This is a genomic window from Pseudomonas sp. NFX1 (assembly GCF_051123555.1).
Lineage (GTDB): Bacteria > Pseudomonadota > Gammaproteobacteria > Pseudomonadales > Pseudomonadaceae > Aquipseudomonas > Aquipseudomonas capeferrum.
Genome location: NZ_CP169366.1, coordinates 458,338 through 685,115 on the forward strand (window position 1 = coordinate 458,338; position 226,778 = coordinate 685,115).

The window sequence follows — 226,778 nt, forward strand, 5'->3', positions numbered from 1 at the left end:
TGCCGAGCAAGGGCCGGACTGGAGCGGTGTGCTGGCCGAGATGCTCAATGTGCTGCACCGTGTCGCCATCGCCCAGGCGCTGCCAGAGGCGGTGGACAACGGCCAGGGCGACCGTGACCGCGTGTTGGCGCTGGCCCAGGCGCTACCGGCCGAGGACGTGCAGTTCTATTACCAGATGGGCCTGATCGGCCGTCGCGACCTGCCCTTGGCGCCCGACCCGCGTGGCGGCTTCGAGATGGTCCTGCTGCGGATGCTGGCCTTCCGCCCGGCCGATACCGACGATGCACCGAAGCCGGTGCTAAAGCCGGTGGGGATCAGCCAAGCCACAGCTGATCCTGCAACCCCGGTGGCAGCGGCGCTGGTGGCCCCTGCGCCGCCAGTCGCAGAGCCCGTGGAGCCGGTCGTCGCGCAAGCTGTACCTGCCCCGGTCGCACCGGCCGTCGAGCAGGCGCCTGCGGTTGCTCAGCCCGCGCCTGTCGTTGAGGCGCCCGTAGGGACCGCTGCACCAGCGGCGGAGCCCGCCGCCGAGGTCATCGACCTGCCTTGGGAAGAGCCTGTAGCGCCGGCGCAGCCGGTTGCTGCCGCCCCCGAGCCCGTTGTCGCTCCGCAGCCTGCCGCGGCCGAGCCACAGCGTGATCAGCCGGCCTACGACGAGCCGCCGTTCGACCCGTCCGCCTATGCTGCGGCGGGCATGGACCGTGATGACGAGCCGCCGGCGGACGAAGACTATTACATCGGTGACAGCGACCCGGTCGGCTTCAGTTACCTCGATGAACTGGCCGAGCATGTTCAGGAAGAGCAGGCCAAACCCGCTGCCGAACCGCTGCCGGCCGCCAAGCCGGCCACCGGCCTGGCCCTGCAATGGCTGGAATTATTCCCACAGTTGCCTGTCTCCGGTATGACAGGCAACATCGCCGCAAACTGTACGTTGATGGCCGCCGACGGCGACGACTGGCTGCTGCACCTGGACCCTGGCCAGGGCGCGCTGTTCAACGCCACCCAGCAGCGGCGTCTGAACGAGGCGCTCAATCAGCACCTTGGGCGTACCCTGAGCCTGCGTATCGAGCTGATTCGCCCTGAGCAGGAAACCCCGGCCCAGGCTGCCTCGCGCAAACGGGCCGAGCGCCAGCAAGACGCCGTGGTGTCGATCGAGCAGGATCCGTTGATCCAGCAGATGATCAAGCAGTTCGGTGCCAAGGTGCGACAGGATACTATTGAGCCTGTAGAGGCCCTGGCCAATCAGGGCCAGTAACGGATAACCATGCGGCCGGCCCGGTGCCAGGCCGCATCACACGACCCAATCGAGGTATACCCCCATGATGAAAGGTGGCATGGCCGGCCTGATGAAGCAGGCTCAGCAGATGCAGGAAAAAATGGCCAAGATGCAGGAAGAACTGGCCAACGCCGAAGTGACCGGCCAATCCGGTGGTGGCTTGGTGAGTGTGGTAATGACCGGTCGTCACGATGTGAAGCGCGTCAGCATCGACCAAAGCCTGATGTCGACTGATGAAGACGACAAGGAAGTGCTCGAAGACCTGATCGCTGCCGCACTGAACGACGCGGTACGCAAGGTGGAGCAGAGCAGCCAGGAAAAAATGGGCGGCATGACCGCTGGCATGCAGTTGCCACCGGGCTTCAAGATGCCGTTCTGATCGACCTTTTGCGTCAAATGGGGAGTAACGGCCGTAGGGTCGTTGCTCCCTTGTTCATTCTGTTCCCCCGACTTGCAGGCCTGCCTACATGAGCTTCAGCCCCCTGATCCGCCAACTGATCGACGCTTTGCGCACCTTGCCGGGTGTCGGCCAGAAAACTGCCCAGCGCATGGCCCTGCAACTGCTCGAACGCGACCGCAGCGGCGGCCTGCGCCTGGCTCAGGCGCTGACCCAGGCCATGGAAGGGGTGGGCCATTGCCGCCAATGCCGCACCCTGACCGAGCAGGAACTGTGCCCGCAGTGTGCCGACCCGCGCCGTGACGACACGCAGTTGTGTGTGGTCGAAGGGCCGGTGGATGTGTATGCGGTGGAGCAGACCGGTTACCGCGGCCGCTATTTCGTGCTCAAGGGGCACCTGTCGCCGCTCGATGGCCTGGGGCCTGAGGCGATCGGTGTGCCGCAGCTGATGGCGCGGATCGAAGCGCAGGGCACCTTTACCGAGGTGATCCTGGCGACCAACCCGACGGTGGAAGGGGAGGCAACGGCGCATTACATCGCCCAGTTGCTGAACGAGAAAGGCCTGGTGGCGTCGCGGATTGCCCATGGCGTGCCGCTGGGGGGCGAGCTGGAGTTGGTGGATGGCGGGACGCTGGCGCATGCCTTTGCAGGGCGCAGGCCGATTTCGCTCTGATTTCAGATCTTGGGGCTGCAAAGCAGCCCCGGTATGTAACTCAATTTTCGTTAAGCGAAAACTCGGTCAGGCAGAACGTCGGCACACCCGCCGCCTGCAGCCGGCGCGAACCTTCCAGCTCTGGCAGGTCAATGATCGCCGCCGCCTCAAACACCTGGGCCCCGGTACGGCGCACCAGGTTCGCCGCCGCCAGCAGCGTGCCGCCGGTGGCAATCAGGTCATCGAAAATCAGCACCGAGTCGCCTTCACACAGGCTGTCGGCATGCACTTCGAGGAAGGCCTCGCCATACTCGGTCTGATAACCCTCGGAAAGCACGTCGGCCGGCAGCTTGCCTTGTTTGCGGAACAGGATCAGCGGCTTGTTCAACTGGTGGGCGATGATCGAGCCGATCAGGAAGCCGCGCGCGTCCATGGCGCCGATGTGGCTGAACTCAGCCTCGACATAACGCTCGATGAACTGGTCGGCGACATAGCGCAGCCCGCGCGGGGATTGGAACAGCGGGGTGATGTCGCGAAAGATCACGCCCGGTTTGGGGAAGTCCACTACCGGGCGGATCAGGGCTTTGAGGTCGAAGGCTTCGCTGTGCATTGGTGCGGGTATCCTGGAAAAACGATTGCGCCAGTATACCCGTTAACCCAGGCTCAGGCGTCTATTGCACCGCCGGCCAGTGCACACAGCTGGATCGGGTCGAGGATATGCACTTCCTTGCCTTCGGCGCGCAGCAGGCCGTTTTGCTGGAAGCGGGTGAACACCCGCGACACGGTTTCCACCGCCAGGCCCAGGTAATTGCCGATTTCGTTGCGCGACATGCTCAGGCGGAACTGGTTGGCCGAATAGCCACGGGCGCGGAAGCGCGCGGACAGGTTGACCAGGAAGGTTGCAATGCGTTCGTCGGCGGTTTTCTTCGACAGCAGCAGCATCATCTGCTGGTCGTCGCGGATCTCGCGGCTCATTACCCGCATCAACTGGCGGCGCAACTGCGGCAGTTGCACCGAGAGTTCGTCGAGGCGCTCGAAGGGGATCTCGCACACCGACGTGGTCTCCTGGGCCTGGGCCGACACCGGGTAGGCCTCGGTGTCCATGCCGGACAGGCCGACCAGCTCGCTGGGCAGGTGGAAGCCGGTGATCTGCTCTTCGCCGCTGTCGCTGAGGCTGAAGGTCTTGAGGGCGCCGGAACGTACTGCATAGACCGAGCCGAAATTGTCACCCTGGCGGAACAGGAACTCGCCTTTTTTCAGCGGCCGGCCACGTTTGACGATTTCATCCAGTGCATCCATGTCTTCCAGATTGAGCGAAAGAGGCAGGCACAGGGGGGCCAGGCTGCAATCCTTGCAATGGGCCTGGGCATGTGGGCGCAGTTTAACTGGCTCGGACATTTTCAATCGATCCTTGTGGGAAAGCACACATAAGACGTAAGGGTAACTCACGGCGTAGGGTGTAGGCCAGCGTGCGCTATTGTGGTGCGTGCTGGCCAGGCCTCGGCGGGTGCGCGTCGAGGCCCTGTGTGTGCCCATAGTGTGCTGGCCAAAGGCGCTTGTCCATGCGGTCGAACGCCTCGCTTTTCAGATCACCCGCGAGAAGCGTTGGCGGTTGTGCATGGCCAGGTAGGCATCGAAGACCATGCACACCGAGCGCGCCAACAGGCGGCCGGCGGGCAGGATGCGGATGCCCTTGTCGTCCAGGCTGATCAGGCCGTCACGCTGCAAGGTCAGCAGTTCTGGCCAGAGGTCGTTGAAGTAGCCGCGAAAATCGATTGTGAAGGCCTGTTCGATTGGCTCGAAGTCCAGTTCGAAATGGCAGATCAACTGCTGGATCACAGCCCGCCGCAGGCGGTCGTCGTGGTTGCACAGCAGGCCACGCTGGGTTGCCAGCTGGGCGTTGGAAAGGGAGTCCTGGTAGGTGTTGAGGTCGCTGCTGTTCTGGCAGTAGAGGTCGCCGATCTGGCTGATGGCAGAGACCCCAAGGCCGATCAGGTCGCAGTGACCGTGGGTGGTATAGCCCTGGAAGTTGCGTTGCAGGGTGCCTTCTTCCTGGGCCATGGCCAGCTCATCGTCAGGCAGGGCGAAGTGGTCCATGCCGATGTATCGGTAACCGGCGGCGGTCAGCTGGTCGATGGTGGCATGCAGCATCTCCAGTTTCGCCGTCGGGCTCGGCAGGTCGTTGTTGTCGATGCGCCGCTGGGGCATGAAGCGCTCCGGCAAATGGGCATAGTTGAACACCGACAGGCGATCGGGCTGCAGGCGGATGACTTCCTCGACGGTACGCGCGAAGCCTTCTGGCGTCTGCTTGGGCAGGCCGTAGATCAAGTCCAGGTTGACCGAGCGGAACTGCAGGGTACGCGCCGCCTCGATCAGGGTGCGGGTCTGCTCCAGGCTCTGCAGGCGGTTGACCGCACGCTGCACGGCCGGGTCGAGGTCCTGCACGCCCAGGCTGACACGGTTGAAACCCAGCTCGCGAAGCAGCCCCATGGTCGACCAGTCGGCTTCGCGCGGGTCGATTTCGATGCCGTAGTCACCGGAGTCGTCGTCCAGCAGGTTGAAGTGCTGGCGCAGGGTCGCCATCAGCTGGCGCAGCTCCACCGGGCTGAGGAAGGTGGGCGTGCCGCCGCCGAAGTGCAGTTGTTCAACCCGTTGCTTTGGGTCCAGGTGGCAGGCGATCAGCTGGATTTCCTGCTCCAGGCGTTGCAGGTAGGGCGCGGCGCGGCCGCGGTCCTTGGTGATGACTTTGTTGCAGGCGCAGTAGTAGCAGATGTTGGCGCAGAACGGCACGTGCACGTACAACGACAGCGGGCGCACGGCCCGACGGCTCTCGCGCAGGGCGTGCAGCAGGTCGAACGAGCCCACTTCGCTGTGCAGTTGCACGGCGGTCGGGTAGGAGGTGTAGCGTGGTCCGGCCAGGTCGTAGCGGCGGATCAGGTCGGTATCCCAACGTAGGTCGTCGAGCATGTGGGCGGTCCCCGGATAGAGCGAGCAGTGTCCGGAGTCTAGGGGCGTCTGTAGGAATCTGTGTTGATTTGTATCAAAAGCTGCTGGGGCAGCACAGCAGGCCTATCAGTGCCCCATCAGCCAATGCTGATGCGGCCCGGGCAGCGTCCACAGGCCAAACAGGATGACCAGCAGCCCGCCCGCCATGCGCACACTGCGCCGCCGCAGCAGGCTGCTGACGCGCTCCGCCGCCAAGCCCGTCGCCAGCAGCACCGGCCAGGTGCCGAGGCCAAACGCAAGCATCAACGCCGCGCTGTACCCCGCATTGCCCTGGCTCGCAGCCCACAGCAACGTGCTGTACACCAGCCCGCACGGCAGCCAGCCCCACAAGGCGCCCAGCAACAAGGCGCGGGGCAGGCTGGACACCGGCAGCAAGCGCGAGGCTACTGGCTGAATATGCCGCCACAGCCCTCTGCCCAAGGCTTCGATCCGCGTCAGCCCGCTCCACCAGCCCGCCAGGTACAGCCCCATGGCAATCAACAGCAGCGCTGCCAGCACCCGCAGCGCCAGGGCTGCCGGGCTGCTGGCCACGGCCCAGCCTGCCAGGCCCAGCAACAGGCCGGCGCAGGCATAGCTGAGGATACGCCCGACGTTATACGCCAGCAGCAGGCGCAAACGCCGGCCGCGTTGCTCGGGCGGGATGGCCAGGGTCAGCGCGCCCATCAGGCCACCGCACATGCCCAGGCAATGGCCGCCGCCGAGCAGGCCAAGGATCAGCGCCGAGCCGAGCAGGGGAAGCAGGTCAGGCACGGGGTGGGGGTTCCTTGTCGTCTTCGGCGGGGGTGTCGTCCGTCTTCACCGCAGCCTGGTGGCGCGGGTCCTGATCGTCGAACAGGATGCTGTGGGCAGGGCCGTCGAGGTCGTCGTACTGGCCGCTGTCCACAGCCCAGAAGAAGATGTAAACGGCAACTCCGACCAGCAACAGGGCGGCCGGGATCATGACATAAAGGGCTGGCATGGGGCGGCTCCTGCTCAGGCGGTGGCGGGTTGCCGGTGGCTGCTGGTGGCCGGCGCAGCTGGCAGCCGGGTCAGGCGCAGGGCGTTGAGGACCACGATCAGCGAACTGACCGACATGCCGATGGCCGCCCACACCGGGGTGATCCAGCCGAGCGCGGCAAACGGCAACATGAGGCCATTATACAGGGTTGCCCACAGCAGGTTCTCGAGGATGTTGCGGCGGGTGCGGCGGGCCAGGTCGAAGGCCTGTACCAGCGCCTGCAGGCGGTTGGACAACAGCACCGCATCGGCGCTGGTCTTGGCCAGGTCGGTGGCGCTGCCCATGGCAATGCTGATGTCGGCAGCAGCCAGCACCGGCACGTCGTTGACCCCGTCGCCCAGCATCAGCACCTTGCGCCCTGCCGCCTGCAGCGCTTTGAGCCGGTCCAGTTTGTCGTCCGGGCGCAAGCCGCCGATGGCTTGGTCGATGCCCAGCTGTGCAGCCACCTCGGCGACCATGGGTGAACTGTCGCCGGACAGCAGCAGCGTCCGCCAGCCACGCGCCTTGCAGGCGGCGAGCAGGGCGGGGGCGTCGTCGCGCAGGCGGTCGTCCAGGCCGAACCAGGCCAGCGGCCCCTGGCGATCGCCCAGCAGCAGCCACTGCCCACGCGGCTCGGGCACGCCAGGTATCTCGGTGCCACTCAGGGCGCAGACGAAGGTGGCCTGGCCGATGCGCAGGCGCTGGCCGTCGACCAGCCCCTCAAGGCCCAGGCCGGGTACAGTCTGCACATCGTCGGCAGGCGCGGCTGTGCGGCCGAACGCGCGGGCGATGGGGTGTTCGGAGCGGTTTTCCAGGGCGGCGGCCAGGGCCAGGCAACGGTCGGCGGCCAAGCTGCCCAGTGGGCGGATGCTGCGCAGGGTCAAGCGGCCTTCGGTGAGCGTGCCGGTCTTGTCGAAGATGACTGTGTCGATCTGGTTGAGGCCTTCGAGCACATGGCCGCGGGTCACCAGCAGGCCGAGTTTGTGCAGGGTGCCGGTGGCGGCGGTGAGGGCCGTCGGGGTGGCCAGGGACAGGGCACACGGGCAAGTTGCTACCAGCATGGCCAGCACGATCCAGAAGGCCCGGCCCGGGTCCAGGTGCCACCACCACAGGCCGATGACCACGGCGGCGATCAGGGTGAACAGCAAAAACCACTGCGAGGCGCGGTCGGCGATCTCGGCCAGGCGCGGTTTTTCGGTCTGCGCGCGTTCCAGCAAGCGGACGATGGCCGACAGCCGCGAGTCGTGGCCGAGGGCTTCGACCTCAATGTTCAAGGTGCTCTCGACGTTCAGCGTGCCGCCGGTGACCCGCTCGCCGACCCGGCGCGGTTGCGGCAGGTATTCGCCGGTCAGCAGCGACTCGTCGACACTGGAGCGGCCTTCGACGATGCGCCCATCGGCGGGTATCACCGCGCCGGGCAGCACTTGCACCGTGTCGCCGCGCTGCAGTTCGCTGAGCAGGATGCGCTCGGCGCGGCCGAGGGTGTCCAGGCGCAGGCACGAGGCCGGCAGCAGGTTGACCAGTTGTGCGGTGGCCGCCGCAGTGCGTTCACGGGCGCGCCGTTCGAGGTAGCGGCCGGTCAGCAGGAACAGGGCAAACATGCCCACGGTATCGAAATACAGCTCGCCGCTGCCGCTGATCGCGGTCCAGATCCCGGCGCCGAACGCCAGGGCGATGGCCAGCGAGACCGAGACGTCCATGGTCAGGTGGCGGGTGCGCAGGTCGCGCGCCGCGCCCTTGAAGAAGGGCGCGCAGCTGTAGAACACGATCGGGATGGTGAGGAACAACGCGACCCAGCGCAGGATGGTGTGCAGCTCGGGCGAGAGGTCGATGTTGAATTCAGGCCAGGTGGCCATGGTCGCCATCATCGCCTGGAACCACAGCAAACCGGCGACGCCCAGGCGCCTGAGAGCGCTGCGGTTCTCGCGGGCCAGTTGTTCGGCGGCCTGGTCGGGTTGGTAGGGGTGGGCGGCGTAGCCGATCTGGCGCAGCTCGGCGAGCAGGCGCGAGAGCGCCAACTGGTTGTCGTCCCAGCTGAGCAGCAGGCGGTGGTTGGACAGGTTCAAGCGTGCTTCGGCGACCCCGGGCAGGTTGCGCAGGTGTTTTTCGATCAGCCAGCCGCAGGCGGCGCAACTGATGCCCTCGACCAGCAGGGTGGCTTCGGCCAGGTCGCCTGTATGGCGGACGAAGGTTTGCTGCACGTCGCTGCGGTCGTAGAGCGCCAGCTCATCCTGCAGTTGCCTGGGCAGGGCCTCGGGGTTGGCGCTGGTATCGCTGCGGTGCTGGTAGTAGTGCTCCAGGCCCCCGGCGACGATCGACTCGGCCACCGCCTGGCAGCCCGGGCAGCAGAACTGTCGGGGTTCGCCGAGCACCACAGCGGTGAAGCGGTTGCCGCCGGGGACGGGCAGGGCGCAGTGGTAGCAGGGGGTGGGTTGGGTCATAAGGCAAGCACGCATTGAGTAGCGGGGACGGGGCCTGTGGGGGCGGGTTAAGTGTCGCGATTATTTGTGTTCCGCACCCAGCAGCGCTTCATCACCCAGTTGCAAGGTCACCCCATGCTCCACTTTCTCTTCCTCGAACAGCCGCCATACCTGCCCTTCCTGGCTGCCCAGCAACTCGACGAAGCGCCGCCCGTCGACCTTGTCGTCCAGCTGGCCGACATAACGCCCCGCCTCGGCACGGCTCAGCAGCACCTTGCGGTCCTTGTCCGGCTGGGTGGGCGATATCAGGTTCAGTTCCAGTGTCTGCGGGTCGCTGTCGCCGCTCAGGCGCAGGTCCACTTCGCCGGTCAGGTCGTCCAGGTGCACGCTGGCCTTGAGCTTGAGGGTCTGGGCCAGCAGCTCGCGGTCCAGCGAGCGGTTGATGCCCTTGCCGGCCTCGTAGTAGTTGTCATTCACCAGGTTGTCGGGGTTGCGCACGGCAATGCTGACCATGGTCAGGCTCAGGCACACGGAGGTGGTGAGGATGCCGATGATGATCCAGGGCCAGAGGTGTTTGTACCAAGGGCTGGCGGCGGTGGCGGCAGGCATTGTCGATAGTCTCTCTCAGCGGATCTGTGGGCCGATGAAGCGGCTCTTGGCTTCAACCTGGGCGTCGCTGTCATCGGCGCTCTTGAGGGTGAAGATGATTTCGTTGGTGGTCGATGGCAGTTTCTCGGGCGCCACCGACAGTTGCACCGGCAGGCTGACGATATCGCCGGCCGCCACGCGGATTTCGCGCTGGCCTTCGAGCTTGAGGTCCGGCAGGCCGGCGGCGTCCAGCACGTAGACGTGGTCGCGCTGGTCCTTGTTCATGACCTTGAGGCTGTAGACGTTCTCGATCCGCCCCTGGGCGTTCTCGCGGTACAGCACCCGGTCCTTGCTGACGTCGAAACCGACCAGCGAGCGGGTAGCGAAGGCGGTGGCCAGGGCGCCGATCATCACCAGCAGCACCAGCGCGTAGCCGATCAGGCGGGGGCGCAGCATGTGGGTTTTCTGCCCGGACAGGTTGTGCTCGGTGGTGTAGCTGATCAAGCCTCTGGGGTAGTTCATCTTGTCCATGATGGTGTCGCAGGCGTCGATGCACGCGGCGCAGCCGATGCACTCGATCTGCAGGCCGTCGCGGATGTCGATGCCGGTGGGGCAGACCTGCACGCACATGGTGCAGTCGATGCAGTCGCCCAGGCCCTGGGCCTTGTAGTCGATGTCTTTTTTACGCGGGCCACGGGTTTCGCCACGGCGCGGGTCGTACGACACGATCAGCGTGTCCTTGTCGAACATCACGCTCTGGAAGCGCGCATAGGGGCACATGTACACGCACACCTGCTCGCGCAGCCAGCCGGCGTTGCCATAGGTGGCGAGGGTGAAGAACCCGACCCAGAAGTAGGCCCAGCCATCGGCTTGGCCGGTAAAGAATTCGATGGCCAGTTCGCGGATGGGCGAGAAGTAGCCGACGAAGGTCATGCCGGTGACGAAGCCGATCAGCAACCACAGGCTGTGCTTGGCGAACTTGCGCAAGAACTTGTTGCCGCTCATGGGCGCCCTGTCGAGCTTCATGCGCTGGTTGCGGTCCCCTTCGGTGACCTTTTCGCACCACATGAAGATCCACGTCCATACGCTTTGCGGGCAGGTGTAGCCGCACCATACGCGGCCGGCATACACGGTGACGAAGAACAGGCCGAAGGCGGCGACGATCAGGATGCCTGACAGCAGGATGAAGTCTTGAGGCCAGATGGTGGCGCCGAAGATGTAGAACTTGCGCTCGGGCAGGTTCCACCAGACGGCCTGGTGGCCGCCCCAGTTCAGCCACACGGTGCCGAAATACAGCAGGAACAGCAGCGCACCGCCGACCATGCGCAGGCGGCGGAAGACGCCGGTGAAGGCGCGGGTGTAGATTTTCTCGCGGGCGGCGTAGAGGTCGACGGAATCCTTCCCTTTGCTGGCAGGCGGGGTGACGTCATGTACCGGAATTTGCTTGCTCATCATCAAGTCCCACGGCAGTGGAGAAATGCCGCGGCCAGTGCATGCCGGCCGCAGTCTCGCGCAATCTGCTAGCGCGCTGCGCCCCATGATACGCCGGTGATGGCAGTCTGGGGTCGCACTGCGACCTTTAGTCGCGTTGGGTTCGTGGTGTGAATCGTGTTATGGCGGGTGTCAATTGATCCAAGTCATCTTGTGCTGAATTGGCGGGCCTCTTCGCGATCCGACTTGCCCCGCGAAGAGGCCGAACCTGCTTACTCGGCCTTAGCGGGCTCCTGCTGATGCGACAGGCTGTAAACATAAGCGGCCAGCAAATGCACCTTGTCATTACCTTGCAACTGTTCCTGCGCCGGCATCTGCCCCTGGCGACCATAACGGATGGTCTGTTGCAGTTGAGCAAAGCTCGACCCGTAGATGAACGCCTGCGGGTGGGTCAGGTTCGGTGCGCCCATGGCTGGGGTGCCCTTGCCTTCAGGCCCATGGCAGGCCACGCAGTTGGCGGCGAAGATCTTCTGCCCGTTCTCGGCATCGGCCTTCACGCCTTCGGGCAGCGTACGGCCATCGAGCTTGCTGACCACAAAGGCCGCCACATCAGCCACACCCTGCTCGCCGATCACCTCGGACCAGGCCGGCATCACGCCGTGGCGCCCGCCCATGATGGTGGTCTTGATGGTTTCCGGCTCACCGCCCCAGCGCCAGTCGTTGTCGGTCAGGTTGGGGAAGCCGTAGGCGCCCTTGGCGTCGGAGCCGTGGCACACCGAGCAGTTGGAGGCAAACAGCCGTGCGCCCATTTTCAGTGCCTGCGGGTCCTTGGCCACGTCCTCGATGGGCATGGCGGCGAACTTGGCGAAGATCGGCCCGAAGCGGGCATCGGCCTTGGCCATTTCCTTCTCCCACTCGTGCACGCCGGTCCAGCCCGGCTGGCCGTTGGCAAACTCGGTCTGCTTGTCGGTATCCAGGTACGAATAGCCCGGCAGGATGCCTTTCCAGTTACCCAGGCCCGGGTACAGCACCAGGTAGCCGAGGGCGAAGATGATGGTGCCGACGAATAGCCAGAACCACCATTTGGGCAGTGGGTTGTCATATTCCTCGATGCCATCGAAGGCATGCCCGACGGTCTCGTCGGTGACCTCTTCGCGCTGGCCCTTGCGGGTCGACAGCAGCAGCCAGGTCAGCGAGAAGATGGTGCCCAGGGTCAGGACGGTGACGTACAGACTCCAGAAGGTTGTCATTGTTTTTTGCTCCCAGAAGCTTTTGCTTGCGCTTGCTCGACGTGCCGGGTGGCTTCGGGGTCATCCGCGAAGGGCAGCCGGGTCGCCTCGTCGAACTCCTGCTTGCGCCGCGGGTTGAACACCCACAGCGCCAGGCCCACGAAGGCCACCATCACCACGACGGTGCCCAGGCCGCGAATCATCCCGATATCCATCAGCGTCACCGTTTGCTTTTGATGATGGTGCCAAGACCCTGCAGGTACGCGACGATGGCGTCCATTTCGGTCTTGCCCTTGACCGCGTCACGCGCGCCGGCGATGTCGGCGTCGGTGTACGGGGTGCCGAGGGTCCGCAGGACCTCCATCTTCTTCGCGGTGTCCTTGCCGTCGAGCTTGTTCTCGACCAGCCACGGGTAGGACGGCATCTTCGACTCGGGCACCACGTTGCGCGGGTTGTACAGGTGCGCACGGTGCCAGTCATCGGAGTAGCGGCCACCGACGCGGGCCAGGTCCGGGCCGGTACGCTTGGAGCCCCACAAGAACGGGTGGTCCCACACGCTTTCACCGGCCACCGAGTAGTGGCCATAGCGCTCGGTTTCAGCGCGGAACGGGCGGATCATCTGCGAGTGGCAGCCCACGCAGCCTTCACGGATGTAGATGTCGCGGCCTTCAAGCTCCAGCGCGGTGCGCGGCTTCATGCCTTCAACGGGTTTGTTGGTGACGTCCTGGAAAAACAGCGGGACGATCTGGGTCAGGCCACCGACGCTGACGGCGATGACCATGAAGAAGGCCAGCAGGCCTATGTTCTTCTCGACGGCTTCATGCTTCATCAGTGCGCTCCCACGACGACGATCTTGGCGGCTTCATCCGCTTCTACCGGGTTGGCCGCGCGTACGGTGCGGAACACGTTATAGGCCATCAGCAACATGCCCGAGGCGAAGAACGCACCGCCCAGCGCACGGACGATGTAGCCCGGGTGGCTGGCCTGCAAGGCTTCGACGAAGGAGTAGGTGAGCGTGCCGTCATCGTTGATGGCGCGCCACATCAGGCCCTGGGTGATGCCGTTGACCCACATCGAGGCGATGTACAGCACGGTGCCGATGGTCGCCAGCCAGAAGTGCGCGTTGATCAAGCCGACGCTGTGCATCTGCGCGCGGCCATATAGGCGCGGGATCATGTGGTAGACCGCGCCGATCGAGATCATCGCCACCCAGCCGAGGGCGCCGGCGTGGACGTGGCCGATGGTCCAGTCGGTGTAGTGCGACAGCGAGTTCACGGTCTTGATGGCCATCATCGGGCCTTCGAAGGTGGACATGCCGTAGAACGCCAGCGAGACGACGAGGAAGCGCAGGATCGGGTCGGTACGCAATTTATGCCAGGCACCGGACAAGGTCATCATGCCGTTGATCATGCCGCCCCAGCTTGGCGCCAGGAGGATGATCGACATCACCATGCCCAGCGACTGCGCCCAGTCGGGCAGTGCGGTGTAGTGCAGGTGGTGTGGGCCGGCCCAGATGTACAGGGTGATCAGCGCCCAGAAGTGCACGATCGACAGGCGGTACGAGTAGATAGGCCGCTCGGCCTGCTTGGGCACGAAGTAGTACATCATCCCCAAAAAGCCCGTGGTCAGGAAGAAGCCTACCGCGTTGTGGCCGTACCACCACTGGATCATCGCGTCGGTGGCACCGGCATAGGCCGAGTACGACTTGAACAGGCTGACCGGCAGCGAGATGTGGTTGACGATGTGCAGCATCGCGGTGACCACGATGAATGCACCGTAGAACCAGTTGCCGACGTAGATGTGCTTGGTCTTGCGCTTGACGATGGTGCCGAAGAACACCAGCCCGTAGGTGACCCAGACGATGGCCAGCAGGATCGCCAGCGGCCATTCCAGCTCGGCGTATTCCTTGGTGGTGGTGTAGCCCATCGGCAAGGTGATCAGTGCGCCGACGATTACCGCTTGCCAGCCCCAGAAGGTGAAGGCCGCCATGCTGTCGGAGATCAGCCGGGTCTGGCAGGTGCGCTGCACCACGTAGTAGCTGGTGCCGAACAGCGCACAGCCGCCGAAGGCGAAGATCACCAGGTTGGTGTGCAGCGGGCGCAGTCGGCCGAAGCTGGTCCAGGGCAGGTCCAGGTTCAGTTGCGGCCATACCAGTTGCGAGGCGATGAAGACGCCGAGGCCCATGCCAAGGATCCCCCAGACCACCGTCATGATGGCGAACTGGCGGACGACCTTATAGTTATAAGCAGTCGGACTGATTGCTGTGCTCATTCTAAGGTTCCACGGTTTTAATGTTCTTGTTGGTCGAAAAATCGGCGCCAGTATCGATAACCACCGGGGTTATCGCAACGCAAGTTTGGTACGCCGACCCGTGTCCAAGCCCGTTCACCTGTGTCCAGCAGTGTCAGGGTTCGAACGATTGTACACAAATAAATATTTGTAATGTGTACCGTTTTTCATGTTTTTCTGATCGATCGGTCAGGCTTTTTTGTCGGACGGCGCTAGGCTGTGCGCCGCGTCTGCTTCGCTGGATTGGCAGCGAAGCCCACTGAGGCAACAAGCTTAGTTCGGTTAGGAGGGGGTGCAAGGGAGGGGGCGGGGCAGGGGTAAGGCTTGAGTGTTGGGGTGGGGCGGATATCGAGCGCCGCCCGCGCGGCGCATCGCGAGCTACGCTCGCTCCTGCGTTTGTTTCGGGCCAGTAACGCCTGCACCCGTGCACGCGACCGCCTTGTTTGTACGACGCGATAGCGAGGTGGGCACCAAGAGGCCGCGCGCCAATACCTCAGGAATAACTGGCCCGAAACAAATGTAGGAGCGAGCGTAGCTCGCGATGCGCCGCGCGGGCGGCGCTCGATCTCACAGACGCCGAACCTCTCTCGGTGAACTCACTTGGCAGTCACGGTTTCAGCAGCGCTATCCTGCGACAGGCTATACACGTAAGCCGCCAGCAGGTGCACCTTGTCATTGCCCTGGATCTCTGCCTGCGCTGGCATCTGACCCTGGCGACCATAACGGATGGTCTGCTGCAACTGGGCAAAGCTCGACCCGTAGATGAACGCCTGCGGATGGGTCAGGTCAGGCGCGCCCATGGCGGGTGTACCCTTGGCCTCAGGCCCGTGGCAGGCCACGCAGTTGCCGGCGAAGATCTCCTTGCCCTTGGCCGCGTCAGCCTTGACCCCTTCCGGCAGGCTGCGGCCATCGAGGTTGGTCAGCACGAACGCGGCCACATCGGCCACGCCCTGCTCGCCAATCACCTCGGCCCAGGCTGGCATCACGCCGTGCCGGCCGTTCATGATCGAGGCCTTGATGGTCTCCGGCTCGCCACCCCAGCGCCAGTCCTGGTCGGTCAGGTTGGGGAAGCCATAGGCGCCCTTGGCGTCCGAGCCGTGGCACACCGAGCAGTTGGAGGCAAACAGGCGGCTGCCCATCTTCAGTGCCTGCGGGTCCTTGGCCACTTCTTCCACTGGCATGGCCGCGTACTTGGCGAAGATCGGGCCGAACCTGGCGTCGGCCTTGTCCATTTCCTTCTGCCACTCATTGACCCCGGTCCAGCCGTTGTCATAGCCCGGCAGGATGCCTTTCCAGTTGCCCAGGCCCGGATAGAGGATCAGGTAGCCCACCGAGAACACCAGGGTGCCGACGAACAGCCAGAACCACCACTTGGGCAGCGGGTTGTCGTATTCCTCGATGCCATCGAAGCTGTGCCCCATGGTCTGGTCGGTGGTGTCGTTGGCCTGGCCCTTGCGGGTCGACAGCAACAGCCAGGTGAGGCCGATCAAGCTGCCGATGGTCAGTACGCTGATGTACGTACTCCAGAACGTGGTCATTGCCCGGAACTCCTCTTGGCAGCAGGTGCCTGCCCGGCAGGGGGCAGGTGGTCGTCGACGAAGGGCAGCAGGCGCGCTTCGGCGAAATCACGGTCGCGGCGGCGGTTGAATACCCAGAGCGAGAGGCCGATGAAGGCGATCATCACCACCAGGGTACCCAGGCCGCGGATCATGCCGATGTCCATGTCCATCGCAGTTACCTCTTGTTCTTGATCGCGGTGCCGAGCACCTGCAGGTAGGCGACCAGCGCGTCCATCTCGGTCTTGCCCTTGACCGCGTCACGGGCACCGGCGATGTCCTCGTCGGTGTACGGCACGCCGAGGGTGCGCAGGGTGCGCAGCTTGGTCTCGGTGTGGCTGTTGTCGACCTGTTCGGCGACCAGCCACGGGTAGGATGGCATCTTCGACTCAGGCACCACGTTGCGCGGGTTGTACAAGTGCGCGCGGTGCCAGTCGTCGGAGTAGCGCCCGCCCACGCGGGCCAGGTCCGGGCCGGTGCGCTTGGAGCCCCACAGGAACGGGTGGTCCCACACGCTTTCCCCGGCTACCGAGTAGTGGCCATAGCGTTCGGTCTCGGCACGGAACGGGCGGATCATCTGCGAGTGGCAGCCCACGCAGCCTTCGCGGATGTAGATATCGCGGCCTTCCAGTTGCAGCGCGGTGTAGGGTTTCATGCCTTCGACCGGCTTGTTGGTGACGTCCTGGAAGAACAGCGGGACGATCTGGGTCAGCCCGCCGATGCTGACGGCAAACACCATCAGCAGCGCCATCAGGCCGATGTTTTTCTCGATGACTTCGTGTTTCATCAGGCGTGTCTCCTCAGGCCAGCTGGGCGTTCGCAGGGGCGGCGTCAGTGGCCGGCGCGCGTACCGTGCGCCAGGTGTTCCAGGCCATCAGGAACATGCCACTGAGGAAGATCGCACCGCCGACGAAGCGCACGATGAAGCCAGGGTGGCTGGCCACCAGGGTTTCGACGAACGAGTAGGTGAGCGTGCCGTCGCTGTTGACCGCGCGCCACATCAGGCCCTGGGCGATGCCGTTGACCCACATCGAGGCGATGTACAGCACGGTGCCGATGGTCGCCAGCCAGAAGTGCGCGTTGATCAGGCCGATGCTGTGCATCTGCTCTTTGCCGAACACTTTCGGGATGGTGTGGTACAGCGCGCCGATCGAGATCATCGCCACCCAGCCGAGGGCGCCTGCGTGGACGTGGCCGATGGTCCAGTCGGTGTAGTGCGACAGGGCGTTGACCGTCTTGATGGCCATCATCGGGCCTTCGAAGGTGGACATGCCGTAGAACGCCAGCGACACCACCAGGAAGCGCAGGATCGGGTCGCTGCGCAACTTATGCCAGGCGCCGGAGAGGGTCATCATGCCGTTGATCATGCCGCCCCAGCTCGGTGCCAGGAGGATCAGCGACATCACCATGCCCAGCGACTGCGCCCAATCGGGCAGCGCGGTGTAGTGCAGGTGGTGCGGGCCGGCCCAGATGTACAGGGTGATCAGTGCCCAGAAGTGCACGATCGACAGGCGATAGGAATACACCGGGCGCTCGGCTTGCTTGGGTACGTAGTAGTACATCATCCCCAGGAAGCCTGCGGTCAGGAAGAAGCCCACCGCGTTGTGGCCGTACCACCACTGGACCATGGCATCGGTGGCGCCGGCATAGACCGAGTACGACTTGGTCAGGCTGACCGGCAGCTCGAGGTTGTTGATGATGTGCAGCATCGCCACGGTCAGGATGAATGCCCCGAAGAACCAGTTGCCGACGTAGATATGCTTGGTGTTGCGCTTCATCAGCGTGCCGAAGAACACGATGGCGTAACAGACCCAGACGATGGTGATCAGGATGTCGATCGGCCATTCCAGCTCGGCGTATTCCTTGGAGCTGGTGTAGCCCAGCGGCAGGCTGATGGCCGCGAGCAGGATCACCAGTTGCCAGCCCCAGAAGGTGAACGCGGCCAGTTTTGGTGAGAACAGGGTGGTCTGGCAGGTGCGTTGCACCGAATAATACGAAGTGGCGAACAGTGCACAGCCGCCGAAGGCGAAGATCACCGCATTGGTATGCAGGGGGCGCAGGCGGCCGAAGCTGGTCCAGGGGAGGTCGAAGTTGAGGGACGGCCAGGCGAGCTGGGCGGCGATGAAAACGCCGAGCCCCATCCCGACGATTCCCCACACCACCGTCATGATGGCGAATTGGCGGACCACCTTGTAGTTGTAGGCGGTACTGCTGGTTGTGTTCATGTATGGGTTCCCATCCACGGTTATTGGCAGGCTATAGAGCGAGGCAAGCATGATTAATGGGCAAAGTGCCGGTATTGACGGGGATCAATGGGCGAAGGTCGGAAATGTCCCAGGCTTGCGCTGCGATCCTCCGCAAATTCAAGGGGATGAGGGCTACAAAGGCTGCCTGATCCTGGCCCACGGCGCCGGTGCGCCGATGGACAGCGGGTTCATGAACGAGATGGCGCAAAGGCTTGCGGCGCTTGGGGTAGGGGTGATTCGCTTCGAGTTCCCGTACATGGCCGAACGCCGTGTGAATGGTGGCAAGCGGCCGCCCAATCCGCAGAGGGTTCTGCTGGAGTGCTGGCGCGAGGTATACCGGCAGGTGCGACCTTTGGTCGCGGGCACATTGGCCATTGGCGGCAAGTCCATGGGCGGGCGCATGGCCAGCCTGGTGGCGGACGAGCTTGAGGTGGATGCACTGGTTTGCCTGGGGTATCCGTTCTATGCAGTGGGCAAGCCGGAGAAGCCCAGGGTCGAGCACCTGGCAGAGCTGAAGACGCCGACCTTGATCGTGCAGGGCGAGCGCGATGCGCTGGGTAATCGTGAGGCGGTGGCGGGGTATGCGCTGTCACCGGCGATCGAGGTGAGCTGGCAGGTGGCGGGGGATCATGACCTGAAGCCGTTGAAGGCTTCGGGGTTCAGCCATGCCCAGCATATGCAGGCGGCGGCCCAGCAGGTGGCGGAATTCTTGTTGAAATAGTGCTGGCCTCTTCGCGGGGCAAGCCCGCTCTCACAGATACCTGACTGAGCCTGAATACAGTGGGGTACTTGTGGGCGCGGGCTTGCCCCGCGAAGAGGTCGATGCAGGCTATCGCTTAGTCGCGATACTCGCACAGGTAAGCAGTGTCCACCGCTACCTTCAGCTGGAACTTGCTGTCAGCGGCAACATTGAATTTGTCGCCCGCGTTGAAGGTTTCCCAGTTGTCGCTACCCGGCAGCTTGACGGTCAGGGCGCCGGAAACCACATGCATGATTTCGCGCTTGGCAGTGCCGAACTCGTATTCGCCTGGTGCCATCACACCCACGGTGGCCGGGCCTTCTTCGCCCGCGAATGCGATCGACTTGACGGTGCCGTTGAAGTACTCGTTGACCTGGAACATGGGCGACTCCTGAAAAGAGGGGGATGAAAAAGCGCTGGCCAGTATGCCCAAGGCCATCCCCGTCGTCATCTGCTTTCAGGTGCCCTTGGCCGGCAGGCTCAAGGGCAGCAGCCGCGCCGTGTTGCGCGCATCTTCCAGGGCCCGGTGCTGCTGCCCGCAGAAGTGCATGCCAGCCAGTTGCAAGGCGCCATTGAGGCCCGTCGGCCGCTGCAGGTGGCGGGCCTTGGCGAAGCGCTGCTTGAGGTTGATGTGCGGCACGCTGCGCAGCAGGCTGTCGAGCCCGTGCTGTTGCCATTCCTGAAGCAGTTGCTGGCGGTCGTAGTCACCCCAGCTGACCCACGCCTGCAACTGCCCGCGGTGGTGCCCCAGCCAGCGCTCGAACCGTGCCCACACCTCGGGGAAGGCCGCCGCGCTGTCGACGCTGGCCTGGCTGATGTGCGTCAGTTCGCGGCAGAACGGCGTCAGCTGCGGCCGTCGCCTGGGCCGCACGAAGCGCTGGAAGTGGTCGACTTCACGGCCTTCGCGGGTCACCAAACTTGCGCCGATTTCTATGATTTCCATCTCTGTGACCGGCCATCCACCATCGTCGGTGGTGGCTTCCAGGTCGATCACCAACCAATGGCCCATACCAGGCTCCCTTGCAGATCCTGCTAGAGCGTAGCCAATGTCGGGCCTTACGGCACCCCCTGGCAATTTGCCGCCTGCTTTGGCGTAAAGACCAGCGACCAGCTGTTGTGCCCTGCCCGGAAAACGCCTAGCTTAAGCGCAACCAGGTACGAACCGTGATGAGTGTCCGTCTTGACTTCAGCGCCCGGCCCAAAGGCCTTGTCCACTCTGCTGTTGCTGGCCGGCTTCTGGTTGGCGGTACCAGGCTGGGCTGGCGACGCGATCGAAGTGAAGATCGGTGCCGCGCATTTCCCGCCTTACACCGTTCGCCCCGAACAGGGGGCCGATACGGGTCTGTTGCCACAATTGATCGACGCCCTTAACCGCTCCCAGCAGGGCTACCACTTTGTCTTGGTGCCCACCTCCATTCAGCGGCGCTTTGGTGATTTGCAGCAGGGCCGCACCGACATGGCGGTCTTCGAGAACCCACAGTGGGGCTGGCAGCAGATCGCCCACCAGACAGTGGACATGGGCCTGGAAGATGCCGAAGTGTTCGTCGCCGCCAAGGCCAACGGCCGCGACCCGCATTACTTCGATGAGCTGCGCGGCAAGCGCCTGGCGCTGTTCAACGGTTACCACTATGCGTTCGCCCGCTTCAACGCCGACCCGGACTACCTGCGCAAAGCCTTCAATGCGACGCTGACCTATTCCCACGACAGCAACCTGCTGATGGTGCAGGCCGGCCGCGCCGACATCGCCCTGGTCACCCGCTCTTACCTCAGCGACTTTCTCGACCGTAACCCGGGCAGCCAGGCGCAACTGGTTGCCTCGCAGCGTATTGACCAGGTCTATCACCACTACGCCTTGCTGCGCCCCGGCGCGCCCATCGGCGAGCAATCGTTCGCGGCCTTGATGCGTGCCCTGCGCGAGAACGGTGAGCTGACGCGTATCTTTCAGCCCTACCGGATCACGGTACAGGCACCGCGCGACTAAATTCCTGCGCAGCGACAACGTTTTCAACAGTGTGCCTTCTCTTCATTTTCGTGAGCCAAGACCATGCCGTTCGATGCCGCTTCGCAGCCACTGTCAGCGCCACGCTGGCGCACCCTCAGCGCCGATGAGGGCGAGAGCTGGCTGAGCCTGACCCTTGCCGGTCGCCCGTTGATCCAGCTGCGCCTGGCCCAGGGCGCGGCCCTTGAGGTGCACCTTGAAAGCCTTTGCCCAGAGCGCCCTTACCAGGCGTTGTGGGCTGCCTGCTATTGGCTGCTGGCACGCGATGTCGCCTGCCAGCGCCTGGCCTGGCACTTGCCCGAGGTGCTGCCCGAAGCCCTCGTCAGCGGCCTGTTGTTGCCCAGCGAGCAGGCCGGCGTGTACCTGTGTGAACGTACGTTGTTCTGGCAGTTGCCCCAACCCTGGCTTGGCGAGTCGATCGCCGGGGTGTACCCCCAGCAGATGCAGATCAGCAACGGCAAGCGCCACCCGCGCCGGGCGCCCAAGCCGCGTGGCGAAGTGTACCGACGTTTCGATGCACGCCTGGGCAGCTGGGTATCGCTGCGTACCCTGGAGATCGATCAGGACCTGGAACGCTTCAATCGCTGGCAGAACAATCCGCGGGTCGACAAGTTCTGGCAGGAGGGCGGCACCTTGCAGCAGCACCATGAATACCTGGCAAAGCTGCAAGCCGACCCGCATACCCTCACCTTGATCGGCTGTTTCGACGACGAGTCGTTCGCCTACTTCGAAGCGTACTGGGCCAAGGAAGATCGCATTGCGCCGTTCTATGCGGCCGATGATTACGACCGCGGCATCCACATGCTGGTGGGGGAGGAAGCGCACCGTGGGCCGCACAAGGTGGCCAGCTGGTTATCGGCGCTGGTGCACTACCTGTTTCTCGATGACCCGCGCACCCAGCGGGTGGTGGCCGAGCCGCGTGCGGACAACGGCAAGATGATCGGCTACATGCACGACCAGTGCTTCCATTGCGATAAAGAGTTCGATTTCCCGCACAAGCGCGCGGCGCTGATGATTCTGGGGCGGGAGCGGTTTTTCGATCGGTGCACGCTGGTCTGAGAGAGCTGGGGGGCAATGCGCCCCCAACACTCAAAACTCAAACCTGACGGTTAGCCGTCTTGCGGCAATGCACCAAGGCGTCGCGGATCATGAAGTTGACCAAGGTCGGCGACACGCCCAGTTCCTTGGCGATGTCCTTCTGCGGCACGCCGTGCAAACGGTACATCTCGAACGCGTAACGGGTGCGCTGTGGCAGCTCGTTCAATGCTTCGGCAATGTCATCGAGGGCGGCAAGGTTGATGTGCGTGGCTTCGGGCGAGGCGTTCTGGATGACCACGTTCAGGCCTTCCTCTTCGCTGCCGGAGTACTTCAGTTCCATCGCCTGTTTGCGGTAGTGGTCGATGGCCAGGTTGCGCACGATCTGGAACAGGTAGCTCAGCTGCGCCTTGAACGACGAGGTGATCTGCGGGGCGGCACTGAGCCGGAAGAATGCATCCTGCACCACGTCTTCCGCGCGTGAGCGGCAGCCGGTAATGCGCGCAGCAATCTTGACCAGAATGCTGCGATTGTCGACGAAGGCCTGGAGTAATGGTGAATCGCACTTACTTGTGGATAGTTGTTCCGCCATGGAAATCACCTTGTCACAGAGAGGGGGGGAGGCACCCAACGTTGGGAAGCTTCCTGAGACGTGCGACAAGCTATTCAGAATGATAATGATTGTCAAATACGAAACGTAATTAGTATCTATATCTTTCAGGAATAACTGGCCAGAAACAGATGTTGGAGCGAACTTGCTCGCGATGCGCCGCGCGGGCGGCGCTTGATCTTCCAGCCACAGCCCCCTCAAGGCATGCACCAGCATTCACACTTCCCGAAAGCCTCCCGCAAGCTAATTTCTTCCCCTGCCCATCCGTTCCCCTGTGTACATCCGGCCGCCGTGCGCTGCCCGCCGACGTTCGCGGAGCAGCCGGCCCGACTTCACCAGACACTGGCAGGAACACCCCATGACGGACGCCTTCGAACTCCCGCTCTCGCTGGTCCAGGCCCTGGCGCAACGCGCCGCGCAGACCCCGGACAAGATAGCGCTGCGCTTTCTGGCCGATGCTCCCGGCGAGCAGGCCGTGCTCAGCTACCGGGACCTGGACCGCCGCGCGCGCACCATCGCCGCTGCCTTGCAGGCCCGCGCAGGGTTCGGCGACCGTGCGGTGCTGCTGTTCCCCAGCGGCCCGGACTATGTCGCGGCGTTCTTTGGCTGCCTGTATGCCGGCGTCATCGCCGTGCCGGCGTATCCCCCAGAGTCCACGCGCCACCATCACCAGCAACGCCTGCTGTCGATCATCGACGATGCCGAGCCGCGCCTGCTGCTGACCGTGGCCGCGCTGCACGACAGCTTGCAGGGCCTGGACGCGCTGGCGGCGGCCAATGCCCCCGCGCTGCTGGCGGTGGATGGCCTTGACCCGGCCCTGGCCGATGCCTGGCAAGAGCCTGCTCTGGCCGGCGATGACATCGCCTTCCTCCAGTACACCTCAGGCTCCACCGCGCTGCCCAAGGGCGTGCAGGTCAGCCATGGCAACCTGGTGGCCAACGAGCAACTGATCCGTCACGGTTTCGGCATCGATGTGAACCCCGACGACGTCATCGTCAGCTGGCTGCCGCTGTACCACGACATGGGCCTGATCGGTGGCCTGCTGCAGCCGATCTTCAGCGGCGTGCCCTGCGTGCTGATGTCGCCCGGCTACTTCCTCGCCCGGCCACTGCGCTGGCTGCAGGCAATCAGCGAATACGGCGGCACCATCAGCGGCGGCCCCGACTTCGCCTACCGCCTGTGCAGCGAGCGGGTCAGCGAGGCCTCCCTGGCGGGGCTTGACCTGAGCCGCTGGCGCGTGGCCTATTCCGGCTCCGAACCGATCCGCCAGGACAGCCTGGCGACCTTCGCCGACAAGTTCCAGGCCTGTGGCTTCGACCCGCACAGCTTCTTCGCCAGTTATGGCCTTGCCGAGGCGACCCTGTTCGTCAGCGGCAGCCGCCGCGGCCAGGGCATCGGCGCGCTGGAGGTGGATGCCGAGGCCTTCGCCGCCAACCGCGCCGAACCTGGCAGCGGCAGTGTGCTGATGAGCTGTGGCTACCCGCAGCCAGGGCATGCGGTGCGCATTGTCGAGCCGCAGCGCCTGGAAGTGCTGGGCGACAACTTGGTCGGTGAGGTCTGGGCGGGCGGCCCGAGCATCGCCCTGGGCTACTGGCGCAACCCCGAGGCCAGCGCCCGTACTTTCGTCGAAATGGACGGCCAGACCTGGCTGCGCACCGGCGACCTGGGTTTCATGCGCGATGGCGAAGTGTTCGTTACCGGGCGCTTGAAAGACATGCTCATCGTCCGCGGCCAGAACCTCTACCCGCAAGACCTGGAAAAAACCCTGGAGCGCGAAGTCGATGTGCTGCGCAAAGGCCGCGTAGCGGTGTTTGCCGTGGACCATCAGGGCGAGGAGGGCATCGGCGTGGCGGTGGAAGTCAGCCGCAATGTGCAAAAAGCCATCGAGCCCCAGGCGCTGATCAAGACCTTGCGCCAGGTCATCGCCGACGCCTGCCGCCAGGCGCCGGCCGTGGTCCTGTTGCTCAACCCGGGCGCACTGCCCAAGACCTCCAGCGGCAAGCTGCAGCGCTCGGCCTGCCGCCAGCGCATGGACGATGGCAGCCTGGACTGTTACGCGCGCTTCCCGCAGGCCAGCGAGCAGCACCCCAGCGGCGCGCCGGCCGACGACCTGCAGGCGCGTATCGCCGCCGTGTGGCGTGATGTGCTCAAGGTCGAAGCCGTGGCGGTGGACGACCATTTCCTGCTGCTGGGCGGCAACTCCATCGCGGCCACCCAGGCCACGGCGCGCCTGGCCGATGAGCTGGGCATCAACCTGAGCCTGCGCACCCTGTTCGAAGCCCCGCTGCTGGGTGAGTACAGCGCCGCTGTGGCGGCGATCGTTGCCGAAGGAGGGGCACAATCGGCCGGCATCGCCACCCTCGAGCGTGACCAGTCGCTGCCGCAGTCACTGGCACAGAACCGCCTGTGGCTGCTCTGGCAACTCGAGCCGCAATCGGCGGCCTACAACATCCCGGCCGGCCTGCACCTGCGCGGTGAACTGGACGTCGTTGCACTGGAGGCGACCTTCCAGGCCCTGGTCGCGCGCCATGAATCCTTGCGCACAGTCTTCAGCGAAGAGCACGGCCAGGCCCGGCAGCGGATCCTGGCACAGCAGCCGTTCAGCCTGCATCGCCTGGACCTCGAAGGCCAGGCGCCCGCGCAGGTTGCAGCATGCCGCGAGGAAGAGGCCCAGCAGCCGTTCGACCTTGGCCAAGGCCCCTTGCTGCGCGTGACCCTGGCGCGCCTGGACGATGACGAGCATCAGCTGTGGGTGACCCTGCACCACATCGTCGCCGACGGCTGGTCGCTGAACATTCTGCTCGACGAATTCGCCAGGCTGTACGCTGCGCACTGCCAAGGCCATGCAGCCGACCTGGCGCCCCTGCCACTGGGTTACGCCGACTACGGCACCTGGCAGCGGCAATGGCTGGCCGACGGTGAAGCCGAACGCCAGTTGCATTACTGGAAGGCCAAGCTGGGCGATGCATTGCCGGTGCTCGACCTGTGCACCGACCAGCCCCGCGCCAGCCAGCGTGACAAACGTGCAGCACGTTACAGCCTGAAAGTGCCGGCCAAACTGACCGAGGCACTCAAGGGCCTGGCCCGCGAGCAGCAGGCGAGCCTGTTCATGGTGCTGCTGGCCGGCTGGCAAGGTGTGCTGCACCGCTACAGCGGCCAGGCAGACATCCGTGTCGGCGTGCCCAATGCCAACCGCCCGCGCCTGGAAACCCAGGGCCTGGTCGGCTTCTTCATCAACAGCCAGGTGCTGCGTGCGCAGCTGCATGGCCGCTTGCCCTTCGAACAACTGCTGGCCCAGGCACGCCACGCCACCCTCGAGGCCCAGGCCAACCAGGACCTGCCTTTCGAGCAGCTCCTCGAAGCCCTGCCAGAAGCCCGCGAACAGGGCCTGTTCCAGGTCATGTTCAACCATCAGCAGCGCGACCTTTCGGCCTTGCGCCGCTTGCCTGGCCTGCTTGCCGAAGAGCTGCCCTGGCACAGCCGCGAAGCCAAGTTCGACCTGCAGCTGCACAGCGAAGAAGACCATCAAGGCCGCCTGACGCTGGCCTTCGACTATGCCGCCGAGCTGTTCGAGGCCAGTACCGTCAAGCGCCTGGCCGCTCACCTGCTGGCGTTGCTGGAGCAAGTTTGCGCCCAGCCGCAACTGGCACTGGGCGAGGTGCAACTGCTCGATGAGCACAGCCGCGCGCAGGTGCTCGGCTGGGGCCAGGCAGCCGCCGCGGCGCCCGAGCGCCTGCTGGTCGAACAGCTCAACGAGCAGGCTCGGCTGACCCCACAGCGCACTGCGCTGGCCTGGCAGGGCGGCAGCCTCGACTATGCCGAGCTGCACCAGCAGGCCAACCGCCTTGCCCATTACCTGCGTGACAAAGGCGTTGGCCCCGATACCTGCGTGGCTATCGCCGTCGAACGGTCGCCGCAGTTGCTGGTCGGCCTGCTGGCCATCCTCAAGGCCGGCGGCGCCTACGTGCCGCTGGACGTGGACTACCCGGCCGAGCGCCTGGCCTACATGCTCGGCGACTGCAACGCCAGCCTGCTGCTGAGCCACAGCGCCTTGCTGGGCAAGCTGCCGCAGGTCGAAGGTGTCAGCGCCATTGCCCTGGACCAACTGCACCTGGACAGCTGGCCCAGCCATGCCCCAGGCCTGCACCTGCACGGCGACAACCTGGCCTATGTGATCTACACCTCGGGTTCCACCGGCCAGCCCAAGGGCGTGGGTAATACCCATGCCGCCCTGGCCGAACGCCTGCAGTGGATGCAAGCCACCTATGCGCTGAACGACAGTGATGTGCTGATGCAAAAAGCGCCTATCAGCTTCGACGTCTCGGTGTGGGAGTGCTTCTGGCCGCTGATCACCGGCTGCAAGCTGGTGCTGGCTGGCCCCGGCGAACACCGTGACCCCCAGCGCATCGCTGCGCTGGTGCAGCAGCATGGCGTGACCACGCTGCACTTCGTGCCGCCGTTGTTGCAAGTGTTCGTGCAGGAGCCGCAGGCCGCAGCCTGCACCAGCCTGCGCCGGCTGTTCTCCGGGGGTGAGGCATTGTCCGCGACCCTGCGTGACCGTGTGCTGCAAGTGCTGCCCCAGGTGCAGTTGCACAACCGCTACGGCCCGACCGAAACCGCCATCAACGTCACCCACTGGCACTGCCAGGCCGAAGACGGCGAGCGCTCGCCGATTGGCCGCCCGCTGGGCAACGTGCTCTGCCGCGTGCTGGACGATGAGCTGGAGCTGACTGCCCCCGGCGTGCCGGGTGAGCTGTACCTGGGCGGCGCGGGCCTGGCCCGTGGCTATCTGGGCCGCCCGGGCCTCACCGCCGAGCGCTTCGTGCCCCAGGCCGACGGTGACGGCCAGCGCCTGTATCGCAGTGGCGACCGTGCCCGCTGGCAAACCCAGCTCGAGGCGCTGGAATACCTCGGGCGCCTCGATCAGCAGGTGAAGGTTCGCGGTTTTCGCGTCGAGCCTGAAGAGGTCCAGGCGTGCCTGTTGGCGCAGCCTGGTGTCGAGCAGGCACTGGTGCTGATCCACAAGGATGCGCTGGGTGCACAGCTGGTCGGCTATTACAGCGGCGCGGCCGAGCCTGCCACCCTGTTGGCCGCTCTGGCCGAGCAACTGCCGGCCTACATGGTCCCGGCGCAACTGATCGCGCTGGCGCATATGCCTTTGGGCCCGAGCGGCAAGGTCGATCGCAAGGCGCTGCCAGCCCCAGTGTGGCAACAGCGCGAGCATGTGGCGCCGCAGAGTGCGTTGCAGCAACAGGTGGCGGCGATCTGGTGTGAAGTGTTGAACCTGCCGCGTGTCGGCCTGCAGGACGACTTCTTCGCCCTCGGCGGCCATTCGCTGCTCGCCACCCAGATCGTTTCGCGAACCCGCCAGACGTGCGATGTCGAGCTACCGCTCAAAGTCCTGTTCGAAGCCAGCGAGCTGGGCGCCTTCTGCGCCGAGATCGCGCGCATCCGTGATGCCGGCGAGCGTAACCTGCAAGGCGAGATCGCCCGCGTCGACCGCCGCCAGGCCGTGCCGTTGTCGTACTCGCAACAGCGCATGTGGTTCCTCTGGCAGATGGAGCCAGACAGCCCCGCCTACAACGTCGGCGGCATGGCGCGCCTGCGTGGCACCCTGCACGTGGACGCCTTCGAGCGTGCGCTGCAGGCCCTGATCGTGCGCCACGAAACCCTGCGCACCACCTTCCCCAGCATCGACGGTGCAGCGTACCAGTGCGTGGCCGAAGACAGCGGCCTGCAGCTTGGCTGGCACGACTTCAGCGCCTTGCCCGCCGAGGCCCGCGAGCAACGCCTGCAACAGCTGGCAGACGACCAGGCGCACCAGCCGTTCGACCTGGAGCGCGGGCCACTGCTGCGCGCCTGCCTGGTCAAGGCCCAGGAGCGTGAGCACTACTTTGTGCTGACCTTGCACCACATCGTCACCGAAGGCTGGGCCATGGACATCTTCGCCCGCGAACTGGGCGAGCTGTACGAAGCCTTCGTCGATGATCGCGAGTCGCCCCTGGCGCCGCTGCCGGTGCAATACCTGGACTACAGCGTGTGGCAGCGGCACTGGCTGGAAAGCGGCGAAGGCGCGCGCCAGCTGGCCTACTGGAAAGCCCGCCTGGGCGATGAGCACCCGGTGCTGGCATTGCCCACCGATCGCCCGCGCCCGGCAGTGCAGAGCCACCGTGGCGAGCTGTACCGCTTCGAACTCGACCCGGCGCTGGTGGCCCGTGTGCATGCCTTCAACAGCCAGCGTGGGCTGACCCTGTTCATGACCATGACGGCCACCCTGGCTGCCTTGCTGCACCGCTACAGCGGCCAGCGTGACCTGCGCATCGGTGCCCCGGTGGCAAACCGCATTCGCCCGGAAAGCGAGGGGCTGATCGGCGCCTTCCTCAACACCCAGGTACTGCGTTGCGAGCTGGATGGCCAGATGACCGCCGCCGCGCTGCTGGAGCAGATGCGCCAAGCCGCCATCGAAGGCCAGTCGCACCAGGACCTGCCGTTCGACCAGTTGGTCGAAGCCCTGCAACCGCCGCGCAGCAGCGCCTACAACCCGCTGTTCCAGGTCATGTGCAACGTCCAGCGCTGGGCGTTCCAGCAAAGCCGGGAGCTGGCCGGCATGCAGGTCGACTACCTGGTCAACGACGCCAGCGCGACCAAGTTCGACCTGTACTTGGAAGTCACTGACCTCGATGGCCGCCTGGGCTGCTGCCTGACCTACAGCCGTGACCTGTTCGACGCGCCGCGCATCGCGCGCATGGCTGAACACTGGCAGCAACTGCTGGCCGGCCTGCTGGACGACCCGCAACAGCGCCTGTGCGAGCTGCCGATGCTGAGCCCCGACGAGCAACAGGTGCTGGTTGGCCAGTTGCAGGGCGAGCAGCATGGCGCGCTCGACCAGACCTTGCACGGCCTGTTCGCCGCCCAGGCTTTGCGCACGCCGCACGCGCTGGCGCTGACCTTCGCCGGCCAGCACCTGAGCTACGCCGAGCTGGACCAGCAGGCCAACCGCCTGGCCCGTGCCCTGCGCGAGCGCGGGGTCGGCCCGCAGGTGCGCGTCGGCCTGGCCCTGGAGCGTTCGCTGGAAATGGTCATCGGCTTGCTGGCCATCCTCAAGGCGGGCGGTGCCTATGTGCCGCTCGACCCGGAGTACCCGCTCGACCGCTTGCGCTACATGATCGAAGACAGCCGTATTGGCCTGCTGCTCGGCCAGCGCGCGCTGCTAGAAACCCTTGGCGAGCTGCCTGAAGGTGTGGCCCGCTGGAGCTTGGAAGACGATGCGTCCAGCTTGTCGGCCTTCAGCGATGCCGCGCTGGATAACCTCAACCTGCCGCAACATCAGGCCTATCTGATCTACACCTCGGGCTCGACCGGCAAGCCCAAGGGCGTGGTGGTCAGCCACGGTGAAATCGCCATGCATTGCCATGCCGTGATCGAGGCCTTCGGCATGCGCAGCGACGACTGCGAGCTGCACTTCTATTCGATCAACTTCGACGCCGCCAGCGAGCGCTTGCTGACGCCGCTGCTGTGCGGTGCCCGCGTGGTGATCCGCGCCCAGGGCCAGTGGGGCGCTGAAGAGATCTGCCAACTGGTGCGTGAGCAGCAGGTGAGTATCCTTGGCTTCACCCCAAGCTACGGCAGCCAGTTGGCCCAGTACCTGGCGGGACAGGGCGAGCAGTTGCCGGTGCGCCTGGTGATCACCGGCGGTGAAGCGTTGACCGGCGAGCACCTGCAGCGCATTCGCCAGGCGTTCGCGCCACAGCAGTTCTTCAATGCCTACGGCCCGACCGAAACCGTGGTCATGCCGCTGGCCTGCCTGGCCCCGCAAACGCTGTCGGCCGACTTGGGCAGCGTGCCGATCGGCCGGGTGATTGGCGCCCGCAGCGCCTACATCCTCGACGAAGACCTGGCCCTGTTGCCACAAGGCGGTATCGGCGAGCTGTATGTCGGCGGTGCCGGCCTGGCCCAGGGGTATCACGACCGCCCGGGGCTGAGCGCCGAGCGCTTCGTCGCCGACCCGTTCTGTGCCGAGGGTGGCCGGCTGTACCGCACCGGTGACCTGGTCCGCTTGGGCACCGATGGCTTGGTCGAGTACGTCGGCCGTGCCGACCAGCAGGTGAAGATTCGCGGCTTCCGTATCGAGCTGGGCGAAATCGAAAGCCGCCTGCAGGCGCATGCAGAGGTCGACGAGGCCGTGGTGCTGGCCCTCGACCTGCCGGGTGGCAAGCAACTGGTCGGTTACCTGGTGTGCAAGCAGGCCGGTGCCGGCAGCGAGGCCCAGGCCGTGCTGCGCGAAGCGGTCAAGGCCGATGCCCGCCAGCACCTGCCGGACTACATGGTGCCCGCTCACCTGATCCTGCTCGACAGCTTGCCGCTGATGGGCAACGGCAAACTCGACCGCCGCGCGCTGCCGTTGCCGGACCTGGAGCAGGCGCGCCAGCATTACCAGGCCCCGGCCAATGAGGTGGAGGCGCAACTGGCGCAGGTGTGGTGCGATGTGCTCAACCTTCCCCGCGTTGGTGTGCAGGACAATTTCTTCGAACTGGGTGGCGACTCGATCCTGTCGATCCAGGTGGTCAGCCGTGCCCGCCAGCTGGGCCTGCAGTTCACCCCGCGCGATCTGTTCCAGCACCAGACCATCCAGACCTTGGCCTCCGTGGTCAGCCTGAGCGCCGCGCCAAGTGGCATCGAGCAAGGCCTGCGCCAGGGGCACAGCGGCCTGACGCCGATCCAGCACTGGTTCTTCGACAGCGAGGTGGCCCAGCCTCAGCACTGGAACCAGGCAGTGCTGCTGCAGGCGCGCCAGCCACTGGACGCTGCGGCACTGAAGCAGGCCCTGGCCGCGCTGGTGCAGCACCACGACAGCCTGCGCCTGCGCTTCAGCCAGGCCAGTGGCCGCTGGCAGGCCGAGTATGCCCAGCCTGCCCCTCAGCAGTTGCTGTGGGCCGCGACGGTCGCCGACTTCGATGACTGCCAGGCGTTGTACACCGACCTGCAGCGCAGCCTCGACCTGGAACAAGGCCCGCTGCTGCGCGCCTTGCTGGTGACGGACGGGCAGGGTAGCCAACGCCTGCTGCTGGCCATCCATCACCTGGTGGTCGATGGTGTGTCCTGGCGTGTGCTGCTCGAAGACTTGCAGGCGCTGTACCGGGGCCAGCCGCTGGCGGCCAAGACCCATGCCATGGGCGACTGGGCGGCGCGCCTGGCCAGCTATGCCGGCAGCGACTCGCTGCGCGACGAGCTGGACTGGTGGCACGGCCAGCTCGGCACTGTGCGCCACGAACTGCCGTGTGATCACCCGCAGGGTGGCAACCTGCACCGCCACGCCCGGACCCTGGCCATCGGCCTCGATGCAGAGCAGACCCGCCAGTTGCTGCAACAGGCGCCGGCGGCCTACCACACCCAGGTCAACGACCTGCTGCTGACGGCCCTGGCCCGCACCCTGTGTCGCTGGAGTGGTGACGCTGAAGTGCTGGTGCAGCTTGAAGGCCACGGCCGCGACGGGCTGTTCGAAGACATGGACCTGACCCGCAGCGTGGGCTGGTTCACCAATGCCTACCCGCTGAGCCTGCGCCCGGTGCTGGGTGAAGACGAGGCCGCGCGCGCCAGCTCGATCAAACGGGTCAAGGAGCAACTGCGCCAGGTGCCGCACAAAGGCCAGGGCTATGGCGTGCTGCGCTACCTGGCCGACGAGGCCGGGCGTGAACGCATGGCCGCGCTGCCGCAGGCCCGCATCACCTTCAACTACCTGGGGCAGTTCGACCAGCAGTTTGACGCCGACGCGCTGTTCCAGCCGCTGGATGCAGCGGCTGGCCTGGCCCATGACCTCGATGCAGCGCTGCCCAACTGGCTGAGTGTCGACGGCCAGGTCTATGCCGGCGCCCTGCAGTTGCGCTGGACCTACAGCACTGAACGCTACGATGAGCAGACCATCGCCACCCTGGCCGAAGGCTACCGCCAGGAGTTGCTGGCGCTGGTCGACCATTGCCTGGCCGACGGCAGCGGCAGCTTCACGCCGTCCGACTTCCCGTTGGCGCACCTGACCCAGGAGCAGATCGACAGTTTGCCGGTCGCCGCCCCCGAGATCGACGACGTCTACCCGCTGACGCCGATGCAGGAAGGCATGCTGCTGCACACCCTGCTGGAGCCGGGCACCGGCATCTACTACATGCAGGACCGTTACCGCATCAACAGCGCGCTCGACCCCGACCGCTTCGCCCAGGCCTGGCAGGCGGTAGTGGCGCGGCATGAGGCTCTGCGCGCATCGTTCAGCTGGAACGCCGGCGAGGCGATGCTGCAGATCATCCACAAGCCAGGCAAGACTGCCGTGGATTATCAGGACTGGCGCGGCCTCGACGACAGCGCCCAGGAAGCGCGCCTGCAAAGCCTGCACAAACAGGAGCGCGAGGCCGGTTTTGACCTGCTCTGTGAAGCACCCTTCCACCTGCGCCTGGTGCGGGTTGCCGATGCGCGCTACTGGTTCATGATGAGCAACCACCACATCCTTATCGATGCCTGGTGCCGTTCGTTGCTGATGAACGACTTCTTCGAGGTCTACCAGGCCCTCGGCGAAGGTCGCCAGGCCCAGTTGCCGGTGCCGCCGCGTTACCGCGACTACATCGGCTGGCTGCAGCGCCAGGACCTGAACGAGGCGCGCCAATGGTGGCAGGCCAACCTGGCCGGCTTCGAGCGGGCCACCGCGGTCCCCAGTGACCGCCCGTTGCGCCACGACCACGCCGGTGACGGGATGGTCGTCGGCGACTGCTACACCCGTCTGCAGGTCAGTGACGGTGTGCGCTTGCGTGAACTGGCCCAGGCCCATCAGTTGACCATCAACACCTTCGCCCAGGCGGCATGGGCCCTGGTGCTGGCACGCTACAGCGGCGACCGCGACGTGGCCTTCGGGGTCACCGTGGCCGGGCGCCCGGTGAGCATGCCGCAGATGCAGCGCACCGTCGGGCTGTTCATCAACAGCATCGCCTTGCGCGTGCAACTGCCAGCGGCAGGCGAGCGCCGCAGTGTGCGCAGCTGGCTGCAAGGCTTGCTCGAGCACAACATGCAAGTGCGCGAATATGAGTACCTGCCGTTGGTGGCGATTCAGGAATGCAGCGAGCTGCCCAAGGGCCAGCCGCTGTTCAACAGCTTGTTCGTGTTCGAGAACGCGCCGGTGGAAACCGCAGTGCTCGACCATGCCCAGCACCTCAACGCCAGCTCGGACTCGGGCCGTACCCACACCAACTTCCCGTTGACGGCGGTGTGCTACCCGGGTGATGACCTGGGCCTGCACCTGTCGTTCGACCAGCGCTACTTCGACTACCCGACCGTCGAGCGCTTGCTGGCCGAGTTCAAGCGCCTGTTGCTGGCACTGGTGCAGGGTTTTGAAGGGGAGGTGAGCGACCTGCCGCTGCTGGGCGCCGAAGAGCAGCGTTTCCTGTTGGAAGACTGTAACCGCACCGAGCATGCCTATGCCCTGGAACAGAGCTATGTCGAGCAGTTCGAGGCGCAGGTCGCCGCCCACCCGCAGCGCACCGTGGCACGCTGTCTGGAAGCGTCCTATGACTACGCCGGCCTGAACCTGGCGGCCAACCGCCTGGGCCATGCCTTGATCGGCGCGGGCGTCAGCGTCGATCAGCCGGTTGCGCTGCTGGCCGAGCGCGGCTTGCCGCTGCTGGGCATGATCGTCGGCAGCTTCAAGGCCGGTGCCGGTTACCTGCCGCTGGACCCGGGCCTGCCGGCCGCACGCCTGCAGCGCATCGTCGAACTCAGCCGCACGCCGGTGCTGGTGTGCAGCGCCGCTTGCGCCGAGCAGGGTCGACAGTTGCTGGATGAACTGGGTGGCGTGGCACGGCCGAAGCTGCTGGTGTGGGAAGACATCCAGGCCAGCAACATCGCCAGCCACAACCCCGGTATCCACAGCGGGCCCGACAACCTCGCCTACGTCATCTACACCTCGGGCTCCACCGGGTTGCCCAAAGGTGTGATGGTCGAGCAGCGCGGCATGCTCAACAACCAGCTGAGCAAGGTGCCTTACCTGGCCCTGAGCGAACAGGACGTGATTGCCCAGACCGCGTCGCAGAGCTTCGATATTTCGGTCTGGCAGTTCCTTGCCGCACCGTTGTTCGGCGCCAGGCTGGAGATCGTGCCGAATGCCATCGCTCATGACCCGCAGGGCCTGCTGGCGCATGTGCAGGCCACCGGCATCACCGTGCTGGAGAGCGTCCCGTCGCTGATTCAGGGCATGCTGGCCAACGATCATCAAAGCCTCGATGGCCTGCGCTGGATGCTGCCGACCGGCGAGGCGATGCCGCCGGAGCTGGCCGCGCAATGGCTGCAGCGTTACCCGGCGATCGGCCTGGTCAATGCCTACGGCCCGGCGGAGTGTTCGGACGATGTGGCGTTCTTCCGGGTCGATGTCGAATCGACCCGCGGCAGCTACCTGCCGATTGGTACGCCGACCGACAACAACCGCCTGTACTTGTTCGGCGAGGACCAAACCTTGGTGCCATTGGGCGCGGTCGGCGAGCTGTGTGTCGCCGGCACCGGTGTGGGCCGTGGTTATGTCGGCGACCCTGTGCGCACGGCCATGGCCTTCATCCCGCACCCGCATGGCGCACCGGGCGAGCGCCTGTACCGCACTGGCGACCTGGCTCGGCAACGTCCGGACGGTGTGCTGGAATACGTGGGCCGCATTGATCATCAGGTGAAGATCCGTGGCTACCGCATCGAGCTGGGCGAGATCGAAGCGCGCCTGCACGAGCATCCAGAGTTGCGCGATGCCGCGGTGAGCGTGCAGGAGGGCGTCAACGGCAAGCACCTGGTCGGCTACCTGGTGGCGCATCAGGGCGTCAGCGCCGATGCGGCGTTGCTCGAACAGGTCAAGCAGCGCCTGCGCGCTGCGCTGCCGGAGTACATGGTGCCCTTGCACTGGGGCTGGTTCGACAGCCTGCCGCACAATGCCAACGGCAAGCTCGACCGCAAGGCGCTGCCGGCCATTGAAATCGGTGGCCAGCACAGCCAGGCCTATGAGGCGCCGCGTGACGAGCTGGAAGCGGTGTTGGCAGGCATCTGGGCCGACGTGCTCAAGGCCGAACGGGTGGGGATGCACGACAACTTCTTCGAGTTGGGTGGGCATTCGCTGTTGGCGACGCAGATTGCCTCGCGGGTGCAGAAGCAATTGCAGCTCAATGTGCCGCTGCGGGCGATGTTCGAGTGCAGCACCGTGGCGGAGTTGGCGGTGTACGTGCAGGGGCTGCAGGGCAGTGCGCTGGATGATGACAAGGTTGACCGGCTCAGTGACCTGATGGCGGAGCTGGAGGGGTTGTAGGGGGTGTAGGGGTTTTGGGTAGGCCGTGAGTTTTGTTGGGCGGCGCAGATCGAGCGCCGCCACCTAATACCCACGGCATGCACTACCGCTTGCCGAGTATCTTCCCCAGCATCTCCGGCCTTGGTGCCCCTTGCTGGCTCTGCAGGTTGCCCTGCTCATCCTGATAGAAGATCGCCGGGGTTGCTTGCAACCCCATTTCCTCCATCAACGCCATGTTCCCTTCCAGCTGCTTCTGCACTGCCTCCGGCACTTTCTCCAGCGCCTTGAGCGAACTGGCCTTGCCGGCCTTCTCGTGCTGTGCCAGCGCCTTGGCCGGGTCCTTGGCCGCCAGCAACGCCGCCGACTTGCCCGGGCTGTCCTCGCGAATGATGCCGACCATGATATGGCGCAACTGCACCTTGCCCGATTCCACCCATGGCCGCGCCTGCTGCCAGAACATATTGCAGTACGGGCAGTTGGGGTCGCTGAACAGGTAGACGATGCGTGGCGCATCGGCCTTGCCATCGGCGATCCAGGCGGTCTTTTCCATCTTCGCCCAGATGGCCTTGCTCATCGGCCCGTAGACCAGCTTGTCCAACGGAGCGGCGCTGAGGTCCTGGCCTTGTTCGTCGAACAGGCTGCCGACCAGCACATGCTTGCCGTCAGGCGTCAGGTACAGGGCGATGCCGTTGTTCTGGTACTCGGCGGCATAACCGCGCAGGCCATCGGGGGCATCGAAGCTGCCCTTGATCACGGCGCCCTTGGCTTGCAGTTGCTGGATCGCCTTGGGCAGCGCTTCTTCGGCGTGCAGCGGCGGGGCGGCCAGCAGGGCCAGGGACAGGGGCAGCAGTGCAGTCAATCGCATGTCAGTTTCCTTGTGCGGCAGGGGTGGGCGCGGCGGCCCGGTCGAAAGGTTCCAGGGCGTGGCGCAGGCTGGCCCGTGACAGCTCGCCTAGGTGGCTGCCGATCAGCCGCCCGTCACTGTCGTAGAACAGCGTGGTGGGCAGGGCCATCGAGCCGACCCGTTGGGCCAGTTGGCCGGCGCCGTCGAACAGCACGTGGGTCAGGCTCAGGCCGGTGGTGGCGAGGAAGGTGCTGACGTTCTCGGGCGTCTCACCCTGGTTGACGAAGAGGAAGGTTACGTGGGGGTAGTCACCTTGGGCCTGTTGCAGCACCGGCATTTCGCGCCGGCAGGGCGGGCACCAGGTGGCCCAGATGTTGATGACCAGTGGCTTGCCACGGTAGCTGTGCAGCGCCACGGGTTGGCCGCCGGCGTTGCGCAGGCTCAGCTCAGGCAGCTCGGTGCCTTTGCTGTACAGGTGGCCGCCCAGGCTGCTGAGGCCCCAGAACAGCGCACCGCTGAACAAGGCCCAACCCAGCGGGCGGCGCAGGCCCGGGTGTCGCCAGCCTTGCCAGAGCGCGCCGAGCACGATGCCGGCAAGGCCGGACCAGAACAGGAAGCCGCCGTCGCGGATGTCGATGACTTGTACCAGGTCATCGCGGTACATCGGCCAGTAGGCCACGACGAAGCCCAGGCGCGCGCACAGCACGCCAATCAGAAACAGGTTGAAGAGTGCCGACTCCGGGCTTTCGCCGCCGCGGCGGGCGACCCACCAGCCGACCACGCTGGCGATCACCAGGGCGGTGAGCATCAGCAGGTGGTTGAGGGCCATGGTCAATGGCCCGAGGGTTACGGTCAGCATCAGCCTTGGCTCCTGGTCTGGGTCCAGTGTTGCAGGAACGCGGCAGCATCCACTTCACCGGTGATGCGCCGCGCGCGGCGTTCGTCGCCTTCCGGGCCGACCCAGATGATGCTGGGCGGGCCGGGTACCTGGTAGCGTTGCAGCAGTGCCTGGCTGGCCGGGGTGTCGGCGGTGACGTCCAGGCGCAGCAGGTGCACGCCGGCCAGGCCGGCGTGTACGTCGGCACGGGCAAACACCTTCTTTTCCATGACCTTGCACGACACGCACCAGTCGGCATAGTAGTCAAGCATCACCCATTGGCCACGGGCCTTGGCGGCGTCCAGCTCACGTTGCAGGTCCTCGGGGCGGCTGACGGTCACGAATGCATCCTCTGCCGGTTGCACCGCCGCAGGCCCGCTACCCCCGGCGAACGGCCGCAAGGGTTGCCAGAGGTCATCGCCCCCGGCTGCTGCACCGACCAGCAATAGCCCGCCCCACAGCGCGCCCAGCAAAGGCAGCGCACGCAGCGCAGGCATACGCTGCAGGGCCGGCCATGCGGCCCAGGCGAGGGCGATCAGCCAGGCGCCGCTCAGGGCCAGCAGCAGGGCCTGTGGCAGCAGGCTGCGCACGGTATACAGGGCCATGGCCAGGAACACGAAGCCGAACACGCCCTTGACCAGGTTCATCCACGCGCCTGGTCGCGGCAGGTAGCGATTGCCCAGCGTGACCAGCAACAGCAGCGGCACGCCCATGCCCAGGCCCAGGCTGAACAGCACCAGCGCGCCATGCAGCACGTCGCCGCTCTGGGCGATGTACAGCAGCGCCCCGGCCAGCGGCGCGGTCATGCACGGGCCGAGCAGCAGGCCGGAGAGCGCCCCGAGCAGCGCGGCACCGTACAGGTTGCCGCCACGGGTACCTTGCCCGGCGCGGTCGAGACGGTCGCGCAGGGCGGCGGGCAGCTGCAACTCGAAGGCGCCGAACATCGGCAGCGCCAGCACCACGAACAATGCCGCCAGGCTGCCCAGCAGCCAGGGTTGCTGCAACCAGGCCTGCAGGCTGGCGCCGAGCAGCGCCGCCACCACGCCCAGGCCGGCGTACACCAAGGCCATGCTCAGCACGTACACCGCGGCCAGTAACCAGCCGCGTCGGGCGCTGGCGCCATTGCCCAGTACCAGCCCGGCGAGAATCGGCAGCATCGGCAGCGAGCAGGGGGTGAAGGCCAGCAGCAGGCCAAGGCCGAAGAAGGCCAGCAGGCCCCACGCCAGGTTGCCCTGTTGCAGGTTGCTGGCCAGGGCCTGGTCGCTGGCCTGATCGGCGGCCGGGGTCACGCTGCCACCCAGGTCGATGGCGGTGGTCTGCGGCGGGTAGCACAGGCCGGCGTCGGCGCAGCCCTGCCAACCCAGGCGTAGCTGGCCTTGTGCGTTGGCGGGGATCAGCAGTTCGAGTTGGTCGCGGTACACCGCACTGTCGCCGAAGAATTCGTCGTGGTGGTTGAGCGCAGGCGGCAACTGCGGCTGCTGCTCGGCGGGCAGGCCGTCGAACTTCAGGCGCTTCTGGTAAAGGTAGTAACCTTGCTTGATCTGGAAGAACAGACGCATCTGGCCATCGGCCTGGCGGTCGTGGCTCAGCACAAACGCCTGATCGACCGGCAGGAAGTCGGGTTTGACGTCGAACGGGTTGGCTTGCAGGGGGCCGGCCAGCAGCAGTGTCAGGAACAGAAAGAGGGCGCGCATGTCTTCGCCTTGGCAGTACGTTGAAGTGGGCCATGCTGGCCTGGGTCGATTAACCCAAGGTTAACCCGGTCCTACATCCCACCCAAACGCACGCGCCAGGTCCATAATCTCCACTTAATCCACCCGTGGTGCAGTATCTGCCTCACCCAACCCGGAGCCCCACCATGCACGTTCTGCTCTGCGAGGACGATGACCTGATCGCCAGCGGCATCTGCGCCGGCCTCACCGCCCAGGGCCTGACCGTGGACCGGGTCGCCAATGCTGCGGGCGCACGGGCGATGCTCCAGGCGGCGCAGTTCGATGTGATGATCCTCGACCTCGGGCTGCCCGATGAAGACGGCCTCAAGCTGCTGCGGCGCCTGCGTCAGCAGGGCGAGACCTTGCCGGTGCTGGTGCTCACGGCGCGCGATGCGGTCACCGACCGGGTCGATGGCCTGCAGGCCGGCGCCGACGACTACCTGCTCAAGCCGTTCGACCTGCGCGAGCTGGCAGCGCGCCTGCACACCTTGCTGCGCCGTGTGGCCGGGCGGGCGGTGAATGCCATCGAGCATGGGCCGCTGCGTTATGACCCCAGCAGCTGCGAAGCGACCCTGGCCGGCCAGCCGGTCGACCTTTCCCGCCGTGAGCAGGCGCTGCTCCAGGCCCTGCTGCAGAACCCAGGGCGGGTGCTGTCCAGCGAACAGCTGAAAGATTGCGTGTACGGCTTCAGTGACGAGGTCGAGAGCAACGCCCTCAATGTGCATATTCACCATTTGCGCCGCAAGCTCGGTAACAGCATCGTCGAAACCGTGCGTGGCCTGGGCTACCGGCTTGGCCCTGCGCAGGCACCGGAAGAGGTCGCGCCATGAGCCTGCGGGTACGCCTGAGCCTGATCCTGGGCAGCGCCTTCGTGATCATCTGGGTACTGGCTGCCGCATGGATGCTGCGCGACCTGCGCCAGCAGATGATGTTTTCCCTCGACCAGCGCCTGGTGGCTTCGGCGCGCATGGTTGCCGGGCTGATCGACCAGTTGCCGCAGCCATTGGCGGCCAAGGGCGAGGATGCGCATTTTTCCGCCGACCAGTTCAGCGTGCCGGATGGCATGGCCTGCCAGGTGAGCTCACTGCGGGGCGAGATCCTGGCCAGCAACCACAAGCATGACGGGGCGATGGATGATCAGCGCAGCGGCTTCCGTGACCAGACCATCGACGACGCGTTGTGGCGTACGTTCACCTACAACCACGGAGATGTGCGCATCACCACCGCCGACCGCCACATGGAGCGCGAGGCCCTGAACCAGTCGATCCTGCTGGCAGCCTCGGCACCGGTGCTGATGGCGTTGCTCGGCAGCCTCGGCCTGTTGTGGATCGGCCTGGGCAAGGGCCTGGAGCCGCTCAATAGGATGCGCGACGCCCTGCGTCGGCGGCGTGCCGACAGTGTCGAGCCCTTGCAGGTGGCCGGCATGCCCAGCGAGCTGCAACCGCTGCTGGAAACCCAGAACCAGTTGTTCCTGCGCATTGCCCAGACCCTCGAACGCGAGCGGCGCCTGACCGATGACGCGGCCCATGAATTGCGCAGCCCGCTGACGGCGATCAAGACCCACCTGCAGGTGGCGCGCATGACCGATGGCGCGGTGCGCGAGCAGGCGCTGGAGCATGCCGAACAAGGTGCCGACCGCATGCACCGCACGCTCGAGCAACTGCTGATGCTGGCGCGTGTCGAGGGCAGCCTGTCGTTCGAGGATGGCGTGCAGTGCAGCGCCGAGCAGGTCGCCCGGCAGGCGGTGCAGGATGCCGGCGGCGGCGACAACCGGCGGATCGTGCTGCGCCTGCCCGAGCAGGCCACGCAGATCTACCTGGGCATGCCCGCGCCGCTGGCGGTCGCGGCCTTGCGCAACCTGCTGGACAACGCCTTGCGCCATGGTGGCGAAAGCGCGGTGGAGCTGGAAGTGCAGATGGCTGACGGCCAGGTGGGCTTCATGGTGCGTGACCACGGGCCGGGGATTGCCGACGACGACTTGCAGCACCTGACCGAGCGGTTCTGGCGCAATGGCCAGAGTGGCGGGTGTGGGCTGGGCTTGGCGATCGTCCAGGCGATTGTTCAGCGTTGCGCCGGCACCTTACGTTTCGACAGCCGCAGCGATGGCTTGCGCGTGCTGTTGCAGGCACCTACCCGCCCCCCATCTCCCGACAAACCCTCCCAGCATCCCGTAACGAACCCTAAAAATCCCGCAACAACCGCTAAATCCTCCCGGCGCTGAAGCGTTTCCCAAGCGACAACTACCCGCACACATCTGCTTACAGGGGCGTGGCGGGGCACTTTCGCTTGCTTGCGAGGATCTACCATGTCGACCGCTACCCGCCTTGCCCAGGTCTTGCCGGCCAGTGCGCCGCAACCCCTGTACGAGTTCAACGATTCGCCGTTGCTGCAACGCCAGCAGCAACAGGAATCCAACGCCCGCAGCTACCCGCGGCGTATTCCACTGGCGCTCAAGCGCGCCCGTGGCATCCATGTCGAAGATGTCGAAGGCCGCCAGTTCATCGACTGCCTGGCCGGCGCCGGCACCTTGGCCCTGGGCCATAACCACCCCGTGGTGATCGAGGCGATCCAGCAAGTGCTGGCCGACGAACTGCCGCTGCACACCCTCGACCTGACCACGCCGGTCAAGGACCGCTTTGTCCAGGACCTGTTCGGCGTACTGCCCGAAGCGCTGCGCCGGGAAGCCAAAGTGCAATTCTGCGGCCCGACCGGCACCGATGCTGTTGAAGCGGCGCTCAAACTGGTGCGTGGCGCCACCGGGCGCAGCACCGTGCTGGCCTTCCAGGGCGCCTACCATGGCATGAGCCAGGGCGCGCTGAGCCTGATGGGCAGCCACGGGCCGAAACAGCCGCTGGGTGCCCTGCTGGGCAACGGGGTGCAGTTCATGCCGTACCCCTACGACTACCGTTGCCCGTTCGGCCTGGGGGGCGAAGCCGGGGTCAAGGCCAACCTGCATTACCTGGAAAACCTGCTGCTCGACCCTGAAAGCGGCGTGCCACTGCCGGCAGCGGTGATCCTCGAAGTGGTGCAGGGCGAAGGTGGCGTTGTGCCCGCCGATATCGAGTGGCTCAAGGGCGTGCGACGGATCACCGAGCAAGCCGGCGTGGCGCTGATCGTCGACGAGATCCAGAGTGGCTTTGCCCGCACCGGGCGGATGTTCGCCTTCGAGCATGCCGGTATCGTGCCGGACGTGGTGACCTTGTCCAAGGCCATCGGCGGCAGCCTGCCGCTGGCGGTGGTGGTGTACCGCGACTGGCTGGACACCTGGAAGCCAGGCGCCCATGCCGGCACCTTCCGTGGCAACCAGATGGCCATGGCCGCAGGCTCGGCGGTGATCCATTACTTGGTCGAGCATCACCTGGCCGAGCACGCCGAGGCCATGGGCCAGCGCCTGCGCCAGCACTTGCTGCACCTGCAGCGGGATTATCCGCAGTTGGGCGATATCCGGGGCCGTGGGCTGATGCTCGGGGTAGAGCTGGTCGACCCGCACGGCCAACGCGATGCCCTGGGGCACCCTGTGGCCAACCGCGAGTTGGCGCCCAAGGTTCAGCGTGAGTGCCTCAAGCGTGGCCTGATCCTGGAGTTGGGTGGGCGCCACGGTGCAGTGGTGCGCTTCCTGCCACCGCTGATTATCAGTGGCGAGCAAATCGACGAGGTGGCGCAGCGGTTTGCCGAGGCACTGAAAGCTGCGGTCTGACACATGCCGGGGCCGCGTTGCGGCCCCGGCAATGGCTCAATCTAACGTGCGTCCAGCCCGCCAATAGCCCATCAACGTCAGGCAGTCCCGCGGCAGCCCACGTTCCTTGATCAGGTACCGCCGGATATCCATCACCGTCGCCGACTCACCCGCTACCCAGGCGTGAAAGGCGCTGTTGCTGGTAGTGCTGGCCTGCTCCCACAAGATGCGCTTGTCGATGTCCACTTCTTCCAGCTTCAGCCGGGGCGCTGCGCTCCCATTCGGCAGGCTGGCCAGTTCGCGTACGGCATGTTGCATGGCCTGGCCATGGCCGCAATGCAGCAGTTCACGGGGTAGCCAGTGCAGACGCGTGGCGGTGCCATGGTGCAACGCCAGGCAGTCGGCCTCCAAGGGCACCTCGATGAAAGCTTGCACGGCAAGCTCGGGCTGTACGTCGGCCAATTGCTCGAGGATACCGGCGATGGCCGGCAGTGCCGTTTCGTCCCCGACCAGCAGCACCTCGCGTACCCCCTGCGGCGGCTTCCATTCATAACCCCCGGGGTCGCCGGCGTAGGCCAAGTTGGGGGCGACCATCTGCAGGCCGTCACCCACCTGGGCCTGGGTGGCCCAGGCCGAGGCGGGCCCGTTGACGCCATGCAGCACGAAATCGACATCTACCTCCAGGGCTTCCCGGCGCAAGTTGCGAATGGTGTAGGTGCGCATGGGTGGGCGTTGGGCCGGCGCCAGTGCACTGTGCGCGGCTTTCCAGTGGGTGTCGTTGGGCAGGCTGGGCAACGAGCCATCGGCGGCCGGGAAGAACAGCTTCACGCGCTGGTCGGGGGCCAAGGTGGTCATTTGCGCGACATCGGGGCCGGTGAACACCAGGCGCGTCAACGACGGGCTGAGGCTGATGCGCCGAGCCAGCACCAGGTCGAATATGCGATAGGCGCTGGTGCTCGGCGAGCGGCCCTTGATCAGCCGGCGCAAGCCATGCTGCAGCGCCTGGGACAGGCGGGTGGGGGTGGCCATGCGGGCGTCCTCTTGCAAGCGGGTTTCTCTAGAAACGAGCCGACGCCACCGCAAATTAACCCCCGCAAGGGCGGCTACCAGCCGCGCCCGGAGTTCACCCAGAAGTTCACCGACAACGAGGTGGATACCGACTCCACCTGATGGAACCAGCCTTCAGGCAGGAACAACAGGTCCCCGGCCTGCAGCACCACGCGCAGGAAGGGCACCGCGCGCGCCGCCGGGAAGCGTTGGTAGTCTGGCGCGTCGGGGTTGAAGTCGCAGCCGTCAAGGCCCCCTTTGGGGCTGGTCGACCAGGTGCCCAGCGCTGCCCGGTGGTGAGGTGCGGCGAGGATGAACGACTTCTGGCCCCAGACTTGGGCGAACAGGTTGTCGGTGTCGTCGCGGTGCAGGGGCGTCAGGGTACCCTTGGGGCCGATCCAGATGCGGGGCGAGATGAAGCGCTGACGCTCGAAGTAATCCGGAAAGCGGATCAGTGTCAGGAGTTTTTCCGGGACGATGTTGTTGCCCATGTAGGCCGGTGTCTCGCCAGGCTTGGCCGGTTTGTCCAGCGAAGCGATGAAGTCGGCCATGGAGGTCGAGCGGAAGTCGCGGTCGGTGGAGAAGGTTTTCTTGACGTAGTCGCCATGCCGGGTAATGCCCTGCAGCTCGGCGAAATGCTCGAGCGAAGCCTCGCGGCCCATGCTGAACAGTGGCCAGTCCTGCAGGGCGTCGCTGAGTACCACAGGGGTGCCATGCAGCAGAAACTCGCTTTGAAAGCGCGACAGCGGCATGTCGGCCCGGGCTATGCGCAGCACCTCGCGCTGCACTGGCAGCGCCGCCGAAACCCGTTCGCTGAGGCGCGCCGGCGTGGGGTAGCGCTGGTTCATCGCCACCTTGGCCGGCGCCGCACCTTTGCGGGCGTTGTTGATGATCTGCGGCAGCAAGGTAGCCAGGCCCATGTTGCCGGTGATTTTCAGGCGTGTGCTGGCGAACAGCTCCTCGACATTGGCCGTGCCGCCCATGATGCCGAGGAAGTCGCGCTCGGCCACTTCGATGGTGACATCCGGGGTGCTGTGCCGGCCCGCGCCCGTGCGGCTGGTGTCGCGCACTTCCGACCAGAAGGCTCGGTCCTGGCCGAAGACGAACTGGAACACGCCTTCGATGCCGACGGCATGGGCGTTGGCGAACAGTTTGCTGAGGATGCTCTGAAGGTCCACGGTTAGCCTCTGACGGGGTTTCGTTGTGCAGGGATAACGAGTGTGTCCGTCGTCGATTTAGCCGTGCCTGCCGCTAATTTTCGCGGGGCCTTCTACGTTCCGTAGGGATAGCCGAGTCACATTGTTCAAGCAAGGATCCAACATGGCATTGCACCCTGATCTGGCGGGTTTTCTGGAGCTGGTCGAATTTGGCCGGTTGACGGGCAGAAGCCTGCCCATGCACGCGATGGACGTGGCCCAGGCCCGGGCGGAGTTCGAGGGCAGCTCGCAAGTGCTCGACCCCAGCCCGCCCGGCAGCCTGCAGGTGAGCGAGCTGAACGTTCCGGCGCGTGATGGCGCCACCCTGCCAGCGCGGCTGTACCGCACGGGCGACGCGGGCGGTGCTTTGCAGCCGGTGATTTTCTACCTGCACGGTGGCGGCTACGTTGTAGGCAGTCTCGACTCGCATGATTCGGTGTGCCGCCGTCTGGCTGCCATGGGCGAGTTCGCAGTGTTGGCGGCGGATTACCGACTGGCACCGGAGCAGGCGTTTCCGGTGGCGCTGCACGATGTGTTGGATGCCGCCAATTGGCTGGCCGAACAGGCGTCAGCGCTTGGGCTGGACAATCGCCGAATGGTGCTGGCGGGGGACAGCGTCGGCGCCAGCCTGGCTGCGGTGCTGGCCATCACCGCCGTCGAACAGCCCGAGGTGTTGGCGTTCAAGCCGCTGGCGCAGTTGTTGTTCTATCCGGTGACCGATATTTCCTGCCAGCGCGAGTCCCATCGGCAACATGCCGAGGGCTACCTGCTGGAAACGCCTACCTTGGAGTGGTTCTACCAGCACTATGCGCCGCAGCCGGAGCAGCGCCTGGACTGGCGCGTGTCGCCCTTGCTGTCGACGCTGCGCGCGCCACTGGCGCCGGCTTATCTGTTCGTGGCCGAGTACGATCCGTTGCATGACGAAGGGATTGCCTACCGTGATTGGTTGGTAGCGGGCGGGACCGAGGTGACGTTTGCCCGGGTCGAGGGGCTGACCCATGACTTTTTGCGCATGTCGGGGATTGTTGGGCAGGTGGGCGGTATCTATCAGGATGTGGGACGTTGGCTGGAGGGGGTTGGGGATAAGGTTTGAGATTGCCGGGGGGCGCTTTGCGCCCCTTCCTGCAGCTCAGCGCACCCGCCGTCCCAGTACATCGACCAGCCGGTCGATCTCGGCCTCTGTATTGAGCAACCCAGGCGCGGTACGCACCACCGGCCCGGCATCACGCGACACCGCATCGACGACAATGCGCTGGCTGTTCAGGTACCCAGCCACGTCATCCGCCTCCTGACCCTTGACCCTGAAGAAGGTGAAACCTGCCGAGTAATCAGCGCTGCGGGGCGTCACCAGCTCGACCGCCTCAAGCGCCTCCAGGCGTTGCTTGAGGTAATCGTTGAGCCCATGAATACGCGCCTGGACCTTCGCCTTACCCTGCTGCAGGTGCAGTTCGAACGCCTTGCCCAGCGCCCAGCGGTGCTCGAAGGCATGGTAGCCACCGGGGGTCATCACGGTGGCGAAGTCTTCATTCTCGGAAAACGTGGCGATGGTCGGGTTCAGGTGCTTGAGCTCGGTGGAGGCCGCGCAGATGATCCCGGTGCCGCGTGGCCCGAACATCCACTTGTGGGTGCCGGCGATGAAGTAGTCGCAGTTCAGGTCGGCAAAGCGCACGTCCTCGACGCCGAAGCCATGCACGCCGTCAATCACATAGATAATTTGATCGCGCTCGTCGCGCTGGCGATTGACCTCGCGCACCAGTGCGCCGATCTCGCCGACAGGCAGCTTCACACCGCTGCCCGAATGCACCCAGGTCATGCCCAGTACGCGGGTCTTGGGGCTGATGGCCGCAGCGAGGGTGCCCAATACCTGGTCAGTGCTGACCAGAGCGGGGTTTTCGAACAGGCGCAGTCTGCGCACCGGCGTGCCATCGCGCGCGGTGCGAAAGCCCAGGGTATGGCGCGCCGCCGAATGCTCGTGCACGGTGGTGAGGATTTCCTGCCCCGGCGCAAGCTTCAGGCCGCCATAGATCAGGCCCAGGCCTTCTGTGGTGCTGCCGGTCAGGGCGATCTGCCGAGGGTTCACTTCCAGGTAGCGGCCCGCCCACTCGCGCACGGCGGCTTCGTGCTTCCACTCCGACTGGCTGTCCCAGTCGACCATGCGTGCCGGGTGCCGGTCGAAGCTCGCGCGCAGGGCTTCGATGGCCTCGCGCACGGGCTTTGGGTGTGAGGTGATCAGGAAGTTGGCGAAGTGCGCGTACTCCGGGTCCAGCTCGAACAGGCTGCGAAAGCCTGCCCAGGCGTCGCCACCTGCAGCTGGCGAGGCGGCGTGTGCGCCCGGCAGCCACTGGCTGGCCAAGGGCAGGGCGGCGGCCAGGAGGCCTGCCCGCTTGAGAAACGTACGGCGATGGTTCATGAAGGCACTCGCAGGCTTATCGGGACGAGGTGGTGGCGGGTTGTGCGGCGTGCTGCACCTGTTCCCACACGCGCAGGAAGTTGCCGCCCCAGAGCTTGGCGATATCGGCCTCGGAATAACCGCGGCTGATCAGCTCGGCGGTCACGTTGCGCGCTTCGCTGGCGTCGTGCCAGCCGTCAATGCCGCCGCCTTCGTTGAAGTCCGAGCTCAGGCCCACATGGTCGATGCCCACCTTGCGCACCGTGTAGTCGATGGCGTCGCCAAAGTCCTTGAGCGTGGCCGGTGGTTCTTCGTCGAGGATCCCGTACAGCGCGTTGGCGTACTGGCCCACTTTCTGTTCGGGCCAGCCGGCGATGACCGGGTCGCCCGGCATCAACGCGTAGTTGAGGTTGGCCAGTGGCGGCAGGTCGTAGCGGGCGCGCAGGTCGTTGAGTTTGCCCTGGGTCTTGGGGCTCAGCGGCTTGAGATAGGTTGAAAACGCCACCAGCTGGATCACCCCACCGCTGTCCTTGATCAGTTGCATCTCCTTGTCGGACAGGTTACGGGCGATATCGACCATGGCCCGCGGGGCCGAATGCGAAGCCACCACGGGCGCGCGGCTGAGGCTGATGGCCTGGGCCAGTGCCTTGCTCGACATCTGCGACACATCGATGATCACGCCCAGGTCGTTGAGCCGCTGCACGGCACGTTTGCCGACCGGCGAAAGGCCGTCCAGGGCATCGGCGGTGTCATTGAAGAACGGCAGCGGGCGCGAAGAGTCGGCCCAACTGTTGTTGCCCACATAGCTGAAGCCGAACATGCGCACGCCGCGTGCGGCCCAGCGGTCCAGCTGATCGACGTCGTCGCCCAGGGCATAGGCATTGAGCATGCTGAGGAACACTGCGAACTTGCCCTCGCCATGCAGGCGCCGCATGTCTTGCGGGGTGTAGGCGATACCGACCTGCTCGGGGAAGTCGCGGACCATGGCGTCGATGGCGTTGTAGCGCACTTCCTGGGTGTGGCGCGCGGCTTCGACGAAGCCTGCGGTCGGCCGGTGCGGGCCATCGTCGCCGGTCCAGGATTCGGGCCAGGCGAAGATGGTCAGTGCGGCGCCGGACAACCGCCCGCGGGCGGCCTTGGCGAGGTCGAAGCGGCCGTTGCCGTCTTTGTCAGCCTCGCTGCCTTCGGTGCCGAAGGTCAGCGGCAGGGTGACATGGCTGTCGAACGAGATGATGCGTTCCTGCAGGTCGTTGGCCTGGCGCACCACTTCTCTGGAGTAGCCTGCCGGTGTGTTGAAGTAGTGCCAGGCGGCAAAACCGGCACCTGCGGTCACGGCCGTGGCCAGGCTGATAAACAGGGCTTTCTTCCAGCGTGGAGTCGTCATCTTGGTCTCAGTAGGTTCACCGTCGAGGGATGGGCACAGAGGCCGCCGCTACCTGGAGTGAACGAGCCTGCCGTGTGGAAATTTAGCCAGCCACGGCGGCTCGTCTACGCCAGCAACGGTAAATTTTGCGGTGTGTACAACGTTCTAGCCTTGGACGGGCCGTGCTCCATGGCCGCAATCAATGCACAGGTAGTTGCAATGACGATTTCTCGACGTGGGTTCATCGCCGGTGTGGCATTGACGGGCGCGGTGGTGCCCGGTGCGTGGTATGCCCAGCGCCAATGGGCCGCCGAAGCGTTCCCGGAAACCCCCGGCGAGGCGGTCGTCGAACTGGCCGATACACCGTTGCAGCAGTTGGGTGACACCTTGCGCGGGATCTGGCGCTGGACCCTGCAGGGCAAGGACGCGGGCCTGCAAGGCTTGCCTGACGGCGAACTGGAGTTGTTCCTGGATGTTGCACCCAGTGGCCGGGCGCTGCGTGGTTATCTGGACACCCCCGAGCGTCTGCGCAGTGATGAACAGCCGCGCTATCGCGTGGTGGGCGACCTGCTGGCAGACAAGCCAGGCACCTTGCGCTGGCGCTTGTTCTCGACCCAGCCAGGTGAAACGCAGGCGCGCTATGAATGCCATATCGTCATCGACGAGGTGTGGGGCCGCTTTGGCAATGCCGGGCCAGCGACCCTCAATGGGCGTATCGCGCAACTGGACCGTGCGCTGTCGTTGCCGGTGCAGGACAACCACTTTCTGGCGCTCAAGCACACCTTCCCCGAGGCGCGTGAGCGCACGCCACTGAGCCCGCAGTTGCTGGCCTGGCTGATTACCCCGGAGCACCGTCTGTTTCACCAGTTGTGGCATGCCTCGCGTGACAAATGGCACAAGCTGGACAAGGACAAACATGCCGCCCTGCGCGGCTTGGGCTGGCAGCCGGGGCCGCGTGAGAGGGAGCGTGACGCGCGTGGCCGGCACAAGGACCGCAACGGCTCGGGCGAAGACTTCTTTTTCATGCACCGGCATATGCTCGGTAGCGCGCGAGCCTTGCAGGACCTGCCTTCGTGGGCGCGGTTTCCGCAGCCACAGCCGGAGCTTGAGCGCGACCGCGCAGGCTTCGCCCGCTATTTCGACAACCACGATGGGAATGCCTTGCCGCCCACCTGGCTGGCGAGCGGCGACGCGGAATACACCCAGTGGGTGCGCGACATCAAGAGCCCGGATACCTACCATGGCAACTTCCAAGTCTGGGAGTCGCGTTACAGTGACCCTGAATACCTGAGCACGTTGACCCTGGGCCAGTTCGGTTCGGAAGTGGAGCTGGGCCTGCATGACTGGCTGCACATGCGCTGGGCTTCGGTGCCGCGTGACCCTGTCAACGGCATGCCGGTGCCGACGGCGCGCACGCCTGACGATTTCGCCTTGCGCTGGTTTGCGGCCCAGAACGACTTTCTTGGCGACCCGTTTTCATCCCACGTGAACCCGGTGTTCTGGCAGTTTCATGGTTGGATCGATGACCGCATCGAGGACTGGTTTCGGGCCCATGAGCGGGTTCACCCCGGTGAGGTGCGGCGCCTTGAAATCAATGGTGTGCCCTGGTTTGCGCCAGGGCGCTGGGTTGAAGTGGCCGACCCTTGGTTGGGGCCTGATACGCACGGGTGCTCTACAGTGCCGGGGTTGAGGCCGGGGCGCAGTGTGGAGATGGACCCGGAAACGATGAAGCTGGCCTTGCGGATTATCTATAGCGATGAGGACCTGTTTGGCAAGTTGCGGCCGAAGGTGCCACAGCGGCCTTGGTATGCGCGGAATTTGAAGGTGGGCGTGCGGGGGCGTTGATATCGGTTGGGGGTGGCCTTGGGGTGTAGGGCGGTAATTTTGCAGCGCCCATGAGATCGAGCGCCGCCCGCGCGGCGCTCGATCTCATGGGCGCCGAAAATCTACCGCCCTACGCCCAGCTACTGCCCAACCTTCCACCCACCCCCCAACGCCTTGTAAAGCGCCACGCTGCCTTGCAGCCGTGCCAGCCGTAGCTGCGCCTGCTGATCCTGCGCCAGGTACAGCGTGCGCTGGGTCTCCAGCACGCTGAGCAAGGTCTCGGCGCCTGCGCCATAGCGCTGCTGGGCCAGGTCGAACGCCAGGCGTGCCTGCTGCACCTCCTCGTCCTGCCACTGACGCTGGCGGTCCACGCCATGAATAGCGTTGAGCGCTTTCTCGACATCGGCGAAACCCGCCAGGATGCTGCCCCGGTAAGCCTCCAACAGCTCGACCTGCTCGGCTTCTGCCAGGTCGCGCGAGGCCCTTAACCGGCCGTTGTTGAAGACCGGCGCGACCAGCCCGGCAGTGAGGGTGTAGAACGAGCTGTCGAAGACACGCGCAAAGGTATTGGCGCCGCTGCCCAGATTGGCCCCCAGGGTCAGCTTGGGCAGCATTGCAGCCCTGGCCACCTGTACGTCGGCGCTTGCCGCTGCCAGCCGCGCTTCGGCTGCGGCGATGTCCGGGCGACGGCTTAGCAGCTCGCTGGGGATGCCACTGCCGATGGCCGGCCACTGCAGGGCATCGATCGCTTCACGGCTGGGCGGCAGGGCCTGGACCGGGTCGCCCAGCAGCGTGGCCAGGGTGACTTGGCTGTCTTGCCACTTCTGTTCAAGCAACGGCACCTGCCGCTCCTGGGCGGCCACCAGGCTGCGCTGCTGGGCCAGCTCCAGGCGCGTGGCCGAACCTGTGCGCTGGCGGGCTTCGACCAGGCCCAGTACATCACGCGCATTGCGCAGGTTGAGCCGGGCGATGTTCAACTGTTCTGTCAGGGCAAGGCCTTGCAGATAGCTGTCGGCCACGGCGCTGACCAGGGTCAGTTCGACGGTTTGCCGATCGAAGCGGCTGGCGTCGAGGCTGTGCAACGCGCTGGCGCGGGCGGCGCGCAGGCCGCCCCAGAAATCGATCTCGTAGCTGGCGCTGAGTTTCAGGTCGAAGGAGGTACTGGTGCGCTCGTTGCTGCTGACGTCCAGCTGGTCGTTGCCTTTGCCATGCAGCAGGCGCTGGCGGCTGCCATCCAGGCCCAGGTTCAGTTCGGGTAGCAACGGCGCGCCAGCGATGACAGCCTGGGCCTGGGCTTGGCGCACCCGTGCCGTGGCAGCCGCCAGGTCGTAGGCGTTGAGCCGGGCGCGCTCGACCAGGCGGTCCAGCTCGCTACTGGCGAAGGCACGCCACCATTGTCCTGACGGCAGTTGGGCCGAGGACGGCTCGACCTCGCCTTGCCAGGCTTGCGGTGCAGCGATGCCGCTTTCTGGAGTGGGGGGCGTGCTGCAAGCGGCGAGGCTCAGGCACAGGGTCAACAGGCTGATACGGCTTGGCAGAGTCATGGGTTATTCGCTGGTAAGGGCTTTGACCGGGTCGAGTCGGGCGGCCTTGCGGGCCGGCATGAAGCCGAACACGATGCCGGTGACGACAGCGCAGGCGAACGCGCCGAATATGGCAGGCAGGGCAAAGGCCACGGCGATCTCGGCCAGCATCAGGCCGCCGCCGATGGCCAGGGCCAGGACAATGCCGGCAATGCCGCCCACCATCGACAGCATCACGGCCTCGCTCAAAAACTGCCGCAGGATGTCGCGCTGACGCGCGCCGGTGGCCATGCGGATGCCAATTTCACGGGTGCGTTCGCGCACGGTCATGAGCATGATATTCATCACCCCGATGCCGCCCACCAGCAGTGAAATTGCGGCGATCGCCCCCAGCATCAGCGACAGGCTGTTCTGCGTGCGTGCTTCGGCCTGGATCAATGCCGCATCGTTGGTCAGCTCGAAGTCCTGACGGCCTTGGTGGCGCTGGCGCAGCAAGTGATCGATGGCCGCTTCGGCTTCGTTGACCCGGGTGGAGTCGAGGGCGGCAACGGTGATGTAGTCCGGGTCGCGCTGGCCAAACAGGCGGATTGCTGCCGCGGAGTAGGGCACCGCGATGCGCCCGTCGCTGTCCTGGTCGCCGGAGCTCGCGCCCTTGCCGGCGAGGATGCCGACGACCTGGAACGGCACGTTGCCGATCAGGATGTACTGCCCCAGCGGGTCGCGCCCGGGGTCGAGCATCTTTTCCCGGACCTTCTGGCCGATCACTGCTACGGCCGCCGCATTGGCTTCGTCGGCCTCGGTGTAGAAGGCGCCCTCGACCGCTGGCCAGTTGAAGATCTCCGGGAACCAGGTGTTGTTGCCGCCGACATAGAACTGCTGGCTGTTGTTGCCGTGGCGCACCATCATCTTCTCGCCGATCACAGGCATGACGTGTTTGACCTGGGGCAGTTCGCCGATGGCGGCGACGTCGTCGAGGGTGATGGTGCCGGCCTGCTCGCCAAGCGTTGCCGGCTTGCCGTTGAGGTAGAGGATGTTCGAACCGAATGCCGCCATTTGCGCCATGACCTGACGCTTGCTGCCTTCGCCGACGGCCAGCATGACCACCACCGAGGCCACCCCGATGACAATGCCGAGCAGCGTCAATGCGGTGCGAAAGCGGTTGACCCACATCACCCGCCAGGCCGCCTGCAGGGCTTCGAACAGTTCACCCTTCCATGCCCCGCGCAGGGTCGCGCCGCGGTCCAGGCGCTGGCGCAGGTCGTCGGCCTGCAGCCCTTGGTCGGTGTTGACGGGGGTATGCTCGGCGGCCGAATCGCTGATGATCAGCCCATCACGGATTTCGATGACCCGTTGCGCCCGCGCCGCCACTTCGCGGTCGTGGGTGATCAGGATGATTACATGGCCCTGGCTGGCCAGTTCGTCGAGCAGCGCCATGACTTCGGTGCCGCTGTGGCTGTCGAGCGCGCCGGTGGGTTCGTCGGCGAGGATGATGTGGCCACCGTTCATCAGCGCCCGGGCAATCGACACCCGTTGTTGCTGGCCACCGGACAGCTGATGCGGGCGGTTGCCGGTGCGGCTGGCCAGGCCGAGGCGGGTGAGCAGGGCGGTTGCCCGCGCGTGGCGCTCACTGGCGGCGATGCCGGCGTAGATGGCCGGCATCTCGACGTTCTCCTGGGCCGAGCCCGAGGGGATCAGGTGGTAGCCCTGGAACACGAAGCCAAAGGCTTCGCGGCGCAACCAGGCCAGCTCGTCGCTCTCCAGCTCGGCCACGTCCTTGCCGGCAAAGTGATAACTGCCGGCGGTTGGCCGGTCGAGGCAGCCGAGGATGTTCATCAGCGTCGACTTGCCTGAACCGGATGCGCCGACGATGGCGACGAATTCGCCAGGGTGAATGCTCAGGCTGATGCCCTGGAGGATGTCGACCTTGGGGGTATCGCCGCCGCCGTAGGACTTGCGGATGTCGATCAGTTCGATCAGGGGCGTTGTCATTCAACCTCCGCTGACGCTGGGGGCGCCGATGACCAGGCGTTCGCCTTCGCTGAGGCCGTCGAGCACCTGCACCCGCAGGCGGTCGCTCAGGCCGGTACGCACCTGGCGCTGTTCCACTTCGCCTTTGCTGTTGAGTACCCGGGCGAGGCGCAGGCCTTCGCTGTCGTCCAGCGCCGCAAGTGGCACGGTCAGCACCTGGCTGGCCTGGCCTGCGACAAAGAACACCTGGGTGGTCATCTCGGCCATCAGGGCGCCGTCCGGGTTGTCGACGTCCAGCAGCACGGTGTACTGCACCACCTGGCTGCCGGTGGTGCCATTGGCGGCACTGGCCGGGCTGCCACCGCCCTGGCTGGTCTGGTCCAGCGGCTTGGGCGGAATCGGCAGAATCTGCCGCACCGTGCTGGTCCAGCGGCGTTTGCCGCCGGCCAGGGTGGTGAAGTAGGCGGTCATGCCGGGTTTGACCTTGCCGATGTCGGCTTCCGATACCTGGGCCCAGACGGTCATGGGCGAAAGCTTGGCGATGCGCAGGATCAACGGCGTCTGCTGTTGCGCGTTGAGGGTCTGGCCTTCACGGGCATCGACCGCCACCACGGTGCCGTCCATGGGCGCATAGATCCGCGTATAGCCCAGCTCCGCCTCGTCACTGCGCAGGTTGGCCTGGGCCTGGCGGATCTGCGCCTGGAACATTTCGATGCGTGCCTGGGTCACCTTGAGTTGGGCATCGGCGGCCTGGACGTCTTCGTCGCGGGTTGCCCCGGCGGCGGCCAGGTCGCGCTGGCGCTTGAGCTGCTGCTGGGCCAGTTGAAACTGTGCGCGCTGTTCGGCCAGCTGGGCCTTGAGGTTGTCGATCGAGTAGCGCCCGGCGTCGAGCCTGGCTTGCTGGGTGGAGGGGTCGATCTCGACCAGCAACTGGCCTTTGCGCACCGGGTCGCCGGCTTCGACGTGCAATTTGTGGATCTGCCCGGAAGCCTGGGCACCCACGTCGACGTAGCGCCGCGGCTGCAAGGTGCCCAAGGCGGTGACGCTGCTTTCGATGTCGGTGCGGGTGACGGCGACCGTGCTGAACGGCTGCGCGCCGAAGGGCAGGGTCTTCCAGGCCAGCAAGCTGCCCAGGCTTAGCAGGGCCAAGCCACCGAGCAGTATCCGACGGCGGGTGTGGGGTAAACGTCTCATGCAGACTTCCAGCCAGGGGTGATGGCCACGCACAGCCAAGAAAGCGGCGCGCACTGAGGTCCCAGTTAGACGAAGGCTAACGGGACGGATTTAGCGAGAACGGGGGGAGGATGTCGTGTTGCTGAGAATAATTATAGTTTGTACTATCGCACGTTGACATCACTCAGTCCCGCGTAGCTGCCCGAAACGGCTTTCTGGCAAAGGCAGGCAGGACGACCTCAGGTAACGTCGTGGAACATTACTATCGCGAACTGGTGGGCTTCCTCTCCGCGCGCCTGGGCAGTCGTCAGGCTGCCGAAGACGTCGCGCACGATGCCTATCTGCGGGTACTGGAACGTACCGATGCCGAACGGATCGAGCATCCGCGTGCCTTTCTCTATCGCACAGCGCTCAACCTGGTGGTCGATCGTCACCGGCGCCACCAGGTGCGCCAGGCCGAACCGCTGGAGGTGCTCGACAGCGACGAGCGCTGGCACAGCCCGGCACTCACCCACGACATGCAGCTCGACCAGCGCCTGGCGCTGATGCAGCGCGCCCTGGATGAACTGGGCAAGGTTTGTCGCGACTGCTTCCTGCTGCGCAAGCTCGATGGCCTGTCGCATCAGCAGATTGCCGAGCACCTGGGGGTGTCCCGCAGTGTGGTTGAAAAGCACATCGTCAATGCCATGAAGCACTGCCGTGTGCGCATGCGCGAGTGGGAATCCTGAAAAACGGGTGAAAGGCGGATGAAAATTCCGTCACCCCGTCACTTGATTTCTGCGGGTTTCCCGACAACTATCAAGAGAGACCCCAGCCAGGCATAGCTTTGGCGATTGCCGTTACTGGCGCAGTATGGTCAGGGAGTGTCCCTTTTTACCTACTGCCCAGGTCCGAAAATGGCAAACAAGACCCTGCGCATCCTCATCGCCGACGAGCACCCTTGCCAGCGTTTGCAGCTGGAGAAACTGCTCAATGGCCTTGGCTATTACCGGATTGCACCCGTGGACAGCTTCGAGGAGCTGCAGCGCCTGGTGCAATGTGCCTTGCAGCCCTTTCACCTGCTGCTGGGCAACATCGAGCTGGCCAGCCATGTGGGCGTCGACCTGGCGCGCTTCTGCCGGGTCAGCACGCAGATCCAGCATGCCCTGCTTTATCACTCCTCGCAGTTGAAAGTGCCCGCCGTGCCGCAGACCGAACGCCAGTCCGTCAGCCTGAGCCTGCCGCAGGTGCCGGATAACGAGGCGCTCGAGTCGTTCATGGCGATCATCGACGCGCCGCTGCTGGTCGGCAAGCTGCCTCTGCCTGTGGCAGCACCGGCCAGCACACTGCGCCCGCGGGTGAACTTCGCGCAGACGGTGTTCAGCCGCTAGCGTCGAGGCGGGCAGGGCAAGGCAGGTATTTGCTATCCTCTTGCCCTTTGCCGATCTGCGGACCCTGCCATGACTGCCATCGATACCGCTCGCCCGCCCCGGTTCAGCCGTGGCGACCACCGGACCCTGGGCCTGGCGGCGCTGGGTGGCGCGCTGGAAATCTACGATTTCATCATCTTCGTGTTCTTCGCCCTGACCCTGAGCAAGTTGTTCTTCCCGCCCGAAATGCCCGAATGGCTGCGCCTGTTGCAAAGCTTCGGGATCTTCGTCACGGGCTACCTGGCGCGGCCGCTGGGGGGCATCGTCATGGCGCATTTCGCCGATCACCTGGGGCGCAAGCGGGTGTTCAGCCTGAGCATCCTGATGATGGCCCTGCCGTGCCTGCTGATCGGGGTGATGCCGACCTATGCCGACATCGGCTATGCGGCGCCACTGATTTTACTGGCACTGCGCATTCTGCAGGGGGCCGCGGTCGGCGGGGAGGTGCCAAGCGCCTGGACGTTCGTTGCCGAGCACGCGCCACAAGGGCGGCGCGGTTATGCCTTGGGCTTCCTGCAAGCCGGGTTGACCTTTGGCTACCTGCTGGGGGCGCTGACCGCGACCTTGTTGGCCCAGGCGTTTACCGCGCAGGAAATTCTCGATTACGCCTGGCGTTACCCCTTTCTGCTCGGGGGGGTATTTGGTGTGATCGGCGTGTGGTTGCGCCGCTGGCTAAGTGAAACACCGGTGTTCATGGCCTTGCGCGAGCGTAAGGAACAACCCGTGGCGTTCCCCCTGCGGCGGGTGCTGGGCGAGCATCGTGGGGCGTTGCTGCCGGCAGCGCTGCTGACCTGCGTGCTGACGTCGGCAGTGGTGGTGTTGGTGGTGATCACGCCGACGGTGATGCAGCAGCGCTTCGGCATGACCGCCGCGCACACCTTTGCCTTGAGCAGCGTGGGTATCGTGTTCCTGAATATCGGCTGTGTGCTGGCCGGGCTGCTGGTCGATCGCCTGGGCGCCTGGCGTGCGCTGATGATCTACAGCCTGCTACTGCCGCTGGGTATCGGGGCGTTGTATGCGAGCCTGGTGGGGCAGTGGGGCGCAACCTGGCTGGCTTATGCACTGGCAGGGCTGTGCTGCGGTGTGGTGGGCGTGGTGCCGTCGGTGATGGTCGGGCTGTTCCCGGCGCAGATCCGGGTTTCGGGCATCTCCTTCACCTACAACATTGCCTATGCCCTGTGGGCGAGTACCACGCCCTTGGCGCTGATCGCTCTGATGCCGTGGAGCCCGTGGGTGTGTGTCGGCTTTTGTCTGATCATGGGCGCGGTGGGGCTGCTCACGGCCCTGTATTTCGGGCGTCGTGAGCCTTTGGCGTTTGCGGCGGAGCCGATGCCGATCATGTGTGGTGACAAATGAGGCATTAGAGGCAGGTGGGGGGTGGGGCAGACTTCCAGGTGGGGGCTATTGGAATAACCTATTAGCCAAATTTAACCTGGAAGGTTAATTTCTCATGGAAAAGAGAACGCCTCATTGCCCGCTGCAACGGATAAAAGCACTGACTGCGGCAAGGCGCGTCAGCCCTACGGGCGCTGCATTAAGAGACGCTAAGGCGCTAGGAATGGATTTTCCGGGCATGCTTGAGGTAATCACTAGCTTGAAGCGCACTGATTTCTACAAAAGCATGACCAGCCATATTGATCACCGGGTTTGGCAGGACGTGTACCGCCCGCTTACAGCGGTTGGCTACGTTTACCTGAAAGTGTCCGTGATCAACGACGTGCTTATCGTGCCCTTCAAGGAGTTGTAATCATGAGATGTCCAATTTGCGGGGGTGCCGAGCTTGCGCCTGACACTCAGGGCATGCCTTATCGCTACAAGGGAGAGACCACCCTGCTCCCGGACGTAAGTGGCGATTATTGTTCCGCATGCGGTGAGTGCGTGCTGAGCCATGATCAAGCCATGCGTGTCAGCGATCTGATGACGGCATTCGAGCGCCAAGTCAATGCAACTGTAGTGGACCCTTCTTTCATTGCCTCCATACGCAGGAAGTTCGACCTCGATCAGCGGCAAGCGGGGGAAATTTTTGGTGGTGGGGTCAATGCGTTCTCCCGTTATGAAAATGGCAAGACCACCCCACCCGTGGCGCTGGTAAAGCTGCTGAAGCTACTGGATCGCCACCCCGAACTGTTCGAGGAAGTGCGTACAGCCTGATGCGAGCAGGCAACAAAAAGCCCCTGACTCCAAGGAGGCAGGGGCTTTTGTTGCTGCAGGGGCATGGCCTTACATGTTCGGGTAGTTCGGCCCGCCGGCGCCTTCAGGCGTAACCCAGGTGATGTTCTGGGCCGGGTCCTTGATGTCGCAGGTCTTGCAGTGCACGCAGTTCTGCGCGTTGATCTGGAAGCGCTTGCTGCCGTCTTCCTGGCTGACCACTTCGTACACGCCGGCCGGGCAGTAGCGTTGGGCCGGCTCGTCGTACAGCGGCAGGTTGCTGGCGATCGGCACGTTCGGGTCGGTCAGCTTCAGGTGGCAGGGTTGTTCCTCTTCATGGTTGGTGCTGGAGAGGAATACCGAGCTGAGCTTGTCGAAGCTGAGCTTGCCGTCTGGTTTCGGGTAGTCGATTTTTTTCGAATCGGCCGCGAGCTTGAGGCAGGCGTAGTCCGGCTTGGTGTCGTGCAAGGTGAACGGCAGCTTGCCACCGAACCAGTTCTGGTCGACATAGTTGAAGGCTGCGCCGAACAACGGGCCGAACTTGTGCATGGCCGGGCCGAAGTTGCGGCTGGCGAACAGCTCTTCATGCAGCCAGCTGGCCTTGAAGGCGTCGACATAGGTAGTGAGTGCGTCGCCACCCTCGCTGCCGGCAATCAATGCGTCGGCCACTGCGTCGGCGGCGAGCATGCCAGACTTCATCGCCGTGTGGCTGCCCTTGATCTTGGCCACGTTCATGGTGCCCAAGTCGCAACCGATCAGCGCGCCACCGTTGAAGACCATCTTCGGCAGCGAGTTGATCCCGCCCTTGGCCAGGGCGCGGGCGCCGTAGCTGATGCGCTTGCCGCCTTCGAGGTACTGGCTGATCACCGGGTGGTGCTTGAGGCGCTGGAACTCGTCGAACGGCGACAGGTACGGGTTGGCATAGGACAGGTCGACGATCAGGCCGACCACCACCTGGTTGTTTTCCAGGTGATACAGGAACGAGCCACCGGTGTTCTCGGTGCTCACCACGTCCAGCGGCCAGCCGGCGGTGTGCACCACCAGGCCCTGTTCGTGCTTGCTCGGGTCGATTTCCCAGATTTCCTTCAGGCCGATGCCGTAATGCTGGACGTCGGATTCACTGTCGAGGTTGAAGCGCTTGATCAGCTGCTTGCCGATGTGCCCACGGCAGCCTTCGGCGAACAGCGTGTACTTGGCGCGCAGTTCCATGCCTGGGGTGTACAGGCCGTCTTTCGGGTTGCCTTCGCGGTCGACACCCAGGTCGCCGGTGACGATACCGCGCACCACGCCGTTTTCATCGAACAGCGCTTCCTGGGCAGCGAAACCTGGGTAGATTTCCACGCCCAGGTTTTCGGCCTGCTGGGCCAGCCAGCGGCACAAGTTGCCCAGCGAGATGATGTAGTTGCCCTCGTTGTGCATGGTCTTGGGCACGAACAGGTCAGGGACCTTGATCGAGCTGCCGCCATCCTTGAGCACGTAGATGTCGTCGCGCTTTACCGCAGTGTTGAGCGGTGCGCCGAGTTCCTTCCAGTCGGGGAACAACTCGTTCAGTGCGCGCGGTTCGAATACCGCGCCGGAGAGGATGTGGGCACCGACTTCAGAGCCTTTCTCGACCACGCAGACGCTGATCTCGCTACCGGCTTCGGCGGCCTTCTGCTTCAGGCGGCAGGCGGCGGACAGCCCCGCCGGGCCGGCGCCGACGATGACCACGTCGAATTCCATGTATTCGCGTTCCACTGGTTCTCTCCTACTCATCAAGGCTCGTGCTGTTGCTTGGTCTTATGGGTGTGGGGTGATCATGCGCACCGCGCTTCACGGGAGCGGAGCTGTAGCTGCGCAGAGGATGGACTACACCGTTTTGTCTTGGCCGCGCATTATATCTACACCACTTGGCGGGTCCAATACAAACGTTTGTTTGAATTTGCCGCAGGCCAGTAAAATCACAGGAGTGCGGCTGGAGGGTGACCGATTTGCCGTATTGACCGGATTGGGTGTTGCGGTCAAGATACGAGCGGTTTTACGTTCGCCGTAGGCTTGTCGCCGGGCGCAGGTACACCTCTAAAAACCTGGTGTGGAGTAAGGCTTTGCGGCCAATTCACGGTTTGTAGTGGAGTTTACACGCCACCACAGAAAATGACCCGCGGGTATTTGCCGCAAGCGTCATGACAAGACTGCTCGGTCACCTTGAAGTTTGCTCTACCCGGTACGTTTTTAGAGGTGCCCTTGTACCCACGCGCATCGCCGGGCATGTCCCCAGGCGACTTTCTATTCACCGGAGAGTAACGAGGAATCCATGAAGGTTCTTGTAGCTGTCAAACGAGTGGTCGACTACAACGTCAAGGTTCGCGTCAAAGCGGACAACTCCGGCGTCGACCTTGCAAACGTCAAGATGTCCATGAACCCCTTCTGCGAAATCGCCGTTGAGGAAGCCGTACGCCTGAAAGAAAAGGGTATTGCGACCGAGATCGTCGTGGTTTCCGTCGGCCCGACCACTGCCCAGGAGCAACTGCGTACCGCCCTGGCCCTGGGTGCCGATCGCGCCATCCTGGTAGAAGCCGCTGACGAACTGAACTCCCTGGCCGTGGCCAAGGCACTCAAGGCTATCGTCGACAAAGAGCAGCCACAGCTGGTCATCCTCGGCAAGCAGGCCATCGACAGCGACAACAACCAGACCGGCCAGATGCTGGCCGCGCTGACCGGTTACGCCCAGGGTACCTTCGCCTCCAAGGTGGAAGTCGCTGGCGACAAGCTGAACGTCACCCGTGAAATCGATGGCGGCCTGCAGACCGTATCGCTGAACCTGCCAGCGATCGTCACCACCGACCTGCGCCTGAACGAGCCGCGCTACGCGTCGCTGCCGAACATCATGAAGGCCAAGAAAAAGCCGCTGGAAACCGTCACGCCAGACGCGCTGGGCGTTTCCCTGGCCTCCACCAACAAGACCCTCAAGGTCGAAGCGCCTGCTGCACGCAGCGCGGGTATCAAGGTCAAGTCGGTGGCAGAACTGGTCGAGAAACTGAAGAACGAGGCGAAGGTAATCTAAATGACTATCCTGGTTATCGCTGAATACGAAAACGGCGCCGTGGCCCCGGCCACCCTGAACACTGTCGCCGCTGCCGCCAAGATCGGTGGTGATGTGCACGTGCTGGTCGCAGGCCAGAACGTCGGTGGTGTCGCCGAAGCCGCTGCCAAGATCGCCGGTGTTGCCAAGGTGCTGGTTGCTGACAACGCCGCCTACGCCCATCTGCTGCCAGAAAACGCAGCGCCGCTGATCGTCGAGCTGGCCAAGGGCTACAGTCACGTGCTGGCCCCGGCCACCACCAACGGCAAGAACATCCTGCCGCGCGTTGCCGCACTGCTGGACGTCGACCAGATCTCCGAGATCATCGCGGTGGAGTCGGCCGACACCTTCAAGCGCCCGATCTACGCCGGTAACGCCATTGCCACCGTGCAATCCAGCGCTGCGGTCAAGGTCATCACCGTGCGCACAACCGGTTTCGACGCAGTCGCGGCCGAAGGCGGTTCTGCCTCGGTTGAAACCGTCGCTGCCGCCCATGACGCTGGCAAGTCGTCCTTCGTGGGTGAAGAGCTGGCCAAGTCCGACCGCCCAGAGCTGACTGCAGCCAAGATCGTCGTTTCCGGCGGCCGTGGCATGGGCAACGGCGACAACTTCAAGCACCTGTACAGCCTGGCCGACAAGCTCGGCGCTGCTGTGGGCGCCTCGCGCGCTGCAGTGGACGCAGGTTTTGTGCCCAACGACATGCAGGTCGGCCAGACCGGCAAGATCGTCGCCCCGCAGCTGTACATCGCCGTCGGTATCTCCGGCGCGATCCAGCACTTGGCGGGCATGAAAGACTCCAAAGTGATCGTTGCGATCAACAAGGACGAAGAAGCGCCGATCTTCCAGGTTGCCGATTACGGTCTGGTCGCTGACCTGTTCGAAGCGGTTCCGGAGCTGGAAAAGCTGGTCTGATCCGCCTGCTTCACTTATAAAGAAGCCCGGCCCTCGTACTGAGGGCCGGGTTTTTTTATGGATTTCAGTGTCACAGCCAGGAGTGAGCATGAGGTTTGGCAAAGCAGGCGGGGTGCTGGCGTGCATGGCGGCGTTGCTGTCGTCGGCGACAATGGCGGCAGGCAAGTGCGAGCGCCTGGTCGCGACCGGCAGCCCTGATGCGCCTCCCTATTCCTGGCAGGACCCGAAGGACCCCAAGCACCTGATTGGCGCCAATGTCGAGCTGTTGCAGCAGGTGGCCAGCGAGCTGGGGGTCAAGGTGGACGTGCTGAGTGCCGGTCGGCGCGACCAGGCCCTTGAGGAGGTTCGCAGCGGGCGTATGGACCTGCTGCTTGATACCCCGCTGCAGGTCGGGCAACTGACGGCGCTGGACTATATCCACCCACCTTTGCAGTTGAACGAATACCTGGTCTGGACCCGTCATGACGCTGAGCTGGCCTTCGATGGCCCGGCGGATCTGGCCAACTACCAGGGCAGCATGTCCGAGCGTGCACGTCTGACCCCCGCTTTTGAAGCCTTTGCCAAAGCGCACCTGAAGTTGCAGCCGGCGCAGAACCTGACCCAGGCGTTCCAGAAGCTGGTGTTGGGGCAGGTGGACTATGTGCTTGCGGGGCGCTACTCCGGCATGGCCATGACCCAGAGCCTGGGCATGAGCAACGACCTGATTGCCCGCGGCCTGCCGGTAGATCGCCCTGGGTTGTACCTGGCCGTGTCACACAACTCGGCATGCAATGACAGCTGGCTGCGTGGGCAATTGGCGAAAAAACTGACAGAATTGCCGATCTCCGGTGCGTCCGAGGCTGTGCTGCAACGTAATGTCGAGCGCTGGAAGGCGCAGATGCAGGTGCCGCTGGACGCCCCCAAACACTAGGAAGATTGCGTGAGAATCCAACCACTGATCCTTGCTCTGGCCGTGTTCGGCCTGGCGGGTTGCGCCAACGACCCGGCGCCGAACGAGCAACTGCGCATTTCCGAGCAGGCGCTGGAACAGGCCAAGGCTGTCGGCGCCACCGACCAGGTCGAAGCGCTGAAGCTGGCCGAAGACAAGCTTGCCCGGGCCAAGACCAACATGCTCACCGAAGATTTTCGCGATGCGCGCATGCGTGCCGAGCAGGCTGAGCTGGATGCGCGCCTGGCCGAGGCCCAGGTGTTGAACCAGAAGAGTGAAGAGCAGCTGCAACTGCTGCAGTCGCGGGTCAAGCGCCTGCGTAAACAGCTGGAGGTGCAGCCATGATGCGCTCTACACCCATGGCCGCGCTGGTGTTGCTGGCGTTGACCGCAGGCTTGCAGGGTTGCGCCAGTCAGCGCAGCGAGGCGGCACTGGATGAGGCCAGTGCAACCTTCCAGAAGGTCAAGGACGATTCCGACGTGCTGCGCAGTGCGCCACGTGACGTGATCCGCGCAGGTGAATCGCTGGCGCGGGCCGAGCGCCTGTCCAGTTATGTCGGCACCGGCACCGATGTGCGCCATTACGCCTACCTGAGTCAGCGCTACAGCGAAATCGCCAGCGAGCACGCCAAGCTCGCGCTGAACCAGGAGCGCCTGGCCAAGCTCGACCTGGAGCGTCAGCGCCTGCAGCTGGCGCTGCGTGAAGCCAAGCTGGCCAGCGTCCAGCAGCAAGGCAAGTGGGTCGAATCGCAGATTGCCGCGCTGGCTTCGGAGCAGACGGACCGTGGCCTGGTGATGACCCTGGGTGACGTGCTGTTCGATACCGGGCGTGCCGACCTGAAAAACTCGGCCAGCCGCACCGTGCTCAAGCTGGTGCAGTTCCTTCAGCTCAATCCGCGCCGGGTGGTGCGTATCGAGGGGTACACCGACAGCACCGGTGCGCCGGAAGACAACCTGAAGCTCTCGCGTGATCGCGCGCAGGCAGTGGCCGATATGCTGGCGGACCTGGGTATCGACGAGAAGCGTCTGCAGGTTGAAGGCTACGGTGACCAGTACCCGATCGAGGCCAACGCGTCGGAGCGGGGCAGGGCGCAGAATCGCCGGGTCGAGATCGTCTTCTCTGATGACAAGGGCAAGCTCGCGCCGGCGCGTTGATCCCCTCAACGATCGCCGAACGTTTGTAGGGGCGCCCGGCAAGGGCGCCCCTGCACAGAAACCGTACTCACGGGAATTCGGCCGGGTGCTGTCACGCAACTGTATTGTTGGCTATTCTGCAATCTGTCCCCGTACACTTCGCAACTGTTACGGTATTCTCTGCCGTCAGTGTGTCGCACAAGAATAACGAGCCCGTCCGCGCGTCGAGATATCGCCATGACCAACCTGCTGCTATATCAGCGTATCGCCCAGCAACTGGCCGATGACATCCGTCGCGGTGTCTACCAGCCAGGCGAACGTGTGCCGTCGGTGCGCAAGATGAGCGCTCAGCTCAATGTCAGCCACGCCACGGTGCTGCAGGCCTATGCCAATCTCGAAGACCAGGGGCTGATCCGCGCGCGCCCGCAGTCGGGCTATTACGTTCACCAGACCCCGGCCCTCACCGCGCAAACGCCGGATATCGCCCGGGTGGAGCGCCCGGGCCTGGTGACCCGGGCAAGCATCATCCAGCAGGTATTGACCGAGGCGCGCCGCGATGGCGTGTTTCCGTTCGGCGCAGCGGTGCCTCACGTGGACTATCTGCCGGTGCGCGCCCTGCATCAGCAGATTGCCAAGGTGACCCGCTTCCATAGCCCGCGTGCGTTCAGTTACATGTTCAGCCCGGGCTTTGAGCCGTTGCGCCGGCAGATTGCCATTCGCATGCGCGATGCCGGCGTGCTGGTAGACCCGCGTGAAGTCATCGTGACCCATGGCTGTGTCGATGCGCTGCAGATGTCGCTGCGGGTGCTGACTCGCCCGGGCGACCTGATCGCCGCCGAGTCGCCGACCTACTACGGCCTGCTGCAGTTGGCCGACTTGCTGGGCCTGAAGGTGATCGAAATCCCCAGCGACCCGTCTACGGGCATCAGCCTCGAGGCCTTGCAGTTGGCCGCCAACCAGTGGTCGATCAAGGCACTGGTACTGACCTCGCGCCTGAGCAACCCGTTGGGTGGCACCATCCCTGAAGAACGCCAGAAGCAATTGCTGCGCCTGGCCTCTGACTTCGATATCCAGATCGTCGAAGACGACATCTATGGCGAGCTGATGTTCGAGCAGGGCAAGACCAAGGCGCTCAAGGCATTCGATCGGCTCGACCGGGTGATCTACTGCTCGAGTTTTTCCAAGACATTGTCGCCGGGTGTGCGGGTCGGCTGGATGGTGGCGGGGCGCTACCAGGATGAAATCCAGCGGCTGCAGACGTTCACCACCCATTCGGCGTGCAGTGTGACGCAGATGGGGGTGGCCGCCTATTTGGAGAACGGCGGCTATGACCGCCATCTGCGCTACATCCGCCAGGAGTACCGCAAGAACCTCAGTGCCTACCAGTTGGCGGTGCAGCAGCACTTCCCTGAAGGCACCCAGATGACCCGGCCTACTGGTGGTTTCATCCTCTGGGTGAGCCTGCCGGGGCGGGTCAATACCCAGGACTTGCATGTGCGGGCGCTGGAGCAGGGCATCAGTATCGCGCCCGGGTTGATCTTCAGTAACACCGAGCAGTTCAACCACTGCATCCGGCTTAACTGCGGGATTCCGTGGAATAAAGAGGCCGAGCGGGCGGTGATCACCCTTGGCCTTTTGGCTCAGCAATTGTGCAGAGAGCCTACGGGTTCACTTTTGTAGGCTTGCCAGGCGCAGGCGGAACAGGGAGCATATGCATTTTTCCAGCCTGACTGTCGATGTCCATGAAACTGTTGCGCTGTATCGCCCTTAGTTTTTGCCTTGTGCCGCTCTGCCACTTTGGCGCAGTGGCGCAGGCTGCTCAGCCTGCTGCCGAGGCACAGGCTCGCCAGGCCAAGCCTGCGCAGAAGGCCCCTGCCAAGCCTGTGTCGAAGCAGGCTGTCAGCAAGGGCAAGCCTAAGCCCAAGCCAAAGCCTGCGCGCAAGCCGGTCAGCAAGGCGGTGGCCAAGCCGCTGCCCCAGCCCAAGCTCGACCTGAGCCTGCCTGTCGAAATGGTCAATGACCTTGAGCCGAATGTCGGCAGTTCGGCCACGCGGCGCAAACCTTTGCTGCCCGCAATGTTTACCGAAAAACCCCAGAGCGATGAAAGCCCGTTCCAGCTCAATGGCCGATTGATCAGCAATGAAATGCAGCTGCAGTTGCGCAATGAAAGCCGCCGCGATGTTGAAGGGGCAGCGATCGAATTCGAGTACCGCCAGTAGCCAGTGAACTGACTGCCGGGTCACGGCAGATTTCATCGGGCCAGCAATTTCAAACGCACGTTTGAGCGGTTACTATCCGGGGACGTTCGTCCCATTTTGCTCCACAGAGACCTGATTTTGATGAATAGCCATGAATTGCCGTGAGGGGTGTGGTGCCTGCTGCATCGCCCCGTCCATCAGCTCTGCCATGCCGCGCATGCCGCATGGCAAGCCGGCCGGTGAACGCTGCCTGCACCTGACTGTCGACAACCTCTGCGACCTGTTCGGCAAGCCCGAACGCCCGGCGGTGTGCGGCGGTTTCAAGGCGGATGTCGAGGTGTGCGGCAGTGATCGCGATGAGGCAATCAGGATTCTCGGCTGGTGGGAGCAGATGACGGCGGCGTGACAGGCTGGATCTTCGACAACAAGGATAAAGATGATGAGATCGTTCAAGCGTATTGCACTGCTGTGTGGCATGGGTGTGTTGCTGGCGCCCGCCGCCTGGGCCGAGAACTGGCAGGTGGCCAAGGACGAGGAGGGCATCAAGGTCTCCCTCAGTGAAGTGGCGGGCTCCAAGTACAAGGCCTATCGCGGTGTCACCGTGATCAAGGCGCCACTGGCCAAGGTCCAGGCGCTGCAAGAAGACGTGGTCGGGGCTTGTGCCTGGATTCACGAGTGCAAGTCGCAGAAGCTGCTCAAGCACGAAGGCGACCAGAGCTGGACCTACACCCAGTTCAATACGCCCTGGCCGGTGACGCCGCGTGATTCGGTGCTGCATGTCACCACGGTCAAGGGTGCGGATGGCAGCCTGACGCGCAACCTGAAGGAAGAGCCGACCTATATCCCGGAAGAGAAGGGCTTTGTGCGAGTGGCGAAGGTCGAGGGCTTCTGGAAGTTGGTTCCCAGGGGGGACAGCACGGAAGTGACCTATCAGGTGCACACCGAGCCGGGTGGCAGTGTGCCGGCGATGGTGGCCAACAAATTCGTGGTCGATGCGCCGTTCAATACCCTGAAAGGGTTGCGTGAGCGGGCCGAGAAAAACTGAATTAGTCGGGTTGCCTGCTAGGCAATAAAAAAGGCTGCCCGAGGGCAGCCTTTTTGCGTTCGGCTCGATGAGCTTACTTGCGGTCTTTCAGTGCAGCGATGTCGCGCTTCTGCTCGCCGGTGTACAGCTGGCGCGGGCGGCCAATCTTGTACGGGCTGGAGAGCATTTCTTTCCAGTGCGAGATCCAGCCTACAGTACGTGCCAGGGCGAAGATCACGGTGAACATGCTGGTCGGAATGCCGATCGCCTTGAGGATGATCCCCGAGTAGAAGTCGACGTTCGGGTACAGCGAGCGCTCGATGAAGTACGGATCGGTCAGAGCGATCTCTTCCAGGCGCATGGCCAGTTCCAGCTGCGGGTCGTTCTTGATGCCCAGCTCGCGCAGGACTTCGTCGCAGGTCTGCTTCATCACGGTGGCGCGCGGGTCGCGGTTCTTGTACACGCGGTGACCGAAGCCCATGAGCTTGAACGGGTCGTTCTTGTCCTTGGCCTTGGCGATGAAGGTGTCGATGTTCGAGACATCGCCGATTTCATCGAGCATGGTCAGTACGGCTTCGTTCGCACCGCCGTGGGCAGGGCCCCACAGTGCAGCGATACCGGCGGCGATACAGGCGAACGGGTTGGCGCCCGACGAGCCGGCCAGGCGCACGGTGGAGGTGGAGGCGTTCTGCTCGTGGTCGGCGTGGAGGATGAAGATCCGGTCCATTGCCTTGGCCAGCACCGGGCTGATCGGTTTGATCTCGCACGGGGTGTTGAACATCATGTGCAGGAAGTTTTCCGCGTACGACAGGTCGTTGCGCGGGTACATCATCGGCTGGCCCATGGAGTACTTGTAAACCATCGCGGCCAGGGTCGGCATCTTGGCGACCAGGCGCACCGCGGAGATTTCGCGGTGTTGCGGGTTATTGATGTCCAGGGAGTCGTGGTAGAACGCCGACAGGGCGCCGACCACACCGCACATCACCGCCATCGGGTGAGCGTCGCGGCGGAAACCGTTGAAGAAGGACTTCAGCTGCTCGTGAACCATGGTGTGGTTCTTCACGGTGCTGACGAACTGAGCCTTCTGCTCGGCATTCGGCAATTCGCCGTTGAGCAGCAGGTAGCAGGTTTCGAGGTAGTCCGACTGCTCGGCGAGCTGTTCTATCGGGTAGCCGCGGTGCAGCAGAATACCCTTGTCGCCGTCGATGTAGGTGATCTTCGACTCGCACGAGGCGGTCGCCATGAAACCAGGGTCGAAGGTGAAGTGACCTGTGGCCCCCAACCCGCGGACGTCGATTACATCAGGACCAACGGTGCCGGTTAAAATGGGCAGCTCGACGGGGGCAGCGCCCTCGATGACCAACTGCGCTTTTTTGTCAGCCATGTGGCCTCCTATTAATGCTTGAAATCATCAGACAGACCCCCCACGCAGGGCCCGCACCACTATAGAGGGATAAATTCAGATGTCAATTTGCCTAAAGGCTGGTTGAAACGGGCTCCGAGGCCTGATTTTTCTCGAAATTGTCGCCCATTTACGCCTTTTGCTGGCTAAAGGCAATGCGCTATTTGGGCTACCCCATCACGTTGTCATAAGCAGCCTAACTGTCTATACTCGGCACCCGACCGCCAGGGGCTTGCAAGCCCGAACTGCTGGGGGTCGCCGTTCCCTGGGTGGTGGGTACCTGACCAGTACACTTACCAACAACTTTGCCCTGTTCGCTAGGGGCTCTTCAGTGTGAAAAAAGCCGTGAAAAGCCAACGACCTGTAAACCTAGACCTAAGGACCATCAAGCTCCCGATCACCGCGTACACGTCCATTCTGCACCGTATCTCCGGCGTCATCCTGTTCCTCGGCCTGGCCATCATGCTTTATGCATTGGGCAAGTCCCTGGGTTCCGAGGAAGGCTTCGGTGAGGTGAAGGCGTGTCTGACCAGTCCGCTGGCCAAACTGGTGACCTGGGCCCTGCTGTCCGCCCTGCTGTATCACCTGGTGGCAGGTGTACGCCACCTGATCATGGACATGGGCATCGGTGAGACGCTGGAAGGCGGCAAGCTGGGCTCGAAAATCGTGATTGTCATCTCCGTGGTGGTGATCGTTCTGGTGGGAGTTTGGGTATGGTAACCAATGTCACGAACCTGTCGCGTTCGGGCCTCTATGACTGGATGGCACAGCGCGTCTCTGCGGTCGTTCTCGCGGCTTACTTCCTCTTCCTGATCGGTTACGTCGTAGCCCACCCAGGTATCGACTATGCCCAGTGGCACGGTCTGTTCTCCAACAACGCGATGCGGATCTTCAGTCTGCTGGCCCTCGTTGCCCTGGGCGCTCACGCCTGGGTCGGCATGTGGACCATTGCCACCGACTACCTGACGCCGATGGCGTTCGGCAAGTCGGCAACTGCGATTCGTTTCCTGTTCCAGGCGGTATGCGGCGTTGCGATGTTCGCTTACTTCGTCTGGGGTGTGCAGATTCTCTGGGGTATCTGATCCATGGCTAGCATTCCTACTATTTCCTTCGACGCCATCATCATTGGTGGCGGCGGCGCCGGCATGCGCGCAGCGCTGCAGCTGGCACAGGGCGGTCACAAGACTGCCGTGGTCACCAAGGTCTTCCCGACCCGTTCGCACACTGTATCCGCCCAGGGCGGCATCACCTGCGCCATCGCTTCGGCCGACCCGAACGACGACTGGCGCTGGCACATGTACGATACCGTCAAAGGTTCCGACTACATCGGTGACCAGGACGCTATCGAATACATGTGTCAGGAAGGCCCGGCTGCGGTCTTCGAGCTGGACCACATGGGCCTGCCGTTCTCGCGCACCGAAACCGGCCGTATCTACCAGCGTCCGTTCGGTGGCCAGTCCAAGGACTTCGGCAAAGGCGGCCAGGCTGCTCGTACCTGCGCAGCGTCCGACCGTACCGGTCACGCACTGCTGCACACCCTCTATCAGGGCAACCTGAAGGCGGGCACCACCTTCCTGAACGAGTATTACGCGGTTGACCTGGTGAAGAACCAGGACGGCGCGTTCGTCGGTGTGATCGCGATCTGCATCGAAACCGGCGAAACCCTGTACATCAAGTCCAAGGCCACCGTTCTGGCCACTGGCGGTGCGGGCCGTATCTACGCCTCGACCACCAACGCCCTGATCAACACCGGTGACGGTGTCGGCATGGCCCTGCGTGCCGGCGTGCCGGTGCAGGACATCGAAATGTGGCAGTTCCACCCAACCGGCATCGCCGGCGCCGGTGTACTGGTCACCGAGGGTTGCCGCGGTGAAGGTGGCTACCTGATCAACGCCCACGGCGAGCGCTTCATGGAGCGTTACGCGCCGAACGCGAAAGACCTGGCCGGCCGCGACGTGGTTGCCCGTTCCATGGTCAAAGAGATCATCGCCGGCAACGGCGTGGGCCCGAACAAGGACCACGTACTGCTGAAGCTGGACCACCTGGGCGAGGAAGTGCTGCACAGCCGCCTGCCAGGTATCTGCGAACTGTCCAAGACCTTCGCCCACGTCGACCCGGTTGTCGCGCCGGTGCCGGTCGTACCGACCTGCCACTACATGATGGGTGGTGTTGCCACCAACATTCATGGCCAGGCCATCACCATGGACGCCGAAGGCAAGGACCACATCATCCCGGGCCTGTTCGCCGTAGGTGAAGTGGCGTGCGTATCGGTCCACGGTGCCAACCGCCTGGGCGGCAACTCGCTGCTCGACCTGGTAGTGTTCGGCCGTGCTGCCGGCCTGCACCTGGAGAAGGCTCTGACCGAAGGCGTCGAGTACCGCGATGCCAGCGACACCGATGTCGACGTTGCCCTGAACCGCCTGAACAAGCTCAACGAGCGTACCGCTGGCGAAGACGTGGCAAGCCTCAAGCGCGAGCTGCAGAGCTGCATGCAGAACTACTTCGGTGTATTCCGTACTGGCGAATACATGCAGAAGGGTATCGAGCAGCTGGCTGGCCTGCGTGACCGCATCGCCAACGTGAAGATCAACGACAAGTCCCAGGCCTTCAACACCGCGCGTATCGAAGCGCTGGAGCTGCAGAACCTGCTGGAAGTTGCCGAAGCTACCGCCATTGCGGCCGAAGCCCGTAAAGAGTCGCGCGGCGCTCACGCCCGTGAAGACTTCGAAGACCGTGACGACGAGAACTGGCTGTGCCACACCCTGTACTACCCGGGTGAGAAGCGCGTTGCCAAGCGTGGCGTCAACTTTGCGCCGAAGACCGTACCGGCCTTCGAGCCAAAAATCCGGACTTACTAAGGGTGGCTGCTATGTTGAAAGTCGAAGTTTACCGTTACAACCCCGACACCGACTCGGCGCCCAAGATGGAGTCGTTCGACGTCGATACCGGCGGCAAGGACCTGATGGTTCTGGACGTGCTGGCACTGATCAAGGAAAAGGACGAGGGTTTCTCGTACCGTCGCTCGTGCCGTGAAGGCGTGTGCGGTTCCGATGGCATGAACATGAACGGCAAGAACGGCCTGGCCTGCATCACCCCGCTGTCGGGCGTGGTCAAGGGCAACAAGCTGGTGCTGCGCCCGCTGCCGGGCCTGCCGGTCATTCGTGACCTGGTCGTCGATATGAGCATCTTCTACAAGCAGTACGAGAAGGTGAAGCCATTCCTGCAGAACGATACGCCGCCTCCGGCCATCGAGCGTCTGCAGTCGCCAGAAGAGCGTGACAAGCTGGACGGTCTGTACGAGTGCATCCTGTGCGCTTGCTGCTCGACTTCCTGCCCATCGTTCTGGTGGAACCCGGACAAGTTCCTGGGCCCCGCTGCTTTGCTGCAGGCCTATCGCTTCCTGGCCGACAGCCGTGACACCAAGACTCAGGAGCGCCTGGCGTCCCTGGATGACCCGTTCAGCGTATTCCGCTGCCGCGGGATCATGAGCTGCGTAAACGTTTGCCCGAAAGGTCTGAACCCGACCAAGGCAATCGGTCACGTACGTAACATGCTGCTGCAAAGCGGCACCTGATTCATCGAGTTGTACCTGCAGTAAGCCGAGGTGCGGGTGGTGAGCCCGCACTGAGGTAAAACTCGAGCAAGGGCCCACAAAGCCCGCGCTCATTACCTATGAAGATATGAGACCAGCAGGGGCTTTCCGGGCTGGTACCCGGAAAATCAGCAGGATCCAAGTGGCGTGGTTCAGTCGCTGTGTTCGGACTTTTCCAGGTTTGCTGTGGCTCTCGCCGATCGTCCCCTAACCGAGGGTGACCAAGCATGCAAGAAAGCGTGATGCAGCGCATGTGGGAAAGCGCCCACCTTTCAGGTGGTAACGCTGCATATGTGGAAGAGCTCTACGAACTCTACCTGCACGACCCTAACGCTGTGCCAGAAGAGTGGCGCACTTACTTCCAGAAGTTGCCAGCCGACGGCAGCACCGCTACCGATGTATCGCACTCTACAATCCGCGACCATTTCGTACTGCTGGCAAAGAACCAGCGCCGCGCCCAACCGGTATCCGCCGGGAGCGTGAGCAGTGAACACGAGAAGAAGCAGGTTGAAGTTCTGCGACTGATCCAGGCCTATCGTATGCGCGGTCATCAGGCTGCCAAGCTCGACCCGTTGGGGTTGTGGCAGCGCCCTGCGCCCGTAGACCTGTCGATCAATCACTACGGCTTGACCAATGCCGATCTTGATACGACCTTCCGTGCCGGCGACCTGTTCATCGGCAAAGAGGAAGCGAGCCTACGCGAGATCTTCGAGGCGCTCCAGAAGACATATTGTCGCACCATTGGCGCCGAGTTCACCCATATCGTCGATTCCGAGCAGCGCAGCTGGTTCCAGCAGCGTCTCGAAAGCGTGCGCGGCCGTCCGGAGTTTTCCGCTGACGTGCAGGCCCACCTGCTCGAGCGCGTGACCGCCGGTGAAGGGCTTGAGAAGTACCTGGGCACCAAGTACCCGGGCACCAAGCGTTTCGGCCTGGAGGGTGGCGAAAGCCTGATCCCGATGCTGGACGAGATGATCCAGCGCTCCGGCTCCTACGGCACCAAGGAAGTCGTGATCGGCATGGCCCACCGTGGCCGTCTGAACGTGCTGGTCAACACCTTCGGCAAGAACCCGCGCGAGCTGTTCGACGAGTTCGAAGGCAAGAAGATGAACGAGCTGGGCTCCGGTGACGTCAAGTATCACCAGGGCTTCTCTTCGAACGTGATGACCACCGGTGGCGAAGTTCACCTGGCCATGGCGTTCAACCCGTCCCACCTGGAAATCGTCTCGCCAGTGGTCGAGGGTTCGGTGCGCGCCCGTCAGGATCGTCGCAACGACACCGTTGGCGACAAGGTACTGCCGATCTCGATCCACGGTGACGCGGCATTCGCCGGCCAGGGCGTGGTCCTGGAAACCTTCCAGATGTCGCAGACCCGCGGTTTCAAGACCGGCGGTACCGTGCACATCGTGATCAACAACCAGGTCGGTTTCACCATCAGCAACCCGCTGGATGCGCGCTCCACCGAGTACGCCACCGACGTTGCCAAGATGATTCAGGCGCCGATCCTGCACGTCAACGGGGATGACCCGGAAGCCGTGCTGTTCGTGACCCAGCTGGCCATCGATTACCGCATGCAGTTCAAGCGTGACGTGGTCGTCGACCTGGTCTGCTACCGCCGTCGCGGCCACAACGAGGCCGACGAGCCGAACGGTACCCAGCCGCTGATGTATCAGCAGATCAGCAAACAGCGCACCACCCGTGAGCTGTATGCCGAGGCACTGATCCAGGCCGGTCGCATCGACGCCGAGCGCGCTCAGGCCAAGATCGACGAGTACCGCAACGCCCTGGACAACGGCCTGCACGTGGTCAAGAGCCTGGTCAAGGAGCCGAACCGCGAGCTGTTCGTCGACTGGCGTCCGTACCTGGGCCACGCCTGGACCGCGCGTCACGACACCCGTTTCGACCTCAAGACCCTGCAGGACCTGTCGGCCAAGCTGCTCGAGCTGCCGGAAGGCTTCGTCGTCCAGCGTCAGGTGTCGAAGATCTACGAAGATCGCCAGAAGATGCAGGCCGGTGGCTTGCCGATCAACTGGGGTTACGCAGAGACCATGGCGTACGCCACCCTGCAGTTCGAAGGTCACCCGATCCGCATGACCGGCCAGGACATCGGCCGTGGCACCTTCTCGCACCGCCACGCGGTGTTGCACAACCAGAAGGACGCCAGCACCTACGTACCGCTGCAGAACCTGTTCCCGGGCCAGCCGCGCTTCGACCTGTACGACTCCTTCCTTTCGGAAGAAGCGGTACTGGCCTTCGAATACGGCTACTCGACCACCACGCCGAACGCGCTGGTGATCTGGGAAGCCCAGTTCGGCGACTTCGCCAACGGTGCGCAAGTGGTGATCGATCAGTTCATCACCAGCGGTGAGCACAAGTGGGGCCGCCTGTGCGGTCTGACCATGCTGCTGCCACACGGCTACGAAGGGCAGGGGCCGGAGCACTCCTCCGCGCGTCTGGAGCGTTACCTGCAGCTGTGCGCCGAGCACAACATCCAGGTGTGCGTACCGACCACCCCGGCACAGATCTACCACCTGCTGCGTCGCCAGGTCATCCGTCCGCTGCGCAAGCCGCTGATCGTCCTGACGCCGAAGTCGCTGCTGCGCCACAAGCTGGCCATCTCGACCCTGGAAGACCTGGCAGAAGGTTCGTTCCAGACCGTGATCCCGGAAATCGACAACCTCGATCCGGCCAAGGTCGAACGCCTGGTCCTGTGCAGCGGCAAGGTCTACTACGACCTGCTGGAAAAACGCCGTGCCGAAGGCCGTGAAGACATCGCGATCGTGCGTATCGAGCAGCTGTATCCGTTCCCGGAAGACGACCTGGTCGAAATCCTGGCGCCATACACCAACCTCAAGCATGCCGTCTGGTGTCAGGAAGAACCGATGAACCAGGGCGCCTGGTACAGCAGCCAGCACCACATGCGCCGTATCCTGGGCCGCCACAACAAGGCACTGGTCCTGGAATACGCCGGCCGCGACGCTTCTGCCGCGCCAGCCTGTGGTTACGCTTCGAAGCACGCCGAACAGCAGGAAAAACTGCTGCAAGACGCCTTCACTGTCTAACGCCTTCGCGCACCTGAAACCGAATTTAAGGAAACACAGATAATGGCTATCGAGATCAAAGCCCCAACCTTCCCGGAATCGGTTGCCGACGGCACCGTTGCCACCTGGCACAAGAAGCCGGGCGAAGCCGTCAAACGTGACGAGCTGATCGTCGACATCGAGACCGACAAGGTCGTCCTGGAAGTCCTGGCCACCGCCGATGGCGTGATGGGTGACATCGTCAAGGGCGAGGGCGACACCGTCCTGTCCGACGAAGTGCTGGGTTCGATCGTTGAAGGTGGCGCTGCTGCCGCGCCTGCTGCTGCCCCAGCCGCTGCTGCCCCGGTTGCCGCTGCCGCCGATGCTGGCGAAGACGACCCGGTTGCCGCGCCTGCCGCGCGCAAGCTGGCCGAAGAGAACGGTATCGACCTGGCTACCGTTGCCGGCACCGGCAAAGGCGGTCGCGTCACCAAGGAAGACGTGGTTGCTGCAGTCGCCAACAAGAAGTCGGCCCCTGCCGCAGCACCGGCTGCCAAGCCTGCCGCTGCTGCCCCGGTTGTGACCGCCGCTGGTGATCGCACCGAGAAACGCGTGCCGATGACCCGTCTGCGTGCCAAGATCGCCGAGCGTCTGGTCGAAGCCCAGTCCAACATGGCGATGCTGACCACCTTCAACGAAGTCGACATGACCGAAGTCATGGCCCTGCGTTCGAAGTACAAGGACCTGTTCGAGAAGACCCACAACGGCGTACGCCTGGGCTTCATGTCGTTCTTCGTCAAGGCCGCCACCGAAGCCCTGAAGCGCTTCCCGGCTGTCAACGCCTCGATCGACGGCAACGACATCGTCTACCACGGCTTCGCCGACGTCGGCGTTGCTGTCTCCAGCGACCGTGGCCTGGTGGTTCCAGTACTGCGTAACGCCGAGTCGATGAGCCTGGCTGAAATCGAGAACGGCATCGCCACCTTTGGCAAGAAGGCCCGTGACGGCAAGCTGTCGATCGAAGAGATGACCGGCGGCACCTTCACCATCACCAACGGTGGCACCTTCGGTTCGATGATGTCGACCCCGATCGTCAACCCGCCGCAGGCTGCCATTCTCGGCATGCACAACATCATCCAGCGCCCGATGGCCATCAACGGCCAAGTGGTTATCCGCCCGATGATGTACCTGGCGCTGTCGTACGATCACCGCCTGATCGACGGCAAGGAAGCGGTAACCTTCCTGGTCACCATCAAGAACCTGCTGGAAGATCCGTCTCGCCTGCTGCTGGACATCTAATCGCGCAGCTGTAAGCTGCAAGCCGCAAGCTTCAAGCCGAAGCCTGCTGGTCTTGCGGCTTGCAGCTTGCCGCTTGAAGCTAAAAAGGAATCTTTTATGACCCAGAAATTCGACGTAGTGGTGATTGGTGCAGGTCCTGGCGGCTATGTGGCTGCTATCAAGGCTGCCCAACTTGGTCTGAAGACTGCCTGTATCGAGAAATACACCGACGCCGAGGGCAAGCTGGCCCTGGGCGGCACCTGCCTGAACGTAGGTTGCATTCCGTCCAAGGCGCTGCTGGACAGCTCCTGGAAGTACAAGGAAGCCAAAGAGAGCTTCAACGTCCACGGTATCTCCACTGGCGAAGTGAAGATGGACGTTGCCGCGATGGTCGGCCGCAAGTCGGGTATCGTCAAGAACCTGACCGGCGGCGTTGCCACCCTGTTCAAGGCCAATGGCGTTACTTCGATCCAGGGCCACGGCAAACTGCTGGCTGGCAAGAAAGTCGAAGTCACCAAGGCTGACGGCACCACCGAAATCATCGAAGCCGAGAACGTGATCCTGGCCTCCGGTTCGCGTCCGATCGACATTCCGCCGGCTCCGGTCGACCAGAACGTCATCGTCGACTCCACCGGCGCCCTGGAATTCCAGACCGTGCCACAACGTCTGGGCGTGATCGGCGCCGGCGTTATCGGCCTGGAGCTGGGTTCGGTATGGTCGCGCCTGGGTGCTCAGGTCACCGTCCTGGAAGCCCTGGAAACCTTCCTGATGGCTGCCGACACCGCGGTGTCGAAAGAAGCCCAGAAGACCCTGACCAAGCAAGGCCTGGACATCAAGCTGGGCGCGCGCGTCACTGGCTCGAAAGTCAATGGCAACGAAGTCGAAGTCACCTACACCGATGCCAACGGCGAGCAGAAGATCACCTTCGACAAGCTGATCGTTGCGGTCGGCCGTCGTCCAGTGACCACTGACCTGCTGGCTTCGGACAGCGGCGTGACCATCGACGAGCGTGGCTACATTTTCGTTGACGATCACTGCGCTACCAGCGTTCCGGGCGTGTTCGCCATCGGTGACGTGGTTCGCGGCATGATGCTGGCGCACAAGGCCTCGGAAGAGGGCATCATGGTTGTCGAGCGCATCAAAGGCCACAAGGCCCAGATGAACTACGACCTGATCCCATCGGTTATCTACACCCATCCGGAAATCGCGTGGGTCGGCAAGACCGAACAGTCCTTGAAGGCCGAGGGTGTTGAGGTTAACGTAGGCACCTTCCCGTTCGCGGCCAGCGGCCGTGCGATGGCGGCCAACGACACCGGTGGTTTCGTCAAGGTCATCGCCGATGCCAAGACCGACCGCGTACTGGGTGTGCACGTGATTGGCCCATCCGCTGCCGAGCTGGTACAGCAGGGCGCAATCGCAATGGAATTCGGCACCAGTGCCGAGGATCTGGGCATGATGGTCTTCAGCCATCCAACCCTGTCCGAAGCGTTGCATGAAGCAGCGCTGGCAGTGAATGGCGGCGCCATTCACGTAGCCAACCGTAAGAAGCGTTAATTATAAGAAACCACGGCGGGCTGCCCGTCGTGAGTCTTGCGTGCATGACTCACCGCGGAAAGTTCGCCGGATCGGACTACACGGGATAACCCGGGGTCAACGGTCACAGGTGGTGCGGCGCCAGTAATGGCGCAGCGCCGAAGCGCAGTACCTAACGAAGACGGTAAAAAGCATGAATCTTCACGAGTATCAGGGTAAGCAGCTGTTCGCTGAATACGGCCTGCCAGTATCCAAGGGTTTCGCTGTCGATACCCCTGAAGCTGCAGCAGAAGCTTGCGACAAGATCGGCGGTTCCGAGTGGGTTGTAAAAGCCCAGGTTCACGCAGGTGGTCGCGGTAAAGCGGGCGGCGTCAAGCTGGTTCGCAGCAAGGAAGACGCCAAGGCGTTCGCTGCGCAATGGTTGGGCAAGCGCCTGGTAACCTACCAGACCGACGCCAACGGTCAGCCAGTGACCAAGATCCTGGTCGAGTCCTGCACTGACATCGCCAAAGAGCTGTACCTGGGCGCTGTAGTCGATCGCTCGAGCCGCCGCATCGTATTCATGGCCTCCACCGAAGGTGGCGTGGACATCGAGAAAGTTGCTCACGAAACTCCTGAGAAGATCATCAAGGCTACTATCGATCCACTGGTCGGCGCACAGCCGTTCCAGGGTCGTGAACTGGCATTCCAGCTGGGTCTGGAAGGCAAGCAAGTTGCACAGTTCGCCAAGATTTTCGTAGGCCTGGCCAAGCTGTTCAAAGAACACGACCTGGCCCTGCTGGAAGTCAACCCGCTGGTCATCAAGGCCGACGGCGACCTGCACTGCCTGGATGCGAAGATCAACATCGACGCAAACGCCATGTACCGCCAGCCTAAGCTGAAAACCTTCCACGACCCGTCGCAGGACGACCCTCGTGAAGCCCACGCTGCCAGCTTCGAGCTGAACTACGTGGCCCTGGAAGGCAACATCGGCTGCATGGTCAACGGTGCTGGCCTGGCCATGGGTACCATGGACATCGTCAACCTGCATGGCGGCAAGCCAGCCAACTTCCTCGACGTTGGCGGCGGTGCTACCAAAGAGCGCGTTACCGAAGCGTTCAAGATCATTCTGTCCGACAGCAATGTCGCGGCCGTTCTGGTCAACATCTTCGGCGGCATCGTTCGTTGCGACATGATTGCCGAAGGCATCATCGGTGCAGTGAAAGAAGTCGGCGTTAAAGTTCCGGTTGTCGTTCGCCTCGAAGGCAACAACGCCGAACTGGGCGCTAAAGTACTGGCAGAAAGCGGTTTGAACATCATTGCGGCAACCAGCCTGACCGACGCTGCTCAACAAGTTGTCAAAGCTGCGGAGGGCAAGTAATGAGCGTCCTGATCAATAAAGACACCAAAGTCATCTGCCAGGGCTTCACCGGCTCGCAGGGTACTTTCCACTCCGAACAAGCCATCGCCTACGGCACCAAGATGGTCGGCGGCGTTACCCCAGGTAAGGGTGGCACCACCCACCTGGGCCTGCCGGTGTTCAACACCGTCAAGGAAGCCGTGGAAGCGACCGGCGCTGATGCTTCGGTCATCTACGTTCCGGCTCCGTTCTGCAAAGACTCGATCCTGGAAGCTGCCTTCGGCGGCATCAAGCTGATCGTCTGCATCACCGAAGGCATTCCTACCCTGGACATGCTGGATGCCAAGGTCAAGTGCGACGAGCTGGGCGTTACCCTGATCGGCCCTAACTGCCCAGGTGTCATCACCCCGGGCGAGTGCAAGATCGGCATCATGCCAGGTCACATCCACTTGCCAGGCAAAGTCGGTATCGTTTCGCGTTCCGGCACCCTGACCTATGAAGCGGTCAAGCAGACCACCGACGCCGGCTTCGGCCAGTCGACCTGCGTCGGCATCGGCGGTGACCCGATCCCAGGCTCCAACTTCATCGACATCCTGAAGCTGTTCCAGGAAGACCCGAAGACCGAAGCGATCGTCATGATCGGCGAGATCGGCGGTTCGGCTGAAGAAGAAGCCGCGGCCTACATCAAGGCCCACGTCACCAAGCCTGTCGTTTCCTACATCGCCGGTGTTACCGCACCTGCGGGCAAGCGCATGGGCCATGCTGGCGCCATCATCTCTGGCGGCAAAGGCACCGCGGACGAGAAGTTCGCTGCGCTGCAGGACGCAGGTGTTAAAACCGTGCGTTCGCTGGCCGACATCGGCAAGGCCCTGGCCGAGCTGACTGGCTGGGAAGCCAAGAAGTAATACGCTTTACCCCCCACGCGCACAGAGGCCACCTTCGGGTGGCCTTTGTCGTTATCAGCATTGTGTTTTTTTGCCCCGCGAAGAGGCTGGAACAGACAATCAGGAATTTTCGATGGGTTTGATAGGAATTTTCACAAAGACGTTTTTCCGATCCCTGAGATAATTGCCCCGTCCCCGGTCGCACAGACGACAAACACATACGCACATCGGACAAGCAGCACTGTGCCAGTGCGTTTGACTGTCAAAACAGTTAATCTACGCGTTCACTCTGTGCCCGTCCCCCAAAAGGGAACGACACGCTAAACGGGTCTGGCTCATCAAGCCGGGCAGCATTTCCCTCATCCATGGGGAAATCCCTTCTCGAATCCCGATTTCAGCAGTGTGGTACTACCTCAAATGAAAGTTTTAAAAGGCCAGGATATCCTGGCGCTTGGCTTTATGACGTTTGCGCTTTTCGTAGGCGCCGGCAATATCATCTTCCCGCCTATCGTCGGTCTGCAGTCTGGCCCGCACGTGTGGATGGCTGCCCTGGGCTTCCTGGTGACCGCCGTGGGCCTGCCGGTCATCACCGTGGTCGCGCTGGCCAAGGTCGGTGGCGGCATGGATGCCCTGAGCAGCCCGATCGGCAAGTTCTTCGGTGGCCTGTTGGCGGCCGTGTGCTACCTGTCGGTCGGCCCGCTGTTCGCGACGCCGCGTACCGCGACCGTATCGTTCGAAGTCGGTGTGGCACCGTTGACCGGCGAAAGCCCGTTGGCGCTGTTCCTCTACAGCCTGGTGTACTTCATCGTGGTGCTGGCGGTGTCCATGTATCCGGGCAAGCTGCTCGATACCGTGGGGCGCTTCCTCGCGCCGCTGAAGATCATCGCCTTGGCGGTGCTGGGTATCGCGGCGTTCGCGCTGCCGGCCGGCACCATTGGTGAAGCGCAACCTGCCTATGCGGCTGCGGCGTTCTCCAAGGGCTTCTCCGATGGTTACCTGACCATGGATACCCTGGGCGCGCTGGTGTTCGGTATCGTCATCGTCAATGCCATCCGCTCGCGCGGTGTCGAATCGCCGAAGCTGATTACCCGCTATGCCATCATCGCCGGCCTGATCGCCGGGGTCGGCCTGGCCCTGGTGTACATCAGCCTGTTCCGCCTGGGGGCGGGCAGCCACGATATCGCGGCTGACGCCACCAACGGTGCGGCCGTATTGCATGCCTATGTGCAGCACACCTTTGGCTCGCTCGGCAGTGGCTTCCTGGCCGTGCTGATCGCGTTGGCGTGCCTGGTGACCGCGGTCGGCCTGACCTGCGCCTGTGCCGAGTACTTCAGCCAGATTCTGCCGCTGTCGTATCGCGCACTGGTGGTGATCTTGGCGGGCTTCTCGTTGCTGATCTCCAACCTGGGCCTGACCAAGCTGATCATGTTCTCGATCCCGGTACTGACGGCGATCTACCCGCCGTGCATCGTGGTGGTGGGCCTGAGCTTCGTCAAAGACCTGTGGAACTCGCCAACGCGCATTCTCGCACCGGTCATGCTGGTGTCGCTGGTGTTCGGCGTCGTCGATGCGATCAAAGGCAGCAGCCTGGCGCATGTACTGCCGGACGCCGTCGCTCACCTGCCGCTGAGTGATCAGGGCCTGGCCTGGCTGGTGCCGTCGGTGGTGACCCTGGCCGCGGCCGTGATCTACGACCGCATGCTGGGCAAGCCTCGCGAGGCGCTGGCCTGATAGGTTGAAGCCTGAGGGCTGCACCGGCCACAAGCCACAGGGTGCCAGCCAGCGGTTTACACCTGAAACCCCGTCTCCGAATGGATGCGGGGTTTTTTGTTGTTTGCCTGGGGCGTTTTTGCAGGCGGTTGCGCGAAGCGGCCTTATTCGTTGCGGTGGTGTGCCTTTTGCTGCTTGCGGGCGTCGAAACCCGGTCTCTATTCTTTGTGCACCTGGCTTTCGGGAAACCTGCATGAACTTCATTCAAAGCAACTTCAACAACCTGCTGGCAATCTGCTGGTTCGCAGCCTGCTGGGGCGGCTACACCCGTTATGCCATCTGGAAGGGCCGCGACACCGCTTGCCTGGCCAGCGTGCTGCACCTGTACCGCGAAGACTGGATGCGGCGCATGTTGATGCGCGACAACCGCATCGCCGATGCCAGCGTGATCGGCAACCTGGAGCGCAACGCTTCGTTTTTCGCCTCAAGTACCTTGATCATTCTTGCGGGTATTCTCACCGTACTCGGTGCCTCGGACAGAGCGCTGTCGCTGCTGGCCGACCTGCCCTTGGTGCAGCAGACGTCCCAAGGCATGTCGGAAATCAAGTTGCTGTGCCTGGCGACGGTCTTCGTTTATGCCTTCTTCACCTTCAGCTGGTGCATGCGTCAGTACAACTTCGCGGCGGTGCTGGTAGGGTCGGCGCCGATGATTGGCGAGCGCCTGGTCAATGAGCTGGAGCGCAAGGCATTTGCCTCGCGCGCCGCGCGGGTGTTGTCGCTGGCGGCCAACCAGTTCAACTTGGGGTTGCGCGCGTATTACTTTGGCATGGCCATGTTGAGCTGGTTTATCAGCCCCTGGTTGTTCATGGTGATGAGTGTCGGGGTCGTATTGATTCTCTACCGCCGTGAGTTTCATTCCGATGTGCTGGATGTGATGGTGTTCACACCCACGGAAAGTGCGCCGGTGGACGTCGCCAAGGAGAGCTCGGCTTCCGGCAACTGAAACGTTTAATCCTTAAACATCAGGCATAAAAAAACCCGACATTGTCGGGTTTTTTTGTACAAGCCGATTACTGCTTGGCAGGTTCGGCCGGAGTAGCAGGCGCGGTTTCTGGCGCTGGAGTGGCCGGGGCGGCTTCCGGAGCCGGAGTTGCCGGAGCGGCTTCTTCGGCGGCCTTCTGCTGCGCTTCGGCCTGATCTTTGGCGGCTTCGGCGTTTTCCTTGGCGGCGTCGTTCATCTTATCCTGAGCTTCGCCCATTTTTTCCTGGGCTTGCTCGGCGTGTTGCTGTGCGTCTTGGGCTTTGTCTTCGCTCGCTTTATCGCAAGCGGCCAGGCCCATGGCAGCAGCCAGCATCAGAGCAAAAGCAAAAGGTTTACGCATGGGGGTGTATCTCCTTGGTGGAATAAGTGACTTGTTCCTTCGAGTACAACTACGCGGAATAAGTTCCGCGCAGGTTACAGATATATAACGCCCCGTTCTACATAGACTTTTAAACGGTTTTATGCCGTTGCGTCCGCTGCCTTGGAACTTGCCGATGAGCGATTCAACCTTGATGGCCATGGCCGAGCGTTTTCTGTCGGCCTTGAAGCATTGTCAGTTGTTGCAGATGCGCGTGGCGCATGCCGATACGCAGGGCATGACGTTGATCTTGCCGTGGTCGCCGGCAATCGTTGGCAACCCGCAAACCGGCGCGGTGCATGGTGGGGCGCTGACCACGCTGATGGACACTACCTGCGGCATGGCCACCCTGTGTGCGCTGCCACAGTTTGAAGTGTGCCCGACCCTGGACCTGCGCATCGACTACATGCACACAGCCGAAGCTGGCAAGGACATCTATGGCCATGCCCAGTGCTACCGGGTGACGCGCGATGTGATCTTCACCCGCGGCAGCGCCTACCAGGACGACCCCAGCCAGCCCATCTGCCAGGTGGTGGGAACGTTCATGCGCCTGGGGCCGCAGATCAAGGGCGGGATTCGCTTCGGCAACAGCCTCAAGGAGGGTGGCGCATGATCCCGCCAGACGTACGCCAGCAACTCAATGCCGCCCACGCGGTGGGCGACTACCGGCCGTTGCTGGCATTGATCCCCTATGCCGGTCTGATCGGCATCGAATGCGAGCGCCAGGGCGAGGACCTGCTTTTTCGCCTGCCAGCCAACCCGGACAACATTGGAAACCCTTTGCTGCCAGCGATTCATGGTGGCGTGATCGCAGGGTTCATGGAGTTGTCTGCGGCGTTGTACCTGCTGATCTACAGCGAGAGTGCGAGCATTCCCAAGGTCATCGACTTCTCCATCGACTACCTGCGCGCCGGGCACTTTCGCGACACCTACGCCCAGTGCCAGCTGTGGCGCCAAGGGCGACGGGTGACCAACGTCGCCATCACCGCCTGGCAAGGTGATCGGCAGTCGCCCATCGCCACCGCCCGGGCACATTTCAAGATCGAACCGGAAAAGCCCTTGAAATCGCCTGGGCAGCCCCCATCTGCATGACATCCGCCATTAACGCAGGCCGAATCGGCTGCAGGCGCCCACTGCCATCAGATCGGAGTTTTGAAGACCATGAGTGTGGAAACACAAAAGGAAACCCTGGGCTTCCAGACCGAGGTAAAGCAGCTGCTGCACCTCATGATTCATTCGCTGTACTCGAACAAGGAAATCTTCCTGCGTGAGCTGGTTTCCAACGCCTCCGACGCGGCTGACAAGCTGCGTTTCGAAGCCCTGGCCAAGCCAGAGCTGCTCGAAGGCGACGCGGATCTGCGCATTCGTCTGAGCTTCGACAAGGACGCCGGCACCATCACGCTCGACGACAACGGCATTGGCATGAGCCGCGAAGACGTCATCACCCACCTGGGTACCATCGCCAAGTCCGGTACTGCCGACTTCATGAAGAACCTCACCGGTGACCAGAAGAAGGACTCGCACCTGATCGGTCAGTTCGGCGTGGGCTTCTATTCGGCCTTCATCGTTGCCGACAAGGTCGACGTCTACAGCCGTCGCGCAGGTCAGCCGGCTGCCGAGGGCGTGCACTGGTCGTCCAAAGGCGAGGGCGAGTTCGAAGTCGCCACTGTAGACAAGCCAGAGCGCGGCACCCGCATCGTGCTGCACCTGAAGAAGGATGAGCAGGAGTTCGCCGATGGCTGGCGCCTGCGCAACCTGGTCAAGAAGTACTCCGATCACATTGCCCTTCCGATCCAGCTGCCTAAAGAGCAGGAAGCTGCAGAAGGCGAGGAGCAGCCAGCCGTTGAGTGGGAAACCGTCAACCGTGCCAGCGCCCTGTGGACCCGTCCGCGTACCGAGATCAAGGACGAGGAATACCAGGAGTTCTACAAGCACATCGGCCATGACTTCGAAAACCCGCTGGCCTGGAGCCACAACAAGGTCGAAGGCAAGCTTGAATACAACTCGCTGCTGTACGTGCCGGCCCGCGCGCCGTTCGACCTGTACCAGCGTGAAGCACCGCGTGGCCTGAAGCTGTATGTGCAGCGCGTGTTCATCATGGACCAGGCCGAGTCGTTCCTGCCGCTGTACCTGCGCTTCATCAAGGGCGTGGTCGATTCCAACGACCTGTCGCTGAACGTTTCTCGCGAAATCCTGCAAAAAGACCCGATCATCGATTCGATGAAGACCGCGCTGACCAAGCGCGTGCTGGACATGCTGGAGAAGCTGGCGAAAAACGAGCCAGAGCAGTACAAGGGCTTCTGGAAAAACTTCGGCCAGGTGCTGAAGGAAGGCCCGGCCGAGGACTTCGCCAACAAAGAGAAGATCGCGGGCCTGCTGCGCTTCGCCTCCACCCATGACGACAGCGGTGAGCAGAGCGTCGCCTTGGCCGATTACCTGGCTCGCGCCAAGGAAGGCCAGGACAAGATCTACTTCCTCACCGGCGAAACCTATGCGCAGGTCAAGAACAGCCCGCACCTGGAAGTCTTCCGCAAGAAGGGCATCGAGGTCCTGCTGCTGACCGACCGTATCGACGAGTGGCTGATGAGCTACCTCAACGAGTTCGACGGCAAGAGCTTCGTCGACGTCGCCCGTGGCGACCTGGACCTGGGCAAGCTGGATTCCGAGGAAGACAAGAAGGCCCAGGAAGAAGTCGCCAAAGACAAAGAAGGCCTGGTCGAGCGCCTGAAAGGCGCGCTGGGTGACAGCGTTGCCGAGGTGCGTGTTTCCCACCGCTTGACCGACTCGCCGGCGATTCTCGCCATCGGCGAACAGGACCTGGGCCTGCAGATGCGCCAGATCCTCGAAGCCAGCGGGCAGAAGGTGCCGGATTCCAAGCCGATCTTCGAATTCAACCCGAGCCACCCGTTGATCGAGAAGCTGGACCACGAGCAGAGCGAAGACCGCTTCGCCGAGCTGTCGCACATCCTCTTCGATCAGGCGGCCCTGGCGGCCGGTGACAGCCTCAAGGACCCGGCGGCCTACGTTCGTCGCCTGAACAAGCTGTTGGTCGAGCTGTCTGCTTGAGTTGATGCATCGATAAGCCCGCTTCGGCGGGCTTTTTCATGGTGAATGCTAAGGAGTGCTTGATGAGCAAGGTAATCGTCGAATCATTGGTCTATCACCTGTCTGGCAAGGCCTATGAAAGCCGCCTGGTCTACGAGCCTGGTGCGTTGGGGCGGCCGGGGCTGGTGATGGCGCCGAACTGGATGGGTATTGGCGAAGGTGCCGAGCGCATTGCCAGGGAAGTGGCCGAGAAGGGCTATGTGGTGCTGATTGCCGACCTCTATGGGCAGTCGGTGCGGCCGTCCAATGCCGATGAGGCCGGGGCGGCGATGATGCCATTGAAGAACGACCGCGCAGAGCTGCGCAAGCGCATGCAGGAAGCGCTCTCGCAGCTGCTGGCGCAGTCCAAGGCGTTGTTGGAGCCTGGCAAGGTGGCCACCTTCGGTTTCTGTTTCGGCGGCTGCTGTGCGCTGGAACTGGCGCGTGCGGGTGCCGACCTGAGGGCTGCGGTCTCCTTCCACGGTACCCTGGATACGCCGAACCCGGCAGATGCCAAGCACATCAAGGGCTCGGTGCTGGTGCTGCACGGTGCGTCCGACCCGCTGGTGCCGAAGGAGCAATTGCCAGCCTTCGAAGACGAGATGAATGCGGCCAAGGTCGATTGGCAGTTGCTCAGCTATGGCGGCGCGGTGCATTCGTTTACCGACCCGAATGCGAACGTGCCGGGCAAGATGCAGTACGACCGTCGTACCGCGGAGCGCGCGTTCCGCTCGATGCACAACCTGCTTGGCGAAGTGTTTCAGCGCTGACAGTGCATGGGGGCCGCACAGCGGCCCTCATCACCGCGGCAACTCGATTCGTGAAGTCTCCCCCGGCACCGTCGGCCAATCCCCCGCAGCCCACCTCGCCCTGGCCCGCTCGATCAAGGCCGGATCACTCGCCACGAAGTTCCAGTTCATCCGTCGCGGCCCATCCAGCTGCTCGCCGCCGATCAATACCAGCTGGCATTCACCCTCTGCGTACAAGGTAACCGCTTCGCCCTCCGGCAGCACCACCAGGCTGCACGGCTCGACAGCCTCATCGTTCAGTACCAGCTCGCCGTCAAGCAGATACAGCGCCCGCTGCGCATGTTCATCCGCTACCTGCAGCGTGGTTGCCGGCTGCATGTGTACATGGGCGTAGAGGGTAGGGGAGAGCACCGGTACCGGCGACTCAAGGCAGAACCCGTGGCCGGCAATCATGCAGATGCGTACCCCCAGGCTATCACTGACCGGCAGGCTTTCCGCCGGGTGATGGCTGTAGCTTGGTGTGCCCTCCTCAAGCGCGCGCGGCGATGCCAGCCAGACCTGCAGGCCGTGCAGGCGCGAGCCACGGGCAAGCGCATCGGCCGGTGTGCGCTCGACATGCGCCACACCACTGCCAGCGGTCATCCAGCTGACATCGCCTGGCCGCACATGCTGCGCGGACCCTAGGCTGTCCTTGTGCAGGATCTCGCCTTCGAACAGGTAGGTCAGCGTTGACAGGCCGATATGCGGGTGCTGACGGATGTCCATGCCACGGCCTGGGGCGTAGTCCGTTTCGAGCATATGGTCGAAGAACACGAACGGGCCGACGCTGCGGCACTGCGCCGATGGCAGCGGGCGCAGGATCGGCTGGCCCTCGACCGACTCGGCACGTGGGCGGATGACCAGGGGGCTGCTCATGGTGGGCTCCGGGCAGGTTGCAAGTGCTCCAAGCATAGCGGTTTGCCGGGGTTTGCTGAACTGCGGCGCGGGCCGGTCGGTCTACCCTGTTCGTACTTGGAGAAGGAAGCTGCCCATGATCGCCAGAGCGCTGGCTTGTGCGTTGTTGTCCGGCTGCTTGTGCCTGCCGGCACAGGCGCGCGACTACCGCTACAGTGACGCCCACCTGCACTACGTGGACTTTTTCCAGGAGACAGAGGGTATGCCGGCCTTGATCAAGGCCATGGATGAGGCGGGCATCGAGCAGTCGATGATCTCCGGCATCCCGGTGGCCAAGAAATGGCACGAGGACGAACCCAAGCGCCCGCGTTATTACGCAGGTGATGACGCCGATGCCTATTGGTACAGCGCGACCGATACCTACGTCGCCGCAGCCCTTGAGAAGCTGCCAGAGGCGCAGCGGCGGCGCTTTCATCCGTTTCTGACGGGCTTCAACCCGGTAGACAAGAACGCTGTCAGCCACATCGAGCGCATGCTCGAGCTGTACCCCGGGCTCTGGCAAGGCATCGGCGAGGTGTTCACCCGTCATGATGATCTCACGGCCCTGACCAGCGGCGATACGCCGCGTGCCAACAACGAAGCCATGACGCGTATCTATCACCTGGCGGCAGAGCGCGATCTGCCAGTGCTGCTGCACTCCAATATCACCTCCAAGCGTGAGCGCAACCCCCTGTACCTGGCCGAAATCGAAGAGCCGCTGCGTAATCATCCGCATACCCGGTTTATCTGGGCGCATGCGGGCACGAGCATGGAGATCCATCGGCATCAGACGCAGATGGACTTTCTGTTGCCGGTGCTGACGCGTTTGCTGGAGGACTACCCGAACCTGTATGTCGACTTGTCGTGGAGTGTACTCAAGCCCTATTTGCTGGACGACAAGGGCGTGCCGCGCAAGGCCTGGGTCGAGCTGGTCAAGCGCTACCCGGAGCGCTTCATGCTGGGGTCGGATGTGGTGGGGCGGTTTGGCAGCCTGGGGGAGGAGATGCACGGCTTCAAGCCGTTCCTGGATGCCTTGCCCGAAGCGGTGGCCAACAAGGTGGCGCGGGATAACTTCCTCGCGGTGTTGCCCAAGGCGCGCTAGCAGCCGGTACCGGCAACACAAAAGAAAACGCCCCGAACCAGTCGGGGCGTTTTCATTACTGCGTCACGGCCTTACTTGCCAGCCCAGCGCTTGAGCACCAGGGTGGCGTTGGTGCCGCCGAAGCCGAAGCTGTTGCTCATGACCGTATCGATCTTGGCGTTTTCTTCGGTCTTGCGCAGGATCGGCAGGTCAGCGACTTCCGGGTCCAGCTCGTCGATGTTGGCGGAGCCGGCGATGAAGTTGTTTTCCATCATCAGCAGGCAGTAGATCGCCTCGTGCACACCTGCGGCGCCCAGCGAGTGGCCCGACAGGCTCTTGGTCGAGCTGATCTTCGGTGCCTTGTCGCCGAACACTGCGCGAACACCCTTCATCTCGGCAACGTCACCGACCGGGGTCGAGGTGCCGTGGGTGTTCAGGTAGTCGATCGGGGTGTCGACGGTGGCCAGCGCCTGCTGCATGCAGCGGATGGCGCCTTCGCCGCTTGGTGCGACCATGTCGTAGCCATCGGAGGTCGCGCCGTAGCCGACGATTTCGGCGTAGATCTTGGCGCCACGGGCCAGTGCGTGCTCCAGTTCCTCGACCACCACCATGCCGCCACCGCCGGCGATGACGAAGCCATCACGGTCGTTGTCGTAGGCGCGCGAGGCCAGTTCCGGGGTTTCGTTGCGCTTGGTCGACAGGGCGCCCATGGCATCGAACAGGAACGATTGGCTCCAGTGCTCTTCTTCACCGCCACCGGCGAAGACGATGTCTTGCTTGCCCCACTGGATCTGCTCCAGCGCGGTGCCGATGCAGTGTGCCGAGGTGGCGCAGGCCGACGAGATCGAGTAGTTCAGGCCCTTGATCTTGAACGGGGTGGCCAGGCACGCCGAAACGGTGCTGCCCATGGTGCGGGTGACGCGGTACGGGCCGACGCGCTTGACGCCTTTCTCGCGCAGGGTGTCCAGCGCTTCCATCTGGTTCAAGGTCGAGGCGCCGCCGGAACCGGCAACCAGGCCGGTGCGCGGGTTGGAAACCTGCTCTTCGGTCAGGCCGGCGTCCTTGATTGCGTCCTGCATCGCCAGGTAGGCGTAGGCCGCAGCGTGGCCGACAAAGCGATAGACCTTGCGGTCGATCAGTTCTTCGAGGTTGAGGTCGATGGACCCGGAAACCTGGCTGCGCAGCCCCATTTCCTTGTATTCCGGGTTGAAACGGATACCCGGACGGCTGTTACGCAGGTTTTCGGTGACGGTCTCTTTGTCATTGCCCAGGCACGATACGATGCCCAGACCAGTGATAACGACGCGGCGCATGCGAATAACCCTTAGAAATTGTCAGTGGAGGTGAACACGCCGACCCGCAGGCCTTCGGCGGTGTAGATCTCGCGGCCGTCGACGCTGACCGAGCCATCGGCGATGGCCATGTTCAGCTTGCCCTTCAGGACGCGCTTGATTTGAATGTTGTAGGTGACTTTCTTGGCGGTAGGCAATACCTGGCCGAAGAATTTCACTTCGCCCGAACCCAGCGCGCGGCCGCGGCCCGGCAAGCCTTGCCAGCCGAGGAAGAAGCCGACCAGCTGCCACATGGCGTCCAGGCCCAGGCAGCCCGGCATGACCGGATCGCCTTCGAAGTGGCAAGCGAAGAACCACAGGTCCGGATTGATATCCAGCTCGGCGACCAATTCACCTTTGCCGTACTTGCCGCCTTCTTCGCTGATATGGGTGATGCGATCGACCATCAGCATGTTCGGCGCGGGCAGTTGCGCATTACCTGGGCCGAACAGCTCACCGCGACTGCAGCGCAGCAGGTCTTCCCGAGTAAAGGCGTGTTGTTTGGTCATGCGAGCTCCTCAATAACCCCCTGCGGCAGGGGATGAATCTTCCCGGCCGGCCCGAAAAGCGATGACTCCGGGGCGGCAGCCTACAGGTAGACTATTGCGTTGTGGTGAAAGTCACAGTGCACCAGACGAAAGAAGTACAGGTGTGCACTGAAACGTCTATTTTCAGGCCCGAAGAAGGTCCTGTCCAGTCCTTAAGACTGCCGCACTTTAGCATTTATCGCCAGTCGCGGTTGTCTGACCGGGTAACCAGCGTTGCAGCACGCGTTGCAGTTCGGTACGGCGCAAGGGTTTGCTCAGGTAATCGTCCATGCCGGCGGCCATGCAGCGCTCACGATCACCCTCCAGGGCGTTGGCGGTCAAGGCGATGATCGGCAGGTGCATGCCGTTGGGCAGCAGGCGGATGCGCTGGGTGGCTTCATAGCCATCCAGGTTCGGCAGGCGGCAGTCCATCAAAATGGCGTCGAAGCGTTGCTGGCTGACCTGCTCGACTGCCTGGAGGCCGTCTGCCGCCACGCTGACTTCAAGCCCCAGGCTGCGCAACATGGCTTCTATGACATTCTGATTGACCAGGTTGTCCTCTACCAGCAGCACCCGCTCGCTACCGGCCAGCGGCCGCTGCTCGCGCACCGCTGCGGGCAGTTGCACCGGGGCAGCTGCGGCCAGGGCCAAGGGCATTTCCAGGGTGAAGGTCGAGCCCAGGCCCTCGCGGCTTTCACCGCGCAGCTTGCCGCCCATGCGTTCGGCCAGGGTACGTGCGATCGACAGGCCCAGGCCGGTGCCGCCATAGCGCCGGGAAATCGAACTGTCGGCCTGCTGGAAGGCGACGAACATCATTTCCAGGCGGTCGCTGTCGATGCCGATGCCGGTGTCGCGCACGCTGCAGGTGAACCAGAGCAGTTGTCGGTCCAGTACCTGGCAACGCGCCTCGACCTGCACCTGGCCCTGCTCGGTAAACTTCAGGGCATTGCCGACCAGGTTCAGCAAAATCTGCCGGATCCGCGTCGGGTCGCCGTTCACCCTCAAGTGTTCGATGCCTTCGGCCATGTGCAGGTGCAGACCGAGGCCGCGTTGCTGGGCGCTGTGCTGGAACGATTGGACGCTGCTGGCGATCAGGTCGCCGAGGTTGAAGTCGATGCGCTCCAGCTCCAGCGCCGTGCGCTCGATGCGCGAGAAGTCGAGAATGTCGTTGATGACCTTGAGCAAATGCCCGGTGGACTCGGTGGCAACTGCGGTGTAGTCGGCCTGTTCGCTGGTCAGTGGGGTGGTTTCGAGCAGTTGCAGCATGCCCAGCACGCCATTCATGGGGGTGCGCAGCTCATGGCTCATCATCGCCAGGAAGTCCGACTTGGCGCGGTTGGCCTGTTCGGCCTCTTCACGCGCCTGGGTCAACTGGGCGATGGCTTGCTTTTGCTCGTCACTGGCTTGCTCAAGGGCGCTGGCCAGGTTGTTGATGTGGCGCGCCAGATGGCCCAGCTCGCTGTCATCGACCACCGGCAGCGGGGTGTTGTATTCGCCTTGCTGAATAGCCTTGACCGCATGGCCCATGTCGCTGATGGGCTTGGCCAGGCTGACGGCCAGCCGCCGCGCCAGCAGGAAGGTGAACAGCAGGGCGAACAGGGCCAGGATGCCCGCCTTGATGACGATTTCCTGCTGGCGCTGGCTGAAGGCATCGTCGGACATGCCCACGATCACCCGCCCCAGGTAGTCGTCACCGATGGCCGGGGAAGAAACCTTTCCCGGCTGCAGGAAGTCGGTGTCCAGGCGGATCTGCTGGAGGCGGATCGGGGCCTGGAACACTTCCACCCGCTGCGCCCGATTGGCGCTTTCGTCAGACTGCTCGACGTAGACCAGGATGTGGTTACGGCTGTCCTGTACCTCCAGAAAGCGTACGTGTGGAATGCTCAAGGTGGCGCGCATCAGCCCTTCGAGCACTTCGTTGTTGCCCGAGATCACCCCGTATTCGGAGGCCGGCGCCAACTGGTTGGCGATCAGCTGGCCGGTGTGGTTGAGCTCCTGGCGCAAGTCCTGGATCCGCACGAAGGTGAAGAAACTGATCAGCAGCAAGGTCAGCAGCAGGGCGGGGCCGAGGCTGATGATTTGGGTGCGGGTGTGGATGTCCCAGCTCAGGCGTCTGCTCATGGGGTGGATTCTCCTTCGGCCAGGGCCTTGGCGGCGGCGTTCGGATCGATGGGTTCAAGGCCCAGGGCGCGTGCCACTTGCTGGTTGCCACTGACGCCGTAGCGCGCGGGGTAAAGGCTGCGCGGCCAGCGTGCCGGCGGCTGGTCGAGCAAGTGGTCGAGCACCGCCAACCAGTCGTCCTGGTCGCTGTAGGTGCTGGCCAGGGCGCCTGCGCGAACAAAGCCTGCGTTCGGGCCGATCAACGCCATTTGCCGCCCATAGCTGCTGAGCAGCAGGTTTTTTGCGGTCTTGGGGTTGTACAGGGCGGAGTCGTCCAGGCCTAGCAGCACGTCGCTGTTGCCCAGCAGGTATTGCAGGGGCCGGCTGTCACGCGGGTCGGGCCAGTCCTGGGCAATGATCTCCAGGCCCAGGGGGCGGGCGGCATGGCGAAGCTCATCGAGCAGAAAGGCACTGTGCTTACCGTAAAGCACGCCGATGCGTTGTGCTTGTGGCAGCAGGTAGCGCGCCAGGCGCAGTTGGCGGGCCAGCGGCGGGTCGCTCCACAGCAGGGTAAGGAAGGCGGGGCGTGACTTTCCCAGGCGCTGTTCAGCCTGTACCCGGCTTACCCGCATGGCCAGTGCCGGCGGCCCGGCGCTTTCACTCAGGCGCCACTCCAGTGCGGCACGGTCGAGCAGCACCAGACGCTGATCGGCCTTTAGCCGACCTGGGCGCGGCAAATCGGCCGTGGTCTGGAAGCGCACTCGATCCTGCGGGCGATGGCTTTCGACTGCCGCGACGAAGCTGCGAATGCCGGGCTGGTCTTCGCCACCGACCAGCAGAATATCACTGGCCCACAGCGGCCCCAGGGGCCATAGGCAAAGCAGCAGCAGGCGCAGCAGGCGGGCCATCAGAATTCCAGCTCCGCACTGACGCTCAGGCGATGGCGGCTGTCGTAACGGTTTTGCAGTGCGGTAGTCGGCTCATCGTCCAGGCGTTGCTGCCACAGCGCTGCCAGTTCCAAGTTGCTGCCCTGTACCCGGAAACGCTTGGCCACGCGCAGGTCCAAACGCTCGTAGCGGTACTGGTTGAGGGCATCGTCACCGTAGTAGAAAAGCGCGCTCGACCAACCAGCGCCCCATTCGCGCATCCAGCCTGCCGAGCCGCTGTTGCGGGCGCTGAGGCGTCGGTCGTCGGGGTTGCTGGCCCAGGCATCGACGTAGGCGTAGGTCACACGCAGGCGGTCGCGCAGGGTGGGGCGCCAGTCCAGTTGCGCCTCGCTGCCGGTGAAGCGGGCCTTGTTGGCGTTGCTGGCGATGTACTGGTTGTTCTTCAGCGGCTCGCTGATCATGCCGGTGATTTCGTCGTAGAACACCTTCACATCCATGCTCAGGTCGAGGTCGCTGAAGTAGCCGTTGTAGCCCAGCTCGCGCGAGCGCATGCGCTCCTGGTCGAGGTCGCCCGGGCCGCGCGTCTTGACGAAATACTCACCGTGTTGCTGGCCAAACGCATTGGGGCTGAGGTTTTTGACCGTGTAGCTCCAGTTGACGTTGTTCTCGAACATGTCGGGTGAGCGCACCGCCTCGGAATACACCGCACGCAGGCCATGGCGTGGGGTGATCAGGTAGTTGACCGCCACGCGTGGGGTCAGCGAGCTGCCGGACAGGCGCGAGTCCTCGAACATCGCGCCGCCCTGGATGATCCAGTGCTCATCGGCGCGCCATTCCAACTGGCCGAACAGGCGCCAGGTCTGGTCGTCCAGGCTGCCGTTGAAATAGGTCTGCGAGTCGGCGCGGTCATAGCGGTAGTTCATGCCGCTGAGCAGGCGCAGGCTGTCGGTCAGGCTCAGGGTGTCCTGGATTTCCAGGTCGTAGCGGGTTTCGCGGGTGCTCTGGTCGACATCGCCGCAGACCACATTGCGCCCGCCCTCGCTGTTCCACTGGGCCTGGATGGCTTCGACCAGGGCCTGTTCTTCGGGGTTGCTGCTGCGCGGGGGGTTGTTGGCGCCGCGCGCCACCAGCTCGGCAAAGTTCGGGTTGAGCTGCCACAGCCGGGTCAGCTCCGGGCTGAACGACAGGGCCGCGTCGCAGGCACGCCAGACCTGCTGGCGGTCGAAGTGCTGGGCCGAGCCCTGCACGTACAGGCTGTGATCGGGGTTGAAGTCGATGTTCCAGCGTACCGAACCTGCGTAGTCCTTGGCATTGACGTCGGCGTTGTCGCCCCGCTGGGTCACATAGGGGAACACCGGCTGGTAGGTGTAAGGCCGCTGGTTGCTGCCTTCCTTGGCCGCCAGTTGCCATTCCAGGGTCTGGTCGGGGGCCAGGCTATGGCTGGCGCTGAGGTTGAAGCGGGTGAGGCGGCGGCTGTCGCGGTAGTCCTGGCCGTACTGGTCCTTGTCGAAACCATCGTCCTGCTGGCCCGACACCGACAGGCGCATGTCGCCGCCGTCCCAGCCGAAGCCGTGGCTGGCGTAGAAATCGTTGATGCCGTCCTGGCCACGGGTGACCTTGAGGCGCGTGCCATGGCTGTCGGCGGGGTTGCGGGTGAGGATATTGACCACGGCCATCAGCGCGTTGGCGCCATAGCTGACCGTGTTGGGGCCACGGAATACCTCGATGCGCTCGATATCCTCCATGGCCAGCGGGATGTCGCTCCAGTCGACCGTCGCCAGGCCTGCGCGGTACACCGAGCGGCCATCGATCAACACCTGCATGCGCCGGGCGTCGTTGACGTTGCTGCCATGGTAGTTGACGGTCGGCTGGTTGCCGGCGCCGTAGCCGATCATCATGCCGGGCACCAGGCGCAGCAGTTCGGGGATGTCGCGGGCACCGCTGGCGCGGATCAGCTCGCTGTCGAGCACGGTCATGCTGCCGGGCACCGCCGCCGGGGATTGTTTGAGCCGGGTGGCGGTCAGAACCTGCGGCAGGTCGGCGTTGTCGATGAACAGATCGTCGGCCATGGCCGGGCCGCCGAGCAAGGCGGTCAATAGTAGAAGACGCGGGTAGGGGGGCGTGCCAGGCAACACGGTACGACCTTGTTTCAGAGATGAAACAGGCATGTTAACCGACCGTGGGGCTTTTGCCAGTGATCTGGCTGGGATCTGATTGCCCTGTCTGTGCAATCTGCGTTGCTAGCCTTGGCGCATGGCAGGCGAGCCGTATAATGCCCTGGTCGCCACTTAACTTTTGGCTTTAACGGATTGGATATGACTGAACAGCAACCTGTTGCAGTTCTGGGCGGCGGCAGCTTCGGCACCGCCGTGGCGAACCTGCTGGCGGAAAACGGTGTACCGGTGCGCCAGTGGATGCGCGACCCGGAGCAGGCCGAGGCCATGCGCGTGAACCGCGAGAATCCACGCTACCTCAAAGGCATCCGCGTGCACGATGGGGTCGAGCCGGTCAATGACCTGCTGGCTACCTTGCAGGCCTGCGACCTGGTCTTCGTCGCCTTGCCGTCCAGCGCCTTGCGCAGCGTGCTGGCGCCGCATGCTGCGTTGTTGCGTGGCAAGGGCCTGGTCAGCCTGACCAAGGGCATCGAGGCGCAAAGCTTCAAGCTGATGAGCCAGATCCTCGAAGAAATCGCCCCCGAGGCCCGCATCGGCGTGCTGTCGGGGCCAAACCTGGCCCGCGAGATCGCCGAGCATGCACTCACCGCCACGGTGGTCGCGAGCGAAGACGAAGCGCTCTGCCAACGGGTGCAGGCCGTGCTGCATGGGCGCACCTTCCGCGTCTACGCAAGTGCCGACCGCTTCGGCGTCGAGCTGGGTGGCGCGCTGAAGAACGTCTACGCCATTATTGCCGGCATGGCCGTGGCGCTGGGCATGGGCGAGAACACCAAGAGCATGCTGATCACCCGTGCCCTGGCCGAAATGACCCGCTTTGCCGTGAGCCAGGGGGCCAACCCGATGACCTTCCTTGGCCTGGCCGGGGTCGGTGACCTGATCGTCACCTGTTCATCGCCCAAGAGCCGCAACTACCAGGTAGGTCACGCGCTGGGGCAAGGCTTGAGCCTGGAGCAGGCCGTCAATCGGCTGGGCGAAGTCGCCGAAGGGGTGAACACCCTCAAGGTGCTCAAGGCCAAGGCCCAGGAAGTGCAGGTATACATGCCGCTGGTGGCAGGCCTGCATGCCATCCTGTTCGAGGGCCGTACCTTGAACCAGGTGATCGAGCACCTGATGCGCGCCGAGCCGAAGACCGACGTCGATTTCATTTCCATCAGCGGTTTCAATTGAGCCGTCCGCGGCCCTGATAAAGCAAGGAGCGAGTCATGAACGATACACCCGAACGCGCCCAGCGCGAGTCGATCATCCTGCGGGTACTGTGGATGCTGGTGTTCCTGGTGGTCTGGCAATTGGCCGAACTGCTGCTGGGCGGCCTGGTGCTGGTGCAGTTGATCTACCGCCTGGTGTACGGCGCGCCCAGCGCCAGCCTGATGAACTTCGGTGACAGCCTTAGCCAGTACCTGGCGCAGATCGGCCGCTTCGGCAGCTTCCACAGCGACCAGAAACCTTGGCCGTTCGCCGACTGGCCAGCACCCCGTGCGCCAGAAGGCGAAGCACCGCATGCCGTGGCACCGGCGCCGCACCCGGTGCGTGACGAAGAGCCCAAGCTGTGAAACTGTGGGTGCTGCGCCACGGTGAGGCGGAGCCGCGGGCCAACACCGACGCCGAGCGGCGCCTGACCAGCCATGGCCGCGAGCAGGTGCTGCACAGTGCCGCGCGCCTGCTCGGGCAGCCGTTGCAGGCAATCATCGCCAGCCCATACGTGCGTGCCCAGCAGACGGCTGCCCTGGTGCACGACACCTTGGGTTTTGCCGAACCTGTGCGCACCGTGCCCTGGTTGACGCCGGAAAGCGACGTGCAGCAGGTAATCGGCGAAATCGAACGGCTGGGCCTGGAGCACGTGCTGCTGGTCAGCCACCAACCGCTGGTGGGGACGCTGGTCGGTGCCCTTGAACATGGTCATCTGCAGCAACCGGCGGCCATGAGTACCGCCAGCCTGGCGGAGCTGGAGGGGGACTGGCCGCTGGCCGGGCTGATGAGCTTGCGCGCACTTAACGCGCCGTCCTGATGCCTGGCAACTGGCATTATTGTCAGTTGCCGCTTCACTTGGCAGCTTGCTAGCGTTGCTCCATCGGACGGGTGGATGGCAGGGAGCGATTGATGAAAGGGCAGATGCAGGCGTTGTTACGCTCCGTGGACTTGCAGCCCACCGTGGACAAGGTGCAGGAAGGCGAGTTGCTCGACTTTGCCCAGTACAGCCTGCTGCGCGATTCGGCCGACGCCAAGCTCTATCATCTGATGGGCAAGGTGCGTGGCCATCACGGGCTGGAAGCCAACGCCAGGCAACAGGGCGAGGAAGACCTGCGTGCCCTGCAAGAGGCCTGCCTGCGGGTTTCCCACTTGCTGCAGACCAGTTGCCTGGCATTGCGCAGGCTGCAGCTCGACTACCAGGACCAGCGTCTGGCCCGCGAAGTGCTCGAGAGCCAGTTGGCCTACATGCAGGCCTGCCTGCAACGTTCACTGGTCAGTCTGGATCGCAGCAGATGACCTGATAGCCCTCGCCGATGACCTTTCCAAACATTGCCGAGCGGCCTCGCGATGCAGACAATGGGCCATCATCCCCGTCCGGACCAGGCGCCATGTCGCAGCACATCTTCTTCGCCCACGCCAATGGTTTCCCGTCTGCCACCTATGGCAAGCTGTTCGCCGCCCTGGCGCCAGACTATCAGGTCCGCCACCTGGCCCAGCATGCCCACGACCCGCGCTTCCCGGTGAACGAAAACTGGCAGAACCTGGTCGATGAGCTGCTGCACCATCTGGCGCAACAAGACGCGCCGGTTTGGGCGGTGGGCCATTCGCTGGGCGGGGTGCTGCACCTGCATGCCGCCTTGCGTTGCCCCGAGTACTACCGCGGGCTGGTCATGCTCGACTCGCCAGTGCTGACCCGCGCCGATCAATGGTTGCTGCGCACGGCCAAGCGTTTTGGCTTCATCGACCGTATCACCCCGGCAGGCCGTACCTTGGGGCGCCGCGAGGCGTTCGCCGATCGCGACAGCGCACGGGACTACTTCGCCAGCAAGCGCTTGTTCCGGCATTTTGACCCCGATTGCCTCGAAGCTTATCTGGAGCACGGCCTGGAGCCTGCCCAGGATGGCTTGCGCCTGCGTTTCGACCCGGCTACCGAGATCAGTATCTATCGCAGCATCCCCCACGCAAGCCCTGCGCCTGCCCGGCAATTGCAGGTGCCACTGGCGATGGTCCGCGGTGAGCGCAGCAACGTGATCCGCCGTCATCACGCGCTGGCGGTGCGCGGCATGGCACAGGGTGAGTACCACAGCGTGCCGGGCGGGCACATGTTCCCGCTGGAGCGCCCGACCGACACCGCCAGCTTGATCAAGGGCCTGTTCGACCGCTGGAGCCAGGCATGAGCGCGCACATGCAGGAAATCCGCTTGAGCCTGGGCCATATCGAGCTGGCTGCTCACCTGTTCGGCCCCGAGGACGGGCTGCCGGTGATCGCCCTGCACGGCTGGCTGGACAACGCCAACAGCTTCGCCCGCCTGGCGCCGCGGCTGCAGGGCCTGCGCATCGTCGCCCTGGACCTGGCCGGGCATGGTTACTCGGAGCATCGGCCCCTCGGGGCGGGTTATGCCCTGGCCGACTATGCCCACGATGTGCTGCGGGTTGCCGAGCAGTTGGGGTGGCAGCGGTTTGCCCTGCTGGGCCATTCGCTGGGGGCGATCATTTCGGTGCAACTGGCGGGCGCCTTGCCGGAGCGCATCAGCCACCTGGCGCTGATCGACGGGGTCATCCCACCCACCGGCGCCGAGCAGGACGCAGGCGAACGCCTGGGCATGGCATTGCAGGCGCAGTTGCGCCTGGACGGCAAGCGCAAGTCCGTTTACCCGGCGCTGGAGGAGGGCGTGCAGGCGCGTATGAAGGGCATGGTCGCGGTCAGTCGCGAAGCGGCCGAGCTGTTGGCCCAGCGTGGGCTGATGCCCGTGCCGGGTGGTTACAGCTGGCGCAGTGACAGCCGCCTGACCTTGCCATCCCCTACACGCCTGAGCCACGCCCAGGCCATGGCCTATGTCAGGCGGGTGAGTTGCCCAGCCTGCCTGGTGGTGGCTGCCGATGGCATGCTGGCGCGCCACACCGAGTTGCTGGAACAGCTACCCTTTGAGCAGGTGACGCTGCCCGGTGGTCATCATCTGCACCTGAACGATGAACAGGGCGCGGCCCTTGTCGCAGACTGTATCAATCGCTTCTTTGGCTTTGCTTGACTTGCACCGGACAAGTGCCGAGGCTTGGCGGGTTGAACAGGGAGACAACCATGCAAATGCCAGACACGCTGGACCATAACTTCGGTGCCAAGCACCGACTGGGCTGCCGATGAGCGCGCCCGTTACCCTCCGCACCACCTTCGCCGCCTGCCTGATGCTCGCCAGCCCGTTGCTGTGGGCCGACAACCTGCCCGTCCCCGTGGACGCCAAGGTGGTCGATCAACGCCCTGCAGTGGAGCAGGAGCGCGTCTACCCCATGGGGCCCTTGCGCAAGATCAGCGGCCGCCTGCGGGTCGATGACAAGGTCGAAAGCCGTGGCCAGGTCAGTTCGGTCACCTATGAACTGCCGGTCGAGCGCAGCGCCCGCGAAGCGTTCACCAGTGCTCGAGAAGCGCTGCAACACGACGGCGGCTACCCGCTGTTCTGGTGCCAGGGCCGTGATTGCGGCGAGGCCAGCCTGTGGGCCAACGATGTATTCGCCAATGCCCGTTTGAACGGCGGTGACGAGCAGCAAGCGTTCATTCTGTTGCGTCGCTCGGCCGAACAGGCCGACACCCTGGTCGCCCTGTACAGCGTCACCCGTGGCAACCGCCGCGCCTACCTGCATGTCGAGGAGTTCGTCGCCGCCAGCCCGCTTGGCGAGTTGCTGCCGACCGCCGGCACGGTGCTGCGCGAAATGCGCGACACCGGCAAACTCGACTACCCTGACCTGAGTACGCCGCAACCGGCCTGGGTGGCCCTGCTTGGGCGCAGCCTGAACCTGGACAGCACCCTGCGGGCCAGCCTCAGTGGCGCCAACGCCGAGGCCTGGCGCGAGGCCTTGGTCAATGCAGGCGTGCGCAGCAGCCGCCTTGAAGTCGGTACCGCAGCCACCGAAGGCCTGCACCTGGAACTGATCCGTTGAATGAGCGTCACCATGGCCAATAATGACCGCCTGCTGGTCCAGATCGTGCTGCTGGCGCTGCTCGGTGCTGCCCTGTGGGTCATGGCACCGTTTATTTCGGCGCTGCTGTGGGGCGCCATTCTGGCCTTCGCCAGCTGGCCGCTGATGCGCTTGCTGACGCGCGTGCTGGGTGGGCGCGAAACCCTGGCGGCGAGCCTGCTGACCACGGCCTGGATCCTGATCGTGGCCTTGCCGCTGGTGTGGCTGGGGTTCAACCTGGCCGACCATATCCGTGATGCCACGGCGTTTGTCCGTGACGTGCAGGTCGATGGCCTGCCCGATGCACCGGCCTGGCTCGGCAGCGTCCCCTTGGTGGGGGAGCGCATGGTCAACTGGTGGCAGTCGCTCGACCAGCAGGGCGCGGCGCTGATCGCGTCGATCAAGCCTTACCTGGGCCAGGTGGGCAACTGGTTGCTGGCACGTAGCGCACAGATCGGCAGCGGCGTGCTGGAGCTCACCCTGAGCCTGGTCTTCGTGTTCTTCTTCTACCGTGACGGCCCGCGTTTGTCGGCGTTCGTGCTGCGCCTGCTGCAGCGCTTGACGGGGGACCGCGCCGATTATTACCTGGAGCTGGTTGCCGGCACCGTGCAGCGGGTAGTCAACGGTGTGATCGGCACCGCAGCGGCCCAGGCCCTGCTGGCGCTGATCGGCTTTCTGATTGCTGGCGTGCCGGGGGCGATCGTGCTTGGCCTGGTGACCTTCATGCTCAGCCTGATCCCGATGGGGCCGCCGCTCGCGTGGATCCCGGCGACGGCCTGGCTGGTGTGGAAGGGGGATTACGGCATGGCGATCTTCCTGGGCATTTGGGGCACCTTCGTCATCAGCGGCGTGGACAACGTGCTCAAGCCCTACCTGATCAGCCGAGGGGGCAATCTGCCGCTGGTGATCGTGCTGCTCGGGGTGTTCGGCGGGTTGATCGCCTTTGGCTTCATTGGCCTGTTCATCGGGCCGACCTTGCTGGCGGTAGGGTACAGCCTGCTGCTGGACTGGAGCCGCAACGCCGAGCAGCAGACGCCGTAGGCGCGGCCTTGCGAGGGGCCGCGCCTGCAGCAGTTGCTAGTACTTCCACGTCACCGAAGCCGTCAGATTGCGTGGTGCGCCAAAGTTGGTGGACCCCGCCGACTGGTACAGCGACAACAGGTATTTCCTGTCGAAGACGTTGTTCAGATTCAGCGAAGCGCTCCAGTTTTCGTCAAACGTGTAGCTGCCCATCAGGTCGACCAGGGCGTAGGCGCTTTGCCGAACGCGGCTGTTACCATCGGCCTCGGTCGCGCTTTGCCACTGCACCCGGCTACCTACGCGCGCTTGCGGCATGCCGGGCAGGCGGTAGGTGACACTGCCGCGCAGCGTGTGGCTTGGCACGTATCGACGGGTTTTCTCGCCGTCGTCATCCTCGATGTGCACGTAGGTGTAGCCTGCGGCCAGTTCCACACCTGGCATCGCCTCACCGGAAGCTTCCAGCTCCACACCCCGGCTGTTGTTGTCTTCGCCACGGTAAGCGTACTGGCCGTTGATGATCTCGCCAGTGGTCACCGCCACGTTTTGCTGCTCGGTCTTGAACACTGCTGCAGTGACGGTGAGCCGATGATCGAGCAGGCTGCCCTTCACGCCCACTTCAGTGCTTTTGCCTTCCAGCGGTTCGATCACGCCCCCGGCCGAGCTGCGCAGGTACTGCGGTTTGAAGATCTCGGCCCAGCTTGCATAAAGGCTCCACTGATCATTCAAGTCGTAGACCAGCCCGGTATAGGGCGTCACCTTGCCGTGCACCCGGGTGTCGTGCGCCGCACCATAGCCCATGCCCTCACCGTCGGCGCTGAGCATACGGGCACCGGCGATCCAGTGCAGGTCGTCGGTCAGGCTGAAGCGCGCGCCGGCATACAGGCTTTTCTGGCGGTCGGTGAAATGCTGGGTATTGAGCTCATCGGTGTACGTCAAAGGTGGTTTTACGACTGCCCCGGCAAGTGCGTCGGCAAGGCTGACGATCTCATTGCCGGAGGCGTTGCGGTAGTAGCCGCGCTCATCGTGGCGGCTGCGGCCATAGTTGGCGCCCAAGGTCAGTTCATGCTGGCGACCCAGCAGCGCGAAAGGCCCAGACAACTGTGCTTCGCCGGTGAGCTGATGCTCGGTGCTGGTGGTTCGGTTGATGTAGGCAAACACATCGTCGGCGGTGGCGGGGATGGCATAGAGCATCTGGGTGTCCTGATGCTGATTGGTCCCGGTCACGGTGACCTTGCCTTTCCACCCCGCGCCAAAGTCGTGCGCCAGCTCGGCAAACGCCCGTTGTGTGTGGATGTTCCAGTAGGTCCAGGGTTGGCCGATGCTGGCGCTGCGGCTGCTGTAGTGGATGGGATTGCCCGCGTAGTCGGCCATCGGCAGGGCACCCCAGGTGCTGCCGTTGGAATCGCTCTTCTGTTCGGAAAACCCGACGGTCAGGGTGTCGGCGTCTGACAGGTCGAAGGCCAGCAGGCCTGCTGTTACATTGATTTCGTGGCTGTAGCGATCAAGGTACGAATTGCCCTTGTCATGGGCGTAGATGAAGCGCCCGCGCACCTTGCCGCTGTCACTCAGCGGGCCGCTGACATCGACGTCCACCCGGCGGTTGTCCCATGACCCGACACTGGTGTTGAGCCTGGCCTGGAAGCTGTCGGTCGGGCGCTTGCGCACGAAGTTGACCGTGGCAGACGGGTTACCTGCGCCGCTCATCAGGCCGTTGGCGCCATGCAGTACATCGATCTGCTCGAATTCGGCCAAGTCCTGGTCACCCAGTAGCACACCGGATGAGAAGGGCATGCCCATGCCGTCGTACTCGAAGTTGTCGATGGTGAAACCGCGCGAGGTGAAGGCGGTGCGGTCGGTCTCGAACTGTTCGACAGTGACCGTGGGGGCGTTGCGCAGTGCATCTTTCACACTGTTGAGCTTGAAATCGTCAATCTGCTCGCGGGTAACGGTCGACACCGCCTGTGGGGTTTCCCGGTTGCTCAGGCCCAGGCGCGTGGTGCTGGAGGCGGGTTTGCCCTGATAGCCAGGGCGCTGTTCATCAGCCTGGGCCAGTTGATAATGGACCTGGGTGGGCGCCAGCAGCACTTCGTTGCCCTGGCTCTGCGTCTCGCTGGGCACCAGGTAGAGCGTCGCCGCGTCGGTGCGGGCGAAGTTGTAGCCACTGCCTTGCAGCAACCTGGCCAGGCCCTCTTCGGCCGAGAAACGGCCTACCACGGCGGGGCTGCGCAGGGTTGCATCGACGTTGCCGTCGAGCAGCACGTTCTGCCCGGATTGTTGGCTGAACACCAGCAACGCCTGGCGTAACGGCTGTGCCGGGATGTTCAGTGACAGTTGCTGCATCGACCTCGCAGGGGCCTGCCCAGGTGCGGCCTGCGCCTGGAGGTTACCGACCAGCAACGTGCAGGCCAGTGCTGCGCCCAGTGCCTTGCGCTGCCAGTGTGGATGAAGTGTGGTGTGCAGTTTGTGTCGGTTGGCCATTCAGGCGTGCCCCATGCAGTACGGATATGCGAATAAATCTCAGTGCCGTTAAGACGCATGGGGCATCGGAATGTCTGATGGCGCTTTGAAATTTTTCAGGCGGGGTAGATCAGCGTGACCAGGTCGGTGTAGCGCGTGGTGCGTACGGCAAGGGCCCGGGACAGCACATCGAGCATCTGGTCGGGGTGGTCGAGGTTGAGAATCAGGCTCACGCGTCGGGCGGCCAGTTGCTTGTCCATGATGAAAATCCGGCCCTTGCGCCAACGCTGCAGTGCATCGACCACGGTCAGCAGTGGCTCATTGAAGAACACCAGCCGGCCATTGCGCCAGGCTAGCATCTGCGCCAGCTCCGCACGCTGTATGTCACCCGTCGCACGGGCGCTGAAACTGAGCGAAAGGCCTTCTTCCAGCTCTGTCTGCTGCCCGGCCGTCAGCACTTGCACACGCCCTTGGCTAACCGCCACCAGCCCCGCGTCGTTTTCGCACGACACGCAAAACTCGCCTTCACGGGTGTGCAGTCGCCCAGCTTGGGTGTTGATACTGAACTCACCCGCAGCGCTCGGCCTAACCCTGAAAAACGCTTGGCCGTGAAGCAGCTCGACTGCCCGGCGGGTCGCTGAAAAGTCCAGGTTCATCGCCGTGTGGCCGGCCATTTCGACCGTCGAGCCGTCGGGCAGGTACGCGATGCGGCGTTCGCCCACGGCGGTGCGCAGGTCGGCGAACGGTGAGTCCATGCCGTTCAGCCACAACGTGCCGGCGCCTGCAGTCACTGCAGCAGCACTGGCGGCCAGCCCCAGGCCGACGAAGCGGCGCCTGGACAGGCGTGACGGGGCCGCAGGGGCAGCGCGTTGGGGTTGCAGCAGCAGCGCCGAAGCGGCCCACAGGTTTTCAAGTTCGGCATAGGCCTGGGCATGGCGAACATCAGCGGCCATCCACGCCGACCATGCCGCCCGTTGCTCAGGTGTGGGCGCACCGCCGTGGAACAGCGCAAACCAGGCGTTGGCCTGGTGGCTGATGTCATCGGCAGCGGTGTGATCCATCGGCTCCGGCTTCACTGGGACATGCCCTGTTTCAACAATTCCAGTGCCTTCACCATACGGCTGTACGCCGTCTTGGGGGAGATGCCAAGCCGTGTACCGATGTCGGCATAGGTCATGCCTTCGACCCGTACCATCAGGAACACCTCGCGGCACGGTGCAGGCATGTTCTGGATCACGGTGTTCAGCGCGGCCAGTTGCTGATTGGCAATGGCGGCCTGTTCCAGCGTTGCGCTCGGCTGGGCCGTCGCGTGCGCTTCCTGCGAGTCGAGCGGCTCGCTCTTGCGGTGTTGCTGACGGCGGGTGTGGTCGATGAACAGGTTGCGTGCGCTGGAAAACAGGTAAGCGCGAAAGTTCTCGATGCGGCTGCGGCCCATCTGCTCGGAAAGCCGTATGAATGCGTCCTGGGTCAGGTCGGCGGCGGTTTCCTTGCAACGCAGGCGGCGGTCCAGGTACTCCTGAATCTCCTCGCGATGGGCGAGGTAGAGTGCCTTGAGATCTGAACCGGACATGGGGCCACCTTAGCGGGCGTGTGAACGAGGGCGGCAAAATAGCACAAATGAGAATTGTTTTGATTGGTGTTTTTCGCGCGTCACCTCGCGTTTTTACGCATTCTTTATGCCTTACCTCACCCCTCGATCTCGCCCCTTTACGCCCCTCCCTCGGACAATTCCCTCAAAGCGGCCCAAGCCGCACCACGGGGAGCTTCACACATGAACATGCTCGACGGGCTGTCACTGCTGCTGGCAGTGGCATTGGCTATTTACCTGCTGGTGGCGCTGCTGCGCGCCGATCGCAGTTAGGGAGTGGCCATGCACAGTTACGACTTTGCCTTGTTACTGGCGTTTTTCGTCATCGTGCTGCTGCCGGCACCTTGGCTCGGGCGGTTCTATTACAAGGTGATGGAAGGCCAGCGCACCTGGCTGTCACCGGTATTGGGCCCGGTGGAGCAGGGCTGCTATCGGTTGGCGGGCGTTCACGCCGACCAGGAGCAGAACTGGAAGCAATACACCCTGGCCTTGCTGGCCTTCAACCTGGTCGGGTTCCTGCTGCTGTTTGCCGTGCTGTTGCTGCAGGGGTATCTGCCGCTCAACCCACAGCACCTTCCCGGCCAGGAATGGTCGCTGGCGTTCAACACCGCCGTGAGCTTCGTTACCAACACCAACTGGCAGGGCTACAGCGGCGAGGCGTCGGTCAGCTACCTGAGCCAGATGCTCGGCCTGACTGTGCAGAACTTCGTCAGCGCCGCCACTGGCCTGGCGGTACTCGTGGCCCTGTGCCGCGGCATTGCCCGTCGTTCGACCGCCACCCTGGGCAATTTCTGGGTCGACATGACCCGTGCCACCCTCTACGGCCTGCTACCGCTGTGCCTGGTGCTGGCGCTACTGCTGGTCTGGCAGGGCGTGCCGCAGACTTTTGCCGACTACGCTCATGCGCTGACCTTGCAAGGCAGCGAGCAGACCATTCCGCTTGGCCCGGCGGCCAGCCAGATTGCGATCAAGCAACTGGGCACCAACGGTGGTGGCTTCTTCGGCGTCAACTCGGCGCACCCGTTCGAAAACCCCAGTGCCTGGAGCAACCTGTTCGAGGTGGCCTCGATCATCCTCATCCCGGTGGCGCTGGTGTTCACCTTCGGCCACTACGTGAAGGACCTGCGCCAGAGCCGGGCGATTCTGGCCTGCATGCTGAGCCTGTTCCTCATCGGTGGGGCTACCGCGTTGTGGTCCGAACACCAGCCCAACCTGGCACTTGAAAGCCCACAGGTTCAACAGAGCGCGCCCATGGAGGGCAAGGAAAGCCGCTTCGGCACCACCGGCTCGGTGTTGTGGACGGTGACCACCACCGCTGCCTCCAATGGCTCGGTCAATGCCATGCACGACAGCCTCAACCCGCTGACCGGCATGGTCGCGATGGTCAACATGATGGTGGGTGAGGTGATCTTCGGCGGTGTGGGCGCGGGGCTCTACGGCATGCTGTTGTTCGTGCTGATCGCCGTGTTCCTGGCCGGCCTGATGATAGGCCGCACGCCGGAGTACCTGGGCAAGAAGCTGCAGGCGCGTGAAGTGCAGTTGCTGGTGGCGACCTTGCTGGTGATGCCGGTTGGCGTGCTGGTGCTGGGCGCCATCGCCGCCAGCCTGCCGGGCCCGGCGGCTGCGGTGAGCAACCCGGGTGCCCATGGCTTCAGCCAACTGCTGTACGCCTACACCTCCGGCACCGCCAATAACGGCTCGGCGTTTGCCGGTTTCGGTGCCAACACGGTGTACCACAACCTGATGATCGGCCTGGCCATGCTCATCGGCCGCTTCGGTTACATCCTGCCGATACTGGCCCTGGCCGGCAGCCTGGCGGCGAAAAAGAGTGCGCCCCAAGGGCTGAACAGCTTCCCCACCCACGGACCGCTGTTCACCGGCCTGCTGCTGGTGACCATCCTGCTGGTGGGGGGCCTGACCTTCCTGCCGACCTTGGCCCTTGGGCCGATTGCCGAACACCTGAGCCTGGGCTTCTGAGGAGCCGACCATGAACATGCCCATTGCTGATGTAAAAGCCCCTCGCAACGCCAAGGACCAGACCCGCTTCGCCGCGCTCTGGCGCCCGGCCCTGGTCCAGGCCTTCGTCAAGTTGGACCCGCGCCAGCTCAAGCGCTCACCGGTCATGCTGGTGGTTGCCCTGACTGCGGTGCTCACCACCGTGCTGTGCATTGCCCCTGGCAGTGGCGTGAGCACGGCTGTTGCGGTGCAGATCGCCTTGTGGCTGTGGTTCACCGTGTTGTTCGCCAACTTCGCCGAAGCCCTGGCCGAAGGCCGAGGCAAGGCCCGCGCCGACAGCCTCAAGGCGGGGAGCCAGGGGCTCACCGCCCAGCGTCGCGACAGCGCGGGTGTATTCCAGACGGTCGCCGCCACCGCGTTGCGCAAGGACGACGTGGTCAAGGTGGTCGCCGGTGAACTGATCCCCGGCGACGGCGAAGTGCTCGAAGGCATCGCCGCCGTCAACGAGGCGGCCATCACCGGCGAGTCTGCCCCGGTAATTCGCGAGTCCGGCGGCGACCGCTCGGCGGTGACCGGCAACACGCGGCTGGTGTCCGACTGGCTGCTGATCCGCATCACCAGCAACCCGGGCGAATCGACCCTGGACCGCATGATCGCCTTGGTCGAGGGGGCCAAGCGGCAGAAGACGCCTAACGAGATTGCCCTGGATATCCTGCTGATTGGCCTGACCCTGATCTTCCTGGTCGTGGTGGTGACCTTGCAGCCGTTCGCCCACTTTGCCGGCGGTAGCCTGCCGTTGATCTTCCTCGCCGCGCTGCTGGTGACGTTGATCCCCACCACCATTGGCGGCCTGCTGTCGGCCATCGGCATTGCCGGCATGGACCGCCTGGTCCGGCTCAATGTCATCGCCCGCTCCGGCCGCGCGGTGGAAGCCGCTGGCGACGTGCATACACTGATGCTCGACAAGACCGGCACCATCACCTTCGGCAACCGCCGTTGCAGTGCCCTGCATGCTGCCACCGGGGTAACCGCCAAGGAGCTGGGCGAGGGCGCCTTGCTCGCTTCGCTGGCCGATGACACCGCCGAAGGCAAGTCGATCGTCGAGTACCTGCGTCAGTTGCACGACTTTGTCGAACCGGTCGCCGGGCAGTTCGAAGCCATTGCCTTCAGCGCCGAGACGCGCCTGTCAGGTATCGACTTCCAGCAGCATCGCTACCGCAAGGGCGCGGTCGATGCGGTGCTGGCCTTTGTCGGCATGCAGCGCCTGGAAATGCCCGCCGCGCTGGCCCGCGAGGTCGAGCGGATTGCCCAGAGTGGCGGCACACCGCTGCTGGTGTGTGTCGACAAACGCCTGCTTGGGGTAATCCACCTCAAGGACGTGGTCAAACCGGGTATTCGCGAGCGCTTTGCCGAGCTGCGCAAGCTGGGCATCCGCACCGTGATGGTGACCGGTGACAACCCGCTGACCGCCGCTGCCATTGCCGCCGAGGCGGGGGTCGACGACGTGCTGGCCGAGGCCACCCCAGAGAAGAAACTGGCGCGGATCCGCCAGGAGCAGAACGACGGCCGCCTGGTCGCCATGTGCGGCGACGGCGCCAACGACGCCCCGGCGCTGGCCCAGGCCGACGTCGGCATGGCCATGAACGATGGCACCCAGGCGGCCCGCGAGGCGGCCAACATGGTCGACCTGGACAGCGACCCGACCAAGTTGCTGGATGTGGTTCAGGTCGGCAAGGAACTGCTGGTGACCCGCGGCGCCTTGACCACCTTCTCGATTGCCAACGACGTGGCCAAGTACTTCGCCATCCTGCCGGCCTTGTTCGCCGCCATCTACCCGCAGCTGGGCGTGCTCAACCTGATGCACCTGGCCAGCCCGCAGAGCGCGATCCTGTCGGCGATCGTGTTCAACGCGCTGATCATCATCGCGCTGATTCCGTTGGCCTTGCGCGGTGTGCGGGTGCAGGCGGCGAGCGCGGCCCACCTGTTGCGGCGCAACCTGCTGATCTACGGCCTGGGCGGCATCATCGTGCCGTTTGCCGGGATCAAGCTGATCGACATGCTGCTCAATGCCCTGCACCTGGTCTGAGGAGGCCGCCATGAACGCTTATGTACGCCCGGCCCTGAGCCTGGCCTTGCTGATGACGTTGCTCACTGGCGCACTGTATCCGTTGGCGGTGACCGGTATCGCCCAGGTCGCCTTCCCTGAACAGGCCAACGGCAGCCTGGTGCGCGACGCCCAGGGCCATGTGCGCGGTTCGGCCCTGATCGCCCAGGATTTCCAAGGCGATGGCTGGTTCCATTCGCGGCCTTCGGCAGGGGCCTATGCCACGGTTGCCAGCAGTGCCAGCAACCTGTCGCCGAGCAATCCGGCCTTGGCCGAGCGGGTGGCCAGTGATGCTGGCGCGCTGTATCGAACGCAACAAGGCCCGGTGCCTCAAGCCTTGCTGACGACCTCGGGCAGCGGCCTGGACCCGCATTTGCCGCCGCAGGCCGTGGCCTACCAGATTCCGCGTGTGGCTGCGGCCCGCAAGGTGCCGGAGGAGCGCTTGCAAGCCTTGCTTGAAGAGGCCACCCTCCACCCATTGATCGGGCCGCCTGTGGTCAACGTCCTGGCACTGAACCAGGCCTTGGAGACGTTGGGGCATTGAGACGGGGGCCTGCAACGCAGGCCCAACGATCGCCGCATTATTGAAGGATGACACATGAGTGATTCCGCCCGCGCAGACGCGCTGTTGGCCAACCTGCCGCGCGCTGGGCGCGGCAGGCTAAAGGTGTTTCTCGGCGCCGCACCCGGGGTGGGCAAGACCTACGCCATGCTGCAAGCCGCCCACACCCAGCAACGCCAGGGCGTGCAGGTGCTGGCCGGGGTGGTCGAGACCCACGGCCGCGCCGAAACCGAAGCGCTGCTCGGCGGCATGCCCCAGCAGCCGCTGCTGCGCAGCGATTACCGCGGCGTCACGCTTGAGGAAATGGACCTGGACGGCCTGCTCAGCGCGGCGCCAGCCCTGGCCCTGGTCGATGAGCTGGCGCACACCAACGCACCCGGCAGCCGCCATGCCAAGCGCTGGCAGGACGTGCAGGAACTGCTCGCCGCCGGCATCGACGTCTACACCACAGTCAACGTGCAACACCTGGAGAGCCTCAACGACAAGGTCCGCGACATCACCGGCGTGCAGGTGCGTGAAACCCTGCCGGACTGGGTGCTGCAGGAAGCTTTCGAACTGGTGCTGATCGACCTGCCGCCCCGCGAACTGCTCGAGCGCCTGCGAGAAGGCAAGGTGTACGTGCCGGAGCAGGCGCGGGCGGCCATCGATGCGTATTTCTCGCAGACCAACCTGACCGCCCTGCGCGAACTGGCCATGCAGACGGCCGCCGCCCAGGTCGATGCCGACCTGGCCCACGGCTATCGCCAGCGCGGCCAGGAAGCTCCTGCCTTGCGCGGGCGGCTGTTGGTCGGCGTCGATGGCGACGACCAGGCCGAACGCCTGGTGCGCCATGCCAGCCGGGTGGCTCAGCGCCGTCACTTGCCCTGGAGCCTGGTACACGTGGACAACGGTCGCCTGCGTGACGAGGCGGCGCGTCAGCGCTTGCAGGCTGCGCAGCAACTGGCCGAGCGCCTGGGGGGCGAAGTGGTGCTGTTGCGGGCCGGCGAAGTGGCGCGCACGTTGATTCAGCATGCGCTCGAACGCCGGGCCAGCCTGGTGCTGGTGGGGCAGTCGCGCGATCGCCTGCGTCGGCGCCTGTTGGGGGCGGGGGTTGCGGCGCGGCTGTTGCGCGAAAGCCATGGGCTGGAAATCAACGTGCTCGACCGCGATGCCCAGCCGCAACCGGCCCGCTCGGCGGTCAAGCGTGTGTGGGTGTGGCGGCATTATCTGCTGGCCCTGCTGGCCACCGTCATGGCGGCCGGCCTGGCCTGGGCGGTGTCGAGCGTGCTGGCGCTGCCCAATATCTCCTTGGTGTTTCTTGCTGCGGTGTTGCTGGTGGCGGTGCGCAGCAGCCTGGGGCCGGCGCTGGCGTGTGCGGCGTTGTCGTTCCTGACGTACGATTTCTTGTTCATCCCGCCGAATTTCTCCTTCAGCATCCAGCGCGAAGAAGACGTACTGACCCTGGTGTTCTTCCTGCTCATGGCCGCCCTCACGGGTAACCTGGCGGCCCGTCAGCGCCGCCAGTTGCAGGCACTGCGCGAAACCCAGGCGCAGACCAGCCAACTGCTCGACCTGTCGCGTCGGCTGACCGTTGCCACCGACCGCCAGGCAGTGTTCAACGCCGCCGGCCAGCACCTGGACGGCTGGCAGGACCTGCACGTGTGCTTGCTCGAACGTGATGCCGAGGGCCTGTTGCGCGTGGCCAGTGGCGAAGCCCACGCGCTGAGCGACAACGAACGGGCCGCTGCCGACTGGGCCTGGCAACACGGTCAGGCGGCCGGCCAAGGCAGCGATACCTTGCCCAATGGCCGCTGGTGGTGGTGGCCCTTGGCGGTGGAGGAGCAGCCGCTGGCCCTGCTCGGCGTGCGCTCGCGCACTGGCGACCCGCTCAGTGACCCGCGCCGGCGCCTGCTCACGGCCCTGGGCCAGCCGCTGGCCCAGGCGCTGGCCCGCGCGCGGCTGGCCGAACAGCTGGAGGCCGCGCGCCTGCACGGCGAAACCGAACAACTGCGCAGCGCCTTGCTCGCGTCGGTGTCCCACGACCTGCGTACGCCGCTGACCGCCATGCGCGGCAGTATCGACAGCTTGCTGGCGCTGGGCGAGGCGATCCCCGAACAAGACCGGCGCGAACTGCTGGAAGGCACGCGCGACGAGGCCGAGCGCCTGGACCGCTACATCCAGAACCTGCTCGACATGACCCGCCTGGGCCACGGCGGCCTCAAGCTTGCCCGTGACTGGGTAGCCCCCGCAGACATCGTTGGCAGCGCGCTCAACCGCCTGCGCGTGGTGTTGGCGCCATTGCGCGTGCACACCTTGGTGCCGGCCGAGTTGCCGTTGCTGTTTGTCCATGCGGCATTGATCGAGCAGGCGCTGGTCAATGTGCTGGAGAACGCCGCACGCTTCTCGCCGGCCAACGGTCGGCTGGAGCTGCAGGTGTCGGTGATGGACGCACAATTGCACATGGCCGTGCGCGACCAGGGCCCCGGCATTCCCCTGGCGGAGCGGGAGAAGATCTTCGACATGTTCTACACCGCCGCCCGTGGTGATCGAGGCGGGCAGGGCACCGGCCTGGGCCTGGCCATCTGCCAGGGCATGATTGGCGCCCATGGCGGGCAGATTTTGGTGGGTGACGGCATCGATGGCCAGGGCACCGGCATCACTCTATGCTTGCCGCTGCCCCCTCAACCCGAAGCTGAAAGCGAAACCCCATGAGCCAGCCCGCCACCCTTTTGGTCATCGACGACGAGCCGCAGATCCGCAAGTTCTTGCGTATCAGCCTGATGTCCCAAGGCTACAAGGTGCTCGAGGCTGCCACCGGCGGCGAGGGCCTGGCGCAAGCCGCCTTGGGCAAGCCTGACCTGGTGGTGCTCGACCTCGGCCTGCCGGACATGGACGGCCAGCAGGTGCTGCGTGAGTTGCGCGAATGGAGCGCGGTGCCGGTGCTGGTGCTGTCGGTGCGTGCCAGCGAGGTGCAGAAGGTCGATGCACTGGACGGCGGGGCCAATGACTATGTGACCAAACCGTTTGGCATTCAGGAGTTTCTGGCGCGGGTGCGTGCCCTGTTGCGCCAGGTGCCGCAGGCCGGTGGCGGTGAGGTGGCCGCCAGTTTCGGGCCGTTGACCGTGGACTTCGCCTTCCGCCGGGTGACCCTGGAGGGCGTGGAGGTCGCGTTGACGCGCAAGGAGTATGCGCTGTTGGCCCAGTTGGCCGCGCACCCGGGCCGGGTGATTACTCAGCAGCAGTTGCTCAAGGACATCTGGGGGCCGACCCATGTCGACGATACCCACTACCTGCGCATCGTGGTCGGGCATCTGCGCCAGAAGCTTGGGGATGACCCAATGGCGCCGCGGTTCATCATCACCGAGGCGGGGGTAGGCTACAGGCTGGTAGCGCCAGGCTCGTGAGCGGACGGGGTGGCATCAGGCCCTGGGCGGCTCTTTTTCGAACAGCTGGCGCATGACCTCCAGATAGCGCCGCGCGCCCAGGCCCAAGGGCCGCGGTTTGACCCAGATGATGTCGACCCACAAGCGTAACCGGCTGGCCATGTTGTCGAAGCGCACCTCGGCCAATGCGCCCGAGGCAATCAACGGCTCAACCAGCGGCTGCGGCAGGTAGGCCCAACCCAGGCCGGATTGCACCAGGTCCAGCGTCGCCAGGTAGCTGTCGGTCAGCCAGATCCGCCGCGACAGCACCATGCGCGGGTCGGAGCCGGTGGCTTTGCCGGAGGCCACGATGATTTGCCGTTGCTCGGCGAACGCCTCTTCCGGCAGCGGCGTGCCGTTGTTGCGCCCGGCGGGGTGGCGCGGTGAAGCAACGGCTACCAGCAGTTGGCTGCCGGCTTCAAGAAACGACTCGCGCTCATCGATCCCGGGCCGTTCGAATACCAGGGCCAACTGCACGCTGCCATCGTGCAGCAAACGAATGGCCTCGGCTTGGGTGGCCGAACGTACTTCGATCTCAAGGCTGGGGAATTCCTGCGCGAGGGTTTCCAGGGGCTGGCTCCAGCGGCCGGTCTGCAGCTCAGGCGCCATGGCGATGGTCAGGCGTTTTTCCAGCCCCTTGTGCAGTTGCAGCGCCTGGGCGTCCAGCAAGTTGAGCTGGCAGATCACCTGCCTGGCCTGCGGTTCGAGCGCCAGTGCTGCGCTGGTCGGCAAGGCTTTGCGTGTGGCGCGGTCGAACAGGGCCAGGTCCAGTTCTGCTTCCAGCTGGGCGATGGCCATGCTCACGGCCGAAGGCACGCGCCCCAGCTTGCGTGCGGCTGCAGAAAACGACCCTGCCTCCAGTACCGCCAGAAAGACTGCAAGAGAGTCGCTGGTAAAGGCCATTGTCAGAACCCCTCCTAGGCGGGCTACAGGTCCTCCGACAGGATACGGTCCACGCTGTCGACAAAGTAGTCCACGCTCGCCTGGGTGGTGCACATCGGCGGTTTGATCTTGAGGATGTTCAGGTAGTCGCCGGTCGGTTGCATGAAGATGCCCAGCTCGCGCAGGCGATCGCACAGCAGCAGGGTCTCCTCGGTCGCCGGCTCCAGCGTCTGCCGGTCGCGTACCAGCTCCAGGCCCAGGTAGAAGCCCGAGCCATGCGCTGCGCCGGCGAGCGGGTGCCTGTCGACCAATGCCTGCAAGCGTGCCTTGAAATAGCGCCCGGTGTCGCGGGCGTTGTCCCACAGCCCTTCCTCCTGCATCACGTCCAGCACCGCCATGCCGATGCGGCAACTGACCGGGCTACCCCCCGCCGACGAGAAGAAGTAGCCCTGCGCCTCCAGCGCCTCGGCTATCTCACGCCGGGTGATCACCACGCCCAGCGGCTGGCCGTTGCCCATGCCTTTGGCCATGGTGATGATGTCGGGCACCACGCCTTGTTCCTCGAAGCCCCAGAAGTACTCGCCCAACCGGCCATAACCGACCTGCACTTCGTCGGCGATGCACACGCCGCCCCGGGCGCGCACCTTGGCATAGGCGTCGGCAAGGTAGCCCGCGGGTAGCGAGATGCCGCCGGCGTTGCCGTACACCGGTTCGCAAATGATGCCAGCCAGCTGACGGCCACGGCCATCGAGGTCGGCGAGCTTGGCATCGACGTCACGCAGGTAGTCGGCGGCGCTGTCGGCACCGCGAAAACGCCCACGGAAGGTGTTCGGCGCCTCGACCGGGTGCACCCAGTCTGGCCGGGTCTCCAGTGCCTGCGGGTTATCGGCGATGGACGTGGAAATGGCGTCGGTGGCCACCGACCAGCCGTGGTAGGCCTCCAGCACGCTGAGCAGGTCGCGCCCGCCGCTGTAGGCCCAGGCCAGGCGGATGGCCAGGTCGTTGGCCTCGGTGCCGCTGTTGACCAGAAACACCCGGTCGAAGCCTTCCGGCGCCAGTTCGAGCAAGCGTTCGGAGAACTCAGCGATGGCGGCGTAATGGAAGCGCGAGTTGGTGTTGAGCAACGACCACTGCCGCGCCGACTCGGCCACCATGCGTGGGTGGCCATGGCCAAGCACGGCAACGTTGTTGAGCATGTCCAGGTACGAACGGCCCTGCATGTCGATCAGGTAATTGCGCCAGCCGCGTTCGACATGCGGCGGTTGCGCGTAGTAGTGCTTCTGCGAGCGGGCGAAGCTTGCGTCGCGGCGTGCCAGCAGCGCCTGCGCGTCGGGCAGCGCTTCGGCGTCGCAGTCAACGCCCAGCAGCGCGGCAGGCGACGGGCATAGCGCCAACCAGGCTGCGGCCTGGGAGGGCGTGGCGAAGAAGGGAGGGCGGGTAGTGTTATCCAGGCACAGCTGTACGCTGAGCACGCCATGGCTGCTGCCCAGTGGTTGACCTTTTGCCATGGCTTGGCCATTCACCGGGGCATCTTCCAGCCCCGTTAGCCACAAGGCCCACTGCGGCGTGTGCAGGCAGCCGCGGCCATCGCCGTGACGCTGCCAAGTGCCGGCCTCTGGTGCCTGCAGCAGGGTGCCGTTCGGCACCTGCAACTCCACACCCAGCGCGCAGGTGGCAGGTTCTTCGGGGCGGTCGATATGGGTTTGTGACAGGCGATACTGGCCATGCAGCGTGCTCGCCGGGGTCGGTTGTGCGGCCAGCAGGTGCTGATCGAAGCCTGGCTGCTCCCAGTTGCCCGCTTCGCAGTGCGGGCTGAGCACGCCCAGGTCGAGGCGTGCGACCGGCTGGCCGACCAGTTCGGGCAACAGCGGCGCACAACCCGCCAGCTCGGGCTTGCCGGGTTGAAGATCGGCCGCCTGCAGGATGGCCGCCTCCATCAACGCGAAAGGCACGGCGGTAGCGGTGTCGAAGATTTCCCATTCATGCGCGATGTTGTTGCGGATGTACTGGTTGCCCGGCTCTACGGCGAGCTGTTGCTCGCTGCTCAGTACCAGTACCGCGGCGCGGTTGAGTACCAATGGCCACAGGGCTCGCAGTTCGGCTTCGTTCAGCGGGTTGAGCGCCTGATAGGCACGTACCGCCGGCAGAATGCGCAGCGGGTCGCCTTCGGCATGGTGCAGCAGCGCAGCGCAGGTCACTGACAGGTCGGCGATGCGCCAGGTGCGCAGCAGGTCGCCGAAGTCGATCACGCCCTGCAACTGCCACTGGCGCTCGCCATCGCGGGCCCACACAGCGTTGTCGTCGGTCACGTCCAGGTGCACGGCCTGGCAGGGCAGTTGGTCGGCCAGCGGCGCCAGGTGCGCAGCGGCCAGCTGGGTGGCTTGCTCGACACGGGCGCGGTGGCCTGCGTCCTGTAGCACTGGCAGCAGGTGTTGGATCAGTGCCTGGGCGTGCTGCGGGTCCCACTGCAGGGTGCGGCTCAGGCCTGGGTGGTCAAAGTCGGCCAGGGCTTTGTCCAGCCGAGCGCAGAGCTTGCCCAGTTCGGCCATCAGGCGTGGCGGCATGTGTTTGAGGCGGGTCAGCGGCTGGCCGTCGATGTAGTCGAGCAGGCGTACGCGCAGTGGTTGGCCGGCGATGTCCAGTGCCAGCAGCGCTTGGCCGGTTTGTGCGGGGCGTACTGCGGGTACGGGCAAGCCCTGTTCACGCAGGTAGGCCAAGGCGGCGTGCTGGGCTTCCAGTTCGACCTGGGCGTAGCTGCCGTGGCAGGCCTTGAGCACGAAACGGCCTTGTGGGGAATCCAGGCGGAAGTTCAGGTCCTGCTGGCTGCCCAGCGACGTCAGGTTGCCAGCCAGGTTGTAATGCGTCTGCAGCAAGGCGTGCGCCTGGGCTTCGCTTAGCGAAGGGCTGGGCAGGGCGGAGCGCTGGATCAGGGTGGCCAGGGCAGGGGCGGCTGGGTTTTGGCTGGGCATTGGGGCTACCGTTGGTGCTGGGAGGCGGTAGGGACTTTATGCCCGTTTTGGTTGATGATGGAAGACGATTGTTGTCAGAATTTTTGATGATGAGGAGCATGTCGTTAGATTTGCAGCGCCTATGAGATCGAGCGCCGCGCGGGCGGCGCTCGATCTCATAGGCGCTGCAAATCTAACGACATGCCCTTGTAGCCTTCACCTCACCTCAAAAGCTGGCCTTCACCGACACCATGAAATTACGCGGTTCCCCATAGTAGTTGCCAAAGGTCTCTGTCCCGATGCTGGCGTAATAGCGCTTGTCGAACAGGTTGTTGCCGTTAAGCGCCACCGACCAGGTCTCATCGATCCGATACCCGATCCGCCCGTTCCACACCGCATACCCCGCCTGGCTGATCTTCTCGCCACTGGCCGGCGAAAGCCGGAAGTTGTCACTTTGCGCATTCACCCCGGCGCCAATGCTGACCCGCTCCAACGCACCCCCCAAGGTGTACTCACCCCACAAGCGCAACACATGGCGAGGCACATAGCTGTTGAACGCCGCGCCATTCAAACTGCTGTCGATATCATCTAGCGTCTTGGTCTGGGTATAGGTGTACCCCGCCAGCAACTGCAGCCGCTCGATCACTTCACCGCTGAGCTCGGCCTCGAACCCTTGGGCACGCACCCGGCCGGCGTTCACGTAGCAATAACCATCGGATGACGGGCAAGACGAGTTGAAGTCGGTTTGCGCCTGGTCTTTCTGAATGGTGCGGAACAGGTTGAAGGCGCCGTTCAAACGGCCGTCGTACCAGGCACCCTTGATCCCCAGCTCATAGCTCTGGCCCACCAGTGGTTTGAGTGTGGAGCCGTCTTCTGCCCGGTAGTTGCCTTGCGGGGTGAAGATGTCCGAATAGCTGGCGTAGGCCGTCAGGTTCTCGTTCAGGTCCAGCAGCACGCCGGCAAACGGTGTGACCTGCCCGGTCTCACGGGTGTTGGAGGGCTGCGATTCACCGCTTCTGATGAAGACGGAATCCGTCTTGGAGTCGTACCAGCTCACCCGGCCACCGACCACCACGGTCAACGGGTCGGCCAGTTTCAAGCGCAGGGTCGAGTAGAGGCCCTTTTGCGTGGTCTTGGTCTTGACCGGCCCGCCGCGCGACGAGTTTTCGATGAAGTAACTGTCATCGGGCTCTGGGATGAACTTGTCGGGGTTGAACACATTCTGGCGCTGCGGCAGAAACGCTACCGAATAGAAGTCGTCCTTGTTCGAGCGGCTGGCGTTCATGCCCAGCACCAGTTCATGTTGCTGGCCGAACGCGTCGAACTTGCCATCCAGGTAGGCGTCCAGGCCGTAGTCGACCTGGTCGTAGTCATACATGCTGCCCAGCATGCCGGTGGTGTCGATGCCGGGCGTTACCGCGCCCGAAGCGAACGCGTACTTGATGTCCTGGGTGTTCTTTGTATAAACACTGGCAACCTTGAGCTTCCAGTCTTCATTGACCTGGTGGGTGAGGTCGCTGAACACGGTCGTGCGCTTGCTGCGCCAGGTGTTCCAGGAGGGGTCGAGGCAGGTCGAGCGGCTGAGGTTGAGGTCGCTGCGGTCCTTGTAGCGCGGCAGGCCACCCCAGCACGGGTTGGCGTCGACATCTTCATAGGCAACGCCCAGCCCCAGGGTCGTGTCGGGGCTCAGGTCGAAGTCGAGCGCGCCGTAATACACCTGGTCCTTGCGGTTGGCGTCGTCTACAAAATAGTGCCGGCTCTGCTCGGCCACCACCGCCCGGCCACGCAGGGTGCCGGCCGCGTTCAGCGGGCCACCGGTGTCGATCTGCCCGCGGTAGTTGTCCCAGCTGCCACCGGACAAGGTGATGTCGGTATGCGCATCGGCAAGGCCACGCTTGCGCACGAAGTTCACCCCGCCTGCGGTGCCGCCCGAGCCCTTCATCATGCCTGCAGCGCCGCGCAGCACTTCGACCCGGTCGTAATACGCCATGTCACTGCTGAAGCTGTCGGCCTGGACATACAGGTTGCCCATGTCCAACGGCACGCCGTCGTACTGGTACTGGCCCGACATGCGGAACCCGCGCGAATAGAAGTATTTGCCGCCCATGGTCGAGTCGTACACGGTAATGCCCGGCGTCTTCTCCATGACCTGGTCGATGGTGTAGAGGTTCTGGTCGTCCATCATCTTGCGCGTCATCACCGTGACCGATTGCGGCGTCTCCTTCAGCGAGTGCTCGCCCTTGCCGATGGTCACCGCGCCGGTGGTGTACGAGCCGCTGTTTTCAGTGGTCGCGCCCAGCACCTGGCCGGTGATGTTGGTGGCCCCCAGCTCCATCGCCGAACCCGAAGACGGCACGGCCCGCAGCACATAGGTACCGTTTGACTGCGGCTCGGCCTGCAGGCCGCTGCCTGCCAGAATCTGGGTGAAGCCTTCGCTGACACCGAATGCCCCTTTGAGCCCTGCGCTGTGCAAGCCGTCGGTCTGCTTGGCATCGAACGACAGCGCAGCCCCCGCTGCACTGGCATAGCGGCTGAGCACTTCGGTCAGGCTGCCCCCGGCAATGTCGAACGTCCTGACGCCGTTCTGCTGCACCGGCACCTGTGCCGCGAACGTGATCGTGGGCCAGGCACCTGCAGTGGTTGCCGCCAACAGCCCGATTTTTACCGCCGTCGCCAGACGACCACGCTTGAACACTCCAGACATGCCAATCCTCCCCCAGAAAACGATCAATGAATCCCATTGGGGGATGAGCCGAACGATGCGAACAAAAAGTGCAAAAGCGCCGGAAGTTTTTTCAACTCACAGCGCCAGTGGGCTGTCAGGCGGTGACACGTTGACCCAAAAACGGCTGAAGCGCGTGACGCGCAGCGCAAAGCCGCTTTCCAGCGCCGCCAGCGCCCGGTCGGTGTCATCGATGGGGAATGCGCCCGAGACCTTCAACTGCGCAATGCGCGGATCGCAGCGCAGCACCCCGGTGCGATAGCGCGACAGGTCGGCAAGCAGTTCGGCCAAGGGGCGATCGAGGGCAATGATGCTACCTTGCTGCCAGGCCCCCACAGACGCGTCGTTGCGCCGTAGTGCCCCCACCGAGCGGTCAGAAAAGGCAATGGATTGCCCAGCCTCCACACGCACGGCCAGAGCACCGCTGGCCGCCCTGACTTCCACCGCTTTTTCGAGGACCGCCACTTCACCGCCCAGCGCTTGGGCGCGCACGATAAAGCGCGTGCCCAGCGCGCGTACCTGGCCATGCCGGGTGCGCACCGTGAACGGCCGTTGCGCGGGGTCGACAGCAGTGGTGACCAGAATCTCACCGCGCAGCAGTTCCAGCACCCGTTGCTGGCCGTCGTACTTGAGGTTCACCGATGTGTCGGTGTTGAGCAGCAGCGAGCTGCCATCGGCCAGGCGAAATGCGCGGCGTTCACCGACGGCGGTGCGGTAGTCGGCAAACTGTTGCTGGGCAGTGTCGCTGCGCCAACCCAGCCAGCCCAGCGACGTCGCCGGCACCAGCACGACCACACTGCGCAGCAACTGGCGCCGAGAGCGCTCGGCACCGCGCAGGGCAGGTGCCGCCAGGGCGCCGGGCACGCTTGTCAGCTGCTCGCCCACGGCGGCCATGCGTTGCCAGGCTTGGCGGTGAACCGGGTCGGCAACCAGCCAGTCGTTCCAGGCGCGGCGGTCGGCATCGGTTGCGATGCCCGAATGAAGCCTTGCGTACCAGCGGGCGGCGACGCTGATGGCTTGCAACTCGGCAGGCGAAAGGCTCATGCCTGTTGCAACTGCATCAAGCAGCAGTGCTCCATGGCCTTGGCCATGTAGTTGTTGACGCTGCGTACGCTGATGTTCAGTTGCTCGGCAATCTGCGGGTAGGTCAGGCCATCGAACTGCGACAGCATGAACACTTGCTTGACCTTGGTGCCAAGCCCTTGCAGCAGGCGGTCGATTTCCACCAGTGCCTGCAACAAAATCGCCTGTTCCTCCAGCGAAGGCTGCAGCGCTTCGGGCAAGCTAGCCAAGGCCTCCAGGTAGGCTTGCTCCAGTGAACGCCGGCGGATCAGATCGATCAGCAGGCCTTTGGCGATTCTCGACAGGTAGGGGCGCGGCTCGCGGATGTCCAGCGCACTGCGTGCCTTGATCACCCGCACGAAGGTGTCTTGCGTCAGGTCGGCGGCATCGAACGCATTGCCCAGGCGCTTGCGCAGCCAGCCATTGAGCCAGCCGTGGTGCTCGCAGTACAGATCGTTGACGGCGCTACGCAGGGATAGATCGTTGGCGGGCATGGTGATGGAATAGTTCGCGAGTGGTAATGAATCTTATTGTCGTGCGGCCTGTGGTTGCTTTGCAAGCGCCGCGCGGCTGACGAATGTGTCTTTGCCCTCCACGAACGGGTCGCTGCCCTACAGCGATTGAAGAAACGCACGAATCGCCTGGCGCGCCTGGGCACCGAGCGCTACGTAGCGTTGCCGGGCTATTTCGGCCTCACCGCCATGCCAGACAATGGCCTCCTCCAAAGTGCGCGCGCGGCCATCGTGCAGGTAACCACTGCCGGGGTTGATCCGTTCGCTGAGGCCAAGGCCCCACAGCGCAGCAGTGCGCCATTGCCGGCCGTTGGCGAGATAATCCTCACGGCCATCGGCCAGGCCTGCCCCCATGTCATGCAGCAAAAGGTCGGTGTACGGCGCAATGTGTTGCTGTGTCAGCACCGGATAAAGCGGGTGCTTGCCGGTGACCAGCGCGGGGCGATGGCAGGCGGTGCAGCCGATGGCAGAAAACAGCTTTTCGCCCTGCATGACTGCTGGCTCGGTCTGTTGTCGACGGGCTGGTGCGGCCAGGTGAGCGAGGTAGAAGTGCAGGTCGCCGAGCTGCAGCGCGTCCAGCTCGGGGTCGCCGCCCTGCGCCGCGTGGGCGCAAGCCTGTTGAGCGGGCGTGCAGTTTTGCTCCGGGGCCAGCGTCGAGGTGATGCCAAGGTCGCCAAGCATGGCGTGGGCGATCTGTTGGCGCAGGTCTGGCTGGTTGGCCTTGAGGCCAAAACGACCGGCCTCGGCGCGTTGTCGCTCGACGCTCCACACCGCGTTGACGTGCCCCGTCACGCCGTCGGGTTTGGCCTCAGAGGCCATGGCACGCAGGGTGCTCTCGTCAATGGCCTCCAGCAAACCGAGGCCGAATACTGGCGGGCCCACCCTTGCCGAGGTCAACACCGCATCCATCGGCCCATAGGCCAGCTCGCGCAGCTCGACCTTGGGCTTGCGCAGCATCACGGTTTCGCCGTCGCCCAGTTGCACCGCATGTTCTTGCCAGTAGACATGGGCGCGCCCTTCACCCGGCACGCCTGGCACACCCAGTTCGTTGAGCTGGTCACCATAGACCGGGTGCGGCTTTGGCCCACCCTGGGCATCGTGCCCGGGCAGCGACAAGCGCAGCAGCATGCTGCGCATCGGCTGGCCCTGCTCCGGCGCCTGTCCGCGCCCATTCTTGGGGTGGCAGGCGATGCACGAAACCCGGTTGTACAGCGGCCCAAGGCCATCCACTGCTTCGTCTCGGGACGGTGCAACCACCCAGGCCTGACGGAACAGGCTGCGCCCGCGGAAGAAGCGTTCCAGCTGGCCTTCGTCCAGCCCGGCGAATGGCTGAGCAAAGGCTTCACGGTGGGTCGCCGTGTGCGTGGTATCGGCGCTGGCGAGCAGGCTCGTCAGCAAACCGATCGATAACCCGGCAGCGCGCAGGGCGGTCACTGGCCCAGACCATCAAGCAGACGGGACGCCTCTGCCCGGTGACGCGCGGCATTGAACTGCCAGGTGATTTCCCGGCGGCCGAGTTCGTCCTGGTCGCTTGCCGGCGCTTGCGTCATGCCGTTGTCCTGGCGTGCTGCGAACAGTGCCAGTAGCGGCTTCGCCTCGGCCTGCTCGGCATCCAGTGGCGGCGCGGTCAGGTGCTGGCGTATGGCGCTGACGTCCAGCCCAGCCGCTTCGGCCGCGTGCAGTCGAGCCCAGAGCGCGCTCAATGCTTCGTGGGGCATGCCCAGCCATTGGGTAAACAGCGAGCTGACCAGTGCCAGGCGCTCACGTGAGCTGCCGTTGCCATAGTCATAGGCGCCGAGGCCCGCAGCAACGAACGGGTCATGGTAGTCCGCCGGCAAATGCTGGTAGACACTGGGGCGCACGGGCAGTTTGCGGATGTCCGCATCGGCCAACAGCCCCTGGCCCGTTTCGGACAGCACGAACTGAGTGAACGTCCTGGCACCGGCCAACGCCTGGCTGTGGGCGGTAATGGCGATGAACGCCGGGTTTAGGCCGCCATGCGCCGGGTAGACGAAGTCCACCGGCTCGCCATTGGCCTGGGCCGAGGCGACGAAGAAATCAATCGACAAGCCTACCGCTGCGCGCCCGCTGGTCACTTCATCACTGACCAGGGTGCCGCCGCGCGTCACCAGGCGCGCCTGGCCGGCCAGCTCGCTCCAGATGGCCCAGCCGCGCTCCCAGCCATAGGCACGCAACACGATATCCAGCAGTACCGGCGCAAAGCCGACCCGGCCAGGGTCTGGAAGCGCAATGCGTCCGCGCAAGCGGGGGTCGAGCAAGTCGGGCCAGTCCCGCGGTGTCGGCACCCCCAATTGGCCCAGCGCCGTGGCGTTGATGGCAAAGCCATACCCCGCCAATTCGGTAGCCTGGTACAGGTGCTGAGGGTCACGCAGTGCCAAACCACCGATCTGTGCGGGCAAGCCCTTCAGGTTGACCCCCAACGGTTGCCAGCTGCCCGCTTTCGCCAACCGGGCGAAGTTGCCGGGTGAGGGTGCCCAATAGACATCGACACCGCCCTGCCTGGCTTGCAACAGATAGGGCAGGGCATCGAAGCCCTGCCGCCAAAGGATCTGCAGACGGTACTGCGGGTGGGCTTGGGCAAACCCATCCTCGATGCGCGTCATCACTTCCTCGGGGTAGCTGGTCATGACCACCACAGTCTGTGGGGCAGCGCTCAGCAGCGTGCTGAGGGTCAGCAGCAGGCCTGCCAGCCAGCGGTTACAGCGGCGCATTGAATTGCACGAAGTATTGGCGGCCCATTTCAGGGTAACCCTCGCTGTACTCATACAACCGGTCGAACAGGTTGCGCACGCCGCCCTCGATCAACACGTCGTTGCTGAACCGGTACCCGCTCTTGAGGTTGTACACGGCGTAGCCTGGTGCCATTTGATTGCCGTCCGAGGTGTTGTAGCGACGCGATGCGGCCTCCACGCTGGCGGTGTGTTGCCAGGCGGCCAGATGCCAGGAGGCCGAGCCGAAGAAGCTGTGGCGTGGGGTGTCGGTGGGGTGCAAATCGCGGTTGCTGAGGTTCTTGCGGTCAAGCCAGGTGTAGTTGGCCGCCAGTTCCCAATCCCCCAGGTCGCCGTTGATGCCAAGTTCGACGCCCTGGTTTCGCGCCTTGGCGATGTTCTGGTACTGGCCACAGGGCGCGGCGCAGTTCGCCTGTGCGGGCACCGTAACGTTCTGGATGGAGTCTTCGATGTTGGCAACGAACAGCGCCGCATCGAGCTTCCATTGTGGGGCCACCTGGCCGCTGTAGCCGAGCTCGTAGTGGGTCGCTCGCTCGGACTTCAGGTCCGGGCTGGGGATGACGGTGCCAAAGCGTGTCGAGTAGCGATCCTTGATGGTCGCGAAGCGGCTTTTGCGTGCAACCGTCAGGCGCAGCTGGCCGTTGTCGTCGGTGCCCAGCAGCGGGTTGGTATTGGCGAACAGGCCCAGCTGCGCGTTGACGGCGTCGTTGCTGCCGGTGGGTTCGTCGTAGAGCATGGGCCGCGACGGCGAGCTGGCGTTGGTGCCGTAATTCTGTGCGTCCAGGCTCTTGCGGTAGTTATAGGAGATGCCGCCGACCACGCTGAATATCTCGTTCAGGCGCAGGGTGTCTTCCAGGGCAATCGACTGGGTCTGGTCACGGAAATAGGTCTGGGGGTTGGCGCCATCGCGGGAACGGTGCACATCGTCCTTGAAGTGGTAGGCAATGCCCAGGCGGTTGGCCTCGCTCAAGGCCAGGTCACCCTCTACCGAAAAGCCGCTGCTCTCGTCATCGTATTTGCTGGGGAAACCCGGCTGCAACGCTCCGACCACGCCGTTGCGATAGGTGTAACTCTCCAGCGAGTTCTTGAAGGTGTCGTGGTAAACGCGGGTTTTCAGGGCGTGCTCGCCGAAGCCGGTCTTGGTGGCGATGAACACACTGGTGTTGTCTGAGCGCGGCCACTCCCACCAACGCGCACGTTGGCCGGTCGTTGGCAGGTTGCCGGCGTAGGTTGGCTGGCCCTTGCGCCCTTCCTGCTGAACGTAGCCGAGCACGTACTCATCGGTTTCGTTGGGTGTGAAGCCAAGTTTGAAGCTGAATTTGCTGTCGCGGTGGTTACTGTTCTCGCGGCGCCCCGGGCCTTGCTGGCTATTGGTCGATTTGAAGTCATCGGGCAGCAGGGTGTAGTCGTAATCGACATACGATACCCCACCCTGAACCCACCACAGGCCCTGGTTGGAGCCTACGTTGGCGTAACTGCGGTAGGCGTTCACGTTGCCGTGGTCGGTGAGTTCCAGCCCGCCACCCACTTCGCCTTCGAACGCATCCGTCGGGCGACGGGTGATCAGGTTGATCGCCCCGCCCAGGGTGTTGGGCCCGTACAGCAGCGAGGCGAAGCCCTTGTCCACCTGGATGCGCGACAGGTCGTAGGTGGTGAAGCGGCCGAGGTCGATGTTGCCGTCATAAGGCACGTAGGTGGGGATGCCGTCGATGAACACCGGCACCTGCAGGCGATCGAAGCCACGCACGAAAACCACCTGCTCGGCGCGACCGCCGATGTACCCGAGGTTGACCCCAGGGGCCAGGGTCAGCGCGCTGCCGACGGTCTCGCGATCGTGCAGCCGAATGTCTTTCAAGTCGACGACGCTACCACCCGTGGACAGCGTTTCGTCCCGTGGTGCGGAAATCTGGATTTCGCCGAGGGTAAAGGTGTTTTTCTCTTCGGCGAGGACAGGCTGTGCACCGAGGGCTGCGACGGCAACCATCAAGGTACGCGGTGATAGCGGCTTCATTACTGCTCCTTTGTCGGCCATGGCGTTGGCGGTGCCTGGCGACGTTATATATTGTTGTATATAGCGATAGGCGAGTCTTGGCTGATCACGGCCTCCCCAGGACGTGATCAGCCAGCGCTCGAAAATAATGATGGGATGGCAGAAGGCCAACCGCGACGAATCCTAGCGTTGTTTACCGGTCGTTACAACGCTATATACCAAAATGTATAACGATGGGTTGGCGAGGCCGCCTCAGGCGTGATCTGGCCGCAACGAGCAATGTTCTGGGGGATTTTGCTGCTTGAGGTCAACCTTATGTATCAACTTCCAAAAACGCCGCCTCCAGCAACTGCCGCGTATACGCATGCTGCGGCGCATGGAAGATGGCCTGCGCATCCCCTTGCTCCACCACCTGCCCCTGCTTGATCACCATCAGCTGATGGCTCAACGCCTTGACCACTGCCAGGTCGTGGCTGATGAACAGGTAGGTCAGGTTGTACTTCTGCTGCAGGCTGCGCAGCAACTCCACCACCTGCCGCTGCACCGTCCGGTCCAGCGCCGACGTCGGTTCATCCAGCAGAATCAACGCCGGCTTCAACACCAGCGCCCGTGCAATCGCAATGCGCTGGCGCTGGCCACCGGAGAACTCGTGCGGGTAGCGGTGCCGGGTGCGCGGGTCCAGCCCCACTTCCTCCAGCGCCGCAATGATCGCCGCCTCTTGCTCTTCAGCCGTACCGATGCGGTGAATCCGTAGCCCTTCGCCCACGATGTCCGCCACGCACATGCGTGGGCTCAGGCTGCCGAACGGGTCCTGGAACACCACCTGCATCTGCCGCCGCAGCGGGCGCACTTCCTTCTGGTTCAACCCTTCGAGGTGCTGGCCATGAAAGCGAATGCCGCCCTGGCTTGAAATCAACCGCAAGATGGCCAGCCCGAGTGTCGATTTGCCCGAGCCACTCTCACCGACAATCCCCAGCGTCTGCCCCTGGGGCAAGCTGAAGTTGATACCGTCCACCGCCTTCACATGGTCAACCGTGCGCCGCAAGAAGCCTTTCTTGATCGGGAACCAGACCTTGAGGTCATCCACTTCAAGCAACGGCGCACCGACGGGGTTGTGGGCAGGCTGGCCGCTCGGTTCGGCATTGATCAGCATCTGCGTGTAGTGATGCTGCGGCGCACTGAACAGCGTCGCGCAATCGGCCTGCTCGACAATCTGCCCACGTTGCATCACGCACACGCGGTGGGCGATCCGCCGCACCAGGTTGAGGTCATGGCTGATCAACAGCAGCGCCATCCCCAGCCGCGCCTGCAGTTCCTTGAGCAGGTCGAGAATCTTCAACTGCACGGTCACATCCAGCGCCGTGGTCGGTTCATCGGCAATCAACAGCTCCGGCTCGTTGGCCAGCGCCATGGCGATCATCACCCGCTGGCGCTGGCCGCCCGACAGTTCATGGGGCAGTGCCTTGAGGCGTTTGTGGGGGTCGGGAATGCCCACCAGCTCGAGCAGTTCCAGGGTTCGTGCGGTGGCTTGCTTGCCGGTCAGGCCCTTGTGCAGCAAGAGGATCTCGTTGATCTGCTTCTCGATGCAGTGCAAGGGGTTCAGCGAGGTCATCGGCTCCTGGAAGATCATCGCAATGCGGTTGCCACGAATATGCCGCAGGGCCTTCTCGCTCTGCTGCAGCAGGTCCTTGCCCTCGTAGCGGATGCTGCCGCTGGGGTGGCGGGCGAGGGGGTAGGGCAGCAGGCGCAGGATCGAGTGGGCGGTCACCGACTTGCCCGAGCCGCTCTCGCCGACCAGGGCCAGGGTCTCGCCCTTGCGGATGTCGAAGCTGATGCCGTCGACCACGCGGTTGACCTGCTCGCCGGTGACGAACTCCACCGCAAGATCACGCACTTCGATCAGGTTGTGTTCGCTCATGTCATTTCCTTGGGTCGAAGGCATCGCGGGCGGATTCACCGATGAACACCAGCAAGCTCAGCATCACCGCCAGCACGGCGAAAGCACTGATGCCAAGCCACGGCGCCTGCAGGTTGGATTTGCCCTGGGCGACCAGCTCGCCCAGCGACGGCGAGCCGGCGGGCAGGCCGAAGCCGAGGAAGTCCAGGGCGGTCAGCGTGCCGATGGCGCCCGTGAGGATGAACGGCATGAAGGTCATGGTCGAGATCATCGCGTTGGGCAGGATGTGCCGGTACATGATTGCGCCGTTGCGCATGCCCAGGGCGCGGGCGGCGCGCACGTATTCGAGGTTGCGGCCACGCAGGAACTCGGCGCGCACCACGTCCACCAGGCTCATCCACGAGAACAGCAGCATGATCCCCAGCAGCCACCAGAAGTTGGGCTGCACGAAACTGGCGAGGATGATCAGCAGGTACAGCACCGGCAACCCCGACCAGATCTCCAGGAAGCGCTGGCCGGCAAGGTCCACCCAGCCCCCGTAGAACCCCTGCAGGGCGCCGGCGATGACGCCGATGATGGAGCTGAGGATGGTCAGCGTCAGGGCGAACAGCACTGAAACGCGGAAACCGTAGATCACTCGCGCCATCACATCGCGGCCCTGGTCGTCGGTGCCCAGCCAATTGTCCGCCGAAGGTGGGGCCGGCGCCGGCACCTTGAGGTCGTAGTTGATGCTCTGGTAGCTGAACGGGATCGGCGCCCACAGCACGAAGCTGTCCTTGTTGGCCAGCAGCTCGCGGATGTACGGGCTTTTGTAGTTGGCTTCCAGCGGGAACTCGCCGCCGAAGGTCGTCTCTGGGTAGCGCTTGAAGGCGGGGAAGTACCACTCGCCGTCGTAGCGCACGGCAATCGGTTTGTCGTTGGCGATCAGCTCGGCACCCAGGCTCAGGCCGAACAGGATGAGGAACAGCCACAACGACCACCAACCTCGGCGGTTGGCCTTGAAGCGCTCGAAGCGCCGGCGGTTGAGAGGGGACAAGGCCATGTCAGTGCTCCCGGCTGGCGAAGTCGATGCGTGGATCGACCAGGGTGTAGGTCAGGTCGCCGATCAGTTTCACCACCAGCCCGAGCAGGGTGAAGATGAACAGGGTGCCGAAGACCACCGGGTAGTCGCGGTTGATCGCCGCCTCGAAGCTCATCAGGCCCAGGCCGTCGAGCGAGAAGATCACCTCGATCAGCAGCGAGCCTGTGAAGAAGATGCCGATGAAGGCCGAAGGGAAGCCGGCGATCACCAGCAGCATGGCGTTACGGAACACATGCCCGTACAGCACCCGTGAGCGGCTCAGGCCCTTGGCCTTGGCGGTGACCACGTACTGCTTGTTGATCTCGTCGAGGAAGCTGTTTTTGGTCAGCAGGGTCATGGTGGCGAAGTTGCCGATGACCAGCGCGGTGATGGGCAATACCAGGTGCCAGAAGTAGTCCAGCACCTTGCCGGTGGTGGACAGCTCGTCGAAGTTGTTCGAGGTCAGCCCGCGCAGCGGGAACCAGTCGAAGTAACTGCCGCCGGCGAACAGCACGATCAGCAGGATGGCGAACAGGAACGCCGGGATGGCATAGCCGACGATGATCGCCGAGCTGGTCCAGACATCGAAGTGGCTGCCGTGGCGCACGGCTTTGGCGATGCCTAAGGGGATAGACACCAGGTACATGATCAGCGTGCTCCACAACCCCAGCGAGATCGACACCGGCATCTTCTCGATGATCAGGTCGATGACCTTGGCATCGCGGAAGAAGCTGTCGCCGAAGTCCAGCTGGGCGTAGTTCTTGACCATGATCCACAGGCGTTCGGGCGGCGATTTGTCGAAGCCGTACATGCGCTCGATCTCGGCGACCAATGCCGGGTCCAGGCCCTGGGCGCCGCGGTAGCTGGAGCCGGCCACGGATACTTCGGCACCGCCACCGGCGATGCGGCTGGTGGCGCCTTCGAAGCCTTCGAGCTTGGCGATCATCTGCTCGACCGGGCCGCCAGGCGCGGCCTGGACGATGATGAAGTTGATGACCAGGATGCCGAACAGGGTCGGGATGATCAGCAGCAGGCGGCGCAGAATGTAGGCCAGCATCTCAGTTGGCCTCGGCCGGGGTGGCGTCGCTGACAGCCGGGGTCACGCCGGGCTTGATCCACCAGGTGTCGATGCCGATGTCGTACTTGGGCGACACCTTGGGATGGCCGATGTGGCTCCAGTAGGCCACGCGCCAGGTCTTGATGTGCCAGTTGGGGATCACGTAGTAGCCCCACAGCAGTACCCGGTCGAGTGCGCGCGCATGGTTGATCAGGCTCTGGCGTGATTCGGCATTGATCAGCTGCTCAACCAACTGGTCGATGGCCGGGTCGCGCAGGCCGATGAAGTTGCGGCTGCCAGGGTTGTCGGCAGCGGCACTGGACCAGAACTCGCGCTGTTCGTTGCCCGGCGAATTGGACTGCGGGTAACCCCCGACGATCATGTCGAAGTCACGCGAGCGCAGGCGGGTGATGTACTGCGAAACGTCGACCCTGCGGATGTTCAGGTCAATGCCCAGGTCGGCGAGGTTGCGCTTGAACGGCAGCAGGATGCGCTCGAACTCGGTCTGGGCCAGCAGAAACTCGATGGTCACCGGCTTGCCGTCCTTGTCGACCATCTTGTCGTCGACGATCTTCCAGCCGGCGTCCTGCAGCAGCTTGTAGGCCTGGCGCTGCTGTTCGCGGATCATGCCGCTGGCGTCGGTGACCGGGTTGTGGAAGGCCTCGCTATAGACCTGCTCGGGCACTTTGCCGCGCAGCGGTTCGAGAATTTTCAGCTCGTCAGGCGTGGGCACGCCCCGGGCGGCCATGTCGGAGTTTTCGAAGTAGCTGCCGGTGCGGGTGTAGGCGCCGTTGAACAGCTGCTTGTTGGTCCACTCGAAGTCCAGCAGCAGGCTTAGCGCCTGGCGCACGCGGATGTCCTGGAACACCGGTTTGCGCAGGTTGAAAATGAAGCCCTGCATGCCGGTGGGGTTGCCGTTGGGCAGCTCTTCCTTGATCAGGCGGCCATCGCGGACCGCCGGGACGTTGTAGGCGGTGGCCCAGTTTTTTGCGCTGACCTCCAGCGCATAGTCGAACGCCCCGGCCTTCAATGCCTCCAGTGCGACGGCCGTGTCGCGGTAGGAGTCGAAGGTCATGGCATCGAAGTTGAACTGGCCGCGGTTGATCGGCAGGTCCTTGGCCCAGTAGTCCTTGACCCGCTCGTAGCGGATGGTGCGCCCGGCCTTGACCTCGGCGACCTTGTACGGGCCGCTGCCCAGGGGGATCTCCAGGTTGCCGCGGTTGAACTCGCGGCTTTCGTACCAGTGCTTGGGCAGTACCGGCAGTTGGCCCAGAATCAGCGGCAGTTCGCGGTTGTTCTGGTGCTTGAACTTGAACAGCACCCGTAGCGGGTCTTCGGCGACCACTTCGGCGACGTCGCCGTAGTATTGGCGGTACAGCGGTGCGCCGTCCTTGATCAGGGCGTTGAAGGTGAACACCACATCCTCAGCGCGCATCGGGTGGCCGTCATGGAAGCGGGCTTCGGGGCGCAGGTAGAAGCGCACCCAGCTGTTGTCCGGGGCCTTTTCGATCTTGCCGGCGACCAGGCCGTATTCGGTGAACGGCTCGTCCAGGCTCTGGCGCATCAACGTGTCGTAGATGACGCTGATGTTCTCGGCCGCCACGCCCTTGTTGATGAACGGGTTGAGGCTGTCGAAGCCACCGAAGCTGGACTGGCGGAAGGTGCCGCCCTTGGGGGCATCCGGGTTGACGTAGTCGAAGTGCTGGAAGTTGGCCGGGTACTTGGGCGCCTCGTCGTAGAGCGTAAGCGCGTGTTGCGGCGCGGCCATGGCCGGAAGGCTCAGGCAGGCCAGCAGCAGGCTGCCGGCCAGCCGGCGCAGGCGGTGCGTTGGCATCATTGGGCTTTCTCCGAAGTCTTGATCCACCAGCTGTTCAGCCCGAGGGTATAGGGCGGCGTGGTGACAAAGGCGAACCGGTTGCGGTAGGCCAGGCGGTGGTTGTCGAGGTACCAGTTGGGGATCATGTAGTACTGCCATGAAAGCACGCGGTCCAGGGCGCGGGCGGCGGCCACCTGGTCATCGCGGGTGCGCGCAGCGAGCAAGGTGTCGAGCAGGTGGTCGACCACCGGGTCCTTGACCCCAGCATAGTTCTTGCTGCCTTTGGTCGCGGCCTGGCTTGAGTGAAAGTACAGCCACTGTTCGAGGCCGGGGCTCAAGGTCTGGTTCAGGGTCATCAGAATCATGTCGAAATCGAACTGGTCCAGGCGTTGTTTGTACTGGGCGCGGTCCACGGTACGCAAGCGTGCGTCGATACCGATGCTGGACAGATTTTCGACATAAGGTTGCAGGATGCGTTCGAGGTTGGGGTTAACCAGCAGCAGCTCCAGGCGCAGTTGCTGGCCTTTGCTGTCCACCAGGCGCTGGCCGTTCAGCTTCCAGCCGGCTTCGCCAAGCAGGCTCAGGGCCTGGCGCAGGGTCTGGCGGTTGATGCCGCGGCCGTCGGTCTGGCTGACCTTGTAGGGTTCGCTGAACAGTTTTTCCGGCAACTGGTCACGGAACGGTGCCAGCAACAGCCACTCCTTGCCGGTGGGCAGGCCGGTGGCGGCGAATTCGCTGTTGGGGTAATAGCTGGTCGAGCGGCGGTAGGCGCTGCTGAACAGGGCGCGGTTGGTCCACTCGAAGTCGAGCATCAGCCCCAGCGCCTGGCGCACTCGGGGGTCGCTGAAGGCAACCCTGCGGCTGTTCATGAACAGGCCTTGGGTCTGGGTGGGGATGCGGTGCGGGATCTGTGCCTTGATCACATCGCCACGGCGTACAGCCGGGAAGTTGTAGCCATTGGCCCAGTTCTTTGCCTGGTGCTCGATGTAGATGTCGAACTCACCGGCCTTGAACGCCTCGAACGCCACGGTGGCGTCGCGGTAGAACTCGTATTCGACCCGGTTGAAGTTGTACTTGCCGCGGTTGACCGCAAGGTCCTTGCCCCAGTAGTTCTTTACCCGCTCGAACACCAGGCGGCGCCCGGGCAACACCTGGGTGATGCGATAGGGGCCACTGCCCAGCGGCGGCTCGAAGGTGGTGGCCTTGAAGTCGCGGCCTTGCCAGTAGTGCTTGGGCAGCACCGGCATTTCACCCAGGCGCAGGATCAACAGCGGGTTGCCGGCACGCTTGAAGACAAAGCGAATGCGTAAGGGCCCGAGGATGTCCACCCGCTGCACTTCTTGCAGGTTGGTGCGGTAGATAGGGTGGCCATCCTTGAGCAGCGTGCGATAGGAGAACGCCACGTCCGCCGAGGTGATCGGGCGGCCGTCATGGAAGCGTGCCTGTGGGCGCAGGTTGAACACCACCCAGCTGCGGTCTTCGCTGTACTCCACCGAGCGCGCGATCAGGCCGTAGCTGGAGGTGGGTTCGTCGCCCGAGGGGTCGTATTGCCCGGTGCCGATCATCAGCGGTTCGTTCAGTTCGCTGATGCCGTACTGCTGGAAGTTAGGCGTGGTAATCGGGCTCGAACCCTTGAAGGTGTAAGGGTTGAGCGTGTCGAAGGTACCGAATGCCATGGCCCGCAAGGTGCCGCCTTTGGGCGCTTGCGGGTTGACCCAGTCGAAGTGGGTGAATGTGGCTGGGTACTTGAGCGTGCCGAACTGCGCGTATCCGTGGCTTTCGCTCACCATCGCGACGGCGGGAAAGCTCAAGGCCAGGCTGAGTGACAGCAGGAGGGGACGTATCAAGTCGGCATCCGATCCAGAGGCGTTGGGCTTTGATCGAGTACAGTAACAGCTTGGTGGGGTTGGAAAAAGAGAGGTTTTGAAGGCGCTTGATCGTTTGAGGAAGGCTAAACCGGCTGGAGTGGCCTTGCGTCGCGAAAGGGCCGCAAAGCGGCCCCTGGCATTACATCAGTGAGACAGGTAAACGGTCAGCGTCTGCCCTGGCTTGAGCGCATGCCCGCTGCGCGGGTTCCAGCGCTTGAGGTGTTTCATTTCGACATTGAAACGCTTGGCCACCAGGTACAGCGAGTCACCCTTGCGTACCTTGTACTGGGTCGAGCGTTTCGAGGACGCCGCCACCCGGTTACCGGCGGCACTCGGCGCATTGCCGCCGCGCAGTGCCAATACCTGGCCGGCCCGGAGGCTGTTGCCGGACATACGGTTCCAGCGCTTGATATCCCTGACCGATACGCGATTGGCCTTGGCAATGGTGCCTAGGTTGTCGCCACGCTTGACCCGGTAGCTGCGCGCTGCCACCGGGGCCTTGGCTTCGGCCACGGCGCGGGCGAACACGGCCTTGTTCGGCTGCAGGCTGATCAACTGCTCAGGCTTGAGGTTGGACAGGCTGGCGGACAGCAGTTGCGCCTTGGCGGTGGGCACCAGCAATTGCTGGGGGCCGTCTACAGTCATGCGCTTCTTGAAGGCCGGGTTGAGCTGGATCAGCTCGTCTTCGTCGATGTCGGCGAACGCCGCAACGCGCGAAAGGTCGAGGCGATCATTGATGGCGACCGCCTCGAAGTAGGGTTCGTTGGCAATCGGGTTCAGGTTGACGCCATAGGCATCTGGAGTGGACACCACCTGCGACAGGGCCAGCAGTTTGGGCACGTAGTCGCGGGTTTCCTGCGGAAGTGGCAGGTTCCAGTAGTCGGTTGGCAGGCCGAGCTTTTCGTTACGTTCGATGGCGCGGCTGACCGTGCCTTCACCGGCATTGTAGGCGGCCAGGGCCAGCAGCCAGTCGCCGTTGAACATGTCGTGCAGGCGGCTCAGGTAGTCCAGCGCGGCGTTGGTCGAGGCGGTCACGTCACGGCGGCCGTCATAGAAGTTGGTTTGGCGCAGGTTGAAGTGGCGGCCGGTGGACGGGATGAACTGCCACATGCCCGCGGCATGGGCGCGCGAGTAGGCCATCGGGTTGTAGGCGCTTTCGATGGCTGGCAGCAGCGCCAGCTCCAGCGGCATATCGCGTTCTTCGAGGCGCTCGACGATGTAGTGCAGATAGAGGCTGCCGCGCTCGCCGGCGCTTTCGATGAAGCGCGGGTTGCTGGCGAACCACAGGCGCTGCTGCTCGATGCGCGGGTTGACGTCGATGCTGTCCTGCAGGGTGAAGCCCTGGCGCATGCGCTCCCACACGTCCTGCGGCGCCTGCTCGGCCGGCTTGATCAGCAGCGGGGCCGGCTTGTGCTTGATCCGCGCCTGATAGTTGTGCGCGCGAACGCTATCGGATTCGTCGAGCTGACGGGTGCTCTGGCAGCCCACCAACGTGGCGGCCAGGGCCAGCGCACTGATTTGGGCCAGACGCGTCAGGGCGACGGAATGAGAGGTTCTGCGGCTACGGGAAGACATCGGCTGGGACAGGTATCCGGGCGAAAAATTTCGGCGATTCTAGAAACCGCTACCGGCCTGGTCAACCTTTGACCCTCACATGCGATATATCTTGAGGTTATCAGAAGGTGTCCTTCCAAGACCTCAAGGCAGCAAAAACAGCGACATGCGTGGTGTTTGAATGTCCCTTCCATTCGTCTGCTTTTTGTTTAACGGATGTTTCAGTCGTGCGAATAAAGGGGTTGGTAAGCCGTTCCAGGCCAATCGTTGATGGCAATGTGATGCGATTGTCGGCGCGTAGCCGGGTAACCTCGTCGAAGCGCTGCAGAACGTGCGGGTTTTGTGGCTCCACCGCCTTGGCAAAGCGCAGGTTGCTCAGCGTGTATTCGTGGGCGCAATACACCTCGGTGTGCGCCGGCAGGGCGGCCAGGCGCTGCAGGGACGGGTGCATCTGTTCGGCGGTGCCTTCGAACATGCGCCCACAACCGGCGGCGAACAGCGTGTCGCCACTGAACAGCAGGGGTGTGGCCGGTTGCGCTGAGTAAAAGGCGATATGCCCCAGCGTATGGCCGGGTACGCCGATGACCTGGAACGCCAGGCCCAGCACAGTGATTTCATCGCCGTCCGCCAGTGCAGCATCGCGGGCGGGAATCTGCTCGTTGGCCGGGCCGTAGACCTTGGCGCCGGTCAATTGCTTGAGCCGTTCGACACCGCCGACATGGTCATTGTGATGGTGGGTCACGAGGATATCGCTCAACACCCAGTCGGGGTTGGCCGCCAGCCAACGTTCCACTGGGCCGGCGTCGCCGGGGTCGACCACCGCGCAACGGCGTTTGGCGGTATCCTGTAACAACCAGATGTAGTTGTCGGAGAAAGCGGGGAGAGCATCGATCTGTATCATGGTGCGGATCCGTATCGCCAAGCGTGGGACATGAGGGCATCTTAGCCGCGATGGCGTGGCACGAGAACCTTCGAGGGAGAACGCAATGACCGACCAAGCCTTTGCCCAGGCCGACCCCGATTGGGTCGAGCTGATCAGCCTGGCCCGTGAGTGGTTCAATGGCCCGCTCGGCCAGTTGATGCTCAAAGAAGAGGAAAAACTGCTGGAAGAAGAGCTGGGGCGCTTCTTTGGCGGTTATCTCGTGCACTATGGGCCCTGTGCCGAGGCGCCGCCCAGCGCGCCCCAGGTGCAGCGCAACGTGCGCCTCGGGGCACCCTTGCCTGGCGTGGAAATCGTCTGTGAAGAGCAGGCCTGGCCGTTGAGCGAGCATGCCGCCGACGTGGTGGTGCTGCAGCACGGCCTGGACTTCAGCCTCACCCCCCATGGCTTGTTGCGCGAAGCCGCCAGCTCCGTTCGCCCGGGTGGGCACCTGCTGATTGTCGGCATCAACCCCTGGAGCAGTTGGGGCATGCGCCACCTGTTCAGCCATGGCGCCTTGCGCAAGGCCCGCTGCATCTCGCCTTCGCGGGTTGGCGACTGGCTCAACCTGCTCGGCTTCGCGCTGGAGAAACGCCGCTTCGGGTGCTATCGTCCGCCGCTTGCCTCGCCGGCCTGGCAGCAACGCCTGGCAGGCTGGGAGCGGGTGGCGGGCGGCTGGCAAATTTCCGGCGGCGGCGTGTACCTGCTGGTGGCGCGCAAGATGGTGGTCGGCCTGCGGCCGTTGCGCCTGGAGCGCCGCGAACCCATGGGCAAACTGCTGCCGCTGCCGCTGGCCAAGGTCAACCGTACGGCGGCCAATCCTGATACTGAAAAGCACTGAACAAGAGTGGTACATGAGCGATAGCGTCGAAATGTTTACCGATGGCGCCTGCAAGGGCAACCCTGGCCCTGGCGGCTGGGGCGTGCTGATGATCTACAAGGGCGTCGAGAAGGAACTGTGGGGCGGCGAACGCGAGACCACCAACAACCGCATGGAGCTGATGGCCGCGATCCAGGGCCTGATGTCGCTCAAGCGTGAATGCGAGGTGGTACTGACCACCGACTCGCAGTACGTGATGAAAGGCATCAACGAATGGATGGTCAACTGGAAGAAACGGGGCTGGAAGACTGCAGCCAAGGAGCCGGTGAAAAACGCCGACCTCTGGCAGTTGCTCGACGAACAGGTCAACCGGCACAAGGTGAGCTGGAAGTGGGTGCGCGGCCACATCGGCCACCCGGGCAACGAACGGGCCGACCAGCTGGCCAACCGCGGGGTCGATGAGGTGCGCGCCCAGCGTTGAGCTGGGGTACAATCGCGTCCTTTGTAACTGATGCAAGTTGGAGCCCCCCGCGTGGAGCAGCAGCAAGATAAACGCCTGGTCATTCTCGATACCGAAACCACCGGCATGCCGGTCAGCGAAGGCCATCGCATCATCGAGATCGGCTGTGTCGAGGTCATGGGCCGTCGCCTGACCGGGCGGCATTTCCACGTCTACCTGCAACCGGACCGCGAGAGTGACGAGGGCGCCATCGGCGTTCACGGCATCACCGACAGCTTCCTGATCGGCAAGCCGCGCTTCGCCGAGGTTGCGGATGAATTCTTCGAGTTCATCCAGGGCGCCACGCTGGTCATCCACAACGCGGCGTTCGACGTCGGCTTCATCAACAACGAGTTCGCCCTGCTGGGCCAGCAAGACCGCGCCGACCTTGCGCAGCATTGCACCATCCTCGATACCCTGTTGCTGGCGCGTTCTCGTCACCCGGGGCAGCGCAACAGCCTCGACGCGTTGTGCAAACGCTACGACATCGACAACTCGGGCCGTGAGCTGCACGGCGCACTGCTCGACTCGGAACTGCTGGCCGACGTTTACCTGGCAATGACCGGCGGCCAGACCAGCCTGTCGCTGGCCGGGCACGGTGCTGACGGCGACAGTGACGGGCAGGGTGGTGGTGGCAGCGAGATCCGCCGTATTACCGGCCGTGCTCCTGGGCGGGTGATCATGGCCAGTGCCGAAGAGCTGGAAGCGCATGCCGAACGGCTGGCGGCGATCGCCAAATCGGCGGGGGCGCCGGCGATGTGGCAGGCGTTGAGCGAGACACCTGCATCTTGACCATGCGCCCTTTGTAGGAGCGGCCTTGCGTCGCGACCCTTTCGCGACACAAGGCCGCTCCTGCAACTACCCTGAAAAGGACACCCCGTCCTGCAGAGGTAGCTGCCTGATGTACAAGGACCTCAAGTTCCCCATCCTCATCGTCCACCGTGCGATCAAGGCCGACAGTGTTGCCGGTGACCGCATCCGGGGTATCGCCGAGGAGTTGCGCCAGGACGGCTTTGCCATCCTGGCCGCAGCGGACCACGCTGAAGCGCGCCTGGTCGCTGCCACCCACCACGGCCTGGCCTGCATGCTGATCGCCGCCGAGGGCGTGGGCGAGAACACTCATCTGCTACAGAACATGGCCGAGCTGATTCGCCTGGCCCGTTTGCGCGCACCTGACCTGCCGATTTTTGCGTTGGGCGAACAGGTCACCCTGGAGAACGCCCCCGCCGAGGTCATGAGCGAGCTGAACCAGTTGCGCGGCATTCTCTATCTGTTCGAAGACACCGTGCCGTTTCTTGCGCGCCAGGTGGCACGCGCCGCCCACAGCTACCTCGACGGCCTGCTGCCGCCGTTTTTCAAAGCCTTGGTGCAACACACCGCGCAATCCAACTACTCCTGGCACACACCGGGGCACGGCGGCGGCGTGGCCTACCACAAGAGCCCGGTCGGCCAGGCCTTTCACCAGTTTTTTGGCGAGAATACCCTGCGTTCGGACTTGTCCGTTTCAGTGCCGGAGCTGGGCTCGCTGCTCGACCACACCGGCCCCCTGGCCCAGGCAGAGGCCAGGGCTGCACGCAACTTCGGCGCCGACCACACGTTTTTCGTGATCAACGGCACCTCCACTGCCAACAAGATCGTCTGGCACGCCATGGTCGGCCGTGATGACCTGGTGCTGGTGGACCGCAACTGTCACAAATCGGTAGTCCACGCGATCATCATGACCGGGGCCATTCCCATCTACCTGTGCCCCGAGCGCAACGAGCTGGGCATCATCGGCCCGATACCCCTCAGTGAGTTCAGCCCTGCATCGATCCAGGCGAAGGTCCAGGCCAACCCCCTGGCGCGTGATCGCGGGCAGCGGATCAAGCTGGCAGTGGTCACCAACTCCACCTACGACGGCCTGTGCTACCACGCCGGGATGATCAAGCAGACGCTGGGGGCCAGTGTCGAGGTGCTGCACTTTGACGAGGCCTGGTTCGCCTACGCGGCGTTTCACGAGTTCTTCGAGGGGCGCTATGCCATGGGTACGGCCTGCGCGGCCGACAGCCCGCTGGTGTTCAGCACCCACTCCACGCACAAGCTGTTGGCGGCCTTCAGCCAGGCGTCGATGATTCATGTGCAGGAGGGTGCCAGCCGCCAGCTGGACCGTGACCGCTTCAACGAAGCGTTCATGATGCACATCTCGACATCGCCGCAGTACAGCATCCTGGCGTCACTGGACGTGGCCTCTACCATGATGGAGGGGCCGGCCGGGCGCTCGCTGTTGCAGGAAATGTTCGACGAGGCGTTGAGCTTTCGCCGGGCGCTGGCCAACCTGCGCAAGCATATTGCCGCTGCCGACTGGTGGTTCAGCATCTGGCAACCGCCAGCGGCAGAGGGCATACAGCACCTTGCCGCGCAAGACTGGCAGCTTCAGCCGGGGGCTGAGTGGCATGGCTTTGGTGAGGTGGCGGGCAACTACGTGTTGCTCGACCCGCTGAAGGTGACCTTGGTCATGCCCGGCTTGAGCGCAGGGGGTGTGCTGGGCGAGCACGGTATTCCGGCGGCGGTGGTCAGCAAGTTTCTTTGGGAGCGCGGCCTGGTGGTGGAAAAAACCGGCCTGTACAGCTTCCTGGTGCTGTTCTCCATGGGCATCACCAAGGGCAAGTGGAGCACCTTGCTGACAGAGCTACTGGAGTTCAAACGCCACTATGACGGCAATACCCGGTTGAGCGCTTGCCTGCCGAGTGTGGTGGCAGCGGACACTTCACGTTATCAAGGCATGGGGCTGCGCGAGCTGTGTGACCAACTGCACGAGTGCTACCGCGCCAATGCCACGGCCAAGCAGCTCAAACGGTTGTTCACAAGCTTGCCGGAGGTTGCCGTCAGCCCGGCACGGGCCTATGACCAGATGGTACGCGGCGAAGTGGAGGCGGTGCCGATCGAAGCGCTGCTCGGCCGTGTCGCAGCGGTGATGCTGGTGCCGTATCCGCCCGGCATTCCATTGATCATGCCGGGAGAGCGGTTCACCGAAGCGACCCGCTCGATACTCGACTACCTGGCGTTTGCCCGAGCTTTCAACGATGGCTTCCCGGGTTTCGTTGCCGACGTGCATGGCCTGCAGAACGAAAGCGGTCGCTACACCGTAGACTGCATCAAGGAATGCGAATGATCTCGACGCCGGTCTGTGCCAGCTCGAAACGGTTTTCGCCCAGGTGGTTGACGCGGTCGCCAATTGCCAGGCGGTAGGTGGTGATCGGTGCGCCCAGCGCGCTGCCGTCGACCTGGAGGGTGGACTCCTGGAACTCGTGGACGGGGTAGATGCGGCCTTCGGCGTCACGGGCGTGGAATTGGCCGACCATTACTGCTGCCATTTGGGTGAAAACCTCTGAATTACGTAGGAAATATCTGCAAACATAGACCGTACAAGATACCCGGAAGTTTTCCCCTCGTGGAAAAAAAACCAAAGCGGCGAGAAACGGTCATCTATAACTACAACGTCTCTTAGCCAGCAAAGGTTGGAAATCGCCATGAGCCAGGTGTATTCGGTAGCGGTCGTCGTCGGCAGCTTGCGCAAGGATTCCTACAACCGCAAGGTAGCCCGCGCACTTTCGGAGCTGGCGCCGTCCAGCCTTGCCTTGAAGATCGTCGAGATTGGTGACCTGCCCCTGTATAACGAGGACGTCGAGGCCAACGCACCTGAGCCCTGGCAGCGCTTTCGCGAGCAGATCCGCGGCAGTGATGCGGTGCTGTTCGTCACGCCGGAGTACAACCGTTCGGTGCCGGGTTGCCTGAAAAACGCCATCGACGTCGGCTCGCGGCCCTATGGTCAAAGCGCCTGGAGCGGCAAACCGGCTGCGGTGGTGAGTGTGTCGCCGGGGGCGATTGGCGGTTTTGGCGCCAACCATGCCGTGCGCCAGTCGCTGGTGTTTCTCGACATGCCCTGCATGCAGATGCCTGAGGCGTACCTCGGTGGCGCGGCCAACCTGTTCGAGGATTCGGGCAAGCTCAACGACAAGACCCGGCCGTTTCTGCAGTCCTTTGTCGACAAGTTCGCCACGTGGGTGAAGTTGAACAGGGCGGTTTGAGGGTGATGGCAATGGGCCGCCCAGCGGCCCCGGCCGTTTATCGGAAGCTGTAGGACACCCCTGCATAGACCGCAAACCCTTCGCCCGGCGTCGACCGGGCGATGTCCTGCCCGCCATCGTTGTAACCCGGTGTCACTGTCGCGGCATAGCGCTTGTTGGTCAGGTTGCGCAGGTCCAGCCAGGTCTGCCAGTCCTGTTTCGGTGAGTCCCAACCCAGGCGTGCCCCCAGCAAGGCATAGGCGTCGGCGTGGTAACTGTTGGCATAGTCGACCTGCACCTTGGAGGCCATCTGCGTGTTGACTCCGGCATAAAACCCGCTCGGCCAGTCATAGCGCAACTCGGCCTGGTAGTAATGCATGGGGATGCCAGGCAAGCGGTTGTCAGCGAAGGTGTCATCGTCGCGGTAGTGGAAATCACTGAAGGTGTAGGCCTGGCGCAGGCTCAGCTTGCCCCTGCCGGCTTGCTCCCACAAGGTGCTGTCCAGGCCCGCCTCGACACCTTGGTGCACGGTGGCGCTGGCATTGTATTCTTTGGCCGGCAGGCCCTGCACGATTTCCACGGCCAGCAGTTCGTGGCGCACTTGCGAGTAATACCACGCCAGGTCCCAGCGCCCCAGCGCAGAGTCGCCGCGTGCGCCCAGTTCAAGCGTGGTGGCTGTCTGGTTCTGCATTTCGACAGGTTGTGTCGCAGCCGTGGCGCTCCAGATCAGCGACCACGGGTGCGGTGGCTCGACGGACCGGCTCAGGTTGCCATAGACCTGCAGGTGCGGGTTGATGTCATAGCGCAGGCCCAGGCGCGGCGCGTAGTCCCAGTCATGCTGGCTGACCTTGCCGCCGGTGGCAGGGTAGCTGACGTCACTTTCACGTCGGGTATAGATCATCGCCAGGCCCGTGGTCAGCCACAAATCAGGGATCAGCTCCAGATCGTTGCCGACATGCAGCACGGTATCCGAGCCCTGGTAGCTGAAGTCGCGGCTGCGCGCGCCGAAGTTGTAACCGCTGGTGCGGGCAAATTGCGAGGCACCGCTGTTGGGCAGGTGTTTGGTGGTTCGCCAGCCCACGGTGGTCTTGCTCTCGTGGCCCAGCAGGGTATCGCGGCGCAGGTAGTTCAGGGTGCCGCTGACATCGGTGTAGGCCACCTTGAGGCGCATTGGGCCTTCGCGCAGGTCCATCGGGAAGTCGTGATAGACCAGCCCGGCTTCTACCCGGGCATCGTCCTCAAGGTAGAAGGTGGTCTTGTTGGCCACCCAGGTGCTGCCCGGTTGCGGCCGGCTGTCGTCGCGGGCCAGGTACGCCGCGTTGGCGGCACGCGGGTCGTGCTTGATCTGGTCCTTGGTCAGGCGCCCGGCCAGGTCGTTCTCGGTTTCGCGGTAGCGCAGGTAGAAACGCGTTTCCAGGTTCGGGTTGAACCGGTAGCCGACATTGGCGGCGATACCCTTGGCGCTGCCACTGCTGTGCGCCTGATAGCCGTCGTATTCCGAGTCGGTCAGCGCCACGTAGTAATCGAGGTTGCCCAGCACCTGGCCAGAACTGATGTGCCGATGCTGGTAGCCGCGGCTACCGACCTCGTAGCGCACCTGCAGTGGCGCGGCATCGTAACCGGTGTGGGTGACATAGTTGATGGCACCCCCCAGAGCCAGGGCGCCCTGATCGAAGCCATTGGCCCCGCGCAGTACCTCGGCGCGGCTCAGCCATAGCGGCTCGAACAGCTCATAGGGGGTGCCCCCGGGGCCGGTCAGCGGCAAGCCGTCGAACATCGTGTAGACCCCGGAGCCGTGCGCCCCTGGAGCGCGGTTGATGCCCGAGCCACGGATCGACAGCTTGATGCCATCGTTGCCCGCCGACTGGGCGAACACCCCAGGTTGGTAGGCCAGCACATCCTGATTGCTGGCGACCCGGCCTTGCCCCACGCGGTTCATGTCCACCAGATTGCTGGCGCCAGGGATTTCCCGAAGGTGCTCGGCGGCGGCCTCCAGCTCGGTCTGTCGCTGATCTTCGATCAACACTTGGTCGAGTTCGACGCGGCCTGTGGCCTGGGTGGCGCTGGAGACCAACAGGGCCAGCAAGGAGAGGGGGAGGGTAGGGCGCATGGCAAGGGCTTCCAGATCGATAAGCGGGAATCTGACGCTGCAAGTGTCAGACGAAGCACAGCTTTCGTTCTGTAGTCCTGAAAAAGAACAACCCCGCCGAGGCGGGGTTGTTCAGGATCGCTGAAGGTCAGCCGATCAGTTGCAGGCCCGCCTGCTGAACCATTTCCAGCAGCGGTTGCGGGTACACACCGAGCACGAAGGCCAGGATCGCGATAGCCAGCAGCATGACGCCGCCAGTGCGCTGTTCCCACTTCAGCGGAGCGTCGTGGCGACGCAGGTTCGGCTCGACCAGGTACAGGGTGACCATGACGCGCAGGTAGTAATAAACGCCGATGGCGCTACCGATCACCAGGGCACCGACCAGCCACCACAGGTGCGACTCGACGCCGGTGGCGATGATGTAGAACTTGCCGATGAAGCCCGCAGTCAGCGGGATACCGGCCAGCGACAGCATCATCACGGTCAGTACCGCAGTCAGGTACGGGCGGCGCCAGAACAGGCCGCGGTACTCGTACAGGGCATCGGCGTCACGGCCGCCGTAAGGCGAGGACATCAGCGTGATGACACCGAAGGCGCCAAGGCTGGTGATCACGTAGGTGACCAGGTACACGCCCATGGCTTCCAGGGCCAGGCCCTTGCTGGCGACCAGGGCGATCACCAGGTAGCCGAAGTGGGCGATGGACGAGTAACCGAGCAGGCGCTTGAGGTTGCTCTGGGTCAGTGCCAGCAGGTTACCGACCAGGATCGAGGCAACTGCGATCACCGCCAGTACGGTGCTCAGCACGCCGCTGCTGGCAGCAGGGGAGAGCATGAACAGGCGCACGACCACGGCGAACACCGCCACCTTGCTCGCGGTGGCCAGGAACGCGGCAACCGGGGCCGGGGCGCCTTCGTACACGTCCGGGGTCCACAGGTGGAAGGGGACCAGCGACAGCTTGAAGGCCAGGCCGACCAGCATCATGCCCAGGCCCAGTTGCGCAACCAGGCTTGGCATGTTGGTGGCTGCCAGGGCTTTGCCGATCTGGTCGAAGCTCAGGCTGCCTGCATCGGCGTACAGCAGTGCCATGCCGAACAGCAGGAAGGCCGAACCTGCGGCCGACAGCACCATGTACTTGATGCCGGCTTCCAGCGAGCGCTTGTTGAAGAAGGCGTACGCCACCAGGCCGTAAACCGGCACAGACAGCAGCTCCAGGCCGATGAACAGGCCGGCCAGGTGGTTGGCGCTGACCAGTACCAGGCCACCGAGGGCCGACATCAGCAGCAGCAGGTACAGCTCTTCGCGGTTGCCCGGGAAGCCCTTGGAGCCTTCGCCAAGGTAGGCGTGGGCGAGGGTGACGCAGGCCAGCGTGGCCACCAGGATGATCGCCATGTACAGGCAGGCGAACTTGTCGATGGTGATCAGCGAGGTGACCGCCAGCGGTGCAACCTTGAGGGCCGGCAGAATCGACAGCAGGGCCAGGTTAAGGCCCACGGTGGACAGCAGGAAGGTCTGCGAGTGGTTGCGCTTCCAGGCGATCGCCAGCATCACCACCACCGTGGTGATGGTGGTGATCAGCATCGGCGCCAATGCGATGAAGTGTTGAGTGGTGAATTCCATAGCGCTCTTACCGGGCCGAAGCGAGTTGAGTGAAAGCGGAACCAAGCCACTGCTGCACACCGCTCATGGTGGCGGCAGAAGTGTCGAGGAACGGCTGCGGGTACACACCAAGCACGATCAGCAGCACCGCCAGGCCCAGCACCATGATCAGCTCGCGGCCGTCCATGCCGGCCAGCACGGTGTCGCTCTTGCTGGGGCCGAAGTAGGCACGGTGGATCATGATCAGCGAGTAGACCGAGCCGAAGACCAGGCCGGTGGTGGCGATCACAGTGATCCATGGCACGCTGGCGAAGCTGCCGATCAGGATCAGGAACTCGCCGACGAAGTTGCCGGTGCCTGGCAGGCCCAGCGATGCGGCGGCGAAGAACAGGCTGATCGCAGGCAGGTAGGCGATGCGGTGCCACAGGCCACCCATTTGACGCATGTCACGGGTGTGCAGGCGCTCGTACAGCTGGCCGGACAGGATGAACAGTGCGGCGGCCGACAGGCCGTGGGCCAGCATCTGGATCACCGCGCCTTGCAGGGCTTGCTGGCTGCCGGAGTAGATACCGATCAGCACGAAGCCCATGTGCGAGACGCTGGAGAAGGCGATCAGGCGCTTGATGTCGGTTTGCGCGAAGGCCAGGAAGGCACCGTAGAAGATACCGATCAGGCCCAGGCTCATGGCGATCGGCGCAAACTCTGCCGAAGCGTTCGGGAACAGCGGCAGGGCGAAGCGCAGCAGGCCATAGGCCGCAGTCTTCAACAAGATACCCGCCAGGTCCACGGAACCTGCGGTTGGCGCCTGGGCGTGCGCATCAGGCAGCCAGGAGTGGAACGGCACCACTGGCAGCTTGACCGCGAAGGCGATGAAGAAGCCCAGCATCAGCACGTACTCGACGCCAGGTGGCAGCTCGGCCTTGAGCAGGTCGCTGTAGTTGAAGGTGAGCACGCCGGTGGTGTTGTAGTTGACCAGCACCAGGCCAAGGATCGCCACCAGCATGATCAGGCCGCTGGCCTGGGTGAAGATGAAGAACTTGGTCGCGGCGTAGATCCGGGTCTTCTTGCCGTCCGCCGAGCTGTGACCCCAGAGCGCGATGAGGAAATACATCGGCACCAGCATCATTTCCCAGAAGAAGAAGAACAGGAACAGGTCCAGGGCCAGGAACACACCGACCACGCCGCCGAGGATCCACATCAGGTTGAGGTGGAAGAAGCCGACGTGGCGCTGGATCTCTTTCCAGGAGCACAGTACCGACAGCACACCGAGCAGGCCGGTGAGCAGGATCATCAGCAGCGACAGGCCATCGAGGGCCAGGTGGATGCTGATGCCGAAGCGCTTGATCCACTCGACTTTGTATTCGAGTGCCCAGGCAGGTTCGGCACCCGGCGCAGGCGCCAGGGTGTAGTCGCCGGTGCCCCACAGGTACAGGCCGATGCCGAGCAACAGGGACATGGTCAGCAGCGCGATCCAGCGCGGCAGGGTGGCGCCGAAGCGCTCACCCAGCCAGCACAGGAAGCCGCCGATGAAGGGGATCAGGATCAGCCAAGGCAAAATCATGACGGGTTGGTTTCCTTTGGCAAAGTCGCAAGATTCATAGTCATACCGCAGCCACTACCACAGCACCGAGCACCAGCACGGCGCCGACGGCGATCGAGGCGGTGTACCAGCGCAGTTGGCCGGTCTCGGTCTTGCTCATGGCGACGTGGCCGCCACGTGCCATCCGAGGGATCAGGCCGATGCTGCGGTCTACCGGGTCCTTGCGCAGGATGTGGCAGATCAGCAGGTAGGGTTTGACGAAGAGCTTGTCGTAGATCCAGTCGAAGCCCCAGGCGGCGAACCACCAGGCCGACAGGACACGGCCGATGCCGCTGTTGGCGATCGCGCTGACGAAGCGGCGCTTGCCCAGGAACAGCAGGGCTGACAGCAGGATACCGGCGATGGCGATGGCGCCCGAGGCGATCTCCAGCGAGTGCTTGGCGTCACCACCGGCGTGGCCGGCGCTTTCAGGCAGCACGCCTGCCAGCGGTGGGGTGATCCAGGCGCCGACGAAGGTCGACAGCACGATCAGCACGCCCAGTGGCAGCCAGTGGCTGATGCCGTGGCCGGCGTGGGCTTCGGTCTTGGCTTCGCCGTGGAAGGCGATGAAGATCAGGCGGAAGGTGTACAGCGAGGTCATGAACGCACCGACCAGCCCGGCGTACAGCAGGCCGGTATTGCCGCTGGCGAAGGCTTCCCAGAGGATCTCGTCCTTGGAGTAGAAGCCCACGGTCACGATCGGCAGGGCCGCCAGGGCGGCGCCACCGACCACGAAGCTGGCGTAGGCCAGCGGCAGCTTCTTCCACAGGCCGCCCATCTTGAAGATGTTCTGCTCGTGGTGGCAGGCAACGATCACCGCACCGGACGCAAGGAACAGCAGGGCCTTGAAGAAGGCGTGGGTCATCAGGTGGAAGATCGCCGCGTCCCAGGCACCCACGCCCAGGGCCAGGAACATGTAGCCGATCTGGCTCATGGTCGAGTAGGCGAGGATACGCTTGATGTCGGTCTGTACCAGCGCGGCGAAGCCGGCCAGCACCAGGGTCACACCACCGACCACACCCACCAGGTGCAGGATGTCTGGGGCCAGCAGGAACAGGCCGTTGGTACGGGCGATCAGGTACACGCCCGCGGTCACCATGGTTGCCGCGTGGATCAGTGCCGAAACCGGGGTCGGGCCTGCCATCGCGTCGGCCAGCCAGGTCTGCAAGGGCAGCTGGGCCGATTTACCGACCGCGCCACCCAGCAGCATCAGGGTCGCCAGCACCATCCAGGTGTCGCCCGCCTGGAACTTCTGCGGTGCCAGCACCAGCAGTTCCTGAACGTTCAGGGTACCCAGCTGGGCGAACAGGATGAACAGGCCGATGGCCATGAACACGTCGCCGATGCGGGTGACGATGAAGGCCTTGAGTGCCGCGTTACCGTTGTTGCGGTTGCTGTAGTAGAAACCGATCAACAGGTACGAGCACAGGCCCACGCCTTCCCAGCCGAAGTAGATGAACAGCAGGTTATCGCCAAGGATCAGGAACAGCATGCTGGCGATGAACAGGTTGGTGTACGAGAAGAAGCGCGAGTAACCGGCTTCGCCACGCATGTACCAGGACGCGAACAGGTGGATCAGGAAGCCCACGCCAGTGACCACGCCGAGCATGGTGACCGACAGGCCGTCCAGGTGCAGGGTGAAGGTCGGCGCGAAGCCGTCCACCGACATCCACTGCCACAGCAGCTGGCTGTACGCGCCGCCTTCAGGCGGGGCGACGTTGAATTGCCAGATGACGTAGGCGGCCGTCGCGGCCGAGAGGCCGACCGAGCCGACGCCGATCAGGGCGGACAGGTTCTCCGAGAACCGCCCGCGCGAGAACGACAGCAGCAGGAAGCCGATCAGGGGGAAGACGAAAGTCAGGAAGAGAAGGTTCATCCGCGCATCTCACTGGCAGCATCGATGTCGAGAGTGTGGAAGCGGCGATACAGCTGCAGCAGGATGGCCAGGCCAATGCTGGCCTCGGCGGCTGCCAGGCTGATCACCAGAATGAACATCACCTGGCCGTCGGGCTGGACCCAACGGGCACCGGCGACGACGAACGCCAGGGCAGAGGCGTTCATCATGACTTCCAGGCTCATGAGCACGAAGAGGATGTTGCGGCGGACCATCAGGCCAACCAGACCTAAGCAGAACAGGATGCCGGCGACCGCCAGACCATGCTCGAGAGGGATAGCACCCATGATTTACTCCTTCGCCTCGTTGCGGCCCAGGTGGAAGGCGGTGACGGCTGCGGCGAGCAGCAGCATCGAAGCCAGTTCGACCACCAGCAGGTACGGGCCGAACAGGCTGATGCCCACTTCTTTCGGGCCCACGGTGGTACCGCTGATGCCGGCACCGCTCGGGGTGACGAACAGCACGTACAGCAGCTCCAGCAGCAGCAGGGTGCCCAGTATCACCGGCCCCGCCCATATGCCGGGCTTGAGCCAGCCGCGTTCCTGGGCGACCGAGGCCGGCCCCAGGTTGAGCATCATCACCACGAACACGAACAGCACCATGATGGCGCCAGCGTAGGCGATCACTTCCAGGGCGCCGGCAAACGGCGCACCGAGGGCGAAGAAGATCATTGCCACGGAAATCAGCGAAATGATCAGGTAGAGCAGGGCGTGCACGGGGTTGGTGCCGGTTACCACCCGAAGGGTGGAGACCACGGCGATCCCGGATGCGAAGTAGAAAGCGAATTCCATCTTTCTGTCCTTATGGGAGCAAGCTCTTCACGTTGATCGGCTCGGCCTCGTTCTGCGCAGAGCCCTTCGGCTTGCCAGCGATTGCCATACCCGCAACACGGTAGAAGTTGTAGTCAGGGTTCTTGCCGGGGCCGGAGATCAGCAGATCTTCTTTCTCGTACACCAGGTCCTGACGCTTGAACTCGGCCATTTCGAAATCCGGAGTCAGCTGGATCGCGGTGGTCGGGCACGCTTCCTCGCACAGGCCGCAGAAGATGCAACGCGAGAAGTTGATGCGGAAGAACTCAGGGTACCAACGGCCGTCCTCGGTCTCGGCCTTCTGCAGCGAGATGCAGCCGACCGGGCAGGCCACCGCGCAGAGGTTGCACGCCACGCAGCGCTCCTCGCCGTCGGGGTCGCGGGTGAGGACGATGCGGCCGCGATAGCGCGGCGGCAGGTACACAGCTTCTTCCGGGTACTGCAGGGTGTCGCGCTTGCGGAACCCGTGGGAGAACACCATTGCCAGGCTGCGCAGCTGAGTGCCGGTGCCTTTAACGATGTCGCCGATATATTTGAACATGGGTCAAATCCTCACTGGGCCGCGACGGCTGGCGTGTTGTAAAGCACGATCGCAGCGGTCACCAGCAAATTGATCAGGGTCAGCGGCAGGCAGAACTTCCAGCTGAAGTCCATCACCTGGTCATAGCGTGGGCGCGGGATCGAGGCGCGCAGCAGGATGAACAGCATGATGAAGAACGCGGTTTTCAGCGCGAACCACAGGAACGGCACCTGCGGCAGGATGCCGAACGGGCCGTGCCAGCCGCCGAAGAACAGGGTCACCAGCAGCGCCGAGATGAGGATGATGCCGATGTACTCACCGACGAAGAACATGCCCCATTTCATGCCGGCATACTCGATGTGGTAGCCGTCGGCCAGTTCCTGTTCCGCTTCTGGCTGGTCGAACGGGTGACGGTGAGTCACGGCAACGCCAGCGATGAAGAAGGTGCAGAAGCCGAAGAACTGCGGAATGATGAACCACAGGTTCTGGGCCTGGTATTCAACGATGTCGCGCATGTTGAACGAACCCACCTGCACCACCACGCCCATCAGCGCCAGGCCCAGGAACACCTCGTACGAAACGGTCTGTGCCGACGCCCGCAGGCTGCCCAGCAAGGCGTACTTGTTGTTCGACGACCAACCGGCGAACAGTACGGCGTATACCGACAGGCCAGCCATGGCGAAGAAGAACAGCAGGCCGATGTTCAGGTCGGCAACGCCCCAGCCGGGTGTGATCGGGATGATCGAGAAGCCGATCAGCAGCGCGCTCATGGCCACGACCGGCGCCAGGGTGAAAATCATCTTGTCGACGAAGGGCGGGTTCCAGTCTTCCTTGAAGAACATCTTCAGCATGTCGGCGGCGATCTGGAACATGCCGAACGGGCCGACACGGTTAGGACCGTAGCGATCCTGCCACCAGCCCAGCAGGCGGCGCTCGACGAAGCTGAGCAGGGCGCCGCAGACCACTACGGCCAGCAGCACCACGATAGCCTTGACGACCTGGATGATCACATCGATCACTTCGGGGGTGAACCAGCTCATTGTGCTGCCTCCTGCAGGCCTTCTACGGGTGCACCGAAGATGGCAGGCGGAATGCCAGCCAGGCCTTTCGGCAGCGCGACCAGGCCTGCGCCCAGCTCTTCATTGATACGCAGCGGCAGGCGCAGGGCCACGCCAGCCACGTTCAGGCTCAGCAGCGCACCTTCGTTGACACCCAGGCGGTCGGCTTCGGACTTGGCCAGGCCGACGTAGGCGGCCGGAATACGCGTTTGCACCGGGGCGGCGCGCGAGGAGCTTTCTTCGCTGCCGAACAGGTGGAAGAACGGTACTGCAGTCCAGGTGCCGCGGGCCGGGTTGAAGGCGCCCGGGATGGCGTTGAACCAGTTCAGGCGATCGCCTTGCGATTCGATCAGGCGCACGCCCGGGTCACCGGCACGCAGGTGGCCACCGACCTCGTCCTGGAACTTGTTCCAGGCTTGCGGCGAGTTCCAGCCCGGCGACCAGGCGAACGGCACTTGCTGGCGCGGTTCGGCGGAGCCCGAGTAGCCTTCCATCGAGAAGGCGAACGCGGTGTCCTTGTCTTGCGGGGTGCGTGGCTCGTGCACGCTGATGTTGGCGCGCATGGCGGTACGGCCGGAGTAGCGCAGCGGCTCACGGGCAAGCTTCATGCCCTTGATGCGGAAGGCGGCGCTTGGCGCAGCGTTGACGATGCCGGCCAGTTGCGGGGCGGCTTCGGCGCAGGCGCTGGTGACGTGGTCCAACTGGGTCCAGTCGACCGGCTTGTTCAGCAGGGTGGCACGCAGGGCGTGCATCCAGCGCCAGCCTTCGTGGACCAGGATGCTGCTGTCCAGGTACTGCGGGTCGAACACCTGGAAGAAGCGCTGGGCACGGCCTTCCTGGCTGACCAGGGTACCGTCGCCTTCGGCGAACGAGGCCGCCGGCAGCACCAGGTGGGCGCGCTCCAGGGTCGCGGTGTGGGAGTGATCGGCGACGATCACCACCTTGGCTGCGGCCAGGGCAGCATCGACCTTGGCGGCCGCTACGCGGGTGTACAGGTCGTTTTCGACGATCACGATGGCGTCGGCCTTGCCGCTGATGACCGCATCCAGCGCGGCATCGACGGACTCACCGCCCAGCATGGCCAGGCCGAGGCTGTTGGCCTCAGGCACAACCAGGCTCAGCGAACCGTTCTTGTCGCGCAGCTTCAGGGCCTTGGCGATGTTGGCGGCGGCTTCGATCAGGGCAGGGTCGGCCAGCGAAGTACCGGCAACCACCAGCGGGCGCTTGGCCGCGACCAGGGCGTCGGCGATGCGCTGGGCCAGGGCCTTGGCTTCGTCGTCCAGGCCAGCAACGGCCGGGGCGCTCGGGTCGATGGCGTGGGCCACGGCGAAACCGATGCGGGCCAGGTCGGCGGGGGCTGCGTGCACGCATTCTTCGGCAACGTCGTCCAGCTTGGTTTCAGCCAGGGACGCGATGAACAGCGGGTACAGCGCGTGCTGGCCGATGTTCTTCACCGCAGCGTCCAGCCAAGGCTGCACTTTCATCGCCTCGGCCATGGCTTCGGCCTTGCCTTTGGTGGCCTGGCGTACGGCCAGGGCAACACGGGCGGCGGTCTGCGTCAGGTCTTCACCGAGCACGAACACCGCGTCGTGGTCTTCGATGTCACGCAGGGTCGGCACGGGCAGCGGGCTGTTGTTCAGCACGTTCAGGGCCAGGCGTACGCGGGCCAGTTCGCCTGCTTCCATGCCGGAGTAGAAGTACTCGGCGCCGACCAGCTCACGCAGGCCGTAGTTGCTTTCGAGGCTGGCGCGCGGCGAGCCGATGCCGACGATGGTGCGGCCGCGCAGCAGGTCGGCGGCCTTGTCCAGGGCGGCGTCCAGGCTCAGCTTGGTGCCATCGGCCAGGCGTGGCTGGCGTGGGCGGTCGGTGCGGTTGACGTAGCCATAGCCGAAGCGGCCACGGTCGCACAGGAAGTACTGGTTGACCGAGCCGTTGAAGCGGTTCTCGATCCGACGCAGTTCACCGTAGCGCTCGCCCGGGCTGATGTTGCAGCCGCTGGAGCAGCCGTGGCAGATGCTTGGAGCAAACTGCATGTCCCACTTGCGGTTGTAGCGCTCGGAGTGGGTCTTGTCGGTGAACACACCGGTCGGGCAGACCTCGGTCAGGTTGCCGGAGAACTCGCTCTCCAGCACGCCGTCTTCAACGCGGCCGAAGTACACGTTGTCGTGGGCGCCGTAGACACCCAGGTCGGTGCCGCCTGCGTAGTCCTTGTAGTAACGCACGCAGCGGTAGCAGGCGATACAGCGGTTCATCTCGTGGGCGATGAACGGGCCGAGGTCCTGGTTCTGGTGGGTACGCTTGGTGAAACGGTAGCGGCGCTCGTTGTGGCCGGTCATTACCGTCATGTCCTGCAGGTGGCAGTGACCGCCTTCCTCGCACACGGGGCAGTCGTGCGGGTGGTTGGTCATCAGCCATTCGACGACGCTGGCGCGAAACGCCTTGGACTCGTCATCTTCGATGGAGATCCAGGTGCCGTCGGAGGCAGGGGTCATGCAGGACATGACGATACGACCACGGGTGTCGTTCTCGTCGGTGTACTGCTTGACCGCACATTGCCGGCAGGCGCCAACGCTACCAAGCGCCGGGTGCCAGCAGAAATAAGGGATGTCGAGGCCGAGCGACAGACACGCCTGTAACAGGTTGTCTGCACCGTTGACTTCGAGCGCTTTGCCGTCTACGTGGATAGTGGCCATTGTTCAAAGTTCTTCGTTGGCCCGCGTGAGCGGGCGTGGCTAATGGAAATCTGTATGCCTGCGGCCCGCCTCGAATCGTTCGGGCCGGCCTGCAGGCTGGCGGGTGGCACGGACCACCCGCAGCTCATCTTGTTATGCGCCGACCACGATCGGCCCGCTCGGCACTGGCTTGGCCAGGTTCGGGCGCAGGGTGTCGGCAGCACTGGCTGGGGCGACACCGGCCTCGAATTCGGAGCGGAAGTATTTGATGGCACTGCCCAAGGGCTCGACGGCACCCGGTGCGTGAGCACAGAAGGTGCGGCCTGGGCCGAGGAAGTTGACCAGACCCAGCAGCGTCTCGATGTCTTCGGCACGGCCCTGGCCGTTTTCCAGCGCGCGCAGCATCTTCACGCTCCACGGCAGGCCGTCACGGCAAGGGGTGCACCAGCCGCACGATTCGCGGGCGAAGAACTCTTCCATGTTGCGCAGCAGCGAGACCATGTTGACGCTGTCGTCGACCGCCATGGCCAGGCCCGTACCCATACGGGTGCCGACCTTGGCGATGCCGCCGGCGTACATCTGGGCGTCGAGGTGCTCGGGCAGCAGGAAGCCGGTACCGGCGCCGCCTGGCTGCCAGCACTTGAGCTTGAAGCCGTCGCGCATGCCACCGGCGTAGTCTTCGAACAGCTCGCGGGCGGTAACGCCGAACGGCAGTTCCCACAGGCCCGGGTTCTTCACCTTGCCGGAGAAGCCCATCAGCTTGGTGCCGTGGTCCTCGCTGCCTTCGCGGGCCAGCGACTTGTACCAGTCGTTGCCGTTGGCGACGATGGCCGGGACGTTGCACAGGGTCTCGACGTTGTTCACGCAGGTCGGCTTGCCCCACACGCCCACGGCGGCAGGGAAGGGTGGCTTGGAGCGTGGGTTGGCGCGGCGGCCTTCGAGCGAGTTGATCAGTGCGGTTTCTTCACCGCAAATGTAGCGACCGGCGCCGGTGTGCACGAACAGCTCGAAGTCGAAGCCCGAACCGAGGATGTTCTTGCCCAGCAGGCCTGCGGCCTTGGCTTCGTCGATGGCGCGGTTGAGGTTCTTCGCTGCGGTGGTGTATTCGCCACGCAGGAAGATGTAGCCGCGGTAGGCCTTCAGGGCGCGGGCGCTGATCAGCATGCCCTCGACCAGCAGATGGGGCTGTTGCTCCATCAGCATGCGGTCCTTCCAGGTGTTCGGCTCCATTTCGTCCGCGTTGCACAGCAGGTAGCGGATGTTCATGGATTCGTCTTTGGGCATCAGGCCCCACTTCACGCCAGTGGGGAAGCCCGCACCGCCACGGCCCTTGAGGCCGGAGTCCTTGACGGCCTGGACGATGTCGTCCTGCGACATCTGCGCCAGTGCCTTGCGGGCAGCGGCGTAGCCGTTCTTGGATTCGTACTCGGCAAGCCATACCGGCTCGCCGTCGTCACGCAGGCGCCAGGTCAGTGGGTGGGTTTCGGCCGAACGCGCGATGCGGTTGGCCGGGCCGAAGGAAGTAATGGTCATACGTAACCCTCCAGCAGTTTGGAAACGCCAGTCGGCTGCACGTCGCCAAAGGTGTCGTCGTCGATCATCAGCGCCGGGGCCTTGTCGCAGTTGCCCAGGCAGCACACCGGCAGCAGGGTGAAACGCCCGTCTGCGGTGGTCTGGCCGAGGCCGATGCCCAGTTCGCTCTGGATCTGGCTGACCACGGACTCGTGGCCGCCGATGTAGCAGACCATGCTGTCGCACACGCGGATGATGTGGCGGCCGACCGGCTGGCGGAAGATCTGGCTGTAGAAGGTGGCCACGCCTTCGACGTCACTGGCAGGGATGCCCAGCACTTCGCCGATGGCGTGAATGGCGCCGTCCGGCACCCAGCCACGTTCCTTCTGGACGATCTTCAAGGCTTCGATGGACGCCGCGCGCGGGTCCTCGTAGTGATGCATCTCGTGCTCGATGGCCGAGCGCTCGGTTTCGCTCAGGGCGAAACGGTCTGTCTGGATAAGCGTGCTGTTCATGCTTAGCGGTCCACGTCAGCCATAACGAAGTCGATACTGCCCAGGTACGCAATGAGGTCGGCGACCATGCTGCCTTTGATCACCGAAGGGATCTGCTGCAGGTGCGGGTAGCTCGGGGTGCGGATCCGGGTGCGGTAGCTCATGGTGCCGCCATCGCTCGTCAGGTAGTAACTGTTGATGCCCTTGGTCGCTTCGATCATCTGGAACGACTCGTTGGCCGGCATGACCGGGCCCCACGAGACTTGCAGGAAGTGCGTGATCAAGGTTTCGATGTGCTGCAGGGTGCGCTCTTTCGGCGGCGGCGTGGTCAGCGGGTGATCCGCCTTGTACGGGCCTTCCGGCATGTTGCGCAGGCACTGGTCGATGATGCGGATACTCTGGCGCATCTCTTCGACACGGACCATGCAGCGATCGTAGGCATCGCCGTTGTGGGCCAGCGGCACTTCAAACTCGAAGTTCTCGTAGCCGGAGTAAGGGCGCGCTTTACGCAGGTCGAAGTCGCAACCGGTGGAACGCAGGCCGGCACCGGTAGTGCCCCATTCCAGCGCTTCCTTGGTGTTGTACGCGGCAACGCCGACGGTACGGCCCTTGAGGATGCTGTTCTGCAGGGCGGCCTTGGTGTACTCGTCGAGGCGCTTGGGCAGCCAGTCGACGAAGTCCTTGACCAGCTTGTCCCAGCCGCGCGGCAGGTCGTGGGCGACGCCACCGATGCGGTACCAGGCCGGATGCAGGCGGAAACCGGTGATCGCTTCGATCACGGTGTAGGCGCGCTGGCGGTCGGTGAAGGTGAAGAACACCGGGGTCATGGCGCCGACGTCCTGGATGTAGGTACCCAGGAACAGCAGGTGGCTGGTGATGCGGAAGAACTCGGCGAGCATGATGCGAATCACGTCGACCTTCTGCGGCACCTTGATGCCGGCCAGTTTTTCCACCGCCAGTACGTACGGCAGGTTGTTCATCACCCCGCCGAGGTAGTCGATACGGTCGGTGTAGGGGATGAAGCTGTGCCAGGACTGGCGCTCGGCCATCTTCTCGGCACCACGGTGGTGGTAGCCGATGTCCGGCACGCAGTCGACGATCTCTTCACCGTCCAGTTGCAGGACGATACGGAACGCACCGTGGGCAGACGGGTGGTTGGGGCCCAGGTTGAGGAACATGTAGTCCTCGTTGGCGCCCTGACGCTTCATGCCCCAGGCTTCCGGGTTGAAGCGTGCCGATTCCTCTTCAAGCTGCTGCTTGGCCAGGGTCAGGCTGTAGGGGTCGAACTCGGTGGCACGGGCTGGGTAGTCCTTGCGCAGCGGGTGTCCTTCCCAGGTGGGCGGCATCATGATGCGGCTCAGGTGCGGGTGGCCGGCAAAGTCGATGCCGAACATGTCCCACACTTCGCGTTCGTACCAGTTGGCGTTTGGCCAGATACCGGTCACGGTCGGCAGGTTCAGGTCGCCTTCGCTCAGCGACACCTTGATCATCACGTCGCTGTTACGCTCGATCGACATCAGGTGGTAGAACACGCTGAAGTCGGCGGCCGGCAGGCCACGGCGCTGGGTGCGCAGGCGCTCGTCGACGCCATGCAGGTCATACAGCATGCTGTAAGGCTTGGCGACACCGCGCAGGAAGCTGAGTACCTCTTTGAGCTGCGCACGCTTGACCCACAGCACGGGCATGCCGGTGCGGGTCTCCTGGGCGACGAATGCTTCGGCGCCAAAACGGTTGTTCAGTTCGACGACCACATCCTGGTCGTCAGCCTTGTAGGGCGGAATGAAAATAGCGTTGTCCGCTGTCATGGTCTCGGTCGCTTTGGGTCAACGTTAAGAATGAAGCCAGGCCGCCGGCTCCTTGGGGAGCGGGCGGCAGGTCGCTGGATCAGACTTCGTCGGGGCTGCGCAGGTTGGTTACTGCAATGCGCTGCTCACGACGCAGGTCTTTCTGGGCTGGCATCTCGGCACGGTAAATACCTTGATCACCAACAACCCAGGAAAGCGGGCGTCGTTCTTGGCCGATCGACTCCTGCAGCAGCATCAAGCCTTGCAGGAAAGCCTCAGGGCGTGGCGGGCAGCCAGGCACATAGACGTCCACGGGGAGGAACTTGTCGACCCCCTGAACGACCGAGTAGATGTCGTACATGCCACCGGAGTTGGCACACGAACCCATGGAGATGACCCACTTCGGCTCGAGCATCTGCTCGTACAGGCGCTGAATGATCGGCGCCATCTTGATGAAGCAGGTACCGGCGATGACCATGAAGTCGGCCTGACGCGGCGAGGCCCGGATGACTTCGGCGCCGAAGCGGGCGATATCGTGGGGCGCCGTGAAGGCCGTGGTCATTTCCACGTAGCAGCAGGACAGGCCGAAGTTGTACGGCCACAGGGAGTTCTTGCGACCCCAGTTGACCGCGCCACGCAGCACATCTTCGAGTTTCCCCATGTAGATGTTCTTGTGGACCTGGTCCTCTAGCAGCTGATCGGTGACGGTTTCCCGTTCACCGACCGGGTACTGCTCGTTGGGCGCATCCGGATCGATTCTGGTGAGATTGTATTGCATTGCCAAAGCCTCATTGTTTCAGCTTCGCTTGCCGCTTGCGGCGACCTTCGGGAGCCCAATCAAGTGCCCCGACGCGCCAAAGGTAGACAAGACCTGCCAACAGAATTGCTATGAAAACGAGCGCTTCGACGAACCCGGTCCAGCCGCTTTCGCGGACGGACACAGACCATGCAAAGAGAAAGAGGGCTTCGATATCGAAGATCACGAACAGCATCGCGACCAGATAGAATTTTGCAGACAGGCGCAGGCGGGCGCTGCCGACGGGCAGCATGCCGGATTCGAAGGGTTCGTTCTTGGCGCGGCCCCAGGCCTTGCTACCGAGCAGGCTGGACAGGCCGAGCATGAAGGCGCACAGGCCGACGACACCCAAAAGGAAGATGGCAAAGCCCCAGTTGTGGGCGATGAGTCCTGCCGAATCGGACATGCTAGAGATCCTTATACAGAGACCCAGCTCTGCAGTCTGAAATAAGTAGAGCGGCGACTTGGTGTCGCACGTGCAGTGACCAAATGTCGCAGCTGAATCAATCGCGCTGATTTTATGGGTAAACCCGGTGCAAGTAAAATTTCTGTCGCAAATTTATTCGTAGGATTAAGAACAAAAGGCACTCGTAAATGGCTGAAAGCCTTGATATTCGGGCATTGCGTGTGGTTTTGTTAATTATGTTTCTTGCGACTGGTAACGAATTACAAGTTTCGGAATGATAATTAATATCATTTGACCTGATGCCATGTAATTTGGCTGTTCTGTACCTTGTAAAGTTCATCTGGCGAGTCCCCCTACTTGCAAATGCGAAAGACTCCTGTTTTAGCAGCTTCCGACACTGCGCGCACGCTCTGGGTCAATACTTTATCGGTTGAGCGGTGACTGGCTGATGAAGCAATCGCCCACTGGCCGAGCCAGTAGGTGAGGATGATCAGGTACGGCGCGGCGGCGAGCGGGCTGACGAAGCGGTCGATGCCGATCAGGCTGTCCGAGAGCACGAACAGGCCGGCGCCGATTGCGGCCAGCCCGCCACAGACCAGGGCGCGCCAGAGCATGGCGCTGATGGCCAGGGCGTACAACGCGACAGGGACCAGCAACGGGCCGAGGCCGTGGCTGGCAAGTACGCCCAGCAGCACGATGCCGGTGATGGCGCTGGCTATCAGAGCGGGCAGGGCGGGGCGCAGGATGATGCCGCAATAGGCGCGCAGGTAGGCCAGGTGGGCACACAGGAAGGCGCCCAGGCCAAACACGAACAGGTCGGCGGGGACAGCCAGCAGTATGTCGCCGACGACCGAGAAACCCAGGCCGATCGAGATCCACCTGCCATACGGTGTGGCGGGGGCGCCGCGCAGCCAGGCGATAAGCGCCAGGACGGGAACGGGCTTGGCCAGCAGGGCGAGCAGGGTGTTGTCGCTGGCCAGTGCATATATATAGAGGGCGGCGGCGGCCAGGGCCAGAATCATCAGGTGGCTTGGACGAGGCATGGGCGGTCCTTGCTGCTGTGCTGCCTCTAGCATAGACCTGATCCTGGGGTTTGTTGGTGATGCCTTTGGATTGTGTTAGGGCTGGCATGGGCTTGGCGAAAGGAATGCGGCGCCTGTGAGATCGAGCGCCGCCCGCGCGGCGCTCGATCTGCGCAACACCACAAAATTCAAACCGGTCACCTCGCCGCCCTGACGCAATCGCGCTTAGAACACCTTAAATGTCGGATTTAACCCCTTCCTTGTAGGCCATTTCCCAAACATACTCCTGCCGCGCATTTTCCGTTGCCGCTGCTCTGGCAGCGCTCTAGTCTCGGCCTGTCGTTGCTCATCAACGATACAGCTTTGACAGGCTGTGACGGTAAATCGTATGCGGTTCGCCATTATGGCGGCTGTACGTGCGGGCACGCTTGCGTGCGCCGGAACTTTACGATTTCCGCCGGTCTGTCAACCCACGTACAGCTGCCACCCAACTGTTTGACAGCAGGCAGGAGGCGGCACCGATAACGGTAAATCGAAATGTTGAAAGTCGTTCCAGACCCACCCCACAACCCCCATTCCCTCGAAGACACCCTGATCCAGGCCACCGACTACGCACTATGCGCGGCCACCGTGGTGCATCAGGCGTTGCTGCTTCAGCCCAGATCACCGGCATCGATCCTGATGATGACCTCGATGCACGAACTGGAGGCGCTAAGGGCTTTGCTTGAGTCGGCCTTGGTTCAGGTGCAGATGCCCGTAGAGCCCAGGACTTCGCACTAAGGCTGCTTAATGTGTTGTGAGGGCCGGCCCCTTCGCGGGTAAACCCGCTCCCACAGGATCACCACAGGCTTCAAGACGTGCACAGTATCTGTGGGAGCGGGCGTGCCCGCGAAAGGGCCGGCCCAGGCATTAGAGAATTTTCAGGGAATTGAACAATGACAACAGAAGACACCCAGCTCACCGTCGGCAAGACCACTTTCAATCAAGGCGAAAACGGCACCCATCCACTGTTCCGCATCGAACCCGGCATCCCCTGTCGGGACGCCCGCGAGCAGTCGTCGGAGTTGATGGGCTATGTCCGTGAGCTGACCATCACTGGCCTGATGGAAGAGAAGCCCATGATGATCTGGGCTGCTCACTACCTGAGTGCAATGGCCAAGGCGCTGATGGATGACGCAGAACTGGGCATGAAGCACTGACATACCGCAGGCCTGCACGATCCCCCCTGTAGGAGCGGCCTTGTGTCGCGAAAGGGCTGCGCAGCGGCCCCAATGTTTCGGCGCAGATGCACAAATTGCTGGGGCTGCTGCGCAGCCCTTTCGCGACACAAGGCCGCTCCTACAGGTTCCGTGTATTCCTGGTCGGTCTGGTGTCGGCAAAAAGAAAGGCCCAAGGCTCGCGAGAGCCTTGGGCCTTTCTTCAGCAGCGACCCACTATCAGTGGAACTGCTCTTCCTCGGTCGAACCAGTCAGTGCAGTCACCGACGAAGCCCCACCCTGAATCACGGTGGTCATGTCATCGAAGTAGCCAGTGCCCACTTCCTGCTGGTGCGCCACGAAGGTGTAACCCTTGCTGGCATCGGCGAATTCCTGCTCCTGCAGCTTCACGTAGGCGGTCATGTCATTGCGCGCATAGTCGTGCGCCAGGTTGAACATGCCGTGCCACATGTTGTGGATGCCGGCCAGGGTGATGAACTGGTGCTTGTAGCCCATCGCCGACAGCTCGCGCTGGAACTTGGCAATGGTGGCGTCGTCGAGGTTCTTCTTCCAGTTGAACGACGGCGAGCAGTTATACGACAGCAGCTGGTCCGGGTACTCCTTCTTGATCGCTTCGGCAAAGCGCCGCGCTTCGTCCAAGTCCGGTTTGGCGGTTTCGCACCAGATCAGGTCGGCATACGGCGCGTAGGCCAGGCCGCGGGCGATCGCCTGGTCGAGGCCAGCGCGCACTTTATAGAAGCCTTCACGGGTCCGCTCGCCCAGCACGAACGGCTGGTCGTACGGGTCGCAGTCGCTGGTCAGCAGGTCGGCGGCGTTGGCGTCGGTGCGGGCCAGGATGATGGTCGGTACACCGGCAACGTCAGCTGCAAGGCGCGCGGCCACCAGCTTCTGGACGGCTTCCTGGGTCGGTACGAGTACCTTGCCACCCATGTGGCCGCATTTTTTCACCGAGGCCAGCTGGTCTTCGAAGTGCACGCCGGCGGCGCCCGCTTCGATCATGTTCTTCATCAGTTCGTAGGCGTTCAGCACGCCACCGAAACCGGCCTCGGCGTCGGCAACGATCGGCGCGAAGTAGTCGACGTAGCCTTCGTCGCCTGGGTTCTTGCCGGCTTTCCACTGGATCTGGTCAGCGCGGCGGAACGAGTTGTTGATGCGCTTGACCACGGTCGGCACCGAATCTACCGGGTACAGCGACTGGTCGGGGTACATCGACTCGGCCGAGTTGTTGTCGGCGGCAACCTGCCAGCCGGACAGGTAGATGGCCTGGATGCCGGCCTTCACTTGTTGCACTGCCTGGCCACCGGTGAGGGCGCCCATGCAGTTGACGAAATCTTTGTCAGGGCGGAAGGACGGGTGGGCACCTTGGGTGACCAGCTTCCACAGTTTTTCTGCACCCACCTGCGCCAGGGTGTGCTCCGGTTGCAGTGAGCCACGCAGGCGAACGACATCAGCGGCGGTGTAGGTACGGGTCACGCCTTTCCAGCGCGGGTTCTCGGCCCAGTCTTTCTCGAGGGCTGCAATTTGCTGTTCGCGTGTCAGTGCCATGGAAATAAACCTCGTCGCATCGATCTTGGGGTAATTGTGCTGATGCTCGGGTGCAGATCAGAGGCCTGACGGCTGTCCTGTCCGGGGGAGTGCGGCGGCGAACGCGAAGGCTCGAAGGGGAAGGAGGGGCAGGCCAGGCGAAGGTGTGCCCTGCAGGTCGGCTCGTGGTTGCCTTGCTGCGGTGCGACGCGATTGCCAGAACTGCGGTGATGCGCTTCCGTCCCTCGGGACAACTTCTTCGTTGCAGTCGCAATCCCGTCGAACCGCCTTGTGGGCCGTATAGACACGAGGCGCCTCCAGGGGTGGGAGGAGCACGCCTCGAAGGCCCTTGCCAGGGCCCCTGATTAGCGGGAGCGAGGCCATCATGCCCTTGGGAAAAAGTGCCTGTCAAATGTTTTGTAGTGACTTTTTTAAGTTACTACATCTTTGGTCTAATACGACTCGGCAGTCAGTTTCAAGGCCTTTGGTCGAGGCCTTGAATTGCCTGGGATCAGTCCAGAAGGTCGACTTTTACCCGTAAAGTCATGTTTTCGCCGCGCTGTGTGGTGTAAGTGTGGCTGGATGCGCTTCGATCGGCTTGGCTCTGCTGATTGAACCCCGCCAGGGTGATCCACTCGCCGAGCTTGCCGGTGACCGTCGTGTCGGTGCTTTGCACTTTCACTACATCGGCACGTTCCTGGCTCATTTGGTCATTATTGGTGCTTATTTGCAGACGAACCGTCTCGCCGCTCAAGCTTGGGGTGACATAGAAACCTTGGGTCACATTGCGGTATTCGGTGTTGCTCTGGATGCGCCCGTAACCGTCGGTGCTGGTACTGGTCACCGGTATGCTCTGGCCCACCTGGATCAGCGCCGCCTGGCCTTCGCTGGCCTGCACCTGTTGCAGGCCGCCTTCACGGTTGCTGGTGCCGTAGCGGATGACACGGGCGTTGCCGCGGTTGTCCTGGAAGTTGCTGTCGTTGTTGTCGACGCTGATCAACAGGCGCTTGGGCGCAGTGTCCAGCTGTTGCAGCAGGCTGCGCAGGTCGTCGATGCGCTCGGGGCTGGCATTGACGATCAGCTTGTTCTCGAAGGCGCTGACGGTGCCGTCCTTGCCGATGAACGATTGCGCGGCAGGCAGCAACTCGGCACTGCTGCGGTACTGCAGCGGCATGACTTCGGTGGCGGCTTGAGCGCTCAGGCTCGCCGCCAGCAGCAGCGAGGCGAAAAAGGGGCGTAGCGGCATGTCCATGATCTCCGCAGGGGGAATCAACATGATGGCAAATTTGCTCAGGTTGTGCAGGCTGCGCATCAACGACTGACATCGGGCTGCGGCTGAACCTTTGATTTGCCCCGGCAGTCGCAACCTCAGACGCCGCCGGGAGTGACCGCATGAAGCGCTGTGCCACGTTGTTGTTGTGCCTGTTCGCCAGCGTTGCCGGTGCGGCCGGGGACACGCTGCGCATCAAGCAACTTCAGCGTTGCGGTGACCTGCTCGATGCCAGGCGCCTGCAATGGTGCTTGCGCAGCGAAGGGTTGGGGCCGCAGATGCCTGCGGTCTGGCTCGGCGACGCGCAATTGCCGCAGGCCGATATCGAGCGGCAAGGCGATACCCTCAAGCTGACCTTGCACAGTACCGCCCAGCGCAGCGCGCCGCTGTGGATCGAGGCCGCTGGGCGCAAGAGCAACCCCGTCTGGCTCAGCCGCCAGGGCAGCCATGTCCTTGCCGCTGGCCCCGGGGAAGTGGCGAAGAACATGGATGGGCTGACCACGTACCTCGACCTGGTAAGCCTGTTGATCGAAGAAAAACACGACGGCCGCGAAGAAGCACAGCGTATCGCCGACAAGTTTGGCGCCAAGGTGGTCGGCGCCATCCCACCGCTCAATGTCTATCAACTGCGCTTGCCGGTGCACGACCTGGTGCAGCGCGACGCGATGATCCTGCGCATGGGCAGTGAAGTCAGCGTCGATGCCGTGATTGTCGAAGAGTCCGCCCCCGAACGTGCAGAGGAAGGTGACGGTCGCAGCCGCCAGGCCATGGACCAGGCGGACGAGTGGGCGGCCAACCGCTTCATGGATGCGCTGTATTTCTACCAGCGGCGTATCGCTGCTTCCAAGGTGGCGGTACACAGCATTCGCGTCGGGGTGATCGAGCGCGATGTGGATTTCGACGCACCGGGATTCATCGGCTATCGCGGTGCCTGTGCGAAAGGCAATACCTGCCTGTATGGCCGGGATGGCAACCGTGCCGACAGCCACGGCAGCCATGTCGCCGGCATTCTCGCGGCTCAGGGTAAAGGCGTGGAAGGCGGGTTTCTGCCGGGGTTGGGCAAACCCAGCCCGGGCTTCGAGGTCATTGTCGAACGCAATTCGGATGCCGGTATCACCGCCAACATCGCGGCTTCGGTCAACCTTGTCGAAGACGGCGTGCGCGTTCTGAACTGGAGCTGGGGCATCCATCGGGTGGGCGCGAAGAATGTTGCGGGTGATGAAGTCGATTCGTTGGTCCGCTCGGGCCTGGCGATGAGCGGGTATGAGGAGCTGCTGGAAGAGTTCTTCCTCTGGTTGCGGGCCGAGCACCCAGACGTGGTGGTCATCAACTCGGCGGGCAACGGCGCCTCGTGGTCCGGCACCGACGAATACCGTTTGCCATCGTCGTTCATTACTGAGCAATTGCTGGTGGTAGGCGGCCATCAGCGCAGTGACAAGGCGGTGCCGGTCGAGGACCCGCAGCATGTGCGCAAGCGCCGCAGCTCGAACATCGACATGCGCGTCGACGTCAGCGCCGCGGCCTGCATCCGCCCCGCGGGTGCCAAGAAGCCACACTGCGGCACTTCGTATGCCACGCCGCTGGTCAGCGCGACGGTGGCGGCGATGTTGTCGATCAACCCGGCACTGACACCCGAGCAGGTCCGCATGTTGTTGCGGCGCAGTGCATTGACCTTGGGTACCGAGCAGGACTTCGAAGCCATGGATGCCGAAGACCTGACTGCGCCAATTTTGCCGTCTGAGCGGGGCGGCCGGCTGAACCACCCGGACCTGGGCCGCTCGGCGCGCCTGGACATGCAGCGTGCGCTGGACCTGGCGGTACAGAGCCTTGACCGGGTGCGTTGAGCGGTGGCCGCTGTAAGACAAATTCCGTAACATCGCGCCCCTTGATTGCCAGCCCGTCCGCCTGGACCGCCTCACAGGAACGCCATGAAACCCGCCCGACTCCGCGCCGACGTGCTCGCCGGCCTCACCACTTCGTTCGCCTTGGTGCCCGAGTGCATCGCCTTTGCCCTGGTGGCGCACCTCAACCCGTTGATGGGCCTGTATGGCGCGTTCATCATCTGCACCCTGACCGCGCTGTTTGGCGGCCGGCCGGGCATGATCTCCGGCGCTGCCGGCTCGATGGCGGTGGTGATCGTCGCGCTGGTGGTGCAGCACGGCGTGCAGTACTTGCTGGCCACGGTGCTGCTGGGCGGTGTGGTGATGATCCTGTTTGGCGTACTGCGCCTGGGCAAACTGGTGCGCCTGGTGCCCTACCCGGTGATGCTCGGCTTCGTCAACGGCCTGGCGATCGTCATCGCCCTGGCCCAGCTGGAGCACTTCAAGCAGGGCGATCACTGGCTCAGTGGTGCACCGCTGTACCTGATGATCGGCCTGGTGGCGTTGACCATGCTGGTGGTCTACGTACTGCCGAAGCTGACCCGCGCCGTGCCGCCCGCGCTGGTGGCCATCCTCGGGGTAGGCCTGCTGGTGTACCTGCTCGGTTTACCGACCCGTACCCTCGGCGACATGGCGCATATCGCCGGCGGCTTGCCGCAACTGGCACTGCCGGATGTGCCATGGAACCTTGAAACGCTTCAGATCATTGCCCCGTACGCGGTGCTGATGGCCATGGTCGGCTTGCTGGAAACCCTGCTGACACTCAACCTCACCGACGAGATCACCGAAAGCCGTGGCTTCCCGGACCGCGAGTGCGTGGCCCTGGGGGCAGCCAACATGGTCTCCGGGCTATGTGGCGGCATGGGCGGCTGCGCGATGATCGGGCAGACGGTGATCAACCTCAGCTCCAACGGCCGTGGTCGGCTGTCTGGGGTGGTCGCTGGGGTGATGATCTTGCTGTTCGTGCTGTTCCTGTCGCCGCTGATCGAGCGCATCCCGCTGGCGGCCCTGGTGGGGGTGATGTTCGTGGTTGCCCAGCAGACCTTTGCCTGGGCCTCGTTGCGCGTGTTGCACAAGGTGCCGGTCAGCGATGTGCTGGCGATCATTGCGGTGACCATCGTCACGGTGTTCACCGACCTGGCCATGGCGGTGCTGTTCGGTATCGTCATCGCGGCGGTGAACTTTGCCTGGCAGCATGCCCGGGAGTTGTATGCCGACAGCCACGAGGACGGCGAGGGGGGCAAGCGCTACCAGGTGCATGGCACGCTGTTCTTTGCTTCGGTCACGCCGTTTCTCAACCAGTTCGATGCGGCGGGCGACCCGGCCAAGGTCACCCTGGATTGCCAGCACCTGAGCTTTGTCGACTACTCGGCAATTGCGGCGTTGAAGACCTTGCGCGAGCGCTATGCCAAGGCGGGCAAGCAGCTGCGGGTGGTGCACCTGTCCGAGCGCTGCAAGAAGCTGCTGAAACGGGCCGGCGAACAGCACTGAGCGTTGTCATGAGATGCCTGGTGGGCGCGGGCTCGCCCCGCGAACACCGGCGAAGCCGGTGCCCGGCAGCGGCAGTGTCTGGGCCGGCCTCTTCGCGGGGCAAGCCCGCCCACAGAGATCAGGCCGGCTTTGGGCATCTGAGCAAGGCAGTTGCTGGCACTGGGCGCACGATCATTCGCCGCGGTTTTTCTTCACAATGCCATCGGCAATGCTGGCCGGCGCCTCGGCATAGCGGGTGAACTCCATCGAATAGCTGGCCCGCCCCTGGGTCATCGAGCGCATCGACGTGGCATAGCCGAACATCTCGCCCAGCGGCACCTCGGCACGAATCACCTTGCCGGCCGGTGTCTCGTCGCCATCCTGAATCATCCCGCGGCGCCGGCTCAGGTCGCCCATGATGTCGCCCTGGTATTCCTCCGGCGTCACCACCTCAACCTTCATGACCGGCTCCAGCAGCACCGCCCCGCCTTTTTGCGAGAGTTGCTTGGTGGCCATGGAGGCGGCGATCTTGTAGGCCATCTCGTTGGAGTCGACGTCGTGGTAGGAGCCGTCGAACACCGCCGCCTTCAGGCTGATCAGCGGATAACCGGCGAGCACGCCGTTCTTCATCTGCTCCTCGATGCCCTTCTGGATGGCCGGGATGTACTCGCGTGGCACCACGCCGCCGACGATCTCGTTGATAAACTCCAAGCCCTCTTGGCCTTCGTCGCCAGGGGCGAAGCGGATCCAGCAGTGGCCATACTGGCCGCGCCCGCCGGACTGGCGGACGAAGCGGCCTTCGATCTCGCAGGTGTTGCGGATCTTCTCGCGGTACGCCACCTGCGGCTTGCCGATGTTGGCCTCGACGTTGAATTCGCGGCGCATGCGGTCGACGATGATGTCCAGGTGCAATTCACCCATGCCAGAGATGATCGTCTGGCCGGTCTCTTCGTCGGTGCGTACTCGGAATGACGGGTCTTCCTGGGCCAGCTTGCCCAGGGCGACGCCCATTTTTTCCTGGTCGGCCTTGGTCTTGGGCTCTACCGCCACGGAGATGACCGGGTCGGGGAAGTCCATGCGTTCGAGGATGATCGGCTTGTCCATGTCACACAAGGTGTCGCCGGTGGTCACGTCCTTCATGCCGATCAGCGCGGCGATGTCGCCGGCGCAGACGTCCTTGATCTCGGCGCGTTGGTTGGCATGCATCTGCACCATGCGGCCGATGCGCTCCTTCTTGCCCTTGACCGAATTGAGCACTGCATGGCCGGAGCTGAGTACGCCGGAGTACACCCTGGCGAAGGTCAGGGTGCCGACGAATGGGTCGGTGGCAATCTTGAAGGCCAGGGCCGAGAACGGCTCGTTGTCGTCGGCGTGGCGCTCGAGGTGTTTTTCTTCATCATCCGGGTCGGTGCCCTTGATGGCCGGGATCTCGGAGGGCGCGGGCAGGTAGTCGATCACCGCATCGAGCATCAGCGGCACGCCCTTGTTCTTGAACGAGGAGCCCAGAATGGTCGGCACGATCTGGTTGGCGATCGTGCGTTGACGCAAGGCGGCCTTGATCTCGTCGATGGTCAGTTCTTCGCCGTCGAGATATTTCTGGGTCAGTTCATCATTGGCATCGGCGGCGGCCTCGACCAGGTGCGCGCGCCATTCGTCGGCGAGTGGGCGCAGCTCCGCTGGGATCTCTTCTTCCCGATAGGTGGTGCCCTGGTCGGCGTCGTTCCAGTAGATGGCCTTCATCTTCACCAAGTCGATCTGGCCGATAAAGTGCTCTTCGCTGCCGATCGCCAGCTGGATCGGTACCGGGTGATGCCCCAGGCGCTGGTCGATCTGCTTGACCACGCGCAGGAAGTCGGCGCCCTGGCGGTCCATCTTGTTGATGTAGGCCAGGCGCGGCACATGGTACTTGTTGGCCTGGCGCCAGACGGTTTCCGATTGCGGCTCGACCCCGTCGGCACCGCTGAACACCACCACGGCGCCATCGAGCACGCGCAACGAGCGCTCCACTTCAATGGTGAAGTCGACGTGGCCTGGGGTATCGATGATGTTGAAGCGGTACTTGTCGGCAAACTGCTTGGTCGAGCCTTGCCAGAAGGCTGTGGTCGCCGCCGAGGTGATGGTGATGCCGCGCTCCTGTTCCTGGGCCATCCAGTCCATGGTCGCGGCACCATCGTGCACCTCGCCCATCTTGTGGTTGACCCCGGTGTAGAACAGGATGCGTTCGGTGGTGGTGGTCTTGCCGGCATCCACGTGGGCGACGATGCCGATATTGCGATACAGCTCGATGGGCGTTGTACGGGCCATGGCGGACTACCTGCGGGGATGCGGATTCTCCCAAGGTAGCAGACCGGAAGAATCCTGCTTTACCGCCGGGCCGTCAGTCGGCCTGGGCTTGCAGCAACCATTGGCCGTCCACTTCGCGGGCCAGGCCGCTGGCGGGCAGCAGGGCCAGCAGGCGCTCGTGCAGGGTGGCGTCGGTGAAGGTCTTGAGCTTGGCCAGGTCCAGTGCGCCGACCAGGTTCAGGTCTTCCTTGTGGTACGACAGCCAGGCTTTTTTCAGCACCAGCAGCACGTCGCTGCCTGCGGTGGTGGCGAAGCGGCGATTGAGCGCTCGGCCTTCGAGGGTGAAGTTGTGCTGATGGCTGTAGCTGCTCTGCTCGCCACCGTCACGGCAGCGGTGGCACTGGCACGGGCCTTCGGCGAACGCGTTGCGCAGGTAGTTGTTGAAGTCCACGACGGGCTTGAGGGACAGGCGTTTGTCGACCTCGAACAGGTCGGCGATCAGGGGTTCTTCGGCGCTCACTCGGGATCCTCGTGTGGTGTGGCGTGCATCGGCGGGCACCCTAACAGATCGGGGCATTCAGATCACCTGTTGGCGGCAGTGCGGCGATCCGAGTTGCCCGCGATCAGGCCAGTAGAGACAACAACGAAAGGCTGCCGTACTCTACGCGCCCACACGCCTACCTATCCTATTGAGGTAACCCGCTTGAGCAGCAAGTACCCGTACATCGCCACCGTGACCGTCAGCACCGAAGACCGTGGGGGCGATGTCGAGGCATCGGAGAACGCCAACATCCGTGTTGGCCTTGAAGCGGTGACTGAAACCCTGAAAAAGGTGCATTTCGTCGGCGCGCTCGCGGCCCCCGAAAAGCCCGCCACGCACATCTGCGTCACCCTGGAAAACGGCCTGACCTACTACGGCCCGATCGTCAACGGCCACGCCGAACTCGAAGGCGGCTGGATCGCCTTCGAGTCCGACATGCTCACACCCGAAGAACTGGGCCTGTAACCCTCAGTTCAGCTCGGCCAGGCACTGCTCGAGGATATCCAGCCCTTCTTCGAGCACATTGGCTTCGATGGTCAGTGGTGCCAGCAGGCGAATGATGTGCCGCGCCTTGCCGCTGGGCATCAGCAGCAAACCTTTGGCCCGCGCCGCTTCCATCACCTTGGCCAGTTGCGCGGGGGCTGGGCTGCCGTCGGCATTGACGAACTCGATGCCGCGCATTGCACCGACGCCGGTCAGGCGGCCGATGAAGGGGTGCTGTTTTTTCCAGCGTTCCACGCGGCTGACGATGGCCTGCTCCTGGCGCTCGCCCCAGGTAGCGACGTTCTCGTCGGTCATCTGCGCCAAGCTTGCCAGCGCCGCCGCGCAGGCAATCGGGTTGCCCGAGTAAGTGCCGCCCAGGCCGCCCTTGGGCAGCGCCGCCATCAAGGCCTGACGCCCGACTACCGCACCCAGTGGCATGCCGCCAGCGATGCTTTTGGCCAACAGCAGCAGGTCTGGCTCGATACCCAGGCGAGGGAAGGCGAAACGCTGGCCGGTACGGCCAAAGCCCGACTGGATCTCGTCGATGATGATCAAAATCCCGTGTTGGTCGCAGAAGCGGCGCAGTGCCTGGGCGAATGCCGGGTCGAGGGCGAGGAAGCCGCCTTCGCCCTGCACGGGTTCAAGGATGAACGCTGCCACGTCTTCGACCGCCAGCTCGACGCTGAACAGCCGGTCCATGGCCTTGAGCGCTTGCTCGCAGGTGACGCCGGTGTCGGCGCTGGGGTAGGGCAGGTGGTAGACCGGGCCGGGTAGCTCGCCGACCCGTTGTTTGTAGGGGGCGACCTTGCCGTTGAGGTTCAGGGTGGCCAGGGTGCGGCCATGGAAACCCCCGTCGAAGGCGATGATGGCGCGCTTGCCGGTGGCACCGCGGGCTACTTTCAGGGCGTTTTCCGCCGCTTCCGCGCCGCTGTTGGTCAGCATGCCGGCCAGCGGGTAGCTGACGGGGACGAACTGGCTGAGGCGTTCCATCAGCTCAAGGTACGGGCCATGGGGCGCGGCGTTGAAGGCATAGTGGGTCAGGCGGGTGGCCTGGGTTTGGATCGCCTCGACCACGGCAGGGTTGCAATGCCCCAGGTTGAGTACGCCGATGCCGCCGACGAAGTCGATATAACGTTTACCGTCGGTGTCCCAGACTTCCGCATTCTTGCCATGGGAAAGTGTGATGGGGTGAACGATGGCAATGGACTGGCTGATACTTTCCTGATTCATGGGGCACGCGGACCTTGTTCGAGTTTCTTATTATCCAAGCGTGCCGGCGGGTTATTCCGCAAACGAATTATTCGATTGCGGTCATTCCCTGGATTCATGATCTGGCCAGTTTTTAGGGTTTGGATGGGCAACCTCAATCGCCCTCGGCCACCCGCTCGCGAATCCACTGCACGAACGCTCTGATCTTCGGCACCTCGGCCGCATGCTCGGCATGGGCGATGAAGTGCCGGCCGTTGCTCGGCACCGGGTGGTCCCAGGCCACCACGAGCTTGCCTTCGCTCAGCTCTTCGGCCACCAGGTAGCGAGGGATCAGGGCAATGCCGCAACCGGCGATGGCGGCGCGGATGCACAGGTAGAACGTGTCAAAGCGCGGCCCGTGGTAGCTGTTCTGGCTGTGCAGCCCCAGCCCCAGAAACCATTCATGCCAGGCCTCAGGGCGGGACACGCACTGCAGCAGGCGGTGTTCGGTCAGCGCCTCGGCGCTGCTGAAGCGGTGGCTGGCCAAAAGCTCCGGGGCGCACACCGGTAGCACTTCTTCGCTGAACAGCTCGATGCAGGTCGCCCCGGGCCAGGTGCCCTGGCCGAAGAAAAAGGCGATGTCGGCCTTGGCCTGCACCAGGTCGAAGGGTTCCAGTTCGTTGCGAATATCCAGGTGGATGCGCGGGTAGCGATCGCCAAAACCCTTGAGCCTGGGCACCAGCCAGCGGGCGCCGAAGGTCGGCTGGGTGGCGATGCGCAGCACTTCGGTCTCGTCGCCATAGCTGAGGATGTAGCGGCTGGAAATGTCGATCTGGGTGAGGATCTTGTTCACCTCGGTCAGGTACAACGCACCGGCCGGGGTCAGGTGCAGGCGCCGGCGAATGCGCTGGAACAACGAGTGCGACAGCATCTCCTCAAGTTGCGCGACCTGTTTGCTGACCGCGCTCTGGGTCAGGTGCAGCTCTTGCGCCGCGCGGGTGAAGCTGAGGTGGCGGGCAGCCGCTTCGAAGCACTGGAGGGCGGTGGTCGAGGGCATCAGGCGTTTGGACATGACAGGCGCGTACCGAGCAAAAAAAGGATGAAGTTCATTCCGAATCGGAATCATGTGCTTCGAAAAGGTCGTTTGTTGACCCAGACCTATAGATTAATACTGACCTGGATCAACGATTACAACCGGTCGTGCGAAGAGGAGGGAAGTAGCCAGTACCGGCATCTTCAGAACAACAAAAAAACCAACATCAGAAATTGATAAGAATTCTGCTCCAATTTTTAGCCGCCCCCGCGCGGCGACCCATTCGAGGGTTCTCCATGGCTTCGCTAGACAACAAGAAACAGCGTTCCTTGCAGCACGGCCTGACGTCCCGTCAGGTGTCCATGATCTCCATCGCCGGCATCATCGGTGCCGGCCTGTTCATCGGCTCCTCCAACGCGATTGCCACCGCCGGCCCGGCCATCCTCATTTCCTATGCCATGACCGGCCTGCTGGTGCTGCTGGTGATGCGCATGCTGGGCGAAATGGCCATCGCCAACCCCAACAGCGGGTCGTTCTCCACCTACGCCTCCGAGGCCATCGGCCCATGGGCAGGCTTCACCATCGGGTGGTTGTACTGGTGGTTCTGGGTACTGATCATCCCGGTCGAGGCCATCGCCGGCGCAGACATCCTGCATACCTACTTCCCCGGTGTGCCATCGTGGCTGTTCGCCTTCCTGATCATGGTCTTGCTGTCGGGTACCAACCTGATCAGCGTGAAGAACTTCGGTGCCTTCGAGTACTGGTTCGCACTGGTCAAGGTGATTGCCATCATTGCCTTCATCGTCGTCTGCAGCCTGGCCGTGTTCGGCTTCTGGCCGCTGGCCGAGGTGTCGGGTGTGAGCCGGCTGTGGGACAACGGCGGCTTCATGCCCAATGGCTTCGGCACCGTGCTGGGCGGCGTGCTGATCACCATCTTCTCGTTCTTCGGCGCCGAGATCGTCACCATTGCCGCTGACGAAACGGCAAACCCGAAAGACAAGATCCGCCGCGCCACCAACCTGGTGGTGTACCGCATCGCCATCTTCTACCTGGCTTCGATCTTCCTGGTGGTGTCGCTGGTGGCCTGGAACGACCCGGCCCTGAAAGCCGTGGGCTCGTTCCAGCGGGTACTGGAAGTACTGAACGTGCCGGGCGCGAAGCTGCTAGTGGACCTGGTGGTGCTGGTAGCGGTGACCAGTTGCATGAACTCCGGCCTCTACACCGCGTCGCGGATGCTCTACTCTCTGGGTGCCCGCGGCCAGGCGCTGAGCATGACCAAGCGTATCTCCGGTGCAGGCGTGCCGACGGTCGCGGTCATCTTCTCGACCCTGGCAGGCTTTGCCGGTTGCCTGGTCAACTATGTGTTCCCTGGCAAGGTGTTCGGGTTCCTGCTGTCCACCACCGGTGCCATCGCCTTGCTGGTGTACCTGGTGATCGCCGTGTCCCAGCTGCGCATGCGGGCACGTGCCGAACGTGAAGGCACACCGCTGGAGCTGAAGATGTGGCTGTTCCCCTGGCTGACCTGGCTGGTGATCGGCACCATCGTCATGGTGTTGGGCTACATGCTGTTCAGCGATGCCTACCGTTACGAGACGCTGATGACGGCGGGGGTGACGCTGTTCATCCTGCTGGTGTCGCTGACCCAGCGGCGCGGCAAGGTGGTTGCGCAGACCGCGTGATCCTTGGGGGCGCTTTGCGCCCCATTCGCGGCACAAGGCCGCTCCCACAGGTACTGTGCTGTCGTGTACAGACCGGTGGGAGCGGCCTTGTGCCGCGATGGGCTGCAACGCAGCCCCGGCATTCTCATTGGCGCTGACAAAATGCGGCGCTACCATCGACGCTTGCATCCCTTCCCATTCCAACAAGCACAGGAAGCGTATGAACGAGCAAACCCTTTCTCTCCAGCAACTCGCCGCGCCAGAAGGCAGCTGCTACGGCTGTGGCTGTGCCCACCCCAGCGGCCTGCACCTGCAAAGCCACTGGGACGCCGATGGCATCCACCTGGTGTGCCGACACTCGCCCGACAGCAGCTTCATCGGCTGGCCCGGCCTGGTCTACGGCGGCTTGCTGGCGATGCTGGTCGATTGCCATTCCAACTGGACCGCCATGGCCTACCACTACCGCAACGAAGGCCGCGAAGCGGGTAGCCTGCCGCGCATCGATTGCGTCACCGGCACGCTCAACCTCAGCTACCTGAAACCGACGCCCATGGGGGTGGAGCTGCTGCTCAAGGCGCGCGTTGAAGGCGAAGTCGGGCGCAAGAGCCGGGTCATCTGCGAGGTCTGGGCGGACGATGTGCTGACGGTGACTGCCGACTCGGTATTCGTGCGGGTCGACACCGAAAAGCTCAAGCTCAAGGCCCATGGCCAGGCGTGATCGGCCAGTGCCGATGAGTGGTCGGTGATGGTCAGCGGGCGGGGATGTCACTAGAGTGACAAGCCCATCCCCCAGGCAAGGTTGACCATGACCGATCTGAGCGCATTCCCCATCACCCGCAAATGGCCCGCCCAGCACCCCGAGCGTCTGCAGCTGTATTCGCTGCCCACGCCCAACGGCGTCAAGGTGTCGATCATGCTGGAAGAGATCGGCCTGGCGTACGAGCCGCACAAGGTCAGCTTCGACACCGATGACCAGATGAGCCCTGAGTTCATCTCCCTCAGCGCCAACAACAAGATCCCCGCCATCCTCGACCCGAACGGCCCTGGCGGCCAGCCGCTGGCGCTGTTCGAGTCGGGCGCGATCCTGCAGTACCTGGCCGAGAAGAGTGGCCAGTTGCTCAGCCAGGACCCTGCCATCCGTTACCAGACCCTGCAGTGGTTGATGTTCCAGATGGGCGGCATCGGCCCGATGTTTGGCCAGGTCGGGTTCTTCCACTTCTTTGCGGGCAAGGAATACGAAGACAAGCGCCCGCGCGATCGCTATGTCAACGAATCGAAGCGCCTGCTGGGCGTGCTGGATCGGCACCTTGAAGGGCGGGAGTGGATGGTCGACACGTACAGCATCGCCGATATCGCCATCTTCCCTTGGGTGCGCAACCTGGTGGAGCGCTACAACGCCCGTGAGCTGGTGGGCTTCGATGCGTTCAAGGAAGTGCAGCGGGTGCTGGCCAACTTCCTCGAACGCCCTGCCGTTCAACGGGGCCTGAAAATCCCGGGCTGAACGCCAGGTACTTAACCTGTGGGGCTTGTTCCCACAGGCTCATCTTGCAGCCTAGAAAACCTGATTCAGCACCCAGTACAGGCTACCCGCCAGCAGCATCGCCGCCGGCAAAGTCAGCACCCACGCCATCAGCAGATTGATCAGCGTACGCTTCTGGATCCCCGAGCCATTGGCGACCATGGTCCCGGCCACACCAGAGCTCAGCACATGGGTGGTCGACACAGGCAGCCCGAACATGTCCGCCGCGCCGATGGTGCACATCGCAACCACCTCGGCCGAGGCGCCCTGGGCGTAGCTCAGGTGGGTCTTGCCAATTTTCTCGCCCACCGTCACCACGATGCGCCGCCAGCCGACCAGGGTGCCCAGCCCCAGGGCGATGGCCACGGCCACCTTGACCCATAGCGGGATGTAGCGCGTGGCGTCGTCCAATTGGGTCTTGAACAGCTGCACATGGCTGCGGGTGTCGGCATCAAAGGTTACCAGCTGGTTTTTCTCGATCAGGCGGATGGCTTCGCTGGTCAGGTACATGTCGTTGCGCACGTTGGCCATGGCCTCGGCCGGCACGCGCTTGAGCGAGCCATAGCCTTTGACTTCTTCGCCGATCATGCCGGTCAGTGCGGCGAGTGCGGGCACCAGTTGCGGGGTGGGCTTGGGCTCGGTGATGAACAGGGTCAGCACCTGGCGAGGGTCTGCCGGCACCGGTTGCGGGTCGCTGCGCACCAGCGCCTGGCGCGTCACTTCGGCAACGGCCGAAAACTGCAAGGACTGTTCGCTGGGCATGGTCTTGTTCAGGGCATACGCCATCGGCAGCGTGCCGACCAGAATCAGCATGATCAGCCCCATGCCTTTCTGGCCATCGTTGGAGCCATGGGCAAAGGACACCCCGGTGCAGGTCAGGATCAGCACGCCGCGGATCCACCACGGCGGCGGTGTCTGGCCTTCGGGTGCCTGGTACAGCGCCTTGCGCTTGACCAGTGCGCGCAGGGCCAGCAGCAACAAGGCGGCGCAGGCAAAGCCGATCAGCGGCGAAAACAGCAGGGCATAGCCCACCTTGCTGGCCTGGGCCCAGTCCACTCCGCTGGTGCCGTCGCGCCCGTGCATCAGCGCATTGGCCACCCCTACGCCGATGATCGAGCCGATCAGCGTGTGCGAAGACGAGGCCGGCAGGCCCAGCCACCAGGTGCCCAGGTTCCAGATGATCGCGGCCAGAAGCAGGGCAAAGACCATGGCGAAACCGGCCGAAGAGCCGACCTGCAGAATCAGCTCTACCGGCAGCAAGGCAATGATGCCGAACGCCACCGCACCGCTGGAGAACAGCACGCCGAGGAAGTTGCACAAACCCGACCAGACCACGGCAACCGGTGCCGGCAACGAGTGGGTATAGATGACTGTGGCCACGGCGTTGGCGGTGTCGTGGAAGCCGTTGACGAATTCGAAACCCAGGGCAATCAGCAACGCCAGGCCCAGCAGCAGGAATGGCGTGACGGTGGTGATTACCGTGCCGCTGGCGCTGACGTCCTGTTTCAGGCTCCAGGCGGTATAGGCGAGGCCGGCCAGCAGCAGGCCGAAGAACAGAACCACGGTGGCGCGGCCGGGCTTGTGAGACAGCTGCGGGCGCGCATCGCGTTGGGCCAGGTGCGGCTCGCTGGCCAGGGACGGGGTTGCCATGGGGGCTCCGATTGGCGTCGGGCGAAGGTGCCGAAGGCTGTGAGCATAGAAACAATTCGTTACTGGCCCGTGACCTCGGTCAATGAATTATCTAGGCTCAAGACAGACGGCAATGGCCGGAGAAGCCCATGATCCGCTGCAAACGTGTCTACGAAGCGCTCGCCGACGAAGATGGCCAGCGTATGCTGGTCGACCGCCTGTGGCCGCGCAACAAGCGCAAGGATGACCTGCATGGCCAATGGCTGCGCGAGGTGGCGCCTTCGGAGGGTTTGCGCAAGGCATTTCACCAGGGCGAGGTGGATTTTGCCGGTTTCACCCAACGCTACCGGCAGGAGCTGACCGCACACCCCGAGTACTGGTACCCGCTGCTGGGCCTGGCCGCCAAGGGCACGCTGACCTTGCTCTATGCCGCCAAGGATACCGAGCACAACAACGCCCAGGTACTCGCCCAATGGCTGGAAGATGAGTTGGAGCGCCATGGCCCGGGCAGTTCGCCCGTGTGCTATGCCACGTGAGCGGTGCACAATAACGGCATGAAGCTCATACCCGCCACCGATGCCCACCGCAGTTTCGCCCGCGACCTCACGCGCCGGGCCATGCTGCCGTACTACCGCGAATTCGACCTGCTGTGGATCGAAGAAGCCTTTGACCAGGCCTGGGCCTGGCGCGAGCAGTGGCTGGTGATGGAGGGTGAACAGGTGCTGGGCTACTGCAGCCTCAGCCAGGACCGCCAGGCATTGTTCATTCGAGAGCTGCACCTGCTGCCTGAGCACCGCGGGCGCGGCATCGGCGGCCGGGTGCTGGAGGCCCTCGCCGGCTGGGCGAAACAGCGGCGTTTGCCACTGCTGCGCTTGATGGTGTTTCGCAGCAACCCGGCTCGGTTGTTGTATCAACGCAGGGGCTTTGCGGAGGTGGGCGAGGATGAATGCTTCGTGCGCATGCAGCGCGTCATCGACTGATAGCGCAGTGATGGCTTGTCGCGGCAGGTGACCATGGGCATAGTGGAGTCTGAAATTTACCGCTGCTTACAGGACGGTGGGCGGCGTTGGATGATGTTCAAGGACAAAGGAGAAACGTGAGATGAATGGATTCGGTCCGCGACTGCGCGAAGAGCGCGAACGGCTGGGCATGACCCAACGGGTGTTTGGTGACATCGGTGGGGTAGAGCCCAATGCCCAAGGTAAGTACGAGAGCGGTGAGCGCACGCCCCGCGCCGATTACCTCGCAGCACTGGCCGCCCAGGGCATGGACGCGCTCTATGTGCTCAGCGGTGTGCGCACCCCGGCACCGCTGGGCAACCTGACCCAGGATGAGGCCGACTTGCTGGGCGCTTTTCGGCAACTGCCGGTCGACGATCAAGCCGCGCTCTGGCACTTGCTGGGGCGTTTGTCCGGTGAGGTTAAAAGCCGTGAAACAGTGAGGCCTTTCACACTTGGCCGTCAGGCGTATCTGACAGAAGTTTTGCGTTAGGCCCGCCATGAAAAATTTTGTTAAGGTGGCGGGATCCAATCGCCCTGCAGACGAGGTGTGTGCTTGATTAGGGTCTTAGTGGTCGATGATCACGATCTGGTACGAACCGGTATTACCCGCATGCTGGCCGACATCGACGGCCTGCAAGTGGTGGGTGAGGGGGATTCGGGGGAGTCGGCGCTCAAGCTGGCGCGGGAGCTCAAACCCGACGTCGTCCTGATGGATGTGAAAATGCCCGGCATCGGCGGCCTGGAGGCCACCCGCAAACTGTTGCGCAGCCATCCCGACATCAAAGTGGTCGCGGTCACCGTGTGCGAGGAAGACCCGTTCCCCACGCGCCTGCTGCAAGCCGGTGCTGCCGGTTACCTGACCAAGGGCGCCGGGCTCGACGAAATGGTCCAGGCCATCCGCCTGGCCTTTGCCGGCCAGCGCTACATCAGCCCGCAGATCGCCCAGCAACTGGCACTCAAGTCGTTCCAGCCACAAGGCTCGCCGTTCGATGCGTTGTCAGAGCGCGAAATCCAGATCGCCTTGATGATCGTCGGCTGCCAGAAAGTGCAGATCATCTCCGACAAGTTGTGTCTCTCGCCCAAGACCGTCAATACTTACCGTTATCGGATCTTTGAAAAACTCTCGGTCACCAGCGACGTCGAACTGACCTTGCTGGCCGTTCGCCACGGTATGGTTGACGCAAGCCTGTAAACCTCATGTCCCAAGCTTTTGATGCCAGCGCGTTCCTGGCGACCTGCAGCGGTCGCCCGGGCGTTTATCGTATGTTCGACGCCGAGGCGCGGCTGCTCTACGTGGGCAAGGCCAAAAACCTCAAGAAGCGCCTGGCCAGCTATTTCCGCAAAACCGGCCTGGCGCCCAAGACCGCTGCGCTGGTGGGCCGCATTGCCCAGGTCGAGACCACCATCACCGCCAACGAGACCGAGGCGCTGCTGCTGGAGCAGAACCTGATCAAGGAATGGCGGCCGCCGTACAACATCCTGCTGCGCGACGATAAATCCTACCCCTACGTGTTTTTGTCTGACGGCGACTTCCCGCGCCTGGGCATCCATCGCGGTGCGAAAAAGGCCAAGGGCCGATACTTCGGCCCCTACCCCAGCGCCGGTGCCATTCGCGAAAGCCTCAGCCTGTTGCAAAAGGCCTTTTCGGTGCGTCAGTGCGAAGACAGTTACTACGCCAACCGCACCCGGCCCTGCCTGCAGTACCAGATCAAGCGCTGCAAAGGGCCGTGCGTCGGCCTGGTCGACAAAGACGAGTACGCCGACGATATTCGCCACTCGGTGATGTTCCTCGAAGGCCGCAGCCAGCAGTTGGGCAACGAGCTCAATGCCGAGATGGAAAAGGCCGCCATGGCCCTCAATTTCGAGAAGGCCGCCGAGCTGCGCGACCAGATCGCCCTGTTGCGCCGCGTGCAGGACCAGCAGTACATCGAGGGCGGTACCGGTGACGTCGACGTGATCGCCGCCTTCGTCAACCCCGGTGGCGCCTGCGTGCACCTGATCAGCGTGCGCGGCGGGCGAGTGCTGGGCAGCAAGAACTTCTTCCCCCAGGTGGGCATCGAGGAGGAGGTGGCCGAGGTCATGGCCGCGTTCCTGTCCCAGTACTACGTGGGCAATGCCGAACGCGAACTGCCCGGCGAACTCATCGTCAACGTGGTGCACGAAGACTTCGAAGCCATCCGTGAAGCCCTGCAAACCCTGCGCGGCCGCGAGCTGACCATCACCCACCGGGTGCGCGGCACCCGGGCCCGCTGGCAGCAGTTGGCAGTGACCAACGCCGAGCAGGCCCTCAACGCCCGCCTGGCCAACCGCCAGCACATGGCCGCACGCTTCGAGGCCCTGGCCCAGGTGCTTGGCCTGGACGAAGTACCGCAGCGCCTGGAGTGCTACGACATCAGCCACTCCAGCGGCGAGGCCACCGTGGCCAGTTGCGTGGTGTTCGGCCCGGAAGGCCCGATCAAGTCCGATTACCGCCGCTTCAACATCGAAGGCGTGACCGCCGGCGACGACTATGCGGCCATGCACCAGGCCCTGACCCGCCGCTATGGGCGCATCAAGGACGGCGAGGGCAAGCTGCCCGACGTGTTGCTGGTGGACGGCGGCAAGGGCCAGCTGAACATGGCCCGCGACGTCATGCAGGAGCTGGCCTTCACTGACCTGACCCTGCTGGGCGTTGCCAAGGGCGTGACCCGCAAGGCCGGTTTCGAGACCCTGTACCTCAACGACGTGCACCACGAGTTCACCCTCAAGGGCGACTCACCGGCCCTGCACCTGATCCAGCAGATCCGCGACGAAGCCCACCGTTTCGCCATCACCGGCCACCGCGCCCGGCGCGGCAAAGCCCGTCGCGTGTCCAGCCTGGAAGACGTGGCCGGGGTCGGCCCCAAGCGCCGTCGCGACCTGCTGAAACACTTCGGCGGCCTGCAAGAGCTCAACCGCGCCAGTGTCGATGAAATCGCCAAAGCCCCCGGCATCAGTAAAAAGCTTGCCGAGTCGATTTATGCCAGCCTGCATAGCGAGTAGAATGCCTGGCTCAACCCGCAGCCAGTCGTACCGATGAATATTCCAAACCTGCTCACCGTTCTACGCGTCCTGCTCATCCCGATCTTCATCCTGCTGTTCTATGTGCCCTATCACTGGAGCTACATGGCCGCCAGCAGCGTGTTCGCCGTCGCCGCCGCCACTGATTGGCTGGACGGCTACCTGGCGCGCCGCCTGCAGCAGAGCACACCGTTCGGTGCCTTCCTGGACCCGGTGGCCGACAAGCTGATGGTCGCCGTGGCCCTGGTGTTGCTGGTGCAGGTGCACGCGAACTTCTGGCTGACCTTGCCCGCTGCGGTGATCATCGGCCGCGAGATCGTGGTGTCGGCGCTGCGCGAGTGGATGGCCGAACTGGGAGCGAGGGCGCATGTGGCAGTGTCCAACCTTGGCAAGTGGAAAACTGCGGCGCAAATGCTTGCGCTGGTGATCCTGCTGGCCAACCCGCCGGGTGTGACCTTCTGGGTCATTCTGGGTTACGGGCTGCTGCTGGTGGCAGCGGGCTTGACCCTGTGGTCGATGGCGCATTATCTGCTGGCCGCCTGGCCACACCTGCGCGAAGGCTCGGAGCAGAAATAAAAACTTTTTTGAATCAAGGGGTTGACGCCGTTTTAGATATTGCTAGAATGGCACCCATCACGACGCGGGAATAGCTCAGTTGGTAGAGCACGACCTTGCCAAGGTCGGGGTCGCGAGTTCGAGTCTCGTTTCCCGCTCCAAATTCGATCCTCAGTGCGTCGCTGGGATCACAAAGAAGAGGCCTTAGGGCCTCTTTTTTTGTGCCTGGAATTTGGTGTGTGCCAAACTTTGGTATTCGCGCTGTACCTGTAGGTGCTGGCGCGTCGAAGCGCCGAACCGCTGTGATCGGCTGCAAAGTTGCCGTGTCGGTCTCGAATGTGAGGTGCTTCATTCTCGCGAAGCGTCGCTCGCCGCAGGTGAGATGGATATCCGTCCTCGGTGTCACTTGTTCAGCAGTTCCTTGAGCAAAGGGCTGTGGGAATTGATTGTTCTCTCTAGGTGAGTGACTGCCGGCGTTTTTCAAGGTAGTTGTCGCGTCAACCGTCTAACTATGCCGCTCTCTTCTCGACCTGTTGCTCTCGATCCGGGTTCAACAGCACGGTGCCGATCGGCTCCCAGTTACGCGTTCGACCCGACCACCGTTCTGGCTTTTTCCCTTTGGCTCGTTCGTACAGCTCATGTCGCCGGGCCAAGACCTGATGGTCCAGCCCTCGATGCCGCTCAGCCGGTGTGACGAACCGGATACGGCTATGCCGGTGCTCGTTGTTGTACCAACGCATGAAGTCCCTCACCCATGCTCGTGCGGCGTCCAGACTGGCAAAACCATTCTGCGGCCATTGCGGGCAGTATTTCAGCGTTCTGAACAGCGACTCCGAGTAGGGATTGTCGTTGCTGACCCGCGGTCGGTCTCGCGAGGGCGTGATGCCCAGTTCGTACATCTTGCTCAACAGCGTCACCGATTTCATCGGCGCTCCGTTGTCCGAGTGCAGCACCAGTGGTTCGCGTAAACATTGCTCACCGATCACGCTGCGTTGCAGCAGCGCGGCGGCTTTCTCGCCGCTTTCCACGTCGTAGACCTCCCAGCCCACGGCCTTGCGACTGTAGATATCCTCGATCAGATAGAGGTAGTAATAATTGCCGCGTATCGGCGACGGTAGATACGTGATGTCCCATGACCACACCTGATTCGGCCCTTTTGCCACATGTGTCGTCGGCGCCGCCTGCCGCCTGGGGCGCTGACTGCGACCTCGATGATGCTGTCGACCCGTCATGCGCAAGACGCGATAAAACGTCGCCTCCGACGCCAGATAACGCCCTTGATCGGCCAGGCGCGGTACGATCTGGCTGGGTGGCAAGTGAGCATAATCAGCGCTGTTGCACAGCGTCACAATCACCTGTCGCTCGACCTCACTCAGCGCATTACGCGGCGCTGGTCGCGCGATAGTCGTTCGCCCATCGGCCTGAACGATCTCGGGGCCAGTCCAGCGTTGTAGGGTACGCAGCGACAGGCCAACCTCCCGGCAGGCCTTGATTTTTCTGGCTCCCGCCGCGACGGCTTCGCTCAGCCAGTCAATGAACAACTGCCGTTGCGGCAAAGAAGTCAGTTGCCCCCCCAGTAGTCGTTGAGCTTTTTTCGCAGCACCAACAACGCGGCTGTTTCAGCGAGCGCTTTGTCTTTGCGGCGCAGTTCGCGCTCAAGTTCATGGATACGTTTCTTGTCTTTGTGCGACTGCTCCCGATCTTCTTTTTGCTGAGCCTTCTCCGACTTCTGGCCGGCGATGAAGGCTTGCCGCCAAGCCGTGATTTGCTCGGGGTAAAGGCCTTTACGACGGCCATACTCGCCCAGGTCGATCTCGGACAAGCCGGCCGCTTCGAGAACGACAGCAAATTTGGTTTCGGCTGGTCAGCTCTCGGCCGATGACTTGTTTTCGGGTAAGCGCTCCATAAACCCCACGCATTCAAAGATGGGGCGGTGCGTCAGCGATGCACTTGAGGCACGCAATTCCACGGCAGCAGGGCTTCGTAATCCTCCACCGAGCACGCCTGCGGCAGGTGTTCCAGTGCGTGGCGCAGCCACGCATAGGGCTCTTGGCCGTTGGCTTTGGCAGTTTCGACCAGGCTGTAAAGCTGGGCGCTGGCGGTGGCACCTTTGGGCGTGTCACTGAAGAGCCAGTTCTTTCTACCGATGACAAACGGGCGAATGGCGCGCTCGGCAGTGTTGTTGTCGATCGGCAAGTAGCCATGTTCGACGTAGCGTTCCAACTTGCGCCAATTGCTGGCCAAGTAGCCGATAGCTTTGCCCAAGGCATTCTGCGTTGTGACCTGCGGTTGCGTTTTCTCGACCCAGCTTTTCAGCTGAGTCAGCAATGGCAGACTGCGTTCCACGCGGGCAGCCTTACGAACTTCATCGCTGCTCTCCTTCAAGTCGCGCTCGACGCCATAGAGCTTGTTGATCAGGTTCAGCGCGATGTCGGCGCGTCCGGTCTTGCCCTTGGGCTGTACTTTTTGTGCCTCGACGAACTTGCGCCGCGCATGTGCCCAGCAGCCTAGGCGCTCAACGCCATCCTGCGCTCCGAGGGCGTTGTAGCCAGCATAATCATCGGTCATCACATAGCCGCGATACCCATCCAACAGGCGAGTCGGTACATCCTGCGCTCGGCTGGTGGAGTAGTCGAAAATGATGACTGGCTTATCGGGTGGGCCGCCAGTTTGCACCCACATCCAGGACTGGCTACTTGGCCCGCGGTCAGGCTCTTTCAAGACCTGTACCCGGGTTTCATCGCAATGAATGATGCGGCTATTCAACAGGCTGTCGCGCATCAGGTTCAGCAGCGGCTGAAAGTGCTCGCCGCACTGGATGACCCAACGTGCCAGGGTTTGACGCGAGATATCGATGCCGTGGCGTCCGAGCACTTTTTCAAAACGATGAAGTGGCAGGCCGTCCACGTATTTGGTGGTCAATAACATCGCCAGCACGCTTGGGCTGGCCATGCTTTTTTCGATCATCTGGGCGGGCTTATCTGCGGTCACCGGTGCTGACTCACAGCCGCGGCAGCCGTACACCTTGCGGATATGCTTGATGACCCGGATCTGCATTGGGACGATTTCGAGTTGCTCGCTGACTTCTTCGCCAATGGCGTGCTTGCGGCAGCCGCACGCACACGTCAACTCGTGTTCAGGGAGTTCATGAATGACCTCGACACGCGGCAGATCGCTGGGCAGTGGCTTGCGTTTGCCGCGGCGCTTGCTCGGTGCAACAACTTCTTCATCCGAAGCCTCGTCGGCCGGCTCTGCCAGGCTTTCTGCTTCGTCAAAGAGAGGGAGTTGGGGCGTAGCCGAATCGTTGGTCTGCTCTGTCTTACGGCCGAATAACCGCTGGCGGAGCAGCGCCACCTCTTCTTCCAGATGAACGATTTTGCCCTTATCAGACGCGCGCTCATTGATCATTTGCTCAAGCAATTGCTTGAGCAAAACCGGATCGTCAGGGAGGGTGTCGGGCATGGGAATCATGCCGCGGATTATACCGAATCAGGCAACGTAGCGAGGTGTCAAAACTTGGTGCGGACGATTGCGCCAGAGGTCGAAGCCGTCGAGTAGCCAGTTGAGTTCCTGGACGGTCAGGATAATGGCCTCGTCGGTGGGGTCAGGCGATGTTTTGAAGCGTTCCGAGTCGAGGCGCTTGAGCCAAAGGCAGAAGCCGTTTCGCTCCCAGTACAGGATCTTCACGCGGTTTCGCGTTTTGTTGAGAAACACGAAGAGTACGGGGTCGAACACCGCCACTTTGATGTCCAATTCGACCAGCGCGGCCAGACCGTCAATGGACTTTCGAAAGTCGACTGGCTTGGGATAGAGGAAGACTTTTTCGACTTTGGCGTCGGGACGCATCATGGCGTGCGGGCTTCAGAAAGAAATCGGGAGCACAGCATCGGGGATCAGCTAAGCGCTTTGAATGTGGGGTTCATGGAGCGCTTACTATTCGATCATGCGGATCCCTCAAATTACCTATGCTCCGATCCGGAATCGTAAGCGGTTTATCAGTCGTCCTTAGCTCGCCTTTCTTGATGTGTCTAGTGGAATTGGGTGAGTAAATATAACTCAAAATTCCCTTTAGGTTTTGCGCGTCAATTCCAGTGTTTTTGGAACTTGTAAACTGCCGCGCAGCCACTTTATTGATTTGCTCTGTCGATTGTAGGATTCGTTCAATGTCGCTGAGGCATTCAGCAATCAAAAGGGAGCGATGAATATGTCAGATCAATCAGGTAAATTTGAACATGTAAAAACAAGCGATCTGCTTAAGGAAAATCCATTTGCTGGGCGTGACTTTTTTTGGGAGCAGCACCGTTTTGAGCGTGATGGATATCTTAAGATAAATCACTTGATAGACAGTGAGGTCAATCAAGAAATCACCAGCGATGTTAAGTATCTCCTCTCAAACTTCGCAAAGCGGAGAGATTTTCTTATTGAATCAACCGGGAATACCCCTCGATATTTGAGTAATGTCCCCCAAGAGACCATAGAGCAGGAGGGTAGATATATTCCGAGGGCGTATAGGTCCAATTATTTAGCGGGTTTGATCAGTGGTATAGTTAAGGAGGATGTGATTCCGACTCCCTGGAAATGGGATAACTATATCATCAATAGCCAGCATAAAGCCGGTGATACTCACGGTTGGCACTGGGGCGACTACCCGTACACTATTATTTGGGTGGTAGAAGCGCCCGATATCGAGTGTGGAGGACTATTGGAATGTGTGCCGCACACTCGCTGGGATAAAAGTAATCCACGAGTGGAAAATCTCTTGCTCGAAAATAAAATAGACTCGTATTTTCATTCCTCAGGAGATGTCTATCTACTGAAAGCTGATACAACATTGCATCGAGTGAAGCCCCTTACTAAAAATGTACGAAGGATTATTCTGAATACGACATGGGAGCGTGCACGAGATAAGGATCGTCACGTAGAACATGAAACGTTCGTTTTTCGAGATTGATAGGTGAGTGAGCATGAGTGCCATTAAGTTCTCACACACAAATCTGATTACGCCAGACTGGAAGAGGCTATCTCAGTTCTATATTGACGTATTCCACTGTGTGCCTTCTGGTCCAGTTAGGCAGCTATCGGGGTGCTCCGTTGCTGAAGGCACTGGAGTTTCCAGGCCACAGATCGAAGGATTGCATTTACGCTTACCAGGATTTGCGAGCGATGGACCTACACTGGAAATATTCCAATACAGCAGGCATATTCGGCAACCCTTAAAGCACGCAAATACCCGTGGCATCACGCATCTGGCATTTGAAGTCACAGATCTTGATTCTGTGTGCGCAAATGTAATTCGTTATGGTGGGAAGATGCTGGGGCGGTTGGCAAAGCTCCCGGTTGAGGGGGTCGGAGTATGTACTTTTGTGTATGTTCGGGATCCTGATAGAAATATCATCGAAATCCAAAGCTGGGGGGATTGATGAGTAAGGTATTGGCGCAATTTGATTTGGTGAAGCCAAGATTTCCAAAAGAATCAGTGGAGATGGCAGGGTTTTATGCGAATGTTGATCGCATCAATAGCATTGCAGAGAGTTCAGATGGTTTTATTTGGAGAGAAACTAACGAGGATCAGGAAGGGCTTCAAGCTTTATGGGGCGAAGGATATCTATATACGCTTTCAGTTTGGGATGATGTTGCGTCTCTGAAGAAGTTTCTCTATCACACGCCACATGCTCAAATGCTAAGTAAAGGCCATGAATGGTTCCACAAAATTATGCATCCTAGGATGGTCTTGTGGTGGGTGAAGACGGGGCATGTCCCTAGTCTATTGGAGGCACATGAACGATTGACTTGGTTGTTTGAAAAAGGTGCTTCTTACCAAGCATTCGATCTGAAGAATTCTTATGGGCCAATTTCCATTTATTGAGAGGAAACTATGGGTGCTCTGGTTTATGAGGAACAAAAACAGCTTGCTGTATATTACAAAAAGGCATTTGGTGCGCCCGAAAGCATAATCGGTTTTGGCAGGGATGCTGAAACGCTGAGGCGTTCAGTATATTCATTGGAAAATAATTGGAATGCGGTTGAAGAGGGTTGTATTGACTTGGCTGGACTGCCTAAGGTCAAAGCAGAGTTCATAAGCTGGTATTTGGTTATGGAGCGGAGGATGAATTCCGATATCCGATTCTTCATCGAGTTTTTGAGGCGGCAAGCAAGTTTAGAGCAAATAGCCTATTACATATGCATGGAAGAGCTAGTGGATGGGGCATTCGATGATTTAATGGCTATGGTGCAGCTGGGGATGCCACTAAAGCCGAAGATGGTGGCGGCGGAGAACTATTGGGATGAAATGGGGAATGGCAATGCCGCTGCGGTCCACACTATGATGTTCAAAGATTCCTCTATCTTCATGCGAGATATCCTGCGGCAGGCAAACATAACAGCAGAGCAACCAACGTTAGAGTGCCTTATGAATGGTAATGTTCTGTTGATGTGGGCGCTGAGGCGGGAATACAATGTAAGACTGATCGGTGCTATAGGAATCATTGAAGGTTCGGCCCCTGTCCGTTTTCGGGCAACTACAGAAGCTCTTGAACGACTACAGGTACCGAAAAAAGTAATAGCGTATCACCAGTCTCATATTAGTATCGATACCCGGCATAGTAATGCGTGGCTAGAGGTTGTTCTGGATTATTATGCCGGTAGTGGGGAGGAGGTTGTCCGAGAACTAGCGCTGGGTGTTAGCATTCGTTATAACGTGGCGCTGCGTTATTATCATCACATGTACCAGATGATGCGGAGTATCTCTCAATGACTAAGCTTTCAGCTGTGGTTGTTGTGGATCCGATAAGTTCTGCGTGTTATTACGGTGCGGAGATTCAAAAACACGGCTACTTGAGTATAGCTTTAATCAGCGTTAAGCGGTTGTCTGAAGCGGTTCGTCGTCTACAAAACCTAAATGAGTTTGAATCTATTGTTTATGCAGATGACCTTGATGAAGCAATGCAAGCGCTTTCTCGGTACAGTATTCGTGCAGTTATCCCGGGTTCTGACGTGGGTATTAAGTTTTCCGATGCGCTCAGTAGTATGTATGGTTTACTCGGTAATCCCGTTGAAAGCTCCCAGGCCCGACTAAATAAATTAGAGTTGAAAGAAAAGTTAATTGCTGCAGGCGTATCGGCTACTTGGGCTCGTGGAGTCAGGCTAGAGGAGCTTAAGATTGATACATTCAAGAAAAATGACTACCCGTTAGTCGTGAAGCCGGCTCAGGGCACGGGTAGCCGCAATGTAAAGGTTTGCCGTAATCATCGAGAGTTGTACGCGGCAGTTCAGGCTGTCGAAAAAGATAGAGAAATCCAATCTGATGGCGAGTTTTATACGCTGGTCGAAAAGTACTTGGCGGGTGATGAGTATTTTGTTGTGACTGCGAATTGCGGTCTGAGTGGGCATAAGGTAATGCTGTGCTTTGCTAAGTACGAGAAGGTCGAGGCAGATGGCAATCCAAGTATCTATAAAAATATACGCTCACTTTCTCTTAATGATAGTCGCGCGCTTCTCGCATTCTCATATGCGTCAGAGGTTAATAGTGCTCTTGAATTTTTCTGGGGTATTAATGATATCGAGTTAAAGATCGGCTCGAATGGGCCGCTGATTATTGAGCAGAATGGCCGATTGCCAGGGGCGAATGTTCCGAGGTTAATAGAGGCTTGTTCTGGTGTGAATTGCTATGAGCTAAACATAGATGTCTATCTGGGTGGATTTTCGAGGGCGTTTGAATCGGTTGAGTTTAGCAGGCACTTTTGTATTTGCTGCTTGATTTGCAATGTGTCTGGAGTGGTAAAAAATATATCCGGATTGGAGGAGGTGGAAGGCCTTGACTCATTTTATATGTTGGAATTATCAGTAGTGGAGGGCGAAATTGTAGGGCGGACGCGAGATTTTCTATCATCTTGGGGCATTGTTTACCTTGTTCATGAAAGTCAGGAGGTATTGGCTAGAGACTCTGACTTTGTACATAAAACACTTGCGCTGATTTGCGACTGAGTTAACGAGGTTTGATTTTTTGGAGGTGATCGGCACGGTGTTAGCATGTCTAAGTTGATAGTTGTAATTTTGGTTTTAGTGTTTGTATGCGTGGTCTGTAGAAGGGCGGTAGTAGCGCTCGGGCAACCTAGAGTGCTGGGTGATATAGTTACAGGTATGCTTATGGGACCGGCTATATTTGACGCCTATCTACCAAGCATCGCATTCCACATTGGGTTACCTGAGTTTAGGGGTTTGTTGAATGCCCTTGGTGAGCTCGGGTTGATAATAATCTTAGTAGAGGTATGCTGGCACGGTATTTCTCGAAGAGAAGGAGATCTCAGTAATAGTAAAATTGCTTTGGTTGCATTCTTTGGTGTTGTAACGTCTTTTGCTGTTGGTGGGGTTTTAGCCTTCTATTCTAGTGAAGATATGGGGTTGCAGCATACCCTGCTTGGTTATATTTTGTTTTGTGGTGTTGCATTCTCAGTTACTGCGCTCCCTGTTCTGGTTTTGCTTCTGGATGATATTGCGATAGTTGAGGCTAAAGCAGGGCGCGTTGCTGTTGTTGCAGCAGTGTATACAGATATTTTTGTCTGGTGTGCGTTGGCTGTTATTTTAATTGTGTGGGGCGCTGGGACAGGAGGCGGCATTGCATTAAATTTAGGGGTTGGGCTTATTTATGTCGCGACTATGCTGCTTGTAGTGAGGCCGAAAATAATGAAGTCACAGTTAGTGGCTGGGCTTGGTGATGGTGTGAAGGTGGTGGTGACATTTATAATTGTGCTTAGCTCCTCGCAGTTGACAGAATTTTTTGGGGTTCATAGCTCAGTTGGCGCTTTATTAGCTGCTTATGTGGTGGGTGATGTAGCTGGGGTCAAAGGTGCTTGGAATAAGTACCTACTTGGTATCAGGCAGCTTGTTATTCCTATGTTTTTTATAGCTTCTGGGGGGATGATTTCTGTAAGTGGCCTTTCACAGGTGCATATTTGGTTCTGGTTGTTCGTATTTTTATTAGGGGCCACAATTAGCAAAATTATCAGCTGCTATATTGCGGGATTACTTGTAGGCATGAGGCAGCGTGCGTCAATGCAGCTCGGGATATTAATGAGTACGAAAGGTACTGCTGAGTTGGTTGTACTGGCTGTAGGATATCGAGAGGGGCTCTTGTCAGACGATTCCTATACTGTGCTATTGATCCTTTCTGTCGCATCCATGATGTTGACAGTTCCAATGTTGGTCTTCTTAAATAGTTATTTTGGGCAGGATAGCGGATGTCCAAAGGGGTGACGATCATTCGCCTTTTGGCGCAACTTAAGAAGGTCGAAAAATGGATGTGATAATGGGGCTTGTGGCCGCTTTGTGTTGGGGGGTTACTGATTATTTAGTAGGAGTGAATGCGCGAACCTTTGGTGTGAAATATTCTGTATTCTTCAGTCAGTTGATAGGGTTTCTCATGCTGAGTGGTTTCGTATTCGTATCCAGCAGTGGGTTCTCATTCATCATTAGATTGCCTGGGGATGTTGTCCTTATATGTGCGTCGGCCGCAATTCTAACCTTAATTGGTGCCGTTTCACTTACTAGAGCCTTCGAGCATGGAAGAATCGCAATAATTGCTCCGTTGGTAACGTCGTACGGTATTTTTACGACATTATTGGCGTGGATGAGTGGTGATATTCTGACCTCTTACCAGATTCTTGGGTTAGGAGTGTGCGCGTTCGGTGTAATGCTTGTAGGGTTGGGGCATAAGTCTCATGGGTTTATGGGCAATAGGAAGGAGGGAGGTGCAATCTGCTTTGCTCTGATAGCTGCCATCCTTTATGGGAGCAGTTTCTGGGTCCAAGGAAATTACGCGTTGCCTGCTGTCGGTGCCGTGAATATGTTGTGGATGAGTTACTTGGTTGGAACTTTGCTTCTGATGCCACTGGTTTTCAGTGTGAAAACTAAAAAAAGAATTGGGTTGAGTTCTTATGGGGCGCTAGGTGGCGCTAGTCTATTTAATTTAGGGGGGTTTACAGCTTTTTCATATGGAGCGCTCAGTGGGTCTGTTGCGATTGTGACGGTAATTAGTACACTTTCAGGAGGGGTGGCTGCTGTTCTTGGTTACATATTTTATAGGGATAGATTAACTTTGTTGCAATGGCTGGGTATTGTCTTGGTCTTAGCTGGTGCGGTAGTGTTGCATTTGGTTTAATGGCTGGGTCTTGGGATTTGTAAATTAGAGGTGAAGGCGGTGCGATGCAGTAGCGCCACATTTCCATAAAAGTGAGTGGTCAAGAAATGGAATCTAAAGGCTACCTACCAAAAAGTCATGTTGATATTTTGCCCTGCATGGCGACATTTGCTGTGGTTGTTGAAAGTGGGAGTTTTGTCGAAGCTTCCGTCAGGCTGGGTGTCACTGCCTCTTCAATTAGTAAGCAAATTACAAAGTTGGAGAGCGTATTATCTTTGAGGCTGCTAGAGCGAACGACGCGAAACTTGAAATTAAACCCGGAGGGAGAGGAGGTTTATGGGTACTGCAAAAGTGTGCTTGAATCGTCAGCTAATGTTTTTAGATTAAAAGATAAGCTTACAGAAAATCCCCAGGGCTTGCTACGCATTGCAGTGACAAAATCATTGTATGCGGCGTGTAGTAAGTTGATTCCTGCTTTTTTGTCTCGATACAGAGAAGTGGATGTCCAAATGCTGTGTGGTGAAAGGTTTGACTTTATATCAGATGGCATTGATCTGGGAATAATAATAACTGATAGACCTCCGGAGGGCATGATCGCGCGCAGGCTCTGCGAGATTGACTTTGTGATTTGTGCGGCTGAAAATTATTTCAGGGAATCTAGTAGGCCTAATCATCCTTCAGACTTGACCTCGCATAGCTGTATACCTTTCGTGGGGGACCCTGATAAACAATGTTGGAAATTCTCATCGGTCTCAGAAAGCTGTGATGTAGTAATTCCAGGTAGATATTTGTCAGAGTGTCCTGAGGCTACGTTAACTGCCACACTTTCGGGTGTTGGTATCTCTTGTTTGCCTGTGTGCTTGGCTGCAGAAGCAATTGGAGACAATAGGTTGCAGGTTTTGCTGCCTGATTGGGTTTTTAAAGGGGAACCACAGGGTACTGCATGGGTCGTTTATCAATCTGGAAGGTTTTTGTCGAAACGAGTTAAAGTCATGGTTTCATATCTTTTGAGTGAGCTCGCAGCCGCTAGTCAGGGTTGGAAAAAAACACGCTTATGAATCTTTCTTCTTTAGCGGGGTTGTGAGAATATGAATGAAGGTCGATATATTTGTCACAAGTGTTGGTATGAATATGATGGGGTTCAGGTGTGCCAAGAGTCAGGCGTTTTGGTTGAAATAGATTTTATTGATCTCCCTGGTGACTGGGTGTGTCCGGATTGCGGAGTAAACAAAGCGTACTTTTCTAAATGTATGGTTGATACAAGTGGAGAGAGCGGATAGACCAAGCTCTATTTAACGTATGGTTAGAGATGCCTGGTCAATCTGTTGCTGTGGCTACCTTGCTTCTCGGTTTTCTTTCTAATATGTTGCAGGTTGAAACTCGAAGTTATCGGATGTTTTAGGGGGGTGAGATCTGTAGTGAGTTTTTTGTTCCCAGCATCACCTTGGCAAACGCCTCGCGAACCGCTGTATGTCCTATTCATCTCCAACGCTCACACATAAGCCACGTTCGCCCAGCCAGGTGATCGTCTGTTCACGCAGGCGGGCGTTTTCGGCCTTGCGTTGGGGGATCAACTGGCGGTCTTGCAGGCTGGCCAGGTCTGCCATCAGCGTGGGGGCAGCGGATAGATTCTGGCCGTTTCAGCAGCGGCGGCTGAGCAATGGCCAGGCTCAGGCCGCACCTGTCATGCCATAGAGTTTGCAGAAGGTCTGCAGTACCAGTAGCTCAGGCTATTCCTTGACCGCGCCGATGCAGATCTGGGCGTCGTTGAAATAAATTTAGGCCTAGTCCACTACATACCACGCTGCCGACCGGTTTATGCGTGAGCAATCGTTCGATGGCCTAGCGTGGTGTCAAACTACCAGTTGGGTTGTTGGGGTTGCACAGGCAGATTAGCCCCGGTGAGCGGTCGGCCGCGAGCATAGCGTCTATGTCGTGAGCGTGGCTGGCGTTCAGGTTGATGCTGTGCACAGTGGTACCACGACCTTCGGCGGCTTGCGCCGTCGCTTCATAAGACGGTTCGGCCACCACCAGGCTGCGCGTCCCGGTAAATACCATCACCGCATGCTGCTGGGCCAGTTTGGAGCCACAGAACCCCTGCTCCTTGTCCAGGCCCATGCTAGCCGGCGAATACATCAATCAGTCGATACAGTGCGTAGTAAGGATAGCATCTGTACAGGCTGATACCCTCGCTCATCGCCTGGCGGGCTGCCGAGTTTGGGGCCAAGGGGCTTTCGTTGTAGTTGATACATACCGGGCGAGGGCTGGCAGCCGTTGGGGCTTCACTGGCCCAACTTAGCTAGCCGAGCAGCGGTAGGGACATGCACAGGCCTACCAACGATCGACGTGTCATATCGGTCATGCAGCAACTTCTTTGTTTTCTAAGGTTACAGCAGGGGAAGACCCGTCTGAAAGGGACTTACTAGTGGCAAATAGCCTAGGTGGTGCATCTTGTTGCAGAAAAAAACATCATCGCATGCTAAACCATTTGCCCCCGCCTGCCATGAAGGAAGCACCGGTGAAAGCCATTCGCCTGACCCTTGTTTGCCATGCCCTGACTCAAGCCCAGAAGACCGGGCGCTTGCCCACGCCCAAAGACGGCATGCTGGCGCTGGTGCAGCCGCCTGTGGCAATCGGGCCTGCGGTGCAGGTACTGACAGCGCCGGAGCGCCGAGCTTGTGAGACAGCGGGGTGGTTATCGGCGCAGACACAGGCGCGTGTCGAGCCTGCGTTGGCAGATTGCGACTTGGGGCAGTGGCAGGGGCTGTCGCTCAAGCAGTTGCAGGCGCAGAACCCGCAGGCGTTGTCCGAGTGGTTGGATAATCCGGCCAGCGCGCCACATGGCGGGGAGTCTTTTGCGCAACTGTGCCAGCGCGTGGCGGCTTGGCTGGCGGCGTTCGATACGCCGGGCGAATGGCTGGCAGTTACCCACCCCATGGTCATCCGTGCCGTGCTGGTACAGCTGTTGGGGTGCCCGTTGAGCGCGCATCAGCGCATCGATGTGCTGCCGCTATCGCGCCTTGAACTCAGCTTTGCCGGGCAGTGGCGGCTGCGTCTGGGCGCCTAGCGGCGGCAAGCGTGGTTCAGAACGCCAGCTTGTAGCCGATCAGCAGCAGCATCGCCGCCAGGCAAGGGCGCAATACGCGGTCGGAAATGCGCCCGGTCAGGTGGCTGCCCATGTAGATACCCGGCAGCGAGCCGAGCAGCAGGTAACCCAGCAACGACCAGTCCATGTTGCCCATGCCGGCGTGGCCCAGGCCCGCAACCAGGGTCAGCGGTACCGCATGGGCGATTTCGGTGCCGACCAGGCGTCGGGTGACCAGGAACGGGTACAGCAGGAACAGTGCCACGGTACCCAAGGCGCCGGCGCCGATGGAGGTGAGGGTAACCATGACACCCAGCACCACGCCAGTGAGCACGGTAAGCGTGTTGAGGCTGCGGTCGCTGAGGTGGTAGTGATCACCGGCATGGCGGCTGGCGAATGCCTGCAGGCGCGACTTGAACAGAATGGCCAGTGCGGTGAGGATCAACACCACCGCCAGGCCCTGTTTGATGATGGCGTTGAGCGCCGAGGTGTCGGTGTGCAGGGTACTGAGGAACCACAGGGTGATGGCGGCGGCGGGTACGCTGCCCAGGCTCAGCAGGCCGGTGATTTTCCAGTCGATGTTCTTGTTGCGGGCATGCACCCAGACGCCACTGGCCTTGGTGATGGCGGCATACAGCAGGTCGGTGCCGACAGCGGTGGCCGGGTTGATGCCAAACCACAAGAGGATAGGGGTCATCAGCGAGCCGCCGCCCACGCCGGTCATGCCGACGATGAAACCTACAACCAGCCCGGCAAGGGTGAAACCGAAAGAACCTACATCCATACGCTACTCGACTGCCCAACTTTGCCCGTTATCGGATGGAAGCCAGCATATAGAATTTTTTATAGCCAAATAGACTTGTTCGTTATTAGGTTATAACCGCGTGGCGTCTGCACGGGTGCGTGAAAGCGCGCCTTAACGGTCTGTCATGACCACCATCACATGCGCATCCCCGCCATCCTCGCTTTCCGACAAATAGATATGCCCCACCTGGCTGTTGAAGTACGCGGTCTCCTGGGGGCCGATGCTGACCGCTTCACCGGTCTCGAACTCGATACGCACACGCCCGCAGATGACCAAGGCGAACTCCTGGCCAGGATGGCGGATAAAATCGTCGAACTGCCCGCGTTCGCGGGCGATGATGCGGGCATAGGCCGGGGTCATGCGGCGCTCGGGGAAGGCGCCGGCAATCGGGTGATAGTCGTAGGTGCCGGTCGCGTAGCCCGCAACGGCCGCCAGTGAATCAACCACCACGGTCACCGGTACTGGCGTATCGGCCGTGCCGCTGGCACGGAACAACTGGGCGATATCGACATTCAGGGCGCGGGCGGCGGCGGCCAGTTTTTCGTAACTGACCGAGACCTGGGCAAGCTCCATTTTCGACAACGTCGACACCGGCACGCCGCTGGCTTCGGACAACTGCTTGAGGGTCAGCTGGCGCGCCTTGCGCACCTGGCGCAGGCGCCTGCCGACGGCGGCGCGGTCTAGCAGGGGCAAAGCATCGGGGCGGTCATCGGGCATTCGGTGCACTCGGCATACGGCGTTGGTCGGGCATATTACCTTGGACACTTGCGCATTTCTAAATTCTCATATATTAGAATTCTCATAAATGATAATTATAGAAGCAGGAGCGCGCATGACCACGATCTACGACACCTTGATCATTGGCGCCGGGATCGCCGGCGCCTCGCTGGGCTATCGCTTGGCGGGCCAGCAACGGGTGCTGCTGCTGGAGCGCGAGTCGCAGCCGGGCTACCACTCGACGGGGCGCTCGGCCGCGATGTTCATGGAGGCCTACGGCACCCCGCAGATCCAAGCCCTGACCCGCGCCAGCCGCGCGTTCTATCAAGCGCCGCCACCAGGCTTCTGCGAACACCCCCTGCTTGAACCGCGCGGCTGCCTCTATGTCGCCAGCGTCGAGCAACGGCAACTGCTCGAACAGGCCCACGCCCAGAACTTGGCCAACGGCACCGACGTCAGCCTGCTCGACCTCGATGCGGCCCTGGCCCTGGTGCCGAGCTTGCGCGCTGAAGTGCTGGCGGGCGCGGTGCTGGAGCCGGGCGCCATGGACCTTGACGTGCACGCGCTGCACCAGGGTTTTTTGCGCGGCTATCGCGCTGCCGGCGGCGAGCTGCGCTGCAATGCCGAGTTGGCTCAGGCCTGCTACCTCAACGGGGTATGGCAGGTGCAACTGAGCGATGGCAGCCCTCTCCAGGCACGTCGACTGGTCAATGCCGCCGGTGCCTGGGCCGACCGTGTCGCCGAGCAGTGCGGCGTGGGCGCCATCGGCCTGCAACCGTGCCGGCGCAGCGCCTTTACCTTCCCAGGCCCGGCAGACCAGGACTTCGCCCGCTGGCCGGCGGTGATCGGCGTTGACGAGAGCTTCTACTTCAAGCCCGACGCCGGCCAACTGCTTGGCTCGCCGGCCAACGCCGACCCGGTCGAACCCCAGGACGCTGCGCCCGAGGAGCTCGATGTGGCACTGGGCATCTACAACATCGAAGCCATGACCACGCTAAGCATCCGCCGCCCGAGCCACAGCTGGGCCGGGTTGCGCTCGTTCGTTGCCGATGGCGACCTGGTGATCGGTTTCGATGCGCGCAGCCCCGCGTTCTTCTGGCTGGCGGCACAAGGTGGCTATGGCATCCAGTCGGCCGCAGGGGCTTCACGCCTGGCGGCCGACCTGCTGCTCGGTCAGCCGTTGTGCCCTAGCCTTGTCAGCCAGGGGGTGGCGCCCGAGCGCTTGTCCCCGGCACGTTTCCAACAACCTTGATAGGAGCTTCTCATGAGCAATGACATCCAGCGTTTCCCCAGCAGCTTGCCGTTTCCGTTTTCGCGTGCGGTAAAAGCGGGCGGTTTTCTGTTCCTGTCCGGGCAGGTGCCGATGAGTGCCGGCGGCGAAGTGGTGCGGGGTGATATTCAGACCCAGACCCGCGCGGCCTGCGAGCGCATCGGCGAAAGCCTGGCGGCCTGTGGGGCGAATTTCGACCAGGTGGTGAAGGCCACGGTGTGGCTTTCGGACATGAGCCACTTTGCCGGTTTCAACGAGGTTTACAAAGAGTTCTTCGGCGCCGCATTGCCTGTGCGCTCGACGGTGGCCTCGGCGTTGGCGCTGGGGGTCGATGTAGAAATCGAAGTGCAGGCGTTTATCGGGGACTGACAGGCCGCCCTGGCAAGGCCGCTTCTGCACAGGAATGCGTGGCGCTCAAACACACCTAACAACAATAAATACAGAGGTTCACATGCAAGAGCAGCTGAAAATCGCCGGCGCCTTTGTCGGCGTGATCGTAGGGGCGGGCTTTGCTTCGGGGCGGGAACTGCTGTTGTTCTTTGTCGATTTCGGGGTCTGGGGGTTGGTTGGCGCGATGGTCAGCGCCGCCTTGTTCACCTTCCTCGGCATGGCCCTGGCGGGGTTGGGCAACCGCCAGCGGGCCACTTCGCACAAAGACGTGATCCAGGCCATCTGTGGCCGTCACCTGGGCCTGTTCGTCGATTGGCTGATCACCTTCTTCATGTTCGCCGTCACCGTGGTCATGCTGGCCGGTGGCGGTGCTTTGCTGGAGCAGCAGTTCGGCATCCCGGCATTGACCGGCAGTGTGCTGGTAACGCTTGTGGTGGTGGGCATCGTGTGCCTGGACGTGCGCAAGGTGATCCTGGCCATCGGCGCGATCACGCCGTTGCTGATTCTGGTGGCTTCGGCGATTGCACTGTATGCCGTGTTCACCCGTGAACAGAGTTTCGCCGACCTCGACCACCTGGCCAGCCAGCAGCAAGCAGGCACGCGCCATTGGCTGCTGGGCGCGTTTCTGTATGTGTCCTACAACATCGTTGCCGGTGCGCCGATCCTGGCCATTCTGGGGGGCTCGGCCAAAGGCGAAAAGACGGCGGTGTGGGGTGGCTTGCTGGGGGGCGCGGCGCTGGGCGGCTTGATGCTGGTGATGAGCGCCGGGCTGTTGTCACGCCTGGACAGTGTCGCCGACCTGCCGATGCCGATGCTGTCGATCGCCAATGAGGTGTCGCCGGTGTTGGGGGTGGTGATGTGCCTGATCATCTTCGGCATGATCGTCAACACGGCGGTGGGGACGATGTTCTCGTTCCTGTCGCGGCTGTTGCCGGCGGGTACGGCGAAGTTCCGCTGGGGCTCGGTGGTGACCGGGGTGGTGGCGTTCGGCTGCAGCCTGGTGGGGTTCATCAGCTTGGTGGGCGAGGTGTATCCGCTGTTTGGGTACCTGGGGTTTGTGCTGATGGCGGCGGTGTTGGTGGCTTGGGTGCGGCGGGGTAGGGCTGGGAAGGTGGTGGCGGTGGTGTAGGGGGGCTGCTTTGCAGCCCATCGCGACGCAAGGCCGCTCCTACAGGAGCGGCCTTGCGTTACAGCGGCACTCAGATTCTGAAGCTGCCTACCAGCTGCTTCAAGCGGCCAGCCTGTTGGGCCAGTTGATCGCAATGCAGCAGTGTTTCGTTCAGGTTCTCGACGCCTTGCTGGTTGAGCGCGTTGATCTGGGTAATGTCCAGGTTGAGGCTCTCGACCACGGCGGTCTGTTCTTCGGTGGCAGTGGCCACCGACTGGTTCATGCCATCGATCTCACCGATACGCTGGGTCACGCTGGCCAGGCGCACGCCGGCCTGGTTGGCCACCTGCACGGTCTGCTCGCTGGAGACCTGGCTGGTGTTCATGGTATGCACCGCCTCGCGTGAACCCACCTGCAGGCTGGTGATCATGCGGTGGATTTCTTCGGCCGATTCCTGGGTGCGGTGCGCCAGGTTGCGTACCTCGTCGGCGACCACGGCAAAGCCACGGCCGGCCTCACCGGCACGGGCCGCCTCAATGGCAGCGTTGAGCGCCAGCAAGTTGGTCTGCTGCGAGATGCCCTTGATCACATCGAGGATCTTGCCGATTTCATCAGTGCTGGCATTGAGCGTTTCGATCTGCGCGCAGGACTCGCTGATGCGCTGCGACAGGGCGGTCATGGCACTGATCGCTTCCTCGACCACTTCGCGGCCGCCATGGGCCTGCTCGCTGGCACCGCTGGCATGCTGCGAGGCGTCGGCCGCGTTGCGGGCGATCTCCTGGGTGGCGGCGCCCAGCTCGTTGATCGCCGCTGCCACGCTGTTGGTGCGCATGCTTTGTTCTTCGGAGCCGGTGATCGAAGCGTTGGAGGCATTGACGACCTTTTCCGACAGGTCATGCACCAGGCGGGTGGCCGAGGACACTTCGCTGATCGAGGCATGGATGCGTTCGACGAAGCGGTTGAACGAGGTGGCCAGTTCGCCGAACTCGTCCTTGTTCTGCACGGCCAGGCGGCGGGTCAGGTCGCCTTCGCCTTCGGCGATGTCGCGCATGGCACGGCCCATGGTGGTCAGCGGTTGCATCAGCACCGGGATCAACAAGCCCAACAGGCCGGCGATGGCCGCTACGGCGATGAGCATGGCGATGATTGCCGACGTGCGGAACTGGTCAAGGGCGGCGTAGGCCTTGTCCTTGTCGATCGACAGGCCGATGTACCACTGTGCGGAAGGCAGGCCGGAAACGGGCGCGAAGGAGATGAGGCGTTCCTGGCCGTTGAGGGTGACATCCTGCATGCCCGACGCGACGCGCAGGCCACTGCCAGGGTAGATGTCTTTGAGGTTTTTCATCACCTGGTCTTTATCGGGGCTGACGATTACCTGGCCATTGCTGTCGGCAAGGAAGGCGTGGCCGATGCCGCCGAAGTCGACCGAGTTGATGATCTCTACCAGGGTGTCGAGGGTGACGTCACCGCCTACCACGCCGATCAGCTCGCCATTGGCCTTGCTTTTCACAGGGGTGGCAATGGTTACCACCAGGCCGCCGACGGCGCCTTGGTACGGCGGGGTCAACACGGTTTGCCCGGCGCTCGCTGCGGTGCTGTACCACGGGCGCTGGCGGGGGTCGTAACCGGCGGGCATCTGCGCGTCGGGGCGCTGGGTGAATGCGCCGTTGGCCTGGCCCAGGTAGGTGAACAGGAAATTGCGCGTGTAAGAAGGCTGCTCGATAAACCCGGCCAGGGTGTCACCGGCACCTTGCTGGCCAATGTCCTGGGCCAGGTTTTCCAGCACCAGGATGCGCCCGCTCATCCAGTTCTGCACGCTGCTGGCGGTTAGCTCACCGGATTGCTGCACCGAAGACTCGATGTTCTGGCGAATGGTATTGCGTTGCAGGTAGTCGTTGTAGAGCGTGAACAGGGCAAAAGCCAGGACCACGACGCCGCAGGCGCTGAGCAGGATCTTGTGGCGAAATTTCAGGTTCATGTTTCGAGACCTTGGGCCAATGAGGGGAGGGCGTAGCGCGCTCATGACGCGCTGCGCCCTGTCGATTGGCTATCGGCTTGCGGGGTAAAAAATTGAAACACTTGGCGAAATTTCTTTAGGCCGTTTCGACGAACGGCGTTCAACGCATGGACAGCTGCTCAATCAACAAGCGCGCCGCCTGCTGCAGCGGCTGCTGCTTGCGCCACAAAAGGTGCACGGGCAACTGCAACTCGTTGCGGGTATTGCGAAAGCCCAGCCGCACCAGGCGCCCGGTCGCCAACAGGGGAGCGATGCGCGAGAGTGGCAGGTCCCCCCAGCCGAGGCCAGCCTCGACCATCTGCAGGGCGACATCGAAGCTGTCGGTGGACCAGTGCGTGGCACCAATCAGGGCGCGCGGGTCGGTCAGCGGCAGGTCGCGGCTGCGCACCAGGATCTGGCGCACGTTGATCAAGTCTTCGAGGTAGTGAACGCGGTCTTCGAGCACGGCCGGGTGCGCGGGTGACAGAGTTGCCACCAGCGATTCCATGCCGATGTGCTGAAAGCCGCGGCGGGCATCCACCTGCAGGCCGGCGAAGGCCACGCAGAGGTCGGCGCGGCCACTGTCGAGCAGGTGCAGGGCGTCTTCCTGCGGGGCGCTGAGCAGGGCGATGTCGAGCAGCGGGTAGCGTTCACCAAGCTGGGCGATGGCGGCCAGCAGCGGGCGATGGTCGATGTCCGGGACCACGGCGATGGTCAGGCTGCTCTCAAGCCCTTGGGACAGCTCCAGGGCATGTACCTGCAACAGCCCTAGCTGTTCGGCGATCAGCCTGGCATGGGGCTCCAGGGCCAAGGCTTGGGCGGTTGCGCGGACTTCGCGCGGGCCGCGTTCAAACAGGCTGTAGCCGAGCTCTGCCTCCAGGTTGCCGATGGCCATGCTTACCGCCGAGGGCACGCGGTGCAACGCGCGCGCGGCCGCAGAGAACGAGCCGCGATCGAGCACGGCGAGAAACAGCTGGATGTTGTCGCTGGAAAAGTTCATGGCAGCCTCCTGTCAGTTGATCTGACAGCTGCTGACTTTTACTGTCAAGAAGATTGAAGCATTCTCCCGTCCCATCGTTGTTAGTCAAATAGAGGTAAAACGGGGTGCAGGGCGTTAAACGCAAATTGGTCTACGTGACGTTTTATGAATTGATCGGGCTGTGCATGTCGACCCTCGGGCTGGCGTATCTGTCAGACACTGAGGCGTCCCACACCGGGCCACTGGCCGTGATGATCACCACCATCGCCATGCTCTGGAACCTGATCTACAACACGCTGTTCGAGCGCTGGGAGAGCCGCCAGGCCAAGCGCGGGCGCAGCGTGGGGCGGCGTGTGGCACATGCCATCGGGTTTCAGCTGACCTTGGTGGTGTACTTGATTCCGCTGATTGCCTGGTGGCTGGGCATGAGCCTGGTGGAGGCGTTTGTGGTGGACCTGGCATTCATCATTCTGGTGCCGTGCTACACCTTTGCCTACAACTGGGCGTTCGACCGGATTTTCGGCTTGCCCCGCTCGGCGCTGGCCACTGCCTGAGGCCGGTACCGCTAACCGCTACGGCGGCAGGCGTATCAACAGTGGCGTCTGCTTCTGTTCTGCCTGCGGCTCCACAGGCTCCACCGGCCGCGGCGCGCTGGCCAGCAGGCTGTCCTCGACCTGCCCCGACAGGTAATAGACGCCGGCCATCGCCCCGCTCTGGCGGTTTTCCATCAGCTCCTGCCATTCCTGGTTCAGCGCGACATTGAGGATCACCCGCAACTGCTCGACCATCTGCGGTTGCTCACGGTCGTGGGTGATCATGCCGTAGCCTGCCGCCGCCACCGAGATCATCGCCCCGGCCACCTTGCCCACCGCCGAAGCCACGGCGCTGGCAATGCCGCGCGGGGCCAGGGTGGCACCGAGTTTCTCGCTGGCCCGCGTGGCCACCGATGACAGCCCCACGTCGGTCTGCCCAGGCCCTTTGCTGGCTTGCTCGTGCAGATGCTGGCGCATGGCTTGCCAGGCCGGTTGCTGGTCCAGCGACTTGGCGCGCAGCAGTTGATAGAGGCTGGCGTTGCGCGCATCGGGTGGGCCCAGGGCTATGGCGGGTATGCGATTGAGGCGTTGGCTGAGTTGCTCGGGCGGCGCGTTGTAGCGGGCGATGATGGCCGGCAGTTGCTGGCCGAGCAACTGCACATACAGCTCACAGGCACGGTCGCGGATGCCCTCGGGGTTGATCTGCTCGGCCACCGGCTCGATCACCCGCTCGTGGTACTGCTCCTGAAGGTACAGCGCCAGGCGTTTTTGCGCAGGCTCGCGGCCTTCACCGCTGTCGAGCTTGTACCAGGCCACCTTGAGGGTCAGCCATTGCTGGGTCCAGTAACCGGTGAACCATGGGATGAACTCGCTTTCGGTACGTTGCTGTACCTGTTCCTTCCACACCCGCATGGAGCGCCGGGCATAATCGTTGGCCGAACCTGCAGCGCCCACCGAGGCATCGATCAGGTCCTGATCGATGCGCTGCCACGTGGCAGGGGTCAGCACCGCGGCGGGTGGCGGGGCAGGCGGGCGCTTGCCTGCGCAGCCGCCGAGGGCCAACAGCAGGCAAAGCAGCAGTAACGGCATACGCGAGCTCACGCGGCCGCCTCCCTGGGTAGAGGCTGGGGTGGTTTCTCGAGTATAGGGCGGCCGCGAAAAAACCTCAGCCCAGGTCGAGTTTGTCTTGCAGCCGGTCCAGGTGCTCATGCATCAATGCCAGCGCTGCCGCCGCATCCCCGGCTTCCACCGCATCGATGATCGCCGCATGCTCTTCCCAGGCGCAGTGGTCGCAGCAAGGTGATTCGTAGCGGGCAATGATCAGCGAGGTCATCGGCACCAAGCCGTTGAGGAACCGCGCCAGTGGCGCGTTGGCGGCGACCTGCGCGAGCTTCAGGTGAAACTCGCCGCCCAGGCGGATGGCCGCGCAGCGCTCACCACTTTCATGGTGCTGGCGCTCGCGCTCGACCAACAGGCGCAGCTGGCGGATCTGAGCCGGCCGCGCGCGCTGCGCAGCCAGGGTGATCAAGGTGGTTTCAGCCAGGCGCCTGGCACTGAGCACCTGGCGCGCCTGGTCTGGGTCGGGGGCGGCCAGGTGGGCAGTGTGGCTGGGGCGCTGGACCACCACCTGCTGGTCCGACAGGCGGCCGAGCACCCGACGGATCACCGTGCGGCTTACCCCAAAGGCATGCCCCAGGGCTTGCTCGGGCAGCAGGGCGCCGGGTGGCAGGCGCTGTTCGAGGATCGCGTCGAACAGCCGTGGGTAGATCTGGTCGGCCGACAGGCGAGTTTCGCCAGCGGCGAGCAGGGCAGGCAGGTGGGGGGCGGCGTTGGCGCTGGCGGTCATGGTCGCTCTCCTGGGGTCAAGGGCGTGGGTGTTCGTCCGGGATGTTCAGCTGGATGCCCATGCGCTGGCCTTCGGCAAGGATGTGCTGACGCATCTGGGCACTGGCCTCGGCGCTGTTGCGTTCGCGGATGGCGCGCACCACGGCATTGCTTTCCTTCAGCCGCGCGGCCAGGTGCTCGGGCGAATTGCGCAGCATGTCGGCGCTTTGCTTGAGGGCATTGCTGGTCTGTTGCACCACGCTCTGGAAGATCGGGTTGGTGGTCAGGGCGAACAGCGCCTCATGCAGCGCGATGTAGGCTTTGACCCCGGCTTCGCTGTCATCGGCGTCCAGCGCTTCGCGCATGTCCATCAGCGTCAGGCGCAATTGGCCGATGTCGTGGCTGTTGGCCGACTGCGCCACCAGGCCGACGATGAAGGGTTCGAGGGTGTAGCGCAGCTCCAGCACATCGGCCAGGCTGGCCGACGCGCTGGTGTCGAGGCCCGGCTCCGGCAGGGCGGCGTCGGCATCCAGTACCAGCACGCCTTTACCCGGTAGGGCGCGCACCAGGCCCAGGGTTTCCAGTACGGTGACGGCCTCGCGCAGGCTGGGGCGGCTGATACCCAGCTGTTCGGCCAGTTCGCGCTGGCCCGGCAGCATGTCGCCAGAGCGCCATTGGCCGCGGGCCAGGGCCTGGCGCAGTTTTTCCACCACTGAGGTGACGACGGTTGATGAGCTGATCACGGTTCGCTCCTGGAAAGGCCGGCGTCCAACGCCGGCCTTGTTCGATCAGAATTCCTGTTGATGGGCGTTGGGCTGCTTGCGGGGTGTGTGGGCAAAACCAGGTTTGCCAGCGAGCACGTTCTGCGCGCGTTCCAGGTCGATGTCCTTTTCCCAGCGCGCGATGGCCACGGTGGCCACGCAGTTGCCGATCAGGTTGGTCAGTGCCCGTCCGATCCCCATGAACCAGTCCACGGCCAGCACCAGCACCAGGCCTACTACCGGGATGGCCGGCACAGCGGTCAGGGTGGCGGCGAGGATCACCAACGCCGAGCCTGGGATGCCATGAGCACCCTTGGAAGTCACCAGCGATACCAGCAAGATGGTCAGCAGGTCGGTCATCTCCAGTGGCGTGCCGGTGGCATTGGCGATGAACACGATGGCCAGGGTCAGGTAGATGGAGAAGCCGTCGAGGTTGAACGAGTATCCGGTCGGGATGACCAGGCCGACGGTGGAGCTGCCAATGCCCAGGTGCTCGAGCTTGCGCATGATCTGTGGCAGCACGGCGTCGGAAGAGGCGGTACCGAGGACGATGGTCAGTTCTTCGCGCAGGTATTTGATCAGGGGCAGCAGTTTCAGGCCCGACACGCGCATGACGGTGCCCAGCACGACCAGCACGAAGCCGGCGCAGGTCAGGTAGAACAACGCGACCAAGCCACCCAGGTGTTGCAGCGATTCCAGGCCATATTTGCTGGTGGTGAAGGCGATGGCGCCGAACACACCGATTGGCGCCAGGCGCACGATCATGCCCATGATTCGGAAGATCACGTGGCTGAGCTCGTTGATCAGCCGCGAAATACCCGCCGCCGAGTCGCCCACCAGGTTCAGCGCGCTGCCGAACAGCACCGAGAACAGCAGCACCTGCAGGATGTTGTTGTCAGCGAAGGCACCGACTACCGAGGTCGGGATCAGGTCCATGAAGAACGCAGCGGCACCGTGGATGTGCTGGCCGCGCTCGGCCAGGCCGTTGGCATCGGCGCTGGACAACTGGTCCAGGTGGATGTTGGCGCCGCTGCCGATGCCGCTGCTGAAGGCGAATACCAGGCCGATCACCAAAGCGATGGTGGTCAGCACTTCGAAGTAGATGACCGACTTCAGGCCGATTCGCCCGACCTTCTTGAGGTCGCCCGCACCGGAAATACCACTGACCACGACACAGAACACGATCAGGCCGATGAGCATCTTGATCAGCTTGATGAAGCCGTCGCCGAGGGGTTTGAGTTGCAGGGAGAGGTCGGGGAAGCTGAGGCCGCAGGCAATGCCGAGGGCAAGGCCCAGCACAACTTGCAGGAAGATCGAACGCGAGCACCATTTGAGCATGGGAGTGATCTCTGATCGGTGTCCTTGCTTCGATGCCGCGAGGGTCAAAGAGCGCAGGACTTAATTATTGTGGTCTTACCGGTTTGTTCAGCGCGAGGCCATAAAAGCGCGAAAAATCCTACATTGCAAGGGTTTTTGGCCTTACCGGTCTGACCAGTTGTGGTGCAATCGGCCCTGCCAGGCTCTAATTCGGTGCGTTGCCATTTGGTCGGGGCTGCACAGTTCGCCCCAAGAAAGGGAAGAATCAGATCAGGGCTTGGCCAATACCTGGTCCACTGCTGCAATCAGCTTGCCAAGGTCTTTGGGTGGGGCGTTGTGGATGACACCGAACAGGTAGGCGCGCTGCTCCGCTTCGTCGTCCGGCTCGGCGAAGAAGTCCTTGGGTTTGACGCCCAGCACGCCGGCGAACGCCATGAGTGCATCAACGCTGGGGGTATAGGTGCCGGTCTCGAAACGGCTGATAGTCTTGGGGTCGAAGCCGGTTCGCTCGGCGAATTGTGCCTGGGTCAGACCCGCCAGCTTGCGGTAGCGACGCAGGGCAAACCCCAGAGCTGATCTCGTCATCACTTAATTCCCATTTAGAATCAAGAACTTAACGATATCTATCCACATGGCGCAACGCCATGATTGATCACCTTTGTTGGATTTATGTGATGGATTTCGTAGAATTCGCTACTTGACCGGACAGTCATCATCGAGTCTCCAGTGTCATTCGGCCTCATGCCGGTGTGGCTGGAAGCACATGTGCACATTTGAGCGGATCGATGCGGATCGGTTCCGATGGCCGTGGATGGGCAGAGTGCCGGTTCGTCAGTGAATGGAGTCTCATCGTGCGCCTCAATCTCCCGGTAACCCCGGTCGAGCAACGTTTCCCCTCGGGTCAGCGGCTTATTTCCGCCACCGACACCACCAGCCTGATTACCTACTGCAACCCAGAGTTTGCCGCCATCAGCGGCTACAGCGAGGCCGAATTGGTCGGCAGCCCGCATAACCTGGTGCGCCACCCGGACATGCCCGCAGCGGTGTATGCCTTGATGTGGCGTCACCTGAAAGCCGGCAAAAGCTGGATGGGTATCGTCAAGAACCGCTGCCGCAACGGTGACTACTACTGGGTCAATGCCTATGTCACGCCGATCCTTGAAGGGGGCCGGGTCATTGGCTACGAGTCGGTGCGGGTCTGCCCGACCCGCGAGCAGGTGCGCCGTGCCGAGGCTTTGTATGCGCGCTTGCGCCAAGGCCAGGCACCGCTGTCGAACGCCCGCCGCCTGGCGCTGCTGGCCCAGGCCTTGGCGTTGCCACTGCTGGGCGGGGTATTGGCGGTGGGCGCCAACCAGCTCTTGCCGGGCTGGCCAGGGCAGGGCGTGACCCTGGCCTTGTTCGCCGCCTACGGCCTGTGGATGCGCAACGACCTGGGCCGCCAGCTGCGGCGGGTGATCCAGGGCGCCGAAGGGACCTTCGCCGACCCGACCGCCGCCTTGACCTACAGCGACTTGCCCGGTGCGGCCGGGCAGCTGCAACTGATCCTGATCGGTGAAGAAGCCCGCCTGAAGACCGCGTTGACCCGCCTCAGCGATCTCGCCACGCAGATGGCGGTGGCCGCCCACGATGCCGGGCGGTTGTCGCGCGGCACCGAAACGGCGCTGCTGGAACAGCGCGCCGAAACCGACCTGAGCGCAACCGCCATGACCCAGATGACTGCATCGATCGGTGAGGTGGTCAACCACGTGCAGCTCACCGCAGCCGAGGCGCAAACCGCGCACCTGCTGGCCGAGCAGGGCAGCCGCGTGGCCGACGCCAGCGGCACGGCGATCCGCGCCTTGGCCGGCACGGTGGACCAGATCAACCAGGCGGTCACCCACCTGGCCGGTCAGACCGGTGCTATTGCCGAGGCTGCCGGGATGATCCGTGGCATTGCTGAACAGACCAACCTGCTGGCCCTCAATGCCGCCATCGAGGCCGCCCGTGCCGGCGAGCAGGGCCGCGGCTTTGCCGTGGTCGCCGACGAAGTAAGGGCGTTGGCCGACAAGACCCGGCAGTCGACGTTGCATATCCAGGCCATCATCGACGGCCTGCGCAGCGGCGCCGAGGACGCCGTGGCCATTGCCAGCCAAGGTATCCAGGGTGCCGAACAGGGCGTAGCCCAGGTGCAGGAGGCCCAGCAGGCGCTGCACGGTATTCGTGCAGCGGTGCAGCGTATCAGTGACATGAGCCAGCAGATGGCCACGGCCTCGCAGCAGCAGTCTGCCGTGGCCGAAGAGGTGTCGCGGCAGATCAACGGTGTGGCGGGTATTGCCCAGCACAGCGCCCACAGTGCCAACGCCGCCGCCTCGCGCGGTGCCGAGCTGGAAGAGGTGTGCGCCGGATTGCGTGCCCTCGTGGAGCGCTTCAACCGCTAGGGCAGGATGCTTATGGACGATAACTACCGCGCGGCCGTGGACGCGGCCGCGATCTTTTCCGAAACCGACCTGCGTGGCTGCATCACCTATGTCAACCAGCAGTTTTGCAGCATCTCGGGTTACAGCCGGGACGAACTGCTGGGCGCCAACCATCGCATTCTGAACTCCGGCCTGCATGAGCCGGAGTTCTTCGAGGGCATGTGGCGGGCACTGGCCGCCGGCAAGGTGTGGAAGGGCGAGATCTGCAACCGTGCCAAGGACGGTTCGCTGTACTGGGTGGACAGCACCATGGTGCCGCTGGTCGACCCCACGACTGGGAAGGTACGCAAGTATGTGTCGATACGTTTTGATGTCACCGAGAAGCGCCAGCTGCTGCATACCCTGCAGTGGCGGGTGGGCCACGATGTGCTGACGGGCCTGCCCAACCGCGCCTTCTTGTCCGACTTGCTCAACCAGGCGTTGGCTTATTCGCGTCGCGAAGACATACCGCTGGCCGTGTGCATGCTCGACCTGGATGGCTTCAAAGCGGTCAACGATGGTTATGGGCATGCCACGGGCGACCTGTTACTGGTCGAAGTGGCGCAGCGGCTGAAAGGTATCTTGCGCGGGGGGGATGCAGTCGCCCGGTTATCGGGTGACGAGTTCGTGCTGATCCTGCGCAATGTCGGTGACGACCGTCAGCTGGATGCGGCCCTGCGCCGTGTCTTGCGCGCGCTGTCGACGCCGTATGTGGTACGTGAGCACAACCTTTCGCTAAGCGCCAGTATCGGCGTCACGCTCTACCCGCTCGACGATGAGGACGCCGATACGCTGGTGCGCCACGCTGACCAGGCCATGTACGTGGCCAAGCAGCGGGGGCGCAATCGCTATCACCTGTTCGATGTGTCACAGGAGCAGGAGCTCAAGGCGACCCACCAGACTGTGGCGCGGGTACGTCGGGCACTGCGCAACAGTGAGCTGTGCCTGTACTACCAGCCCAAGGTCAATTTGCGCAGCGGCCAGGTGCTGGGGTTCGAGGGTTTGTTGCGTTGGCAAAGGCCGGGTCGTGGCCTGGTGCCTCCCGGTGAGTTCCTGCCCTGGGTGGAGCAGACCGACTTGATCATCGAGATTGGCGAATGGGTGATCGACCAGGCCTTGAGCCAGCTGCAGGCCTGGCAACGGTTGGGGCAGCCTTGGTCGCTGAGTGTCAACATCGCGGCGCGGCATCTGCAGCGCAATGATTTCGTCGAGCGCCTGGAGCAGTTGCTGGCAGCGCATCCGGGGGTTGACCCGACGCGGCTGGACCTGGAAATCGTCGAGTCGGTGGCCATCGACAACCTGCAGCATGTCAGCCGCTGCCTGGATGCTTGCCGGGCCCTGGGCGTGCGCTTTTCGCTGGACGATTTCGGCACCGGTTATTCGTCGCTCAGCTACCTCAAACGCTTGCCCACCCAAACCATCAAGATCGACAAGTCATTCGTGCGCGACATCCTTCATGACCAGGACGACCTGGCCCTGACCGGCGCGGTGATCGGGCTGGCGCGGGCGTTTGGCCGCGAGGTGATTGCCGAAGGCCTGGAGAGTGTCGAGCACGGCCGGGTGTTGATGGCGCTGGGCTGCGAGCTGGCGCAGGGCTATTGCATTGCCCGGCCGATGCCGGCGAGCGAGGTGGTGGCGTGGGCGCAAGGCTATCGGCAGCCCGAGGCCTGGCGCGGCGGTTGATGGTTGAAAGGCCGATACAGGCTTACAGGTGGGAAGGTTCCAGCCCCTGTTCGCGCAGGCGTTTGTACAGGGTGGTGCGGCTGATGCCCAGCACGCGCGCCAGCGCAGAAATGTTGCCGTCGCAGGTGTTCAACAGGTGGGCCAGGTCAGTGGCGGGCGTTTGCGTCGCTGCGACCTGCGGGCTTGGCGTGAATGCGCTGGCCTGGGCAAGGAAGCACGCTGAAAAGTGCTCGATGCCGATTGGCTGCGTGCCGGCCAGGGCCAGGGCTACCTGCAGTACGCTGTTGAGTTGGCGCAGGTTGCCCGGCCAGGGATGGTGCAACAACAGTTCAAGGGTGTTGGATGGTAATTGCCGTGGTTGCCCGGGGGCGAGATGCCGGGCGTGCACCTGCTCGATCAGCGCGCGCCGATCACTGCGTTCGCGCAAGGCCGGCAAGCTCAGGGTCAGCCCGGCTACCCGGTAATAAAGGTCTTCGCGAAATCGACCGGTACGCACGGCGTCGGCCAGGTCGCGATTGCTCGCCGATACCACGCGGATGTCTACGGTTACCGGCTCACCGCTGCCCAGGGGCTGAATGCTGCGTGATTGCAGCACGCGCAGCAGTCGGGCCTGGGTCGGCAGTGGCATGTCGCCGATTTCGTCGAGAAACAGAATGCCGTGATCGGCCTTGCGGATCAGCCCAGGGTTGCCTTTGTGATGAGCGCCGGTGAAGGCGCCTTTGTCATAGCCGAACAGCTCCGACTCGACCAGCTCGGCGGGGATTGCCGCGCAGTTGACGGCGATCAGCGGCTGCCCGGCGCGGCTGCTGGCGCGGTGCAGGGCCTCGACGAAGACCTCCTTGCCCACTCCGGTTTCACCCTGGATCAATACTGGGATGTCCTTTTCCAGTAGCAGGCTGGCTTGGTCCAAGGCTTTGCCCAGGCGCGGGTCACCGTGACCGGGTGACGTGGGTGTGGGGCCGTGGTGGGGCGGTTGCCATTGGCAGTGGAAACGGTGGCGGCCTGCCGCCTGCAGGGCAAACGGCTGTCGCTGGGGCTGGGCCAGCAACTGCTGCAAGGGGGTTTGGAACAATTGTTCGAGGTTCTGCCGCAGCGGGTTGCCGCCGAGCAGGCTGTCGGCCCGGTGATTGGCCGCGAGCACCTGGCCGCGCTCATCGAATACCAGCAAGCCCGCCCAGGGGCTGTCGAGGTTGTCGGAGGCGCTGTTGAACAGCAGCTGGGCGTGATGGTCGCCATGTTGTGCGAGGATCAAGCGGTTCTCCAGGCTCTGGCCCATCATGCGTACCAGGCCGAGGGTCTGGCTGGCGGGCAGGTAGCCGTCGCTGGCCACATCAAGTGCACCGACCAACTGCCGTTCGGCATCGAAGACGGGTGCTGCGGCGCTGCACAGGTAGCGGTTCTGCTGCAGGAAGTGTTCATCCTGGCCAACGTGGATCGCTTCGGCGCAGACCAGCGCAGTGCCCAGGGCATTGGTGCCCACGCCGCGTTCGAGCCAATGGGCGCCTGCGCTGAAACCATGGCGTTGACGCGGGTCGACGAAGCGTTGCGAACCCCAGGTGTCGAGCAGGCAACCACTGGCGTCAGCGAGCATCACCAGGTAGCTGGCGTTGCCCAGCAGGTGCGCATAGTGCGGCAGCACTTCGTCACGGGTCAGCCGCAACAGCGCGTGGCGCCGCTCCAGCAGGCTGTTCAGTTCGGTTGCGGTCAGGCAATCGAAGTCGGGTGCACGCTGGGGTTGCAGGCCATGCTCGCGGCATCGCGCCCAGGACGCCTGGATCAGTTGGGCATGGGGCGAAGCGGATGCGGCCATGGGCCTGTCCTGTGTGTTTGTTGTTATCAGTCGACCGCTGTTCAGTGTCGTCCACGGTTGTTCATTGTCAAACCCACGCCTGTTCAGGTGTTCAGGGCAGGTGTTCAGGTGTGAACGGGCAATGGCAGGCCCTGGCAGGTGAAGGCGCGGGCCAGAGCGATCAGGCAGGGCTGGCACGAAACTGGCTGTGCCCTGCGCACAACAATCAAGAAAAGGCCACGCCATGTCCCTGGTGCTGGAGCAGGTCAGCCGCAGTGTCGACAACCAGGCTTGCATCGTCGATGCGTCCCTGCGTTTCGAGCCGGGGTCGTTCAACGTGCTGCTGGGCCGCACCTTGGCCGGCAAGACCAGCCTGATGCGCCTGATGGCGGGGCTTGACCGACCGGACCGGGGCCGCGTGCTGATGGCCGGCAGCGATGTCACCGGGGTGCCGGTGCGCCAGCGCAACGTGTCGATGGTGTATCAGCAGTTCATCAACTACCCGACCCTGAGCGTGTACGAGAACATCGCTTCACCCCTGCGCCAGGCACGCCTGGCCGAGGCCGAGGTGCGCCGACGGGTGCAGGAAACCGCCGAGATGCTGCGCATCGAGGCCTACCTGCAGCGCTTGCCGCTGGAGTTGTCCGGTGGCCAGCAGCAACGCACGGCGATGGCTCGGGCGCTGGTCAAGGATGCCTCGTTGATCCTGTTCGACGAGCCGTTGGTCAACCTCGATTACAAGCTGCGCGAAGGCCTGCGCCAAGAGCTGCGGGCGTTGTTCGCCCAGCGCAACTGCATTGCCGTCTATGCCACCACCGAGCCCAATGAAGCGCTGGCGCTGGGCGGTACTACCACGCTCTTGCACCAGGGGCGCATCGTGCAGAGCGGCCCAACCGCGGCGGTCTATCAGCAGCCCAGCAGCGTGCTGGCCGCTGAGCTGTTTTCCGAGCCCCCCATCAACCTGATACCGGGACGCATCGCAGTCAATGAGGTGAGCCTGGCGCAGGCCGTGCACTTTGCCCGCAACGCCGACCTGCAACGCCTGGGCGAAGGTGACTACCGCTTTGGTGTGCGCCCCAGCCACATCACCCTGGTGCCGACCCATGACGATGACCTGGAGCTGGCGGTGCTGGTGGAGCTGGCCGAGATCAGTGGCTCGGAAACCTTCCTCCATGTGCGCAATGAGCACTGGCGGATGACCCTGCACTTGCCGGGCGTGCACGAGTACCAGGTGGACACGCCGATCCGGGTGTTCATCCCCACGCACAAGCTGTTTGTCTTCGACAATGCCGGGGCCTTGGTACAGGCCCCGGGCCTGCGCCAGGCAAGGAGTCGTTGATGGCCGAGATCCGCCTGCGCCAGCTGGCGCACAGCTACAGCCGCCAGCCGGCCTCGGAGGCAGACTACGCCTTGCACGCGCTGGAGCACGTGTGGGAGCAAGGGGGTGCCTATGCCTTGCTCGGGCCTTCGGGTTGCGGCAAGTCGACGTTGCTCAACATCATCTCGGGGCTGCTTACGCCTTCTCACGGCGAAGTGCTGTTCGACGGCAAGCCGGTCAACGCGCTGTCGCCGCAGGCGCGCAACATTGCCCAGGTGTTCCAGTTTCCGGTGGTGTACGACACCATGACGGTGTTCGACAACCTGGCGTTCCCGTTACGCAACCAGGGGGTGGACGAGGGCAGGGTGCGAGCACGGGTGGAGGAGATCGCCGAGGTGCTCGACCTGTCCGCCGTGCTGAAAAAGAAGGCGCGCAACCTCAGCGCCGACGAGAAGCAGAAGGTCTCGATGGGCCGTGGCCTGGTACGCGAAGACGTCTCGGCGATCCTCTTCGACGAGCCTTTGACGGTGATCGACCCGCACCTGAAGTGGAAGCTGCGGCGCAAGCTCAAGCAGATCCATGAGCAGTTCAACATCACCATGATCTACGTCACCCACGATCAGCTGGAGGCCTCGACTTTCGCCGACAAGATCGCGGTGATGCACGCTGGGCGCATCGTCCAGTTCGCAACCCCGCGCGAGTTGTTCGAGCGGCCACGGCATACCTTTGTCGGCTACTTCATTGGCAGCCCGGGCATGAACTTCATCGACGTGCGCGCCGAAGCCGATGGCGTGAGCTTCGGCGGCCTGCACCTGGCATTGCCCGATGGCTTGCGAGAACGCTTGGCGGCAACGGGAGGTGGGCGCCTGCAAGTGGGGATACGGCCGGAGTTCGTGCAGCTCTGGGACACCCCACTCGACCACGCCTTTGCGGTGCAGGTGCTGGATGTCGAAGACCTGGGCACCTACCGCATCGTTACCTTCACGCTCGGTGGTGCCACGCTCAAGGCGCGCCTGGGCGAGGATCGCCCGCTGCCGGTGGGCCAGGCCTGGGTGAGCCTGCCCAGTCAATGGCTGATGCTCTATGTCGATGATGTGTTGCTGGAGGCCGGGCCATGAACAAGGTGCGCAACAACAAGGCCTGGTGGCTGGTGCTGCCGGTGTTCGCGCTGGTGGCGTTCAGCGCGGTGGTGCCGATGATGACCGTGGTCAACTATTCGGTGCAGGACATCTTCGATCAGTCCAATCGCTATTTTGTGGGTGCCGACTGGTACCGCCAGGTACTGCGTGACCCTGCCCTGCACGATGCCCTGCTGCGCCAGTTCATCTATTCAGGCTGCGTGCTGCTGATCGAGATCCCGCTGGGGATCGCCATCGCCCTGACGATGCCGACCAAGGGCCGCATGGCCTCGATCTGCCTGATCGTGATGGCCATTCCGCTGCTGATCCCGTGGAACGTGGTCGGCACCATCTGGCAGATCTTCGGCCGTGCCGACATTGGCCTGATGGGCGCCACGTTGGCCAAGCTCGGGGTCAACTACAACTATGCCAGCGACCCGTTCGACGCCTGGCTCACGGTGTTGGTGATGGATGTCTGGCACTGGACGTCGCTGGTGGCGCTGCTGTGCTATTCGGGCTTGCGGGCCATACCCGATGTCTATTACCAGGCCGCCCGCATCGACCGGGCATCGGCCTGGGCGGTGTTCCGCCACATCCAGTTGCCGAAGCTCAAGAACGTGCTGCTGATCGCTGTGATGCTGCGTTTCATGGACAGCTTCATGATCTACACCGAGCCATTCGTGCTGACCGGTGGCGGGCCTGGCAATGCCACCACGTTCCTTAGCCAGACGCTCACGCGCATGGCGGTAGGGCAGTTCGACCTGGGGCCGGCCGCGGCGTTTTCGCTGGTGTACTTCCTGATCATCCTGCTGGTGTCGTGGCTGTTCTACACCGCCATGACGCACGCCGACAAGGACTAGGCCATGAGCGCGCGCAAGGTATTGCCCCTGCTGCTGTACTTCTTCTTCCTGCTGGTGCCGATCTACTGGCTGCTGAACATGTCGTTCAAGAGCAACACCGAGATCCTCGGCGGCCTGACCCTGTGGCCACAGGCATTCACGCTCGACAATTACCGGGTGATCTTCACCGACGCCAGCTGGTACAGCGGCTATATCAACTCGCTGTACTACGTGTGCCTGAACACGCTTATTTCGCTGGCGGTGGCGTTGCCGGCGGCCTATGCCTTCTCTCGCTATCGCTTTCTCGGCGACCGCCATCTGTTCTTCTGGTTGCTGACCAACCGCATGGCGCCGCCGGCGGTGTTCCTGTTGCCGTTTTTTCAGCTGTATTCATCGATTGGCCTGTTCGACACGCACATTGCCGTGGCGCTGGCCCATTGCTTGTTCAACGTGCCGCTGGCGGTGTGGATCCTTGAGGGCTTCATGTCGGGGGTGCCGAAGGAGATCGACGAAACGGCTTACATCGACGGTTACAGCTTCCCGCGTTTCTTCGTGAAGATCTTCATCCCGCTGATTGGCTCCGGCATCGGCGTGACGGCGTTTTTCTGCTTCATGTTTTCGTGGGTCGAACTGCTGCTGGCGCGCACCCTCACCTCAGTCAATGCCAAGCCGATCGCGGCGGTGATGACGCGTACCGTTTCGGCTTCCGGTATCGACTGGGGCGTGCTGGCCGCTGCCGGTGTGCTGACCATCTTGCCGGGCATGCTGGTGATCTGGTTTGTCCGCAACCATGTGGCCAAGGGCTTTGCCCTTGGCCGGGTGTAAGGAGGGCAACGCATGGAATGGATGGCCTGGACCCTGCCGACAGCGCTGTTCTTCGCTGCCGTCGGTGTGCTGCTGGTGTGCATGACCCTGCTCGAACTGCGCCACCCCTGTGTGGAACGGCGCGGCTTTCTGCCGATCGTCACCAGCCGTGGCGACCGGTTGTTCGTTGGCTTGCTGGTCAGTGCCTACCTGCACTTGTTGGTAGTCGGAGTCAGCGACTGGCCGTTGTGGGTGGCCTCGCTGCTGTCGCTGGGCTGGCTCGTGGTGGTGCTGCGCTGGGGCTGAGCGTCGGCTCCGGGAATAACTCAATCGGGAGATCACAATGTTCCATGACAATGACAAAAGGCGACATTTGACCCTGGCCGCGTTGCTGGTGCTGGCCGGTGTGCCGGGCGCGGCGTGGGCCGACCAGTACGAGGACGCGGCATCGCGGTGGATCGGCAGCGAATTCAAACCTTCGACGCTGACGCCTGAGCAGCAACTGGCCGAACTCAAGTGGTTCATCAAGGCCGCCGAACCGTTTCGTGGGATGAAGATCAATGTGGTGTCGGAAACCATCACCACCCATGAGTACGAGTCCAAGGTACTGGCCAAGGCCTTCAGCGAAATCACCGGCATCCAGCTGACCCACGACCTGCTGCAGGAAGGTGACGTGGTCGAGAAGTTGCAGACCCAAATGCAATCGGACAAGAACATCTATGACGGCTGGGTCAACGATTCGGACCTGATCGGTACGCACTTTCGCTATGGCAAGGTCGAATCGATCACCGACCTGATGGCCAACGAGGGCAAGGCCTACACCTCGCCGACCCTCGACCTCAAGGACTTCATCGGCATCTCGTTTACCACCGCGCCGGATGGCAAGGTCTACCAGTTGCCTGACCAGCAGTTCGCCAACCTTTACTGGTTCCGTGCCGACTGGTTCGAGCGGCCAGCGCTCAAAGCCAGGTTCAAGGAGAAGTACGGCTATGAGCTGGGCGTGCCGGTGAACTGGTCGGCCTACGAGGACATCGCCCAATTCTTCAGCGAGGACGTCAAGGAAATCGACGGCAAGCGTGTCTATGGCCACATGGACTACGGCAAGAAGGACCCGTCGCTGGGGTGGCGCTTTACCGATGCCTGGTTCTCGATGGCCGGCGGTGGCGACAAGGGCCTGCCCAATGGCCTGCCGGTGGACGAGTGGGGCATCCGCGTGGAGGACTGCCACCCGGTGGGGTCCAGCGTTACTCGCGGCGGTGACACCAATGGCCCGGCGGCCGTGTACGCAACACAGAAGTACGTGGACTGGATGCGCGCCTATGCGCCCAAGGAAGCCCAGGGCATGACCTTCTCCGAGGCAGGCCCGGTGCCGGCGCAGGGCAACATTGCCCAGCAGATCTTCTGGTACACCGCCTTTACCGCCGACATGACCAAGCCCGGGCTGCCGGTGGTCAACGCCGACGGCACGCCGAAGTGGCGCATGGCGCCATCGCCCAAGGGGCCGTACTGGGAGGAGGGGATGAAGCTGGGCTATCAGGACACCGGCTCCTGGACGTTCTTCAAGTCCACCCCCGAGAAGCAGCGCCTGGCTGCCTGGCTGTATGCGCAGTTCGTGACATCCAAGACGGTGTCGCTGAAAAAGACCATCGTCGGCCTGACGCCGATTCGCGAGTCGGACATTAACTCCCAGGCCATGACCGACCTTGCGCCCAAGCTGGGTGGGCTGGTGGAGTTCTACCGCAGCCCGGCACGGGTGCAATGGACGCCCACCGGCACCAACGTGCCTGATTACCCGCGGCTGGCGCAATTGTGGTGGAGCCATATCGCCGAAGTGGCCAGCGGCGAGAAGACCCCGCAGGAAGCCCTGGATGGCCTGGCCCGTGATCAGGACCGGATGATGGAGCGGCTGCAGCGTTCCAATGCCCAGGCAACCTGTGCGCCGAAGCTCAACCCGGAACGGGACGCCCAATACTGGTACGACCAGCCGGGGGCGCCGAAGCCTAAGCTGGCCAACGAAAAGCCCAAGGGCGAGACGGTGAGCTACAACGAGCTGCTGAAGTCGTGGGAGGCGGCGCGCAAGTGATCGGCTGACGACCGCGCAAAGGTCGGTACAGTCAGCCGATAAACCGCAGGCAAAAAAAAACGGCACCTGCAATAGGTGCCGTTTTTTATCACGCTTTCTTACTTATGCAGCTCTTCAGCTGCATACAGCGTGTTTTCCAGCAAGCAAGCCCGGGTCATCGGGCCGACGCCACCCGGCACTGGGGTGATCCAGCCTGCGCGTGGCAAGGCAGTCTCGTAGACCACGTCGCCAACCAGCTTGCCGTCTTCCTGGCGGTTGATGCCCACGTCGATGACGATGGCGCCTTCCTTGACCCACTCACCCTTGACCAGCCCCGGCTTGCCAGCGGCCACGACCACCAGGTCGGCACGGCCGACGTGGCCGGCCAGGTCCTTGGTGAAGCGGTGGCAGACCGTGACGGTGCAACCGGCCAGCAACAGTTCCATGGCCATGGGGCGGCCGACGATATTGGAGGCGCCGACGATGACCGCGTTCATGCCGTACAGGTCCTGACCGGTGCTTTCGAGCAGGGTCATGATGCCTTTAGGCGTGCAGGGACGCAGCAGCGGAATACGCTGGGCCAGGCGGCCGACGTTGTACGGATGGAAGCCGTCGACATCTTTGTCCGGGCGGATGCGCTCGAGCAGCAGCGAGGCGTCCAGGTGAGCGGGCAGCGGCAGTTGCAGCAGGATGCCGTCGACGGCCGGGTCATCATTGAGGCGGTCGATCAGCTCGGTCAGGGCTTGCTGCGTGGTTTCGCTGGGCAGGTCGAACGCCTGGGAAATGAAGCCGACCTCTTCACAGTCCTTGCGCTTGTGCGAGACATAGACTTGGGAGGCGGGGTCGGTGCCGACCAGGATCACAGCCAGGCCCGGGGTGCGCAGGCCTTGCTGGCGACGCTCCACGACACGTTGAGCGATCTGCTGGCGCAGGCTGGCGGCGATCGCCTTGCCATCGATTAGGTGTGCAGTCATAGACGCGTGATTAACCATCGAGAAGGAAACAATAAAGAGCGCACATTCTCGCACGACACGGCCCGAGGGCAAAGGCGGGTGGTCGGGCAAATCCCCTAACCCCTTAAATAATTTAAATTTTTTAGAGAAAGATGTTGACGACCTAGCGGCTCGGCTATAACATTCGCCGCACTTGTCGGGCACTGCCTAGCACTGGTTGGCAAAGTCGGGCAGAATGAGTGGTTTGGCAGTTCGCTGTTGAGTCATCGTTCGGTTAGGCTGATCGCTTATGCGCCCGTAGCTCAGCTGGATAGAGCATCCGCCTTCTAAGCGGATGGTCGCAGGTTCGAGTCCTGCCGGGTGCGCCATCAGGCAGCTTAGGCAAGCAAGTAGTTGTACCGCAATATGGTGGGCGTAGCTCAGTTGGTAGAGCGCTGGATTGTGATTCCAGTTGTCGTGGGTTCGATTCCCATCGTCCACCCCATATTTTACAGGGGCGCCTTGATTGTACGATCCGGCGCCTTTGTTTTAAGCGTTACGCGGACGTGGTGAAATTGGTAGACACACTGGATTTAGGTTCCAGCGGCGCAAGCTGTAAGAGTTCGAGTCTCTTCGTCCGCACCATGCTTCTGTAACACCCTGTATGTGTAACATACTGCAGTACCGCAAGACCGCAATATGGTGGGCGTAGCTCAGTTGGTAGAGCGCTGGATTGTGATTCCAGTTGTCGTGGGTTCGATTCCCATCGTCCACCCCATATTTTTCGAAGGCGCCTTGATTGTAAAATCAGGCGCCTTTGTTTTGTCTACACCACGCGGGCGTGGTGAGGTGTCGAGAAAAGCCGCTGATTGCGGCTTTTTTTGTGCGTGGCGGAAAAGTGTTTGGCCATCCACCTGATCCCCCTTGCAATCCTCTGGTGGCACCCCAATAAAAGCTGATAGATTTCAGCCGGTTGAAACACCGGCCCTGCGGTCGGCAGAGGAAAGACCCCATGATTGCAAAAGAAGCCCGTCAGGCCATGGCGCTGCAGCGCTTCGCCGACGCCAACCCGCAACTGCTCGAAGAAATCCGCGAGCTGGATGCGCATGAGCAAGCCCAGCAGATCGAATGGGCCTTCGAAGATGCGGCCGAGGAGCAAGGTATAGAACCTTGGGAGCTGGCGCTGCAATTGATCGCCGAAAGCCCGGAGCAGCTGCAGGCCATGCGCCTGGAGACGCACCGCGAGGTCGCTGAGGCGCTGGGTATGGCTTGGGAAGAGTACTGCCAGTTCAACGAAATCGACCCTCAATAAAGAAGGCGAATTCGTTGGCTGCAGTTGTTTGACAAGGTATTTCGGCTGCGGGTCGCCCAGGGTGGCGCGCAGCCTCAATTGAATCGGGCTCGACGGTACGCCGTACGTGCCCTGCAAGTTAATCGACCGGCGTGGTTTCCCGTCGTCCCGAGTGGGGTGACTTCTGCTGCGCGACTCACTAGAATGCTTGCCCTTGATTCTGGAGTCGGGCTAACGCCGGCTAACGTCTGTGCAACGAGGAATATCCATGCAAGTTTCTGTTGAAAACACTTCCGCTCTCGAGCGCCGCATGACCATCGCCGTCCCGGCCGATCGCGTCGAGACCGAAGTCAACAAGCGTCTGCAGCAGACTGCCCGTCGCGCCAAGGTTGCAGGCTTCCGTCCTGGCAAAGTACCGATGAGCGTGATCCGTCAGCGTTTCGAAGCTGACGCCCGTCAGGAAGTGTTCGGTGATCTGGTCCAGTCCTCCTTCTACGAAGCTGTGGTCGAGCAGAAGCTGAACCCGGCTGGTGCTCCGGCCGTCGAGCCGAAGTCCTTCGAAAAAGGCAAAGATCTGGAATTCGTCGCTATCTTCGAAGTGTTCCCGGAGTTCACCGTTGCCGGCCTCGAGTCGATCAACGTCGAGCGCCTGAGCGCCGAAGTGGCTGACGCCGACCTGGACAACATGCTGGAAGTGCTGCGCAAGCAGAATACCCGCTTCGAAACCGTTGAGCGCGCAGCGCAGAACGACGACCAGGTCAACATCGACTTCGTCGGCAAGGTTGACGGTGAAGTGTTCGCTGGCGGTTCGGCCAAGGGCACTCAGCTGGTGCTGGGCTCCGGCCGCATGATCCCGGGCTTCGAAGATGGCCTGGTAGGCGCCAAGGCTGGCGAAGAGCGCGTTGTCAACGTGACCTTCCCAGAGGACTATCAGAACCTGGACCTGGCCGGCAAGGCCGCCGAGTTCACCATCACCGTCAACAGCGTTTCTGCACCTGCGCTGCCTGAGCTGAACGAAGAATTCTTCGCCCAGTTCGGCATCAAGGAATCGACCCTGGAAGGCTTCCGCACCGAAGTTCGCAAGAACATGGAGCGTGAACTGCGTCAGGCGATCAAGGCCAAGGTCAAGAACCAGGTCATGGACGGTCTGCTGGCCGCCAACCCGATCGAAGTGCCAAAAGCCCTGCTGGAGAACGAAGTCAACCGTCTGCGCGTGCAGGCTGTTCAACAGTTCGGCGGCAACATCAAGCCTGAGCAACTGCCGGCCGAGCTGTTCACCGAGCAAGCCAAGCGCCGTGTGGTCCTGGGCCTGATCGTCGCTGAAGTGGTCAAGCAGTTCGAACTGAAGCCGGACGAAGGCAAGGTTCGCGAGATGATCGAAGAAATGGCCTCGGCTTACCAAGAGCCAGAGCAGGTCATCTCCTGGTACTACAAGAACGACCAGCAACTGAACGAAGTCCGTTCGGTTGTGCTGGAAGAGCAAGTTGTAGATACTGTTCTGCAGAAAGCGACTGTGACCGACAAATCGGTCTCGTACGAAGAAGCCGTAAAACCCGCTGAGGCACCTGCCGAAGCCGAGTAATACGCTACTCTCGTAGGAAACCCCCACAAGCCAGCCTTCGCGCTGGCTTGTGCGTATTCAAGCCATGACTATTTGGGAGTGAGCGCAGGACATGTCCCGCAATTCTTATATTCAGCAGAGCTCTGACATCCAGGCCGCAGGCGGCCTGGTCCCGATGGTTATCGAGCAGTCCGCCCGTGGCGAACGCGCTTACGACATCTACTCGCGTTTGTTGAAGGAGCGAGTGATTTTCCTGGTGGGCCCGGTAGAAGACTACATGGCCAACCTCGTCGTGGCGCAGATGTTGTTCCTCGAAGCGGAAAACCCGGACAAGGATATCCATCTGTACATCAACTCGCCGGGTGGCTCTGTCACTGCCGGCATGTCGATCTACGACACCATGCAGTTCATCAAGCCGGACGTATCGACCATCTGCATCGGCCAAGCCTGCAGCATGGGCGCCTTCCTGCTGACTGCCGGTGCCAAAGGCAAGCGTCACTGCCTGCCTAACTCGCGTGTGATGATTCACCAGCCGCTGGGCGGCTTCCAGGGCCAGGCTACCGATATCGAGATCCACGCCCAGGAAATCCTCAATATCAAGGCGCGTCTGAACGAGTTGCTGGCCTACCACACTGGCCAGGATCTGGAGACCATCAAGCGCGACACCGAGCGTGACAACTTCATGAGCGCCACGCGCGCGGCCGAGTACGGCCTGATCGACTCGGTATACGACAAGCGGCAACTGGCCTCCTGATCCCAGGGGCCAGAGCAGGTGGGCGCCGAAAGCGCCTACCTGCGGACTTGAAAAAGCCCGCAATTGCCTTCATCTTGTGTTGCAAGCCTACCGGATTGGATCGATCGAATGACTGACACCCGTAACGGCGAGGACAGCGGCAAATTGCTCTATTGCTCCTTCTGCGGCAAAAGCCAGCACGAAGTGCGCAAATTGATTGCCGGGCCCTCGGTATTTATCTGCGACGAGTGCGTCGACCTGTGCAATGACATCATCCGTGAGGAGGTGCAGGAAGCCCAGGCCGAGAGCAGCGCGCACAAATTGCCTTCGCCGAAAGAAATCAGCGGCATCCTGGACCAGTATGTGATTGGTCAGGAGCGCGCGAAGAAGGTGCTGGCCGTAGCGGTGTACAACCACTACAAGCGCCTTAACCAGCGTGACAAGAAGGGCGACGAAGTCGAACTCGGCAAGAGCAACATCCTGCTCATCGGGCCTACCGGCTCGGGCAAGACCCTGCTCGCCGAAACCCTTGCACGTCTGCTGAACGTACCGTTCACCATTGCTGACGCCACCACCCTGACCGAAGCCGGTTATGTGGGTGAGGACGTTGAGAACATCATTCAGAAACTGCTGCAGAAGTGCGACTACGACGTGGAAAAGGCCCAGATGGGCATTGTCTACATCGACGAGATCGACAAGATTTCGCGCAAGTCGGACAACCCGTCCATCACCCGTGACGTATCGGGCGAAGGCGTGCAGCAGGCGCTGTTGAAACTGATCGAAGGCACTGTTGCTTCGGTTCCGCCGCAAGGTGGGCGCAAGCACCCGCAACAGGAATTCCTGCAGGTTGATACCCGCAATATCCTGTTCATTTGCGGTGGCGCGTTCTCGGGCCTGGAAAAGGTCATCCAGAACCGCTCCACCAAGGGTGGCATTGGTTTCAGCGCAGAAGTACGCAGCAAGGAAGAAGGCAAGAAAGT

193 protein-coding genes, 5 tRNA genes and 3 pseudogenes (2 of these 201 only partly in view) are annotated in these 226,778 nt (G+C 62.9%); 107 read left to right on the forward strand and 94 right to left on the reverse strand.

Annotated features, from left to right (window positions below):
• The 3 genes from dnaX to recR form a co-directional block, all read left to right on the forward strand.
• Positions 1 to 1,252, forward strand: partial view of a DNA polymerase III subunit gamma/tau gene (gene dnaX / locus DJ563_RS02035; protein ID WP_274099477.1) — the 3' portion only. Its footprint begins 812 nt before the window's first position; the window shows 1,252 of its 2,064 coding nt (coding positions 813–2,064); the start codon falls outside the window, past its left edge; its stop codon occupies positions 1,250 to 1,252.
• Between the two features lie 64 nt (positions 1,253 to 1,316).
• Entirely contained in the window at positions 1,317 to 1,652 is a 336-nt protein-coding gene (locus DJ563_RS02040) for a YbaB/EbfC family nucleoid-associated protein (RefSeq protein ID WP_008093501.1), read from the forward strand.
• A gap of 88 nt (positions 1,653 to 1,740) precedes the next feature.
• Entirely contained in the window at positions 1,741 to 2,343 is a 603-nt protein-coding gene (gene recR / locus DJ563_RS02045) for a recombination mediator RecR (protein ID WP_033699359.1), read from the forward strand.
• A gap of 40 nt (positions 2,344 to 2,383) precedes the next feature.
• On the opposite strand, the gene DJ563_RS02050 is transcribed toward recR, so the two are convergent.
• The 16 genes from DJ563_RS02050 to ccoN (DJ563_RS02125) all read right to left on the reverse strand — a co-directional run bounded on the left by DJ563_RS02050 (position 2,384) and on the right by ccoN (DJ563_RS02125) (position 18,042).
• Entirely contained in the window at positions 2,384 to 2,932 is a 549-nt protein-coding gene (locus tag DJ563_RS02050) for an adenine phosphoribosyltransferase (protein WP_033699357.1), read from the reverse strand.
• 53 nt (positions 2,933 to 2,985) lie between these two features.
• On the reverse strand, positions 2,986 to 3,720 hold the full coding sequence (gene fnrA / locus DJ563_RS02055) for a Crp/Fnr family transcriptional regulator FnrA (RefSeq protein WP_274099478.1): 735 nt from the start codon (positions 3,718 to 3,720) through the stop codon (positions 2,986 to 2,988).
• Between the two features lie 186 nt (positions 3,721 to 3,906).
• Positions 3,907 to 5,289 (reverse strand): oxygen-independent coproporphyrinogen III oxidase, encoded by a 1,383-nt coding sequence (hemN, locus tag DJ563_RS02060; protein WP_033699355.1) that lies wholly within the window; start codon positions 5,287 to 5,289, stop codon positions 3,907 to 3,909.
• A gap of 105 nt (positions 5,290 to 5,394) precedes the next feature.
• A complete protein-coding gene (locus DJ563_RS02065; protein ID WP_095063701.1) occupies positions 5,395 to 6,078 on the reverse strand; it encodes a sulfite exporter TauE/SafE family protein in 684 nt (227 codons plus the stop codon).
• Complete coding sequence (ccoS, locus tag DJ563_RS02070) at positions 6,071 to 6,286, reverse strand: cbb3-type cytochrome oxidase assembly protein CcoS (RefSeq protein ID WP_033699353.1); 216 nt, start codon at positions 6,284 to 6,286, stop codon at positions 6,071 to 6,073. The genes DJ563_RS02065 and ccoS overlap by 8 nt, the downstream gene beginning before the upstream one ends.
• A 14-nt stretch (positions 6,287 to 6,300) precedes the next feature.
• Entirely contained in the window at positions 6,301 to 8,745 is a 2,445-nt protein-coding gene (locus tag DJ563_RS02075; protein ID WP_434518727.1) for a heavy metal translocating P-type ATPase, read from the reverse strand.
• A 60-nt stretch (positions 8,746 to 8,805) separates the two neighbouring features.
• The gene (locus DJ563_RS02080) at positions 8,806 to 9,333 is read right to left on the reverse strand and encodes a FixH family protein (protein WP_186656477.1); all 528 of its coding nucleotides are present in this window, start codon (positions 9,331 to 9,333) and stop codon (positions 8,806 to 8,808) included.
• 15 nt (positions 9,334 to 9,348) lie between these two features.
• Complete coding sequence (ccoG, locus tag DJ563_RS02085; RefSeq protein ID WP_033699348.1) at positions 9,349 to 10,764, reverse strand: cytochrome c oxidase accessory protein CcoG; 1,416 nt, start codon at positions 10,762 to 10,764, stop codon at positions 9,349 to 9,351.
• 251 nt (positions 10,765 to 11,015) lie between these two features.
• Positions 11,016 to 11,993 carry a cytochrome-c oxidase, cbb3-type subunit III gene (ccoP, locus tag DJ563_RS02090; RefSeq protein WP_186656485.1) on the reverse strand — a complete coding sequence of 326 codons (978 nt, stop codon included), beginning with the start codon at positions 11,991 to 11,993 and terminating at the stop codon, positions 11,016 to 11,018.
• Positions 11,990 to 12,187: a CcoQ/FixQ family Cbb3-type cytochrome c oxidase assembly chaperone gene (locus DJ563_RS02095; RefSeq protein WP_033699345.1), complete on the reverse strand. Its 198-nt coding sequence runs from the start codon at positions 12,185 to 12,187 to the stop codon at positions 11,990 to 11,992. The genes ccoP (DJ563_RS02090) and DJ563_RS02095 overlap by 4 nt, the downstream gene beginning before the upstream one ends.
• Positions 12,188 to 12,192: 5 nt before the next feature.
• The gene (gene ccoO / locus DJ563_RS02100; protein WP_003254286.1) at positions 12,193 to 12,801 is read right to left on the reverse strand and encodes a cytochrome-c oxidase, cbb3-type subunit II; all 609 of its coding nucleotides are present in this window, start codon (positions 12,799 to 12,801) and stop codon (positions 12,193 to 12,195) included.
• Positions 12,801 to 14,243 carry a cytochrome-c oxidase, cbb3-type subunit I gene (gene ccoN / locus DJ563_RS02105; RefSeq protein ID WP_047581310.1) on the reverse strand — a complete coding sequence of 481 codons (1,443 nt, stop codon included), beginning with the start codon at positions 14,241 to 14,243 and terminating at the stop codon, positions 12,801 to 12,803. Before ccoN (DJ563_RS02105) ends, ccoO (DJ563_RS02100) begins: the two co-directional genes overlap by 1 nt.
• A gap of 614 nt (positions 14,244 to 14,857) precedes the next feature.
• Entirely contained in the window at positions 14,858 to 15,799 is a 942-nt protein-coding gene (gene ccoP, locus DJ563_RS02110; RefSeq protein ID WP_434518728.1) for a cytochrome-c oxidase, cbb3-type subunit III, read from the reverse strand.
• Complete coding sequence (locus DJ563_RS02115; RefSeq protein WP_033699341.1) at positions 15,796 to 15,990, reverse strand: cbb3-type cytochrome oxidase subunit 3; 195 nt, start codon at positions 15,988 to 15,990, stop codon at positions 15,796 to 15,798. Before DJ563_RS02115 ends, ccoP (DJ563_RS02110) begins: the two co-directional genes overlap by 4 nt.
• A gap of 5 nt (positions 15,991 to 15,995) precedes the next feature.
• Positions 15,996 to 16,604, reverse strand: coding sequence for a cytochrome-c oxidase, cbb3-type subunit II (ccoO, locus tag DJ563_RS02120; RefSeq protein ID WP_274100666.1), 609 nt, complete (start codon positions 16,602 to 16,604; stop codon positions 15,996 to 15,998).
• A gap of 13 nt (positions 16,605 to 16,617) precedes the next feature.
• Positions 16,618 to 18,042 (reverse strand): cytochrome-c oxidase, cbb3-type subunit I, encoded by a 1,425-nt coding sequence (gene ccoN, locus DJ563_RS02125; RefSeq protein WP_027592920.1) that lies wholly within the window; start codon positions 18,040 to 18,042, stop codon positions 16,618 to 16,620.
• A gap of 49 nt (positions 18,043 to 18,091) precedes the next feature.
• Between ccoN (DJ563_RS02125) and DJ563_RS02130 the strand changes: the two genes are divergently transcribed.
• The gene (locus DJ563_RS02130; RefSeq protein ID WP_274100668.1) at positions 18,092 to 18,784 is read left to right on the forward strand and encodes an alpha/beta family hydrolase; all 693 of its coding nucleotides are present in this window, start codon (positions 18,092 to 18,094) and stop codon (positions 18,782 to 18,784) included.
• A gap of 115 nt (positions 18,785 to 18,899) precedes the next feature.
• Here the strand turns inward: DJ563_RS02130 and DJ563_RS02135 are convergent, their stop codons facing one another.
• The gene (locus DJ563_RS02135; protein WP_033699336.1) at positions 18,900 to 19,184 is read right to left on the reverse strand and encodes a pyrimidine/purine nucleoside phosphorylase; all 285 of its coding nucleotides are present in this window, start codon (positions 19,182 to 19,184) and stop codon (positions 18,900 to 18,902) included.
• Positions 19,185 to 19,259: 75 nt separating this feature from the next.
• Positions 19,260 to 19,811 carry an exonuclease domain-containing protein gene (locus tag DJ563_RS02140; protein WP_033699335.1) on the reverse strand — a complete coding sequence of 184 codons (552 nt, stop codon included), beginning with the start codon at positions 19,809 to 19,811 and terminating at the stop codon, positions 19,260 to 19,262.
• 171 nt (positions 19,812 to 19,982) lie between these two features.
• Between DJ563_RS02140 and DJ563_RS02145 the strand changes: the two genes are divergently transcribed.
• Positions 19,983 to 20,783: a substrate-binding periplasmic protein gene (locus DJ563_RS02145; protein ID WP_274100655.1), complete on the forward strand. Its 801-nt coding sequence runs from the start codon at positions 19,983 to 19,985 to the stop codon at positions 20,781 to 20,783.
• Between the two features lie 63 nt (positions 20,784 to 20,846).
• The gene (locus DJ563_RS02150; protein ID WP_434518729.1) at positions 20,847 to 21,860 is read left to right on the forward strand and encodes a GNAT family N-acetyltransferase; all 1,014 of its coding nucleotides are present in this window, start codon (positions 20,847 to 20,849) and stop codon (positions 21,858 to 21,860) included.
• A 37-nt stretch (positions 21,861 to 21,897) separates the two neighbouring features.
• On the opposite strand, the gene DJ563_RS02155 is transcribed toward DJ563_RS02150, so the two are convergent.
• Positions 21,898 to 22,428, reverse strand: coding sequence for an RNA polymerase factor sigma-70 (locus DJ563_RS02155; protein ID WP_033699331.1), 531 nt, complete (start codon positions 22,426 to 22,428; stop codon positions 21,898 to 21,900).
• Between the two features lie 376 nt (positions 22,429 to 22,804).
• Between DJ563_RS02155 and DJ563_RS02160 the strand changes: the two genes are divergently transcribed.
• On the forward strand, positions 22,805 to 35,758 hold the full coding sequence (locus tag DJ563_RS02160; protein WP_434518730.1) for a non-ribosomal peptide synthetase: 12,954 nt from the start codon (positions 22,805 to 22,807) through the stop codon (positions 35,756 to 35,758).
• Between the two features lie 82 nt (positions 35,759 to 35,840).
• On the opposite strand, the gene dsbG is transcribed toward DJ563_RS02160, so the two are convergent.
• Genes dsbG through dsbD form a run of 3 tightly spaced genes read right to left on the reverse strand, consistent with a single transcriptional unit; the run spans position 35,841 to position 39,152 of the window.
• Positions 35,841 to 36,602: a thiol:disulfide interchange protein DsbG gene (dsbG, locus tag DJ563_RS02165; protein ID WP_274099036.1), complete on the reverse strand. Its 762-nt coding sequence runs from the start codon at positions 36,600 to 36,602 to the stop codon at positions 35,841 to 35,843.
• Between the two features lies 1 nt (position 36,603).
• Positions 36,604 to 37,440: a TlpA family protein disulfide reductase gene (locus DJ563_RS02170; protein WP_274099035.1), complete on the reverse strand. Its 837-nt coding sequence runs from the start codon at positions 37,438 to 37,440 to the stop codon at positions 36,604 to 36,606.
• On the reverse strand, positions 37,440 to 39,152 hold the full coding sequence (gene dsbD / locus DJ563_RS02175) for a protein-disulfide reductase DsbD (RefSeq protein WP_434518731.1): 1,713 nt from the start codon (positions 39,150 to 39,152) through the stop codon (positions 37,440 to 37,442). Before dsbD ends, DJ563_RS02170 begins: the two co-directional genes overlap by 1 nt.
• Before the next feature lie 164 nt (positions 39,153 to 39,316).
• Here dsbD and DJ563_RS02180 point away from each other — a divergent pair, with 164 nt between their 5' ends.
• The 3 genes and pseudogenes from DJ563_RS02180 (at position 39,317) to DJ563_RS02190 (ending at position 42,867) form a co-directional block, all read left to right on the forward strand.
• Entirely contained in the window at positions 39,317 to 40,000 is a 684-nt protein-coding gene (locus DJ563_RS02180) for a response regulator (protein ID WP_274099033.1), read from the forward strand.
• A pseudogene (locus DJ563_RS02185) lies at positions 39,997 to 41,310 on the forward strand (ATP-binding protein); the annotation flags it as partial. The gene DJ563_RS02180 and the pseudogene DJ563_RS02185, both read left to right, overlap by 4 nt.
• 165 nt (positions 41,311 to 41,475) lie before the next feature.
• Positions 41,476 to 42,867: an aspartate aminotransferase family protein gene (locus DJ563_RS02190; protein ID WP_274099032.1), complete on the forward strand. Its 1,392-nt coding sequence runs from the start codon at positions 41,476 to 41,478 to the stop codon at positions 42,865 to 42,867.
• A gap of 36 nt (positions 42,868 to 42,903) precedes the next feature.
• Here the strand turns inward: DJ563_RS02190 and DJ563_RS02195 are convergent, their stop codons facing one another.
• Positions 42,904 to 43,875 carry a siderophore-interacting protein gene (locus tag DJ563_RS02195; protein WP_434518732.1) on the reverse strand — a complete coding sequence of 324 codons (972 nt, stop codon included), beginning with the start codon at positions 43,873 to 43,875 and terminating at the stop codon, positions 42,904 to 42,906.
• A gap of 74 nt (positions 43,876 to 43,949) precedes the next feature.
• The gene (locus DJ563_RS02200; protein ID WP_434518733.1) at positions 43,950 to 45,071 is read right to left on the reverse strand and encodes a cupin-like domain-containing protein; all 1,122 of its coding nucleotides are present in this window, start codon (positions 45,069 to 45,071) and stop codon (positions 43,950 to 43,952) included.
• A 142-nt stretch (positions 45,072 to 45,213) separates the two neighbouring features.
• Here DJ563_RS02200 and DJ563_RS02205 point away from each other — a divergent pair, with 142 nt between their 5' ends.
• Entirely contained in the window at positions 45,214 to 46,182 is a 969-nt protein-coding gene (locus DJ563_RS02205; protein WP_434518734.1) for an alpha/beta hydrolase, read from the forward strand.
• 36 nt (positions 46,183 to 46,218) lie between these two features.
• Here the strand turns inward: DJ563_RS02205 and pvdN are convergent, their stop codons facing one another.
• Together pvdN and DJ563_RS02215 are read right to left on the reverse strand one after the other, a co-directional pair.
• Complete coding sequence (pvdN, locus tag DJ563_RS02210; RefSeq protein ID WP_434518735.1) at positions 46,219 to 47,499, reverse strand: pyoverdine-tailoring periplasmic protein PvdN; 1,281 nt, start codon at positions 47,497 to 47,499, stop codon at positions 46,219 to 46,221.
• Positions 47,500 to 47,515: 16 nt separating this feature from the next.
• On the reverse strand, positions 47,516 to 48,862 hold the full coding sequence (locus tag DJ563_RS02215; RefSeq protein ID WP_434518736.1) for a dipeptidase: 1,347 nt from the start codon (positions 48,860 to 48,862) through the stop codon (positions 47,516 to 47,518).
• Positions 48,863 to 49,060: 198 nt separating this feature from the next.
• Between DJ563_RS02215 and pvdP the strand changes: the two genes are divergently transcribed.
• Positions 49,061 to 50,686 carry a pyoverdine maturation tyrosinase PvdP gene (gene pvdP / locus DJ563_RS02220; protein WP_274099026.1) on the forward strand — a complete coding sequence of 542 codons (1,626 nt, stop codon included), beginning with the start codon at positions 49,061 to 49,063 and terminating at the stop codon, positions 50,684 to 50,686.
• 119 nt (positions 50,687 to 50,805) lie between these two features.
• Here the strand turns inward: pvdP and DJ563_RS02225 are convergent, their stop codons facing one another.
• Genes DJ563_RS02225 through DJ563_RS02235 form a run of 3 tightly spaced genes read right to left on the reverse strand, consistent with a single transcriptional unit; the run spans position 50,806 to position 55,350 of the window.
• Positions 50,806 to 52,209 (reverse strand): efflux transporter outer membrane subunit, encoded by a 1,404-nt coding sequence (locus DJ563_RS02225; RefSeq protein WP_434518737.1) that lies wholly within the window; start codon positions 52,207 to 52,209, stop codon positions 50,806 to 50,808.
• Between the two features lie 3 nt (positions 52,210 to 52,212).
• Positions 52,213 to 54,177: a MacB family efflux pump subunit gene (locus DJ563_RS02230; RefSeq protein WP_434518738.1), complete on the reverse strand. Its 1,965-nt coding sequence runs from the start codon at positions 54,175 to 54,177 to the stop codon at positions 52,213 to 52,215.
• The gene (locus DJ563_RS02235) at positions 54,178 to 55,350 is read right to left on the reverse strand and encodes an efflux RND transporter periplasmic adaptor subunit (RefSeq protein WP_274098610.1); all 1,173 of its coding nucleotides are present in this window, start codon (positions 55,348 to 55,350) and stop codon (positions 54,178 to 54,180) included. It lies immediately after the preceding gene.
• Positions 55,351 to 55,580: 230 nt separating this feature from the next.
• On the opposite strand from DJ563_RS02235, the gene DJ563_RS02240 reads away from it, so the two are divergent.
• The 5 genes from DJ563_RS02240 (at position 55,581) to DJ563_RS02260 (ending at position 58,889) form a co-directional block, all read left to right on the forward strand.
• Positions 55,581 to 56,057 (forward strand): sigma-70 family RNA polymerase sigma factor, encoded by a 477-nt coding sequence (locus DJ563_RS02240; RefSeq protein WP_033699303.1) that lies wholly within the window; start codon positions 55,581 to 55,583, stop codon positions 56,055 to 56,057.
• A 168-nt stretch (positions 56,058 to 56,225) separates the two neighbouring features.
• Complete coding sequence (locus tag DJ563_RS02245) at positions 56,226 to 56,699, forward strand: histidine kinase (RefSeq protein WP_274098611.1); 474 nt, start codon at positions 56,226 to 56,228, stop codon at positions 56,697 to 56,699.
• A gap of 69 nt (positions 56,700 to 56,768) precedes the next feature.
• Positions 56,769 to 58,094, forward strand: a complete 1,326-nt coding sequence (locus tag DJ563_RS02250; RefSeq protein ID WP_274098612.1) for an MFS transporter — start codon at positions 56,769 to 56,771, stop codon at positions 58,092 to 58,094.
• Positions 58,095 to 58,188: 94 nt separating this feature from the next.
• Positions 58,189 to 58,485, forward strand: a complete 297-nt coding sequence (locus DJ563_RS02255) for a type II toxin-antitoxin system MqsR family toxin (protein WP_434518739.1) — start codon at positions 58,189 to 58,191, stop codon at positions 58,483 to 58,485.
• Between the two features lie 2 nt (positions 58,486 to 58,487).
• Positions 58,488 to 58,889, forward strand: coding sequence for a type II TA system antitoxin MqsA family protein (locus DJ563_RS02260; protein WP_274098614.1), 402 nt, complete (start codon positions 58,488 to 58,490; stop codon positions 58,887 to 58,889).
• A 69-nt stretch (positions 58,890 to 58,958) separates the two neighbouring features.
• Here DJ563_RS02260 and DJ563_RS02265 read toward each other — a convergent pair whose 3' ends face one another.
• Positions 58,959 to 60,641 (reverse strand): electron transfer flavoprotein-ubiquinone oxidoreductase, encoded by a 1,683-nt coding sequence (locus tag DJ563_RS02265; RefSeq protein ID WP_077068488.1) that lies wholly within the window; start codon positions 60,639 to 60,641, stop codon positions 58,959 to 58,961.
• Positions 60,642 to 61,179: 538 nt separating this feature from the next.
• Between DJ563_RS02265 and DJ563_RS02270 the strand changes: the two genes are divergently transcribed.
• The 9 genes from DJ563_RS02270 (at position 61,180) to DJ563_RS02310 (ending at position 68,163) form a co-directional block, all read left to right on the forward strand.
• The gene (locus DJ563_RS02270; protein WP_033699291.1) at positions 61,180 to 61,929 is read left to right on the forward strand and encodes an electron transfer flavoprotein subunit beta/FixA family protein; all 750 of its coding nucleotides are present in this window, start codon (positions 61,180 to 61,182) and stop codon (positions 61,927 to 61,929) included.
• Entirely contained in the window at positions 61,930 to 62,859 is a 930-nt protein-coding gene (locus tag DJ563_RS02275; RefSeq protein WP_033699289.1) for an electron transfer flavoprotein subunit alpha/FixB family protein, read from the forward strand.
• 88 nt (positions 62,860 to 62,947) lie between these two features.
• Positions 62,948 to 63,769, forward strand: a complete 822-nt coding sequence (locus DJ563_RS02280; protein ID WP_274098615.1) for a substrate-binding periplasmic protein — start codon at positions 62,948 to 62,950, stop codon at positions 63,767 to 63,769.
• A gap of 9 nt (positions 63,770 to 63,778) precedes the next feature.
• Positions 63,779 to 64,132, forward strand: a complete 354-nt coding sequence (locus DJ563_RS02285) for a DUF4398 domain-containing protein (protein WP_274098616.1) — start codon at positions 63,779 to 63,781, stop codon at positions 64,130 to 64,132.
• On the forward strand, positions 64,129 to 64,941 hold the full coding sequence (locus tag DJ563_RS02290) for an OmpA family protein (RefSeq protein WP_186657251.1): 813 nt from the start codon (positions 64,129 to 64,131) through the stop codon (positions 64,939 to 64,941). Before DJ563_RS02285 ends, DJ563_RS02290 begins: the two co-directional genes overlap by 4 nt.
• 216 nt (positions 64,942 to 65,157) lie before the next feature.
• Positions 65,158 to 66,600, forward strand: a complete 1,443-nt coding sequence (locus tag DJ563_RS02295; protein WP_033699281.1) for a PLP-dependent aminotransferase family protein — start codon at positions 65,158 to 65,160, stop codon at positions 66,598 to 66,600.
• Between the two features lie 62 nt (positions 66,601 to 66,662).
• On the forward strand, positions 66,663 to 67,139 hold the full coding sequence (locus DJ563_RS02300) for a hypothetical protein (RefSeq protein WP_274098623.1): 477 nt from the start codon (positions 66,663 to 66,665) through the stop codon (positions 67,137 to 67,139).
• A gap of 130 nt (positions 67,140 to 67,269) precedes the next feature.
• Positions 67,270 to 67,524 (forward strand): YkgJ family cysteine cluster protein, encoded by a 255-nt coding sequence (locus tag DJ563_RS02305; RefSeq protein ID WP_033699278.1) that lies wholly within the window; start codon positions 67,270 to 67,272, stop codon positions 67,522 to 67,524.
• A 33-nt stretch (positions 67,525 to 67,557) separates the two neighbouring features.
• Positions 67,558 to 68,163, forward strand: a complete 606-nt coding sequence (locus tag DJ563_RS02310) for an START domain-containing protein (protein ID WP_274098617.1) — start codon at positions 67,558 to 67,560, stop codon at positions 68,161 to 68,163.
• A gap of 73 nt (positions 68,164 to 68,236) precedes the next feature.
• Here DJ563_RS02310 and gltA read toward each other — a convergent pair whose 3' ends face one another.
• Positions 68,237 to 69,526: a citrate synthase gene (gltA, locus tag DJ563_RS02315; protein WP_019472041.1), complete on the reverse strand. Its 1,290-nt coding sequence runs from the start codon at positions 69,524 to 69,526 to the stop codon at positions 68,237 to 68,239.
• A gap of 351 nt (positions 69,527 to 69,877) precedes the next feature.
• Here gltA and sdhC point away from each other — a divergent pair, with 351 nt between their 5' ends.
• The 11 genes from sdhC (at position 69,878) to DJ563_RS02370 (ending at position 83,900) form a co-directional block, all read left to right on the forward strand.
• Positions 69,878 to 70,264 carry a succinate dehydrogenase, cytochrome b556 subunit gene (sdhC, locus tag DJ563_RS02320; RefSeq protein ID WP_077068487.1) on the forward strand — a complete coding sequence of 129 codons (387 nt, stop codon included), beginning with the start codon at positions 69,878 to 69,880 and terminating at the stop codon, positions 70,262 to 70,264.
• Entirely contained in the window at positions 70,258 to 70,626 is a 369-nt protein-coding gene (gene sdhD / locus DJ563_RS02325; RefSeq protein WP_027592876.1) for a succinate dehydrogenase, hydrophobic membrane anchor protein, read from the forward strand. The genes sdhC and sdhD overlap by 7 nt, the downstream gene beginning before the upstream one ends.
• A gap of 3 nt (positions 70,627 to 70,629) precedes the next feature.
• Positions 70,630 to 72,402: a succinate dehydrogenase flavoprotein subunit gene (sdhA, locus tag DJ563_RS02330; protein ID WP_274098618.1), complete on the forward strand. Its 1,773-nt coding sequence runs from the start codon at positions 70,630 to 70,632 to the stop codon at positions 72,400 to 72,402.
• Between the two features lie 11 nt (positions 72,403 to 72,413).
• Positions 72,414 to 73,118, forward strand: coding sequence for a succinate dehydrogenase iron-sulfur subunit (locus DJ563_RS02335; protein ID WP_434518740.1), 705 nt, complete (start codon positions 72,414 to 72,416; stop codon positions 73,116 to 73,118).
• A gap of 245 nt (positions 73,119 to 73,363) precedes the next feature.
• The gene (locus DJ563_RS02340) at positions 73,364 to 76,195 is read left to right on the forward strand and encodes a 2-oxoglutarate dehydrogenase E1 component (protein ID WP_033699274.1); all 2,832 of its coding nucleotides are present in this window, start codon (positions 73,364 to 73,366) and stop codon (positions 76,193 to 76,195) included.
• A 42-nt stretch (positions 76,196 to 76,237) separates the two neighbouring features.
• On the forward strand, positions 76,238 to 77,452 hold the full coding sequence (gene odhB / locus DJ563_RS02345) for a 2-oxoglutarate dehydrogenase complex dihydrolipoyllysine-residue succinyltransferase (RefSeq protein WP_274098619.1): 1,215 nt from the start codon (positions 76,238 to 76,240) through the stop codon (positions 77,450 to 77,452).
• Positions 77,453 to 77,548: 96 nt separating this feature from the next.
• Positions 77,549 to 78,985 (forward strand): dihydrolipoyl dehydrogenase, encoded by a 1,437-nt coding sequence (gene lpdA / locus DJ563_RS02350; protein WP_434518741.1) that lies wholly within the window; start codon positions 77,549 to 77,551, stop codon positions 78,983 to 78,985.
• Positions 78,986 to 79,157: 172 nt separating this feature from the next.
• The gene (gene sucC, locus DJ563_RS02355) at positions 79,158 to 80,324 is read left to right on the forward strand and encodes an ADP-forming succinate--CoA ligase subunit beta (protein WP_008091914.1); all 1,167 of its coding nucleotides are present in this window, start codon (positions 79,158 to 79,160) and stop codon (positions 80,322 to 80,324) included.
• Positions 80,324 to 81,208 carry a succinate--CoA ligase subunit alpha gene (gene sucD, locus DJ563_RS02360; RefSeq protein ID WP_003254203.1) on the forward strand — a complete coding sequence of 295 codons (885 nt, stop codon included), beginning with the start codon at positions 80,324 to 80,326 and terminating at the stop codon, positions 81,206 to 81,208. The genes sucC and sucD overlap by 1 nt, the downstream gene beginning before the upstream one ends.
• 396 nt (positions 81,209 to 81,604) lie before the next feature.
• A complete protein-coding gene (gene brnQ / locus DJ563_RS02365) occupies positions 81,605 to 82,918 on the forward strand; it encodes a branched-chain amino acid transport system II carrier protein (RefSeq protein ID WP_033699269.1) in 1,314 nt (437 codons plus the stop codon).
• Positions 82,919 to 83,150: 232 nt separating this feature from the next.
• Positions 83,151 to 83,900: a DUF599 domain-containing protein gene (locus DJ563_RS02370; RefSeq protein WP_033699268.1), complete on the forward strand. Its 750-nt coding sequence runs from the start codon at positions 83,151 to 83,153 to the stop codon at positions 83,898 to 83,900.
• A gap of 67 nt (positions 83,901 to 83,967) precedes the next feature.
• On the opposite strand, the gene DJ563_RS02375 is transcribed toward DJ563_RS02370, so the two are convergent.
• The gene (locus tag DJ563_RS02375; protein ID WP_434519685.1) at positions 83,968 to 84,279 is read right to left on the reverse strand and encodes a hypothetical protein; all 312 of its coding nucleotides are present in this window, start codon (positions 84,277 to 84,279) and stop codon (positions 83,968 to 83,970) included.
• A 154-nt stretch (positions 84,280 to 84,433) separates the two neighbouring features.
• On the opposite strand from DJ563_RS02375, the gene DJ563_RS02380 reads away from it, so the two are divergent.
• From DJ563_RS02380 to DJ563_RS02395, 4 genes are all read left to right on the forward strand, one after another.
• Positions 84,434 to 84,910: a PaaI family thioesterase gene (locus tag DJ563_RS02380; protein ID WP_033699266.1), complete on the forward strand. Its 477-nt coding sequence runs from the start codon at positions 84,434 to 84,436 to the stop codon at positions 84,908 to 84,910.
• Positions 84,907 to 85,389 carry a PaaI family thioesterase gene (locus DJ563_RS02385; RefSeq protein WP_033699265.1) on the forward strand — a complete coding sequence of 161 codons (483 nt, stop codon included), beginning with the start codon at positions 84,907 to 84,909 and terminating at the stop codon, positions 85,387 to 85,389. The genes DJ563_RS02380 and DJ563_RS02385 overlap by 4 nt, the downstream gene beginning before the upstream one ends.
• Before the next feature lie 69 nt (positions 85,390 to 85,458).
• Positions 85,459 to 87,363: a molecular chaperone HtpG gene (htpG, locus tag DJ563_RS02390; RefSeq protein ID WP_434518742.1), complete on the forward strand. Its 1,905-nt coding sequence runs from the start codon at positions 85,459 to 85,461 to the stop codon at positions 87,361 to 87,363.
• 62 nt (positions 87,364 to 87,425) lie between these two features.
• On the forward strand, positions 87,426 to 88,151 hold the full coding sequence (locus DJ563_RS02395) for a dienelactone hydrolase family protein (RefSeq protein WP_274099310.1): 726 nt from the start codon (positions 87,426 to 87,428) through the stop codon (positions 88,149 to 88,151).
• 30 nt (positions 88,152 to 88,181) lie between these two features.
• Here the strand turns inward: DJ563_RS02395 and DJ563_RS02400 are convergent, their stop codons facing one another.
• Positions 88,182 to 89,045: a pirin family protein gene (locus tag DJ563_RS02400; RefSeq protein WP_434518743.1), complete on the reverse strand. Its 864-nt coding sequence runs from the start codon at positions 89,043 to 89,045 to the stop codon at positions 88,182 to 88,184.
• Positions 89,046 to 89,160: 115 nt separating this feature from the next.
• On the opposite strand from DJ563_RS02400, the gene DJ563_RS02405 reads away from it, so the two are divergent.
• Complete coding sequence (locus tag DJ563_RS02405) at positions 89,161 to 90,165, forward strand: amidohydrolase family protein (protein ID WP_274099312.1); 1,005 nt, start codon at positions 89,161 to 89,163, stop codon at positions 90,163 to 90,165.
• 71 nt (positions 90,166 to 90,236) lie between these two features.
• Here DJ563_RS02405 and fabB read toward each other — a convergent pair whose 3' ends face one another.
• The 5 genes from fabB to DJ563_RS02430 all read right to left on the reverse strand — a co-directional run bounded on the left by fabB (position 90,237) and on the right by DJ563_RS02430 (position 97,157).
• The gene (gene fabB, locus DJ563_RS02410; protein ID WP_033699258.1) at positions 90,237 to 91,457 is read right to left on the reverse strand and encodes a beta-ketoacyl-ACP synthase I; all 1,221 of its coding nucleotides are present in this window, start codon (positions 91,455 to 91,457) and stop codon (positions 90,237 to 90,239) included.
• Between the two features lie 11 nt (positions 91,458 to 91,468).
• Positions 91,469 to 91,984 carry a 3-hydroxyacyl-[acyl-carrier-protein] dehydratase FabA gene (gene fabA / locus DJ563_RS02415; protein ID WP_033699257.1) on the reverse strand — a complete coding sequence of 172 codons (516 nt, stop codon included), beginning with the start codon at positions 91,982 to 91,984 and terminating at the stop codon, positions 91,469 to 91,471.
• A gap of 207 nt (positions 91,985 to 92,191) precedes the next feature.
• Positions 92,192 to 94,123: an ATP-binding protein gene (locus DJ563_RS02420; RefSeq protein ID WP_434518744.1), complete on the reverse strand. Its 1,932-nt coding sequence runs from the start codon at positions 94,121 to 94,123 to the stop codon at positions 92,192 to 92,194.
• Entirely contained in the window at positions 94,120 to 95,010 is an 891-nt protein-coding gene (locus DJ563_RS02425) for an ABC transporter substrate-binding protein (protein WP_274099314.1), read from the reverse strand. Before DJ563_RS02425 ends, DJ563_RS02420 begins: the two co-directional genes overlap by 4 nt.
• Positions 95,010 to 97,157 carry a TonB-dependent receptor plug domain-containing protein gene (locus tag DJ563_RS02430; RefSeq protein WP_434518745.1) on the reverse strand — a complete coding sequence of 716 codons (2,148 nt, stop codon included), beginning with the start codon at positions 97,155 to 97,157 and terminating at the stop codon, positions 95,010 to 95,012. The genes DJ563_RS02425 and DJ563_RS02430 overlap by 1 nt, the downstream gene beginning before the upstream one ends.
• 147 nt (positions 97,158 to 97,304) lie before the next feature.
• On the opposite strand from DJ563_RS02430, the gene DJ563_RS02435 reads away from it, so the two are divergent.
• From DJ563_RS02435 to DJ563_RS02470, 8 genes are all read left to right on the forward strand, one after another.
• Positions 97,305 to 98,330 carry an NAD(P)H-dependent glycerol-3-phosphate dehydrogenase gene (locus tag DJ563_RS02435; protein ID WP_274099316.1) on the forward strand — a complete coding sequence of 342 codons (1,026 nt, stop codon included), beginning with the start codon at positions 97,305 to 97,307 and terminating at the stop codon, positions 98,328 to 98,330.
• A 35-nt stretch (positions 98,331 to 98,365) separates the two neighbouring features.
• Positions 98,366 to 98,713, forward strand: a complete 348-nt coding sequence (locus DJ563_RS02440; RefSeq protein WP_027592856.1) for a DUF4389 domain-containing protein — start codon at positions 98,366 to 98,368, stop codon at positions 98,711 to 98,713.
• A complete protein-coding gene (gene sixA / locus DJ563_RS02445; protein ID WP_033699251.1) occupies positions 98,710 to 99,168 on the forward strand; it encodes a phosphohistidine phosphatase SixA in 459 nt (152 codons plus the stop codon). The genes DJ563_RS02440 and sixA overlap by 4 nt, the downstream gene beginning before the upstream one ends.
• 104 nt (positions 99,169 to 99,272) lie before the next feature.
• Complete coding sequence (locus DJ563_RS02450) at positions 99,273 to 99,647, forward strand: hypothetical protein (protein ID WP_434519686.1); 375 nt, start codon at positions 99,273 to 99,275, stop codon at positions 99,645 to 99,647.
• A gap of 92 nt (positions 99,648 to 99,739) precedes the next feature.
• The gene (locus tag DJ563_RS02455) at positions 99,740 to 100,528 is read left to right on the forward strand and encodes an alpha/beta fold hydrolase (RefSeq protein ID WP_434518746.1); all 789 of its coding nucleotides are present in this window, start codon (positions 99,740 to 99,742) and stop codon (positions 100,526 to 100,528) included.
• Positions 100,525 to 101,379: an alpha/beta hydrolase gene (locus DJ563_RS02460; RefSeq protein ID WP_274099318.1), complete on the forward strand. Its 855-nt coding sequence runs from the start codon at positions 100,525 to 100,527 to the stop codon at positions 101,377 to 101,379. The genes DJ563_RS02455 and DJ563_RS02460 overlap by 4 nt, the downstream gene beginning before the upstream one ends.
• A gap of 109 nt (positions 101,380 to 101,488) precedes the next feature.
• A complete protein-coding gene (locus tag DJ563_RS02465; RefSeq protein ID WP_033699247.1) occupies positions 101,489 to 102,283 on the forward strand; it encodes a DUF4892 domain-containing protein in 795 nt (264 codons plus the stop codon).
• A 12-nt stretch (positions 102,284 to 102,295) separates the two neighbouring features.
• Complete coding sequence (locus tag DJ563_RS02470) at positions 102,296 to 103,342, forward strand: AI-2E family transporter (protein ID WP_033700174.1); 1,047 nt, start codon at positions 102,296 to 102,298, stop codon at positions 103,340 to 103,342.
• A gap of 36 nt (positions 103,343 to 103,378) precedes the next feature.
• Here DJ563_RS02470 and DJ563_RS02475 read toward each other — a convergent pair whose 3' ends face one another.
• The 3 genes from DJ563_RS02475 to DJ563_RS02485 all read right to left on the reverse strand — a co-directional run bounded on the left by DJ563_RS02475 (position 103,379) and on the right by DJ563_RS02485 (position 107,348).
• Positions 103,379 to 105,799: a TonB-dependent siderophore receptor gene (locus DJ563_RS02475; RefSeq protein WP_274099319.1), complete on the reverse strand. Its 2,421-nt coding sequence runs from the start codon at positions 105,797 to 105,799 to the stop codon at positions 103,379 to 103,381.
• A 95-nt stretch (positions 105,800 to 105,894) separates the two neighbouring features.
• Positions 105,895 to 106,839, reverse strand: a complete 945-nt coding sequence (locus DJ563_RS02480) for a FecR family protein (protein ID WP_434518747.1) — start codon at positions 106,837 to 106,839, stop codon at positions 105,895 to 105,897.
• An 11-nt stretch (positions 106,840 to 106,850) separates the two neighbouring features.
• Positions 106,851 to 107,348, reverse strand: a complete 498-nt coding sequence (locus tag DJ563_RS02485) for an RNA polymerase sigma factor (RefSeq protein ID WP_033699241.1) — start codon at positions 107,346 to 107,348, stop codon at positions 106,851 to 106,853.
• A 201-nt stretch (positions 107,349 to 107,549) separates the two neighbouring features.
• On the opposite strand from DJ563_RS02485, the gene kdpF reads away from it, so the two are divergent.
• Genes kdpF through DJ563_RS02515 form a run of 6 tightly spaced genes read left to right on the forward strand, consistent with a single transcriptional unit; the run spans position 107,550 to position 115,371 of the window.
• Positions 107,550 to 107,639, forward strand: a complete 90-nt coding sequence (gene kdpF / locus DJ563_RS02490; RefSeq protein ID WP_033699240.1) for a K(+)-transporting ATPase subunit F — start codon at positions 107,550 to 107,552, stop codon at positions 107,637 to 107,639.
• A gap of 9 nt (positions 107,640 to 107,648) precedes the next feature.
• Positions 107,649 to 109,343, forward strand: coding sequence for a potassium-transporting ATPase subunit KdpA (gene kdpA / locus DJ563_RS02495; RefSeq protein ID WP_434518748.1), 1,695 nt, complete (start codon positions 107,649 to 107,651; stop codon positions 109,341 to 109,343).
• A gap of 10 nt (positions 109,344 to 109,353) precedes the next feature.
• The gene (kdpB, locus tag DJ563_RS02500) at positions 109,354 to 111,408 is read left to right on the forward strand and encodes a potassium-transporting ATPase subunit KdpB (RefSeq protein WP_434518749.1); all 2,055 of its coding nucleotides are present in this window, start codon (positions 109,354 to 109,356) and stop codon (positions 111,406 to 111,408) included.
• 10 nt (positions 111,409 to 111,418) lie between these two features.
• A complete protein-coding gene (gene kdpC, locus DJ563_RS02505; RefSeq protein ID WP_434518750.1) occupies positions 111,419 to 111,970 on the forward strand; it encodes a potassium-transporting ATPase subunit KdpC in 552 nt (183 codons plus the stop codon).
• A 54-nt stretch (positions 111,971 to 112,024) separates the two neighbouring features.
• The gene (locus tag DJ563_RS02510; protein WP_274100280.1) at positions 112,025 to 114,679 is read left to right on the forward strand and encodes a sensor histidine kinase; all 2,655 of its coding nucleotides are present in this window, start codon (positions 112,025 to 112,027) and stop codon (positions 114,677 to 114,679) included.
• The gene (locus DJ563_RS02515) at positions 114,676 to 115,371 is read left to right on the forward strand and encodes a response regulator (protein WP_434518751.1); all 696 of its coding nucleotides are present in this window, start codon (positions 114,676 to 114,678) and stop codon (positions 115,369 to 115,371) included. Before DJ563_RS02510 ends, DJ563_RS02515 begins: the two co-directional genes overlap by 4 nt.
• A 15-nt stretch (positions 115,372 to 115,386) precedes the next feature.
• On the opposite strand, the gene DJ563_RS02520 is transcribed toward DJ563_RS02515, so the two are convergent.
• The 15 genes from DJ563_RS02520 to gloB form a co-directional block, all read right to left on the reverse strand.
• A complete protein-coding gene (locus DJ563_RS02520) occupies positions 115,387 to 116,292 on the reverse strand; it encodes a LysR family transcriptional regulator (protein ID WP_033699229.1) in 906 nt (301 codons plus the stop codon).
• Between the two features lie 23 nt (positions 116,293 to 116,315).
• Complete coding sequence (locus tag DJ563_RS02525) at positions 116,316 to 119,240, reverse strand: aminotransferase (protein WP_434518752.1); 2,925 nt, start codon at positions 119,238 to 119,240, stop codon at positions 116,316 to 116,318.
• Positions 119,241 to 119,445: 205 nt separating this feature from the next.
• Entirely contained in the window at positions 119,446 to 121,923 is a 2,478-nt protein-coding gene (locus DJ563_RS02530; protein WP_274099863.1) for a TonB-dependent siderophore receptor, read from the reverse strand.
• Positions 121,924 to 122,019: 96 nt separating this feature from the next.
• Entirely contained in the window at positions 122,020 to 122,985 is a 966-nt protein-coding gene (locus DJ563_RS02535) for a FecR domain-containing protein (protein ID WP_434518753.1), read from the reverse strand.
• Positions 122,982 to 123,497: a sigma-70 family RNA polymerase sigma factor gene (locus DJ563_RS02540; RefSeq protein WP_434518754.1), complete on the reverse strand. Its 516-nt coding sequence runs from the start codon at positions 123,495 to 123,497 to the stop codon at positions 122,982 to 122,984. The genes DJ563_RS02535 and DJ563_RS02540 overlap by 4 nt, the downstream gene beginning before the upstream one ends.
• A 117-nt stretch (positions 123,498 to 123,614) precedes the next feature.
• The gene (locus DJ563_RS02545) at positions 123,615 to 124,949 is read right to left on the reverse strand and encodes a di-heme oxidoredictase family protein (RefSeq protein WP_434518755.1); all 1,335 of its coding nucleotides are present in this window, start codon (positions 124,947 to 124,949) and stop codon (positions 123,615 to 123,617) included.
• On the reverse strand, positions 124,946 to 126,247 hold the full coding sequence (locus DJ563_RS02550) for an ABC transporter substrate-binding protein (RefSeq protein ID WP_434518756.1): 1,302 nt from the start codon (positions 126,245 to 126,247) through the stop codon (positions 124,946 to 124,948). The genes DJ563_RS02545 and DJ563_RS02550 overlap by 4 nt, the downstream gene beginning before the upstream one ends.
• Positions 126,234 to 128,276 carry a TonB-dependent receptor plug domain-containing protein gene (locus DJ563_RS02555; protein WP_434518757.1) on the reverse strand — a complete coding sequence of 681 codons (2,043 nt, stop codon included), beginning with the start codon at positions 128,274 to 128,276 and terminating at the stop codon, positions 126,234 to 126,236. The genes DJ563_RS02550 and DJ563_RS02555 overlap by 14 nt, the downstream gene beginning before the upstream one ends.
• A gap of 292 nt (positions 128,277 to 128,568) precedes the next feature.
• Positions 128,569 to 130,173 carry an ABC transporter ATP-binding protein gene (locus tag DJ563_RS02560; RefSeq protein ID WP_434518758.1) on the reverse strand — a complete coding sequence of 535 codons (1,605 nt, stop codon included), beginning with the start codon at positions 130,171 to 130,173 and terminating at the stop codon, positions 128,569 to 128,571.
• A 1-nt stretch (position 130,174) separates the two neighbouring features.
• Positions 130,175 to 131,194: an ABC transporter permease gene (locus DJ563_RS02565; RefSeq protein ID WP_033699218.1), complete on the reverse strand. Its 1,020-nt coding sequence runs from the start codon at positions 131,192 to 131,194 to the stop codon at positions 130,175 to 130,177.
• Between the two features lies 1 nt (position 131,195).
• Complete coding sequence (locus tag DJ563_RS02570; protein ID WP_033699217.1) at positions 131,196 to 132,269, reverse strand: microcin C ABC transporter permease YejB; 1,074 nt, start codon at positions 132,267 to 132,269, stop codon at positions 131,196 to 131,198.
• A 1-nt stretch (position 132,270) separates the two neighbouring features.
• Positions 132,271 to 134,106, reverse strand: a complete 1,836-nt coding sequence (locus DJ563_RS02575) for an extracellular solute-binding protein (RefSeq protein ID WP_434518759.1) — start codon at positions 134,104 to 134,106, stop codon at positions 132,271 to 132,273.
• The gene (locus tag DJ563_RS02580) at positions 134,103 to 135,932 is read right to left on the reverse strand and encodes an extracellular solute-binding protein (RefSeq protein WP_434518760.1); all 1,830 of its coding nucleotides are present in this window, start codon (positions 135,930 to 135,932) and stop codon (positions 134,103 to 134,105) included. Before DJ563_RS02580 ends, DJ563_RS02575 begins: the two co-directional genes overlap by 4 nt.
• Before the next feature lie 165 nt (positions 135,933 to 136,097).
• Positions 136,098 to 137,528, reverse strand: coding sequence for a lytic transglycosylase domain-containing protein (locus DJ563_RS02585; protein WP_274099049.1), 1,431 nt, complete (start codon positions 137,526 to 137,528; stop codon positions 136,098 to 136,100).
• Between the two features lie 100 nt (positions 137,529 to 137,628).
• On the reverse strand, positions 137,629 to 138,408 hold the full coding sequence (gene gloB, locus DJ563_RS02590) for a hydroxyacylglutathione hydrolase (protein WP_434518761.1): 780 nt from the start codon (positions 138,406 to 138,408) through the stop codon (positions 137,629 to 137,631).
• An 85-nt stretch (positions 138,409 to 138,493) separates the two neighbouring features.
• On the opposite strand from gloB, the gene DJ563_RS02595 reads away from it, so the two are divergent.
• The 4 genes from DJ563_RS02595 (at position 138,494) to DJ563_RS02610 (ending at position 142,896) form a co-directional block, all read left to right on the forward strand.
• A complete protein-coding gene (locus DJ563_RS02595) occupies positions 138,494 to 139,267 on the forward strand; it encodes a methyltransferase domain-containing protein (protein ID WP_434518762.1) in 774 nt (257 codons plus the stop codon).
• A gap of 13 nt (positions 139,268 to 139,280) precedes the next feature.
• Positions 139,281 to 139,727: a ribonuclease HI gene (rnhA, locus tag DJ563_RS02600; RefSeq protein ID WP_033699205.1), complete on the forward strand. Its 447-nt coding sequence runs from the start codon at positions 139,281 to 139,283 to the stop codon at positions 139,725 to 139,727.
• Positions 139,728 to 139,778: 51 nt separating this feature from the next.
• Complete coding sequence (dnaQ, locus tag DJ563_RS02605; protein ID WP_274099047.1) at positions 139,779 to 140,537, forward strand: DNA polymerase III subunit epsilon; 759 nt, start codon at positions 139,779 to 139,781, stop codon at positions 140,535 to 140,537.
• Between the two features lie 109 nt (positions 140,538 to 140,646).
• Entirely contained in the window at positions 140,647 to 142,896 is a 2,250-nt protein-coding gene (locus DJ563_RS02610; protein ID WP_274099046.1) for an Orn/Lys/Arg decarboxylase N-terminal domain-containing protein, read from the forward strand.
• On the opposite strand, the gene DJ563_RS02615 is transcribed toward DJ563_RS02610, so the two are convergent.
• A complete protein-coding gene (locus DJ563_RS02615) occupies positions 142,880 to 143,098 on the reverse strand; it encodes a hypothetical protein (RefSeq protein WP_033699199.1) in 219 nt (72 codons plus the stop codon). The genes DJ563_RS02610 and DJ563_RS02615 overlap by 17 nt on opposite strands.
• A 156-nt stretch (positions 143,099 to 143,254) precedes the next feature.
• Between DJ563_RS02615 and DJ563_RS02620 the strand changes: the two genes are divergently transcribed.
• Positions 143,255 to 143,812, forward strand: coding sequence for an NADPH-dependent FMN reductase (locus DJ563_RS02620; protein ID WP_434518763.1), 558 nt, complete (start codon positions 143,255 to 143,257; stop codon positions 143,810 to 143,812).
• A 37-nt stretch (positions 143,813 to 143,849) separates the two neighbouring features.
• Here DJ563_RS02620 and DJ563_RS02625 read toward each other — a convergent pair whose 3' ends face one another.
• The 15 genes from DJ563_RS02625 to DJ563_RS02695 form a co-directional block, all read right to left on the reverse strand.
• Positions 143,850 to 145,901: a TonB-dependent receptor family protein gene (locus tag DJ563_RS02625; RefSeq protein ID WP_434518764.1), complete on the reverse strand. Its 2,052-nt coding sequence runs from the start codon at positions 145,899 to 145,901 to the stop codon at positions 143,850 to 143,852.
• A 127-nt stretch (positions 145,902 to 146,028) separates the two neighbouring features.
• Positions 146,029 to 147,498 carry an NADH-quinone oxidoreductase subunit NuoN gene (gene nuoN / locus DJ563_RS02630; protein ID WP_033699194.1) on the reverse strand — a complete coding sequence of 490 codons (1,470 nt, stop codon included), beginning with the start codon at positions 147,496 to 147,498 and terminating at the stop codon, positions 146,029 to 146,031.
• A gap of 7 nt (positions 147,499 to 147,505) precedes the next feature.
• Positions 147,506 to 149,038 (reverse strand): NADH-quinone oxidoreductase subunit M, encoded by a 1,533-nt coding sequence (gene nuoM, locus DJ563_RS02635; RefSeq protein WP_274099043.1) that lies wholly within the window; start codon positions 149,036 to 149,038, stop codon positions 147,506 to 147,508.
• Between the two features lie 40 nt (positions 149,039 to 149,078).
• The gene (gene nuoL / locus DJ563_RS02640) at positions 149,079 to 150,932 is read right to left on the reverse strand and encodes an NADH-quinone oxidoreductase subunit L (RefSeq protein ID WP_033699189.1); all 1,854 of its coding nucleotides are present in this window, start codon (positions 150,930 to 150,932) and stop codon (positions 149,079 to 149,081) included.
• Entirely contained in the window at positions 150,929 to 151,237 is a 309-nt protein-coding gene (gene nuoK / locus DJ563_RS02645; RefSeq protein WP_003251446.1) for an NADH-quinone oxidoreductase subunit NuoK, read from the reverse strand. The genes nuoL and nuoK overlap by 4 nt, the downstream gene beginning before the upstream one ends.
• Positions 151,238 to 151,240: 3 nt before the next feature.
• The gene (gene nuoJ / locus DJ563_RS02650) at positions 151,241 to 151,741 is read right to left on the reverse strand and encodes an NADH-quinone oxidoreductase subunit J (protein WP_012313764.1); all 501 of its coding nucleotides are present in this window, start codon (positions 151,739 to 151,741) and stop codon (positions 151,241 to 151,243) included.
• A gap of 10 nt (positions 151,742 to 151,751) precedes the next feature.
• Positions 151,752 to 152,300, reverse strand: a complete 549-nt coding sequence (nuoI, locus tag DJ563_RS02655; RefSeq protein WP_027592814.1) for an NADH-quinone oxidoreductase subunit NuoI — start codon at positions 152,298 to 152,300, stop codon at positions 151,752 to 151,754.
• Positions 152,301 to 152,311: 11 nt separating this feature from the next.
• The gene (nuoH, locus tag DJ563_RS02660) at positions 152,312 to 153,319 is read right to left on the reverse strand and encodes an NADH-quinone oxidoreductase subunit NuoH (protein WP_012273297.1); all 1,008 of its coding nucleotides are present in this window, start codon (positions 153,317 to 153,319) and stop codon (positions 152,312 to 152,314) included.
• Positions 153,316 to 156,030, reverse strand: a complete 2,715-nt coding sequence (nuoG, locus tag DJ563_RS02665) for an NADH-quinone oxidoreductase subunit NuoG (RefSeq protein ID WP_186657397.1) — start codon at positions 156,028 to 156,030, stop codon at positions 153,316 to 153,318. The genes nuoH and nuoG overlap by 4 nt, the downstream gene beginning before the upstream one ends.
• Positions 156,031 to 156,162: 132 nt before the next feature.
• Positions 156,163 to 157,542, reverse strand: a complete 1,380-nt coding sequence (nuoF, locus tag DJ563_RS02670; RefSeq protein ID WP_033699184.1) for an NADH-quinone oxidoreductase subunit NuoF — start codon at positions 157,540 to 157,542, stop codon at positions 156,163 to 156,165.
• Positions 157,539 to 158,036, reverse strand: coding sequence for an NADH-quinone oxidoreductase subunit NuoE (nuoE, locus tag DJ563_RS02675; RefSeq protein ID WP_027592810.1), 498 nt, complete (start codon positions 158,034 to 158,036; stop codon positions 157,539 to 157,541). Before nuoE ends, nuoF begins: the two co-directional genes overlap by 4 nt.
• Positions 158,037 to 158,038: 2 nt before the next feature.
• Positions 158,039 to 159,820, reverse strand: coding sequence for an NADH-quinone oxidoreductase subunit C/D (gene nuoC, locus DJ563_RS02680; RefSeq protein WP_274099041.1), 1,782 nt, complete (start codon positions 159,818 to 159,820; stop codon positions 158,039 to 158,041).
• A gap of 79 nt (positions 159,821 to 159,899) precedes the next feature.
• Entirely contained in the window at positions 159,900 to 160,577 is a 678-nt protein-coding gene (locus DJ563_RS02685) for a NuoB/complex I 20 kDa subunit family protein (RefSeq protein ID WP_012313769.1), read from the reverse strand.
• 10 nt (positions 160,578 to 160,587) lie between these two features.
• A complete protein-coding gene (locus DJ563_RS02690) occupies positions 160,588 to 161,001 on the reverse strand; it encodes an NADH-quinone oxidoreductase subunit A (protein WP_003251427.1) in 414 nt (137 codons plus the stop codon).
• A 353-nt stretch (positions 161,002 to 161,354) separates the two neighbouring features.
• A complete protein-coding gene (locus DJ563_RS02695) occupies positions 161,355 to 162,044 on the reverse strand; it encodes a lysoplasmalogenase (protein ID WP_434518765.1) in 690 nt (229 codons plus the stop codon).
• 516 nt (positions 162,045 to 162,560) lie between these two features.
• Between DJ563_RS02695 and DJ563_RS02700 the strand changes: the two genes are divergently transcribed.
• Positions 162,561 to 162,803: a hypothetical protein gene (locus DJ563_RS02700; protein ID WP_434518766.1), complete on the forward strand. Its 243-nt coding sequence runs from the start codon at positions 162,561 to 162,563 to the stop codon at positions 162,801 to 162,803.
• Positions 162,804 to 162,958: 155 nt separating this feature from the next.
• Positions 162,959 to 163,222 carry a DUF3077 domain-containing protein gene (locus DJ563_RS02705; protein WP_274099038.1) on the forward strand — a complete coding sequence of 88 codons (264 nt, stop codon included), beginning with the start codon at positions 162,959 to 162,961 and terminating at the stop codon, positions 163,220 to 163,222.
• A gap of 237 nt (positions 163,223 to 163,459) precedes the next feature.
• On the opposite strand, the gene aceA is transcribed toward DJ563_RS02705, so the two are convergent.
• Together aceA and DJ563_RS02715 are read right to left on the reverse strand one after the other, a co-directional pair.
• Positions 163,460 to 164,785 (reverse strand): isocitrate lyase, encoded by a 1,326-nt coding sequence (aceA, locus tag DJ563_RS02710; protein WP_209867592.1) that lies wholly within the window; start codon positions 164,783 to 164,785, stop codon positions 163,460 to 163,462.
• 490 nt (positions 164,786 to 165,275) lie between these two features.
• Complete coding sequence (locus tag DJ563_RS02715; protein ID WP_434518767.1) at positions 165,276 to 166,010, reverse strand: secretin N-terminal domain-containing protein; 735 nt, start codon at positions 166,008 to 166,010, stop codon at positions 165,276 to 165,278.
• Positions 166,011 to 166,156: 146 nt separating this feature from the next.
• Here DJ563_RS02715 and DJ563_RS02720 point away from each other — a divergent pair, with 146 nt between their 5' ends.
• Entirely contained in the window at positions 166,157 to 167,878 is a 1,722-nt protein-coding gene (locus tag DJ563_RS02720) for a S8/S53 family peptidase (RefSeq protein ID WP_434518768.1), read from the forward strand.
• Positions 167,879 to 167,962: 84 nt separating this feature from the next.
• Positions 167,963 to 169,405 carry a SulP family inorganic anion transporter gene (locus DJ563_RS02725; protein WP_274100501.1) on the forward strand — a complete coding sequence of 481 codons (1,443 nt, stop codon included), beginning with the start codon at positions 167,963 to 167,965 and terminating at the stop codon, positions 169,403 to 169,405.
• A 171-nt stretch (positions 169,406 to 169,576) separates the two neighbouring features.
• On the opposite strand, the gene fusA is transcribed toward DJ563_RS02725, so the two are convergent.
• Positions 169,577 to 171,688 (reverse strand): elongation factor G, encoded by a 2,112-nt coding sequence (fusA, locus tag DJ563_RS02730; RefSeq protein WP_033699174.1) that lies wholly within the window; start codon positions 171,686 to 171,688, stop codon positions 169,577 to 169,579.
• A gap of 73 nt (positions 171,689 to 171,761) precedes the next feature.
• Positions 171,762 to 172,187, reverse strand: a complete 426-nt coding sequence (locus DJ563_RS02735; RefSeq protein WP_434518769.1) for a hypothetical protein — start codon at positions 172,185 to 172,187, stop codon at positions 171,762 to 171,764.
• A 183-nt stretch (positions 172,188 to 172,370) separates the two neighbouring features.
• Between DJ563_RS02735 and DJ563_RS02740 the strand changes: the two genes are divergently transcribed.
• Positions 172,371 to 172,673 carry a hypothetical protein gene (locus tag DJ563_RS02740; protein ID WP_033699169.1) on the forward strand — a complete coding sequence of 101 codons (303 nt, stop codon included), beginning with the start codon at positions 172,371 to 172,373 and terminating at the stop codon, positions 172,671 to 172,673.
• A 3-nt stretch (positions 172,674 to 172,676) separates the two neighbouring features.
• Here the strand turns inward: DJ563_RS02740 and DJ563_RS02745 are convergent, their stop codons facing one another.
• Together DJ563_RS02745 and gcvA are read right to left on the reverse strand one after the other, a co-directional pair.
• Positions 172,677 to 173,921, reverse strand: coding sequence for a 2-aminoadipate transaminase (locus tag DJ563_RS02745; protein ID WP_033699167.1), 1,245 nt, complete (start codon positions 173,919 to 173,921; stop codon positions 172,677 to 172,679).
• Between the two features lie 133 nt (positions 173,922 to 174,054).
• The gene (gene gcvA / locus DJ563_RS02750) at positions 174,055 to 174,951 is read right to left on the reverse strand and encodes a transcriptional regulator GcvA (protein WP_274100657.1); all 897 of its coding nucleotides are present in this window, start codon (positions 174,949 to 174,951) and stop codon (positions 174,055 to 174,057) included.
• Between the two features lie 257 nt (positions 174,952 to 175,208).
• Between gcvA and DJ563_RS02755 the strand changes: the two genes are divergently transcribed.
• From DJ563_RS02755 to DJ563_RS02765, 3 genes are all read left to right on the forward strand, one after another.
• Positions 175,209 to 176,591, forward strand: a complete 1,383-nt coding sequence (locus DJ563_RS02755) for an amino acid permease (protein ID WP_186663228.1) — start codon at positions 175,209 to 175,211, stop codon at positions 176,589 to 176,591.
• Between the two features lie 199 nt (positions 176,592 to 176,790).
• Positions 176,791 to 177,288 carry a PaaI family thioesterase gene (locus DJ563_RS02760; RefSeq protein ID WP_434518770.1) on the forward strand — a complete coding sequence of 166 codons (498 nt, stop codon included), beginning with the start codon at positions 176,791 to 176,793 and terminating at the stop codon, positions 177,286 to 177,288.
• A gap of 87 nt (positions 177,289 to 177,375) precedes the next feature.
• Positions 177,376 to 178,071: a glutathione S-transferase N-terminal domain-containing protein gene (locus DJ563_RS02765; RefSeq protein ID WP_274100719.1), complete on the forward strand. Its 696-nt coding sequence runs from the start codon at positions 177,376 to 177,378 to the stop codon at positions 178,069 to 178,071.
• A 51-nt stretch (positions 178,072 to 178,122) separates the two neighbouring features.
• Here DJ563_RS02765 and DJ563_RS02770 read toward each other — a convergent pair whose 3' ends face one another.
• Positions 178,123 to 179,739, reverse strand: a complete 1,617-nt coding sequence (locus tag DJ563_RS02770; RefSeq protein ID WP_434518771.1) for an inorganic phosphate transporter — start codon at positions 179,737 to 179,739, stop codon at positions 178,123 to 178,125.
• A gap of 128 nt (positions 179,740 to 179,867) precedes the next feature.
• Here DJ563_RS02770 and DJ563_RS02775 point away from each other — a divergent pair, with 128 nt between their 5' ends.
• From DJ563_RS02775 to DJ563_RS02805, 7 genes are all read left to right on the forward strand, one after another.
• The gene (locus DJ563_RS02775; protein ID WP_434518772.1) at positions 179,868 to 180,254 is read left to right on the forward strand and encodes a DUF488 domain-containing protein; all 387 of its coding nucleotides are present in this window, start codon (positions 179,868 to 179,870) and stop codon (positions 180,252 to 180,254) included.
• A gap of 18 nt (positions 180,255 to 180,272) precedes the next feature.
• A complete protein-coding gene (locus DJ563_RS02780) occupies positions 180,273 to 180,698 on the forward strand; it encodes a GNAT family N-acetyltransferase (RefSeq protein ID WP_258713953.1) in 426 nt (141 codons plus the stop codon).
• A 121-nt stretch (positions 180,699 to 180,819) separates the two neighbouring features.
• Positions 180,820 to 181,209 carry a helix-turn-helix domain-containing protein gene (locus DJ563_RS02785; protein WP_033699153.1) on the forward strand — a complete coding sequence of 130 codons (390 nt, stop codon included), beginning with the start codon at positions 180,820 to 180,822 and terminating at the stop codon, positions 181,207 to 181,209.
• 63 nt (positions 181,210 to 181,272) lie between these two features.
• Positions 181,273 to 181,911, forward strand: coding sequence for a response regulator transcription factor GacA (gacA, locus tag DJ563_RS02790; RefSeq protein WP_027916239.1), 639 nt, complete (start codon positions 181,273 to 181,275; stop codon positions 181,909 to 181,911).
• A gap of 5 nt (positions 181,912 to 181,916) precedes the next feature.
• Complete coding sequence (gene uvrC / locus DJ563_RS02795) at positions 181,917 to 183,740, forward strand: excinuclease ABC subunit UvrC (RefSeq protein ID WP_033699148.1); 1,824 nt, start codon at positions 181,917 to 181,919, stop codon at positions 183,738 to 183,740.
• Positions 183,741 to 183,773: 33 nt separating this feature from the next.
• Entirely contained in the window at positions 183,774 to 184,334 is a 561-nt protein-coding gene (pgsA, locus tag DJ563_RS02800; protein WP_033699146.1) for a CDP-diacylglycerol--glycerol-3-phosphate 3-phosphatidyltransferase, read from the forward strand.
• Between the two features lie 64 nt (positions 184,335 to 184,398).
• Positions 184,399 to 184,474, forward strand: a tRNA-Gly gene (locus tag DJ563_RS02805).
• 348 nt (positions 184,475 to 184,822) lie between these two features.
• On the opposite strand, the pseudogene DJ563_RS02810 reads toward DJ563_RS02805, so the two are convergent.
• The 3 genes and pseudogenes from DJ563_RS02810 to tnpB all read right to left on the reverse strand — a co-directional run.
• A pseudogene (locus tag DJ563_RS02810) lies at positions 184,823 to 186,174 on the reverse strand (IS3 family transposase); the annotation flags it as partial.
• Positions 186,175 to 186,251: 77 nt separating this feature from the next.
• Complete coding sequence (gene tnpC / locus DJ563_RS02815; protein WP_434518773.1) at positions 186,252 to 187,784, reverse strand: IS66 family transposase; 1,533 nt, start codon at positions 187,782 to 187,784, stop codon at positions 186,252 to 186,254.
• Between the two features lie 18 nt (positions 187,785 to 187,802).
• Positions 187,803 to 188,162: an IS66 family insertion sequence element accessory protein TnpB gene (gene tnpB / locus DJ563_RS02820; protein WP_238338682.1), complete on the reverse strand. Its 360-nt coding sequence runs from the start codon at positions 188,160 to 188,162 to the stop codon at positions 187,803 to 187,805.
• Between the two features lie 355 nt (positions 188,163 to 188,517).
• Between tnpB and DJ563_RS02825 the strand changes: the two genes are divergently transcribed.
• The 9 genes from DJ563_RS02825 (at position 188,518) to DJ563_RS02865 (ending at position 195,728) form a co-directional block, all read left to right on the forward strand.
• Positions 188,518 to 189,264, forward strand: coding sequence for a HalD/BesD family halogenase (locus DJ563_RS02825; RefSeq protein ID WP_077068484.1), 747 nt, complete (start codon positions 188,518 to 188,520; stop codon positions 189,262 to 189,264).
• Positions 189,265 to 189,277: 13 nt separating this feature from the next.
• Positions 189,278 to 189,733, forward strand: coding sequence for a VOC family protein (locus tag DJ563_RS02830; protein ID WP_077068483.1), 456 nt, complete (start codon positions 189,278 to 189,280; stop codon positions 189,731 to 189,733).
• On the forward strand, positions 189,733 to 190,179 hold the full coding sequence (locus tag DJ563_RS02835) for a DUF3291 domain-containing protein (protein WP_434518774.1): 447 nt from the start codon (positions 189,733 to 189,735) through the stop codon (positions 190,177 to 190,179). The genes DJ563_RS02830 and DJ563_RS02835 overlap by 1 nt, the downstream gene beginning before the upstream one ends.
• 9 nt (positions 190,180 to 190,188) lie before the next feature.
• Entirely contained in the window at positions 190,189 to 191,067 is an 879-nt protein-coding gene (locus tag DJ563_RS02840; protein WP_050506085.1) for an iron-containing redox enzyme family protein, read from the forward strand.
• Positions 191,064 to 192,296: an ATP-grasp domain-containing protein gene (locus tag DJ563_RS02845; protein WP_434518775.1), complete on the forward strand. Its 1,233-nt coding sequence runs from the start codon at positions 191,064 to 191,066 to the stop codon at positions 192,294 to 192,296. Before DJ563_RS02840 ends, DJ563_RS02845 begins: the two co-directional genes overlap by 4 nt.
• Positions 192,297 to 192,341: 45 nt before the next feature.
• Positions 192,342 to 193,565: a cation:proton antiporter gene (locus tag DJ563_RS02850; RefSeq protein ID WP_434518776.1), complete on the forward strand. Its 1,224-nt coding sequence runs from the start codon at positions 192,342 to 192,344 to the stop codon at positions 193,563 to 193,565.
• A 40-nt stretch (positions 193,566 to 193,605) separates the two neighbouring features.
• Complete coding sequence (locus DJ563_RS02855) at positions 193,606 to 194,469, forward strand: DMT family transporter (protein WP_095063670.1); 864 nt, start codon at positions 193,606 to 193,608, stop codon at positions 194,467 to 194,469.
• 86 nt (positions 194,470 to 194,555) lie between these two features.
• Positions 194,556 to 195,506 carry a LysR family transcriptional regulator gene (locus tag DJ563_RS02860; protein ID WP_434518777.1) on the forward strand — a complete coding sequence of 317 codons (951 nt, stop codon included), beginning with the start codon at positions 194,556 to 194,558 and terminating at the stop codon, positions 195,504 to 195,506.
• A 30-nt stretch (positions 195,507 to 195,536) separates the two neighbouring features.
• A complete protein-coding gene (locus tag DJ563_RS02865; RefSeq protein WP_077068477.1) occupies positions 195,537 to 195,728 on the forward strand; it encodes a rubredoxin in 192 nt (63 codons plus the stop codon).
• A 562-nt stretch (positions 195,729 to 196,290) separates the two neighbouring features.
• Here the strand turns inward: DJ563_RS02865 and DJ563_RS02870 are convergent.
• Positions 196,291 to 196,584 (reverse strand): aminotransferase class I/II-fold pyridoxal phosphate-dependent enzyme, encoded by a 294-nt coding sequence (locus tag DJ563_RS02870; RefSeq protein ID WP_143500685.1) that lies wholly within the window; start codon positions 196,582 to 196,584, stop codon positions 196,291 to 196,293.
• 382 nt (positions 196,585 to 196,966) lie between these two features.
• Here DJ563_RS02870 and DJ563_RS02875 point away from each other — a divergent pair, with 382 nt between their 5' ends.
• Positions 196,967 to 197,515, forward strand: a complete 549-nt coding sequence (locus DJ563_RS02875) for a histidine phosphatase family protein (RefSeq protein WP_434518778.1) — start codon at positions 196,967 to 196,969, stop codon at positions 197,513 to 197,515.
• Between the two features lie 16 nt (positions 197,516 to 197,531).
• Here the strand turns inward: DJ563_RS02875 and DJ563_RS02880 are convergent, their stop codons facing one another.
• Entirely contained in the window at positions 197,532 to 198,317 is a 786-nt protein-coding gene (locus tag DJ563_RS02880) for a sulfite exporter TauE/SafE family protein (protein ID WP_033699141.1), read from the reverse strand.
• Between the two features lie 132 nt (positions 198,318 to 198,449).
• Entirely contained in the window at positions 198,450 to 199,055 is a 606-nt protein-coding gene (locus DJ563_RS02885; RefSeq protein ID WP_033699140.1) for a helix-turn-helix domain-containing protein, read from the reverse strand.
• A gap of 115 nt (positions 199,056 to 199,170) precedes the next feature.
• Here DJ563_RS02885 and DJ563_RS02890 point away from each other — a divergent pair, with 115 nt between their 5' ends.
• The 3 genes from DJ563_RS02890 (at position 199,171) to DJ563_RS02900 (ending at position 201,844) form a co-directional block, all read left to right on the forward strand.
• Positions 199,171 to 200,307, forward strand: a complete 1,137-nt coding sequence (locus DJ563_RS02890) for an NAD(P)/FAD-dependent oxidoreductase (RefSeq protein WP_434518779.1) — start codon at positions 199,171 to 199,173, stop codon at positions 200,305 to 200,307.
• A 12-nt stretch (positions 200,308 to 200,319) separates the two neighbouring features.
• A complete protein-coding gene (locus DJ563_RS02895) occupies positions 200,320 to 200,694 on the forward strand; it encodes a RidA family protein (protein ID WP_274100707.1) in 375 nt (124 codons plus the stop codon).
• 82 nt (positions 200,695 to 200,776) lie between these two features.
• Entirely contained in the window at positions 200,777 to 201,844 is a 1,068-nt protein-coding gene (locus tag DJ563_RS02900; RefSeq protein ID WP_434518780.1) for a YkvI family membrane protein, read from the forward strand.
• Positions 201,845 to 201,914: 70 nt separating this feature from the next.
• Here the strand turns inward: DJ563_RS02900 and mcpA are convergent, their stop codons facing one another.
• Together mcpA and DJ563_RS02910 are read right to left on the reverse strand one after the other, a co-directional pair.
• On the reverse strand, positions 201,915 to 203,801 hold the full coding sequence (gene mcpA, locus DJ563_RS02905) for a methyl-accepting chemotaxis protein McpA (RefSeq protein ID WP_033699136.1): 1,887 nt from the start codon (positions 203,799 to 203,801) through the stop codon (positions 201,915 to 201,917).
• Between the two features lie 139 nt (positions 203,802 to 203,940).
• Positions 203,941 to 204,819, reverse strand: a complete 879-nt coding sequence (locus DJ563_RS02910) for a LysR family transcriptional regulator (protein ID WP_434518781.1) — start codon at positions 204,817 to 204,819, stop codon at positions 203,941 to 203,943.
• Positions 204,820 to 204,923: 104 nt separating this feature from the next.
• Here DJ563_RS02910 and DJ563_RS02915 point away from each other — a divergent pair, with 104 nt between their 5' ends.
• The gene (locus DJ563_RS02915) at positions 204,924 to 205,352 is read left to right on the forward strand and encodes a PACE efflux transporter (RefSeq protein WP_033699132.1); all 429 of its coding nucleotides are present in this window, start codon (positions 204,924 to 204,926) and stop codon (positions 205,350 to 205,352) included.
• A gap of 18 nt (positions 205,353 to 205,370) precedes the next feature.
• Here DJ563_RS02915 and DJ563_RS02920 read toward each other — a convergent pair whose 3' ends face one another.
• From DJ563_RS02920 to DJ563_RS02940, 5 genes are all read right to left on the reverse strand, one after another.
• On the reverse strand, positions 205,371 to 206,420 hold the full coding sequence (locus tag DJ563_RS02920; protein WP_434519687.1) for a hypothetical protein: 1,050 nt from the start codon (positions 206,418 to 206,420) through the stop codon (positions 205,371 to 205,373).
• Positions 206,421 to 206,496: 76 nt separating this feature from the next.
• Positions 206,497 to 207,177 (reverse strand): GntR family transcriptional regulator, encoded by a 681-nt coding sequence (locus tag DJ563_RS02925; RefSeq protein WP_434518782.1) that lies wholly within the window; start codon positions 207,175 to 207,177, stop codon positions 206,497 to 206,499.
• Between the two features lie 16 nt (positions 207,178 to 207,193).
• On the reverse strand, positions 207,194 to 207,898 hold the full coding sequence (locus DJ563_RS02930; protein WP_274100056.1) for a FadR/GntR family transcriptional regulator: 705 nt from the start codon (positions 207,896 to 207,898) through the stop codon (positions 207,194 to 207,196).
• 45 nt (positions 207,899 to 207,943) lie between these two features.
• A complete protein-coding gene (locus DJ563_RS02935) occupies positions 207,944 to 209,254 on the reverse strand; it encodes a C4-dicarboxylate transporter DctA (RefSeq protein ID WP_434518783.1) in 1,311 nt (436 codons plus the stop codon).
• 249 nt (positions 209,255 to 209,503) lie between these two features.
• The gene (locus DJ563_RS02940; RefSeq protein ID WP_274100055.1) at positions 209,504 to 209,818 is read right to left on the reverse strand and encodes a helix-turn-helix domain-containing protein; all 315 of its coding nucleotides are present in this window, start codon (positions 209,816 to 209,818) and stop codon (positions 209,504 to 209,506) included.
• 200 nt (positions 209,819 to 210,018) lie between these two features.
• On the opposite strand from DJ563_RS02940, the pseudogene DJ563_RS02945 reads away from it, so the two are divergent.
• The 3 genes and pseudogenes from DJ563_RS02945 to DJ563_RS02955 all read left to right on the forward strand — a co-directional run.
• A pseudogene (locus DJ563_RS02945) lies at positions 210,019 to 210,414 on the forward strand (PAS domain-containing protein); the annotation flags it as partial.
• 159 nt (positions 210,415 to 210,573) lie between these two features.
• Positions 210,574 to 211,650: a methyl-accepting chemotaxis protein gene (locus tag DJ563_RS02950; RefSeq protein ID WP_434519688.1), complete on the forward strand. Its 1,077-nt coding sequence runs from the start codon at positions 210,574 to 210,576 to the stop codon at positions 211,648 to 211,650.
• A gap of 12 nt (positions 211,651 to 211,662) precedes the next feature.
• The gene (locus tag DJ563_RS02955) at positions 211,663 to 213,351 is read left to right on the forward strand and encodes a putative bifunctional diguanylate cyclase/phosphodiesterase (RefSeq protein ID WP_274100053.1); all 1,689 of its coding nucleotides are present in this window, start codon (positions 211,663 to 211,665) and stop codon (positions 213,349 to 213,351) included.
• Positions 213,352 to 213,373: 22 nt separating this feature from the next.
• Here DJ563_RS02955 and DJ563_RS02960 read toward each other — a convergent pair whose 3' ends face one another.
• Entirely contained in the window at positions 213,374 to 215,161 is a 1,788-nt protein-coding gene (locus DJ563_RS02960) for a sigma-54-dependent Fis family transcriptional regulator (protein ID WP_434518784.1), read from the reverse strand.
• Positions 215,162 to 215,384: 223 nt separating this feature from the next.
• Between DJ563_RS02960 and DJ563_RS02965 the strand changes: the two genes are divergently transcribed.
• Genes DJ563_RS02965 through DJ563_RS02990 form a run of 6 tightly spaced genes read left to right on the forward strand, consistent with a single transcriptional unit; the run spans position 215,385 to position 221,302 of the window.
• Positions 215,385 to 216,479 carry an ABC transporter ATP-binding protein gene (locus DJ563_RS02965; protein ID WP_274098647.1) on the forward strand — a complete coding sequence of 365 codons (1,095 nt, stop codon included), beginning with the start codon at positions 215,385 to 215,387 and terminating at the stop codon, positions 216,477 to 216,479.
• On the forward strand, positions 216,479 to 217,576 hold the full coding sequence (locus tag DJ563_RS02970) for an ABC transporter ATP-binding protein (protein WP_186655170.1): 1,098 nt from the start codon (positions 216,479 to 216,481) through the stop codon (positions 217,574 to 217,576). Before DJ563_RS02965 ends, DJ563_RS02970 begins: the two co-directional genes overlap by 1 nt.
• A complete protein-coding gene (locus tag DJ563_RS02975; RefSeq protein WP_274098648.1) occupies positions 217,573 to 218,436 on the forward strand; it encodes a carbohydrate ABC transporter permease in 864 nt (287 codons plus the stop codon). The genes DJ563_RS02970 and DJ563_RS02975 overlap by 4 nt, the downstream gene beginning before the upstream one ends.
• A gap of 3 nt (positions 218,437 to 218,439) precedes the next feature.
• Positions 218,440 to 219,240 carry a carbohydrate ABC transporter permease gene (locus DJ563_RS02980; protein ID WP_434518785.1) on the forward strand — a complete coding sequence of 267 codons (801 nt, stop codon included), beginning with the start codon at positions 218,440 to 218,442 and terminating at the stop codon, positions 219,238 to 219,240.
• A gap of 12 nt (positions 219,241 to 219,252) precedes the next feature.
• Positions 219,253 to 219,525 (forward strand): DUF2160 domain-containing protein, encoded by a 273-nt coding sequence (locus DJ563_RS02985; RefSeq protein WP_047581170.1) that lies wholly within the window; start codon positions 219,253 to 219,255, stop codon positions 219,523 to 219,525.
• 37 nt (positions 219,526 to 219,562) lie between these two features.
• Positions 219,563 to 221,302 carry an ABC transporter substrate-binding protein gene (locus DJ563_RS02990; RefSeq protein WP_274098649.1) on the forward strand — a complete coding sequence of 580 codons (1,740 nt, stop codon included), beginning with the start codon at positions 219,563 to 219,565 and terminating at the stop codon, positions 221,300 to 221,302.
• 98 nt (positions 221,303 to 221,400) lie between these two features.
• Here DJ563_RS02990 and folD read toward each other — a convergent pair whose 3' ends face one another.
• Positions 221,401 to 222,255: a bifunctional methylenetetrahydrofolate dehydrogenase/methenyltetrahydrofolate cyclohydrolase FolD gene (gene folD / locus DJ563_RS02995; RefSeq protein WP_095063661.1), complete on the reverse strand. Its 855-nt coding sequence runs from the start codon at positions 222,253 to 222,255 to the stop codon at positions 221,401 to 221,403.
• Positions 222,256 to 222,525: 270 nt separating this feature from the next.
• Between folD and DJ563_RS03000 the strand changes: the two genes are divergently transcribed.
• The 8 genes from DJ563_RS03000 to clpX all read left to right on the forward strand — a co-directional run.
• A tRNA-Arg gene (locus tag DJ563_RS03000) sits at positions 222,526 to 222,602 on the forward strand.
• Between the two features lie 40 nt (positions 222,603 to 222,642).
• Positions 222,643 to 222,718: transfer RNA gene (locus tag DJ563_RS03005), tRNA-His, on the forward strand.
• A gap of 55 nt (positions 222,719 to 222,773) precedes the next feature.
• Positions 222,774 to 222,858, forward strand: a tRNA-Leu gene (locus DJ563_RS03010).
• A 57-nt stretch (positions 222,859 to 222,915) separates the two neighbouring features.
• Positions 222,916 to 222,991: transfer RNA gene (locus tag DJ563_RS03015), tRNA-His, on the forward strand.
• A gap of 234 nt (positions 222,992 to 223,225) precedes the next feature.
• Positions 223,226 to 223,525 (forward strand): DUF6388 family protein, encoded by a 300-nt coding sequence (locus DJ563_RS03020; RefSeq protein WP_033699109.1) that lies wholly within the window; start codon positions 223,226 to 223,228, stop codon positions 223,523 to 223,525.
• Positions 223,526 to 223,772: 247 nt separating this feature from the next.
• Positions 223,773 to 225,086, forward strand: a complete 1,314-nt coding sequence (gene tig / locus DJ563_RS03025; RefSeq protein ID WP_033699108.1) for a trigger factor — start codon at positions 223,773 to 223,775, stop codon at positions 225,084 to 225,086.
• Between the two features lie 91 nt (positions 225,087 to 225,177).
• A complete protein-coding gene (gene clpP, locus DJ563_RS03030; protein ID WP_186655164.1) occupies positions 225,178 to 225,819 on the forward strand; it encodes an ATP-dependent Clp endopeptidase proteolytic subunit ClpP in 642 nt (213 codons plus the stop codon).
• Between the two features lie 108 nt (positions 225,820 to 225,927).
• Positions 225,928 to 226,778 carry the 5' portion of an ATP-dependent Clp protease ATP-binding subunit ClpX gene (clpX, locus tag DJ563_RS03035; protein WP_033699106.1) on the forward strand. The gene runs 433 nt beyond the window's last position, so 851 of the gene's 1,284 nt are visible here — the first part of the coding sequence; the start codon lies at positions 225,928 to 225,930; its stop codon lies beyond the right edge, outside the window.

What these genes read in the sequence shown, in the direction of transcription:
- DJ563_RS02260 (WP_274098614.1), top strand. Translation starts at nt 58,488, where the DNA reads ATGAGATGTCCAATTTGCGGGGGTGCCGAGCTTGCGCCTGACACTCAG.
- DJ563_RS02720 (WP_434518768.1), top strand. Translation starts at nt 166,157, where the DNA reads ATGAAGCGCTGTGCCACGTTGTTGTTGTGCCTGTTCGCCAGCGTTGCC.
- DJ563_RS02565 (WP_033699218.1), bottom strand. Translation starts at nt 131,194, where the DNA reads ATGGCCTTGTCCCCTCTCAACCGCCGGCGCTTCGAGCGCTTCAAGGCC.
- ccoN (WP_027592920.1), bottom strand. Translation starts at nt 18,042, where the DNA reads ATGAACACAACCAGCAGTACCGCCTACAACTACAAGGTGGTCCGCCAA.
- kdpB (WP_434518749.1), top strand. Translation starts at nt 109,354, where the DNA reads ATGAACATGCCCATTGCTGATGTAAAAGCCCCTCGCAACGCCAAGGAC.
- DJ563_RS02535 (WP_434518753.1), bottom strand. Translation starts at nt 122,985, where the DNA reads ATGAGCCTTTCGCCTGCCGAGTTGCAAGCCATCAGCGTCGCCGCCCGC.
- DJ563_RS02300 (WP_274098623.1), top strand. Translation starts at nt 66,663, where the DNA reads ATGAAACTGTTGCGCTGTATCGCCCTTAGTTTTTGCCTTGTGCCGCTC.
- nuoE (WP_027592810.1), bottom strand. Translation starts at nt 158,036, where the DNA reads ATGAACAGCACGCTTATCCAGACAGACCGTTTCGCCCTGAGCGAAACC.
- DJ563_RS02340 (WP_033699274.1), top strand. Translation starts at nt 73,364, where the DNA reads ATGCAAGAAAGCGTGATGCAGCGCATGTGGGAAAGCGCCCACCTTTCA.
- DJ563_RS02860 (WP_434518777.1), top strand. Translation starts at nt 194,556, where the DNA reads ATGGAATCTAAAGGCTACCTACCAAAAAGTCATGTTGATATTTTGCCC.
- DJ563_RS02265 (WP_077068488.1), bottom strand. Translation starts at nt 60,641, where the DNA reads ATGAGTAGGAGAGAACCAGTGGAACGCGAATACATGGAATTCGACGTG.
- DJ563_RS02885 (WP_033699140.1), bottom strand. Translation starts at nt 199,055, where the DNA reads ATGCCCGATGACCGCCCCGATGCTTTGCCCCTGCTAGACCGCGCCGCC.
- DJ563_RS02550 (WP_434518756.1), bottom strand. Translation starts at nt 126,247, where the DNA reads ATGCGCCGCTGTAACCGCTGGCTGGCAGGCCTGCTGCTGACCCTCAGC.
- DJ563_RS02910 (WP_434518781.1), bottom strand. Translation starts at nt 204,819, where the DNA reads ATGAACTTTTCCAGCGACAACATCCAGCTGTTTCTCGCCGTGCTCGAT.
- DJ563_RS02555 (WP_434518757.1), bottom strand. Translation starts at nt 128,276, where the DNA reads ATGAAGCCGCTATCACCGCGTACCTTGATGGTTGCCGTCGCAGCCCTC.
- DJ563_RS02925 (WP_434518782.1), bottom strand. Translation starts at nt 207,177, where the DNA reads ATGACCGCCAGCGCCAACGCCGCCCCCCACCTGCCTGCCCTGCTCGCC.
- DJ563_RS02135 (WP_033699336.1), bottom strand. Translation starts at nt 19,184, where the DNA reads ATGTTCCAGGTCAACGAGTACTTCAACGGCACCGTCAAGTCGATCGCA.
- DJ563_RS02970 (WP_186655170.1), top strand. Translation starts at nt 216,479, where the DNA reads ATGGCCGAGATCCGCCTGCGCCAGCTGGCGCACAGCTACAGCCGCCAG.
- kdpF (WP_033699240.1), top strand. Translation starts at nt 107,550, where the DNA reads ATGAACATGCTCGACGGGCTGTCACTGCTGCTGGCAGTGGCATTGGCT.
- DJ563_RS02255 (WP_434518739.1), top strand. Translation starts at nt 58,189, where the DNA reads ATGGAAAAGAGAACGCCTCATTGCCCGCTGCAACGGATAAAAGCACTG.
- sucD (WP_003254203.1), top strand. Translation starts at nt 80,324, where the DNA reads ATGAGCGTCCTGATCAATAAAGACACCAAAGTCATCTGCCAGGGCTTC.
- DJ563_RS02560 (WP_434518758.1), bottom strand. Translation starts at nt 130,173, where the DNA reads ATGAGCGAACACAACCTGATCGAAGTGCGTGATCTTGCGGTGGAGTTC.
- ccoS (WP_033699353.1), bottom strand. Translation starts at nt 6,286, where the DNA reads ATGCCAGCCCTTTATGTCATGATCCCGGCCGCCCTGTTGCTGGTCGGA.
- DJ563_RS02715 (WP_434518767.1), bottom strand. Translation starts at nt 166,010, where the DNA reads ATGCCGCTACGCCCCTTTTTCGCCTCGCTGCTGCTGGCGGCGAGCCTG.
- nuoL (WP_033699189.1), bottom strand. Translation starts at nt 150,932, where the DNA reads ATGAACCTTCTCTTCCTGACTTTCGTCTTCCCCCTGATCGGCTTCCTG.
- DJ563_RS02115 (WP_033699341.1), bottom strand. Translation starts at nt 15,990, where the DNA reads ATGGACATGGACATCGGCATGATCCGCGGCCTGGGTACCCTGGTGGTG.
- clpP (WP_186655164.1), top strand. Translation starts at nt 225,178, where the DNA reads ATGTCCCGCAATTCTTATATTCAGCAGAGCTCTGACATCCAGGCCGCA.
- DJ563_RS02960 (WP_434518784.1), bottom strand. Translation starts at nt 215,161, where the DNA reads ATGGCCGCATCCGCTTCGCCCCATGCCCAACTGATCCAGGCGTCCTGG.
- fabA (WP_033699257.1), bottom strand. Translation starts at nt 91,984, where the DNA reads ATGACCAAACAACACGCCTTTACTCGGGAAGACCTGCTGCGCTGCAGT.
- DJ563_RS02480 (WP_434518747.1), bottom strand. Translation starts at nt 106,839, where the DNA reads ATGGATCACACCGCTGCCGATGACATCAGCCACCAGGCCAACGCCTGG.
- DJ563_RS02855 (WP_095063670.1), top strand. Translation starts at nt 193,606, where the DNA reads ATGGATGTGATAATGGGGCTTGTGGCCGCTTTGTGTTGGGGGGTTACT.
- DJ563_RS02785 (WP_033699153.1), top strand. Translation starts at nt 180,820, where the DNA reads ATGAATGGATTCGGTCCGCGACTGCGCGAAGAGCGCGAACGGCTGGGC.
- DJ563_RS02900 (WP_434518780.1), top strand. Translation starts at nt 200,777, where the DNA reads ATGCAAGAGCAGCTGAAAATCGCCGGCGCCTTTGTCGGCGTGATCGTA.
- DJ563_RS02695 (WP_434518765.1), bottom strand. Translation starts at nt 162,044, where the DNA reads ATGCCTCGTCCAAGCCACCTGATGATTCTGGCCCTGGCCGCCGCCGCC.
- gcvA (WP_274100657.1), bottom strand. Translation starts at nt 174,951, where the DNA reads ATGTCCAAACGCCTGATGCCCTCGACCACCGCCCTCCAGTGCTTCGAA.
- aceA (WP_209867592.1), bottom strand. Translation starts at nt 164,785, where the DNA reads ATGGCACTGACACGCGAACAGCAAATTGCAGCCCTCGAGAAAGACTGG.
- nuoK (WP_003251446.1), bottom strand. Translation starts at nt 151,237, where the DNA reads ATGGGTGCTATCCCTCTCGAGCATGGTCTGGCGGTCGCCGGCATCCTG.
- DJ563_RS02050 (WP_033699357.1), bottom strand. Translation starts at nt 2,932, where the DNA reads ATGCACAGCGAAGCCTTCGACCTCAAAGCCCTGATCCGCCCGGTAGTG.
- sdhD (WP_027592876.1), top strand. Translation starts at nt 70,258, where the DNA reads ATGGTAACCAATGTCACGAACCTGTCGCGTTCGGGCCTCTATGACTGG.
- hemN (WP_033699355.1), bottom strand. Translation starts at nt 5,289, where the DNA reads ATGCTCGACGACCTACGTTGGGATACCGACCTGATCCGCCGCTACGAC.
- DJ563_RS03020 (WP_033699109.1), top strand. Translation starts at nt 223,226, where the DNA reads ATGATTGCAAAAGAAGCCCGTCAGGCCATGGCGCTGCAGCGCTTCGCC.
- DJ563_RS02430 (WP_434518745.1), bottom strand. Translation starts at nt 97,157, where the DNA reads ATGCCTGTTTCATCTCTGAAACAAGGTCGTACCGTGTTGCCTGGCACG.
- DJ563_RS02400 (WP_434518743.1), bottom strand. Translation starts at nt 89,045, where the DNA reads ATGAGCAGCCCCCTGGTCATCCGCCCACGTGCCGAGTCGGTCGAGGGC.
- DJ563_RS02850 (WP_434518776.1), top strand. Translation starts at nt 192,342, where the DNA reads ATGTCTAAGTTGATAGTTGTAATTTTGGTTTTAGTGTTTGTATGCGTG.
- DJ563_RS02840 (WP_050506085.1), top strand. Translation starts at nt 190,189, where the DNA reads ATGGGTGCTCTGGTTTATGAGGAACAAAAACAGCTTGCTGTATATTAC.
- rnhA (WP_033699205.1), top strand. Translation starts at nt 139,281, where the DNA reads ATGAGCGATAGCGTCGAAATGTTTACCGATGGCGCCTGCAAGGGCAAC.
- DJ563_RS02280 (WP_274098615.1), top strand. Translation starts at nt 62,948, where the DNA reads ATGAGGTTTGGCAAAGCAGGCGGGGTGCTGGCGTGCATGGCGGCGTTG.
- nuoJ (WP_012313764.1), bottom strand. Translation starts at nt 151,741, where the DNA reads ATGGAATTCGCTTTCTACTTCGCATCCGGGATCGCCGTGGTCTCCACC.
- odhB (WP_274098619.1), top strand. Translation starts at nt 76,238, where the DNA reads ATGGCTATCGAGATCAAAGCCCCAACCTTCCCGGAATCGGTTGCCGAC.
- DJ563_RS02155 (WP_033699331.1), bottom strand. Translation starts at nt 22,428, where the DNA reads ATGGCGGAACAACTATCCACAAGTAAGTGCGATTCACCATTACTCCAG.
- DJ563_RS02780 (WP_258713953.1), top strand. Translation starts at nt 180,273, where the DNA reads ATGAAGCTCATACCCGCCACCGATGCCCACCGCAGTTTCGCCCGCGAC.
- recR (WP_033699359.1), top strand. Translation starts at nt 1,741, where the DNA reads ATGAGCTTCAGCCCCCTGATCCGCCAACTGATCGACGCTTTGCGCACC.
- DJ563_RS02170 (WP_274099035.1), bottom strand. Translation starts at nt 37,440, where the DNA reads ATGCTGACCGTAACCCTCGGGCCATTGACCATGGCCCTCAACCACCTG.
- DJ563_RS02150 (WP_434518729.1), top strand. Translation starts at nt 20,847, where the DNA reads ATGCCGTTCGATGCCGCTTCGCAGCCACTGTCAGCGCCACGCTGGCGC.
- DJ563_RS02420 (WP_434518744.1), bottom strand. Translation starts at nt 94,123, where the DNA reads ATGAGCAGACGCCTGAGCTGGGACATCCACACCCGCACCCAAATCATC.
- nuoC (WP_274099041.1), bottom strand. Translation starts at nt 159,820, where the DNA reads ATGACAGCGGACAACGCTATTTTCATTCCGCCCTACAAGGCTGACGAC.
- dsbG (WP_274099036.1), bottom strand. Translation starts at nt 36,602, where the DNA reads ATGCGATTGACTGCACTGCTGCCCCTGTCCCTGGCCCTGCTGGCCGCC.
- nuoH (WP_012273297.1), bottom strand. Translation starts at nt 153,319, where the DNA reads ATGAGCTGGTTCACCCCCGAAGTGATCGATGTGATCATCCAGGTCGTC.
- DJ563_RS02130 (WP_274100668.1), top strand. Translation starts at nt 18,092, where the DNA reads ATGATTAATGGGCAAAGTGCCGGTATTGACGGGGATCAATGGGCGAAG.
- DJ563_RS02380 (WP_033699266.1), top strand. Translation starts at nt 84,434, where the DNA reads ATGAGCGATTCAACCTTGATGGCCATGGCCGAGCGTTTTCTGTCGGCC.
- DJ563_RS02235 (WP_274098610.1), bottom strand. Translation starts at nt 55,350, where the DNA reads ATGAGACGTTTACCCCACACCCGCCGTCGGATACTGCTCGGTGGCTTG.
- DJ563_RS02205 (WP_434518734.1), top strand. Translation starts at nt 45,214, where the DNA reads ATGGCATTGCACCCTGATCTGGCGGGTTTTCTGGAGCTGGTCGAATTT.
- uvrC (WP_033699148.1), top strand. Translation starts at nt 181,917, where the DNA reads ATGTCCCAAGCTTTTGATGCCAGCGCGTTCCTGGCGACCTGCAGCGGT.
- DJ563_RS02895 (WP_274100707.1), top strand. Translation starts at nt 200,320, where the DNA reads ATGAGCAATGACATCCAGCGTTTCCCCAGCAGCTTGCCGTTTCCGTTT.
- DJ563_RS02450 (WP_434519686.1), top strand. Translation starts at nt 99,273, where the DNA reads ATGCAGGCGTTGTTACGCTCCGTGGACTTGCAGCCCACCGTGGACAAG.
- sdhA (WP_274098618.1), top strand. Translation starts at nt 70,630, where the DNA reads ATGGCTAGCATTCCTACTATTTCCTTCGACGCCATCATCATTGGTGGC.
- DJ563_RS02215 (WP_434518736.1), bottom strand. Translation starts at nt 48,862, where the DNA reads ATGACGACTCCACGCTGGAAGAAAGCCCTGTTTATCAGCCTGGCCACG.
- fusA (WP_033699174.1), bottom strand. Translation starts at nt 171,688, where the DNA reads ATGGCCCGTACAACGCCCATCGAGCTGTATCGCAATATCGGCATCGTC.
- kdpA (WP_434518748.1), top strand. Translation starts at nt 107,649, where the DNA reads ATGCACAGTTACGACTTTGCCTTGTTACTGGCGTTTTTCGTCATCGTG.
- DJ563_RS02620 (WP_434518763.1), top strand. Translation starts at nt 143,255, where the DNA reads ATGAGCCAGGTGTATTCGGTAGCGGTCGTCGTCGGCAGCTTGCGCAAG.
- DJ563_RS02690 (WP_003251427.1), bottom strand. Translation starts at nt 161,001, where the DNA reads ATGTCCGATTCGGCAGGACTCATCGCCCACAACTGGGGCTTTGCCATC.
- DJ563_RS02375 (WP_434519685.1), bottom strand. Translation starts at nt 84,279, where the DNA reads ATGCGTAAACCTTTTGCTTTTGCTCTGATGCTGGCTGCTGCCATGGGC.
- DJ563_RS02405 (WP_274099312.1), top strand. Translation starts at nt 89,161, where the DNA reads ATGATCGCCAGAGCGCTGGCTTGTGCGTTGTTGTCCGGCTGCTTGTGC.
- DJ563_RS02440 (WP_027592856.1), top strand. Translation starts at nt 98,366, where the DNA reads ATGAACGATACACCCGAACGCGCCCAGCGCGAGTCGATCATCCTGCGG.
- DJ563_RS02425 (WP_274099314.1), bottom strand. Translation starts at nt 95,010, where the DNA reads ATGGCCCGCCTGCTGCGCCTGCTGCTGCTTTGCCTATGGCCCCTGGGG.
- DJ563_RS02395 (WP_274099310.1), top strand. Translation starts at nt 87,426, where the DNA reads ATGAGCAAGGTAATCGTCGAATCATTGGTCTATCACCTGTCTGGCAAG.
- nuoF (WP_033699184.1), bottom strand. Translation starts at nt 157,542, where the DNA reads ATGACCATTACTTCCTTCGGCCCGGCCAACCGCATCGCGCGTTCGGCC.
- DJ563_RS02965 (WP_274098647.1), top strand. Translation starts at nt 215,385, where the DNA reads ATGTCCCTGGTGCTGGAGCAGGTCAGCCGCAGTGTCGACAACCAGGCT.
- DJ563_RS02595 (WP_434518762.1), top strand. Translation starts at nt 138,494, where the DNA reads ATGACCGACCAAGCCTTTGCCCAGGCCGACCCCGATTGGGTCGAGCTG.
- DJ563_RS02225 (WP_434518737.1), bottom strand. Translation starts at nt 52,209, where the DNA reads ATGACTCTGCCAAGCCGTATCAGCCTGTTGACCCTGTGCCTGAGCCTC.
- DJ563_RS02435 (WP_274099316.1), top strand. Translation starts at nt 97,305, where the DNA reads ATGACTGAACAGCAACCTGTTGCAGTTCTGGGCGGCGGCAGCTTCGGC.
- tig (WP_033699108.1), top strand. Translation starts at nt 223,773, where the DNA reads ATGCAAGTTTCTGTTGAAAACACTTCCGCTCTCGAGCGCCGCATGACC.
- DJ563_RS02770 (WP_434518771.1), bottom strand. Translation starts at nt 179,739, where the DNA reads ATGGCAACCCCGTCCCTGGCCAGCGAGCCGCACCTGGCCCAACGCGAT.
- htpG (WP_434518742.1), top strand. Translation starts at nt 85,459, where the DNA reads ATGAGTGTGGAAACACAAAAGGAAACCCTGGGCTTCCAGACCGAGGTA.
- DJ563_RS02140 (WP_033699335.1), bottom strand. Translation starts at nt 19,811, where the DNA reads ATGGGCCATTGGTTGGTGATCGACCTGGAAGCCACCACCGACGATGGT.
- DJ563_RS02830 (WP_077068483.1), top strand. Translation starts at nt 189,278, where the DNA reads ATGAGTGCCATTAAGTTCTCACACACAAATCTGATTACGCCAGACTGG.
- DJ563_RS02845 (WP_434518775.1), top strand. Translation starts at nt 191,064, where the DNA reads ATGACTAAGCTTTCAGCTGTGGTTGTTGTGGATCCGATAAGTTCTGCG.
- ccoP (WP_186656485.1), bottom strand. Translation starts at nt 11,993, where the DNA reads ATGACAACCTTCTGGAGTCTGTACGTCACCGTCCTGACCCTGGGCACC.
- DJ563_RS02985 (WP_047581170.1), top strand. Translation starts at nt 219,253, where the DNA reads ATGGAATGGATGGCCTGGACCCTGCCGACAGCGCTGTTCTTCGCTGCC.
- DJ563_RS02095 (WP_033699345.1), bottom strand. Translation starts at nt 12,187, where the DNA reads ATGGATATCGGGATGATTCGCGGCCTGGGCACCGTCGTGGTGATGGTG.
- DJ563_RS02080 (WP_186656477.1), bottom strand. Translation starts at nt 9,333, where the DNA reads ATGCCTGCCGCCACCGCCGCCAGCCCTTGGTACAAACACCTCTGGCCC.
- DJ563_RS02570 (WP_033699217.1), bottom strand. Translation starts at nt 132,269, where the DNA reads ATGCTGGCCTACATTCTGCGCCGCCTGCTGCTGATCATCCCGACCCTG.
- DJ563_RS02040 (WP_008093501.1), top strand. Translation starts at nt 1,317, where the DNA reads ATGATGAAAGGTGGCATGGCCGGCCTGATGAAGCAGGCTCAGCAGATG.
- DJ563_RS02270 (WP_033699291.1), top strand. Translation starts at nt 61,180, where the DNA reads ATGAAGGTTCTTGTAGCTGTCAAACGAGTGGTCGACTACAACGTCAAG.
- DJ563_RS02510 (WP_274100280.1), top strand. Translation starts at nt 112,025, where the DNA reads ATGAGTGATTCCGCCCGCGCAGACGCGCTGTTGGCCAACCTGCCGCGC.
- DJ563_RS02245 (WP_274098611.1), top strand. Translation starts at nt 56,226, where the DNA reads ATGGCAAACAAGACCCTGCGCATCCTCATCGCCGACGAGCACCCTTGC.
- DJ563_RS02305 (WP_033699278.1), top strand. Translation starts at nt 67,270, where the DNA reads ATGAATTGCCGTGAGGGGTGTGGTGCCTGCTGCATCGCCCCGTCCATC.
- DJ563_RS02515 (WP_434518751.1), top strand. Translation starts at nt 114,676, where the DNA reads ATGAGCCAGCCCGCCACCCTTTTGGTCATCGACGACGAGCCGCAGATC.
- mcpA (WP_033699136.1), bottom strand. Translation starts at nt 203,801, where the DNA reads ATGAACCTGAAATTTCGCCACAAGATCCTGCTCAGCGCCTGCGGCGTC.
- folD (WP_095063661.1), bottom strand. Translation starts at nt 222,255, where the DNA reads ATGACTGCACACCTAATCGATGGCAAGGCGATCGCCGCCAGCCTGCGC.
- gltA (WP_019472041.1), bottom strand. Translation starts at nt 69,526, where the DNA reads ATGGCTGACAAAAAAGCGCAGTTGGTCATCGAGGGCGCTGCCCCCGTC.
- DJ563_RS02290 (WP_186657251.1), top strand. Translation starts at nt 64,129, where the DNA reads ATGATGCGCTCTACACCCATGGCCGCGCTGGTGTTGCTGGCGTTGACC.
- gloB (WP_434518761.1), bottom strand. Translation starts at nt 138,408, where the DNA reads ATGATACAGATCGATGCTCTCCCCGCTTTCTCCGACAACTACATCTGG.
- ccoG (WP_033699348.1), bottom strand. Translation starts at nt 10,764, where the DNA reads ATGAGCAAGCAAATTCCGGTACATGACGTCACCCCGCCTGCCAGCAAA.
- ccoO (WP_003254286.1), bottom strand. Translation starts at nt 12,801, where the DNA reads ATGAAGCATGAAGCCGTCGAGAAGAACATAGGCCTGCTGGCCTTCTTC.
- DJ563_RS02470 (WP_033700174.1), top strand. Translation starts at nt 102,296, where the DNA reads ATGGCCAATAATGACCGCCTGCTGGTCCAGATCGTGCTGCTGGCGCTG.
- DJ563_RS02700 (WP_434518766.1), top strand. Translation starts at nt 162,561, where the DNA reads ATGTTGAAAGTCGTTCCAGACCCACCCCACAACCCCCATTCCCTCGAA.
- DJ563_RS02275 (WP_033699289.1), top strand. Translation starts at nt 61,930, where the DNA reads ATGACTATCCTGGTTATCGCTGAATACGAAAACGGCGCCGTGGCCCCG.
- DJ563_RS02880 (WP_033699141.1), bottom strand. Translation starts at nt 198,317, where the DNA reads ATGGATGTAGGTTCTTTCGGTTTCACCCTTGCCGGGCTGGTTGTAGGT.
- DJ563_RS02825 (WP_077068484.1), top strand. Translation starts at nt 188,518, where the DNA reads ATGTCAGATCAATCAGGTAAATTTGAACATGTAAAAACAAGCGATCTG.
- DJ563_RS02525 (WP_434518752.1), bottom strand. Translation starts at nt 119,240, where the DNA reads ATGCCCAGCCAAAACCCAGCCGCCCCTGCCCTGGCCACCCTGATCCAG.
- DJ563_RS02530 (WP_274099863.1), bottom strand. Translation starts at nt 121,923, where the DNA reads ATGTCTGGAGTGTTCAAGCGTGGTCGTCTGGCGACGGCGGTAAAAATC.
- fabB (WP_033699258.1), bottom strand. Translation starts at nt 91,457, where the DNA reads ATGCGCCGCGTCGTTATCACTGGTCTGGGCATCGTATCGTGCCTGGGC.
- DJ563_RS02920 (WP_434519687.1), bottom strand. Translation starts at nt 206,420, where the DNA reads ATGCCGTTACTGCTGCTTTGCCTGCTGTTGGCCCTCGGCGGCTGCGCA.
- lpdA (WP_434518741.1), top strand. Translation starts at nt 77,549, where the DNA reads ATGACCCAGAAATTCGACGTAGTGGTGATTGGTGCAGGTCCTGGCGGC.
- DJ563_RS02935 (WP_434518783.1), bottom strand. Translation starts at nt 209,254, where the DNA reads ATGCTCAAATGGTGCTCGCGTTCGATCTTCCTGCAAGTTGTGCTGGGC.
- pvdN (WP_434518735.1), bottom strand. Translation starts at nt 47,499, where the DNA reads ATGAACCATCGCCGTACGTTTCTCAAGCGGGCAGGCCTCCTGGCCGCC.
- brnQ (WP_033699269.1), top strand. Translation starts at nt 81,605, where the DNA reads ATGAAAGTTTTAAAAGGCCAGGATATCCTGGCGCTTGGCTTTATGACG.
- nuoI (WP_027592814.1), bottom strand. Translation starts at nt 152,300, where the DNA reads ATGTTCAAATATATCGGCGACATCGTTAAAGGCACCGGCACTCAGCTG.
- DJ563_RS02295 (WP_033699281.1), top strand. Translation starts at nt 65,158, where the DNA reads ATGACCAACCTGCTGCTATATCAGCGTATCGCCCAGCAACTGGCCGAT.
- DJ563_RS02385 (WP_033699265.1), top strand. Translation starts at nt 84,907, where the DNA reads ATGATCCCGCCAGACGTACGCCAGCAACTCAATGCCGCCCACGCGGTG.
- DJ563_RS02190 (WP_274099032.1), top strand. Translation starts at nt 41,476, where the DNA reads ATGTCGACCGCTACCCGCCTTGCCCAGGTCTTGCCGGCCAGTGCGCCG.
- kdpC (WP_434518750.1), top strand. Translation starts at nt 111,419, where the DNA reads ATGAACGCTTATGTACGCCCGGCCCTGAGCCTGGCCTTGCTGATGACG.
- sucC (WP_008091914.1), top strand. Translation starts at nt 79,158, where the DNA reads ATGAATCTTCACGAGTATCAGGGTAAGCAGCTGTTCGCTGAATACGGC.
- DJ563_RS02745 (WP_033699167.1), bottom strand. Translation starts at nt 173,921, where the DNA reads ATGAATCAGGAAAGTATCAGCCAGTCCATTGCCATCGTTCACCCCATC.
- DJ563_RS02870 (WP_143500685.1), bottom strand. Translation starts at nt 196,584, where the DNA reads ATGTATTCGCCGGCTAGCATGGGCCTGGACAAGGAGCAGGGGTTCTGT.
- DJ563_RS02540 (WP_434518754.1), bottom strand. Translation starts at nt 123,497, where the DNA reads ATGCCCGCCAACGATCTATCCCTGCGTAGCGCCGTCAACGATCTGTAC.
- DJ563_RS02990 (WP_274098649.1), top strand. Translation starts at nt 219,563, where the DNA reads ATGTTCCATGACAATGACAAAAGGCGACATTTGACCCTGGCCGCGTTG.
- ccoP (WP_434518728.1), bottom strand. Translation starts at nt 15,799, where the DNA reads ATGACCACGTTCTGGAGTACGTACATCAGCGTACTGACCATCGGCAGC.
- DJ563_RS02195 (WP_434518732.1), bottom strand. Translation starts at nt 43,875, where the DNA reads ATGGCCACCCCCACCCGCCTGTCCCAGGCGCTGCAGCATGGCTTGCGC.
- DJ563_RS02975 (WP_274098648.1), top strand. Translation starts at nt 217,573, where the DNA reads ATGAACAAGGTGCGCAACAACAAGGCCTGGTGGCTGGTGCTGCCGGTG.
- DJ563_RS02755 (WP_186663228.1), top strand. Translation starts at nt 175,209, where the DNA reads ATGGCTTCGCTAGACAACAAGAAACAGCGTTCCTTGCAGCACGGCCTG.
- DJ563_RS02625 (WP_434518764.1), bottom strand. Translation starts at nt 145,901, where the DNA reads ATGCGCCCTACCCTCCCCCTCTCCTTGCTGGCCCTGTTGGTCTCCAGC.
- pgsA (WP_033699146.1), top strand. Translation starts at nt 183,774, where the DNA reads ATGAATATTCCAAACCTGCTCACCGTTCTACGCGTCCTGCTCATCCCG.
- ccoN (WP_047581310.1), bottom strand. Translation starts at nt 14,243, where the DNA reads ATGAGCACAGCAATCAGTCCGACTGCTTATAACTATAAGGTCGTCCGC.
- ccoO (WP_274100666.1), bottom strand. Translation starts at nt 16,604, where the DNA reads ATGAAACACGAAGTCATCGAGAAAAACATCGGCCTGATGGCGCTGCTG.
- DJ563_RS02075 (WP_434518727.1), bottom strand. Translation starts at nt 8,745, where the DNA reads ATGACCCAACCCACCCCCTGCTACCACTGCGCCCTGCCCGTCCCCGGC.
- fnrA (WP_274099478.1), bottom strand. Translation starts at nt 3,720, where the DNA reads ATGTCCGAGCCAGTTAAACTGCGCCCACATGCCCAGGCCCATTGCAAG.
- DJ563_RS02455 (WP_434518746.1), top strand. Translation starts at nt 99,740, where the DNA reads ATGTCGCAGCACATCTTCTTCGCCCACGCCAATGGTTTCCCGTCTGCC.
- DJ563_RS02835 (WP_434518774.1), top strand. Translation starts at nt 189,733, where the DNA reads ATGAGTAAGGTATTGGCGCAATTTGATTTGGTGAAGCCAAGATTTCCA.
- DJ563_RS02460 (WP_274099318.1), top strand. Translation starts at nt 100,525, where the DNA reads ATGAGCGCGCACATGCAGGAAATCCGCTTGAGCCTGGGCCATATCGAG.
- DJ563_RS02250 (WP_274098612.1), top strand. Translation starts at nt 56,769, where the DNA reads ATGACTGCCATCGATACCGCTCGCCCGCCCCGGTTCAGCCGTGGCGAC.
- DJ563_RS02980 (WP_434518785.1), top strand. Translation starts at nt 218,440, where the DNA reads ATGAGCGCGCGCAAGGTATTGCCCCTGCTGCTGTACTTCTTCTTCCTG.
- DJ563_RS02955 (WP_274100053.1), top strand. Translation starts at nt 211,663, where the DNA reads ATGGACGATAACTACCGCGCGGCCGTGGACGCGGCCGCGATCTTTTCC.
- DJ563_RS02465 (WP_033699247.1), top strand. Translation starts at nt 101,489, where the DNA reads ATGAGCGCGCCCGTTACCCTCCGCACCACCTTCGCCGCCTGCCTGATG.
- DJ563_RS02775 (WP_434518772.1), top strand. Translation starts at nt 179,868, where the DNA reads ATGATCCGCTGCAAACGTGTCTACGAAGCGCTCGCCGACGAAGATGGC.
- DJ563_RS02890 (WP_434518779.1), top strand. Translation starts at nt 199,171, where the DNA reads ATGACCACGATCTACGACACCTTGATCATTGGCGCCGGGATCGCCGGC.
- DJ563_RS02615 (WP_033699199.1), bottom strand. Translation starts at nt 143,098, where the DNA reads ATGGCAGCAGTAATGGTCGGCCAATTCCACGCCCGTGACGCCGAAGGC.
- nuoM (WP_274099043.1), bottom strand. Translation starts at nt 149,038, where the DNA reads ATGATTTTGCCTTGGCTGATCCTGATCCCCTTCATCGGCGGCTTCCTG.
- DJ563_RS02865 (WP_077068477.1), top strand. Translation starts at nt 195,537, where the DNA reads ATGAATGAAGGTCGATATATTTGTCACAAGTGTTGGTATGAATATGAT.
- DJ563_RS02760 (WP_434518770.1), top strand. Translation starts at nt 176,791, where the DNA reads ATGAACGAGCAAACCCTTTCTCTCCAGCAACTCGCCGCGCCAGAAGGC.
- DJ563_RS02335 (WP_434518740.1), top strand. Translation starts at nt 72,414, where the DNA reads ATGTTGAAAGTCGAAGTTTACCGTTACAACCCCGACACCGACTCGGCG.
- DJ563_RS02180 (WP_274099033.1), top strand. Translation starts at nt 39,317, where the DNA reads ATGCACGTTCTGCTCTGCGAGGACGATGACCTGATCGCCAGCGGCATC.
- pvdP (WP_274099026.1), top strand. Translation starts at nt 49,061, where the DNA reads ATGACGATTTCTCGACGTGGGTTCATCGCCGGTGTGGCATTGACGGGC.
- DJ563_RS02705 (WP_274099038.1), top strand. Translation starts at nt 162,959, where the DNA reads ATGACAACAGAAGACACCCAGCTCACCGTCGGCAAGACCACTTTCAAT.
- tnpB (WP_238338682.1), bottom strand. Translation starts at nt 188,162, where the DNA reads ATGATGCGTCCCGACGCCAAAGTCGAAAAAGTCTTCCTCTATCCCAAG.
- DJ563_RS02940 (WP_274100055.1), bottom strand. Translation starts at nt 209,818, where the DNA reads ATGACGAGATCAGCTCTGGGGTTTGCCCTGCGTCGCTACCGCAAGCTG.
- DJ563_RS02370 (WP_033699268.1), top strand. Translation starts at nt 83,151, where the DNA reads ATGAACTTCATTCAAAGCAACTTCAACAACCTGCTGGCAATCTGCTGG.
- dsbD (WP_434518731.1), bottom strand. Translation starts at nt 39,152, where the DNA reads ATGCGCGCCCTCTTTCTGTTCCTGACACTGCTGCTGGCCGGCCCCCTG.
- DJ563_RS02485 (WP_033699241.1), bottom strand. Translation starts at nt 107,348, where the DNA reads ATGTCCGGTTCAGATCTCAAGGCACTCTACCTCGCCCATCGCGAGGAG.
- tnpC (WP_434518773.1), bottom strand. Translation starts at nt 187,784, where the DNA reads ATGATTCCCATGCCCGACACCCTCCCTGACGATCCGGTTTTGCTCAAG.
- DJ563_RS02520 (WP_033699229.1), bottom strand. Translation starts at nt 116,292, where the DNA reads ATGGCCTTTACCAGCGACTCTCTTGCAGTCTTTCTGGCGGTACTGGAG.
- nuoN (WP_033699194.1), bottom strand. Translation starts at nt 147,498, where the DNA reads ATGGAATTCACCACTCAACACTTCATCGCATTGGCGCCGATGCTGATC.
- DJ563_RS02310 (WP_274098617.1), top strand. Translation starts at nt 67,558, where the DNA reads ATGAGATCGTTCAAGCGTATTGCACTGCTGTGTGGCATGGGTGTGTTG.
- DJ563_RS02725 (WP_274100501.1), top strand. Translation starts at nt 167,963, where the DNA reads ATGAAACCCGCCCGACTCCGCGCCGACGTGCTCGCCGGCCTCACCACT.
- DJ563_RS02765 (WP_274100719.1), top strand. Translation starts at nt 177,376, where the DNA reads ATGACCGATCTGAGCGCATTCCCCATCACCCGCAAATGGCCCGCCCAG.
- DJ563_RS02685 (WP_012313769.1), bottom strand. Translation starts at nt 160,577, where the DNA reads ATGCAATACAATCTCACCAGAATCGATCCGGATGCGCCCAACGAGCAG.
- nuoG (WP_186657397.1), bottom strand. Translation starts at nt 156,030, where the DNA reads ATGGCCACTATCCACGTAGACGGCAAAGCGCTCGAAGTCAACGGTGCA.
- DJ563_RS02585 (WP_274099049.1), bottom strand. Translation starts at nt 137,528, where the DNA reads ATGTCTTCCCGTAGCCGCAGAACCTCTCATTCCGTCGCCCTGACGCGT.
- DJ563_RS02230 (WP_434518738.1), bottom strand. Translation starts at nt 54,177, where the DNA reads ATGACAACGCCCCTGATCGAACTGATCGACATCCGCAAGTCCTACGGC.
- DJ563_RS02160 (WP_434518730.1), top strand. Translation starts at nt 22,805, where the DNA reads ATGACGGACGCCTTCGAACTCCCGCTCTCGCTGGTCCAGGCCCTGGCG.
- DJ563_RS02575 (WP_434518759.1), bottom strand. Translation starts at nt 134,106, where the DNA reads ATGATGCCAACGCACCGCCTGCGCCGGCTGGCCGGCAGCCTGCTGCTG.
- DJ563_RS02610 (WP_274099046.1), top strand. Translation starts at nt 140,647, where the DNA reads ATGTACAAGGACCTCAAGTTCCCCATCCTCATCGTCCACCGTGCGATC.
- DJ563_RS02475 (WP_274099319.1), bottom strand. Translation starts at nt 105,799, where the DNA reads ATGGCCAACCGACACAAACTGCACACCACACTTCATCCACACTGGCAG.